The sequence below is a fragment of the Desertivirga brevis genome, from assembly GCF_017355835.1.
This window is the reverse complement of sequence record NZ_JAFEWF010000001.1, coordinates 115,343-346,028: the sequence shown is the minus strand read 5'-3', so window position 1 is coordinate 346,028 and position 230,686 is coordinate 115,343. Positions and strand designations below refer to the sequence as shown.

The 230,686-nt window shown below is 40.2% G+C and carries 202 protein-coding genes, 1 tRNA gene and 2 pseudogenes (1 of these 205 only partly in view); 89 read left to right on the top strand and 116 right to left on the bottom strand.

Annotated elements, in window-relative coordinates; genetic code table 11:
* The 7 genes from J4N25_RS01480 to J4N25_RS01450 all read right to left on the bottom strand — a co-directional run.
* On the bottom strand, window positions 1-2,873 hold the 5' portion of the coding sequence (locus J4N25_RS01480) for a hybrid sensor histidine kinase/response regulator transcription factor (RefSeq protein WP_207420367.1). The gene continues 1,186 nt to the left of window position 1, outside the view; only the first 2,873 of its 4,059 coding nucleotides appear in the window; the start codon lies at window positions 2,871-2,873; its stop codon lies off the left edge, out of view.
* Between the two features lie 203 nt (window positions 2,874-3,076).
* Window positions 3,077-4,846, bottom strand: coding sequence for a hypothetical protein (locus tag J4N25_RS01475; RefSeq protein ID WP_207420366.1), 1,770 nt, complete (start codon window positions 4,844-4,846; stop codon window positions 3,077-3,079).
* Window positions 4,847-4,856: 10 nt separating this feature from the next.
* A complete protein-coding gene (locus J4N25_RS01470) occupies window positions 4,857-6,200 on the bottom strand; it encodes an alpha-L-fucosidase (protein WP_207420365.1) in 1,344 nt (447 codons plus the stop codon).
* A gap of 16 nt (window positions 6,201-6,216) precedes the next feature.
* Window positions 6,217-7,482, bottom strand: coding sequence for an SGNH/GDSL hydrolase family protein (locus J4N25_RS01465; RefSeq protein WP_207420364.1), 1,266 nt, complete (start codon window positions 7,480-7,482; stop codon window positions 6,217-6,219).
* Window positions 7,483-7,486: 4 nt separating this feature from the next.
* Window positions 7,487-9,079 (bottom strand): RagB/SusD family nutrient uptake outer membrane protein, encoded by a 1,593-nt coding sequence (locus J4N25_RS01460; RefSeq protein WP_207420363.1) that lies wholly within the window; start codon window positions 9,077-9,079, stop codon window positions 7,487-7,489.
* Between the two features lie 19 nt (window positions 9,080-9,098).
* A complete protein-coding gene (locus J4N25_RS01455; RefSeq protein ID WP_207420362.1) occupies window positions 9,099-12,083 on the bottom strand; it encodes a SusC/RagA family TonB-linked outer membrane protein in 2,985 nt (994 codons plus the stop codon).
* A gap of 177 nt (window positions 12,084-12,260) precedes the next feature.
* Window positions 12,261-15,242 (bottom strand): right-handed parallel beta-helix repeat-containing protein, encoded by a 2,982-nt coding sequence (locus tag J4N25_RS01450; RefSeq protein ID WP_207420361.1) that lies wholly within the window; start codon window positions 15,240-15,242, stop codon window positions 12,261-12,263.
* Window positions 15,243-15,654: 412 nt separating this feature from the next.
* On the opposite strand from J4N25_RS01450, the gene J4N25_RS01445 reads away from it, so the two are divergent.
* Window positions 15,655-16,083: a BLUF domain-containing protein gene (locus J4N25_RS01445; protein ID WP_207420360.1), complete on the top strand. Its 429-nt coding sequence runs from the start codon at window positions 15,655-15,657 to the stop codon at window positions 16,081-16,083.
* A 71-nt stretch (window positions 16,084-16,154) separates the two neighbouring features.
* Here J4N25_RS01445 and J4N25_RS01440 read toward each other — a convergent pair whose 3' ends face one another.
* The 9 genes from J4N25_RS01440 to J4N25_RS01400 form a co-directional block, all read right to left on the bottom strand.
* Entirely contained in the window at window positions 16,155-17,069 is a 915-nt protein-coding gene (locus J4N25_RS01440; protein ID WP_207420359.1) for a DUF5017 domain-containing protein, read from the bottom strand.
* Between the two features lie 12 nt (window positions 17,070-17,081).
* Window positions 17,082-18,698: a RagB/SusD family nutrient uptake outer membrane protein gene (locus tag J4N25_RS01435; RefSeq protein WP_207420358.1), complete on the bottom strand. Its 1,617-nt coding sequence runs from the start codon at window positions 18,696-18,698 to the stop codon at window positions 17,082-17,084.
* 11 nt (window positions 18,699-18,709) lie between these two features.
* The gene (locus J4N25_RS01430; protein ID WP_207420357.1) at window positions 18,710-21,853 is read right to left on the bottom strand and encodes a SusC/RagA family TonB-linked outer membrane protein; all 3,144 of its coding nucleotides are present in this window, start codon (window positions 21,851-21,853) and stop codon (window positions 18,710-18,712) included.
* A 460-nt stretch (window positions 21,854-22,313) separates the two neighbouring features.
* Window positions 22,314-23,672, bottom strand: coding sequence for a rhamnogalacturonidase (locus J4N25_RS01425; RefSeq protein ID WP_207420356.1), 1,359 nt, complete (start codon window positions 23,670-23,672; stop codon window positions 22,314-22,316).
* A gap of 169 nt (window positions 23,673-23,841) precedes the next feature.
* A complete protein-coding gene (locus tag J4N25_RS01420; protein WP_207420355.1) occupies window positions 23,842-24,981 on the bottom strand; it encodes a vWA domain-containing protein in 1,140 nt (379 codons plus the stop codon).
* 6 nt (window positions 24,982-24,987) lie between these two features.
* Entirely contained in the window at window positions 24,988-27,228 is a 2,241-nt protein-coding gene (locus tag J4N25_RS01415) for a DUF5682 family protein (RefSeq protein WP_207420354.1), read from the bottom strand.
* A gap of 3 nt (window positions 27,229-27,231) precedes the next feature.
* The gene (locus tag J4N25_RS01410) at window positions 27,232-28,314 is read right to left on the bottom strand and encodes an ATP-binding protein (protein ID WP_207420353.1); all 1,083 of its coding nucleotides are present in this window, start codon (window positions 28,312-28,314) and stop codon (window positions 27,232-27,234) included.
* An 11-nt stretch (window positions 28,315-28,325) separates the two neighbouring features.
* Window positions 28,326-29,795 (bottom strand): DUF5691 domain-containing protein, encoded by a 1,470-nt coding sequence (locus J4N25_RS01405; protein WP_207420352.1) that lies wholly within the window; start codon window positions 29,793-29,795, stop codon window positions 28,326-28,328.
* Entirely contained in the window at window positions 29,792-31,105 is a 1,314-nt protein-coding gene (locus tag J4N25_RS01400; protein WP_207420351.1) for an SWIM zinc finger family protein, read from the bottom strand. Before J4N25_RS01400 ends, J4N25_RS01405 begins: the two co-directional genes overlap by 4 nt.
* 218 nt (window positions 31,106-31,323) lie before the next feature.
* Between J4N25_RS01400 and J4N25_RS01395 the strand changes: the two genes are divergently transcribed.
* From J4N25_RS01395 to J4N25_RS01365, 7 genes are read left to right on the top strand one after another with little or no spacing between them, the layout of a single operon-like run.
* Window positions 31,324-31,677 carry an S-adenosylmethionine decarboxylase family protein gene (locus J4N25_RS01395; RefSeq protein WP_207420350.1) on the top strand — a complete coding sequence of 118 codons (354 nt, stop codon included), beginning with the start codon at window positions 31,324-31,326 and terminating at the stop codon, window positions 31,675-31,677.
* Between the two features lie 2 nt (window positions 31,678-31,679).
* Window positions 31,680-33,029: a DUF4178 domain-containing protein gene (locus tag J4N25_RS01390; protein WP_207420349.1), complete on the top strand. Its 1,350-nt coding sequence runs from the start codon at window positions 31,680-31,682 to the stop codon at window positions 33,027-33,029.
* A 3-nt stretch (window positions 33,030-33,032) separates the two neighbouring features.
* Entirely contained in the window at window positions 33,033-33,209 is a 177-nt protein-coding gene (locus tag J4N25_RS01385) for a hypothetical protein (RefSeq protein WP_207420348.1), read from the top strand.
* A gap of 48 nt (window positions 33,210-33,257) precedes the next feature.
* Entirely contained in the window at window positions 33,258-33,482 is a 225-nt protein-coding gene (locus tag J4N25_RS01380) for a DUF350 domain-containing protein (protein ID WP_207420347.1), read from the top strand.
* Window positions 33,483-33,487: 5 nt separating this feature from the next.
* On the top strand, window positions 33,488-34,996 hold the full coding sequence (locus tag J4N25_RS01375; RefSeq protein WP_207420346.1) for a polyamine aminopropyltransferase: 1,509 nt from the start codon (window positions 33,488-33,490) through the stop codon (window positions 34,994-34,996).
* Window positions 34,974-36,644 (top strand): NAD(P)-binding protein, encoded by a 1,671-nt coding sequence (locus J4N25_RS01370; RefSeq protein WP_207420345.1) that lies wholly within the window; start codon window positions 34,974-34,976, stop codon window positions 36,642-36,644. The genes J4N25_RS01375 and J4N25_RS01370 overlap by 23 nt, the downstream gene beginning before the upstream one ends.
* Complete coding sequence (locus J4N25_RS01365; protein ID WP_207420344.1) at window positions 36,631-37,701, top strand: hypothetical protein; 1,071 nt, start codon at window positions 36,631-36,633, stop codon at window positions 37,699-37,701. The genes J4N25_RS01370 and J4N25_RS01365 overlap by 14 nt, the downstream gene beginning before the upstream one ends.
* A gap of 54 nt (window positions 37,702-37,755) precedes the next feature.
* Here J4N25_RS01365 and J4N25_RS27065 read toward each other — a convergent pair whose 3' ends face one another.
* Window positions 37,756-39,078 carry a carboxypeptidase-like regulatory domain-containing protein gene (locus tag J4N25_RS27065; RefSeq protein ID WP_207420343.1) on the bottom strand — a complete coding sequence of 441 codons (1,323 nt, stop codon included), beginning with the start codon at window positions 39,076-39,078 and terminating at the stop codon, window positions 37,756-37,758.
* A complete protein-coding gene (locus J4N25_RS01355; RefSeq protein WP_207420342.1) occupies window positions 39,068-39,643 on the bottom strand; it encodes an RNA polymerase sigma factor in 576 nt (191 codons plus the stop codon). The genes J4N25_RS27065 and J4N25_RS01355 overlap by 11 nt, the downstream gene beginning before the upstream one ends.
* Window positions 39,644-39,722: 79 nt before the next feature.
* Here J4N25_RS01355 and J4N25_RS01350 point away from each other — a divergent pair, with 79 nt between their 5' ends.
* Window positions 39,723-41,636 (top strand): vWA domain-containing protein, encoded by a 1,914-nt coding sequence (locus J4N25_RS01350; protein ID WP_207420341.1) that lies wholly within the window; start codon window positions 39,723-39,725, stop codon window positions 41,634-41,636.
* 599 nt (window positions 41,637-42,235) lie between these two features.
* Here the strand turns inward: J4N25_RS01350 and J4N25_RS01345 are convergent.
* On the bottom strand, window positions 42,236-42,850 hold the full coding sequence (locus J4N25_RS01345; protein WP_207420340.1) for a trimeric intracellular cation channel family protein: 615 nt from the start codon (window positions 42,848-42,850) through the stop codon (window positions 42,236-42,238).
* Window positions 42,851-43,015: 165 nt separating this feature from the next.
* Here J4N25_RS01345 and J4N25_RS01340 point away from each other — a divergent pair, with 165 nt between their 5' ends.
* Window positions 43,016-44,860, top strand: coding sequence for a PAS domain-containing protein (locus tag J4N25_RS01340; protein WP_207420339.1), 1,845 nt, complete (start codon window positions 43,016-43,018; stop codon window positions 44,858-44,860).
* Between the two features lie 8 nt (window positions 44,861-44,868).
* Here J4N25_RS01340 and J4N25_RS01335 read toward each other — a convergent pair whose 3' ends face one another.
* Entirely contained in the window at window positions 44,869-45,405 is a 537-nt protein-coding gene (locus J4N25_RS01335; protein WP_207420338.1) for a DinB family protein, read from the bottom strand.
* A gap of 52 nt (window positions 45,406-45,457) precedes the next feature.
* Window positions 45,458-46,042, bottom strand: coding sequence for a Crp/Fnr family transcriptional regulator (locus tag J4N25_RS01330; protein WP_207420337.1), 585 nt, complete (start codon window positions 46,040-46,042; stop codon window positions 45,458-45,460).
* Window positions 46,043-46,314: 272 nt separating this feature from the next.
* On the opposite strand from J4N25_RS01330, the gene J4N25_RS01325 reads away from it, so the two are divergent.
* The 4 genes from J4N25_RS01325 to J4N25_RS01310 all read left to right on the top strand — a co-directional run bounded on the left by J4N25_RS01325 (window position 46,315) and on the right by J4N25_RS01310 (window position 51,212).
* Window positions 46,315-48,513, top strand: a complete 2,199-nt coding sequence (locus J4N25_RS01325) for an LruC domain-containing protein (RefSeq protein ID WP_207420336.1) — start codon at window positions 46,315-46,317, stop codon at window positions 48,511-48,513.
* A gap of 166 nt (window positions 48,514-48,679) precedes the next feature.
* On the top strand, window positions 48,680-49,669 hold the full coding sequence (locus J4N25_RS01320; protein ID WP_207420335.1) for a purple acid phosphatase family protein: 990 nt from the start codon (window positions 48,680-48,682) through the stop codon (window positions 49,667-49,669).
* A 125-nt stretch (window positions 49,670-49,794) separates the two neighbouring features.
* Entirely contained in the window at window positions 49,795-50,595 is an 801-nt protein-coding gene (locus tag J4N25_RS01315) for an alpha/beta fold hydrolase (protein ID WP_207420334.1), read from the top strand.
* Window positions 50,595-51,212 carry a PAS domain-containing protein gene (locus J4N25_RS01310; protein WP_207420333.1) on the top strand — a complete coding sequence of 206 codons (618 nt, stop codon included), beginning with the start codon at window positions 50,595-50,597 and terminating at the stop codon, window positions 51,210-51,212. Before J4N25_RS01315 ends, J4N25_RS01310 begins: the two co-directional genes overlap by 1 nt.
* A 2-nt stretch (window positions 51,213-51,214) precedes the next feature.
* Here J4N25_RS01310 and J4N25_RS01305 read toward each other — a convergent pair whose 3' ends face one another.
* Window positions 51,215-52,135 carry an NAD(P)/FAD-dependent oxidoreductase gene (locus J4N25_RS01305; protein WP_207420332.1) on the bottom strand — a complete coding sequence of 307 codons (921 nt, stop codon included), beginning with the start codon at window positions 52,133-52,135 and terminating at the stop codon, window positions 51,215-51,217.
* A gap of 86 nt (window positions 52,136-52,221) precedes the next feature.
* Window positions 52,222-53,082 carry an AraC family transcriptional regulator gene (locus tag J4N25_RS01300; RefSeq protein WP_207420331.1) on the bottom strand — a complete coding sequence of 287 codons (861 nt, stop codon included), beginning with the start codon at window positions 53,080-53,082 and terminating at the stop codon, window positions 52,222-52,224.
* Between the two features lie 96 nt (window positions 53,083-53,178).
* On the opposite strand from J4N25_RS01300, the gene J4N25_RS01295 reads away from it, so the two are divergent.
* Window positions 53,179-53,529, top strand: coding sequence for an MmcQ/YjbR family DNA-binding protein (locus tag J4N25_RS01295; RefSeq protein WP_207420330.1), 351 nt, complete (start codon window positions 53,179-53,181; stop codon window positions 53,527-53,529).
* 10 nt (window positions 53,530-53,539) lie between these two features.
* Here the strand turns inward: J4N25_RS01295 and J4N25_RS01290 are convergent.
* The 3 genes from J4N25_RS01290 to J4N25_RS01280 all read right to left on the bottom strand — a co-directional run bounded on the left by J4N25_RS01290 (window position 53,540) and on the right by J4N25_RS01280 (window position 54,948).
* Window positions 53,540-53,626, bottom strand: a tRNA-Leu gene (locus tag J4N25_RS01290).
* A gap of 164 nt (window positions 53,627-53,790) precedes the next feature.
* Entirely contained in the window at window positions 53,791-54,201 is a 411-nt protein-coding gene (locus J4N25_RS01285; protein ID WP_207420329.1) for a VOC family protein, read from the bottom strand.
* A 96-nt stretch (window positions 54,202-54,297) separates the two neighbouring features.
* Window positions 54,298-54,948: a hypothetical protein gene (locus J4N25_RS01280; RefSeq protein WP_207420328.1), complete on the bottom strand. Its 651-nt coding sequence runs from the start codon at window positions 54,946-54,948 to the stop codon at window positions 54,298-54,300.
* Window positions 54,949-55,100: 152 nt separating this feature from the next.
* Between J4N25_RS01280 and J4N25_RS01275 the strand changes: the two genes are divergently transcribed.
* On the top strand, window positions 55,101-56,294 hold the full coding sequence (locus J4N25_RS01275) for an MFS transporter (RefSeq protein ID WP_207420327.1): 1,194 nt from the start codon (window positions 55,101-55,103) through the stop codon (window positions 56,292-56,294).
* Between the two features lie 3 nt (window positions 56,295-56,297).
* Here J4N25_RS01275 and J4N25_RS01270 read toward each other — a convergent pair whose 3' ends face one another.
* The gene (locus J4N25_RS01270) at window positions 56,298-57,194 is read right to left on the bottom strand and encodes a LysR family transcriptional regulator (RefSeq protein WP_207420326.1); all 897 of its coding nucleotides are present in this window, start codon (window positions 57,192-57,194) and stop codon (window positions 56,298-56,300) included.
* A 94-nt stretch (window positions 57,195-57,288) separates the two neighbouring features.
* Here J4N25_RS01270 and J4N25_RS01265 point away from each other — a divergent pair, with 94 nt between their 5' ends.
* Entirely contained in the window at window positions 57,289-57,918 is a 630-nt protein-coding gene (locus tag J4N25_RS01265; protein ID WP_207420325.1) for an NAD(P)H-dependent oxidoreductase, read from the top strand.
* 55 nt (window positions 57,919-57,973) lie between these two features.
* A complete protein-coding gene (locus J4N25_RS01260; protein ID WP_207420324.1) occupies window positions 57,974-59,311 on the top strand; it encodes a PQQ-dependent sugar dehydrogenase in 1,338 nt (445 codons plus the stop codon).
* Window positions 59,312-59,371: 60 nt separating this feature from the next.
* Here the strand turns inward: J4N25_RS01260 and J4N25_RS01255 are convergent, their stop codons facing one another.
* Entirely contained in the window at window positions 59,372-60,193 is an 822-nt protein-coding gene (locus J4N25_RS01255; protein WP_207420323.1) for an ion transporter, read from the bottom strand.
* Window positions 60,194-60,333: 140 nt separating this feature from the next.
* Here J4N25_RS01255 and pdxR point away from each other — a divergent pair, with 140 nt between their 5' ends.
* The gene (gene pdxR / locus J4N25_RS01250; RefSeq protein WP_242695749.1) at window positions 60,334-61,854 is read left to right on the top strand and encodes a MocR-like pyridoxine biosynthesis transcription factor PdxR; all 1,521 of its coding nucleotides are present in this window, start codon (window positions 60,334-60,336) and stop codon (window positions 61,852-61,854) included.
* An 11-nt stretch (window positions 61,855-61,865) separates the two neighbouring features.
* Here pdxR and J4N25_RS01245 read toward each other — a convergent pair whose 3' ends face one another.
* From J4N25_RS01245 to J4N25_RS01225, 5 genes are all read right to left on the bottom strand, one after another.
* Complete coding sequence (locus J4N25_RS01245; protein ID WP_207420322.1) at window positions 61,866-62,129, bottom strand: DUF2024 family protein; 264 nt, start codon at window positions 62,127-62,129, stop codon at window positions 61,866-61,868.
* 57 nt (window positions 62,130-62,186) lie between these two features.
* The gene (locus J4N25_RS01240) at window positions 62,187-62,420 is read right to left on the bottom strand and encodes a thioredoxin family protein (RefSeq protein ID WP_207420321.1); all 234 of its coding nucleotides are present in this window, start codon (window positions 62,418-62,420) and stop codon (window positions 62,187-62,189) included.
* A gap of 186 nt (window positions 62,421-62,606) precedes the next feature.
* Complete coding sequence (locus J4N25_RS01235; RefSeq protein WP_242695748.1) at window positions 62,607-62,999, bottom strand: response regulator; 393 nt, start codon at window positions 62,997-62,999, stop codon at window positions 62,607-62,609.
* Window positions 62,986-65,190, bottom strand: a complete 2,205-nt coding sequence (locus J4N25_RS01230; RefSeq protein ID WP_207420320.1) for a PAS domain-containing sensor histidine kinase — start codon at window positions 65,188-65,190, stop codon at window positions 62,986-62,988. Before J4N25_RS01230 ends, J4N25_RS01235 begins: the two co-directional genes overlap by 14 nt.
* Window positions 65,191-65,278: 88 nt before the next feature.
* Window positions 65,279-66,418, bottom strand: a complete 1,140-nt coding sequence (locus tag J4N25_RS01225) for a hypothetical protein (protein WP_207420319.1) — start codon at window positions 66,416-66,418, stop codon at window positions 65,279-65,281.
* 213 nt (window positions 66,419-66,631) lie between these two features.
* Here J4N25_RS01225 and J4N25_RS01220 point away from each other — a divergent pair, with 213 nt between their 5' ends.
* Entirely contained in the window at window positions 66,632-67,156 is a 525-nt protein-coding gene (locus J4N25_RS01220; protein ID WP_207420318.1) for a DUF6933 domain-containing protein, read from the top strand.
* 71 nt (window positions 67,157-67,227) lie between these two features.
* Entirely contained in the window at window positions 67,228-67,806 is a 579-nt protein-coding gene (locus J4N25_RS27060; RefSeq protein ID WP_207420317.1) for a YdeI/OmpD-associated family protein, read from the top strand.
* A 27-nt stretch (window positions 67,807-67,833) separates the two neighbouring features.
* Here the strand turns inward: J4N25_RS27060 and J4N25_RS01210 are convergent, their stop codons facing one another.
* Complete coding sequence (locus J4N25_RS01210; RefSeq protein WP_207420316.1) at window positions 67,834-70,350, bottom strand: pectinesterase; 2,517 nt, start codon at window positions 70,348-70,350, stop codon at window positions 67,834-67,836.
* Between the two features lie 60 nt (window positions 70,351-70,410).
* Between J4N25_RS01210 and J4N25_RS27055 the strand changes: the two genes are divergently transcribed.
* The 4 genes from J4N25_RS27055 to J4N25_RS01190 are packed head-to-tail and all read left to right on the top strand — an operon-like array spanning window position 70,411 to window position 73,818.
* Window positions 70,411-71,025, top strand: coding sequence for a TetR/AcrR family transcriptional regulator (locus J4N25_RS27055; protein WP_207420315.1), 615 nt, complete (start codon window positions 70,411-70,413; stop codon window positions 71,023-71,025).
* Window positions 71,026-71,081: 56 nt separating this feature from the next.
* A complete protein-coding gene (locus J4N25_RS01200; protein ID WP_207420314.1) occupies window positions 71,082-72,212 on the top strand; it encodes an MBL fold metallo-hydrolase in 1,131 nt (376 codons plus the stop codon).
* Between the two features lie 57 nt (window positions 72,213-72,269).
* Entirely contained in the window at window positions 72,270-73,571 is a 1,302-nt protein-coding gene (locus J4N25_RS01195) for a DEAD/DEAH box helicase (RefSeq protein ID WP_207420313.1), read from the top strand.
* A gap of 34 nt (window positions 73,572-73,605) precedes the next feature.
* A complete protein-coding gene (locus J4N25_RS01190) occupies window positions 73,606-73,818 on the top strand; it encodes a DUF1456 family protein (RefSeq protein ID WP_242695747.1) in 213 nt (70 codons plus the stop codon).
* A 26-nt stretch (window positions 73,819-73,844) separates the two neighbouring features.
* On the opposite strand, the gene map is transcribed toward J4N25_RS01190, so the two are convergent.
* The gene (gene map / locus J4N25_RS01185) at window positions 73,845-74,609 is read right to left on the bottom strand and encodes a type I methionyl aminopeptidase (RefSeq protein WP_207420311.1); all 765 of its coding nucleotides are present in this window, start codon (window positions 74,607-74,609) and stop codon (window positions 73,845-73,847) included.
* 349 nt (window positions 74,610-74,958) lie between these two features.
* Between map and J4N25_RS01180 the strand changes: the two genes are divergently transcribed.
* The 6 genes from J4N25_RS01180 (at window position 74,959) to J4N25_RS01155 (ending at window position 78,342) form a co-directional block, all read left to right on the top strand.
* Window positions 74,959-75,531 (top strand): GrpB family protein, encoded by a 573-nt coding sequence (locus J4N25_RS01180; RefSeq protein ID WP_207420310.1) that lies wholly within the window; start codon window positions 74,959-74,961, stop codon window positions 75,529-75,531.
* A gap of 42 nt (window positions 75,532-75,573) precedes the next feature.
* Window positions 75,574-76,023 (top strand): GNAT family N-acetyltransferase, encoded by a 450-nt coding sequence (locus J4N25_RS01175; protein ID WP_207420309.1) that lies wholly within the window; start codon window positions 75,574-75,576, stop codon window positions 76,021-76,023.
* 146 nt (window positions 76,024-76,169) lie between these two features.
* A complete protein-coding gene (locus J4N25_RS01170) occupies window positions 76,170-76,607 on the top strand; it encodes an EamA family transporter (RefSeq protein WP_207420308.1) in 438 nt (145 codons plus the stop codon).
* Between the two features lie 209 nt (window positions 76,608-76,816).
* The gene (locus tag J4N25_RS01165) at window positions 76,817-77,515 is read left to right on the top strand and encodes a DUF4595 domain-containing protein (protein ID WP_207420307.1); all 699 of its coding nucleotides are present in this window, start codon (window positions 76,817-76,819) and stop codon (window positions 77,513-77,515) included.
* A 196-nt stretch (window positions 77,516-77,711) separates the two neighbouring features.
* A complete protein-coding gene (locus tag J4N25_RS01160; RefSeq protein WP_207420306.1) occupies window positions 77,712-78,056 on the top strand; it encodes a hypothetical protein in 345 nt (114 codons plus the stop codon).
* Between the two features lie 106 nt (window positions 78,057-78,162).
* Window positions 78,163-78,342, top strand: a complete 180-nt coding sequence (locus J4N25_RS01155; RefSeq protein ID WP_207420305.1) for a hypothetical protein — start codon at window positions 78,163-78,165, stop codon at window positions 78,340-78,342.
* A gap of 85 nt (window positions 78,343-78,427) precedes the next feature.
* On the opposite strand, the gene J4N25_RS01150 is transcribed toward J4N25_RS01155, so the two are convergent.
* From J4N25_RS01150 to J4N25_RS01140, 3 genes are read right to left on the bottom strand one after another with little or no spacing between them, the layout of a single operon-like run.
* Window positions 78,428-79,933 (bottom strand): hypothetical protein, encoded by a 1,506-nt coding sequence (locus J4N25_RS01150; protein ID WP_207420304.1) that lies wholly within the window; start codon window positions 79,931-79,933, stop codon window positions 78,428-78,430.
* 45 nt (window positions 79,934-79,978) lie between these two features.
* The gene (locus tag J4N25_RS01145; protein ID WP_207420303.1) at window positions 79,979-80,914 is read right to left on the bottom strand and encodes a hypothetical protein; all 936 of its coding nucleotides are present in this window, start codon (window positions 80,912-80,914) and stop codon (window positions 79,979-79,981) included.
* 30 nt (window positions 80,915-80,944) lie between these two features.
* On the bottom strand, window positions 80,945-81,577 hold the full coding sequence (locus tag J4N25_RS01140; protein ID WP_207420302.1) for a hypothetical protein: 633 nt from the start codon (window positions 81,575-81,577) through the stop codon (window positions 80,945-80,947).
* A 325-nt stretch (window positions 81,578-81,902) separates the two neighbouring features.
* On the opposite strand from J4N25_RS01140, the gene J4N25_RS01135 reads away from it, so the two are divergent.
* From J4N25_RS01135 to J4N25_RS01120, 4 genes are all read left to right on the top strand, one after another.
* Window positions 81,903-84,425: an XrtN-dependent VIT domain-containing protein gene (locus J4N25_RS01135; RefSeq protein WP_207420301.1), complete on the top strand. Its 2,523-nt coding sequence runs from the start codon at window positions 81,903-81,905 to the stop codon at window positions 84,423-84,425.
* Window positions 84,425-85,747 carry an exosortase N gene (gene xrtN, locus J4N25_RS01130; protein ID WP_207420300.1) on the top strand — a complete coding sequence of 441 codons (1,323 nt, stop codon included), beginning with the start codon at window positions 84,425-84,427 and terminating at the stop codon, window positions 85,745-85,747. The genes J4N25_RS01135 and xrtN overlap by 1 nt, the downstream gene beginning before the upstream one ends.
* Window positions 85,748-86,315: 568 nt before the next feature.
* Complete coding sequence (locus J4N25_RS01125) at window positions 86,316-87,398, top strand: hypothetical protein (protein ID WP_207420299.1); 1,083 nt, start codon at window positions 86,316-86,318, stop codon at window positions 87,396-87,398.
* A 186-nt stretch (window positions 87,399-87,584) separates the two neighbouring features.
* The gene (locus tag J4N25_RS01120; protein WP_207420298.1) at window positions 87,585-88,046 is read left to right on the top strand and encodes a hypothetical protein; all 462 of its coding nucleotides are present in this window, start codon (window positions 87,585-87,587) and stop codon (window positions 88,044-88,046) included.
* Window positions 88,047-88,176: 130 nt separating this feature from the next.
* On the opposite strand, the gene J4N25_RS01115 is transcribed toward J4N25_RS01120, so the two are convergent.
* Window positions 88,177-88,983 (bottom strand): DUF3050 domain-containing protein, encoded by an 807-nt coding sequence (locus tag J4N25_RS01115; protein WP_207420297.1) that lies wholly within the window; start codon window positions 88,981-88,983, stop codon window positions 88,177-88,179.
* A gap of 83 nt (window positions 88,984-89,066) precedes the next feature.
* Window positions 89,067-89,960: an EamA family transporter gene (locus J4N25_RS01110; RefSeq protein WP_207420296.1), complete on the bottom strand. Its 894-nt coding sequence runs from the start codon at window positions 89,958-89,960 to the stop codon at window positions 89,067-89,069.
* 110 nt (window positions 89,961-90,070) lie between these two features.
* Between J4N25_RS01110 and J4N25_RS01105 the strand changes: the two genes are divergently transcribed.
* Window positions 90,071-90,421: a TfoX/Sxy family protein gene (locus J4N25_RS01105; protein WP_207420295.1), complete on the top strand. Its 351-nt coding sequence runs from the start codon at window positions 90,071-90,073 to the stop codon at window positions 90,419-90,421.
* A gap of 146 nt (window positions 90,422-90,567) precedes the next feature.
* Entirely contained in the window at window positions 90,568-91,122 is a 555-nt protein-coding gene (locus J4N25_RS01100) for a sugar O-acetyltransferase (RefSeq protein ID WP_207420294.1), read from the top strand.
* Between the two features lie 118 nt (window positions 91,123-91,240).
* Here the strand turns inward: J4N25_RS01100 and J4N25_RS01095 are convergent, their stop codons facing one another.
* The 3 genes from J4N25_RS01095 to J4N25_RS01085 form a co-directional block, all read right to left on the bottom strand.
* Window positions 91,241-92,905, bottom strand: coding sequence for an IPT/TIG domain-containing protein (locus J4N25_RS01095; protein WP_207420293.1), 1,665 nt, complete (start codon window positions 92,903-92,905; stop codon window positions 91,241-91,243).
* An 11-nt stretch (window positions 92,906-92,916) separates the two neighbouring features.
* A complete protein-coding gene (locus tag J4N25_RS01090) occupies window positions 92,917-96,264 on the bottom strand; it encodes a TonB-dependent receptor (RefSeq protein ID WP_207420292.1) in 3,348 nt (1,115 codons plus the stop codon).
* Between the two features lie 120 nt (window positions 96,265-96,384).
* On the bottom strand, window positions 96,385-97,506 hold the full coding sequence (locus tag J4N25_RS01085; protein ID WP_207420291.1) for a FecR family protein: 1,122 nt from the start codon (window positions 97,504-97,506) through the stop codon (window positions 96,385-96,387).
* Window positions 97,507-97,779: 273 nt separating this feature from the next.
* On the opposite strand from J4N25_RS01085, the gene J4N25_RS01080 reads away from it, so the two are divergent.
* Window positions 97,780-98,355 (top strand): RNA polymerase sigma factor, encoded by a 576-nt coding sequence (locus J4N25_RS01080; RefSeq protein ID WP_207420290.1) that lies wholly within the window; start codon window positions 97,780-97,782, stop codon window positions 98,353-98,355.
* A gap of 196 nt (window positions 98,356-98,551) precedes the next feature.
* Here the strand turns inward: J4N25_RS01080 and J4N25_RS01075 are convergent, their stop codons facing one another.
* Both J4N25_RS01075 and J4N25_RS01070 read right to left on the bottom strand, forming a co-directional pair.
* On the bottom strand, window positions 98,552-98,914 hold the full coding sequence (locus J4N25_RS01075; RefSeq protein ID WP_207420289.1) for a hypothetical protein: 363 nt from the start codon (window positions 98,912-98,914) through the stop codon (window positions 98,552-98,554).
* Window positions 98,915-98,964: 50 nt separating this feature from the next.
* Window positions 98,965-100,014: a ligand-binding sensor domain-containing protein gene (locus J4N25_RS01070; RefSeq protein ID WP_207420288.1), complete on the bottom strand. Its 1,050-nt coding sequence runs from the start codon at window positions 100,012-100,014 to the stop codon at window positions 98,965-98,967.
* Between the two features lie 134 nt (window positions 100,015-100,148).
* Here J4N25_RS01070 and J4N25_RS01065 point away from each other — a divergent pair, with 134 nt between their 5' ends.
* Entirely contained in the window at window positions 100,149-101,030 is an 882-nt protein-coding gene (locus J4N25_RS01065; protein WP_207420287.1) for a winged helix-turn-helix domain-containing protein, read from the top strand.
* 89 nt (window positions 101,031-101,119) lie between these two features.
* A complete protein-coding gene (locus J4N25_RS01060) occupies window positions 101,120-101,791 on the top strand; it encodes a hypothetical protein (RefSeq protein WP_207420286.1) in 672 nt (223 codons plus the stop codon).
* A gap of 38 nt (window positions 101,792-101,829) precedes the next feature.
* Here the strand turns inward: J4N25_RS01060 and J4N25_RS01055 are convergent, their stop codons facing one another.
* Entirely contained in the window at window positions 101,830-102,126 is a 297-nt protein-coding gene (locus J4N25_RS01055; protein ID WP_207420285.1) for a hypothetical protein, read from the bottom strand.
* A 247-nt stretch (window positions 102,127-102,373) separates the two neighbouring features.
* Here J4N25_RS01055 and J4N25_RS01050 point away from each other — a divergent pair, with 247 nt between their 5' ends.
* Entirely contained in the window at window positions 102,374-102,772 is a 399-nt protein-coding gene (locus J4N25_RS01050) for a response regulator (RefSeq protein WP_207420284.1), read from the top strand.
* A 210-nt stretch (window positions 102,773-102,982) separates the two neighbouring features.
* Here the strand turns inward: J4N25_RS01050 and J4N25_RS01045 are convergent, their stop codons facing one another.
* From J4N25_RS01045 to J4N25_RS01025, 5 genes are all read right to left on the bottom strand, one after another.
* Window positions 102,983-104,395: a COG3014 family protein gene (locus J4N25_RS01045; RefSeq protein ID WP_207420283.1), complete on the bottom strand. Its 1,413-nt coding sequence runs from the start codon at window positions 104,393-104,395 to the stop codon at window positions 102,983-102,985.
* Window positions 104,396-104,434: 39 nt separating this feature from the next.
* On the bottom strand, window positions 104,435-105,025 hold the full coding sequence (locus J4N25_RS01040) for a penicillin-binding protein activator LpoB (RefSeq protein ID WP_207420282.1): 591 nt from the start codon (window positions 105,023-105,025) through the stop codon (window positions 104,435-104,437).
* Between the two features lie 41 nt (window positions 105,026-105,066).
* Entirely contained in the window at window positions 105,067-105,447 is a 381-nt protein-coding gene (locus J4N25_RS01035; RefSeq protein WP_207420281.1) for a hypothetical protein, read from the bottom strand.
* A 158-nt stretch (window positions 105,448-105,605) separates the two neighbouring features.
* The gene (locus J4N25_RS01030; protein ID WP_207420280.1) at window positions 105,606-106,214 is read right to left on the bottom strand and encodes a hypothetical protein; all 609 of its coding nucleotides are present in this window, start codon (window positions 106,212-106,214) and stop codon (window positions 105,606-105,608) included.
* 333 nt (window positions 106,215-106,547) lie between these two features.
* Entirely contained in the window at window positions 106,548-109,133 is a 2,586-nt protein-coding gene (locus J4N25_RS01025; protein WP_207420279.1) for a T9SS type A sorting domain-containing protein, read from the bottom strand.
* A 282-nt stretch (window positions 109,134-109,415) separates the two neighbouring features.
* Here J4N25_RS01025 and J4N25_RS01020 point away from each other — a divergent pair, with 282 nt between their 5' ends.
* The gene (locus J4N25_RS01020) at window positions 109,416-111,317 is read left to right on the top strand and encodes an ATP-binding protein (protein ID WP_207420278.1); all 1,902 of its coding nucleotides are present in this window, start codon (window positions 109,416-109,418) and stop codon (window positions 111,315-111,317) included.
* Window positions 111,318-111,404: 87 nt separating this feature from the next.
* On the opposite strand, the gene J4N25_RS01015 is transcribed toward J4N25_RS01020, so the two are convergent.
* The 6 genes from J4N25_RS01015 to J4N25_RS00990 form a co-directional block, all read right to left on the bottom strand.
* On the bottom strand, window positions 111,405-112,214 hold the full coding sequence (locus J4N25_RS01015) for an AraC family transcriptional regulator (RefSeq protein WP_207420277.1): 810 nt from the start codon (window positions 112,212-112,214) through the stop codon (window positions 111,405-111,407).
* A gap of 44 nt (window positions 112,215-112,258) precedes the next feature.
* The gene (locus J4N25_RS01010; protein ID WP_207420276.1) at window positions 112,259-112,654 is read right to left on the bottom strand and encodes a cupin domain-containing protein; all 396 of its coding nucleotides are present in this window, start codon (window positions 112,652-112,654) and stop codon (window positions 112,259-112,261) included.
* A 217-nt stretch (window positions 112,655-112,871) separates the two neighbouring features.
* Window positions 112,872-113,150 (bottom strand): hypothetical protein, encoded by a 279-nt coding sequence (locus J4N25_RS01005; RefSeq protein WP_207420275.1) that lies wholly within the window; start codon window positions 113,148-113,150, stop codon window positions 112,872-112,874.
* Window positions 113,151-113,552: 402 nt separating this feature from the next.
* Complete coding sequence (locus J4N25_RS01000) at window positions 113,553-114,086, bottom strand: L,D-transpeptidase family protein (RefSeq protein WP_207420274.1); 534 nt, start codon at window positions 114,084-114,086, stop codon at window positions 113,553-113,555.
* Between the two features lies 1 nt (window position 114,087).
* Window positions 114,088-114,414, bottom strand: coding sequence for a hypothetical protein (locus tag J4N25_RS00995; RefSeq protein ID WP_207420273.1), 327 nt, complete (start codon window positions 114,412-114,414; stop codon window positions 114,088-114,090).
* Window positions 114,415-114,870: 456 nt separating this feature from the next.
* Window positions 114,871-115,293: a DUF1810 domain-containing protein gene (locus tag J4N25_RS00990; protein ID WP_207420272.1), complete on the bottom strand. Its 423-nt coding sequence runs from the start codon at window positions 115,291-115,293 to the stop codon at window positions 114,871-114,873.
* A gap of 135 nt (window positions 115,294-115,428) precedes the next feature.
* Between J4N25_RS00990 and J4N25_RS00985 the strand changes: the two genes are divergently transcribed.
* The 5 genes from J4N25_RS00985 to J4N25_RS00965 all read left to right on the top strand — a co-directional run bounded on the left by J4N25_RS00985 (window position 115,429) and on the right by J4N25_RS00965 (window position 120,515).
* Window positions 115,429-115,848 (top strand): hypothetical protein, encoded by a 420-nt coding sequence (locus tag J4N25_RS00985; protein ID WP_207420271.1) that lies wholly within the window; start codon window positions 115,429-115,431, stop codon window positions 115,846-115,848.
* Window positions 115,849-115,882: 34 nt separating this feature from the next.
* The gene (locus tag J4N25_RS27050; RefSeq protein WP_207420270.1) at window positions 115,883-118,414 is read left to right on the top strand and encodes a DUF4132 domain-containing protein; all 2,532 of its coding nucleotides are present in this window, start codon (window positions 115,883-115,885) and stop codon (window positions 118,412-118,414) included.
* Between the two features lie 137 nt (window positions 118,415-118,551).
* Complete coding sequence (locus J4N25_RS00975; RefSeq protein ID WP_207420269.1) at window positions 118,552-118,779, top strand: hypothetical protein; 228 nt, start codon at window positions 118,552-118,554, stop codon at window positions 118,777-118,779.
* Window positions 118,780-118,831: 52 nt separating this feature from the next.
* Window positions 118,832-119,056 carry a CDGSH iron-sulfur domain-containing protein gene (locus tag J4N25_RS00970; protein ID WP_207420268.1) on the top strand — a complete coding sequence of 75 codons (225 nt, stop codon included), beginning with the start codon at window positions 118,832-118,834 and terminating at the stop codon, window positions 119,054-119,056.
* A 292-nt stretch (window positions 119,057-119,348) separates the two neighbouring features.
* The gene (locus J4N25_RS00965) at window positions 119,349-120,515 is read left to right on the top strand and encodes a hypothetical protein (protein WP_207420267.1); all 1,167 of its coding nucleotides are present in this window, start codon (window positions 119,349-119,351) and stop codon (window positions 120,513-120,515) included.
* A gap of 173 nt (window positions 120,516-120,688) precedes the next feature.
* On the opposite strand, the gene J4N25_RS00960 is transcribed toward J4N25_RS00965, so the two are convergent.
* The 4 genes and pseudogenes from J4N25_RS00960 to J4N25_RS00950 form a co-directional block, all read right to left on the bottom strand.
* Window positions 120,689-121,549, bottom strand: coding sequence for a PhzF family phenazine biosynthesis protein (locus J4N25_RS00960; RefSeq protein WP_207420266.1), 861 nt, complete (start codon window positions 121,547-121,549; stop codon window positions 120,689-120,691).
* A 4-nt stretch (window positions 121,550-121,553) separates the two neighbouring features.
* The gene (locus J4N25_RS00955; RefSeq protein WP_207420265.1) at window positions 121,554-122,003 is read right to left on the bottom strand and encodes a DoxX family protein; all 450 of its coding nucleotides are present in this window, start codon (window positions 122,001-122,003) and stop codon (window positions 121,554-121,556) included.
* Window positions 122,000-122,191, bottom strand: a pseudogene (locus J4N25_RS27045) (hypothetical protein); the annotation flags it as partial. The pseudogene J4N25_RS27045 and the gene J4N25_RS00955, both read right to left, overlap by 4 nt.
* A 46-nt stretch (window positions 122,192-122,237) precedes the next feature.
* The gene (locus J4N25_RS00950; protein WP_207420264.1) at window positions 122,238-122,822 is read right to left on the bottom strand and encodes a Crp/Fnr family transcriptional regulator; all 585 of its coding nucleotides are present in this window, start codon (window positions 122,820-122,822) and stop codon (window positions 122,238-122,240) included.
* 247 nt (window positions 122,823-123,069) lie between these two features.
* Between J4N25_RS00950 and J4N25_RS00945 the strand changes: the two genes are divergently transcribed.
* The 3 genes from J4N25_RS00945 (at window position 123,070) to J4N25_RS00935 (ending at window position 125,536) form a co-directional block, all read left to right on the top strand.
* Window positions 123,070-123,879, top strand: coding sequence for a helix-turn-helix domain-containing protein (locus tag J4N25_RS00945; RefSeq protein WP_207420263.1), 810 nt, complete (start codon window positions 123,070-123,072; stop codon window positions 123,877-123,879).
* Window positions 123,880-124,118: 239 nt separating this feature from the next.
* Window positions 124,119-124,988, top strand: coding sequence for an SDR family oxidoreductase (locus J4N25_RS00940; protein ID WP_207420262.1), 870 nt, complete (start codon window positions 124,119-124,121; stop codon window positions 124,986-124,988).
* Window positions 124,989-125,008: 20 nt separating this feature from the next.
* Window positions 125,009-125,536: an SRPBCC family protein gene (locus J4N25_RS00935; protein ID WP_207420261.1), complete on the top strand. Its 528-nt coding sequence runs from the start codon at window positions 125,009-125,011 to the stop codon at window positions 125,534-125,536.
* Between the two features lie 313 nt (window positions 125,537-125,849).
* On the opposite strand, the gene J4N25_RS00930 is transcribed toward J4N25_RS00935, so the two are convergent.
* Window positions 125,850-126,350, bottom strand: a complete 501-nt coding sequence (locus J4N25_RS00930) for a hypothetical protein (RefSeq protein WP_207420260.1) — start codon at window positions 126,348-126,350, stop codon at window positions 125,850-125,852.
* 107 nt (window positions 126,351-126,457) lie between these two features.
* Complete coding sequence (locus J4N25_RS00925) at window positions 126,458-127,294, bottom strand: hypothetical protein (protein WP_207420259.1); 837 nt, start codon at window positions 127,292-127,294, stop codon at window positions 126,458-126,460.
* Between the two features lie 321 nt (window positions 127,295-127,615).
* On the opposite strand from J4N25_RS00925, the gene J4N25_RS00920 reads away from it, so the two are divergent.
* A complete protein-coding gene (locus J4N25_RS00920; protein ID WP_207420258.1) occupies window positions 127,616-128,500 on the top strand; it encodes a TraB/GumN family protein in 885 nt (294 codons plus the stop codon).
* A gap of 84 nt (window positions 128,501-128,584) precedes the next feature.
* Here the strand turns inward: J4N25_RS00920 and J4N25_RS00915 are convergent, their stop codons facing one another.
* Window positions 128,585-128,749, bottom strand: a complete 165-nt coding sequence (locus J4N25_RS00915; RefSeq protein ID WP_207420257.1) for a hypothetical protein — start codon at window positions 128,747-128,749, stop codon at window positions 128,585-128,587.
* On the bottom strand, window positions 128,733-129,434 hold the full coding sequence (locus J4N25_RS00910; protein ID WP_207420256.1) for an SH3 domain-containing protein: 702 nt from the start codon (window positions 129,432-129,434) through the stop codon (window positions 128,733-128,735). Before J4N25_RS00910 ends, J4N25_RS00915 begins: the two co-directional genes overlap by 17 nt.
* A gap of 405 nt (window positions 129,435-129,839) precedes the next feature.
* On the opposite strand from J4N25_RS00910, the gene J4N25_RS00905 reads away from it, so the two are divergent.
* Entirely contained in the window at window positions 129,840-130,292 is a 453-nt protein-coding gene (locus tag J4N25_RS00905) for a hypothetical protein (RefSeq protein WP_207420255.1), read from the top strand.
* Between the two features lie 205 nt (window positions 130,293-130,497).
* Window positions 130,498-130,878: a helix-turn-helix domain-containing protein gene (locus tag J4N25_RS00900; protein WP_207420254.1), complete on the top strand. Its 381-nt coding sequence runs from the start codon at window positions 130,498-130,500 to the stop codon at window positions 130,876-130,878.
* A 46-nt stretch (window positions 130,879-130,924) separates the two neighbouring features.
* Here J4N25_RS00900 and J4N25_RS00895 read toward each other — a convergent pair whose 3' ends face one another.
* The 6 genes and pseudogenes from J4N25_RS00895 to J4N25_RS00870 form a co-directional block, all read right to left on the bottom strand.
* Window positions 130,925-131,548, bottom strand: coding sequence for a WG repeat-containing protein (locus J4N25_RS00895; protein WP_207420253.1), 624 nt, complete (start codon window positions 131,546-131,548; stop codon window positions 130,925-130,927).
* A gap of 47 nt (window positions 131,549-131,595) precedes the next feature.
* Window positions 131,596-132,054 (bottom strand): hypothetical protein, encoded by a 459-nt coding sequence (locus tag J4N25_RS00890; protein ID WP_207420252.1) that lies wholly within the window; start codon window positions 132,052-132,054, stop codon window positions 131,596-131,598.
* Window positions 132,055-132,392: 338 nt separating this feature from the next.
* Window positions 132,393-133,274, bottom strand: a complete 882-nt coding sequence (locus J4N25_RS00885) for a HEPN domain-containing protein (RefSeq protein WP_207420251.1) — start codon at window positions 133,272-133,274, stop codon at window positions 132,393-132,395.
* Between the two features lie 4 nt (window positions 133,275-133,278).
* A complete protein-coding gene (locus tag J4N25_RS00880; RefSeq protein ID WP_207420250.1) occupies window positions 133,279-133,503 on the bottom strand; it encodes a hypothetical protein in 225 nt (74 codons plus the stop codon).
* A gap of 420 nt (window positions 133,504-133,923) precedes the next feature.
* Window positions 133,924-134,241: pseudogene (locus J4N25_RS00875) on the bottom strand (DUF6265 family protein); the annotation flags it as partial.
* Between the two features lie 15 nt (window positions 134,242-134,256).
* The gene (locus tag J4N25_RS00870; RefSeq protein WP_207420248.1) at window positions 134,257-134,418 is read right to left on the bottom strand and encodes a hypothetical protein; all 162 of its coding nucleotides are present in this window, start codon (window positions 134,416-134,418) and stop codon (window positions 134,257-134,259) included.
* 349 nt (window positions 134,419-134,767) lie between these two features.
* On the opposite strand from J4N25_RS00870, the gene J4N25_RS00865 reads away from it, so the two are divergent.
* The gene (locus J4N25_RS00865) at window positions 134,768-134,908 is read left to right on the top strand and encodes a hypothetical protein (RefSeq protein WP_207420247.1); all 141 of its coding nucleotides are present in this window, start codon (window positions 134,768-134,770) and stop codon (window positions 134,906-134,908) included.
* 763 nt (window positions 134,909-135,671) lie between these two features.
* Here J4N25_RS00865 and J4N25_RS00860 read toward each other — a convergent pair.
* The 5 genes from J4N25_RS00860 to J4N25_RS00840 all read right to left on the bottom strand — a co-directional run bounded on the left by J4N25_RS00860 (window position 135,672) and on the right by J4N25_RS00840 (window position 140,033).
* Window positions 135,672-136,178, bottom strand: coding sequence for a YcxB family protein (locus tag J4N25_RS00860; protein ID WP_207420246.1), 507 nt, complete (start codon window positions 136,176-136,178; stop codon window positions 135,672-135,674).
* Window positions 136,178-136,516: an SH3 domain-containing protein gene (locus J4N25_RS00855; protein ID WP_207420245.1), complete on the bottom strand. Its 339-nt coding sequence runs from the start codon at window positions 136,514-136,516 to the stop codon at window positions 136,178-136,180. The genes J4N25_RS00860 and J4N25_RS00855 overlap by 1 nt, the downstream gene beginning before the upstream one ends.
* A gap of 523 nt (window positions 136,517-137,039) precedes the next feature.
* Entirely contained in the window at window positions 137,040-137,654 is a 615-nt protein-coding gene (locus J4N25_RS00850) for a WG repeat-containing protein (protein ID WP_207420244.1), read from the bottom strand.
* 62 nt (window positions 137,655-137,716) lie between these two features.
* Window positions 137,717-138,349, bottom strand: a complete 633-nt coding sequence (locus J4N25_RS00845) for a hypothetical protein (RefSeq protein ID WP_207420243.1) — start codon at window positions 138,347-138,349, stop codon at window positions 137,717-137,719.
* Window positions 138,350-138,572: 223 nt separating this feature from the next.
* The gene (locus J4N25_RS00840; RefSeq protein ID WP_207420242.1) at window positions 138,573-140,033 is read right to left on the bottom strand and encodes a hypothetical protein; all 1,461 of its coding nucleotides are present in this window, start codon (window positions 140,031-140,033) and stop codon (window positions 138,573-138,575) included.
* Window positions 140,034-140,845: 812 nt separating this feature from the next.
* On the opposite strand from J4N25_RS00840, the gene J4N25_RS00835 reads away from it, so the two are divergent.
* On the top strand, window positions 140,846-141,541 hold the full coding sequence (locus tag J4N25_RS00835; RefSeq protein WP_207420241.1) for a DUF4241 domain-containing protein: 696 nt from the start codon (window positions 140,846-140,848) through the stop codon (window positions 141,539-141,541).
* A gap of 208 nt (window positions 141,542-141,749) precedes the next feature.
* Window positions 141,750-143,948: an LruC domain-containing protein gene (locus tag J4N25_RS00830; RefSeq protein WP_207420240.1), complete on the top strand. Its 2,199-nt coding sequence runs from the start codon at window positions 141,750-141,752 to the stop codon at window positions 143,946-143,948.
* Between the two features lie 324 nt (window positions 143,949-144,272).
* On the opposite strand, the gene J4N25_RS00825 is transcribed toward J4N25_RS00830, so the two are convergent.
* The 24 genes from J4N25_RS00825 to J4N25_RS00710 all read right to left on the bottom strand — a co-directional run bounded on the left by J4N25_RS00825 (window position 144,273) and on the right by J4N25_RS00710 (window position 179,529).
* Window positions 144,273-144,836 (bottom strand): hypothetical protein, encoded by a 564-nt coding sequence (locus J4N25_RS00825; RefSeq protein WP_207420239.1) that lies wholly within the window; start codon window positions 144,834-144,836, stop codon window positions 144,273-144,275.
* Between the two features lie 52 nt (window positions 144,837-144,888).
* On the bottom strand, window positions 144,889-148,539 hold the full coding sequence (locus tag J4N25_RS00820) for a PDDEXK-like endonuclease domain-containing protein (RefSeq protein ID WP_207420238.1): 3,651 nt from the start codon (window positions 148,537-148,539) through the stop codon (window positions 144,889-144,891).
* 29 nt (window positions 148,540-148,568) lie between these two features.
* Entirely contained in the window at window positions 148,569-149,561 is a 993-nt protein-coding gene (locus J4N25_RS00815) for a hypothetical protein (protein ID WP_207420237.1), read from the bottom strand.
* Complete coding sequence (locus J4N25_RS00810) at window positions 149,558-150,442, bottom strand: hypothetical protein (RefSeq protein WP_207420236.1); 885 nt, start codon at window positions 150,440-150,442, stop codon at window positions 149,558-149,560. The genes J4N25_RS00815 and J4N25_RS00810 overlap by 4 nt, the downstream gene beginning before the upstream one ends.
* Window positions 150,439-152,310 (bottom strand): KAP family P-loop NTPase fold protein, encoded by a 1,872-nt coding sequence (locus J4N25_RS00805; RefSeq protein ID WP_207420235.1) that lies wholly within the window; start codon window positions 152,308-152,310, stop codon window positions 150,439-150,441. Before J4N25_RS00805 ends, J4N25_RS00810 begins: the two co-directional genes overlap by 4 nt.
* 20 nt (window positions 152,311-152,330) lie before the next feature.
* The gene (locus tag J4N25_RS00800; RefSeq protein ID WP_207420234.1) at window positions 152,331-155,381 is read right to left on the bottom strand and encodes a type I restriction endonuclease subunit R; all 3,051 of its coding nucleotides are present in this window, start codon (window positions 155,379-155,381) and stop codon (window positions 152,331-152,333) included.
* Entirely contained in the window at window positions 155,374-159,576 is a 4,203-nt protein-coding gene (locus J4N25_RS00795) for a sacsin N-terminal ATP-binding-like domain-containing protein (protein ID WP_207420233.1), read from the bottom strand. The genes J4N25_RS00800 and J4N25_RS00795 overlap by 8 nt, the downstream gene beginning before the upstream one ends.
* A 14-nt stretch (window positions 159,577-159,590) precedes the next feature.
* Window positions 159,591-160,901: a restriction endonuclease subunit S gene (locus tag J4N25_RS00790; RefSeq protein ID WP_207420232.1), complete on the bottom strand. Its 1,311-nt coding sequence runs from the start codon at window positions 160,899-160,901 to the stop codon at window positions 159,591-159,593.
* 3 nt (window positions 160,902-160,904) lie between these two features.
* Window positions 160,905-163,253, bottom strand: coding sequence for a type I restriction-modification system subunit M (locus J4N25_RS00785; RefSeq protein WP_207420231.1), 2,349 nt, complete (start codon window positions 163,251-163,253; stop codon window positions 160,905-160,907).
* Between the two features lie 539 nt (window positions 163,254-163,792).
* Entirely contained in the window at window positions 163,793-168,655 is a 4,863-nt protein-coding gene (locus J4N25_RS00780; RefSeq protein ID WP_207420230.1) for a RecQ family ATP-dependent DNA helicase, read from the bottom strand.
* A gap of 200 nt (window positions 168,656-168,855) precedes the next feature.
* Window positions 168,856-169,308, bottom strand: coding sequence for a hypothetical protein (locus tag J4N25_RS00775; RefSeq protein ID WP_207420229.1), 453 nt, complete (start codon window positions 169,306-169,308; stop codon window positions 168,856-168,858).
* Complete coding sequence (locus J4N25_RS00770; protein ID WP_207420228.1) at window positions 169,301-170,458, bottom strand: AAA family ATPase; 1,158 nt, start codon at window positions 170,456-170,458, stop codon at window positions 169,301-169,303. The genes J4N25_RS00775 and J4N25_RS00770 overlap by 8 nt, the downstream gene beginning before the upstream one ends.
* 139 nt (window positions 170,459-170,597) lie before the next feature.
* A complete protein-coding gene (locus J4N25_RS00765; RefSeq protein WP_207420227.1) occupies window positions 170,598-170,972 on the bottom strand; it encodes a hypothetical protein in 375 nt (124 codons plus the stop codon).
* A 79-nt stretch (window positions 170,973-171,051) separates the two neighbouring features.
* The gene (locus J4N25_RS00760) at window positions 171,052-171,606 is read right to left on the bottom strand and encodes an acyl carrier protein (protein WP_207420226.1); all 555 of its coding nucleotides are present in this window, start codon (window positions 171,604-171,606) and stop codon (window positions 171,052-171,054) included.
* A 335-nt stretch (window positions 171,607-171,941) separates the two neighbouring features.
* Window positions 171,942-172,412: a DUF4348 domain-containing protein gene (locus J4N25_RS00755; RefSeq protein WP_207420225.1), complete on the bottom strand. Its 471-nt coding sequence runs from the start codon at window positions 172,410-172,412 to the stop codon at window positions 171,942-171,944.
* Window positions 172,413-172,425: 13 nt separating this feature from the next.
* Window positions 172,426-173,346 (bottom strand): NAD(+)/NADH kinase, encoded by a 921-nt coding sequence (locus J4N25_RS00750; protein WP_207420224.1) that lies wholly within the window; start codon window positions 173,344-173,346, stop codon window positions 172,426-172,428.
* Window positions 173,343-174,329 carry an SPFH domain-containing protein gene (locus tag J4N25_RS00745; protein WP_207420223.1) on the bottom strand — a complete coding sequence of 329 codons (987 nt, stop codon included), beginning with the start codon at window positions 174,327-174,329 and terminating at the stop codon, window positions 173,343-173,345. The genes J4N25_RS00750 and J4N25_RS00745 overlap by 4 nt, the downstream gene beginning before the upstream one ends.
* A gap of 273 nt (window positions 174,330-174,602) precedes the next feature.
* Window positions 174,603-175,034, bottom strand: coding sequence for an RDD family protein (locus J4N25_RS00740; protein ID WP_207420222.1), 432 nt, complete (start codon window positions 175,032-175,034; stop codon window positions 174,603-174,605).
* Between the two features lie 104 nt (window positions 175,035-175,138).
* Window positions 175,139-175,795 carry a hypothetical protein gene (locus tag J4N25_RS00735; protein ID WP_207420221.1) on the bottom strand — a complete coding sequence of 219 codons (657 nt, stop codon included), beginning with the start codon at window positions 175,793-175,795 and terminating at the stop codon, window positions 175,139-175,141.
* 17 nt (window positions 175,796-175,812) lie between these two features.
* The gene (locus tag J4N25_RS00730; RefSeq protein WP_207420220.1) at window positions 175,813-176,028 is read right to left on the bottom strand and encodes a hypothetical protein; all 216 of its coding nucleotides are present in this window, start codon (window positions 176,026-176,028) and stop codon (window positions 175,813-175,815) included.
* Window positions 176,029-176,128: 100 nt separating this feature from the next.
* On the bottom strand, window positions 176,129-176,716 hold the full coding sequence (locus J4N25_RS00725; protein WP_207420219.1) for a hypothetical protein: 588 nt from the start codon (window positions 176,714-176,716) through the stop codon (window positions 176,129-176,131).
* A gap of 52 nt (window positions 176,717-176,768) precedes the next feature.
* The gene (locus J4N25_RS00720) at window positions 176,769-177,464 is read right to left on the bottom strand and encodes an AAA family ATPase (protein WP_207420218.1); all 696 of its coding nucleotides are present in this window, start codon (window positions 177,462-177,464) and stop codon (window positions 176,769-176,771) included.
* On the bottom strand, window positions 177,448-178,116 hold the full coding sequence (locus J4N25_RS00715) for a hypothetical protein (RefSeq protein WP_207420217.1): 669 nt from the start codon (window positions 178,114-178,116) through the stop codon (window positions 177,448-177,450). Before J4N25_RS00715 ends, J4N25_RS00720 begins: the two co-directional genes overlap by 17 nt.
* A 219-nt stretch (window positions 178,117-178,335) precedes the next feature.
* Entirely contained in the window at window positions 178,336-179,529 is a 1,194-nt protein-coding gene (locus J4N25_RS00710; protein WP_207420216.1) for a hypothetical protein, read from the bottom strand.
* 561 nt (window positions 179,530-180,090) lie between these two features.
* On the opposite strand from J4N25_RS00710, the gene J4N25_RS00705 reads away from it, so the two are divergent.
* From J4N25_RS00705 to J4N25_RS00695, 3 genes are all read left to right on the top strand, one after another.
* Entirely contained in the window at window positions 180,091-180,738 is a 648-nt protein-coding gene (locus J4N25_RS00705; protein ID WP_207420215.1) for a DUF6266 family protein, read from the top strand.
* Window positions 180,739-181,108: 370 nt separating this feature from the next.
* Window positions 181,109-181,462, top strand: a complete 354-nt coding sequence (locus tag J4N25_RS00700; RefSeq protein ID WP_207420214.1) for a hypothetical protein — start codon at window positions 181,109-181,111, stop codon at window positions 181,460-181,462.
* 12 nt (window positions 181,463-181,474) lie between these two features.
* Window positions 181,475-181,723: a hypothetical protein gene (locus J4N25_RS00695; RefSeq protein ID WP_207420213.1), complete on the top strand. Its 249-nt coding sequence runs from the start codon at window positions 181,475-181,477 to the stop codon at window positions 181,721-181,723.
* 66 nt (window positions 181,724-181,789) lie between these two features.
* Here J4N25_RS00695 and J4N25_RS00690 read toward each other — a convergent pair whose 3' ends face one another.
* Window positions 181,790-182,209: a helix-turn-helix domain-containing protein gene (locus J4N25_RS00690; protein WP_207420212.1), complete on the bottom strand. Its 420-nt coding sequence runs from the start codon at window positions 182,207-182,209 to the stop codon at window positions 181,790-181,792.
* 342 nt (window positions 182,210-182,551) lie between these two features.
* Window positions 182,552-183,157 (bottom strand): Crp/Fnr family transcriptional regulator, encoded by a 606-nt coding sequence (locus J4N25_RS00685; protein ID WP_207420211.1) that lies wholly within the window; start codon window positions 183,155-183,157, stop codon window positions 182,552-182,554.
* A gap of 169 nt (window positions 183,158-183,326) precedes the next feature.
* On the opposite strand from J4N25_RS00685, the gene J4N25_RS00680 reads away from it, so the two are divergent.
* Window positions 183,327-184,310: a quinone oxidoreductase family protein gene (locus J4N25_RS00680; protein WP_207420210.1), complete on the top strand. Its 984-nt coding sequence runs from the start codon at window positions 183,327-183,329 to the stop codon at window positions 184,308-184,310.
* Window positions 184,311-184,351: 41 nt separating this feature from the next.
* Window positions 184,352-185,095, top strand: a complete 744-nt coding sequence (locus J4N25_RS00675) for an SDR family NAD(P)-dependent oxidoreductase (RefSeq protein WP_207420209.1) — start codon at window positions 184,352-184,354, stop codon at window positions 185,093-185,095.
* A gap of 307 nt (window positions 185,096-185,402) precedes the next feature.
* Here J4N25_RS00675 and J4N25_RS00670 read toward each other — a convergent pair whose 3' ends face one another.
* A complete protein-coding gene (locus J4N25_RS00670) occupies window positions 185,403-185,768 on the bottom strand; it encodes a hypothetical protein (RefSeq protein WP_207420208.1) in 366 nt (121 codons plus the stop codon).
* 773 nt (window positions 185,769-186,541) lie between these two features.
* Here J4N25_RS00670 and J4N25_RS00665 point away from each other — a divergent pair.
* The 13 genes from J4N25_RS00665 to J4N25_RS00605 all read left to right on the top strand — a co-directional run bounded on the left by J4N25_RS00665 (window position 186,542) and on the right by J4N25_RS00605 (window position 197,211).
* Window positions 186,542-186,964, top strand: a complete 423-nt coding sequence (locus J4N25_RS00665) for a DUF4279 domain-containing protein (RefSeq protein WP_207420207.1) — start codon at window positions 186,542-186,544, stop codon at window positions 186,962-186,964.
* Window positions 186,965-187,129: 165 nt separating this feature from the next.
* Window positions 187,130-187,603 (top strand): macro domain-containing protein, encoded by a 474-nt coding sequence (locus tag J4N25_RS00660; protein ID WP_242695746.1) that lies wholly within the window; start codon window positions 187,130-187,132, stop codon window positions 187,601-187,603.
* 145 nt (window positions 187,604-187,748) lie between these two features.
* The gene (locus tag J4N25_RS00655) at window positions 187,749-188,312 is read left to right on the top strand and encodes a hypothetical protein (RefSeq protein WP_207420206.1); all 564 of its coding nucleotides are present in this window, start codon (window positions 187,749-187,751) and stop codon (window positions 188,310-188,312) included.
* 161 nt (window positions 188,313-188,473) lie between these two features.
* The gene (locus J4N25_RS00650; RefSeq protein WP_207420205.1) at window positions 188,474-188,911 is read left to right on the top strand and encodes a hypothetical protein; all 438 of its coding nucleotides are present in this window, start codon (window positions 188,474-188,476) and stop codon (window positions 188,909-188,911) included.
* 883 nt (window positions 188,912-189,794) lie between these two features.
* Window positions 189,795-190,166, top strand: coding sequence for a DUF2019 domain-containing protein (locus J4N25_RS00645; RefSeq protein WP_207420204.1), 372 nt, complete (start codon window positions 189,795-189,797; stop codon window positions 190,164-190,166).
* 96 nt (window positions 190,167-190,262) lie between these two features.
* The gene (locus J4N25_RS00640) at window positions 190,263-190,493 is read left to right on the top strand and encodes a hypothetical protein (RefSeq protein ID WP_207420203.1); all 231 of its coding nucleotides are present in this window, start codon (window positions 190,263-190,265) and stop codon (window positions 190,491-190,493) included.
* Window positions 190,494-190,938: 445 nt separating this feature from the next.
* A complete protein-coding gene (locus J4N25_RS00635) occupies window positions 190,939-191,481 on the top strand; it encodes a hypothetical protein (protein ID WP_207420202.1) in 543 nt (180 codons plus the stop codon).
* 121 nt (window positions 191,482-191,602) lie between these two features.
* Complete coding sequence (locus tag J4N25_RS00630; protein ID WP_207420201.1) at window positions 191,603-192,385, top strand: hypothetical protein; 783 nt, start codon at window positions 191,603-191,605, stop codon at window positions 192,383-192,385.
* 220 nt (window positions 192,386-192,605) lie between these two features.
* Window positions 192,606-193,409, top strand: coding sequence for a lipid II flippase Amj family protein (locus tag J4N25_RS00625; protein WP_242695745.1), 804 nt, complete (start codon window positions 192,606-192,608; stop codon window positions 193,407-193,409).
* Window positions 193,410-193,440: 31 nt separating this feature from the next.
* Complete coding sequence (locus tag J4N25_RS00620) at window positions 193,441-193,806, top strand: GNAT family N-acetyltransferase (protein ID WP_207420200.1); 366 nt, start codon at window positions 193,441-193,443, stop codon at window positions 193,804-193,806.
* A 258-nt stretch (window positions 193,807-194,064) separates the two neighbouring features.
* Window positions 194,065-194,745, top strand: coding sequence for a hypothetical protein (locus J4N25_RS00615; RefSeq protein WP_207420199.1), 681 nt, complete (start codon window positions 194,065-194,067; stop codon window positions 194,743-194,745).
* 190 nt (window positions 194,746-194,935) lie between these two features.
* A complete protein-coding gene (locus J4N25_RS00610) occupies window positions 194,936-195,484 on the top strand; it encodes a Riean_0653 family protein (RefSeq protein ID WP_500784465.1) in 549 nt (182 codons plus the stop codon).
* Between the two features lie 245 nt (window positions 195,485-195,729).
* Window positions 195,730-197,211: an ATP-binding protein gene (locus J4N25_RS00605; protein ID WP_207420197.1), complete on the top strand. Its 1,482-nt coding sequence runs from the start codon at window positions 195,730-195,732 to the stop codon at window positions 197,209-197,211.
* A gap of 438 nt (window positions 197,212-197,649) precedes the next feature.
* On the opposite strand, the gene J4N25_RS00600 is transcribed toward J4N25_RS00605, so the two are convergent.
* Entirely contained in the window at window positions 197,650-198,567 is a 918-nt protein-coding gene (locus J4N25_RS00600; RefSeq protein WP_207420196.1) for a helix-turn-helix domain-containing protein, read from the bottom strand.
* A 62-nt stretch (window positions 198,568-198,629) separates the two neighbouring features.
* Entirely contained in the window at window positions 198,630-199,457 is an 828-nt protein-coding gene (locus J4N25_RS00595; protein ID WP_207420195.1) for an SDR family NAD(P)-dependent oxidoreductase, read from the bottom strand.
* A 271-nt stretch (window positions 199,458-199,728) separates the two neighbouring features.
* Here J4N25_RS00595 and J4N25_RS00590 point away from each other — a divergent pair, with 271 nt between their 5' ends.
* Entirely contained in the window at window positions 199,729-200,451 is a 723-nt protein-coding gene (locus J4N25_RS00590; RefSeq protein ID WP_207420194.1) for a siderophore-interacting protein, read from the top strand.
* Here the strand turns inward: J4N25_RS00590 and J4N25_RS00585 are convergent.
* From J4N25_RS00585 to J4N25_RS00555, 7 genes are all read right to left on the bottom strand, one after another.
* Complete coding sequence (locus tag J4N25_RS00585) at window positions 200,446-201,675, bottom strand: TolB family protein (protein WP_207420193.1); 1,230 nt, start codon at window positions 201,673-201,675, stop codon at window positions 200,446-200,448. The two genes, J4N25_RS00590 and J4N25_RS00585, sit on opposite strands and share 6 nt — an antisense overlap.
* 201 nt (window positions 201,676-201,876) lie before the next feature.
* Window positions 201,877-202,509 (bottom strand): hypothetical protein, encoded by a 633-nt coding sequence (locus tag J4N25_RS00580; protein ID WP_207420192.1) that lies wholly within the window; start codon window positions 202,507-202,509, stop codon window positions 201,877-201,879.
* Between the two features lie 81 nt (window positions 202,510-202,590).
* Complete coding sequence (locus J4N25_RS00575) at window positions 202,591-203,439, bottom strand: DUF4339 domain-containing protein (RefSeq protein ID WP_207420191.1); 849 nt, start codon at window positions 203,437-203,439, stop codon at window positions 202,591-202,593.
* A gap of 17 nt (window positions 203,440-203,456) precedes the next feature.
* The gene (locus tag J4N25_RS00570; RefSeq protein ID WP_207420190.1) at window positions 203,457-203,918 is read right to left on the bottom strand and encodes a class I SAM-dependent methyltransferase; all 462 of its coding nucleotides are present in this window, start codon (window positions 203,916-203,918) and stop codon (window positions 203,457-203,459) included.
* 61 nt (window positions 203,919-203,979) lie between these two features.
* Entirely contained in the window at window positions 203,980-205,878 is a 1,899-nt protein-coding gene (locus tag J4N25_RS00565) for a DUF4153 domain-containing protein (RefSeq protein ID WP_207420189.1), read from the bottom strand.
* A 61-nt stretch (window positions 205,879-205,939) separates the two neighbouring features.
* Entirely contained in the window at window positions 205,940-207,955 is a 2,016-nt protein-coding gene (locus J4N25_RS00560) for a sigma 54-interacting transcriptional regulator (RefSeq protein ID WP_207420188.1), read from the bottom strand.
* Entirely contained in the window at window positions 207,936-209,990 is a 2,055-nt protein-coding gene (locus tag J4N25_RS00555) for a histidine kinase dimerization/phosphoacceptor domain -containing protein (RefSeq protein WP_207420187.1), read from the bottom strand. The genes J4N25_RS00560 and J4N25_RS00555 overlap by 20 nt, the downstream gene beginning before the upstream one ends.
* 494 nt (window positions 209,991-210,484) lie before the next feature.
* Between J4N25_RS00555 and J4N25_RS00550 the strand changes: the two genes are divergently transcribed.
* From J4N25_RS00550 to J4N25_RS27040, 8 genes are all read left to right on the top strand, one after another.
* On the top strand, window positions 210,485-211,429 hold the full coding sequence (locus J4N25_RS00550) for an alpha/beta fold hydrolase (RefSeq protein ID WP_207420186.1): 945 nt from the start codon (window positions 210,485-210,487) through the stop codon (window positions 211,427-211,429).
* Between the two features lie 69 nt (window positions 211,430-211,498).
* On the top strand, window positions 211,499-212,014 hold the full coding sequence (locus J4N25_RS00545) for a RidA family protein (protein WP_207420185.1): 516 nt from the start codon (window positions 211,499-211,501) through the stop codon (window positions 212,012-212,014).
* 12 nt (window positions 212,015-212,026) lie between these two features.
* Window positions 212,027-212,974, top strand: a complete 948-nt coding sequence (locus J4N25_RS00540; protein ID WP_207420184.1) for a cytochrome P460 family protein — start codon at window positions 212,027-212,029, stop codon at window positions 212,972-212,974.
* 8 nt (window positions 212,975-212,982) lie between these two features.
* Window positions 212,983-213,450 (top strand): hypothetical protein, encoded by a 468-nt coding sequence (locus J4N25_RS00535; RefSeq protein WP_207420183.1) that lies wholly within the window; start codon window positions 212,983-212,985, stop codon window positions 213,448-213,450.
* A gap of 755 nt (window positions 213,451-214,205) precedes the next feature.
* Entirely contained in the window at window positions 214,206-215,219 is a 1,014-nt protein-coding gene (locus J4N25_RS00530; protein WP_207420182.1) for an SDR family NAD(P)-dependent oxidoreductase, read from the top strand.
* An 85-nt stretch (window positions 215,220-215,304) separates the two neighbouring features.
* Window positions 215,305-215,949, top strand: a complete 645-nt coding sequence (locus J4N25_RS00525) for a DUF2652 domain-containing protein (RefSeq protein ID WP_207420175.1) — start codon at window positions 215,305-215,307, stop codon at window positions 215,947-215,949.
* Between the two features lie 47 nt (window positions 215,950-215,996).
* A complete protein-coding gene (locus J4N25_RS26700) occupies window positions 215,997-216,266 on the top strand; it encodes a hypothetical protein (RefSeq protein WP_242695744.1) in 270 nt (89 codons plus the stop codon).
* A gap of 30 nt (window positions 216,267-216,296) precedes the next feature.
* Window positions 216,297-216,812: a helix-turn-helix domain-containing protein gene (locus tag J4N25_RS27040; RefSeq protein WP_369410815.1), complete on the top strand. Its 516-nt coding sequence runs from the start codon at window positions 216,297-216,299 to the stop codon at window positions 216,810-216,812.
* Window positions 216,813-217,091: 279 nt separating this feature from the next.
* On the opposite strand, the gene J4N25_RS00515 is transcribed toward J4N25_RS27040, so the two are convergent.
* On the bottom strand, window positions 217,092-218,000 hold the full coding sequence (locus J4N25_RS00515; RefSeq protein ID WP_207420174.1) for an alpha/beta fold hydrolase: 909 nt from the start codon (window positions 217,998-218,000) through the stop codon (window positions 217,092-217,094).
* A gap of 244 nt (window positions 218,001-218,244) precedes the next feature.
* Window positions 218,245-219,138: a helix-turn-helix domain-containing protein gene (locus J4N25_RS00510; RefSeq protein WP_207420173.1), complete on the bottom strand. Its 894-nt coding sequence runs from the start codon at window positions 219,136-219,138 to the stop codon at window positions 218,245-218,247.
* A gap of 191 nt (window positions 219,139-219,329) precedes the next feature.
* Here J4N25_RS00510 and J4N25_RS00505 point away from each other — a divergent pair, with 191 nt between their 5' ends.
* From J4N25_RS00505 to J4N25_RS00485, 5 genes are all read left to right on the top strand, one after another.
* Window positions 219,330-220,289, top strand: a complete 960-nt coding sequence (locus tag J4N25_RS00505) for an L-threonylcarbamoyladenylate synthase (protein WP_207420172.1) — start codon at window positions 219,330-219,332, stop codon at window positions 220,287-220,289.
* Window positions 220,290-220,410: 121 nt separating this feature from the next.
* Window positions 220,411-222,738, top strand: coding sequence for a TonB-dependent receptor (locus J4N25_RS00500; protein WP_207420163.1), 2,328 nt, complete (start codon window positions 220,411-220,413; stop codon window positions 222,736-222,738).
* Between the two features lie 3 nt (window positions 222,739-222,741).
* Window positions 222,742-223,572 (top strand): DUF4249 domain-containing protein, encoded by an 831-nt coding sequence (locus J4N25_RS00495; RefSeq protein WP_207420162.1) that lies wholly within the window; start codon window positions 222,742-222,744, stop codon window positions 223,570-223,572.
* 129 nt (window positions 223,573-223,701) lie between these two features.
* A complete protein-coding gene (locus J4N25_RS00490; RefSeq protein WP_207420161.1) occupies window positions 223,702-225,714 on the top strand; it encodes a BCCT family transporter in 2,013 nt (670 codons plus the stop codon).
* A 101-nt stretch (window positions 225,715-225,815) separates the two neighbouring features.
* Window positions 225,816-228,125 (top strand): S41 family peptidase, encoded by a 2,310-nt coding sequence (locus tag J4N25_RS00485; RefSeq protein ID WP_207420160.1) that lies wholly within the window; start codon window positions 225,816-225,818, stop codon window positions 228,123-228,125.
* 322 nt (window positions 228,126-228,447) lie between these two features.
* Here J4N25_RS00485 and J4N25_RS00480 read toward each other — a convergent pair whose 3' ends face one another.
* Window positions 228,448-229,023 (bottom strand): Crp/Fnr family transcriptional regulator, encoded by a 576-nt coding sequence (locus J4N25_RS00480; protein WP_207420159.1) that lies wholly within the window; start codon window positions 229,021-229,023, stop codon window positions 228,448-228,450.
* A 46-nt stretch (window positions 229,024-229,069) separates the two neighbouring features.
* The gene (locus J4N25_RS00475) at window positions 229,070-229,516 is read right to left on the bottom strand and encodes a DoxX family protein (RefSeq protein ID WP_207420158.1); all 447 of its coding nucleotides are present in this window, start codon (window positions 229,514-229,516) and stop codon (window positions 229,070-229,072) included.
* A gap of 168 nt (window positions 229,517-229,684) precedes the next feature.
* On the opposite strand from J4N25_RS00475, the gene J4N25_RS00470 reads away from it, so the two are divergent.
* On the top strand, window positions 229,685-230,623 hold the full coding sequence (locus J4N25_RS00470; RefSeq protein ID WP_207420156.1) for a proline dehydrogenase family protein: 939 nt from the start codon (window positions 229,685-229,687) through the stop codon (window positions 230,621-230,623).
* The last annotated feature ends 63 nt before the right edge of the window (window positions 230,624-230,686 follow it).

Below are 230,686 nucleotides of genomic sequence, written 5' to 3'. Positions count from 1 at the left end.
TTATTTAATACCATTTCAAGCTTTCCTGGATCAAATGCCATTATTTTTTTCCCAACAACATTCTCCAGTTTCAAATTGATCTTGTTCCGTTCCGCCAGAGGTTGAAAATTTACGAAGATTGCATGAAGGAATCCGGTGATGTCCATAGGAACGGCCTTGAGTTTAAGCATTCCTTGCTCTGCCTTCTGAAAGGTCATCAATTCATCGAGCAACAAAAGTAATTTCTTGCAGTTTCTATAAATAAAGCTCACCTTTTGTTTTTCCTCCTTACCTAGACTCGCGTTACCCATCAGTTCCTCTACCGGTGCCGAGATCAAGGTTAGCGGGGTCCTGAATTCATGAGAAATGTTTGTGAAGAAGTTAACTTTCATTTCGTTCAATCGCTTCAATTGTTCCTTTTCGATTTTTTGGTACTCGATCTCCTGACGCTGCCGGGATTGAATCAAAACATATTTGATCAGAATGTAAAGCAGTATATTAAAAAGAGTAATATAAAGCACAATAGCCCACCAGGTTTTCCAAGGCGGTGGAAGAACAGTTACCTTCAGTACTGCCGCACTTCTACTCCAATTATTCATGTAGTTTGAGGCTCTTACTTTAAAATAGTATGTTCCAGCATCGAGGTTTGTGTAAGTTGCATTGCGCGACGCTGCATCTGCTTCGATCCAGTTCTTGTCAAATCCCTCCATTTTATAAGAGTATTTGTTTTTATCAGGATTTGAAAAATGTAATGCTGTAAAGCCTATGGTGAACACGTTGTTATGGTAGTTCAGCTTAATTTCTTGGGTAGATGAGATACTTTGTTTAAGGATGATATCTTTATTGAACTCCTGACCAATCTCAACAGGTTGATTGAAGAGTTTTAATTCAGATAGTGCAACCGTCGGTGGATTTTGTGCCTTTGGAATCAGACTGGGGTTAAATGAAATAAAGCCATTGCTTGTACCGAAAAGCAATTTGTCAGGTGAAACTTTATAACAACTTCCGATACTAAAATTTACATTTGACAAATAGGTTTGAAACGTTTCCTTAAGAATGTCAAATCTGCTCAGGCCCTTGATCGTTGATATCCACAAAAGACCATCTCCAGAATTCAAGATGCCGATAATAGATTTATCAGGTAACCCCTCGGCATCAGTATACCTTTTAACTGTATAATCAGAAATCCTGTTGCTTTTTAAAGTGATTCTGTTGAGTCCTGATTCAGTTCCAACCCAAAAAACATTTGCGGGGGCTTCCGCAATTGCTAAGACATTAGAGCCAAGCAATTCATGCTCCGGTGTCCTGGCATTGAAATGGAAATACGATCCAGATTGCGGGTCGAGTACTATTAAACCTCCATTCTCAAAGCCCAGCCACAAATTCCCCTTCTTATCTTCGTAGATCTGCCTCACAAAACCATTTTTTATAAGCGTCGGAATATTGTGTCTTCCCTTCAATTCTACTTTGTTTCCTTGGGCGTCGTATTTAAGTAATCCCTTATTGGTTCCAATCCATAAATTGCCTCTGGAATCCGTTAGGGTAGCAAAACTCGCCTGTGCATTAAGGTTTTTTATACTGCTGGTTGTATTAATAGCAGTAATTTTCATGGTTCCCCCTAGAGTTCCCGCCCAAAGATTTCCGTTATTAAAATTTAGTGAGCGATAAGCATTATAGGAAAGGTGTTCATCACCAAGTTTAAGAAGCGATGTTTGGCCAGAACTTGTATTGTATTTATAAAGCCCTGAACTAGCCGTACCGAGGTAAATATTTATTCCATCTTCAGATGCAATAGCCCTTACCTGATCAGCAATGCCTATTCCCTTGAACGCATAATACTGAAATGCGAGGAGATTTAGATCTGATTTATTTAACCCGAGTTCTGTGCCACACCAAAGTACACCTGTACGGTCAATTAGCAGCCTGTAAATTATATTATTGCTGATGCTATTCTTGTCAAGTGGGTTATTTCTGAAAAATTCTAAACTCGTTTTTTTATTCAAGCTCCTTATCCTGGCCAGTCCATCTTCAGTAGCAAGCCAAAGTTCTCCATTACGCCATTTAACAATATCGAAAACCTGAAGGTTCCTAAGCTCCGAACCGTTTGTTAAAAGCTGCTCAAAACGATTAAAATCGGTGTATTTATTTTGCTCGGCATCGAACTCCAGTTTAATAATTCCATCTCCACCGGTTCCAATATATAGCGACCTCTGATCCTCGTACAAAGACCAGATCCTGTCTCCATAAGGGTTTGGTTTGATATCTATGTCAAATAGTTGGAAGGCAAGCGTTTTGGTATTGAAACGAACTACGCCCTGGTCGCACGCTAACCATAGGCAGTCGCCCCAGGACTGTATTATTTTTTTCACTCCATTTTTGAATGGAAAAGAGCTTAAAGTTTTAGTTTTCCTTGTGTTAGGATCATACAGGGACAGGCCTTTTGAGGTTCCAATCCATAGCTTTCTATCATGAAAAAGGAGAGCAGAAACAACGTCTGTGCTTGATCCCGGCACATTTATCTCAAAAAATTGTTCTGTGTTCCTTACAAACTTGCTTAATCCGTACCTCGAACCAATATACAAATCACTGTTATCATCCTCAGTAATAGAATAAGCCCAACTTGTGGTAATAGCTTTTGGCGCCTTGTTTTTGTAAAATTTCCTAAACGAATAACCATCAAAACGGCAAAGCCCATTCATTGTTCCAACCCACAAATATCCTCTGCTGTCCTGGAAAAGATTGCGCACCCGGTTGTCTGGCAGTCCCTCGTTACTGAAATAATGATCGAAGCGTACGCCAGGACTTATTATTGCTTTTTCTTCCTGAGCGCCAGCCTCCTTAAAGGTAAGAACGGCTACGTACAAGAAGATAAATAAAAATCCTTTAACTGACATCCTAAACTGGTTGGTTATTAATATACTTTCTTCCTATTAAATAACGGGTTTGGCTTCTTTAATTCAAGTTATCCGTTTCTGTGCTAAAAGTATCTTTTTTGTCAGATAAATGTGTACAGCATAAATAACAACAGGATGGTCAGGAATAGATAAGTTACTGTTAGGACTGTATAGTTCTTCAATTTCTGTTTTCTATGTTCCATTTATTGCTTATCTGCTATAATTTTCCTGTAGTAATTTACTGAAGCACCCATTCCCTTTTCAGCATGATAGGTCGGGGCTATGTACTCAAATGAGTAAGGTTTGTAAAGTGTTGCAGACGATGGGTTTGTCTCCTTGAAATTCTTGTAAAGTTTCCAGTATTTATCATAATTCAATAATGCCTGGTGCATTTCTTTTATGTCGTATTTGCCGGTTTTATCTCCTTCAAAACCTAAAGCCATGATTTTCCAGCCTTCAGCTATGATCTGATGTAACAGCATTCCATAGGTTGATGAAACCCTTACATAAGATTCGTCTTCCTTGTCCTTCATTTTGATGCCACGACTAAGCTTTTCTATATTTTTCCAGAGCTCTACCGCCTCATACTTCTCCTGGACGGCTCCATGAAGTATACCATCTTTATAGTACTGTGTAAATGCCTTATAAAGTAGCCCTTCCGAGGAGAATTGCCGCGGGTTATAATTGGGGTCCGTTCCAGATAGGAATTCATCGCGCATCCACCACGTCCAGCTGTTCTGAAAAGGGTACTTTACACTCGAATGGCCTCTGATGACAGCTTTTGCCGATAGTAAAGCAAGTTCACGAAACCTTTCACGCGACTTCCCTTGAATTCCCATTTCTGTGATCACCTTATTGAATACTTCTTCTTCTGACTGCTTAGGATCTAATGCCCATTTGCTAATCACTAGAGCATTAAGCCTGCACCAAAATTCGTTGGTGATGTAGGGTCCGACCCAGCCTCCGCCTCGAGACCATGACCAAACGCCCCGGAAATTGGGGCTGGACTTAATTTCTTTAAGGCTCTTGTATCCCGGTTGTGGTTTGTTCATAGAATATTCTTCAAATCCATTTATCACCCCCTCCATCACGTAGTCGGGATAAGCGCCCTTTCCTTCATATTCTCTCTGGCATTGAACCTCAATAATTTGTGGGTGTTTACCTAAAGTGAGAGTTGGATTAAAATCGAAGGTTCTCTGGTAATCCCCCTTCGTATGTTTAATAGCAAACACAAGATTGGGATGAGGCTGTATTTGGTCTGTAACTTTAAGGTAATAGTCTGGCTGCTCGTGCATTCCGCCAAACGACCACGTGCGATAAAAAAGCATTTTGTTGCGTTTAACACAAACTTCATCACGTAGAAGATTGATTAGTTTTACATGACTTGCAGGTCCGTTTGTAATAGGTCCGTTGCCAGTGTGATGGGGTACGTTGTTTAGGTATGTTTCACCTGTTCTGATTACAAGGCCATCAAGGTCAGGAAAGGTATCAAAAAGCTCATTCAACATCATTCTGTGAATTTCTACTGTCTTAGGCCGCTCAAAGGAGATTTTTCCATCCTTATCCGTGATCTCATCCTTATAGATGTCTACTAGCCTTTTTGGAAGAACTATAATGTCTGTGAAGTAATATATCTTTATTCCTGCTGCGTGAGCCTCTGCGATATTTTCTTTTACCTTCTTAGCAGCTTGCTCAACCCATTTCCTTTCTTCCGAGCCGTCAGGGAATATTTCTTTACTAAGCTTGTCAAAGGTAAGAGCGGCATGGGCAAAAGTAAAGTCGTTAACTACTTGTCCGTTATAACCCTTCTCCTTTAGGAAAGATGGATCTGTGAAAGCACTTTTTGTTGACGGTTCACCCGGATTGTGGTGGACCATGTCAAGGACGTAGTAGTTATTATTCTGTCCATTTGCTAGTGCGGGAAGAAACAGAATTAAGATCAGAACTAAGCGTTTATATAAGTGTGTTTTCATTTTATATCATTTATTGAGCTCCGTCGAGCGATGATTTATTTACTTTGGAAGAAGGCTGTTTCCTGAAATGGGCGCCAGAGATTTTAAACACAAGCGGATTTGGCCATTTGTTATTGGTATAGAATCGCTGCCCATTCACTGCGCTTACAATAAGGCCAAGGGGGCCCGTTTGTATCTTGATCGAGGCATCAAAGTTTTGCCGGTATTCTACAAAATTGCTTTCGTATCCCAAAATACTAACTGTGGTATTTTCATTACCAGTAATTGAGGGGAAAACAATTTCCTTTCTTTCCCCATATTGCCAAATATTTTTGGTAATGTAGGCGTAAATAGTTTTACCGTTTGGAGAGCAGCTATACCAAATATTACCATCTTTCAATGTAGGAGCAGAAGTTACACCATGAATAGCCTCGCTATTAGCAAAGTTCCATAGCGCTAGCTCCCTTAACCTAGATTCCTCCTCCTCTCTGATCGTACCATTTGGTTTTGGTCCTATATTCAATAAAAGGTTACCCCCTTTTGCGCGTGTTTCTATTAATGTATTTATTAATTCGGTACCTGACTTAAACAGATCGTTTGTGGGCTTGTATTGCCAGTCTGTGCCCATAGTCAGGCAGCTCTCCCAGGGGGATGGAATCGAAGTATCAGGCACTTTTTGCTCGGGAGTTGTTATATGACCTCTCGTTACAACAATATCCGGTTGCAGTTCCCAGCAATATTCTTTTAAACCTTCTGCCGGACCATCTAAAAAAATGATGTCGATCTTCCCATAATTACTTAACAACTCCTTTAGTTGGATTTTGTCATATTTCATTAATCCAACATTTTGCGCTGGATAATGTAAAGGGTTTTGAAGACGTCCGATCGGAACATCTGTTTGATGTAGATAATAAAAGTCTTCGGGTGAGAAATATAATCCAATTGCTATCCCTTGTTTCCTGAAGGCTGTAATAACCTCCTTTGTAATATCATGCGAATAAGGAGTATTTGCGATATTAAAGGTTGTTGAATTAGTTTTAAACATGCAAAAACCTGAATGATGCTTTGCCGTAAATACAACGTATCGCATTCCTGCCAACTTAGCCAATGAGGCCCATTCATCAGGATTAAATCGTAAGGGATTGAAAGTCTTCGGTAGTTCGTTGAAAAAACGTTTTCGGAAATCAGGACTTGCCCCAGCTAGCGAGTGACTGATCACAGCTCCAATTTGTGAATCGATACTCCAATGTATGAACAACCCAAAGCCCAAGCTACTAAACCATTTTTCCCTTTCCGGCTTATTTCCCCGCTGTTGGCTGTAAAGCTGAATTGAAAAAAGCAGATAGAAACATGTAAGGAGAATCTTTCTCATCATATCCTGCCTTGTTTCATTACTTTTTAATTTCTCCAATAAGCATAATGTATCCAGCATAACATGCATTTTCACTATATCTCGATTCCACATCCATCGTCTGGTTGTTTCTCTGTTTCAGAATACTCTTCTTGTCTAGTTGGTTGCTTGAAACAGTGAACGTCATGGTATGAAGGCGTTTATCTAAATCTTGTTTAAGGAAGTATTGAGGTCGGTAATAGGTTGAATAGCTATCAAACCTGGGGACTGCTGCCAAATCTTTGTCATCTAATTTAACTTCATATTGCCCGCAGCCCGGCCCTACAACATCATAAAGACCTGCCACTTGTCCTTTAAATTTGAATGATATTGTTGATCCGGCTTCATTTGACTTAATGAATTCCGTAAAGGGTTTTTTAAATACTCTTTGCAACTCCGGATCATTTGACATAACCTTCACCCAATTTCCAGTCCTATTCGCCTCGGCAACAGAGATCATTTTAGCTGCTTCCCAATTATCCCTTATAAAAGGTTTCACAAGCCTATTTGCAGTTAGTTTCTCAGAATGGATAAATATACTGTCTAGGGCAGTTGCTAATGCTTCTGCATAAAGCCTCTGCCCTGTTTCCGGAAATGGATGAACATTGTCGGCCGAAAAGACTATTTTGTCAGGATAGTCTTTTTTGCTGCCCTTGTAAACAAGTTTGCCTTCTGTAGCAAGCTGAACAACCTTTAAGCCCATGCTTACAGTAGGGATTCCATAATGCTCTGCTATTTGTTCCATTGCCGCTGTTGACTGCGGTATTTTCCCGTTTTCAATATCCGCGGCCATATCGCCGGTGATGGTGTACACAAAGCAGATATCTGTTTTAGAATCGGCTTTCCATATCTGTCTCACGATGCCCTCCATCGCTTTATGGATCAAGTTAGCCGGCTTGGAAATATCGTTCACTGCAAATTCAACAAACACTAAATCAGGTCTTTCCTTAATCACTTGTGCTTCCAGGCGGAAAACCCCCAGGTCTGAGCCTGTGCCACCAATTCCTGCGTTAACGGTAGTTATCTTTGGATCCGGAAATTTTTGCTGGAGAATATGCGCAGACTGATCCCTCCAACCATTGGCCGCTTCTGTAATACTTCCTCCTAAATAGGCCACAGTTACTGGTTTACCTTCTAATAATTTTTTATAAAAATTTGGCAGACCTTTTCTAATTGTAAAATCCGGCATGGCTTTGTTACCCAAGGTTTGCGCAACCGAACATGTTGCTCCTAAGAGCACCAGAAGCGTTATAAATTTAAGTCTCATCTTATTAGTTGTATCCTAAATTCTGGTTTACCTTATTGCTCGACCGGTCTATCTCGCTTTGTGGGATCGGTCGTAGTAAATGATAATCTTTTATGCCGGCAGCCGCATCTGGATTGTATTTCTTAACCCTTTCCAATAATGTACCTGTTCTTTTCAGATCAAACCATCTTTGCATTTCTCCGTAAAGCTCTCTGCCTCTTTCATCCAGTATGAAATCCAGGTTCATTTGCGACGACGCTATACTAAGGTCAAAACCTGGCATAGACCTTTTTTTACGAAGTACATTTATCGTTGTGGTGGCATCGCCAGGCTTGTTCTGCATTAGCTGGGCCTCTGCCAAGTTGAGGTAAGCTTCTGCTATCCTGAAAACAATGAAATCTTTAGAACCTTCCACCGCGGTTACACTAGTTCTTTTAGGATCAAGGAATTTTATATTAGTTAGGAATTTTGTTCTGACGGTTTGTGAGTTGATATCATTAAGGTCGTAGATCGCGTATTTTTTTGCTGCTCTCACATTGGCCGGAATCACGTCGGTAGTGATAAATACTGCCGTATCACCTTGATTCATACCTGCCGGAGCGGTAGTTCTGTTATTGGAGTAATACACACGCTGGAAACCTTCGATATAACGTTTATCAGCCTTATTATCAAAAAGGGAATTACCGTATGGAGTTAGCTTAAAACGATTAAAAGGGCGACCGTTTAGAATATCCCTCTGCATGCCTTTTTCACCATCGTAAACCATTATAAAATACAGGTGACTCTGATTCCCGGTTCCATTCAATAATGCAGTGGAGTTGTAGTTCACCGCCCAGATCACCTCAGGGTTTTTCTGATTATTTATATCGAAGATCGATCCATAAGAATCAAGTAAAGAGAAATTGTAGTCTTTGATAACGCTATCAGATAATTTTTCGACTTCAGCCCAATTTTTTCTAACCATATGTACCCGTGCTAGGAGCATTTTGGCAGCTGCTTGTGTTGCGCGTCCATAATCACTTTGCGTACGAGGAAGATTAGTTACGGCAAATTCCAGATCTGGAAGGATTGCATCAGTATATATTTTTTCCGCGCTTGTCCTGGTTGTTTCTGTCTGAACTTCTTTCACTTCGGTGAGGGTTAATGGTATATCACCAAAGGTTTGAACAAGTACAAAGTAGTAAAGTGCTCGCAGATAGCGCGCTTCTGCTATTCTCTGAGCTCTGATTTGCTCCGAAATATTGCCAATAGTTGGGGCCAGGTCAATTGCTGTATTACAGGTACCTATCCCTTTGTAAAAATTGGTCCAGAGTGTACTTAGAATTGATAAACTTGGGGATAAACCAGGGTTATATTGATTAACATCTATGAACGAGCCATCACGACCGTGAGTATAAGTATCAACACCAAATTCAGTAAGAACAAATCCTAATTCTTGTCCATAATAGGTTCTCAAAGGTGCATAAGCCGCGTTTACAACTCCGGTTAATCCATTGGCATCAACGATATATGACCCGGAGGTAGCTCCGCTGACTATTTCTTCGTCCAGGTAATTATTACAGGAAACGCCTGTAACAGCTGTTATCGCCAGTGCTATAATGATTTTTGAAAATTTCATAATTAATTCCTTTAACTGGTTAAAAAGTAAGGTTTAAACCAAGCATGATAAGCCGTGTAGATAAAACATTGTCAAGTGTTATTTCTCCAGTGGACGTTTCTGGATCGAGATCGTATCCAGGGATTTTCTTATTCATTATTGTCCAAAGGTTATTACCGGTTACATAGATCCGCGCGTTGCTAATGGAGGATTTACCGATTATGGATTTTGGTAAACTGTATCCCAAGGAAACATTTTGAAGGCGAATAAAAGAACCATCGAAATAATACAGTGGAGGTTTTATGCCTGTAGTTCCAGAAACTGTTGGTCTAGGAAATTCATTCGAATTGTTCTGAGGAGTCCAATAGTTTACATTCAAGTTGTTATACATATAGAAACCGGTATTCAGCCTTTCATGAATTTGACTGTAAATGGTTTGCCCCTGACGGATATAGACAAAAAAGGAAAGGTCTGCACCTCGATAGCTAAACCTGTTGGTTACACCTCCACCCCATTTTGGCCGAGGGTTTCCTACAATTTTTCGGTCAAAATCAGCATTTATCTTTTCATCATTATTGAGGTCAACAAGTTTTACATCTCCTGGAACAGCATTATATTTTTTTGCCGTTTCTACTTCTGAACTTTGCCAAATTCCGTTCTTTTGGTAGTCGTACCATACTTTAATAGGCTTACCAGTAAACCATCCGTTACCAATGTCATTTGTAATACCACTGTTAAGGGCAATGATAGACTCGCGGTTTGCATAGGCGTTTGCATCAATGCTCCATCTGAAATATTTTCCCGACACCGGAGTTCCTGAAACACTTAGCTCTATCCCCCGGTTCCTGGTCTTACCAACATTTTCTAGAACACTGCTGAATCCGGTCCATGCCGGAATCGCACGATTTAGTAAAAGGTCGGATGTGTTTTGCTCATAAACCTCTACACTACCGCTAATGCGGTTCTTTAGAAAGCCAAAATCAAGGCCTATATTTGAACTTGCTGTTTTTTCCCAGCTTAAACTTCCATTAGCCAGGGCTGATGGAGAGTAACCATAGCCGGCATTCTCATCCCAGGCATAAACTGTTTTTGACAGGGAACCTTGTGTTGAATACGGGTTGATCCCTGTATTCCCACTAACACCATAGCTTCCACGAAGCTTTAGTTCTGATATCAATGTAATATCTTTCAAAAATGGTTCCTCAATAAGTCTCCAACCCAATGCTACGGAAGGAAAATATCCCCATTTTCTTCCGGGAGCTAATCTCGAGGAGCCATCCGCCCTCATTGTGAGAGTTGCGAGGTAGCGACTTTTATAACTATAATTAAGACGGCCCATATAAGACATCAAAGAGGTTTTTGAGTAGTCACTAGCTACCGCTGAAATTTCCGTTGCAGTACCTATATTATGATACAACTGGCTGTCGTAAGGTATTCCTCTGCCCGATGTGCTTGATGTTTCGTTGAAATCGCTTTGAATAGAAAACAGGCCTGTAGCGCTTATTGAATGCCCATTTAAATCCCTTTTGAAATTCAGAAGATTTTCAACGGTGTATGCCAGAGCTGATCCATTACTGATTCCTGCCGTTGCAAGCCCATTGTTATTGCTTAAGACGCTATTATATGTACCATTTTTGTTGTTGGTATTATCCACACCTGCATTAAGTCGATAACTAAGCCCTTTGGCGATCTGGTACTCACCGTAAGCACTGGCAAATACCCGGTAGCTTTTTCTCCGGTCGGCCGTAACGCTGTTAAGGTCTGTATAGGGGTTCTTTTTAATTGTTTGGTTATCAGGTGCAACGTTAACAGTACCGTCAACATTAAAAGGGTTACTTAATGGATCTAGGATAAGTACATTTTGGAGATATACATTATTAGGAATGATACCGTAATTTTGAACGGCATAAGAAAGGAATGAAGATACGCCTAGTTTTACTTTTTTCCCAACTTCCTGATCCAGGTTAGCGCGAAACCCGTACCTTGTATAATCAGATTTCTTTACCACACCCTTCTCGTTGAAATACTCCCCGGAAACAAGATATTTCGTTTTTCCTGATGCACCCCTTACACTAACTGGATGGTTCTGTCGATAACCCTGCTGAAATAATGGACTTTGCCAATCGGTTGAAAAGTTCTCATTAAGAGCAGTTTGTTGATAGGGCTCCAGGCTCGCACCCGTTGATTGACGGTAAGAGGCATATTCATTGGCGCTCAGCATATTGATCGATCCGATCCTGTCGGTAAAACCATAATATGGGTCATAGCTGATAACGGGGCGGTCTCCCGTACCTCTTTTTGTAGTGATCAATATTACGCCATTGGCTCCTCTTGAACCATAGATAGCAGTTGCTGATGCGTCTTTAAGAATTTCCATAGATTCGATATCCGCAGGGTTTACAGTATTTATACTCCCCGACATTGGAATACCATCAATCACGTAGAGAGGATTATTGCCCGCTGTTATAGACCGGTTCCCACGAATCCTAATGGTGGCTGCATCTCCCGGGCGTCCACTGTTATTAGTTACGTCTACCCCTGCAACCCTTCCCTGGATAGCTTGTGCCGCCGACGCCACAGGAGTTTCTGAGATAGTTTTTGAGGTAACAGATGAAACCGCACCCGTAAAATCGCTCTTTTTCTGAGTTCCGTATCCTACCACAACTACCTCGTCGAGGGATTTAGAATCCTCATCTAGAATAATACTTAGCGTTGTGCGGCTATTTAACGGATATTCAAGAGTTTTATAGCCTATATAAGAGATCACCAGTATACTGCTTGCAGAAGATACTTGCAATTTGAAGTTGCCGTTTACATCTGTACTTGCACCGGTTTTGCTTCCTTTTTCTTTTATAGTAACCCCTATCAGAGGCTCACCTTTTTTGTCTGTTATTTTGCCCGTAATTCCAATTTGTTTTGTGTTCACAGAGCCAATAGGAACACTGTTAGGCATTGCTATTGCAGCCGTTATTCCGGATAGTGTACATAAGACGGATAACGCTATCACACTTATTTTACCTGACATAATTCGTTAGTTTACTTGGTTAATGTAAAGACCCAGCTGAGATCTATGGTGTAAAATTAAGCTCTCCTGCAGTGTTTTTCCTTATGCGAATGTTGCAAATACCTTTCTTATTGATGCAGAAAGCGATATTTAAAACTTTCTAGTGGGTCTTGCTGAGTTTGCAGGTCAAAATTGAACTTAATGCTTTATAAACGATGTAGAGAGACCGGAACTCCCAGGCTGCTGAACGAAGAATACATAATGACCTGTTTGTAATGTTGAAGTATCCAGATTAAAAAAATTGGTGCCCTTTGTCAGGTTTATTTCCTTAGCTACCAAAACCTGGCCAGCTGAGTTCAGGATCTTATAAAGTACTTTGGAACCAACAGGAGGTGGAATCACAGCAACAGCTTCTGACTTAACGGGATTAGGATAAATTGTTAGTCCTTGTCTTTTACAAACTGTCTGGATGTTAATAACCTCACTGAAGCGACTAGTTCCGTCTGAATCAATTATCTTTAATCTGTAGTAAGATCTGTTGTCTACCTGATTCAACAGTATATCATATGTTCCCGTCTTGTTCGCATTGATAAAGCTCAATCTACGAAAATCCTTCCCATTGTTACTGCTCTCCACCTCAAACCCTTCAACTCTTTGCACATTTTCCGTAGTCCAGTTAAGATTCGCATCACATCCGTTGGCCGAGCCGTAAAACTTGGTCATCCTGAGAGGAAGAACAGTATTTGATTTTATTAGTACTATTGATGAATATGGCGGAAGAGAAATAGTTCCAGTATATCCGTTTCCTTTTGCATCCTGATACGCGGTAGCTCCAAGATTTATAAGTTTAGAATTAGCTTCATCGTTTACATGAAATACCAAATGATCATCAGGATCAGTGTTGATTGTGGTTAAAGGTTTAAACATGACATTATCAATCCATATCTGGTTGCCTGGATCATTAAGGGTTAATTGCAGTGTGACATTATTAATACTGGCTACAGGAGTGAAAGTAAGTGTCACCTCCTTCCGTTGTATACTTGTTTTCACGTAACGGTACTTTGCAACCGGTTGCCCTGCAAAAAGTGTAACCTTTAACCTCGAGGTATCAGTAGTTCCCTTTATTGAAAATGTAACCTGGTAGAATTTGCCATATTCCACATTCCCAATAGCCGTTGCTACTCTGGATGTATTTGGGCCGGTGGCTCCTACTGTTGTCAGTTTCAGGCTGCCGCCGTCTAAAACATTATTATTGTCATAAACGGGAGTAAAGTTACCGCTTGAGGGAGTTAAAGTCCAACCGGTAATTCCGGTTCCGAAAGCACTATTTGTAATCGTATTCGAGCCTGAGCTTGTGATCGAGTAAGGCGCAATCTTATAAACCGAAAGATATGAATTTATATCATAACCTAGCTTCCTCCAATCTTGTAACGAGTAAACCTTATTGATCCTGGTCGAATAATTTTCATTAGTTTGAATTAGTGTACTGTCTGGCTCAAAAGGTTGAGCATAATAATTGCTGTCTATATTGCCAAAGTTTTTCATATAATCCAGGTTTGTAGCCTGCGACATCCCGGGAATTTGCGAGGGGTGCTTACTGAACCATATATTATTTTTCACTGTTAAATTCTTTGCGCTGGTGGAAGTAGGGAAATATGCAAAGCCAAACATGTTATTATAGAATACATTGTCGCGGACTACATGATTGTTAGCCCCTTCGTTTATCATAAAACCGGCACTGTTACAGTTATATACAGTATTGCTTGCCACTGTATTGTTCAATGTGCTTTGATCCAGATAAATACCGACAGCATAATTTGTATTTACAGGTATGGCCCTTGTTCCATAGAGATTAGGTTTGCCATTGCTTATAATGTTCCCTGTAATAACATTATTGCCATATCCGTAACCTACTGGTGCAAAACCTTTGAACGAATATATCCCACCCACGTCTGCTTTGGTTAGTGCAAACTCATTAATAACATTGTTTTGTAAAGTTAATCGGCTTCCCTCAAATCTGATCCCACAATAGCCAACTTTATCGATGCGATTACCTTTTACCAAAGCATCCGTTCCGACCATATTAATAGCATTGTACTGGTTATTATTTGGATCTCCCATACCTGGACGAAGCGCTGTATTTAGAATAGTATTGTAGTTACAGTTGTAAAAGCTGCCTGCTATCCATATAGCGTTATTATTGGTATTCCTGATAGTATTATGATCTACCTCCGAGTTTTGAATAGTATTCAAATAGATTGCATTATGCGAGTTGAAGAATTCGCAATTTGAAATTTTAACCCCGTTGGAGTTCTCAATCTTAATTCCATACGAGTTGGCGTTAATAAACTTAAGATCGGTTATACTGACGTTGCTGATGTTGTTTCCACTTAAAGTATTGTTTTTAAAGGGTATCTCAGTTTTAATAGTATTTGGATCGGTGGTTGAATAGATGTAAATTTTTTTGGTAGCAGGATCGAAGCACCACTCTCCCTGCTGATCCAGGGTAGAGATATGGTTTTGAATGAAGTAACCATCCCCAGCTGTCATGGTATAGTTAGTACCAACACCTGAAAATGTAAGTGTAGAACCTGATTGGGATATTATGGATGCCTTATTAAGGATGAATAGACGCACTCTAACAACCGCGGTAGCGCCAGAAAAATTCTGACCAGCTAAGGCCGCGTCAGTTAACTGCGTATTCCCTACAAATGCATCTACAGAGTTATAACCCGTGTTAGTTGCATTCGGATTAGGCCATCGTCCTATTTGCTGACTAACATCGGCAGCCAGTAAATTATTTAAAGTTGTAAGTGAACCTGAGTAAGTAGTTGCCCAAATATTTCCAGGCATCTCCGACCAGGTAGTAAGAGGTATAGCACCATTTATTATAGCCTTATTGCCATTACCATAACTTCCGAAATTTATTCTAGCACCCGAAGTTCCTGACTTAGTGATCACCAGTTCCCCTTTGAATTCTTCATTCCGTTTAAATAGCACCGAGTCTCCCGGGTTAAAACTGCCCATCATCTCATTAACTTTTTCAATAGTTTGCCAGGGGGAATCTGGCGTTTTACCATCGTTAGATTGGTCATTTCCTGTTAAAGAGACATAGTACTTAGTTTGGGCTTTGGAGGAGAGTACAAATAGAAGTGAAATGAGTAAAAGTAAGTTTTTCATATAATTTATTATTAGAGTATTGGGTAGTAAAGAGATTGATATTGTCAGGATGTCTTATATCTGCTTTTGGATCCAGAAACTTATAAAGTAGAGCATGGCAGGGCCGCTTAGAGGAAAGTGAAGGTCCTTTTTCATATTCTCAGTCTGTTTAAATGGTTAGTATTGTTTTGGGACCTATGGAGCCCGCAACAAAAATGTATAAATGCAGCTTTGCAAGCTATTGTGAAGGTTGCAGAAACTTGAGCAGATGTTGCTGATTTCTTGAAAATGAGACTATAACCTCATTTTAAAAAATCAGTTCATTTATTTCATCAAATTTTATAAGGGTATCTTAAAACAGGCAGAAAAGAACCTTGTTAGACATGATAACTTCCCCTTGGGAAATTCAATAGCTTTCAATCGACTAACCATCATGTACTATCTCATTTATAGGAGTCAGGCAAAAGGAAACATGGATCATGCTTCTCTTAAATCTATTCTGACAAGTTCACAAAGACACAATCAAGAAACTAACATTACAGGTATGTTGGTATATTTTGATAATAAATTCCTTCAATTGGTGGAAGGAGATGAAATATTAATAAAAGCGGTATTCGAAAAAATAAAGCAGGATAAACGGCATCATAATTTGTCAATTTTAAAAGAGGGACACATAGAAAGGCGGTTGTTTCCTGGCTGGTCAATGAGCTTCAGAACACCATCCCCAGAAGAAATAGCTAAGGAACCGGGATATAAAGATATCTACAAACCGGGAAGCCCCGGTGCTTTTGATCTTGTCAGCCTTTTTAATCTTCTAAGGGGAAAGAAAGATGAAAAGGCCGAGTTTAATCTATTGCGTTAAATTCTAAAACAAAAAAGCCACTTCGAAAAGTGGCTTTGGATCAACAATATATTAATTAAAAAAAGGCTCTTTTAATCTGTTATCGTTAGCTCAAGTTCCTTTACTACCTCTTTTTGCTTGTCAGGTGTCATGTTTGATGCTACAAAAGCCAGCTTATATACCCCGGGGGTTGCGAAGGAATATGAATAGGATTCTACTTTAGTATCCACACCTTTTACAGGTATTGCTGGATCTGGTTTAATCGCATTCGGATATAGAACTTTGGTTATCACCCAATCCTCATTAGCAGCTGTATTAATATTCCCACCTCCAATGCTTAGTGCTGGTGATGTTGCGGTTAGGTTTATAGCCCATCGGTATGTAGAATTAAGAACATCTACTGCAGTCCAGCCAGCATTTGTCAAATCCGTTAAAGGATAAGAAAAGTTATCTTGTTCATTAAGGAGGTTTAATTGAAAGGACCTAATAGTCCATGCTCTGGGTTTTTGAGTTGCACTTTGCTCGTCTCTTTTCCTGAATGCAAAATACACGGGACCAGTTGCAGGTACTATATTAGTTAGATCAATTTGACCGGAAGGTACATTGTCGGTACCGTTTGAAAGTATTGCTTTTGACGTTACATCATTCCATGTTGCCGCCTGAACCCCCGCTATGTTATAGGCGCCCTTAAAATCTGTGGAATAAAGTATTTTAAGAGAATTCTCTTGCGATCCTGAATTTTGAGCAAAGGTGGAGAATTGTAGTAGTAGCTTTCCCTTCAGACTGTCACGGCGGCTGAATTCGTATTTCTTACCTTGCTCACCTGAATAGAAGCGGATCACGTCAGGGTTTCCTGAAATGTTAAACGTTATCAGTTCTCCTTTTTTGAAAGTAGTTGATCTTGTTGACACCTCGAACTCCGGGGTAGACAGATCTTTATCACAAGAAGAAAGTATCAAGCTGGCAATGGAGCCAACAAGTATTATTTTAATGTTTTTTAGCATCATTTTAATTTAGGGTTACCAATTGCTGTTCTGTTCTATAGCCTTATTCAACGATATTTCCCTACTGGGAATCGGATAGTAGAAATGTCTTGGCTGAACATTATCACCAACTATTGATGAGAATTTTCGATTTGCAGGTGCATTTTGCTTTATGTCTGCGGCAAATTCTTTTAGCGTACTAACTAGCAGTCCCCATCGCTTGAGATCGTGAGTTCGCAAACATTCAAATGCCAGCTCCCGCATCCGTTCATCCACAATAGCCTTAAAAAATGCCTCATCACTTAAACCAGATAGGTCAGCTTCTGATAAATTAGATGCCCCAGGTTTCAGCTTGCCGTAAGCACGTCTTCTTACCTGGTTAATTGCGTTATATGCATCGGCAGTGGCACCATTAACTCTAAACTCAGATTCTGCATACATTAAAAGAACGTCGGCGTATCTAAGCAGTGGAAAATTAACACCACTGTAGTTCTTGTTCCTGGGCAAATTAGTTTCAAGATCCCTGCGCCATTTTCCCGGGTAACGATTGTAGGGACTCGTAGCGTTATAAGGCATCATTACCTTCGTTTTGGTATTGTCGTTCCATGTATAAGGAGCAATAGCCCAGTCCCTCCTCTCGTCCGGTGAAGATTCATTAGCTCCGGTTCCTCTTGACTCATATTTATTGAAAAGTTTTGCCGTGGCAAATAAGAAGGCATATCCATAGCCCGGAAAGTCTATGTTGTTCGACGCAATACCGTTCCTGTTGCCATTATAACCCACCTCACCATAGATGTCCGATTTTGTTCCGTAAAACTCCACCTCCCACATTGATTCACGGTAGATATTGTCGTATTTATCCTGGCAATGATTGATGAACACCTGTGAATAATCTGGATTTAATGAGCTTTCCCTTGAATCAATCACCCTCTTCGACCACTTAAGGGCATCCTGATATTTACCCGTGTCTTTCAGGTGTTCCCCTGCCATGGTAAGATAAACCCGCGCAAGAATTCCCCTTGCAGTATTTTTTGAGATCCTGCCAGCCGAATTATCTCCCCACTCCGATGCTGTAGGTAATAGAGCTTCCGCAGCTTCTATGTCTGAAACTGCCCTTGCGAAAACCTCACTTACGGGTGACGAGGGAATGTTCACATCGTTTGCAGACTGTGTAGAACTGAGTTTAATTGGAACCGCACCCCAGTTGTCAGCTAGCATGAAATAGTAATATCCACGGAGGAACAATGCCTGGGCTCTGATGATCTCCTTTGCTCTGTCGCTTGCATTAGCTTTTTCAATGTTCTCGATCAGTACATTAGCCCGGTTAATACAATAATATAAGGCAGTCCACAGGTTATCAATATTAGCTTCAGAAGGATCGTAATTATACACCATAGGGCCGGTGGTTTGGCCCGAGGCTCTCCATATCGCCTCATCATTTCCGTAAGAAAGATAAGTTAATAAGCCGTTGCCGTACATAGCCTCCTGCCCTAAAGGATCATAAACACCATTTAATGCAGCATTTAGTTGAGCCTCTGTTTCATAATAATTAACCGGGCTTAAAAAATCAGAGGGTTTTGTTTCTAGCTTTTCATTGCAAGATGAAAAAGCGAACAAAGTTAGAAACAGGATATTTGTTGTATTCAATTTCATTTCTTAAAGATTTAAAGTGCTACATTCAGGCCAAACACAATAGTTTTTGCTCTTGGGTAGGCGGCGTAGTCAAAACCTGGAGTAAGTGCAGCCCGTTTTGTTGATACCTCCGGGTCTAGGCCTGAATAATTTGTCCATGTTACCAGATTTTGTGCGGAAGCATATACTCTTAGAGAGCTGACGTTTATTGATTTTAACAGCCTCGCGGGAATCCTGTATCCAAGAGACACTGTTTTTAGTCGCAGGTAAGACCCGTCCTCAATTATCCTGGACGAATAAGCCGTAGGTCCAAATCCTTTCGTTCTGAAATAGGTGTTGTTCTGATTCTCCGGAGTCCAACGATCTGCATAGCTTGCATATTGGTTAAGACTAAGTCTTGAACTGCCTTCAAACACTAAACGATTGGCATTCAAAAGTTCATTTCCATACGACCATTGAAAGAACACATTGAGGTCAAATCCCTTATAATTGAAGTTATTTGAAAGTCCGCCGATAAAGTCAGGGTTGGGATTTCCTAGAATCATTCTGTCGGATGCGTTAACTGTTCCGTCACCATTGATGTCTGCGTATTTAATATCTCCGGGTTGAACTTTGTCTCTTCCAGTTCCATTGTCTGGGACTGAAGGTTTCAAGGTATATGAACCATCGGGGTTTTGATTGAAATCGTTGAATTGATAGTTACCCAACCATTTGAAGCCATAAAACTGTGCAATGGGTTGACCAACTTTAGCAATGTATGGCGGGATGTTGCTATATCCAGTCTCCCAACCAATACTGGTTAGCATACTTTCCTGATTTTGGGTAAGCTCAACAACTTTATTCCGGTTAAAGGATATGTTAAAGGAGGTGTTCCACTTAAAATCCTTTTTATTAAAGTTCGTTGTGCTCAATTCAAATTCCCATCCGGCATTCTTAACCTCACCGATGTTTTTAAATGCATTCTGATAACCTGTTGTTGATGGTAGCTGAGCATTAAGTAGTAGATCATAGGTTCGCTTGTTATAATAATCGACGGTTATGTTTAACTTTGATTTAAAAAGAGATAGATCAATACCAGCATCCGTTTGTAAGGTTGTTTCCCAGCGTAAGTCTTTATTTCCGAGTGTTGTTGGTATTGCTCCAATAAAGTAAGCATTATTGAAGGTATAATATCTGGAAATAGGGAAAGTAACTGTCGACAGATAAGCAAAGTCTGACACGCGATTATTTCCTGTAACTCCTATACTGGTACGTAATTTTGCATTATTGATGAAGTTGAAGCCTTTCATAAACTTTTCATTACTCAAACGCCAGGCAAAAGCTCCTGAAGGAAAATAGCTCCATTTATTTGCCGGGGAAAATTTAGATGAACCATCAGCTCGAAAAGAAGCGGTAAATAAATATTTAGATTTATAATCGTAAGTTAATCTTCCAAGATACGACATGAGGAAGTTTTCTGTACGAGACGAATTAAGTGTTTGTGCAGTTCCCTCCTCAAGTCCGCTTAATCCAAGGCTTTCATTGGGCAGGCCTGAGGCCTGGTACCCAAAGCTAAGGTTCTTTTGTTCCTGCATGGTGAAACCTCCTAATACAGTAAGGTTATGAAACCTATTGAATTTCCTTTTGTAGGTTAGGATGTTCTCGTTGAGGAAGTCGTTCTTTTCAAGACTAGTCAACCTTCCATTTGCCCCTCTGCTTCCCTGGGCACTATTTATATCACCATACTTTGTTTGACTATTATAGAACGTTTCCAAACGTGTTGTTTGCCTAGTAATTCCGCCTGTTACTCTTAGCGTCAAGTTTTTAAAAACAGGAAACTGCGCGTATCCGTTAACAATAAGAGAGTTATCGAAATTGTTATTTAGCTCATTTCTGGCCGAGAGGATTGGATTGTACCGGTAATCAGCAGTTTCATCTACTTCCGGATCCATTGGCGAGTCAATCAGGTCCTCCAGGGGTACATCACTCGCACTAATCGGTCTATATCCCCAAACACTGTAAAGAAGACTTAAAGAATTACTGTTTCCATTGTAAGTTGAGGGTGTTGTTCCGTTAATCCTTGTATTTGCATAGTTGGCATTTATCCCCACTCTGAAGTCTTTTCTAATGTTCTGATCCAATGCAATCCTCCCTTGATATCGTTTGAACCCGGAATTAATAATTATCCCGTCCTGACCCATAACGGAGCCTGAGATGGAATATTTAGTTTGTTCATTTCCTCCCCTGACAGAAAGATTGTGATTGTTCATACCTGCGCCCCTGAATACCTGCTCCTGCCAATCAACACCCTGTACCCCTCGATAAGATTCTAGCGTTTTTCCCGGCGGTGTATATGCTTCTCCCTTTCCAACCGGGTCTAGTTCCAATTGGTAGCGCACAAACTCGTAAGGGTCCATCAATTGTGCTCTCTTTATCTCTTGTTGAGAGCCATAATAACCGTCGTAACTTATGACGGGTTTACCAGCTTTGCCCTTTTTTGTCGTAATAATGATCACCCCATTAGCTCCCCGCGCTCCATAAATTGCCGAGGCTGATGCGTCCTTTAATACCTCTATAGATTCAATTTCTGAGGGGTTCAATGTATTGTTGTGGGGACTCTCAAGCGGAAAGCCATCAACAACGTATAAAGGAGAATTATCCTGTGTTATGGAACTGGCGCCACGGATCACAATATCACTAGACATGCCCGGTTGTCCTTCTGGTGAACTAACTTGTACACCGGCAATTCTTCCAGCTAATGCTTCCTCAAATGACCTAACAGGTGCCTTCTGTAGTTCCTCAACCTTAACTTGTCCTACCGCACCAGTTAAATCCTTCCTGGCAACTTCTCCATATCCAATTATTACTACCTGGTTTAATTCGTTAGCATGTTCTTTCATAACGACGTTAATATTCCTGTCATTGCCAATCCTTCGTTCAACCTTATCGAAACCCAGAAAAGTGAAAACAAGAATATTATCAGGTGAGGAAGCTTTAATTGTAAAGGTCCCCTGAGAGTTAGTTACAACACCTTTAGTTGTTCCTTTAACGGTCACACTCACACCCGGAAGGCTTTCTCCCCTTCCATCTTTTACCAATCCTTTAACTACTATTTCAGCACTCTGACCAAAGGTTACCTGTGCAACGAAAAAAAGCAAAAAAGGGATTATTGCGTTTTTAAATAAAAGTCCTTTCATACAATGAAAATTTAAAGATTGCCCTATAATTACTTGTCGTAAACTTTCTGCTGAAAGCTGGAACAATCTTTTGAATCCTGGTTTAATATTGAATTTAATTGAAGGTTTTCCTCTGCTTGAAAGAGGTTTGATTTAACCTTGATTTTGTGTTTTTTACGAGATTAAGAGGTGCCAATAAAGTTTGCGGCAAAAGTAGTGTTAGCATAAATTTACTTGGTTAGTTTATAATAGAAAAGATCCTTCTTTTCGTTATGCTAAAGTCGTTGATTTATGCACCGTTAGGTTATGTTACTGTTGCATAAGTAGCGGGAGATGTTACAAAAAAAGGGGTTTTAAGGGGATTGTACCAGCTATTTGAATAAATAGAGGAATTTGTTAACGAAGGGATGGGCTTAAAATAAAAAGTCCGCCAGAAAACAGAAATACTGTTTAAGTGGCGGACCTGTTGATAATAGTTTTATTAATAAATCTTCTTTTTATTAACCACTACATTCTTGAGTTTGAAGTTCTCTATTAACGAAGTATCGATTTCAGTGAACTTTTTTGCTGTTACTTCCAGGTTTTCAAACTTAAAATCTGAAAGCTTGTATCCAAAACCCTTTGCCGGTGCCACTTCTTTCGGCACACCAACGTTAAAAAAGTTCTCACAATCCAACTTAATGTTTCGCATTGTGATATTGCGACTGTTCGAGGTTCCTGCCACCTGCTCACCTTTCAGATCAAAGAATTGAGTCCAGGGACGCACAAATAAAAAGTTTCCAATATCATGGCCTTCGATGTCCTCTACCAATACATATTCATAGTTCTGCGGAGTGTCAGGACGCATTTTCAGCCAAAGCAGGCGCTCTGCGTGACTTATTTTAATTCTGCGTAATATAATGTTCCTGTCGTGAATGGATTCACTTCCGAAGGTTAAAGCACCATGGCAAAATCCATAGGTACAATCTTCGATAATGATATTTTGATTACTCCCATTGTTCGGATTCTTATCGGCAGTAGGTCCCTTCCCTCCTTTTAAGGCTACAGCATCGTCATTAACAGACATGTAGCAGTTTTTGATAAGCACATTTTTGCAGCCATCAATATCTACAGCGTCAGTACTTGGAGCCTTCACGGGCTCTTTAGGTGAGTAGATATAGAGGTCGAGCAACTTTATATTCTCGCATTTATAAAGGTGGGTTGTCCAGAATGGCGAGTTCATTAATTTAACTCCTGAAAGCTGAACATTTTTACTGTTAGAAATATAAACTAGTCTCGGTCTCATTTCATCCATGTTAGTACAGCTGGGATTGAATTCACGTCTAAGCCAAAAGGATTTCCAATAACGTAAGCCGTTTCCATCAATAGTTCCATTGCCTGATATTGTAAAGCCATCTAGGCCATCGGCATTGACAAGTGCAGCAAAATATTTTAATGTTTGCCCTTCCATCCGTGTCATAACCAGCGGAAAATTTGTAATGTCGTCGCTACCTTTCAATTTCGCTCCATCCTCAAGATGTAAGTGAGTTCCTTTTTTAAAAAATAATGAACCGCTAAGGAAAGTTCCTTTAGGAATGACAATAACGCCACCACCATCGGCACTGGCTTTATCAATGACAGACTGGATTAATTTGGTTTGAATGATAGAGCTGTCGTTCACTACATCGAAATCGGAAATGCGATAGTGCTTTCCTAGTTTGCTAATATCAGTAGGTTTATTTTGCCTGAACCATTCAGGAATTGGGGTTCCGTCAGGAAAAATCTCTTTCGCGTAACTTTTAAAGTTCAGTGTTAGGCCAACCAAGAGCAATAATGCAAGCCTGAAGTTTCTTGTAGTCATTAAATTTCTAATTCTAGAGGATAAATTGGTCTGGAAGTATTTGAACTTCCTTTTAATTGTGGGTAAAATTACAAATTCAAAGAGCATCCTGCCACAACGATATGTAATAACCTTGTGGCAACCAAAGCTGCCAGCATCTGAAGAATGGTCCTGAAGCTTTTATCTATTTTTATCTCCCACTCATCTTAATATCATTAGCACCGGCCCACTGGTTTATATCTTGTTTACTTAATGCAGCAGCCATCAAGTCGGGAAAAAGATCAGGTGTACAAGCAAAAACAGGCACACCAATAGAGGCCAGGAAATCAGCATTGCCATGATCATGGAAGGAAGAACCGTCATCATTAAGGGCAAGTAATGTGATCACCTGTACTCCATTGTCAACAAGCTGGGCTGCCTTCTTTCGCATCTCTTGTTGATTTCCACCCTCATAGAGATCTGTTATCAGCACCAGGACTGTATCTAAGGGACGGGTTATGATTTGAGAACAATAAGTCAGGGCCTTATGAATGTCTGTCCCACCCCCAAGTTGAACACCAAAAAGCAATTCTACCGGATCCTGTAATTCTTCCGTGAGATCTGCTACCTCGGTATCGAAGACTACCATCTTTGTGTTTACCGCTGGAATAGAAGCCATTACTGCTCCAAATATTCCTGAGTATACTACCGATGTTCCCATAGAGCCACTTTGGTCAATGCATAACACAACGTCTTTCAGCGCCTTTCTTTTTCTGCCAAAGCCAATCCTGGTTTCTGGGATTACGGTTTTATAATCTGGCTGATAATGCTTAAGGTTCCTTCGGATCGTTTCTGACCAATTAATTTCGTTATGCCTGGGCCGTCTGTTCCTCGCTGAGCGATTTAGACTTCCGGAAATAGCCTGTTGTGTAGGTGCTGTAAGTTTTTGCAATAATTCATCTACAACCTTCTTAACAACCATTCGGGCGGTTGATTTGGTTTTCTCCGGTATAGCACGGCCCAAGGTAAGCAGGTTGGCTACGAGATGTACATCGGGAATTACCGTTTCGAGCATCTCTGGTTCGGTCAACATGGAGGTAAGGTTAAGCCGTTTAAGGGCGTCCTGCTGCATCACCTTAACCACGGTATTAGGGAAGTATTCCCGGATATCCCCCAACCACCGGGAAACGTTTGGGGATGAGGGACCAAGTCCTCCCTTCCGGTCCGAATTATACAAGGCCTGAAGGGTGTTGTCAATGCCCGTTTCTTGTCTACTTAAATCTACTGAAAGCTCGTCTCTGGTTTCAGAACCTAATACTAATCTCCAGCGTTTCTCCAGTTCTTCCTGCATAGTTCCTTATTTTATTCCCAGGATAGTACCTAGTATTGGCAGTACCCTGGATGCTCTTTCTTTATTAATGGTTACTGCGGCTTCTCGCTTTTCCCCACCCTCTTTGCTGTATTTCACCCTTTGCGCTATCCTGCTTTTTTCAACAGAATTGTACACCGCGAATGTCCGGCGGAGTAAAGGCACAACCTGCAGGAATACCTCCTGATCAAGGCTCGCCAGCCAATTATTGGTAATATTCCAGATATCATCGTCAAGTATCAAAATAGTGGCAGAATCTTTTAGGAAGCCCTCTGCCCAGGCAGCTGAATAAGAAGGATCATGGCCTGGTGACAATGCTTTACTAAACTCTGCAGCTGTCTGCTCACTGTCAATATACTTAAGATCATAAAGGATCTTTGAACTCATCCCATGTACCAGCGGCGACACTTGCTTTACGGTTGTGATCTTCAGCAATGTTTCCAGCCATGTGTTCTTAAGTTCTTCCTCGTCAAGGAAAAGGATTGCATTATTTACAGCTTTGATCTTTTCTGCCATATCCGCCGATTGTTCTTCGTCTATCCCAGTGCAGCTTATTGGTAAACCTGCAACCATACGGTAGAATATTGATCTTAGAATTACCTGAACAGTCTCCTGGTCTGTTTGGCGGACGTTACCGTACCGGCTCACCTGTACAAGTGGATTAAAGGCGTCCATGAGCATGGCGGTATCAGTTGTGCCCGAAGCCAGTTCATCCATTCTTTTCATCACCACCTCTATACCTGCATGCAGATCCGCGGGAAGTGCTTTACTTACCAGTTCTGTTATTTCCGAAAGTTGTTTACTATTTAATGCTTTATTCTGTAGATAATGGTTACAAGCTGCTTCAATAGTATTTCCCCATGGTGCTTTTTCCAGAAGTTGGATGGTAAGTTCCGGAGTCCATCTCATGCGCCATTCCTCTTTAAATGTCCCCTTACCAGAAGTATTTTGTTGTTTAGCCCAAGGGATGTCTAAGACCAGGAGGCGATGAAAAAGGATACTTTTCTGCAAACCGCTACTCTCTCTCAGATCGAGACTAATAACCTTGTCTTCGATGGCGAGTTTTAATCGCATACCCTTTACCTGCTGCTCCAAGTCACGTTGGATAGGTACCTGTGGTGCTCCTTCCGGCACTTCACCTTGTTCCTTTCCGACGATCAAATCGCGCCGAACCAATTGCATGGGAATATCGTCTCCCATACACATCACGGTCTGTGTTGCCTCGTTGAGCTCTTTTAATCCCGGGCGATTTAGGTCCCTGATAGCCGCGAGCGTATTTGCAAGGCGTACGGCTTCTATGATGTGAGCTGATGAAATATCAACCTTGTTTTCCCTGAACACTCTTGCTGCGTAGGAAAGCCAAACTGTCCCATCATCTTCAGGCTTGTTCCAGATGTGAGCATAATAGCCCGGAGAATTTACTCCCGCTCCGTATCCACTTTCAAAGCTCAAACGGTCATTAGTCCATGGAATCCAGGTGGTCTCTACTTTTGTTTTAGGAAGATTTTTAAGCAAGGCATCATCGTCCTTTTGCTTCGGCATGTTCTGCAGTGCAGGTACATGCCACCCTCCGCATATTACGGCAATTTCAGTATACATTTCTCTTTCTGCCGTCCGTATTCCGCGCCGCATAAACGCTTCTCTAATTTCTTCCCGCTGATCCTTCCGCTGAGGAAGTAATTCCCGTAGAGCTCCCATTGCCTCAGCGATAGCCAAGAATACCTCCCGTGGTTGTTGGTTTAATTCAAACTGGTGCTCCCACCATTCCTCTTCATCTTCAAAGCCTGCAATAGAAGCCAAGTAAGAAAGAGGATTTCTCCTTATAGTTTCAACATCCCCGATTTCCTGTCTTGCTTCAAGGCTTTCTTCGTTAAGATCCGAAGGAATAGTATCTTCTTTTTTTGAAGGCGAAATGGCGAGTTTGTGTACCAGAGGCATATCAATAAACCTTACCGGTCTCTTATGCTCTACACCATATCTGATCGCTTGCCACTCAGGTGAAAATTCCGCAAATGGGTAGAATACTGCACGTTGAGGGTCGTCAGGTACATAAGCAAGTAAGGCAACAGGAGGTTTCATTTCCTCGTGGAGAACCCAGGGAAGCATATGCTCTCCCTCCGGAGGTCCTTCAATAAGGATAATATCCGGTTTGATTTGCTTTAGCGCTTCCAGTACATGCCGTGCAGAACCCGGTCCATGATGCCTTATACCTAGTAAGTGAATGGCCATAGGTTAAATAATATCCCGGCAAGCACGATAAATATCTTTCCAGCCGTCACGTTGTTTAAGCACGGTCTCCATATATTCCTGCATCACGATCTTATCCTGAACCGGATCTTTTACTACAGCGCCTATCACACCACTTGCTATATCATCAGCCTTCACAAGGCCATCACCAAAATGATAAGCCAGGGCCAGGCCACTATTCATAACAGAAATAGCCTCGGCGGTACTTAATGTTCCAGACGGAGATTTAAGTTTTGTTTTTCCATCCAAAGAAACACCGTTCCTCAATTCCCTAAAGATGGTAACAATCCGTTTAATTTCTTCTGTTACTGGTTTTTGTATTGGTAGTTCTATAGCTCTGCTAAAGCTGGATACTCGTTGTTGAACGATATCAACTTCTTCTTCCATACTAGAAGGAACTGGTAGGATAACAGTATTAAAACGACGTTTCAAAGCACTGGATAATTCATTCACACCTTTATCCCTGTTATTAGCGGTTGCAATCACGTTAAAGCCGCGTACAGCTTGCACCTGAGTATTAAGTTCCGGGACTGGAAGCATTTTTTCGGAAAGGATGGTGATAAGGGAGTCCTGAACATCAGAGCCAATTCTTGTAAGTTCTTCTATACGAACGATCTTCCCTTGCTTCATTGCCCGCATTACCGGAGTTTCCACAATGGCTTCAGCTACTGGTCCCGCTGATAAAAGCATAGCATAGTTCCAACCATACCGAACAGCTTCTTCGCTAATACCTGCTGTACCCTGTATTACCAAATTAGAGTCGCCGGTAATAGCCGCAGCAAGATGCTCTGATACCCATGATTTCGCTGTTCCCGGTAGCCCGTAAAGTAAGAGCGCTCTGTCGGTAGTAAGAGTTGCAACTGCAATTTCCATCAGACGCCTGTTACCAATATATTTTGGAGTGATCTCAAAGCCATTATTCAGCGTTCCCCCCATAAGATAGGTAACCACAGCATTTGGTGACATTTGCCAACTGACAGGTTTCGCATGTTTATCCTGTAACTTTATTTCTTCAATTTCCTGCGCAAATTGCTGCTCAGCTGCTTGCCGCAAAATAGTTTGTGTCAAAATATCTTTATTTAAAATGTTAAACCTTCTCTTAATTCAATATAATGTAACATATTAGACGCCTGGCTACTAAAGTATCTTCTCTGATAGTCGTCAGCACCTTCCTCAATATATTTGCTCAAAAAGATCCTAATGCTGACTGGTAGCGATAGAGCCAGCCTCGTATAGATTGGCTGGGTTATCACGTATGGATTTACCGCCAGCCTTTTTACAATCCGTTCTGCCAGTTGTTGCGGAATTATCGAATACTGATCATTGAGCAACAGTCCTAATATAATGGGAAACCTCGACTCCAGGTATTTATCATACCACTCGTAGCGTTCATCCTCAGAAAGGACCAAGAGTAATTCCTCTCGAAAAGCTTCGACATGAGCGAGGAGGTTCTTAGCAAGAGGTGTGTTCCGGAAACGAATAGCAGCAGTGGCTAAGTAAGGAATAAAAACGGAGCTTTGTTTATGCTCAATTAATAGCTTAAACCACTCACCTTGGGTTATTTGATACCGTTCTTCTAAAGCAGAAGGATCTATAAAACTTAGGATCTGGCTAAGCCAGAATATCTGGTCGTCCACACCTTTAACAGAACTGACTTTCTCTATCCCATATCTGAACATGTCATCAGATGGAAGGACTGCTGGATCTATTTCGATGACCTTTTTTTTAAGAATAAGCAGACTACGTTCTTCTTTAATTGATACAGAATCCAGAAAATAGTTTATATAAAGGTTGTTAATTTCTGTTCCCTGTAAGGGTTGAAGTAATCTCAGGGCTACTTCCTTCACTTTCTTGCTTTTATCTTTTAATGCTTCCAGTAGAAAGGCTTCATCTTGTACCGATATACCAATTTCTAGTATCTCCAGAAATTCAGCTCTATTATTTGCATTTTCCTGCTCAAATACTGCCTGGAGAAGCTGCAAAGCTTTATCAGGATCTGTCGTCCTTAGTCGTGCCAGAAAGAGCTTACGGTCTTCGAGGCTCCCCGTTTCCCAATCGATTTGCTCCTCATTCCTCAGGGTTAGTCTCTGCCAGTTTGGGTTTAAAGAGCAAAGCCACTCTCCTGTTTTCCCGCAAACAGCGATCAGTTTTTCAGCTTTTCTTTTCTGTTCAATTGCTTTGTTTAGCAACAGCGGTACCAATTTAGAAGAAACGGTTTTATCGGCCTCGAGGGTTTTGGTTAACAGGTATTCGAAAAATACTTCGTCTTTTGATAGGAGCGCATCTTCTAAGTGCTGACTTGTACTTGCACTCAACTCTTCGCTGGTATCATCAGGACATTCAGGGATAGCATTTAATGCATTCTTAGCCTCCTGGCCGCTCTCCTCATAGAGAAAAGCTATTGCAGCCGATTTTAGGAAGGCATCTTCTTTATCCTCCTGCGTTGCGGTGATACCATCCCTAATATCCGACAACTCTTCTGGAAGTTGAAATTGTATTTTGTCAGTACCCAGCAGGGCTGTTTTTATAATATCGTTCTGGAGGCTCATTTTATCGAATAGTATCTATTGGAAGGCCATAAAGCCTGGATATTGAACGACTCATTTTCATAGATCCCGAAACAAGGAAACATTTTTCCTTTACTGATCGAAAGGACAGTCCAGCATTCCTCTTCATTATTAGAAAGTCGCAAACCACTCCCATCATCTCCTATAATGTACCAGTTTTTTCCATTAAGAGCTATCCGGCAAGAAGATAAAATAAAGGGTAATTCAGAAACAAACGGATTAAGTGAAAATTTACTTGTCACATCCTCCAAAAGTGTTGATATAGAACTTCTAATGCCAGGTTGTATGAACCTTCCATTTATTTCAAACGGTTCTTTCATTAATCCCCGTAGCGGGGTTGTTGACGGGTAGAACGCCAGTTCACCTTTTACTGTTCCCCCTTCCACAAAAGCGTGTCCACTAAGTTGTGCCCCAGCATAAAAATTTAGGATAAGTGCAAATTTTTGACACCCTAAACCATAAAGCCAGATCTTTTCGGTCCTTAAATTTCCCTCTTCTTCGTTCGAAATACTTAAGATCAGCCACTCGTCTTTTATACCTGTTGAATTAAACACATCCTCTTTCGGTGTGTTCCATCCTATTAAGGTTTTAATGTCTGATTGAAGTTCAGTGTTTAGGGCCTCAATATTTTCATATGCCTCTGTTAACAGATAGGTCTTGCTTAACTGCTTAATAAGTGCCTTCTGCCAGCCTTCCTGGTAATAGTTAATTTTGTTGATCCTCCTTAAATGATTCGCTAATCCAGCGGCCTGAGAATCAACCATCCGGGCAATGATATTTTGATTAAACTGATAAGGATCTTGTGGCACATTCATAATTCCAGTTCTTACCACATCCTTCATCCAAAGCCTTAATTCTTCAATGCCGCCCCTTACCTTTTTCTCTCTTGCTTCAATACGTTTTTGCTGTGCCTGTTCATCCGGTGCTGCTTTTTCAACCGGAATGGGTTTGCTTTCTGCCCTTTCGGCGCGCTTGCCAAGCCACTCACCTACATGTTCAGGCAGTTCCTTTTCTGCAGAAAACACATCAGGGTTGGCAGCGTAAAGGAAGAGTAAGCCAAGCCCATGTTTACAGGGGAATTTGCGACTGGGACAAGAGCATTTGAAAGCAAGATTAGTTAGATCTACAATCGTTCTGTAAGGATTTTTACCACTTCCCTGGCAGTCACCCCACAAGGCTTTCTCATGCACGCACCTTAATACCCACTTGGAATTACTGGCAAGAGCTTTACCTGCTTTGGCTGAAGCATCATCGGGAGCTAGCTTAGTAATCTGTTCCTGCGTAAACTGCATGTTAAATAGCAAGAGTATAAGAGTTTATAGAAATGTTTTTATTTGAGGTTTCCAGACAAGGTTTATTTCGCATTAGAAATGATTTAATTCTCTCAAACATAAAAATTTGTAAGAATTTAAAGAATGATGTGCGAAAAAAATATGTGTTATGCACTTACCTGGCCCCTCGTATTTCCATATATTCAAATAATATTTATTTTTGAATTCCTTATTGCAATATGGAATATAATCCCGGGTTACACATTTTAGCTGAATTTAAAACTGAGAGAGCTGATCTTCTCTACTCTTCGGTAGCTTCGAGAGAACTTTTTGAAAAACTCATCACGAGGTTTGAGCTATCTTCCGTTGGCGAAGTTTATCATGACTTCGATCAGGGAGGCTTCACATCTGTAATTTGTCTTACAGAATCCCATCTTTCTATACATACCTGGCCGGAGTTTCAGCTTGCCACTTTTGATATATTCCTTTCCAATTTCAGGAAGGACAATACGGAAAAGGTTAGAGCGATCTACACGGAAGTCTTAGCATTTTTTGAAGGCAGCGAATTGCAGAAAACCGAATTAAGGCGCTAATTATGGCAACAGTAAAACAGCTTTCTTTTCCGGAACCGGAAACCTTCAAGTGCCCGAAATGCCATGAAGCAATTACACTTTATGATCCTGATGGAAGTGATTATTGTATTTGCAGTTCGTGTAATTCCTTTATTCGTTTTGTTACTGCTTATACACCGAAAGTCCAAAAAAACGTTCCTCCTGTTAAAGCAAAACCCCTTATTCCACTTGGGGCCCTAGGAACCTTAAAGGACCATAAGTTCCGGGTGATAGCCTACCTCGAAAAGAAAGAGAAAGGTACAAGCTATGGCTGGAAAGAATATTTGCTATATAACTACGAGAAGGGATATGCAACATTGTCGGAGTTTAACGGTCATTGGAATTTTATTGTTGACCAGACATGGGAACCTTCCCTTGAAAAAGCGTATAGCGATTCAACAACTGCCACCCATAACAATATCGATTACCGGATTTTTAATAAGTATACGCCTGTAATTACTGGTGCAATTGGGGAATTCGATTCCGATGTTATGGATGACCGCCCCAGGGTGCACGAATTCATTGCCCCACCCTTTATTATTTTCAAGGAAGTTGGAAACTCCGGAAGTAACAAAGCACAGTATTTTTGGGGGGAATATACTGAGCTGGAAGAAATTGCTGAAGGTTTTGGATTGAACGCGGAGAGTTTTCCACCTAAAGTTGAGATTGGGGCAAATCAGCCGTCCCGACAGGGAGCTAGTTTTGACACCCTGGCCAAGGTCAGTATTCTAGCTGCTCTTGCTGTATTGCTGGTTGTATTCCTTTTTAGGACAATCAGGCCCGAGCGGGAATTGCTTAATAGTGATTTTAATATTTCATTTGAGCGAAACTCCTCAGATTCAACTAGTTATTTGGGTTCCAGTTCAGGCACTTACGAATACAAGCCATTCCTAAGCTCTTCTTTTGAGCAACCATATGGGAGAACAACACTCGAAATAGAAGTACGCGCAAATGTTGATAATAGCTGGATGGAAGCGACAGTTGTTTTGGTTAACGAAGGCACAAATGAAACCTGGGAAGTAACTAAAGGAATTGAATACTATCACGGCTATGAAAGTGGTGAATCATGGTCTGAGGGATCGAAGAGCCAATCTATAATCCTCTCGAAAATCCCTGAAGGTAAATATCATCTTAATATTTATCCAGCTTCAGGTGATCCCACTCAAACCTATCTCCATATTGCGGTGACTGCAAACGTATTGATGTGGCGTAACATCCTACTAGTCTGGCTTCTACTAAGTATTTACCCAATCATTAGTTACATCCGCTGGACAAGCTTCGAAAGGAAGCGTTGGATGAACAGTGACTATTCTCCTTACGAAACTGATAATTAAGATATGGATATCAAACCATTAAAATACTATATAGGATTTATGCTGGTTATTCTGTTTTATTTTGGATATGCTACCTGGAATGGAATCACATTTTGGGCAGATAAGGCAGAAAAAAACACCGAGTATACAAATACGAGCCGTGGACATTTTGGTTCAGGAGCAAGGTTTTACCACAAGTAGGTTAACCAGTCATCTCAAATAATAAGAAAACTTCAAAAAAATAAGAAAATGAGTTTACACGAACTGATCAATTACAAGTATTTAGTTGCATCCCTGGTTTATTCAGTACTTGGTATTGTAATCCTGGTTATTTCCTTCGTTATAATAGAAAAGATCACTCCGGAAAATCTCTGGAAAGAGATCGTTGATAAGAAGAATAACGCACTTGCTATTGTTTGTGCTGCATTTATTATTGCTATCGCTATAATTATTAGTTCTGCCATTCACGGATAGAAAATATGAATAACAAACTTCCTGCAGTGTTGCTGCTCTCTGTATTTGTAGTTGCAACATGCGGGTTAATTTATGAACTGATTGCCGGAACTCTTGCCAGTTACCTTCTTGGAGATTCCGTAACGCAGTTCTCTACCATTATTGGTGTTTATTTATTTTCAATGGGAATTGGCAGCTGGTTGTCCAAGTACTTTGAGAAAAATATCTTATCCTGGTTCATCCAAATAGAAATATTGGTTGGAATTGTTGGTGGAATAAGTTCTACTTTACTATTTCTTCTATTTGAAAGCATTGCCTCTTTCAGGGTACTGTTGTACGGTCTGGTATCCCTTACGGGGATATTGGTAGGTTTGGAAATCCCCTTGCTGATGCGTATCCTTCAGAACCGTTTTGAGTTTAAGGATCTCGTGTCGAAGGTGTTTACCTTCGACTATATTGGGGCCTTGCTTGCATCCCTTATCTTTCCGCTGGTATTGATCCCTTATTTAGGCTTGGTAAAAACAGCATATCTGTTTGGTATCCTCAATGTCTCTGTTGCTTTATTGGTCTGTGTAAATTTTAAAAAAGAGATACCAGCGGTTAATTACCTTCAATCTGCCTCTATAATAAGTATCCTTGGTCTGCTGCTGGGTTTTGTTTACGCCGAAAAGATCACCAATTTCTCTGAAAGTCTCAGTTATAATGACACCATTATTTATTCCAAGAGTACCTCTTACCAACGCATCATCCTAACTAAACGAGGAAAAGTATTGCGTTTATTCCTGAACGGAAATCTTCAGTTCAGTTCCGACGACGAGTACCGTTATCATGAGGCCCTGGTACATCCCGGACTTCAGGCTCTGCCGCGAGCACGTAAGGTTTTGATAATGGGAGGCGGCGACGGTTTGGCGGTTAGAGAAATACTTAAATATCCTAATGTAGAGCAAATTACCCTTGTTGACCTGGACAAAGGAATGACCTCTTTGTTTCAAAAGAATGAGATGTTATTGAGTTTGAACAAGAAATCATTACTGTCGAAGAAAGTGAAGGTGATTAATGCAGATGCTTTTACCTGGGCCCGTCAGCAAAAGGATACCTTTGATTTTATAGTTGTTGATTTCCCGGATCCTTCTAACTATTCTGTAGGAAAATTATATACAAATTCCTTTTATTCAATAATTAAGGAACTATTAAATCCTGACGGGATCATGGTCGTACAATCTACATCTCCTTTTGTAGCCCCTAAATCGTTCTGGACCGTCAATAAAACCCTTGAATCTGTAGGTTTGCACACTGTTCCCTATCATAACTATGTTCCATCTTTCGGCGAATGGGGATATATCATGGCGATGAAGAAGAGTTTCTATAAGAAGCCGAATTCCTTTATTTCCAACCTTAAGTTCGTAAGTAAGGAAAGCATGGATCAAATGCTGTATTTTCCAAAAGACATGGCCAAGAGAGAGACGGAAGTGAATAAATTGAACAATCAGGTGCTGGTGAAATATTTTGAGGATGAGTGGGCATCGGTTCTTTAGAAACTCAGTTACAAATAGTATCAGCAGAAGAGGATTTATGCTTCGTGCGGGACTTATTTGTTCTGGCATTGCGCTCAATGCCTGTATCCGAAAAATTAAGCCCGGGTCTTCTCCTTATTCAGGTATACCAGCGGAACTTAAAGGACCCGATGCAAGCGCTGGACATATTCTGAGGGACAAGGTATCACTGCCTAAACCCTCTTACTCCAGGGATGTTGGTGTTTTAGTTATTGGAGGAGGAATTTCCGGTCTTTCAGCTGCGCGTTGGCTGAAGAAAAATGGCTTAGAGAATTTTGAACTGCTGGAATTAGAGAACCAGCCAGGGGGAAACTCAAAGTTCGGGGAATCGAAGGTTTCAAAATACCCTTTGGGTGCACACTATGTTACCCCTGCCAATAATGAAAATAAAGATCTGATTGATTTTTATCAGGAATGTAACCTGATCACTCATTTCGAGAACGGTCTCCCTTTTTATAATGAATATTCACTCTGTTTCGACCCTGAGGAAAGATTACTCATCAACGGACAGTGGCAGGAAGGCCTTATTCCTGAATTTGGTATACCAGCAGAGGATAAAGACCAGATAAAAAGATTTCTGGCTTTAATGGAGGAACTGAGATATGTTAGAGGAAATGATGGAAAGTACGCCTTCGATATTCCCCTGGATCGAAGTTCGACAGATGCCGAATGGCGGAAACTCGATAAACTATTATTCAGCGATTACTTAAACAAAAACGGCTTCAACTCCCCTTACCTCCTATGGTATCTTGAATATTGTTGTAAGGACGATTATGGCCAGAAGCTTGATAAGATATCAGCATGGGCGGGTTTGCATTACTTTGCAGGTAGAAAGGGAAAAGCGGTGAACGCCGAGAGCTCAACAGTTCTAACCTGGCCGGAAGGAAACGGATTTTTGATGCAGGGTCTTACTGCCGGACTTAAACGGCACGTCCGTTCCTCTACACTTGTTTATGGAATTAAGGAAGATAAGTCTTTTATGCTGGTCGACGTGTATGATCTGAAGAAAAAGGAATCTTACCAGATAAGAACAGAAAAATTGATCATGGCAACACCTCAATATGTAACAAGGAAATTGCTTAGAAATTTTACCAGGACGGAGGTGGATTATGACGACTTTAACTATGCACCCTGGCTGGTTGCCAACATTACACTTAAAGGCCTAACAGGAGCACCGGGCGCGCCACTTTCCTGGGATAATGTAGCTTATAACACGCCTTCCGTTGGTTATGTCAATGCAAATCACCAGGATATTACAGCAGAGGGCGGTTCCAAGATCATTACATACTATCTTCCATTATGCGATCACGATACCCGTGTTGCCCGGCTAGCTGCATACGCTAGGAATCATGAACAATGGCTCGACATAGTAGTGCCCGAGCTTGAGTACCTGCATCCTAATATCACGGAACAGATTGAAAATGTAGAGTTCTGGGTTTGGGGACATGGAATGATAAGTCCTGCAAGAGGTTTTGTTTGGGGCGAAAGCAGAAGAAATGCTAACCAGCCTCTAAATGATCAGATATTTTTTGGACATAGTGATCTAAGTGGAGTTTCCATTTTCGAAGAAGCCTTTTACCAGGGAATAAAGGCAGCCAAACAAGTACTCAATTCGAATGGAAAAGTTTAAGGAGATCAAGCAACCCTGGCTAAATTCTGCCAGCTCTGACACTATTTTTATCCTGCTACCACCCTATCTGGCCTTGTTGATAGTCGGTTTTTTCCCGATGCAGTTTAAGGAATCAGAGGCAATGCCTGCTCTTTATTGGCTGATATTGATTGTATTTGTGGATGTGGCACATGTTTACAGCACTTTATACCGCACCTATTTTAACCCCAGGGAACTCAAATCAAAAAAATCCTTATTAGTGGCGGTTCCTTTGTTCTGCTACGTCATCAGTGTCGTTTTCTACAGCCTTGATCAACTATTGTTCTGGCGCGTATTAGCTTATCTGGCGGTATTTCACTTTATCCGGCAACAGTACGGGATCATGCGTTTATACTCACGACACGAGAAAAAAGATAAACTATCCGTAGTGATCGACTCTCTAACGATCTATTCAGCAACCATTTATCCGATCTGCTTCTGGCATCTTAACCCGAACCGGAACTTCAATTGGTTTATTGAAAACGATTTCCTTCGTTATCCTCTGCCCTTCCTATCACAGCTATTCGGCTGGGCATATGTTGCTGTACTTGTACTTTACATCCTTAAGGAGATAGCGTTGTTATACAAACGTAAGCAGTTTAATGTCCCCAAAAATATCTTGATCCTGGGCACAGTCTTATCCTGGTATTTTGGGATAGTTTACTATAATGGAGATATGGCCTTCACTACCCTCAACGTCTTATCGCATGGTATCCCCTACATGGCTTTAATCTGGTTTTTCGAAAAGAAAAGATATAGTAAAGAGATGTCTGAAGGAAGCAAGGTCTTAAAGTTTTCCTTTGGCAAGTATGGCGTTGTAGTCTTCATCCTTATCCTTGCTTCTTTGGCATACGCGGAAGAAGGACTTTGGGATGGCTTGATCTGGAAGGAACATAATGACCTTTTTCCCGCATTCTCAAATTTACCAAAGATTGAAGAACGTCAACTACTTTCGTTATTGGTTCCACTGCTTGCCCTTCCTCAATCCACCCATTACGTTCTTGATGGCTTCATTTGGAAAATTAGAAAGAAATTTTGATCGGATCACTGTTACTTGTCTTTATGCATACCAGGTATTAAACCACTCTGCTTATTAGTCTTCAACCTCCTTAAACTTGATCCTTAATCTCACTTTCTGTGTGCCTGCCTTTGGGCCCCGCCATTGCGGACCGTCTGATACCAGTTTGATTGCCTGTAGGTTCAGAGAAGGCCTGTCTGTTTTTATAATTTTAAAATCACTTAAGGAACCATTAGAAGAAACAGAAAAGCTTAGTACAACCGTACCTTTTTGCCCTTTTGATACTATTGCGTTTTCCTTTATGTACTTGTTATATTCCTCCCATCCATTAGCCGGTGCAACTTCCCTGTTTTGATTGTCCGCTAGATCGTCATTATCTTTTTTGCTTCCGTAGCGAACTACTGCAACTTCGTTTAAGGCCAAGCTTGCCGGGTTCATCGCAATAACCACGCTATCGTTACTATTAACCTTTACAGAAGCATGGTCAAAACCAACAAAAGACACTTCAAGGGTTTGTTGAGGGTCTGGAACGGCCAGCTTAAATTTTCCGTTGATATCTGTTACTGTTGCAATGTTTGTTCCTTTAACTTTTATGAATACACCCGGAAGCGCCTGATTGGATTGCTTGTCTCTAACTATGCCACTTATTTGTGCTCTATAATCCTTGTTTTCTGCTGGCAATGAAGAAGAACCTCTAATTCTGATCGATTTTGACATGGGTGGCTCAACTCCCACCCCAGGAACACGCCCTTGTAAGGCTATTTGTGGGCTTAATTCTTCTGCTTTTACACTTACTACAGCGCCTGTAAGTTCCATTCTTTTCTGTGTGGGATAACCTGTTATCACAACCTCATTCAATACTCCGGACTCTCCTGTTTTCCCTGGTTCAAGCATTGCTATTTGTTCCTTACTCTTCGATACTTCTAAATCCTTGTCCTTCCCATAAGTTTTCAACGGTTTTGACTTCCGTTTAACTTCTGCCACTTTCGTTTGATCTTGATGAACTTCAGGAAGATCCTCAACCCCCGGCTTTTCCAGGCTGTCCACTACAGTTACAGGTTTCTTGGATTCCGCCATTGAAATTCTTTCGGGTGAATCCTTCCTTAGGATAAGCAATGCAGCAATTCCAGACACGATAACTACAGAAGCTGCAATACTCCAACGAAGCAGAGGAATAATGCGGGTCTTTTCAGGTTTTGTCCTTTGATCGATAAGATCATTTACCTCAATTAAAGCTTTATCATGTTTCAACTGGTCTCCCAATTCCATTCCCATAATCAGATCCATCAAAAGCGGATCTTCCTGAGCCTGGCGTTCCAGTTGATACATAGTTCTTGCATCAAGCTCTCCGTTAAGATACTTCCGAATTAAGGATATGTCGTATTTGTTACTCTCCACCGTTCTTCTCCATACAAATTTTTAAATTCCTTTTTCCGTTCTGTATATAGCTTTTAACCTCATTCAAACTGAAGCCTGTTAAATCCACAATCTCTTTGTAGCACTTTTCATTTAAAAAGAACAGGTCGATACTTTGTTTTTGCCGTTCTGGAAGCTTCTCCACGCATTTCTCGAGTGCGGTAAGGGCTGCCTCCTTTTCTTTATGGTCTTCCTGATGCTGACTTACAGGAAATTCCACAAATTCATCGAACGAAACATATTGCATTTTCTTGTTTGAACGCAGCTGCATTAGGCAGTAGTTCTTGGTCAACACATAAAGCCAGCTGGCGAATTGCCTGATCTCCTGCTTATCTATCTTCCTGATAAGCTCTTCGAAGATCTGCATTACGGCATCCCTACTCCGTTCAGTATCCTGGAAGTAGCGATAGCAGACATAGTAAACCATTGAGGAATGGGTTTTATACAGTTTACCCAGGATTTCCAGATCGTGCGTAGCCAGATAACGGTCCAGGAGTTCCTGGTCGCTATACTGATCTGATTTCCCTGAATTACTAAACCAACTCATTTAAGTGTTTGAAAATAATTTTTATTTATCGCTTATGGAAATTTTCCTGATGATGCATCCTTCGCCAAAATTCAATAACATGAAAGGAAATCTATACCTCATTATCCTGCTCTTAAGTCTGGTTGGCTTTAAAAGCAGCTCAGTGCGCACTATTAGTGGAACGGTGCGCGAACAATTAGACGGCTCTCCTCTACCGGGTGTGTCTGTAAGAGTTGAAGGTACAACTATTGGAGCATCAACAGATACCGAAGGGCATTATTCTTTAAAGATTCCATCCAACGATGTGAATTTGGTCTTTTCATTTGTTGGATATGAAACTCTGAAAGTTAAGCCGGGGAAAACTGATCGCCTCAATGTTACTCTAAAGCAGTCGAAATCAGAACTGAAGGAAGTAGTGATAGTTGGATATGGAACCCAAAGAAAACAGGATGTCACTGGAGCAGTGGCAGCTGCTCCTACAGCTGCTATGCATGGTAAAATATCTGGGATTGCAATAAGAGGTCAAAACAATCAGGTATATACCCGACATATATTAATTCCCGACCACAACACAGAATCTTACAAGGAGATTACCGAAAACGGTTTCCAGAATCCCAAAGATCAAGCTTTATCGACCTTTGCAGTAGATGTGGATGGCGCTTCCTATACAAATCTGCGTCGCTTTATTAATAATGGGCAGCTTCCTCCTAAAGACGCAGTACGAGTTGAGGAAATGATCAATTACTTCAAATATGATCTGGAAGGACCAAAAGACGATAAACCAGTCGCAATTCATACAGAACTATCCTCAGCCCCATGGAATCCCCAGCACCAGCTATTACGGATAGGTTTAAAGGCAAAAGAGGTTAAGACAGAAAAGTTGCCAGCCTCTAATCTTGTTTTCCTGATCGACGTTTCAGGCTCAATGTCTCCAGAAAACAGACTTCCACTGGTTAAAACCTCTTTAAAAATGTTGGTAGATCAGTTACGGGATAAAGACCAGGTAGCTATAGTAACTTATGCAGGCTACGTAACACTAGCTTTGAAGAGTACCCCGGGTAGCCGTAAAGCAGAAATTAAGAACGCCATTGATGCTTTAGGCTCTGGCGGTTCTACGTCAGGCGGTGCTGGTTTAAGAATGGCCTACCAGGTTGCCCGTGAAAATTTCAAGAAAGAAGGTAATAACAGGATCATTATGGCGACGGATGGAGATTTCAATGTAGGTGCCTCGAGCGATAAGGAAATGGAAGATCTGATTGTTCAGGAAAGAGAAAGCGGAGTTAATATTTCTGTTTTAGGGTTTGGTATGGGAAATCTGAAAGACAGCAAAATGGAGACTATCGCAAATAAAGGGAGAGGGAACTATGCTTATATTGACAATATTACAGAAGCGCGGAAAGCAATGGTCACTGAATTTGGCGGAACCCTTTTCACAATTGCTAAAGATGTAAAGATTCAGGTTGAGTTCAATCCAGGCAAAGTTCAGGCGTACCGGCTAATAGGTTATGAAAACAGACTTATGGCAAAAGAAGACTTTAATAATGATAAAAAGATAGGCGGAGATATGGGTGTAGGGCACACTGTAACTGCCCTGTATGAAATAATACCGGTGGGCGTAAAAAGTGATTTTTCCTTAAGCGTTGATCCTCTAAAGTATCAAAAACAAGCAAGGAAAGAAGATCTTACGAATTCGGATGATGTTGCAACTATTAAATTCCGCTACAAGGATCCTCATTCTGATAAAAGTCGCTTAGTGCAAGTTATCCAGGAAGATAGAGCCCTTGCCTTTGAATCAGCCTCTGCAGATTTTCGTTTTGCTAGTGCAGTAGCCGAGTTCGGTATGCTACTAAGAAATTCTGAGTTTAAACAAGCTTCTTCTTTTGATAAGCTCATCTTAAGAGCAAAAGGCGCAAGAGGAAAAGATGATGATGGCTATCGTGCAGAATTTGTTCGTTTAGCTGAAAGCGCAGCCATGCTATCTAAAGGAATGGAACTTGCTAAAGACTCTTATTAATAACACCGGGCATCCTAAACCGTGCTAAACAGGGAGTTAGCCTCCCAGGCCGGCATAATAACTAATGCCGGCCTTTTACTTTCTGGGATACCAATGATGATCCTAATTATAGTCTGTTATGGTATCACAACCCTGCCTTCCCCACAGTAAAACCCTTAAGCTGCTTTCATCCTACGTTTGTGAGTTTCTGCTCATGGAAGTTTTTTTTGAAAGATCCCTCCTATTATAAAAGTAGTCTGTCTAAAAGAATTAATTTCAGGTTGCCTTATAGAAGAAGATCATACTGGTTCGGGACAGGTTCGGAATTTTGGGGGGCAGTAGAAAATAAGAGGAAGCGAACCTTAAGCCAATCCTTGGACGATAGTGAGATCAGTGCCGGAGCATTTACGAATCAGTATGGAATAAATATCGCTATAAGGTCGCTATAAGATCGCTGTAAGGTCGCTATAAGGTTGCTATAATGTTTATTGGATTTTGAATGGAGACCGAAATTGCCTCTGATAGGATAGTTCCAAATTTACAAAAATGAATTTCAATTAAATAGTAAAAAGTTTCTTATTCCATTAAGGCTTTACAATAATAGCAGCAGGCATAAACATTTAGCCTCTTTTAAATTTTGGTAAGCTTAATTTAAATTTCAGAGCCAGAATTCTTATGATAACGACTACAAGTATTGAAGCAAAGAAACTGCTGTTCCGCTCTACCCCAAAATTAATAAGTAACAGATATATACTTGCTCCCATCAAGCAAGCACTTGCGTAGATCTCCTTCTTAAAAATTACAGGCACCTCGTTTAGCAAAGTATCTCTTACTACTCCGCCCATCACTGCTGTAAACATTCCCATCATGGCAGCAACTTCAGAACTAATACCATACCTAAGTGCTTTTTCCGTTCCAAGGATGGTGAAAAGGGAAATACCCAAAGTATCAAAAAGCAAAAAGGTTCTGCGAAGCTTTAACAGGGTATTATAAAATAAACCGGCCAGTAGAATTCCCAGGAGGATGGCATACAGAAATCGTACATTGCCGACCCATATAAGTGGATAACTACCTAGCAAAATATCCCGCAAACTACCTCCTCCTATTGCGGTAACGAAGCCTATAAAGCCCGCGCCAAACCAGTCGTGCTCCTCATTATGTTCAGCAGCAGCCAGAGCTCCTGACATTGCAAAAAAGAATGTGCCAAACAATTCAGTAATGTAAATAGGATCCATTTGAAGCAAAGTACGGAATATTTCATAACAGCTAAATCTATAAACACCAGTTCTTATTTACTTACGGCTTTTCGCAGTCCAGAAAATCCTTCCTTGGATATAGTGCTGTAAAATGCATAAATAATATCTTTGCTACCCTGACTTGTTTGTCAGCTAATATGTCTTATGCCTGATAGCTCGTTTGATTCTGAATTTCGTTTTTTAGCTGATGCAGTTCCTGCCAAAGTTTGGAGGGCTGATGCAAATATGTCCGCGAATTATTATAACCAGGAATGGTTTGATTTTACGGGAACGACATGTGTTAGTGAATTAAAAAAGATTATTTGGACTTTGATACATCCAGCGGATCTACCGCTAGTGCAGAGAGAAGCGCAGAGAAATCTACAGAGTGCCACAAGTTATGAAATTGAGCAGCGTTTTAGAGATAAAAACGGAATTTATCGCTGGCACCTAAGTAAAACGAAGCCTGTGTTCGACAAAAATGGGGTCTTGACTTCCTGGTTAGGTATATGCGTGGATATTGAAGAACAAAAGCAATCGTCTGAAGCCTTACGAAAAAATGAACAATACTTCAGATTTCTTGCCGATAATACTCCTGTTATTATTTGGCGAACCGGGGTTGACGGAAGTTTGAATTATATTAGCAAGCAGTGGGAGAAATTTTCTGGCATGCCTGTCGCTGATGGATTTGATAGCGGCTGGACCAAGTTATTGCATGAGGATGATATTCCGGAGGTTCAAAAATACTACGATAAAGCTTTGCGGAATAGAGAGCATTATAGTGGCAGATTTCGACTTAAGAGTGCAAATAATGAATATAGATGGTTCCTCTCGGTAGGCTTACCCGTTTTTGATGGAGAAACTGGTTTTCTTGGTACATTGACAGACATCACCGAGCAGGAAAGAGAACATCAACACAGCAATTTGCAATTGAAGAAAATGGATGAGTTTGTAAGTATCGCGAGTCACGAACTCAAAACTCCGCTCACTAGTCTAAAGCTTTATCTGCAGCTTTTAGATAAAAACAAAACCGCAGAACAGACTACTTTTATCTCTCGTGGCCTTGATCAATTGAAACGTTTGGAGAGGCTTACTTCCGATTTACTTGATGTGTCTAAAATATCAGCTGGAAAGCTCGTATACAATATTGAAGAAATTGATTTTGCTGAACTAATAGACGATTTTGTTCATACGTTTAGGAGCTGGAATGTAAAGCATCAAGTTATTGTTAAAAATAAATCATCTGTAAAGCTTAAGGGAGATCGCTACCGATTAGAGCAGGTATTTGCGAATATACTTTCCAATGCTGTTAAATATTCGCCTGGAGCCGATCGTGTTGAAATAGATACTTACGTCCAAGCGAATTATGTAATTACTTCAATTAAAGATTTTGGCATCGGCATAGCAGATGAGGATCTGGCGAGGATTTTTCAGCGGTTCTATCGTGTAGATGCTACGGCCATGAAGTACGAAGGATTGGGTTTAGGCCTTTTTATAGTGTCTGAGATATTAATTAGACATAGTGGAGATTTTTGGATTGAAAGCGAACTGGGAAAAGGCTCCACGTTCTTTTTTAAACTTCCCATTAATGACCTTCGTCGTGAAATTATTGTTGAATCTTCAACTGAGTATAAAGATAATCAGATGGCTATAAGCTTCAACGTTGCAACTGGCATCCTTGAGGTAGATTGGATCGGCTTTCAGGACCTTGAGTCTGTGAAATATGGTTGTTTGAAGATGCATGAACTGTTGAAGGCGAATAATTGCCGACTCGTGTTGAATGATAATTCGAACATCACCGGCGTTTCTGACGCTTCCGAATGGGTAGGTGGTCAGTGGTTTCCTATGATGGAAGCTGCAGGACTGCGCCATTTTGCCTGGGTCTTCTCCTCGGTAATGTTTAACAATATCTCCGCTCAGAAAGCGGTCGATCTAAAGCAGGGAAATGTGATAACGCAGTTTTTTACGTCCACGACTGAAGCCCGGGAATGGTTACTATCACATGCATGATAGTGAGATTAAGGGAGATTCCTAAGTGCCTGTTGCATGTGTCTTTCATTATGAGCTATAAGAAAACGAAAGACATCGCCGGCTTTTAAACGTATTATTGGAGATATAGAAATTGGAATCCTGTGATTAAGATTAGCACTTGTTGCCCTCCTTAACAGCAACAGTAATTCTTCTTGTTGAGCAATGAAAGTGGCGGTAACCTTGTATACATCTAGATCTTTCCTCGGAGTATGCCCTTTAGCTGCTTTGTATTTCTTTGCTGAAGGCTCCATCATCTTACTAAAATAATCTCCCAACCAGCCGCTTTTGAACGTAACGGCATTATCGGAGGTTTCCACCTGTAATACCTTACTCAATCGAGGTAAGAAGTAATCCCCATAAGAGTTCAAGTGGTCAAGGCATTGGGCAATACTCCAGCCGCCGGTAGCAGACGGGCATAGCAACACTTTCTCAGACTCGTTCTGAAATGATGAAATTGCAATATGCAAATGGCTTTCTACTTGGTCGCCAAGCTTATTTAAGAGGTGGTTTTTATTGAGTTTCATAGATGCAAAGTTGGCAATCCTTGTTCACGTCAACCTTGGTAAATACCATGATTTAGATTTTCACTTTATTGATCAGCTTACTAAAATTAGTTGGATCTATTCCAATGTAGCTAGCCAGATACTTATGTGGAACTAGTTGTAGAATATGGGGACTTCGTTTTAAAAAGCTCGAAAACTTTTCTTCAGAAGTGAAGCATTGCAACTCTGTAAGTCGCTGTAATACTCCTGAAAGCACCGCCGAGAGGCCCTGAAGGATAAGGTGCTGTATTGACGGATGTGATTTCATCAGGGCGTTCACCTCAGCATATGGAGCACGCAGGAACCGTGAGGGAGTTAAGGTTTCGTAACAATAGCGAGATGGTTGCTGAAGCATGAAGGAATCTAACACACCGCCAAATGAAGGTGGGTACATAAAAACAATAGTGGCCTCTCGCCCCTCCCCGTCAAAATAGTAAACCCGTTGAACACCGTCTAAAACAAAATAAAGGTATTTCTCGGTTTCGCCAATGGCGGTAAGACTGATCTTTCTCTTTGCGGAGTAAGGCGACCATACTTTTGAAAATGCTTCCCAATCCTCACTCTGCAAAACTCCGATTGTTTCCAGTAAATTTCTAAGTTGCTGTAGATCTTCCTGCATGTTTAGCTATTCTATTTCAGAGAAGGTACAAATTAAGTCATTGTAGTTGGGTCTACCATTGTGTAAGTAATAATAATGCCCTTCCTTATTAAAGGACAAGAGGCTTTACAATGGATTTATAACTGGGAAAGAGGAAAACCTTTCCCAAAATTTCGCAGTCTATAGAACAGGATGAGGCATTTGGGACCTACAGTTTGAACCACCACCGCTTTAAAACGCATCTTAACAGCCATGGCATTAGAATTGCCCTTCCGTATGCATTAAGTATGACTATGAGTTACAAACATTTACTAACCTACTCCCTTATTATTGCGAGTGTTTTTCAGGCTTGCAAGAAAACCGATGATCAGTTATTGGCCAATGGCGATATTAACAAGTTGACGGACGTAATAGTTCCTGAAGGATTCTTATGGGAATCTTCACGCGATGTAACATTCAAGGTTGCAGTTACAGATACACGTTTTTCTGATGCTACTCACATTATTGCTATTTATACTCCTGACGGTAAATTACTTTCAAAAGGGTCAGCTTCAACGGATGCTAGTTTTGAAACGAAGGTTTATGTTCCAAGCAGCATTACAGAGGTATATGTAATTAAAACAGCGCCAGACAATTCAACCGTAAACAAAAAAGTAGAATTAAGCGGAGCTGAAGTAAATATTTCACTTGGAGCAATAAACACTACTGTCTCTTCCACTAAATCTGGTGCTAGTACATTTGCTACTAGTCCTGATTGCAATACCGGCTGTACTCAAAGCGTAAGCCTTACCTCTTCAGGTCAGTGGATCACTATTGATGGTGGTAAAACAGTTTGTATCAGCGGTTCTAATAAAATAGTTAACCTTACCTTTGGTAACGGTGGTGGTATTGCCCGTTTGTGTGGAACTGATCTTACGGTACAGAACATTAATAAAAATGCAGGAAGCAGTGCTATTGGTTTTGTGGTAACAAATGGTAGCAGGGTAAGCTTTCCTGGTTTAGAGTTTGACAGGGCTACTCATGTTTTCAGTAACTACGGAACAGCTAAGTTTACAGGAAACCTTGCTTCCTCAGGTACTGTAAATAACTATGGTGATCTAACGGTTACGAGCGACTTTAATCTTAACTCATCTAATATTACCGACACTAACGAAGGCACAATTTCGGTTGGTGGTACAATGAACGTGAACAGCACAACAACTTTTGAGAATAAAGGCTCTGCAACAGTTAACAACCTTCAAATTAATGGTGGCGGTATTGTAAATAACCGCTGTAAACTTCTGGTTTCTAATAGCCTGATGAATAATAATCTGTTAAATAACTACAGTTATGTTCAGGTTAGCGGTAATACACAAATTAATGGCAGCGCGCAGGTCAATTTGTATGATGCATCATATTTCAAGACGAAAGACCTTGATAAAATAACAGGAGGTTTTTCCGCAAGTGGATCAACATCTATGGTAAAAGTTACTGGAACAATTAACTCTAACCTGATACTTGATGCTCAACAAACTTCGAATGGTCAGAAGTTTAAAGGTAATTTAAGAGTGTGTTATGGTTCTACCTTACCTTCTGGGTTGTTCAAGGATGGTGCATCTCAAGGTTGTGATCTTTATATTCCTGCTACTGGATGTAATCCAGGAAACGGCATGGCAACAATTGTAGATTCAGACGGTGATGGTGTTGCCGATAATCTTGACGACTACCCTAATGATGCTTCAAAAGCTTTTAATAACTATTATCCAAATGCAGCTGCTGATGCTGGGGCAACAATTGCTTTCGAGGATATGTGGCCAGTTAAAGGAGATTACGACATGAATGATGTGGTATTCTCTTACAAATTAAAAGTGATCACTAATGCTGGAAACAAAGTAGTTCAGGTTGACGGTAACTATGAGCTTCAGGCAAGAGGTGGAATTTTCCAAAATGGTTTTGGTATAGAATTCCCGGTTAAACGAGAACTGATAGGTGATGTTACAGGTGGTTCTCTTGAAGCAGGACAGGAAAAGGCTGTTATAACACTTTTCGATAATACACATTCGGAAATGCTTTACTATAACACCCGCCTGGAAGAACCTAAGCAAACGGCAAAATCATATAATATCAGCTTTACAATTGCAAACGGGCCATCTTTGGCAAGCTTCGGCTTGGGTGAGTACAATCCTTTTATCTGGAATAAAAACGCAGGTAGAGGTTCAGAGATCCACCTACCAGGAAAAACTCCAACTACTTTAGCTGATAAAAGCTTATTTGGAACGGGAGACGATCGCAGCAATGTTGCTGCAGGAAAGTACTACCTCACAGCAGAAGGATATCCATGGGCAATCAGCGTTCCTGTGAAAAACTTTGTTTATCCATTAGAAGGAAAAGATATTAGCACAGCGTATTTAAAACTTCCGAACTGGATCTTATCAGGAGGAACACAATACACCGATTGGTACGCCAACACTGGTTCTGGGTATAGAAATTCTGTTAACTTGTTTAGTAAATAAAAATTAGATCAAGGTTCTTTTTTGCATCGAAATTCGTACCAGGTAGGGCCCTAAGCCTACCTGGTGAATTTCTGTCTAATCTCACTCATTCATCAGGTGTTCTTAATAAAAACTTTCAAGCAATTTGTCAGTTTATGAACTATTTTGAACTCTAAGAAAAAGATAAATGAGGTTCTTCCCTATTTTTCAGCTTTTACTTCTTGTAATTTGTCTCCCTCAAGCGTTTTCGCAAGGTTCGTTTAATTCTGGCAACAAGCAATATTCGTCAAAGCTTGAATTGGAAAAAAGTGATTCTGCTTTACACTTTATTGCTATTGGCGATTGGGGTAAAAGCGGAGGAGATTTTCAACGGCCGGTTGCCACTCAGATGGCTATAGCGGCGGAGAAGTTAGACGCAGATTTTATTGTAAGCACTGGAGATAACTTTTATCCAGCTGGAGTTAAAGATACCCTTGATCCACTCTTTCAAAATTCATTTGAAAAGATTTACAATCAAAAATCACTGCAGGTAAAGTGGTACCCGGTTCTTGGTAACCATGATTATATGGCAAACCCCGATGCTCAGATTGAATATTCTAATACCAACAGCAGATGGTCTATGCCTTCCAGGTACTATTCGAAGAAGTTTGCTATTGATGGAGACACAAGCCAACAAGTTCTAATACTTTTTTTGGATACTAATCCATTGGTTAAGCTGTACCATAAAAAGCAACACTACGGAAATAATATAAAAAGCCAAAAGCCAGCAGAACAGAAAGAATGGATAAGGAAAGAATTAGAAACCGCGTCGCCCAGTGTAAAGTGGAAAATAATTGTGGGTCACCATCCTATTCATACAGGTGGGCACCGTCGAATTGCTTATGATACAAGGGCGGTCCGGAGACAACTAAAGCCTTTATTTTCCAAGTACAAAGTGGACGCATACATTTCAGGGCATGAACATAACTTGCAGCATCTTAAAGTGAACAAGATAACTCAACAATTCATATCAGGTGCAGGTTCAGAAGTACTTTCATTGAAAACAATTCCAAAAAGTAAACTGGCCAAAGCTGTTCCCGGGTTCATGACTTTTTCGGTTAAAGAGAAGCAATTATTAATGCAAGCGGTAAGTATAGATGGTGAGGTTGTTTATAAAACAAGGCTTAGTAAACATTAGACGCCTGGCGGTTATAAATCAGAGTATTGGTATAATTCACAAAAATGAATTAAATACCCATTGGATGGATTATAGTGGAAACTTGAACTAGGGATAAAACGTATAAAATTAAGCCAGAAAAGCTTATGATAGATATAGTTAAGCGTAATAATGTCCGGATTTACGGAAACGGAAACCAATGTATGTTAATGGCCCATGGTTTTGGTTGCGACCAAAACGTTTGGAGGCATCTAATTAAAGCTTTTGAGTCAAGGTACAAAATTGTTGTTTTCGATTATGTAGGAGCAGGTCAGTCAGACATAGAGGCCTATGACCCTAATAGATACTCATCGCTGGATGGCTATGCCGAAGATGTAAATGAAGTAATACAGGCTCTTGAGCTTAGCAAGGTTATTTTTATTGGACATTCTGTTAGTAGCATGATCGGTTTGAGAGCAGCTATAAGACATCCAGAGCAATTTGAAAGGCTAATTATGGTAGCCCCCTCTCCTTCCTATATAAACAGTGAAGATTATGTAGGAGGAATGAACCGAGAAGACATTGAGTCTTTATTTGAAGTAATGGATGCTAATTACCTTGGCTGGTCGACCTCTATGGCTCCCCTGATCATGGGTAATCCTCAAGCACCCGAGTTAGGCGATGAGCTTGCGGCAAACTTCTGCGCTACAGACCCGGAGATAGCGAGAGAATTCGCGCGGGTAACTTTCTTTTCAGATAACCGTTCTGATCTTCAAAAACTAAAAGTAAAAAGTCTTAGCCTTCAATGTTCAGAGGATATACTTGCTCCACTGGAGGTGGGCTATTATATTGAAAGGAACACACCGCAAAATACTCTGGTAATCATGAAAGCAACTGGTCATTGTCCTCATCTCAGCGCACCGGAAGAGACTATTGCAGCGATTGAAAATTATCTCGATACTCATTAATGACTCACGCTCTCATTCCCGATTACAAAAGCCTTTTTAATAATTCGCCCTGCGGCTTATTAACGCTCAGACAAGGCAAGATTTCAAATGTGAATTCAACTCTCTTACAGTGGTTAGACCTGGATGAAACAGATATTCTTGGAAAAAACATTTCAGACTTGCTGGATAAGGGTGGTAAAGTTTATTATCAGCTTTTTGTGCAGCCGATTTTAAAAATGCACGGAACCGTTAAAGAAATTGATCTTACTATTCGAAGTAATAATGCTAGCTTTCCTTGTCTGTTCACTGCACAATCCGGCCCCAAATCAGATGACGAAGAGCTTTTTTATTGCGCTTTTTACAAGGTAGCCGACAGAAAAAAGTACGAAAGCGAATTGCTGAAAAAGAAGGTTCAGGCGGAAGAAGAAAAGAAGGATAAAGTTCAGGTTCTGAACGATATCGCATTCGATCAGGCCCATTTAGCAAGGGCGCCTCTTGCTAACATGCTGGCGCTTATTTCCCTCGTAAAAACAATGGACATCAGCGAGGATGTTCTAGGTATTGTAGAGATGCTTCAAACAAGTACAGAACAATTAGATGTCCGCATAAAGGAAATTGTAAGGAAAACAGGTGCATGACCTTATTCGCTAAATCTGTCGAGTATAAGCTGTCTACTAGCTGCCACCCCAGCCATGGTACCCATAAATACAGCATTGGCCACAGCTCTCATCCTTGTTACATTATCTCCGCAGGCAAAAATACCTTTAATGCTAGTTGCCTGAGTTGAATCAACCTTAATATAGCCTTCTTCTGTTAACTCGCAGCCTAATGCCTGTGGTATTTGACAGTGCTGAACAAAGGTGGGCCGATAATAAATTGCCTTCAGCGAGAGCTCTGATCCATCTTGAAAAGTAACACTGCTTAAGTAGCCATTATCGTGCTTTAACTTCGCAATTGTTCTTTCATCAATTTTAATATCATGTTTTTTCAGTTTAAGCTCTTCCTCCTCACTAAAAGTATGCTCTCCATTTGTTAAAATAGTAAGGTCCTTTGTCCAGTTGGAGATTAAACCCGCTATTTCAATAGCCTCTGGTCCGTTACTTAAAATACCGGTAGGTTCATTTCTTACTTCATACCCATGGCAGTAAGGACAGTGGATCACCGAAATACCCCAGCATTCTGCAAGTCCAGGAATTCCTGACAGATCATCTTTGATGCCTGTGGCGAATATTAACTGGCCTGCTCTGAATATTTCTCCTTTTGACACCTGTATTTCAAAAGTTCCATCATCCATTTTTCTCCCCGCGACCGCAACTCCTTCAAGGAATTCTACTGTATTGTACATCAATACTTGTTCTTTTCCTTGTTTGTGGATCTCTGCTGGCTTTTTCCCGTCTTGCGTAAGGAAATTATGGGAATGAGGCGTTTGCTTGTTGCACGGCTCTGCTCCATCAATAATTAAAACATTCATCAATGCTCTACCAAGGGCAAGTGCGGCTGCTAAACCTGAGTAGCTTCCTCCAATTATTATCACATCAAATGTTTTGTTCGGTGTTTCCATATCAGTTAAACTAGCAATAATTTATAGCTACAAAACTAGCTTAGGCTGAAAATGAGAAATAGAACAAAAATTTACTTGGATAGTACTTATCTAAAGTTTTTCCTGTAGGCGTCGGGAGAATAGCCAGTATGCTTTTTAAAGAAACGAATGAAGTAGGAGACGTCTTCATAACCAAGGCTCTCGCTGATCATTTTCACCTGTTCGTCTAAAGCCAGCAAATGCCTTTTTGCCTCAAGGACTATTTGTTCATTTATGACTTCCGATGCAGTTTTTCCAATTGTTGTCTTGGTAATTTCGTTCAATTGAAATGCCGATAGGTTCATCATTGTGGTGTATTGAGAAACTTGCTTCATAGATGAGAGATTGCATCTTAGTAAATCCAGAAACTCCTCAAGTCGGTCCTGTTTATAAGAATGCACCTGGTCTTCCACCTGGCCGCCATTGTTGCATCGACGAACAAGTTCAATAAAAAACATATCAAGAGAAGCCTTTATAACACTAGTATAACCCTCTTCCTTATCGCTAAATTCTTTGAAAATCCGTTCTGCTATGGCGTGTACTCTTTCGAAACGGTTATTGTCGAGTGGACAGAGGTTAGTGTGAGTTGCCTTCCTGAATTTCTGTAGGATTGACTTCTCGTTTGGCTGGTAAAAGTTGGTATTGAACCTCATCACATACCCGGTAACGTCGCTCTCTAACTTCAGGAGATGAATCTGACCTGGCCGTAAACAAAAGATCATATTGTCTGCTACATCATAGTTCACCAAATCAACTTCATGAATCCCTGTTCCCTTTTTTATAAGCAGAATGAAGAAGAAATTATGGCGGTGCTTTCCCCTTATCCTCTCCTTAGCTAATAAGGATGAATCTAGTTCGGAGATGCTAAAGCCATTCTCTTCAGAATTTCTTTCTGAAGCCGGAATTTCTGCTATTGGAATTTTGTTCATTCAATTATCTTTTCGACAATCTTGTATTACTGGAGATTGTAGCTAAACAGCCAATGTTTTGTAAAGCTAAAAAAGAATCCTTCTATTTGGTTGATTATGGTAACATTTGACTTATTCAGACAACTGGCTCTCTCATTGCCGGAAGTAACGGAAGAACCCCACTTTGAAAAAACGTCATTCAGGGTTAAGAAAAAGATTTTTGCCACTTACGTAGCCGAACTACAAATAGCCACAGTGAAGTTGTCTGAAATAGACCAGGATGTATTTTCCTCTAATGACAGAACAGTGATCTATCCCGTTAATAATAAATGGGGAAAACAAGGCTGGACAATGATAGAAATGAAGCGGGTAAATGAAGGGTTGTTTACAGATGCTTTGAGAACCGCCTATTGCGAAGTTGCTCCTAAAAACTTAAGGTTACAGCTGAAACAAAATGAGGGTGAATAAGTGGTTAACCTGGTGCCCGGAGAGAGACTCGAACTCTCAAGAGACAATTCTCAACGGCTTCTGAGACCGCAACGTTTACCAATTTCGCCATCCGGGCAGGCTGGGAACGACGTATTATGGCGCAAATATAGAAATAGTGATGATATCGGAAAATGTAATCTAGGGGGAATTCCCCTTCTAAATAAATATTTCGCCCTAATGCAATCATTTTCAGGGAATAAAAAAAGGGAGCATTCAACTCCCTTTGCAAGAAAATTTTTCCTATTGCATTGAGTGGAAACCAATCTGGTTACCCTCCGTATCCATGCAAATCCCGCAGAATCCATATTCACCAATAGGCATTTTACCTGCTATTACCTGCCCTCCAGCGGCTTCAACCCTTGAAATTTCCTCTGCGCAATCACTACATGAGAAGTAGACCATTGTTCCTCCTGATCCCGGTTTGAACATTTTTGATTTTACCAAAGAACCACTTACTCCCGGGGCTTCCATGTTACCTGGAAAAAATACCATTTCGAAGTAGTCGTCACTTCCTTCCTCAGCTTCCATTCCTTGAGGCACCGGAGCTGGTTGCATCGTAATTTGCAAAACATCTTCATAGAATTTTTGGGCGCGGACAAGATCTTCCACATAAATCTCTGTCCATCCAATGGGGTTTCTTTCGTCTTTCATATTTCTTTTATTTCGGTGATTTTTATCCAAATATCGAAGTTAATATGAAGTAAAAGGTGTGTACATTGCGACAAAAGCAGGGTAGAATACGACTAATTATTTTACGGTTATCACAAATTTTTGGACAGCCAAAGTATCATGTTCTCCAAGGCTTCTCAGGAAGTCTTCATTGAATTCATTATATAGAACACCTTCCTCCTCTGTAGACCCCGTAAGCTTTCCGTTTACATTATAGCTGTTCCTGGATAATTTATAGGCAAGGCATGAAAATTCCAGTGATTTTAATGTTCCCTTAGCAACCCTGATTTCTTTTGCCATTACTCCCTGGGCGGTATTAAAATGTGGTTCCTTATGTTTTACTAATGCCAATGAGCCAGCCGGAGCATCTCCAAGATCATATAAGTATGTAGAATAAAAGTAATACAAGCCGTTTTTTTTCTCATACGTATACTTGTTTTCAGGAAAATTGAAATAAGAGGAGTCGGCAGAAAAGACAGTCAACGAACCGAAACGATTATCTTGTAAATGCATGTTAAATAGCTGACTATTTTCAACAAACTTTGTGATCTTTCCTACGTCCTTCAATTCCTGATTACTAGTAAAGAGCTGTATCTCCGACTTTTTTTCTACGGTTGAATTTTCTAAAGTGAAAGGGTATTCAATTACAGGTTCTTCTTGCGTTTTCTTGCAGGAAGTGAATGCAAAAAGAGCGGTGATAAATGTACAAGTGATAAGCTTAAAGTTCATATTCCCAATTAAGTAGTATTTCTATAGTGCGGTGCAAAATTAAAGATTCCGCACAAAACTGCAAATCAATTGGAAGGTTTAGGATATCCTTTCTTTTATGACAAAACGATTTGTCAAGGTCGGTCCAATTCTCTTATTTTTACCGCCTGCCCATGAAGCATTTAATACAACTTTACCTTAATTCTTATCGTGGTCTGTCTAAACCCGCCTGGATGCTGGCATTGATAATGCTTATCAATCGCAGCGGAGCGATGGTTATTCCATTTCTCGGGGTTTACATGACTGATGCGCTTAAATTTAGCTTGAAAGATACCGGAAATACTTTAAGTTGTTTTGGTGCAGGTGCCGTAGTTGGGTCAGCTTTAGGAGGATGGTTAAGTGATAAGGTTGGTAATTTCAGGGTTCAGTTCCTTTGCCTTATGCTTTGTGTTCCGGTATACTGTATCCTTCCTGTTCTAAGTACTCCCGTTCAATTAAGTATTGGAGTCTTTATTCTAAGTGTTATCAGTGAAACTTTCCGGCCAGCGAATACCGTTTCTATTGCGTCGTATACGTCGCCTGAAAATATCACAAAAGCTTTTTCTCTTAACAGAATGGCTATGAACCTGGGCTTCTCTATTGGCCCGGCTCTGGGAGGTCTACTTGCGGCTATCTCTTACCATTGGTTGTTTTATGGAAATGCGATCAGTACGGGACTTGCTGGCCTCTTTTTCTACTTTTATTTCCGGAATCTGCAACCCGTTAAAGGTGTTCAAAAAGATCCTGAAAAGGGAACAACTGGTTTGTCTCCATGGAAGGATGCTCCGTTTTTAGTATTTAGTTTTTTCTGCCTGCTGTACAGTGTTTGTTTTTTCCAGCTTCTAAGCACTCTCCCACTGTTTTACAGGACGGTCCATCACCTTAGTGAATGGAGTATCGGAGTAATACTCGCCTACAGTGGATTCGTGGTCTTTTCACTCGAGATGATCCTCGTACATATTGCAGAAAGACGACTTGGAGCAAGTGGAACGATCATCATCGGGACTTTGTTAGGTGGTGCTGCCTTTCTCGTACTACTATTGCCCGGCAAATTCCTGCTTCTCTACTTCGGTATGTTCCTGCTATGTATATCCGAAATTCTAGCCATGCCTTTTATGGCAACATTGACTATGAAAAGGGCTTCAGGAAAAAAGCAGGGTTCTTATATGGGAGTAAATTCCCTGGCATTTTCTGCTGCACATATCATATCTCCATTTATAGGGACGCGTATTGCCGACCACTTTGGGTTTGATGTTCTATGGACACTTACCGGCTTGGTTTCTATCATCACCGCGGCAGGTTTCTATTGGATAATAAAGAAATTATAATCTTTAAACCATTTCCCTTAAAAAAATCTCTTTGACCATGGCAATTTCATTATTATAAGTAGTCTTTTTACGGGTGCCAAAATAAAGGGTGTTTTCAATTGGTTTATCACCTTCCCATACCAATTTAACGTGGCCCTGCTCGAATTCCTTTTTTGATAAAAAGTCAGGTATTACGGCAATGCCTTCGCCTCCGCCAAGACATCTTAGTATGGAGCTCATATTGGGCACTATGTAGTTTGGCTTGAAGTCGGGTCTTTTCCCAAAGTTGAAATGCCAGAACCTTCGAAGATGCTCCATATCTCCATTTGTCCCGTACCAGATCTGTTTCTTCAACCATTTTTGAATATCAACCTTGTTTCCATCCTTCAGCAGTTTTTTAAAGCCCTCTATATCAGTATTAGCCCCTCCTACTATTACAATACGTTCCTTAAAAAATGCCTCATATTCTAATCCCGTAAATTCCCCCTTCTGTGGAGTAATGATCAGGTCAAGAATACCAGCATCCAGATCGCTCAGCATCTCTGGATAATCCCCAAACTTGATGATCACATTAAAGGGTAATCTTGGCAAATAGGGCTCCAAAGTAAATTGAAAAGTTTCGAAGCACATACCTATACTAATAGTTGGCCGCTCTTTTTCTGTGCTTTTGTGAAAATGCTGTTCTGCCTTTTCAAGGTGGGTAAGTGCTTCTACAATATAGTTATATAAAACCTTACCTCTTTCTGTAGTGACCATTTTTCTTGAACTACGGTCGAATAATTTGTAGCCCACGTATGCCTCCAAAGAGCTAAGATGTAAACTTACCCCAGGTTGAGAAACATATAATGCTTCTGCCGCTCCCGTAAGACTTCCTGTCTCGTAAATAGCTTTAAAAGTTCTGAACCACTCTAAATTCACCATAGTAATATCTATTATAATTATAATACAAAGGTATGATTTGTATTATTTTAATAGAAGTATTTACCGTCCTACATTTGTGTCAAAAGCAATAAATATGAGTAATCAAAGTAAAAAGATTTTTGTAATAAATGGAGGTCAGGTATTTGGACATTCAGGCGGAAGATTCAATAGATCCGTTTTCGATGCAACCAAAGAATTTTTCAACACCAGAGAAGGTTTCGAAGTGAGATCTACAGATATAAATAAGGAATATGATGTTATTGAAGAGGTAGAGAACTTTGTTTGGGCTGATACTATCATTTATCACACTCCTATTTGGTGGTTTCAGTTGCCCCACGGCTTCAAGAAGTATATAGACGAAGTTTTCACCGCTGGGCACCGTAAGGGAATTTATCATAGTGATGGCCGGAAGGCGGAGAACCCTGACGTTAATTATGGGACTGGGGGCATGCTACACGGGCGTAATTATCTGCTAACTACTTCCTGGAATGCACCGGCAACTGCCTTTACGTTGCCTGGTGAGTTTTTTAACCAAAGAAGTGTTGACGACGGGCCTTTATTCGGTTTCCATCGCATGAATGCCTTCACTGGAATGCATCCATTGGAAAGCCTGCATTTTCACGACGTAGAGAAGAATGCAGATATTGAGAAAGATTTGAAGCGCTACCAGCAGCATCTGGACCAACTCTTTATAGCTAAGCAGTCAACGGTTTCCGTCTTATAGTTCAAACAATACAAGTATTTTTACGGTTGCTTGAGTGAAATTTTGAAAAAAGAGCATGAATAACAAATTTGTATTACCCGGGTTAGTTTTGGCACTTGGGTTGGCTTGGACAGGTTGTAATTCGAATAACAAGCAAACGAAAAATAGCGGTGCTGATACTATTTCCAGAACATCAACCGCGGCTGGAGAACTGGTTCTTCCTGAGCCAGATACTACCGCCTCAAAGACAAATTTTTCTGATATTATTGGCTGGCCGGAAGGAAAGACTCCTGTAGCACCTTCTGGTTTTCAGGTTACAAAGTACGCCGATGGTTTTCAAAACCCCAGGTGGATATATGAGGCTCCAAATGGAGATATTTTCATTGCTGAAGCTGCTACCGAAAAGAAACTAAAGGCAAAGATCAAAGATAATATTACCGGTAAAGCAAAGGCGAATCAGCAGGATGCAAGCGCCAACCGGATCACTATTCTTAGGGATAGTAACAAAGACGGTAAAGTAGACCTTAAACAGGTTTTTTTAACAGGTTTAGAGCAACCACTGGGTATGCTAGTTTTAAATAATTCATTCTATGTAGCCAACACAAGTGGTTTGATGCGTTTTCCATATACTCCTGGTACTACGAAGATCAGTGCTAAGGGGACTAAAATCGTTGAGCTTCCAGCAGGCGGGTATAACAATCATTGGACGCGTAATATTATTGCGAGTAAGGATGGTTCCAAGATCTATATTTCTGTAGGATCAGGATCTAATAACGGAGAGAATGGAATGGAGCATGAGGTTCGAAGGGCTGCTATACTGGTTGTAAATCCTGACGGTTCAGGGGAGAAGATCTATGCATCAGGACTGCGAAATCCAGTAGGAATGGATTGGGAGCCAGGAACCCAAACCTTGTGGACAGCAGTGAATGAACGCGATGAACTGGGTGATGAGTTAGTGCCCGATTATATCACCAGTGTTAAAGAAAATGGTTTTTATGGCTGGCCCTATGCTTACTTTGGTCCTAATGAAGATCCCAGAATGAAAAATGTACGGCCCGACCTCGTTAAAAAAACTATAGTTCCAGATGTTTCGCTTGGTTCTCATACGGCATCTTTAGGTTTAGCCTTTTATGATCAAAAAGCATTCCCAGGTGAATATCAGGGAGGAGCTTTCATCGGGCAACATGGATCATGGAACCATTCTCAGCTTGTAGGATATAAGGTAGTATTTGTGCCATTTAAGAACGGCAAACCTTCAGGTAAACCCCAGGATTTCTTAACCGGATTTATTGCAGATAAGGAAAAAAGTAAAGTATATGGAAGACCGGTGGGAGTTGCCGTAATTCGTGATGGTTCCCTTCTGGTAGCAGACGATGCTTCTAATACTATTTGGAGGGTTGCCCCCGCTAAATAATATTGTTTTTTTAGATTTTCCCGGTCATTGAACTAAAAGTTCTATCCTTTCGGTCTGATGTTAATTTTTGTTATCTGAGCGTTTCTGTTCGGTGCCACAGTTGCCGCAGAACCTTGCATTGGCCGGGAAAATCATATGATTACAATTTGGACAAGGCAACAGTCCCGAATTTGAAATCCTGGTAATTTCTGAAGATACAATTCCTGTGGGTACAGCAATGATACCGTAGCCTAAAATCATCAGTAGGGCTGCAAGGAACTGGCCGAGTGGAGTTGAAGGAGAAATGTCACCATAGCCAACGGTGGTAATTGTAACGATGGCCCAATAGATGGAAATAGGTATACTTGTGAAGCCATTTTTTTCTCCCTCGATCACATACATCATTGTACCTACTACAATTACCAGGGTAATTACAGTTGTAAGGAACACTACAATTTTATACATGCTCGCTCTTAATGCTACTGCAAGCACATTTCCTTCTTTCAAGAACCTTGTAAGCTTTAGTATCCGGAAGACCCTGAGTAATCTCAATGCCCTAATTACCAGCAAATATTGAAGGTTTGGAATGAACAAAGCCAGGTATGCGGGAAGAATGCTTAAAAGATCAATCATCCCATAAAAACTAAATATATACCGGTACCGGTTGGGTGAACTAAATACTCTGGCTACAAATTCTATGGTGAAGAGGATAGTGAAGCACCATTCGGCGGCTGTTATTAAAAGAGCATATTCCTTCCTTACAGAAGCAATGCTCTCCATAAAAACCACCCCAACACTTAATACTATAAGCCATAGTAAAGCAATGTCAAACCTACGTCCGCCGGGTGTATCTGAATGAAAAATTACAATGTAAAGCCTGTTACGAAATTCAGCTAGGGACATGCATGCTGAACAATGGCTAAAACATAAAGTTTGCGGACCTTTTTCCTAGCCTTTCTACAACCTGGTAATGATCGGGCTTATTAATCAATAGAAAATATTTGCTAATCGCAAAAATTGTATGACCCGCAGGCAAGTTCTGTTTGTATCTACTGTCAGTTCAATTACTGGTAAATCCTTATGATCTTCTAATATTCCATGATATTGTTGATATAATTGTAGTTGAATTATTAATAGCCACAAGTCCAGATATGCTCAGACCCTGGGATCTACAGATAACAATAAACGTGAACTGCGAACGGCCGATCTATATTCAGGTGGCCGATTCGATTATTGAGGCAATAAAGGGAGGAAAACTGCAAAGTGGCGATCCACTACCGGGCAGCAGGCAAATGGCACTGCAATTAAAGCTCAACCGTAATACAGTGATCGATGCATTAGATGTTCTCCTTGCAGAAGGTTGGCTGGTTTCGAAAGTGAGGAAAGGAACGTTCATTGCGGATAATTTACCGGACTTTTCAGCGGTAAAACATCCTAATTCAGTGGTTTCTGAGCAAGTGGTAAGCATCAAGCCAGAAATTATATTTGACGATGGAATCCCCGACACGCGAATAGCGCCAATAAATGAACTTGCAGCGGCCTATCGACAAATATTCAGTCGAAAAGGAAGATGGCAAATGATGGGTTATACCGAAGAGGCTGGTGATTGGGATTTCAGAAACGCTATTGCGCAAATGCTTAACTACAAGCGTTCCATGCGGTTATCTCCCGACGAGATTTTCATCACCAGGGGAAGCCAAATGGCGATGTACTTAACAGCACATGCCCTGCTCAAGCCAGGCGATAAAGTGATCGTAGAAAATCCTGGATATAAGCCAGCATGGCAAGCTTTCCAGAGTGCCGGAGCAGAACTGGTACCGCTGAGCGTTGATGAAAATGGTTTAAATATTGACGAACTTCGTACTATCCTTCAGACGCATAAATCAGTAAAGGCAATTTACACCACACCGCATCATCAATTCCCCACTACGGTTACTTTAAGTTTACAAAGGCGTTTGCAGCTTATTTCTTTATCAAACGCTTATGGATTTACAATCATTGAAGACGATTACGACAACGAGTTCCACTTTGGACAGCGGCCAATACTACCGGTAAGCAGCTCTGAGAACGTTGGCAACTTTGTCTATATCGGAACGATGAGTAAAATTGTTGCTCCTGCTCTGCGTATCGGCTATCTCGCCTCCTCAAAGCAAGTCATCACCAATGTTGCAAGTCTCCGGAAGATCATAGATGCTCAAGGGGATAACATGATGGAGCAGGCTGTTCTTCAACTTATTAATGAGGGGCATATTAAAAGACATCTTCGCAAAGCCACATTGACGTATAAAAATAAAAGAGACTTTTTTGAAAAGGTAATTAATGAACATCTAAGGGATAAAGTGCATTTTCATAAACCAGAAGGGGGACTTGCATTCTGGCTAACACCAAAAGGACAGGTAGATATCACGAAGCTGTCTGAGGTGCTGTTAAAAAAAGGAGTGCAAATCTTATCACCAGAGAGCTTTAGTTTTAGCTCCCCGGTGCAAGGTTTACGCTTAGGCTACGCCTCCCTGGACGAGGATCAGCTGGAGAAAGGTATTAGAATAATAGCGCAATTCTTGTAAAAGCTTTATTATTAATTGCAACCTTCCATCTCAATAATATAAAAGCCCTGCTTGTCAATAGCATCCACCATTTCTTCTGAAGCTATTTCCTGGTGGCAGTACTGACATTCCTTTGAGCTTAGGGCTTGCCCTTCCTGCCCCTTAGTAGTGAGGTACTGCTTACCCATCTCATAGATTAGAGCATCGTTGGTAATATCTGAGGGTACAAGAATGTCAAAGTGCATTGTTTGTCCATCTTTTTTTTGAACGTAGGTGTCCCAGACTGAAATTTTCATTTGATGATTTTAAATTTAAGCCAGCAGAAGGATACTGCTGGCGATTAGGTAAAACACTTAACCTTTTACGTCTTCTAAAGATGCTCCGTAATTGATGTGTAAAACATTCCCATTCGGAGTTACCAGAGCTGGTACAGATTTTATTCCAGCTTTTTCAGCCTCAGTGATACGAGTTTGATCGTCTCCAAGGTGAACCACTTCCACATTCGACTCACCTATCAGATTAATAATATCTTGCTCTGCGCTTACACATACCGGGCAACCAGCATGATAGAAAATTGATTTTGCCATTTTTTATTTGTTTGAGTTTTGACCTTATTGTCAATACAAACTTAGGCAGACAAATGAACAGCTGGGTGATCCAGTTTTATCGTTTTCCGGGGCAAACTGGTTAGGAAGGACTTCTTTGACAATGTCACCAGCAACAGGAACTCCGCCTATTTTCATAGGAAATAGGCGGTTTTATAAAAATTCAACTTAATGCTTTACTGTTTTTAATAAAGTCTCCATTTTGGCGAAAAGTTGATTCATTTCGAACGGCTTTGCAAGGAAATCATCCGCCCCTGCATTCCTTGCCGAGCCTTCAATATCACGGCTGGCTGAGATCATTAAGACAGGTAATTCTTTGGTTTTTTCATCTGCCTTTAAAGCTTTGCAGATATCTATCCCGTCCTGCCCAGACATCCAAATGTCAAGGAGTAGTAGATCTGGTAATTCTTGTTTAACCGCCTCGAGTGTATTTATTGAAGACAAGAGAACATCATAACCACGGTATTCCAACATGATCGAAACCGAATCCAGTATACCTGGATCATCATCCGCAATCATAATTCTTATATTACTATTATTCATTTCATTATTTATTTTCATTGGTATTGTGGGCAGGTATTGAAAAGCAAAAGGTAGAACCCTTTCCTTCCGCACTGGTTACCCAAATTTCTCCACCTTCGCGTTTTACGATCTCAGACGAAATAAAAAGACCTAAGCCCAAGCCTGGAAATGTGTGTTGTTCGTCGCCGCTAACACGGTAGAATTGTTCAAATACCCGGTCTTTTTTCTCTTTTGGTATTCCTATTCCGAAATCCTGAACACAAAGGCGAACCTTATTATTATCAAGTCTGCTATAGACCTCAATTCTATCAGCATTTGGTGAATACTTAATGGCATTGGTTATCAAATTAGTTACCACCTGCCCTATTCGTTCTTTATCGGCATATACTGCTCCAGTTTCTTCAAGGTGAGTAACGATCTGGTGCTTTGGACTAGTACGCGCTAAATCTTCCACTAGTTCCTCTACCATCTGGTTGAAGTCGAACTCCTGGTCATTAAACTGTAACTTGCCTGTCTGGATCTTGGTCACATCTAATAAGTCGCCAATAAGGTTTATTAAACGATTTACCTGTACATCCATCCTCTTTACCATATCAGCCTTCTTGAGATCTCCACTATCTCGTAACATGGATTCAAGTACCTGCGTGTATGCTTTGATACTTGTGACAGGAGTTTTTAGTTCGTGACTTGCAATCCCCAGAAATTGGTCCTTTTGTTCCTGAAGCTGTTTCAATTCCGTAATATCCACACAAGCACCAACATAACCCAAAAACTCTCCCTTTGCTGAATAGTGGGGATTTCCTGTTCTTATAATCCAGCGTGTAGTGGAGCCATTCGAGATACGAAACTGGCTTTGATGAAAGCTACGCCTTTCAAAATCCTCCCTGAATTTGGACTCAGCTGAGGCTCTGTCTGATAAAATAACCGTATCGCAAACCAATTCCCCTACTTGCTGATCAAAAGTTTTACCTGTCCATTCTTCCCAGATCCTATTTACATAGGTAAGTTTTTGTTCTGTATCGCACATCCACAAACCAGCAGGTGCAGCTGTGGTAATTTCGCGGAAAAGCCTTTCACTATCAGCAAGGGCCTGTTGGGCCGCTAGTTCAGGACGCATATCCCGCATTAGTGCTCCTACGGCAAGCATTTTACCTGTTTTAGGATCATCAATTCTGATAGATTTATTGAATACGGGGAACTCCTCTCCCGTTTGCAAGTGCCGGACAATCATCTGTCCCTCCCAGCGACCAAAATTTTCAAGGGCTGGTAACACTTTCTGACTTACTTCAAGAAAATGTTCAGCGCTGTGGAGGTTTGAGATTGGTGTAGACACAACTTGCTCGTCGGACTCAAAACCCAACATTTCCCGTCCGGCTTTATTTAGATACGAATTATACCCCGTAGGTTCCAGGACCGACATCAAATCGCCACTATTCTCAACCAGAGTTAGCAATTTCTGCTGCTCCTTCCTTGCGGCCAAAGTAGGCCTTAGATCCCGGGTAACAGAAGCCATTCCGATTGCTTCTCCGCTTACCGGGTCGACTATTACAAAAGCGTTAAGATCACAAAGGATTGCCTCTCCGGTTTTAAAATGCTTGTAGTTTATCTCTCCTCGCCACATCCCCCTCGATTTCATTGAGGCTTGCATTTCCAAACGCAACTTTGAATGTTCCTCTTCCAGGAGATATTCACCTGCTGGGCGGTAACACTCCTCGGGGCTTGATGCGCCCATAAGCATTTGTCCTGCCTTGTTTAGATAGATAACATTTCCCTCCATATCAGTGATCCCAATGAGGTCGCTACTATTTTCAACCAAGGCAATCAGCCGGCGATGATCATTCATTGCAGGATTGTATTCTTGTTTAGGCTGGCTGGCCTTACTCAGCACCTGCAAAACACCATACACTGTTCCATCTTCAAGCTTTAATGGCCTATTTTGTACATTGAGGTAAAGGTGACGTGTACTATCACCTTCCTTAATCTCTAATGCTATTGCTTCTTGTTTAAGTTCTTTACCCGTTTCCATTGCTGCATGTAAAGAACTTTCTACCTGGTCGCTGCTGCTTCCAGCAAAGAGGTCAATAAAATTTGAGCCCTCCCATGAATACTTAAGGTCTAATAGGTCTTTTGCCTCACCACTTATTAACTCTATTTTTAAGTCGGTGCCAGTATAAACAATAAAAGGAAGTGGTAACTGGTTGATAATTGAATTAAAGCTTTCGATGTCCAAAGTCTAAAAATAAGTGCCTCCTAATTTACGTGTTTTAACATGATTCGAGAAATCTTGGATAAAGAGTCAAATCAGAACAAACTTTTAACTAATGGTAAGCTATGTACCCTATTCTTGACATCGATAACCCTGATTTGTCCGGCACGGTCAGCTTTCCATTCTTCCAGTAAACCCCAAAGTCATTAGCAAGCCCACTTAAATAAATATCCCCGTCATATTTATACACTTTCGTGGGAGTATAGGTAGTATTTGATTCAGGTGCTTCTAATGTCGATTTAACCACTGTGGGTACAGCCGGTCTTACATCAATAGTTAGGCAAGCAACATCTCTTGCACTCTTCTTGGCAGCCACATAAAACCTGCCATCCTCGTAAAGGCCACTTGCCGAACTTATACTTGCTGTTTCAGCACCGAAGGCAGGTGTATAATTATCAGTTTGAAAAGACCGCTGCACTATTGGATCATTCTTGCTTAGCTTCAAATAATAGTAGTCTAGCGACTGATCCGCGGCTGCCAGCAAGTGGCATACATTATTTTCAATATATGCTGAACCCACTATAAGATTGTTCCAAAAATACTCTTCTTCATTAAGAGGAATATCGTAGGTCGCATAAACTACATCATTCTTTAAATGCTTGATTGTTGTTTTCCCTTCAGTAACCTGATCACTATATACCTGAGTAATTGTAAGGACATTTATGTCGGTGCCATTAGCTTGAATATACACTGGAATTCCATGAGCCCCAGCATTGACAGAACTTTTAATGATTTCATTCCCTCCATCAGTAATTCGATAGTAATAATAGTTGTTTAGATTAGAGGCAAGAATAAAGATGCCATTACTTTGAGGATCAACAGATATACCTAAAATTCTTTCCTGTTGTACCGGAGAAAGGATTATTTCAGAAAGGATCATTTTAGAGGATCCTTTCCACATTACTATTTTTGATGATGCAGGAGAATGGATATCCTCAATTCCCACGTAGATTAATTTTCCGTTCATCTTATGGCTGAAGTACATCTTATAATGGGCATTATTTAGAATAGGCAGAAAGTCAAGCTGCCGGCTTTCAGTCCAGAGGGAGGGTATAGAATTGCTGTTGTTAGTGGTTTGGGCCCAGCCCAATACTTTAAGTTCTTTAACATCGTCATCTTTAACATTGTCTTTATCTTTTTTACAGGATGTGAAAGCTATCAGATAGATAAATAGAAGAAAATAGTATCTCATCAATTTTAATTTACTCTATGACGAGGGGAAATTCAATAACGATACAAGTAGTAGTTTTTGCCTCTATTATATTTACCCTGAAGCTGACATTATATATTCTAATTAATCCTTTCGTTACTCGACCGCGAACAATTGCAGCTTTCTGTTTGTTTAATTTTGCTGGTAATAAACCAACAAATATCTTTACGAACCTTTATAGTACTTATCAAGATAATGACAACGATCTATTGTTCCGGCAAACTAGCGGATTTCTTAGGAAAAGAAAAGCTCTCTACCCCTCCCGAGGTAAATGAAGCTCAATTTGGAAATTGGAACGGTCATCTCTTTTATTATCAAAGGAAGAAGTATTTAATGTTTGTCAATAGTAAAACTTATTATGCTGTACTTATTCCTCCCATTAAAAAAGCGGATTTAAAGAACCTGGAAAATATATTTCTTCAAAGACTTTTAGAGCAATTAGTTTTTGATAAAATTATTTATGAAGACTCTTCCCTTGTTATCTTAAGCCGACTACTTCCTTTAACTTTCTCCAAAACGAATAACGATAAAAAAGCAATTGGTACGCTGAACGAGTTTATATTCCAATTTAAAGGGCAATTGGAATATTCGGATGAAGATCAACCCGATCTACCAGTTTTAAATAGCAGACTTAATCAGATACCTGTTGGGGCGGGAAGATCAGGTAAACGAGCATATGGTTGGCCCATTGAAGATATGAAAGCCATGGTAAATCTATAGTGCTTTATATTCTAAAATCTAATTTTCCTGATTGCCGGCAGAATGCATCAATAAAATTCCATTATATTCAAGTGAAGGAAACTCCCGTCGAAACTTTTTATCCGGCCAGCAGACAGGAATGGCGAGAGTGGTTAAAAGAAAATCATAAATCAAAAGAGGCTGTATGGATATTGCAGTATAGAAAAAATACAAATAAGCCGAGCATTTCATGGAGTGAAGCGGTTGACGAAGCACTTTGCTTCGGCTGGATAGACAGTATTAGGAAATCAATCGATAAGGAAAGTTTTATTCAATTTTTCTGCCCTCGAAAGGCACGAAGTGCATGGTCTAAAATCAATAAAGCTAAGGTTGAGCAATTGATTAATGAAGGTTTAATGACCGAAGCTGGCTACAAAGCGATCGAAACTGCAAAAGAGAATGGATCCTGGACCATTCTGGACGAAGTTGAAGAATTGCTAATTCCCGCTGAATTAGAACGTCAATTTGAAAGTAACCCAGGATCAAAGGAGTATTTTATTACCTTGAGCAAGTCTGTCAGGAAAATGATCCTGCAATGGGTTGCAGTAGCCAAAAGGCCAGAAACCCGCGAAAAGCGAGTCAGAGAAGTAGCCGAGCTTGCTGCAAAGAAACAAAGACCGAAGCAGTTTTAGTTAAGGTATTTTAATGATTTCCTCTCTTCAGTCCTTGTAAGTCACCTCCAGACCTTCAAGCATTATCCTGCTGGCTCCTCCAGTACTGCCAGTATGTTGAACACCAAAGCCACCAAATTCATTCGGTTCAACCTTTGCTTCAAGACTTACGCTATGTGCAAGGCCTGCTTCTTTTTGACCCTGCTGCTGTGGACTGCTGGTGCTTACTCTTGCGCTAAGGATGTCGCCGCCAGTGCTAAGTTCCACCTTGCATCCGGGTAAAAAAACCGAGGAGTATTGACTGTCTGAGATGGCGGTACCTACCCCCTTACTGAACTTATATAGTGTAAACTGTACGCCGTTACCAAATTTTGGTGTACGTTCAATTCGTAGTCCGTATCCGCTCTGGCTTTTCGTGTCGTATTTAGTATAAATATCCAGGTACTGTCCGGTTGCGCTGCCAAATCCCTGTCCTGCAGCTTTATGTGGACTTAATTTCAAAATCAGGGTCATATCTTTAAGTCTTCCCGACTGCGTATAAAGTAGACGAGCTCCCCTGCCTACCGTCATCAAACCTTCCCGGCCGGCGGCGGCATCCATTCCTGGACCATACTCCCATCCGTTCCCTTCATCTGGTGTCCAGACAAATTCTTTACTTAAATCTGTTGGACGATATGTGTCTACAGTCCAAAAACCCTCCTTAATCACAGAGTTCCTCGAAGTAGGAAGATTTTTAAAGTCAGTAGTGATAGAAGAAGTCAGAATATCTTTTGCACTGATTTTTCGGCTTTGCACAAAAACAGGCTTCCCTGTTTTGCTGGTGTTATGTTTAGGATAAATCACAGCATTCAGGTAATAACCAATATCACCAGCAGAAAGGGAATAATTCTTCAAAGGAGCTGTAGATGTACTTACTCCAACCTTAATTGAATCAATAGCATTTTTGCCAGAGCTTCTATACCAGGTGATTAGGGAATTATCTCTACGGTTATTTAAATTTAAATCATAACTAAGAGAAAGTATCCCGGCTTCCGGACCTTTGATCTCCGGTTTCTTTTTGAAAGACGGCGCTTCCTGTGCAATTCCGCTTATATCAAAATAAACCAATGCTTGAATTCCCTGCTCGGTTTCCGCTTTTACGAAGGCCCGCCGGGTACTGTCGCTGCTGTTTGTTGCGGCCACGGTAATGGTACCGTTTATATTTTGCCGCAGCGATAACAGCTTTGAATCGCTAACTGTCCACTTCAAAGTGGTGTTCTTCCTTACTCGTTCCGGATAGATGTTGTAGGATAAGGTGGCTTGTTCTTTATCTGCACCTTTTAACTTAGCCTTATCTGTTGTTAGCTCCATACGGAATGGAATATCTTTGAAATCCGACAAACGATCCTTCTGACCGGCGGGATCCCAGTCGTCATTTCCTCTCAATAAATTGTAAATATTGTACTCCTCACCCACCTTAAAAGCAGCCAGACTACCTCCTTTTAATTGAACAGAAAGTTCGGGTTTAGAAGGACTTATTTGAACGATCTTCCCGTTAAGGGTATTATTGTAAACATAATGCCTTACGTGATCCTGAGTAACATCTGTCCACCCTAATGCAGTGGCATTCCCTTCAAACCTCGCATCAATTACTGCAAAAACATTATTATTCTTTGCAAAGTAGATAGTTGAGTTAGCCCCGGGATCGCGTAATACTGTTTCAAACCTACAGCCGAGATAGGCCTGAAGGACACGCGACCCTCCCCAGGAAGGATGATTTGCATAGAACCGGAAACTGCATCTGTCAAATACACTATAATCTCCTGAGCCAACCGCATCATCTGTACATTGTAAGAAGCAATTTTTATAGTAAGTGCGATGAGGTTGATTACCGGCCGCGAAAGTATTAAGATAGCTGATGAATCTGCAATTGTCAAATATCCATTTATCCATCTTACCGTTATGAGCCTTAGTTAATACCTGGGCCTGAGTAATAGTAGATTGACGCTTGGGAAGGTTCTTAGAAGGATCTAAAGGGTAAACCAGATCCTCATTACAGTAATTGCCGAAAGTAATGTTATAAGCCTTAAAGCCGTCTCCTACACCAAGGGTATTCCAATTTCCTATTGCCCCAGCCATTTGTCCCCTGTTGCCTGCGATAATTGTATGCTCAGGATTTTTCGATAAGCCAATCAAGGTAATATTAGACTGAGGAATAATAAGGCCTATCAATTTATTCTCCCTGTTGTCGCCCTTTGGGTCATCCGTCCAATACACGTCTGGCTCCATATAGATCACTGTAGGCCGCTCTTCGGTTCCGTCCTTCGCAAACTTGACAACATCCTGTAAGGTTCGAAAAGCAAAAAGACCTAACTGCGATTCATTAAGCTTTGGATTTAGATATAAAGCCCGCTCATTCAAGTGAATAGTTCTTCCCTGATATTTAATTGTTTTAATAACATCGTTAAATGAGGAATTACCCGGCCGGAAATTTGCTACTTGCCGGGATTTAGCGGCAGAACCGCTTATTGGGCCAGTCACTAAGGCAAATACTGTTATTGCAAGGGTATAGAAACTTAGGTTCATACTTGAAATTGGATTTATAAAGCTATGAACTAAACTACACAATATCCAAATGTAGTGTGAGTGTTACTTAATGCTATTGAATTTGGAATATCCATTCCAAGTTATACCTTTGTCGCAGTGGATAAGAAGGAACAAATCATTATAGCTGCAATGCGTTTACTTACAGAACGCGGGGTGCAGGCAACGCCAATGTCGGCTATCGCCAAAGCTGCCAATACTGGTATGGGTACTATTTACAACTATTTTGCAACTAAAGAGGATTTAATAAATGAGATCTACCTTTATATTAAGCGATCTAAAATCCATTTGATAGCTGAAACGGTGAATAACCAAACTTCATTAAAAGCACGGTTTTTCAACTTTTACGGAGGCTTGGTAAACTTTTATTTTAATTACCCGGATTGTTTTGCTTTTATGGATCAGTTCCATAGCTCCCCGCTAATAACAGAGAATACACGAAAAGCAGGTCAGCAAGATTTTATGGATGTGATTGATCTGTTACAACAAGGCCAAAAGGACGGAATAATCAAAGATATGGACCTGAATGCCTTACTTCATTTCCTTGCCGGTACTATCACTACTTATGTAAGATGGATGCAGAGCGAGGGAAAGAAAAATGACCCGACACATTTACAAAGACAATTGCGGTTGGTGTGGGATGCTATAAAAGAATAAAAATTTTTAGTAACAAATGGAATGAACATTCAGTCCAAAGGTTATAGTAGTAATAGATGAAACGATTTCTTAATATATTAAAATACGGTATGATCACCCTGATATCTCTGGCAGTTTTACTTGCACTTGCAACATTTATATTTCTTCAGCAACCTCAATTTGGAAAGGCAGCTTCAGGTAAACGTCTCGAGCGAATGAAACAGTCGAAACATTTTAGAGACGGAGTATTTCATAATTTTAGTCATACCCCGACGCTTACAGAAGGCTATTCAATGACGTCTGTAATGTTTGACTTTTTCTTCAAGTCGAATCCCCGCCAAAAACCTGCTAAACCTTTACCCTATGTAAAAACAGACCTTAAAAGTCTACCTGTTGATAGTAATGTAGTAGTTTGGTTTGGTCACTCTTCGTACTATATGCAATTAGATGGTTTAAAGATCCTCGTCGACCCGGTATTTAGCGGTAATGCCTCTCCTGTTCCCTCTACAACACGTGCATTTGACGGAGCAAATACTTACGGGGTTAATGATTTTCAAGAGATTGACGTACTTCTTATAAGTCACGATCACTATGATCATCTCGACTACCTAACCATCAAAGATCTTAAAGGCAAAGTAAAAAAGGTGATCTGTGGTTTAGGAGTTGGGGAGCATTTTGAACACTGGGGTTACGCTCCCGAAATTATTTCTGAGCACGACTGGAATGAAACCATCACACTAAACGATAAGTTCAAAGTTCATACCCTACCGGCCCGGCATTTTAGTGGTCGAACCTTCAAAAGGAACAATACTCTTTGGATGTCATATCTACTTGAAACCTCAAATACGAAAGTTTTTGTTGGAGGCGATAGTGGTTACGATACTCATTTTGCGGCTATCGGCAGACGTTTCGGCGACATTGATCTCGCCATACTGGAAAACGGACAATACAACCTGGCTTGGCATGCGATCCACTGCCTTCCGGAAGAAGTAGTGAAAGCAGGTAAAGACCTGAATGCGAAACGTATTATGCCGGTTCACTCCAGTAAGTTCTCGCTGGCCCTGCATAGTTGGGATGGGCCACTTATAGAGGTTTCGCGTATTGCTAAAGCTCAAGATATTCCTCTGGTAACTCCCTTAATTGGCGAAGTTGTGTGGATGGATAATGAAAAGCAGGTATTTAAGGAATGGTGGAAGGAGCTGAAATAAAACTGTGGAAACCAAGTAAGTTAAAAATAAAGCTATCTTTATCCGAATCCCAAATTAATGATCAAGCAAGCCCTCGAAAATCTTAAAATAAATGCACTGAATGAAATCCAACAAGCATCTCTTAGTGCAGCCAAAAAGAGCGATATAGTCCTGCTTGCTCCAACAGGATCCGGCAAAACCCTGGGCTTCCTGTTGCCATTACTTGGCTTGTTAGATAGCAATATAAAAACAGTTCAGTGCTTAATTCTGGTACCGTCACGCGAATTAGCTTTACAGATCGAGCAAGTTTTCAGAACCATTGGTAGTGGATTTAAAGTGAACTGCTGCTATGGTGGGCATTCCGTAAAAATTGAGCGGAACAATTTTACTGAGCCCCCAGCGGTATTGATTGGAACGCCTGGACGAATTGCTCATCACCTCCGCAGAAAGAGTTTTGATAGCACTGCAGTTCATACCTTAATTCTTGATGAATTCGATAAAGCTTTGGAATATGGTTTCCAGGAGGATATGGAGTTCATTATCCGGCAAATGCCTGCTGTTACTAAGCGTATGCTAACTTCGGCTACCCAAATGGACCAGATACCAGCCTTTACAGGGATAAAGGATCCTGCAGTTCTTGATTACCTTGGTAATGTCGCTGCAACGCCCGATTTATTGCAAAAGGTAGTGATATGCGAAGCTGAGGATAAACTTGAAGCGCTCTTCGGTTTAATATGCAAGATAGGCAACCATTCAACATTGGTTTTCTGTAACCACCGCGAGGCCGTAGAACGGATCAGCGAATTGCTCTGGAATATGGGCTTGCCTCATGGAATCTTCCATGGCGGGATGGAACAGGATGACCGGGAGCGTGCATTACTAAAATTTAGGAATGGAAGTCACAAGATACTCATAACTACCGATCTGGCATCCCGCGGATTAGATATTCCTGAGATCGAGAATGTGGTGCATTATCAATTACCGCATAACGAAGAGGCCTTCACCCACCGCAATGGACGTACAGCACGTATGCATGCAAAAGGAACTTCTTATCTCCTATTGACTAAGGACGAGAACCCGGTTTACCTCAACGAACTGCCCGAACCTGAACAATTACCTAAGCGGCCAATAGTGCCACAACCTTCCGAGTGGGCAACCCTATATATCGCTGCAGGAAAGAAAGATAAAATAAATAAGATCGATATTGTAGGTCTGCTGGCAAAGAAAGGTGGTCTTGAAAGAGATGAAATTGGGTTGATAGAGGTGCTCGATTATTCTTCCTATGTTGCCGTAAAACGCAGCTTAATTGAAAAGACCGCGCAGCTACTTAAGACTGAAAAGATCAAAAACAAGAAAGTTAAAATAGAGGTTTCCATCTAATTCAAGCATGTAAGCGATGACCAATAATGATATAATGAAGAAGCTTCGGGTAGCTATGAAATTTACGGATGATGATATTATCAACGTTTTAAAACTAGTAGACTTCCGGATCACCAAAACAGAACTTAGTGCTATTTTTCGCAGTGAAGATCACCCCAACTTTAAACCTTGTGGCGATCAGATTTTGCGAAATTTTTTAAATGGGCTTATAATTCATAACAGAGGACCGAAACCAGCGAAGGATTAAGGTATCCCTGCTGGTTCTCCAGGTCACTAACTCCAGATCTCATTTTTTTCCGTTAATATAATTGGCTTACCTTCTGTTACCATAATGGTATGCTCGTGCTGTGCCATATAGCCTCCTTTGTTTCCAACCATAGTCCAGCCGTCACTTAGAGTTTCGGCAATTGTTGACGTTGTCGATATGAAGGTTTCTATTGCCACCACGCTGTTCTTTTTGAACCTGGTCTGGTTAAAGCGGTCTTTATAATTAGCTATTTCATTTGGTTCTTCGTGAAGGCTTCTCCCTACTCCATGACCCGTTAAATTCTTAATAACTTTATAGCCGCGTTTCTTTGCTTCAGTTTCAATTAATAAGCCAACATCAGAAATTTTAACCCCTCCTCTAATACTGTTGATCGCTAATCGTAAAATTTGTTTTGAAGCTTCAACTAGTTTTTGATGTTGCTTTAGATCCTCACCAAGAATAAAAGAAGCTCCATTATCCGAGTAAAAGCCGTCAAGTTCAGCTGAAACATCGATGTTGATTAAATCCCCTTTCTGAAGTATCCTCTTTTCGGATGGGATACCATGGCAAAATTCGTTGTCGACACTAATGCATGTCCAGCCTGGAAATTTATAAGCCATGAATGGAGCAGAATTAGCGCCAAAATCTTTAAGAATACCCGCCCCAAAATCATCAAGCTGCTTTGTTGTGATACCCGGCTGCGCGTATTTTATCATTTCTTTTAAAGCGCAAGCCACTGCATCACTTGCCTTTTTCATACCCTCCATCTCTGTTTCATTCGTAATTAACATACCTGTTATATCTTTTAATGTTATCTTTTATTCTTTACCGACTACACGCATTTCCTCGTATTTAGAACGTTGTAGCTAACGTCAAAATCGCGCTAATGTAACAGAAAGCAGTGAAATATCGATATAGGATACAAAAAGTGTTCATGAGTTAAATGGTCGACAGACCGCCACAGAACAGCTTTATTTTATGTGTTACATTTAACTGTTACGTTCAAATTTCCTTAATCTGATTATTCTCAAGTGATTTCATTTTTTCACATTTGAATTATTCTTGAAGGAGATATAAGTAATAGACCAGCTTGTAAGTCTAAGCTCTGGTTCACTTTAAGAAAATATGTAGTAATTACCAATGATAGAAATAGTACCACACAAACCTCAATGGAAAGTTGAGTTTGAAAAACTAGGTAGCCGGCTTAAAGATACCCTAACCGGTTCGATTAAAGGAATTCATCACATAGGCTCTACCGCCGTTAGTGAACTTGGCGCGAAGGATGTCATCGATATTCAGGTGACACTGGCTAAATTTGATCCAAAGATCATAAAAGAACTGGAAATGCTTGGTTTCCACAATCTGGAGCATATCAATAGTGATCACCTGCCAGCGGGGGCCGCGCACCTTCCAGCATCAGAACTGCAGAAATGGTTCTTTCAAATGCTTGAGCCTGCAGTTAACCTACATGTAAGAATATCTGGAAGATACAATCAACGCTATGCCTTGCTTTGTCGCGATTACCTGCGAAATGATGATTTTGCAGCAAAGGCCTACGAGGCGGTAAAGATTAGTTTAGCAAGGTATTTCCCTCATGATATGAAAGCCTATTACGATATTAAGGATCCTGTTTTTGATGTTTTAATGGCAGGTGCAGAGCACTGGGCAGCTTCAGTGAATTGGAAGATCCCTCCTTCTGATATAATGATATAGATTCAACTTGACCCTTAAGCATTATTATAACTCATAGAAAACATGACCAAAGGTGGAATAAGCAAAGCTAGTGCTTGCGATTACAATGAATTAACTGAAGTTTGGGAAGCCTCGGTAAGAGCAACTCATGATTTCATTACAGAAAAAGATATTCTCTTTTTCAAGCCATTGATTCTTAACGAGTACTTAGTACAATTAAGGCTTTATTATGTAAAGAATTACGATAACGAAATACAAGGATTTATTGGTTTTTCAGAAGATAAAGTTGAGATGCTATTTGTGAAGCCTAAGTTTTTTGGGAAAGGAATTGGTAAAGCTTTACTAAGTTTCGCTATTGACTTTCATGGTGTGAAGAAAGTAGATGTAAATGAACAGAATCTTGGGGCTATTGCCTTTTACCATAAGATGGGTTTTCAAGTGTATGACCGGGTTGAAGTGGACGGACTTGGAAAACCCTACCCTCTTTTATTAATGGAGTTATCACTCAATTGATGTTTGAAAATTATAATCACCGCCTTTCATAATCCCCAGTAGAAAATGAAACTTTCGCAAACTAAAGAACTAAACTGAGGTTAAGAGAGCTGATATACAAAAACACCAAAGATTGGCTTTTTTGCCATTTTTTTAAGAAGGGATATATGGGTCAATCGTGGATATTGTTCGCTCTTTTAGCAGCTTTCTCAGCTGCAATTACAATTGTACTTACTAAGGCGGGTTTGAAGAATGTAGACTCAAGTCTTGCTTTTGCCATCCAGGCGGTGCTGATCCTGACTATTACCTGGGGAGTAGTAGCATTTCAGGGAAACATCGGAATGCTTAAGGACATTGACAAAAAAGCCTGGATGTTCCTGGTAGCCGCAGGAATAGCAACAACTTTGTCGACTTTGTTTTCCTATTATGCGCTCAAATCAGGTAAAGCTTCTTATGTAACTGCTCTTGAAAGGCTATCCCTGGTATTCGCAATCATTTTCTCAGTCATCTTTCTCCGCGAAAAATTGACCTGGCAACTGGTTACCGGTGTTGCATTAATGCTTGGCGGAGCCATTCTAGTTGCATTGGGTCAGCAATCTTCATAAATTCTACGATTACACGTTTTCCTATTAATTGTTCCAGCAGGATAAAGAATTACGAGCATGTCGGCTGTGTCCTTAGGACCAGCTATATAAGTAATTTAAATAGGCCTTGAAGCTGTTTGAAGGCTAAAAAAAGATATTTTGGATAGGCGAACACTGAGAAAAGGTCACCTCTTCTTGACTGGGATCTATTAATTATTTAGGTTTGGGTGATGAAACTCTTAAACCTTTGCCTAATCCTATTTGTTTTTTTGTCGGCCTGTAAGAAAGATAAACCTGAATTTGAAGGATGTGCGGCAGTTTCTATGCAAACAGATGTTCTAAGTGACACCAAGCTCGAAACTTATTATTATGATGAGCATAAAAAGCTTAAAAGAGTGCGGTTTTCTAATGGAGAAATAAGTATAAGTTATAATCAGAACTCTATTGAAACGAGACTTTCTACCAATATTGTTTTCACATCTAAACTTGATAATCGCGGTAGAATAATATCAGACGAGAGCAACACAGGGGCGCTCTATACATATGAATATAGTCCTGATAGTTATTTGGTAAAGGAAGTTATGAATGATGGAAAGAACTATCAAATCCTAAACTATACCTGGATTAATGGTAATATGATCGAAAAAAATCGTAATTATGGTTATGCTGTTGGTGTACCAGAACAAGTAATGTACTCCAACAAAGCTTACCAGCAATTACCAAATGGACTTGTATATAATCTATTGGAAGTTGTAAATCCTTATTTGCTTGATTATTATGGTAAAATGCCAGCAAACTTACCAACAGAAATTAAATATGGGGACTTCCCTGGAAATCATCCTTATGAGTTTCAAATGGACGACCAAGGCCGAATAGTTAGTGCGGAAAATGGGGGCTACAGTTTCGCTTTGAATTATGAATGCCACTGATCTATTGCCTTTTCCAAAATGCCTTCATGAAAAAAATATTATCATCCTTTTCTTTTACGAGCTTAGTATAACAAAAATAAATTAACTTTTTATGGGTTTCAAAATCACGTGCATCTCCTTTAAATACTGCCTCCTATTTTTATTTCTTCTTACCACTAAAATTGCCAGCTCGTGTAAATGCGTGGCTTTAGGTAAGATGGACGATAAACAATTCAGTCAGTACGATCTGATCATTAAAGGCAAGATCCTTAAGGTTGATACCGATGGCATGAAAAAGAAGATCACAGTTAAAGTCATTAATTACTTTAAAGGCAATAGGCAATCTGGGCCTGTTATAGTATCAACACCGGCAGAGTCGGCTGCTTGCGGCATCTCCCCAAAGGAAGGGGAAAAATGGTTGATCTTTGCTAATGGCACTGACGAAAATTACACTACCAGCATGTGTACCAGATCTAAGGCTATTAGTTCAAAGGCGGAAAACTATAACAAAGAAGAAGCTCGCGATGATGTTAAGTTTCTAAAGAAGAAAAAAAGTAAATGAGTAATTGAAGAATGATACTTGCCTTTGACAGCTATTACTATGAAAGTAAAGCCGGACTGTTTGTCTATGTTTTAATACCTGGGAAGATCAGGAACCGGTAGACACATTGATCGAGGTTCTAGATTGTGATCAAGAGTATATCCCCGGAGAGTTTTACAAACGCGAACTACCCGGCATCTTAAGCTTGCTTGACAAAATTAATTTTGAACTTATACAAGCCATCATCATTGATGGCTTCGTTATACTCAACGATGAGGGTAAGCCAGGATTAGGCGGCTATCTGTGACACTCCTAATCACTGATGCAAAATCAAATAGAGCCTATTTAGATGGTGCATCTTTATAGGCTCTATTTCATTATTAGTTTAATAATTACCAGTTGATCTGGTACATATGCACATCGTATTTAAACTTCGCACTAAAAGACATTTTAATATCTTTAACTGGAAGAATCAGATATTTATCAGTAATAACCATTTCGCTTAGCTCGGCAACATCACCTTTACCAGCCTTATCCGGCTCAATTAATTTAAGGTCTTCCACTTTCCCTGTGGTGGCGTTGATCTTAGCTACACTAAACTTCGCCCTCCAATCGTCAGAAGCGAACAAATACCAGGCATTATCCTTATAATATGAGGTAAACGAAGGTCTGGGAACATTTTCGTAAGATCTTGGAATTGCAGAAACAGACTTTTCTACTAAATTATCATCGAGATTATAGATAAGCATTCCATTTGCATTGTACGTTGCTGGCAAACGGCTTCCTGGGCTAGACGGCACATAGTGAACATCTCCAAGGGCAACCAAATACTTATCTTCCGAAAACATTACACCCAAAACTTCAACACCTGTAGCACTTCCAAGCTCCAGATCAGCAAATTGTTTATTTATAGGAGTGTAAGATTTTTCAAACGCCTTCAGATCAGCTTTTCTGAAACTTTTCTTAAAGCGGTTGTGCTGATTAGTTCCGAAGTCATATTTATTGAATATGCAGATAAACTCATCATCGTTTTTGAATGCTCCTGAAAGGTATACCCTATTATTGTGTAGAGTATCGGTAATAAGAGATAAATAGTCGTTCAATTTCGCTGTACCCAGAAAGCCAGCCGAATGGTTGAACGGCTCTACTACTGTGGCGGTTGCTTTATCTTTTCCTGCTTCGTACTTAGCGATAGTTACCCCTTTTTTATCCTCCGCAACAGCAACATACAGATCATTATTGTTGGTAGTTGCTGCACCTACAAAATCCCCTTTAGGCAATACCGGGAAAACCTTATCAGTAATTTCCAGATTACTGTTAAAAGTTGAAACACTAAAAGACCTTATGATATTTGCATTATTATCCATTTTCTTTGCCACAAGGATTGCTCCAATTGCTCCGGGAGCCACCTTTACGTTTCGCTTTACGCTGGTTTCGCGTGCAAACAAGGAAAACGTTTTTTTACCTTTGGAAACAGCAAAATCGGAGATGGTAACATAATCATTATTACCATTATAAATGACCTTTTCGGCTATAATCCTACCATCCTTTGGATTCAAGACAGCAGCCTTATATGTACTATTATTTCCACCTACCATTGCTGCAAAATCAGTGCTCACCACAATCAGGATCTTATCCTCTAAACTGGCACCGAACATCAAAGATCCATCTATTGTCTGTTCCCAGTTCTTTTTCATTCCGGGTGTGGAGTTAACGATTTTCACCTGCTTATCATTTTCGCTCGACAGAAGTATTACCTGTCCCCCGTGAATAAAGCTTTTTACATGTGTGCTTCCAGTGAAGAAATCAGGTGTTCTGGTTTGGGTTTGAGCCATTAGACCAGTAGTGGAGCACAATAGGAACCCAGAGAATAGTACTCTAAAAAATTGTCTTTTCATTTTTATGAATAAAGTATTTTGGTTTTATAATAAGGTAAAGACTGGCTACTTCCAGTCTGTATACAACACATCCCTGTTGTTAAAATCATCCCGGTTCGTACTTTTATCAATCAGATCAGCAAAATTCCTCGCGCTTAAAAGGAAAACATCAGAGCTGGAGGACTTATATCCGCAGACCATGAAGTTCAGTTTGCTGTTATACCTCGGGCTTGAGTATTTTGACGAAAACCTCATTTCGAAATCAGGATAGTTTTTTAAACCTGTAAAGATGCCCAACTTGCCAAAACTGCGGTCGCTCTCATTATCCTTGTATCCTACTACCAAATCGAAGTCGTTTGCGGAGAAAGCAGCATAACTAAGACGTTCATTATGTTCAGCGGTATAAACCACATCTGGTCTGCCATCTGCGCGTTTGATAACAAGTTTGTAAGGATCTGGGCTAAAAGGGTGATAAGCCGTAAACACGTAGGCAAAATCTCCTCTTGAAGAAACCGTCGCAGAAAGTACCTGAGGACTAGTGGCCCAATTTATGCCAGGATAGGTGATTGCAGGAAGGTTCATTGACGGACCGAAGTAGGAAATTGTATTGTTATTGAGAATATAGAGAGTGGCGTCATCTGCACTCCAGTCAAAACCTTTAACGTTTGAATATTGACTTAGTTCGGCAAGCTGAGCGCCTTTATCATCAACAATAACAATGGTGCTACCATTAAGAAATGCAAATTTTTTATGATTATGAGACATGCTTAACATTCGCTTGTTTACGTTCGGAGTTTGGGTGATGCGAATTGGCGATTGTTCAATAGAAGGGAAATAATAAATATCTTGGTTATAGATGACGGCGACATGGTTCATCATAGGATTTCGGGCAGAGATCAGCGAATCTATAGCCGATTTTGGCACCCAGGGATTTTCGCCCTTCTTGCAGGCCACGAAACAAGACAATAGAAAAATAATGCAAAGGTTGCGAAAGAGTTTCATTACAAAGATCAAAGGATTGGTTAACTAGATTTAGAATTTGTAAGCAATAGCAAGTCCACTAGACCAGGTACGGTTAAAAGTACCAATTCTGTTATCCTGAAATGCAGGAGTTCTTGCATCATTTTTACCTGTGGGCGCGAAAGCATTATACTTAGCCTGAAGGTTTAGCTGCAGATGATCAGACAGATCAAATGAAAAACCTGATTTTGCCGCGAGGTAAACGTTTGTATCACCGATATCAGAGCTTGATCCTCCCCCATTCGATTCCGTTGTGTAGTGAGAAAAATAGGCACCAAAATTGAAGCCAAGCCCTAGTTTTAGTCTTTCTGCCAAATTTAAATTTCTCATCCACCCCATGTATGCAGAAAATATCTTGTAATCTGAATACACAGTAGTCCCATAACCTTGATCCGAATTGGTGAGAAAATAAAAGATTTCTTCCTTTGGTGTAAAAGTGTTGGTTCCGATGGTGAAATTGATAGTGTTGTCCTTCTCATAGGAATACCAGAGCAGATCTAAGTGATAGGCTTTTGTCGGTTTAAAAGTATAGGCGAAATCGCCAACAGGTGTGTCGTAGTCTGCTCCAACCTGGAGGCCATACGATTGTGATTTTGCGTGGAATGCTGAAAATATCAGGCACGCAACCAAAAAGGGTTTAATCATAATAAGGTTAATAAATTACTCATCATTCTGCTACAGGGAGCAGTGCGCGCAAAACTAAAAATTCCCAGCGAAATCCAAAATGATATTTATTACAGATTTACCACTGTCTTTCCATCATTCCGCAACCTACCTTTAGTTAAATTAGGATAAGTTCAAGAAAGAACTTTGTAAATTAGTTATAAATAATCCCTCCTCCCCTATTGCAATTAAGCCTTATTCTACTTTACTTTGTATTTCAAAGTTCTTTAACGATTGGCGGAGGTCAATTTTTTTTACCCTTTAACTTTGAATAACAAAGTACTTTAAATAAAACACAAATTATAAAATGAAGAAATTAATAACCAACCTTCAGCAAGACCTAATCACAAGTACAGGTATTTGGATGATCATTTTCTCCAGTCTGATCTTGCTTGCAAGCACACTAATTGAGATGAAAAACCCGGAGGGCCACCATGGAATGTTTTTCCTTAGTTATGTTATCACCGTCATTTACACTATCATTGTTTTTGGTACCGCCCTAAACCGATATCGCTGGAAGCTTTCCAAAAGTAAAATAGAGTATACCGTCCTAATGCTTATTTTATGGTTTGTAAGTGCGTTCGTATTGAACAAGGTTATGAATGTATTTGATGACTCCGTTTTATGGCTGGTCGTCTTGCTTGTATTGAGCTGTATTGCGCTAATAGCTGCACTGTTCCTTGATCTCCAGCCCAGCCTGCTAAAACATCTTAACCATTTTGTGCTCGGGATAGCACTTATCCTCTTCTCCTATTTCGCATTCTCCCTTATACCATTATACTTAATAAGCGTTCCTGCATCTATCGGACTGGGGATTTCGCTTCACTCTTTTATTCCCCTGTGCCTTACCATTGTTACTCTCACCATCTGCTGCCGCAATGTTAAAAGGGATAGAAAAATAATCTATTCTATAGCAGCCGGGCTCATTTTTTCTATTTCGGTGATTGCCATCTTCACTTATAACTGGTTTTCTATTAATAACACCATCAGCAAGGTATCCAACCGGAATATACTTGCAGAAGGCAAACTGCCAAATTGGGTAGTGATAAGCCAAAGTATTCCAAAAGGGTTAATTACAGAACGTAACCTGAAGTCTGACCTTGTTTACCGCACAATTGATATGGATGGATCTTGGTTATGGGGTGGCTTTATGAACAAGACATTCGACGAGAAGCAGCAGCATGATCCTTTGGTTGTTTTGGCAAGTCTTTTCGCAGGAAAATCTCAGCTTGATCAAAAAGAACGTATCAAAATACTTGAATCGCTATATGACGCCAGACATCAGGCTCAGGAAAGATTATGGAGTGGCGACAAGCTTGAAACACGTAATGTAATTTCTAACGTAAGGCTTATTCCAGAATATCGAATAGCATATACCGAGAAGATCCTCACCATTACGAATAGATCTACTTCAATGTGGAACAGAAATCAGGAAGCAGTCTACACCTTTCATCTGCCAGAAGGAGCAGTTGTAAGTTCACTTTCCCTTTGGATTGCGGGTAAAGAAGAGAAAGGCTACCTTACAACTAAAGCTAAAGCTGATTCGGCCTACCGGCAAATTGTAGGGGTAGAACAACATGACCCTTCAGTAATTCACTGGCAGGAAGGAAACACTGTTAGTGTGCGGGTCTTTCCATGTTCCATCGAAGAAGACCGGAAGTTCAAGATTGGAGTTACAAGTCCGTTGAAAAAGGCCGGGTCAGAACTCGTTTATGAAAATATCTACTTTGACGGCCCATCTGCGTCAGATGCCACTGAAACCCTGCGAATAAGTTCTTCTAAACCCTTACCTGAACCACTTATTCCTGATGGCTCCGAGTTGGTTTCAAAAAATGCCTATCAGCTGGACAGAGATTATAAACCTGACTGGATCCTTCAATTCCCTGCATCTCCCTTATCTTCTCAAGGATTCTCATTTAACAACAAGGCATACCAGATATCTGAAGCAAAAGTGAATCAATATTCCTTTTCACCTAAGCATATTTATCTCGATATCAACGGTTCATGGAGTAAAAAAGAATATTTGGAATTATGGGAACATATCAAGATGAGAAAAGTATATGTATTCGATGAGAAACTATTGCAACTGGATGAAAGTAATGTAGACCTTGAGTTCCAGCGTTTATCAAAGCTTAACTTTAGTCTCTTTCCGCTGTACAAAATTGATGATCCTAAAACGTCATTACTGATATCAAAAGGTAACGGTCCTTCACCTAATTTAAGCGATCTTAAGGACTCTGAATTTGCACGTAAGATGGGAAAATATCTGTCATCGTCCGGGAAGATCCATCTTTACGCTCTTGAAGGGCAGATTTCTCCTTATTTAAAGACCTTAAAAGAGTTGAGAGTATTCGATTTTCATGCTGGGCAGCTTACCGATCTGTTGAACAACGTAAGCACCAACACATTTGAAAGCACTGCTGAAGATTCAACTTCAACTACCATTGACCCAGCGAAAATAAGCATTCGTCAAACTTCGGGCAATTTGAAGAGTAATGCACCCGATCACCTACTCCGCTTATATGCCTATAATCATATTATGAAAGAAGTAGCAGGAGGCTATTTTAAAAATGATTTTATTCAACCAGAAACTATTGCTGAAGCAGAGCAAGCTAATATCGTAACGCCTGTATCAAGCCTGATCGTGCTGGAGACCCAAAAAGACTATGAACGGTTTGGAATAGAAGAAAGTAAAAATAGTTTAAAAAATGCCTCTATGAAGTCTTCAGGAGCAGTACCCGAGCCTCATGAGTGGATGCTAATTTTAATTACAGGGGCAGTTGTAATTTACTTTCTCCGAAATAGACAGCAAACGAAATCTGTAGCTTAATGAGCGCTCAATCCATTGCACTTCGATCAAGGCCTTTTACATTCCCTGGCTTGGTGGTCTTTTGCTACCTCGCAATAAGCATTTTTGCACTTCGAAGGTACTTCATCTTTGATGCAATATCTGTTTGCGGCTTCTTATTACTGCCCTTAATTGCCAGACTAAATCAAGGCTCCTCATCCCTACGATTCCTTCCTATTTCGGTACTAACAGCCGCTTTGGCTATTTTCTTCCCTGTTAATACCTGCCTGTTTCTCGCGGCTTTGTTCGCGCTGATATTTTTTATAGAAACTTACCTGGGAAAGATCAATTTGGCAACTATCCTCACATTGCTTATCGTTTCCCCAGTCTTCAAGGTTGTCATGAACACCTTCGGTTTCCCTCTACGGTTATGGATAAGTGGCCTTGCGGCAAAGGTGATTAACGCCAGCGGTATACAAGCAATTGCAGAAGGTAATACTTTAATCGTTAATGGAAATAGTTTTATAGTCGAGCAGGCGTGTGCCGGACTGAGCATGCTAAATGTCTCACTGATAATCTGCCTTTTTCTTATTTCTCACTGGGAAAACACCATGTATCAGCGAATCAAGAACTGGCAAGTCTTCTCTCTGTTATTCGTCTGTATTTTACTGAATCTAATCGGTAATCTCATTCGTATCCTTTTCCTGGTTCTATTGAAAATAGAGCCAGAGAATTTTTTGCATGATTTAACCGGCATAGTCTGCTTAGTTGTTTATTCCGTCTTTCCATTAATGTTTATGGTAAAACGGCTTGTTGGAAGTACAGGGGTACCTGTTATTAATGCCATTCCTCAAAACAATCCCGTTCGTCTACTGCACCTCGTCCACTGCGTACTTTTTTCCGTTGTTTTATACGTATCACTGAATTTAAATAGCTTAGACAAGATGAATAACAGGGCGACAAATATTCAGCTCAGCGGATATAAAAGGGAAATTATGGATAACAAAATTGTAAAGTTCAGCAATAACAAGGCACTTCTCTATTTCAAACCTAGTGCTTTTTATGCACCAGATCATGATCCCAAAATATGTTGGAAAGGAAGTGGGTACAAGTTTAGCTCGGTTAAAGAAACGAATTTTCCCAACTACAAAGTTTATACAGGCACCTTAATCAAAGGCAAAGAGAAGTTATATACCGCCTGGTGGTATAGCAGTGATAAAACACAAACAGTAAATCAATTGGAGTGGCGATGGAAGGCCTGCGTTTCTAATGAGGGATTTTACCTTATTAACGCAACTGCAAATTCGGAAGAAGACTTAATGAAATTGGTAAAAGAGCTTATTAGAAGAGGCGTTGACGATTAGTGGTCTAAGAATTGTAATTCTAGTATCAGCAAATAACACGATCGAAACCTGCTGGAGCAAAACACGTAGAAGCAGGTATATTCATTAGAAATTAAAGATATCTCAAGGTTAGATTAGGTGGGGTTGATAATAAGGGAGCTAGAATACAGCTCCCTTATTTTTTTTAGCCGATGTAACCCGGCTACTTGTTTTCATTCATATCATCACAGATTAACTTTTCATGATACTGCTACCGCAGATTTACAATCTGTTCATAGAATTAAGTAGACCCTACATTAAGCCTTAATTGTCAAGGGAATATCACCTTAAAATTCAATAAACAAATCTTGTAACCTTAGAACTTATTGCCCCGTAGAAGCAAGTATATCCATTAGGAATAAAGATTTTCATAGTTAGGTTTATTGGTGAGGTTGATAGAGAGGGAGCGGTAATTTTACTACTCCCTTTCTTTATTTATACGGACGAAAATTAATTCCTTATCGATGTTAAGTATTAAAATAAACTCCATTTTCAACAGGTTTATATAAAATCCTTAGTTTTGATACCATAAGTTATCACAATTTTCCTTATGAACAGAATGCATCCTTTCCGTCAAGTTTCATTATTCCTTTTTCTTTCTGTTATCCTTTTATCCGCATGCAAAAAGGAACAGTCTATTGTTTCAGGGCCAGACATAGCAAGAACTGTCTATTGGACGGTTAATGAAGGTACCGATGGTGGTGCTATTATGAAAGGAACTACAGATGCAAGTGGAAAAAGCAAAGTAGAAGTTTTGTATAACACCCCGGATGGGGTGAGAATCCCTTGGGGAATTGCAGTAGATACTATTAGAAACTATGTTTACTGGATCAACGGTTATAACTCCTTGACAAACGATATGGATGTGGTAAGGGCGCCATTAAGTGGGAATGGACCTTTAGAAGTAATTTTTAGCAAAGATTATAAGACTAACTTTTTCATCGATTTGGTTCTTGATACTGAATCGAATTTACTATATCTTACGAATTCCGTAAGTGAAGACCGACCACTCAATCCAGCTGAGGGTCCACGTGTCAATAAGGCCGAAATCTATAAAATAAGCCTTAACCAGCCGCAAAGCTCGGCACCACTTTACACTATTAATACAGAAGCCTCAATTTCAGATGTCAAATTAGACAAAGCAAACGGAAAAATCTACTGGGCCATGGGGATTATAAAGGACACCGGAATTAATAATGGTTCGGCAAAAATCATGCAGGGAAGCATAAACGGTCAGCAAAGCCCGATTGTGCTTTTTGATCAAACGGATGGATTGCTTTACTGTTGGAACATTGCGGTTGACGGAAAAAATCAAAAAATCTATATTAATTCGTTTGACGGCGAACCCACTCCTTCCGGAATGCAAAAGGAAAGCGGTATGATCCTTCAGGGCAACTTAGATGGAACGGGTTCCTTAAGCAAGTTGTTCCAGGAAAACTCACTACCCTTTGGTAACATTTCACAACCAGTGCTTATCCTTGATCTAGAAATGGATGTCGAAAAAAACTGCTTATACTGGATGACGAGTAAAAATGATGGGGAAATTAAGAGAATGAAGCTGTCTGATAGATTAATAGAAACAAGCTATACGGGATTAAAAAATGGATTATATTTTGATGTTTTAGGACGTTAGGGGAATCAGCGGACTTTTTACCCAGTCTTTCGATCCAAACAAGTTGCTAAAACTTCTCGGCAGTAGTAATAATATCGCTGGATTCTGAACAGAACTTGCCATAGATGTAAAAATATTTCAAAATATAGCAAACATTAGCTTTTCTTTCGTGTTATGCCTCAAACTTATCTACACAACACAAAGAACATGAAAAAGTTACTACTTCTCTTCTCCCTGACAGCTTTGTTGTCTGTAACAGGTGCAAAAGCTCAGGACTACAAGACCGCAGTAGGTTTATCAATTGATTTTGGTACAGGAGCAACGCTAGTAGGTCCTTCCATTAAGCACTTCTTCAACCCAGCTGACGCTGTTAACGCCGAAATCATATTCGGAGGCAACTCTACATTGATCCAGGGATTTTATCAGCACCATTGGCCATTGAAAGACGCTCAAGGATTAAAGTTCTATTTAGGAGGCGGTCCCGGAGTAAATTTGTATGAAGGAGGTTCAACTTTCATTCTGCGCCCTATGGCTGGTTTGGAGTACAAGATTAAAGATGCTCCTATTGCATTAAACTTTGATTGGAGACCCGGACTATTCCTTTATGATGGTGGAAGCGAATTTGAAGCCGGAAGATTCGGTATCGGAATAAAATATACCCTTAAATAAAGAGGTTGGATAAAACCACTCTTAAAACATTAAAAATGGCTGATTAGACGATGTGCTAGTCAGTCATTTTTTTTTTCTAGCGGTAGAAGCTCAAGTGATAGCAATCCTGCCCGCACCTTAAAAACACATATTATTTGATATTCTGTAAACCGGGCTTTTCAGATTTCATCTTGATTAAATCCTGATAGGCTCCATCCCAAAGGTCAATTCGTTTTTGCAACGACTTTATAGTTGCAAGTTCGGCTTCCTGCCAGAATTTTTCGTTTGATCCACAGAGGTTAGAAGTCATTTGTAAGGCTAAATGGCTGTGGTGGTCACCGTCAACCTCTATATGTCTTTCCAGGTAATACTTAAATATAGAAATGCTTCCAGGAAATTTCTTATCAATGTCATTCACTATTGAAAAGAACATTCCGGGAATCAGATCTTCCCGACCAAATGTAAATATCGCCGAGTTTAGATATACCTTATTACTTCTGATAGTGTCAAATGTAAAGTCAACAAATGCACGTGCTTTTTCAGGAGTCTGGGCAGCAGCATATGCAGCTGCAAAATCTCCGGAACGTTTCAGCTCAGTAGTAAATGCTTCAATTTCAGAGATGTCAGCTCCGCATTGCTGCATAGCATCCAGGTATTGTTCATAATGACTTTTCCTTTCACCATTGATATCTACATCAGATTCTTCACCTAATACTATCTCATTAATTAGATGCCGTGTATCGCCGTCGCCGACCGGGTACCATGGAACTGAAACACAGGTTAAGCTGTTTTGCAATGATTTTAATAGCGACATAAAGTCCCATACTGCGTAAACATGATATTTCATAAAGATCTTCAGATCATCTATATCAGAAATAGCTTCATACAATTTATGGTGAAGGATCTGTTCTCTTAATGGTTCTGTTACCGTTTTGATTTTCTGTATGTATTCGTTCATGTTCTGTTCTTATCTGGATAATAAAATTGCAAATTTCTTCTGATCCCCAACTAGACTAATCCCCTATCCTGTTCATTAAATGTTCAGTTCTTAAAAAGTGTACGAATTTGTCTTTCTAACAAACTAAAAACTAGTCCGCCCATAATAAACAAAGAGGCGAAAATTTTCCATGAGGGCAAGTCTTCCCCTAAAAATAAGGCAGAGCTTAAAAATCCTACAACCGGGATCAAAAGAGTAAAGGGAACCACAGCAGAGGCTGAGTAGTTTTTCAAAAGAAATCCCCATGCACCATAACCAATATGTGTAGAAATGTAAACAATATAAAAAACAGCAGCTATTGTTGCCCAGGAAGAACTTTGTAATGAATTAACAATTAAAGTTGGCCCTTCTATGGCAAGCGAAAGAGCAAGCATAAAAGGAAAAGCAATCATGTTTCCCCAAACTACAAGCGATAGTGGCGATTGGGCGTTAACTTTTTTCGTAAACATATTTCCCGCTGCCCATGAAAAGGCAGCAAGCAAGGTTAGTAACAGGCCAATAAAAGTAGCACCCTCACCAACGTGTGAGGCGACAATTCCAATCCCTACAAATGATATCAATGATCCAAGAATTTTCATAACACTTGGTTTGTCCTTGAAAAACAGAAATGCCAGTGCCATTGAAAAGAAAACTGAAATCTGAAGGAGAAGAGATGCAAGTCCTGGGGATAAGCCCAAATGTATTCCGGTGAAAAGAAACCCGAATTGCATAGCAAAATTGAACACACCAAAGCCTAATACAAATTTGAATGGAGCGTCGGGTTTCGGCAGAATAAACACCCAAGGTAAAGCAGAAAGCGCAAACCGTATAGCACCTAACAAAAAAGGAGGATAGCTTTTTAATCCCACAAAAACAGCAATGAAATTAGTTCCCCAAATCAAAACAATAAAGAGAACCAGAAGAAGGTGCTTTAAGCTTAAATTAGCAGTATTGCCCATAGGTCGCAAAAATAAGCATAAATAAACTTTCGTGACTTATACTACTTTTTGGTCCAGAAACTATCACCAGGCTACAAAAAACTCTAAATTTACATAACAGCTTTTACATTATGCCTTACGATTCCCAACTAGCTGACAGAGTTCGCAATTACCTTTCCGAAATACCCCAATTACAAATAGAGGAAAAGGAGATGTTTAGTGGCCTTGCATTTTTAGTAAATGACAAAATGTGCATCAATGTGAGCGGCGATGAGCTGATGTGTCGTTTTGATCCTGACTTACTAGAACAAGTAGCTGAAAGACCTGGTTTTCGTACTATGATAATGAAGGGTAAAGAGCTGAAAGGTTATGGTTACGTTGATCCGGTAGGTTTTCAGTCAAAACAGGACTTTGAGTATTGGATCAATCTGTGCATTGACTATAATGACAGAGCAAAATCTTCTAAAAAGAAGAAGCGATAGTCTCTCCATTCTTTAAGCGATTTCAATCCCCTACCCATAATAACCATGCTCATATCAAATGCAGAAAGATAACCCTGCCTTTAGTACCTTTACAGTATAATAAAGAGGCTGCAGAATGCAGACTATAAACAACATCCATTTGGAAAATGAAATCAGAACGCGAAAAAATGTTGGCTCAGGAGCTGTACTATATCAATGATCCGGAACTTGTTGAAATAAGATATAAAACCAGAGAATTGGTAGACGAGTTTAATGCAACCGGACCAAGAGATGTTAAGGAAAAAGAGGCTTTGCAAAGAAGGATCTTTGGTAGTGTTGGAGAAAACGTGCATATCGAAAAACCTATTAGAATCGATTACGGCATCAATACAAGAATTGGAAGCAACGTCTTTATAAATTTCAATTTTGTAATGCTTGACTGTTGCCCCGTTACAATTGGAAATAATGTTTTTATAGCACCAAACGTACAAATCTATACAGCAAAACATCCTATTGATCCCGAAACCCGGAATAAACATATTGGTTCTGCCTTACCGATAACCATTGGAAATGATGTCTGGATCGGAGGCAATTGTGTAATACTTCCAGGAGTAACCATTGGAGATGGCTGTACCATCGGTGCCGGAAGTCTGGTTTCAAAAAGCATCCCTCCTAATTCAATCGCAGTAGGTTCTCCTTGCAGAGTGGTGAAGCATCTCTAAGCTCAAATAGATTAAAAATAGTTTGGAGCCCCTATTGTTCTTAGTAATATCTTTGGCCTTAGGCAAAACAGTAATTATAATCCCATTCGTCTTCACGAATGGGATTATAGAGTAGCTATTAGAATTGTAAAACCGACGGAAAGGGTTTAGCAACATTTGATTCTAAAAGACTTTTACCGCTTCCATCTAAATTAGATTTGAACAGATCAAACCTTTCATTTCCTTCTATCCAGTACAATTCATGCCTCTGGTGGTTCACTCCTATCGAATTTATGAAGTTTGTGTTTGCATTATAAATCTTAGTTGGAGTGCCAGGATTTGCGATACTTGTTTTGAATATGTCCGCTCCGTCTGCAATAAATACCTCGCTATTACTGCAAATTATCAGGGGATCGGTGGAGGAAATAGCCGTTATTTGTAAGGGTATACCATCAGCAATAGAATACCTGTACACTAATGATGTCGTGGAATTGGGATCACTTTCTGTATAGAATATCGTTGTTCCGGCAGGGTCTAGGGCCAATTTTGATACCCCGCCAATGCTGCTGGAGTATACAGTCTGCATATTAGTACCATCAAGGTCGCTGGTGTTTATGGTAGAGTAATTTTCAATCCAGAAAAGTTTATCACCTGCTAAAACTACATCATTCACGCTAGCTGTACTATAAATTTCAGTTGATATTCCGGTTAATAGATCCAGGTAGCCAATTGACCCTCCAGTGCGGTAGAACACCCGGTGATTAGACTTGTCTAATGCGATACTAAACATCTGCATGCCCGAGTTTACAGGGATAAAACCGAAGGTGTTATTTGCTTGCTCAATTGCAGCTGCCAAATTGTAGTTTCCGTTGATGTAAAAGAACGTTCCCTTGGTGTTGGAATTATCAACAGCTATACTTTTCGGATTTCCGGTGGCTATATTATCAATCTCTACTTCAAGTTTTCCTGATACAGCGAAGTAGGGCACCAACACCTTTATCTGTGTTGCCGACTGGCTACCAGGCTCCGTACTTAATACACCCTCAATGTTCAAACCATTTGCGTCTTCAAACAAGACTTTCCGGGTATAGAAATAGGTATTCGCAGGCCCTACTTCTCCGAAATGTCTACCAGTTATCGTAATTTCCTGTCCATGTGCTACGTTCATATGGCTAACACTGGTTATCTCTGGGGTCGGTAATGTCACTGTGAATACACCTGTTTGTAATAGGATAGGTTTTGATGGATCTGATGGGTTGTTCAATTCAAGAGTTAAGGGGCCAGTTACCGCATCGTCTGGTACTATCAGGTCCAGTTGTTTATTATTCTTACGACCCTTTAATACATCTGCGGTCATCCCGGAGGCGCTGGTAAAATAAATCTTATTGATACTATTTAAGCCACCCCCACTAATAAAGAGTCTGCTTCCTGCCGGGCCAGCCGTTTCCGATAAGGCTGCGTCAAATACGGTAAGCTTTTTCGTGCTCAACGTGTCTCCATCAAAACGTTTGATATGGAAGGTATATTCGCCAGCTCCAAGGTAAGTAGGTAAAGTGATATTGATAGCTTCAGGACTTAATTTGTCTATAGTGAGCGGAAAACCATTCGTCGTAATTTCCACGGTATTGAAGCCTGTCCCGGTCAGGGTAATGACCTGACCTTTTAACACTGTATCACCTGGAGAAAAGCCCTCAAAAGTTAAAGGTTGCCCATCACGTATAGGACCAACAAGATCAACATTCTTTTCACAAGATGTGATTAATGCCATTACTGTTAATAATAGCGCAGCCAAGTATATTTTCATGATAAGTTCTGTTAGAATTTGAAGTTTAAGCCCAACGAGTAGTATGAGCCGGGTTTAAAGCTTGTTTCAATATAATCCGAAGTAAGCATTGGATCGTCGCTCTCATTCAAGTTGATATTTTCATACTTCCCATTCCCGTCCCCATCTCTGGCGGTCCTGAAGGGTTGGTTCAGTAAATCCTGCACGCCCACTCTTAAGGTCATTCGCTTCGTTAAACGTTGTGTGAAAGATATATCCAACAAATGCCTCCCTAGTTCATAGAGATCAGCCGTAAAATAATTTCCTGCAAAAGCTAAGCGCTGTCCTGTTATGTTGTACAAGAGCGCAACTGATGTTCCCTTTGATGGTTTGTCGTAATACAGGCCGGCGTTGAAAACAAAGGGTGTGCTTCCTTGCAGTGGTCTCGTAGATTTAGTCGTAGGGTAAATGCCGCCACCTTCATACCTGCTTGTTTTGGTGTAGAGGTAACAAGCATTAACTATCGTAGACAAATTTCTCAGAAAACGAAGACCGGTAAAATCAAGACGGTTTCTTAGTTCAACCTCTACCCCATATGCGGTGGTTTTCGGTGCATTCCAGAAATAGTTATAGTCACCCGCGAAGCCTCTTGCAGTCCCCGAAACCTTCTCAACAGCGTTATCAATCTCCTTATAATAACCACCAATAGAAATTTGCTGGCCTCGTGTCGGGTAATATTCCAGTCGAAGATCGAAATTATCAATTGTTGCATAACGCAGCGTGTCATTCCCTGTAACAATTGTACTATTAACGAAATCAAGATACTGGAGACCAGAGGCCTCCCTAAACTCCGGGCGGTTAATTGATTTACTGTAAGATGCTCTCAATTGAGTTTTATCACTCGCATGCCACGTGATGTTTATACTCGGTAGCCAGTAAAGCTTTTTTGTATTCCGCTCAAAACCAAGGGTATCTAGGCCACTGGCACCATCGTTCCTTGTAATTGGAGCAGGCTGGCCATCTCCTTGAAGGTTAACAATTTTAAGTTGATTGTAATCTGCCCTGACTCCACCATGAATAGAAACCTTGTTTTTAAACATTGGTACAGTAGCTGTTATGTAGCCAGCATGTACCCGGGACAATCCCGTATAGCCATTTTTATTAAGGTTGAAATCCCAAAGCTGAAGTCCTTTACCGACGAGCGCCGGATTAAGCCAGTCAGACATCCTTTCCCAAGGTTTGTAAGGTGCGTAATAAGGGTTAGCAGCAAACGGATAATCCTTCCCTATTCGGTGGCCCAAAACCCTGAGGTTGCTAATCCGGTCGCGAACTTCGTTATAGGAACCAATATCAATTCCGATCTTTTCTCTATTGCCAAGATGGTAGTTGATAGAGCCTGTGTAAGCTTTTTCGTCAGTGCGGTAAAAGGTCCTTGAGTTCCATACGCCCCCTAATGGTGTATTACCATAGGGGCTGCTGCCTTCAATTAAATATAGATAATACCTTCCGTCTGGTGCAACAACTGGCTGTTCCCAGGGCTTTTTCGTACCGTCAGTTACATCTAGAGTTGCATTTACAAGACGAAAATCCTTTGTATCCGGCACGTCTTCATTTGTTGCCGAGTACCCGAGCACCAGGTTCATCCTCGAGTCTCTTTTTTCATTGAACAAAAAATTACCATTTAGTTGACTAGAGTAAAGCCTTTTCTGCATATAGCTTGTCACTACGCTACGGGTAGCACCAGGTTCCTGGAAATACTGGTAACCGTCTCTAATGAAGGTCTGGTCACTGCCGTTCTGGCTGAATAAGTTCTTCCATTCCAGAGATACTTTTGGACTAAAAGCATACATAAAGTTTTGCATACCATTAAGGCGCACCCTCTCTGTATGTGTTTGCTCTTCAAAATATCCGTTATCTCTTCCACTCGAAACATTAAAATAGGTTCTCGACAAGTCTCTTTGGTTACGGGTGCGTGTGTAGCTTAACATAGAAATACTGTTGAGATAACTGCGGCCGATCCTAAACTTATTCATGTAATCAGTCACAATGCGGATATCACTGTTATTATATTTCTGTAATAAGTTATAATTTGGTTTAATCACCTTCCTACCCCATTCGTCCGAAACGTAATTCCCTTCACCATCATTACTTTTAGCCACATTTGCCTGAGGAAAACCTTTAGGTAATTGCCTGTCTTTAGCACCGAAACCAAGCCAGTCCATATCGCTACCAGCATAGGAATAGAAATTTTGGAAAGAGGAACCGGGTCTATATTGAGTTGATACCTGAATGTCAAATTGCTTTTTTTCAACCGCATGCTTTGTAGAGAGATTAATTAGCCCGGCCGTAAGTTCGCCGTAAAGTTCAGGTGAGCCAGACTTATAAGCTACGATCCGGTCTAACATATTTGTGTTCATCAAATCGTATGAAAATGAACGGGAATCTGATTCAGAACTTGGAGCGATAGTGCCATTAAGTAAAGTGACCGAATAACGAGGATCAAGGGCTCGCATTTGTATAAAGCGATCGTTGATCAGTGTTACACCAGAAAGACGTGTCATTACTTCTGCAGCACTGCGGTCCAATGATTTAACTATCTGTTCGTTAGATATGGCAGATACTACGGTGGGTGCACTTCTGATCAGTTCAATTACCTGCCGTTCGTTGGTATGCAGGGTCGGGCTTATTGAAATATTTTCAGTTTTAACCTCCACTTCATTAAGTAGCCCTTCCTCAGCATCCATCGCTATATTCACTATAAGAGTTTTTCCTGCGTTCACTGTCAGGCTTTGGAGAGTTTTTACCTTGTAACCAATAAATGAAACACGTAGGGCGTACACCCCTGCCGGTACGCTTATTGAGTAGGTGCCGTTCGCTAGCGTGGCAGTACTTTTGTTTAATTCGCTGATATACACACTTGCACCAGGCAAAGGCAGACCCTTTTCATCAGTGACTTTACCAGCTATTTTTCCGGTTTCTTGCTTTCTTTCAAGGAGCTTACGAATGATAATAGTATTATTGGCAATTTGAAAGTTAAGTGCCTGATCTTTAAGTATTATTTTTAAAGCCTGTTCAAGTTCCAAATTCTTTACGGTCACAGTTACTGGCCGTGCAGAGTTTAATACTGATTCCGGACAAATAAAATCATAACCGGTCTGATTACGTAATTTATCAAATACCTCCTTCAATGTCGCGTTCTTTTCATTTAGCGTCACTTTGGGTGCAGTGGCAGCAATGCCAGTTTGAATAAAGCAGGTTAGTAATACCAGTATCGTAAGTAAAAAGGGCTTTGGAAGCATACCACCTTTTGTTCTGTTTGGTAGATATGGGATAAGATTTGTTTGAAAATAAATGACACAGCATGCCAGGCTGCATACAATTTGTTGGTAAATTTTATACATTTGAATAGTTCGGGTTTCAATAAATAATTTGTTCTAGCAAGTAATTTTATGATCCGGATCGTCGCCAAGTACCGGTCGCACCCGGTATTTGGCTTTAAAGGATCAATGTTTTGAGCGGGACTACATTACAATGATCCTCCTTCCTTCTATTTTAAATTCAAAAAATCCGGTTAATTGTAAGGTGTTTAAAACCTCTTGTATGCTTCTTTTTCTGGAAAAGGTGCCAGTAAACCTCTCCTGGGATATATTCCCCTCATAAACCACCTCCACATCGTACCATCTTGCAATTTCACGCATCAGGCTTTCTATATTATCATTATTAAAGCGCATATAGCCTTTATGCCAGGCAATCGCTTCCTCTGTATCAGCATTACTAATACTGATGTTTCCATTTTGCAGAACTGCATTTTGTCCAGGGGCTAATATTCTGGCTTTCCCCCCAGCCCCTGAGGCTTTTACCCTTACAACCCCTTCCAATAAAGTGGTCTTCACGGCAGCTTCGTCCTGGTAGGCATTAATATTAAAATGCGTTCCCAACACTTCTACCATCTGCCCCGCGGTAATCACTTTAAAAGGTTTTGCCTTATTCTTAGCCACTTCAAAATAGGCTTCTCCCCTAAGTTGCACTTGTCTTACATTACCAGTAAATGCCGTTGGAAAAGTTAATGAAGAAGCTGAATTCAGCCAGACTCTTGATCCATCTGGCAGATTTACCTGCCATTCCCCACCTTTTGGCGTAACAATCGTGTTGAATCCACTTGAAAGGCTGTTAGACAGCCCTTTCTTAACCGTATAAGTTAATTCACCAGTTTTTAATTTACTTATGGTTACAGCACCTTGCCTGGCCAACTCACCTGGTTTCATTTCGCTAAGCATTATTTTTTCACCATCCTGCAGCGTTAGAACGGCTTGATTGCTTCCCGGAACAATTGCTGCAGTTTTTTGATCCGCTTTTAGAATATCTTGCCGCCGATAAAAGAAAAGAGCAATGGAAATACATAGGATAATTGAAGCCGCTATCCCTAGATGCTTCATGGGATAAATTTTCTTGTCGGGTGCAGGCAAGCGCTCCAGATCTTCCCAGGTGGAACTTTTCAATGACTGGTAATCAGGCTCACCTGCTTTTTCGGTTTTAGCGTCTATTTCTTTAATATACCAGCTTTCTACCAGAGCTCTTTCCGCATCCGTACAGTTACCTTCAAGGTATTTTTTTAATAAGGCATTCGCTTTTAGATCTTCCATTCTTTACTTCCGCAACTTCGGCAATCATAGTTAAGACAGCTTGCTCTGGTACTTGTGTAATACGACTGCAAAATATTTTTCAGTTTTTTCACGTCCCAAATTTTATACCTAATAAAAAAAGGTTTCAGCATAAATTATCGGCCAATAGGCTTTTGTTGTGACTAAAGACTAAGAGCGTCTTCTTAATTTTCCAGAAGGGAATTCATAACAAAAAGATAATACGGAGGAGTGTAAAGCACTGGAAATATTAAGGAGATTTGTGAACGTCGCCTTATGTTGAAGTATAAGAACCTTTCAGATAAAGAAATATTTGAGCAGCTTAAAAAGGCAGACAGAACGGCATTTTCTGAAATTTACGAGAGATATTGGGGGATTCTGTTCAGGCACGCCAGGCGAATGTTGCAAGACGATAACGAAGCAAAAGATTTAGTTCAGGACGTTTTCGCAACACTCTGGGCAGGAGCTCCCGAAATAACCTTAACAAGTTCCCTTTCTGCATACCTATATGCTTCAGTTCGTAATAAAGTTTTCAATCTAATTGAGCGGGGAAAAGTGAAGCAGAATTATCAGGCGTCGCTAGAGAACTTCATTCTCGCTGGTGAGTACACCACAGACAACGCTATTCTGGAAAAAGAGCTTGCGCGTAGAATTGAAGCTGAAATTAAACTGCTGCCGCCTAAAATGAGGGAAGTATTTGAATTAAGCCGCAAGCATCACCTCTCTTACCGCGAAATAGCATGGGAGCTTAAGATCTCAGAAAATACTGTAAAGAAGCAGATCAATAAAGCTCTAACATCACTACGGTTAAAGATTTCTGTGATTATTACGGCAGTATTTTTCCTGTTTTAAGAACAGTTAGCAGAACTAAAGCTAGCAATGATGACATCATACTTCAATAAAGGTCCTTTGATCTGCTTTGCAGGGCTCGAATGAACTTCAATTAGCACTTACCTATTAACATTATTCTCATAGTAACGTGCACAGTGCTACAATTTAAATTAAAGGCCGTGATTACAAGTTTTTAACTTTAAAAGACTTGGTGCTACTACTTTCTTAGTTCATCCAAATTAACATCCCGCTTCATCACAAAATGTGAAGAATTAGATCCTTGTGGATCTACGATATGATAGGCATTCACCAATTTCCAACCTTTCTGACCAAGAAAATTCAGGGCATCAATGGCTGAGTTAAAATCAATTACCTTACCAGCTTCGTCCTTTAAACGCTGATCCTGAAGAGAAAAGAGTTTTTGCTCTTGCCCATAGTCCATTTTAATGTTAACCTTGGTGCTGAGCAATTTTCCAGTTGCTACCACCATGCAATACTCTTCGTATGCTTTCTTAGTAGTGTCTTGAGAAAAGGCAATAAAAGGAATTGTTAGAAGTATGGATAGGATTAGTTTTTTCATAAACTAAAGTTAAGGAAATCTACGAAATTTATTCACCATTGTGGCTAATTCTAACACCCCTTCCTTTTCCTGCTAGAATCTACATACCCGCCATAAACCCGTACACCCTGGGCTGTTCCAATCCAGATTCTACCCTCCTGATCTTCTGTAATCCCTAAAAAAGGTCCCGGATGTGGTATCCTAATTCTTGTTACAGCAGGCCTTTCTTTAGATAAGGATTGTTGATCAAAGCGATAGATTGCAGATACATCCCCTCCAAATTGCGGCTTGCCGTTATACCAGGAAACAGTCCATCTATCCGCGGCAGGCAGCATTGCCGTGGTCCAAATGTTTCCTTTCTTATCCTCGTAAATATAGCCTACAAACGTCCTTGTCATATTTGAAAAAAACTTGCCATCGTAGCGCCATAATCCACTAGCGGCACCCAGCCAGATATTGCCATTTTTATCCTCTACAATACTCCAAACATTTTTAAGGGGCTGATCATTATTAGTGATCGTAGTAAATTTATCCCCATCGAAAGTGCTCGTATTTCCGCTTGTACCAAACCAAATCTTTCCTGATTTGTCTTCAAAGATCCAATTCACAACATTATTCGGAAGCCCCTCCTTCACTGTATAGTTACGAAAGGATCTTCCGTCGTAGTGGCTCACCCCTTCTGTTGTCCCGAACCAGATGTTACCAATCTTATCTTCGTAAATAGAAGTAACCTCGTTTCCCGCCAGTCCCTCTTTGGAAGTATAATTCTTAAAGGAGCTTCCATCGTAGTAATATACCCCTGCCCCGATTGAACCAAACCAGAAATTTCCCCTCCTATCCTCCAATATAGAAAAGAAGCGTGCTGAACTTACTCTACTTGTAATGTTGAAAAACGATTTTCCATCGTGACAAAAAATGCCTTCCCAGGAGGCTATCCATATATTGCCCTTTTTATCTGTTTTTATGGAACGTACAATGTTTTTAGGTATGCTTGATTTAGCGAAAGCTTGGGATTCAGATGCCGCATTTTTAGGTTCATCGACTCTTTTATCGTACTTGATACATGTGACATTAATAATAAGAATTAAGAACAGGCCATAGACCGGGTGGAGTTTTTTCATGACGTTGAATTGTTTTTGCAAACCTAAGTAGCACTGTAATTACCTTTCTAGTAAAACATTGTAAAACCAATTGTAAAAAATGTAAAATCAGATACAACCTGGGATTTGACGAGTGTTAATTCATATTTTTACGTATGAAGTTAAGGCCCGGATTTTTGTTTATTACCGCATTCCTTCTTATTGTTTGCTCACTGACTTTGTGCTTCAGTCCCAACGATACAGACTATGTTTCCGCAAGGGAGATGATTGTTATGCGGACCATTGGCCATCAAATTTTACTCAGTTCGGGAGATAGTAGTTCGAGAGTGTTAACGGTTAATAATACGGGAAACACCCAATATGAGATCCGTTTTGAGAGCAGCTTGCACTTCAATCCAGATTCTATTATAAGAATTATCCGGCAGGCTGTAAAAACTAATAACTTACCTTCTAATTATGTAGTAAACGTTATAGAATGTACGGGAAATCAAGTAGTATTCGGATTTTCAATTGTTGAAACGGAAAAGACTGATCTGGTACCCTGCAAAGAGAGGAAACAACCTGAGGCATGTTATTCTATATCCATAACATTTCAGAATTCAGCTGTTAGTTCATTAAACAATCACTATGTTTTAGGAGCGGGTGGCAGTCTGAGTGCTCTGATGCTGATTCTTTCAGGGCTAAGGATGAGAAGTAGGCAGAGAAGAATTGCAAATTGCCCCGAGGAAATGGAACAACCTAAGTCTGAAATAATTACTATTGGTAACTTTAAATTCAAAACAAAAGAGCAGTATCTGGAAATTGGAAACCAGCAAATTGACCTCTCCGACAAGGAATCAAAAATCCTGTACATCCTTGCTAATAGGCAGAATGAGCTTGTGGAAAGAGCAGAATTGCAAAAGGTTTGGGAGGATGATGGTGTGATCGTCGGGCGTAGCCTAGATATGTTTCTTTCTAAGCTGAGAAAGAAACTCGGGAATGACCCGAGGGTTCGTATTGTTAATATTCATGGACGAGGATATAAGCTGGAGGTTTGAGAAAAGATAAGAAACGGTGTTTCACTTCACTCCCTTTTCATACCTTAGAGTTATGAAAGCCTCTGCCAATATCGAATCACATTTTTTCAATGAAATTACTCTGCCCTAACTGCAATAGACCTATAACCCGTGATAACGTAAACCTAAGAACATGTATTTGCTATTGTTCTTCTTGCGACGAATTCTTTAAAGTATCAGAATTCCTCTCTCCTTTTCAACAGCTTAGCGAGGCAGAGCAGCCACGCCAGACAAGATGGAGTGTACAGATTACCGATACTGATTATATTATTAGCAGAAAATCAGCGGGTTGGTCGAATGGGAACATTTTCCTTTTATGTGTTGCCATCTTTATTATTCTTTTCCTTGCTCTCGGCTATGGTGAGGCGACCCTTTTTTTGTTTATTTTATTTGCAATAGCACTGGTCCTTGTTTTTAACTTCAATTTAAAGCATCAATTAACTATTAATACGAAAGAGCTGGTATTTATAAAACAGGTACTAAAATTCAAGTGGATTCAAAGAAAAGCTTACGGGGATTGGGATCGAGTACGAGTAGAGACAGAAGAACGTGAAAACGAAAAAGCCTATTATGTGCGCCTTTATTTTGTTAGAAGCGAATCAGTCACCTTGCCCGAAGGTAAAGACTTAGAAGAACAGCAGTGGCTTGCAAAGGAATTGTATAGGATCAAGGATGACTGCGCTCTAAATAAAGCGAAAAGATATGGAATTATGAAACTATACAACGAGGAAACGCCACTGTAATTTATTCCTATGAAAAAGTAATTTATCAAAGTATTTGCTTAGTTGCCAGGCAATTCTTCCTGTTGTACTTCCGCCAGAATAACAAAAGCGAAATGCTTCTCAAGAGCTACCCAATCTTCACCCAACTCTACCAGTAACCCTACTTTCTCTTCCTCTCCCATTCGAATACTTTCTACTGATTTAATCTCCAATTTGACGGGTTTACTTTTTATCACCAGGTTAAGAACATCTCCGGCGCTCACTTCGCCGTCTAAAATTTCTCCGAAAATTATCTGACCTCTCCCAATCAGGGGGAAGCACCCTTCGATATTAAACGCTATTACAGGTGTACGCAAGCTATAAAATGATAAAATTGAATATTTTTGGAAAGACCATTCACCACTGCTACCTTCAAAAACTGAACTCTATTAATAGAAAATCCCGTTTACTCTGTGCGCAGTCCTTTCCCCCTTTTGGTTGAAAAATCTTTTTGCAAAGCTATATATTCCCGTCAATTTATTCTAGAAATTGTAGTAAGAGGGATAAGAGGCAAGAAATATTTATATCAATTTCTATCTTTGCACCTCAAAGTTTTTCCTATTCATGGCTAAGAGAATTCTTGCATTAGACGATGATCCTGATATTTTAGATATCTATTCTATGGCATTTGGGGCAGAGGGTTATGAAGTGAAAACGCTCCTTTCCCCTGATAATCTGGCAGGTGCTATCGTTGATTTTTCTCCTGATCTGATGCTATTGGATATTAAGATCGGGGCTTTCAATGGTTTAGAAATGTGCAAAGTACTTAAACAAAGTTCTATCACAAGGGATATTCCTATTGTTATTGTTTCTGGTTTGGATTGCATTAATAGAGCTGTTGAAGAATATGCTGCCGATGCCGTGATTTCCAAGCCATTTGATCTTATTACCTTAGTTAATACAGTAGATCGTTTCCTGCTGGCTAAAGTTGTTCCTTTGGGTAGAGTTGTATTGGAAGATTAGGGTATAAGCTTATTTTCAGGTTCAATCTTCTTCATTATTTATTAATTAGCAAAGTCGGTTTCTAACCTTGCGAGGCAAGGTTTTAAGGAATAAGCCAGGATGAAAACTTTGGTAACTTGAACGAAGTTACATTATTTATAAACAGCAAATTCCTCTACCTTTACATGTAACTCTCACTGTTAATTCCTCACCGAATGCAGTTGGGTAGCTTTACTTCAATGAAGCATAATTAAGGAAAACCAGACCGCCGGAACCATTAACTGTAAAGCTTTTATTTTCTGATTGCCCCTGTTTACCATTCAAGTTGATTTCCACCTTATTTTCACCCTTTTTTAAGGGTAAGCGAACATAATAGATTTCAGAAGGAAGTGTTTGCCAATTCCGGGTATCGGCTTTTTCCGACGCTGCCGCATAAATATCAATCAAAGAAGATAATCCTTCTCTCAGCTCCTTATTCTTTGCCCCTTCTTTTCCCTTTACCACATATTGCGCCGCTTTTTTCACAGCAAGGCGACTCAACGAAGCCGACATCTCCTTTGCAAACCGTTGTTTCTGTATGGCTTGTGCCAGACTGGTGATATCCTCTACTTTCTCAGCTTTTAAAGTATCTAGCCCACCTGAAATCCTTATGGAATGATAAACCAATGGCCGTGCAACAAATTTAGGAAATGCAACATGCAGCGTATTCAAACTACCCAAGTTGCTGTCCTCGCCAAAGCTCATCGAAGCATCGAAAGGAATTTCGTTGCCCCCCGAATCAACAAAGTAAAAACCAGAAAGACCTTTAGTAAGTGAAAAGAAAAAATCCTGCTGCTCTTTTACCGGAGCCATTCCATTTTCGAAGAATACCACCAACTCTCCACCATCAGCCGGCTTAGCATGCTTGTATTTCATCCCAAATAAGCGCTCAAAGCGCATAAGCTCGTCGGTAAAGCCATTCTGATAAGCTGTTCGCAACACGTCTTTTTTCAATTGCATCGGTAGCTCCACACCATAATATTTCTGACCACTTGTATCGCGCAAATACACCTCGGCAGAATTGCGATAGGCAATAAACGCATTGTTTACATCACCTGATGTTTCGTAGATAAGTCCCTGCAACATTAACGAAAAAGCATCCTTCGAGTAGCGTTTATCTTTATTACCCACATTATCCCCGATTTGCTGATTTTGTAAGGTTATTCTCCGGGCTTCCACGATGGCCTCATCCGGTTGGTTCAGGTACAAATAATTCAGCGCTTTAAAATAATGGATCATTATGCGCTCAAAAGGTTCAGGTTTGTATTGCTGCATCATCGGATTAACAAGTAAACCTACAGCTACATCAGCGGGGTTACGGCCCTGCTCTTCCATCATACGGTCGAATTCGTTGAAAAAATAGTTGCTGGTATCATAGGCGCCCTGCAAATGAGCCAAGCGACCTTTTTCCAACATATACAAGGGTTTATTTCTCCCCGCTTTTAATAGTTTATTCGCTTCAAGTTCTTTATCTGCCTTGTGATAATTGCCCTGCATAATGCTGGCATAATACGATTGAATTCGATTATTATAGGTAGCGCAGGAGCAAAGTGACAGCACCATCAGCCACAAAACAGATAAACCTTTTCTTCTTCTAAAGAGCATGATAATAAAGGAGCTCGAAGCTCCTTATGAATAGTTGAATTAGTTTTTTACGTATTTGGTAATCTTCTTATCTCCAATCCAAACCACCTCGTTGGTTTCAAGATTGGTTAGCTCCATATTTACCTGATAGGCAACCACCTTTTGTTTTTTGTGCGCATCAACGATAGAATTGATGGAACCCTGTAAAATATAATCAGCACCTTTTTCTAAACCGAACTTCTTCATTGTAGAAGCCGATGAATTGGTTTGCTGATCTGCCCTCTCGCCCCTGATCTCTTCACGCTTTTTACCGCCCTGCACTAAGCCAACTTTCTGAGTAGAAATAAAAGAACGTTCTACATCTTTGGTGAAAGTTTCTGCATCAATGTGTTCATGTGATTTGTTTTGAAACATGCCGACAATTACAACCGGTTTCTTTCCGCTTTTCTGTTGCAAATGATTGGCTATCCAATCCGCAGTTAAAATGCTTCCGGTCATTTCTTCGGCTACCAAACGGGAATCCGTATTGTTCCAGTTCCCGCTAATGTCCATAGGCGTATTGTTATCTATCCGGGTAACCTTACGCCCGCAAGAAACCATAAAGAACAAGGCCATAGCAATGGCACAAAAGCTGAATTTACTGAGCTTCATATTTATATAAAAGTTGAATGTGTGAATAAGCTGAAAAACTATTACCAGTTGTAATAACGGAACGAGCGGAAACGACCCGGAAGGTTGCGGTAATAAAAGCCTGAATTTCTCCAATATGGAGAGTAAAAAGAATCAGACCAATAGTTGTTGTATAAGAAAGGCCGGTTCATATTTTCCTGATGTCTCCATTCGCGACGCTGGGCACGACGGGCCAAACGAGCTTCATAAAAATCATAAGCCTTGTAGGTATGTTGAGTGGTTGTACCCAAGTTTCTAGTTAATGAATCAGCTAGTGGGGCATATTTCTGAAGGCTCTCCTTGTATCGTGGATTTTGATCCGAAACCAGATTTGTTGTACTCTGCGCCCGGCTATTTAAGGCCAGAACAACACATACTATAAAGGTATATACTGCCGCTTTCATTCTGATATAATTTAATACTATAAATATAAGACGATGGTTTGAGTTATTTTGTTACACACGACGTGTATTTTATATAAAATCACCACTGTTGGTGCAAATTTAGAGGAGGTATATGGGGTACAGCATTTTATCTAAATTTATACAACCTCATATTCATTTTAGCGCTTGCTTATTTTAGTCCACCAATCCCCTCGTTTATTCTTATATGCCATTAATCCTTCATTATCTGTCCAGTAAATAGTTTCCATACAACCCAAGTCGGATTTACTTTGAGGTTGATCACTTTCAATTTCATAGAAGTTAGTTATGTTTTTCCGATTGACAATTACTGTATCCTTCCTGATTGCGCCTAGTGTCCCGTTCTTACCATTAGAAGCTGAAAAATCTTTGAACGCTATAGAGTATGAAACTTCCTTCGTTTGCGGTCGTTTAGTTACAGTGATGAGGTTTTGGTAATATACTTTGGTATCAAAGGTACTTCCCTCTGTAACAGTATAGGTCCACAATATGTGATTCGGTAAGTGTTTGATTGCGACAAATAGGTGATTTTCGGCCGCCGGAGCCATGAATGCTCCCCAACTTCTCTTTTGGATACTGTCAATCTTATAAATCATGATTGTATCAAGATCGCCTGATGGACCTTCGAAGTAAATAGTATCACCTTCTTTGAAAGAAGAAACAGGGCGAAGATCTTTTGTATTGAAGTCAAAGTCTTTCTTGTCGTACGTGCATCCAGAAATACAAAATAGTATTACTAATTTATTCATCAATCGAACCAAACAATAAACACTGGGAGATATCTTGTTATTCATCAGTCACGTCTAAACTTTGTTTCGCTTTGGCGGTGGATCCCACCTCCATGCTGTCCGTTAGAAATTATATTTAAGTGGAAGAAACAGAATTTATGAAACTAATCTTAATAGCACAGCCATAGACTTCGGATATTAGTTTAAACCTAAGCCTAGGTCTCTATATTTGTGAAGCAATCAGATATAGAGCAGGCAAAAATATGGGTTGACGCAACACCAGCGAGAGTCAGCACCAGCTATTTAAGCTGCTACTGCCAGCTTAAAAGGCTATTATTCATAACTATTCAAATCTTATTTCTGCAAAGTGAACATATAAGATCTAGACAAACCGTCAACTCCAACAAGGTAAAGTCCGGCAGCTAGGTTACTATTTAAAGATAGATCGGCTATCCCATTCTCAAACTTAACGTAGCTACTTTGTACAACAGCACCATCGCTATTAAACAGCCTCACGTGGTAGAAACCAGAAAGTTTTCCGTTTTTAATATATATCCGGTTAGTAGTTGGATTGGGATACACAAAACTTTTGCCGCTGGAATTACCCGAACTTAAACTTTTTGTTTCCAACTCAGTAACCACTCCGTTTACATCAATTTCACTAAGTCGGTAATAACTAATTCCATCGATCGGACTAAGGTCTTCAAATGAAAAAGTCCCGATACGATTATTGCTAAAAATTCTGCCCACTTCTTCGAACTCTTTTAGGTCCCGACTTCTTTCTATTAAAAAGCTATGACTGTCACTCGAAGTTAGAACCCTCCAATCAAGTCGGACAGCCCCAGCGAGGGTTTCTTTAAGGTTTACACCTGCAATTTTTACCGCAAGCACGTCAAATCTCATACTTTTAACAAATATGCCGTCTGAGTCATAAGCAGCAATTATGTTCTTATCGTCGCTTGCAATTGTAGGCCTGCTTGCACTACCGACAGACATCCAACCTGAACCCAACCAAGAAGTGGCTGTTGACCTCTTCACCGCGGGCTTGTTACCGGCGCCGTTATCTGTATAAAGTGCCAGGACCTGATTATTGCCAAAGGCAAGTTCACAGTCGGCAGAAAGAATATCAGTGGTAAATCGTGCAGTACCTACATCTGCCCAACCGCTTCCACTAACTTTTTTTACAAGGAAATTTGGAGGAAATGCGTTGGATTTGAAGTGCAAGTACGGAACATTATTTCCAAAAACCAGCGATAGGTCATGATCTCCTGAATATATCGGTGTCAAGACCGCTCCCACAACCAGCCATTTAGTGCCGTCAAATTTCTTAACGGAAACCTTATTGCCATTGACCCCGTCGACATAAGCGAGGTAAGGTGCACCTCCATTAGCCGCCAGTTTATATTTACCTCCAGAAGTAAAGACCCCGGCCGTACCCTGTAAAACCCACGCACTACCATTCACCTTCTTTACCGTTAGCTTTTTATTGGCATCAGGATCATCATAAGCTACCCAGGCAGAACCACCATCAAAGGCAAAGCTTGCCGTCCAGCTAGGAAGCGAAGAACTATAAATAGTTCCAGAGCTTAAAAGCTGCCAGTTACTGCCATCATATTTTCTTGCAATTGCACTTTGGTGATCAACATACCCAAGGTATAAGGCATTACCGCTAGTACTTAAGGTCAGGCCAGCAATGGTTCTTGCATAAATTCCTGATTTAAGGATCGTTTCCCAGGAAGTTCCATTAAATTTCTTTACGGTTACCTTATAGGTATCATTGTCCAGATAAGCTAAATAGGGCGTATTATTGAGAATTGCTAGGGCGGGTTTAATCGTACTAGCGCCAACCCCGGTTCCAGCTCCAAGTGATTTCCAAGCGTCATTTTCAAATTTTTGAACTTCTAACAGTTTATCGGAAGAAAGAACGAAAGGTGTGCGATTATAAAAAGCAATCTGAATATTATTTCCATACATTGTGAAATAACCAACGGATTCCCAATCGTTATTAATAAGCCGTTTTATAAATGCCACCGCATAAGATGCGGCCCGATAAGCAATGTAGGGTTGATCACCATCAAAAGCGATACTGCAATATTGAATATTACTTTCACTTATCGAAGCCCCTACTGTCACCCACTCGTTTCCATCGAATTTGCGAACCACCACCTTCTTTGGTGACTCTGAGTCATCCATATAAAGCACATATGGTACAGCTTTGTTAATCGCAAATGCCAAACTTACCGCTCTCCCGGGGCTAGCACTTGTAGTTCCTACTGTTTCCCACTTATTACTGTTAAATTTTTTCACAACAGCCTTGTTTCCATCAGACCCATCGCGGTAACAAACATACAGGCTTGTGTTGTCAGTACAAATTGATATATCCGTAGATGCTCCGTTACTAAATCCTGCTGAACCTATTAGTTCCCAGGTCTCTCCATTGAATTTTTGTACAGAGATTTTATTACCTTGACTGGCGTCCTGGTAAGCTACGAAGAGGCTATTTTTAAAATTTATTATTCGGGTAAAGGCCGCAGCGCCTGCAGAAAAACCCTGGTTTCCCACCAACTGCCAAGCCTTCCCATTGTATTTCTTTACAGTAACTTTTGAGGAAGCGTTACCGTCAGTATAAACAATGTAAATTGCAGACTCATCGGCCGTTATATCAGAATAAGAAATAGATCCTTCTGAAATTGGACCATCGCCGATAAGCTGCCATGTCTCACTTTCATATTTTTTTACATAAGCTCTCCTGCTGTTATTATCCCTATAAGAAACGTAGGGAATTCCATTTCGAAGAAATAGTGATGGATAAGCATTGTCGAAATAAGTAGCAAAGGGAGTAATTCTGTTGTTATCATCTGGCCCTAAAGATTGCCAGGTTTGGGCGTGTGTAACGGTAAAAAAACAAAGCAGTGTAAGGAGGTGTAGAGCTTTCTTCATTAATGTGATAAAATTAGAAGGGCAAATATAGCCTTTTTTACCCCTCTTCTTAGTGTTTCATTTTCCGAGCGGGCCTGAAAATAGGCGAAAAAAAAATCAAACTGGGTGTTTTATTTTGCACCCTTCTTCCCCTGCTTCTTCACTTTATCGGGTTTTTCGAATTGTTGAAATCCTTCTCAAAGAACTCATAATTGTAAAAGGTATCACTAGATTTTATCTTCCCAAAAACCAGAATCTCGCAATAGCTGTTACTGGTAGCATTATTATTGCTAGTCACAGTTCATGCACCTTTCAAATGAGACTTACCAGTTTTTAGAAGCAGCGCCGCCTTGCCTAATATTAGAAGCAAACCCACCTGTCTATACCATTCTATTTGCCAATCAAGAATATTACAGGGCAACGAACACAACGGAATTAGATTTAATCGGAAAGCCAGTATTTACCGCCTTCCCTAAAAATCCAAATGATACGGAAAATGAGCCTGTTGAAGCCTTAAGGGGTAGTCTGGAAGAGTGCCTAAGTAGCAAAAAGAAAAGTCGTCTGCCAGCTCAGCGGTACGACATACCAATAAGAGGCACAGATGAGTTTCAATTAAAATACTGGGAAGCATCTAATACACCTATTCTGGACAGCAATGGAGATGTGAAGTTCATCAATCATACCGTTGTTGACATTACAGGGGCTTTCGAATTGGCTAAAAAAGAACGCATCAGTTTCGAAGTAGCAGAAAGCAGGCGTAAATCCCTATATCGTTTACTTATGGAAGCTCCCGCTGTTATTTGCGTTTATAGTGGCCCCAAATTTGTCTTCGACTTTATAAATCCCGGCTTTCAACAGCTTTTTCCCGGTAGAGAATTGCTCGGCAAAACCTTTGCTGAAGCTTTACCAGAACTCGTTGAACAAGGCTTCCTTGATGTAATGGATCAGGTCTACCAAACGGGTCAGAGCTTTGAAGGAAGAGAGTCCCTTGTTTCAATACCGCAAGACAATCAAACTGAATTTGTTCACTATTACCTCGATTTTGTTATTCAGGCAAGGTATTCAGATGATGGGCAAATTGACGGCATAAGGGTTTATGGCCATAACGTTACCGATCGGGTATTATCAAGGCGACTAGTAGAGGAAAGTGAGGAGCGACTCAAAAGTATGCTGAACAGCCTGGCCCAAATAACCTGGACCACCAATCAGAAAGGCGAAATCCAATTCCTGAATAAGAAATGGTTGGACTATACAGGGTCGAATCATTCAAATAACCAGGGAATTGGTTTGGCTGAGATTATCCATCCGGATGACTATAATAAAACACGTGAAGTTTTTAATAACCTGTTCTCTGAACAAAAGGCTGGGGAATTCAGATGCCGTTTGCGCCGTTACGATGGCTCCTACCGATGGCATCTAAATACCTTGAAGCCGCTAGATTTCGCGGGAGATGAGGAGCAGATCTGGATAGGAACTGCTACCGATATTGAGATGATCATGCAGATGCAGAAACAAAAAGATGAATTTGTGAGCACGGTTAGTCACGAACTTAAAACGCCCGTTACTTCCCTAAAGGCATATACACAACTTCTGCATCGCGAAATCCTTAAGAACGAAAACTGTGGCAATAGAAGTCACGTGCAGAGGATGGAAGCTCAAATAAGCAGACTGGAAGTCCTTATCCGGGATCTGCTCGACGTTTCGCGAATTGAATCCGGAAAGCTGGAATTTAAGGAAGAGGTGTTCGACATAAGTGAATTGATAAGCAATCTTGTGCGCGATCTGCAATTAGTTTCACCTTCACACAGGCTCGTGATCCTTCAAAACCCATCTTTGATCGTAAATGCCGACAAGAACCGGATAAGTCAAGTGTTAATTAACCTAATAACAAACGCTGTTCGGTACTCTCCCGGTGCTGATACTGTAAACATATCCGTATTACAAGAAGACGGTCAATTGGTGGTAAGCATTGAGGATTTTGGAATAGGGATCCCAGATGATCAGAAGCCCTTTATCTTTAACCGCTTCCATCAAGCAGAAAAAAGTAATCCCGGAGCAGGGTTAAACTTAGGTCTCGGTCTCTACATTTCTAAGGAGATCATCGACAGAGCCGGCGGAAGGATCTGGTTTAACTCAACCCCGGAAAAAGGCAGTACATTTTATTTCAGTCTGCCCCTATCAAAAGATACTATCCCATCCAATTAAAAGTTTAGTTTATACTATTCCGCACCTTCAACTCATAATCCGCCTACCGAAGTTGCTTTCTTCCTGTCTACTTATAAAAATTAAGGCTCAGGCAATACAGCTTCGTTGGAACTGACCGGGTGTAAAGCAGGTGTACTTCAAGAAGTAGTTTGAAAAATGGCTCTGGTCATAAAAGCCCGTCATATAAGCGGAAGCCACAAGGGAATGGCCCTCTGCTAAATACTTCTTCGCTGCTTCAATTCTTATAATGTTTAAGTATTCATTAGGAGTAACGCCTTTAGAGCGCTTAAAATCCCGGATTAGCTGGAACTTGTTAATCTTAAACCGAGCCGCTAGTTCATCCAAATTTAGCTTTGTCCGGTAATGCTGTTCCAGATAATTCTGTATATTCTCCACCTGCCCAACTAAAGAAGGTCTTTCCTCTTTTCCTTTCGTTATGCTCCAATTGTTAAATATTGCAGCAATGGTTTCGTTGAAGATTAAGGTGGTATGCGGGCAGGTGTTACCAGAAGCAAGCAATCTGTGGAAATTAAGGAAGTTATTATATATTTCTGGACTGGTTGCAATGGGAGCATCAAACCATAACTCCCCTTTTCTTGTGATTATTCCTTCTTTTTGTAACCAGAAGATGTACTCGGGACTGATGTAAACCATCTGGTGAGACCAAGGTGAATACGGTATTTGTTTGTGAGCATGTGTCTCGCGGGGGTTTAAGAACATCAAAGATCCTGGAGGGATAGTGTAATCACCTTTCTCCAACTGCATTGTCTGAAGTCCTTTTGTCGCAATTCCTATGGCAAAGCCTTCATGAAAATGTTTTGGCGCATCCATTTGTATTGCAGTAGATCTTACAAGTTCAAGGTTGTCGAATGCTTTCAGCTTCCAAGTTTCGAACATCTTCAGTTTTCTATTGTGCTAATTTAACAAGCCTTTACCTTATTTTAGTCTACTTTAAGAAGTTCTGTTAGCTCGGGTTCTCCAGCATTTAAATAGAATGCGATAAACTTCAGAGGTTGTTCTTTTGATGCATTATCAAACCGTAAGATCGCTGTTCCTGATGGCTCATAAAAGGAATCGCCTGTCTTTAAACGCTGTTCTGGCTTCCCTTTCACCTGGTAGATCAAATTTCCCTCCGCTATGTAGCCCACTACCGGACAGGGATGGTGGTGAAGCGGGGCCTTTTGGCCTGGCTGCATTACTATTTCTTTTGCATCCACTCGATTGAAACTTCTGGCTGCGAATTCAACGCTTAATAGGTCTTTGCGTTGAACTGTTGTCTGTGCTTGTGCTCCACATGCAATTAGTATTAGTACTATCAAATAAATAAGCTTTTTCATAACCTTAATTTTATTCAAAAGTAGCCAGGGTACTTTTTCTAGTCTTGGAAAATATTGCGTACTATTAAGAATTTGTGCTGCTGTCGGAAGGAGTACTATTTATCTAGATTTCTGTATCATCCAATTCTTGACGGGGCTTAAAAAACTGTTCAGGCTTACTAATAGAGAAATCAAAAGGATAATTTTGTGAAGTGTAATTTGTAGGATCTCCTTTACCCTATCGGGAAACCTTCATGTCATTATACTCTACTATTCTTCGTTTGGCCAATTCTAATTGTTCCTCGGATTGCCATACATCTACTCTGCTATCCTCTTTGTAGTACTGGTCTATAAAGTCGGAAGCATAATCCTCTATCGTGTATTCATATTTTTTCTTCTCAAATTTTATCCATAGGTCCCAGATAGCTATATCGATAGTCTCTGAAAGGTTAAGCACTTTGGCTATCACCACTTTCCAATCTGCTTCCGGCAAGCTAAACACCTCGTATAGTTTCATATTATTTAAGACTTCGTGTTTTTCTTTGGGTAACCCCCCGAGAGTATCTTTGATGTAGCATTTGAACAGTCCCCTCATATAATCTGGACTTTCTTCTTCCTTTGCTAGTTTTGGTGATGTCATTTTTCAGTATCGAGTTATTTCCTATTGGTGCCCTAATTTAATAGAATCTAGATTTCTAAATTTCAACTTTCTTAAAATGAATCATCCCAATCCGTCATATTTCTTTCATCAACTCACCTACCATTCTAATTGGCTAAAGTCCTTTTAATTGGCAATTAAATAATTCATAACAAATCCTGCATTTCTCCAACCGATAGAATAAAGCTACTCCTAATGTTCCTTGCTGGTTTTCTGTTAGATAAGATACCACTACAGCGGTATTACTATTTACACGAACTTTTATTGCCGAATCTCTATAGTTGTACCAATTGGGGTATGTTCATAAATTTCGTCTACTTCCTCATTAGTTAACGCAATACAACCCTGAGTCCAATCCTTCCAACGATGAAATCTTCCAATAAAGCCTCTTCCATTCTTCAAACCATGAATTTTTATTTCACCACCAGGGGATTTATTTAGAGGTTTTGCTTGTCTGCGATCTTCCAAGTTGGGATATGAAATGCCAAGGTTCTTATGCCAGCCACTGCGAGGGTTTTTTGCATATATCTTATAAATTCCTTCTGGAGTTTTATTGTCGCCCTCGAATTGCTTATCACCAATGGGACTCCTCCCTAATGCAATAGTATATGACTTTACCAAGGTTCCATTAGAATATACCAAAAGTTTCCTTTTTGCTTTAAGGACTAGTATTTTATCAATTATAACACCTCTCTTAATTTTTTCCTCGGGATATGAGTAGTAATAGGTTACAGCAAGGCCTAAAACCAATAGAAAAATCAAAAAAAAATTCGCACGTCTAGTTTTATTTATCATTTCAGAAATCTAAAATACTTCTCTCTGGATTGCTTACTAAATACCTCAGCTTGAACCTTCTGGCAGCTCTAAACAAATCTATATCTACAGTATCACTAATTTCCTGACATCTTGTATAATCTCTACCGTTAACCCGGTAACGGAAATTGATGGTTCTATCATAGGGCGAAACAGTTATGTAATTGGTGCTGGTAGTGTCAATTTTTTCCGCCTTTCCAAACAAAGGTTTGCAATGAATAATACGAGCTATCTGTGGCTCTTTTTTACTGTATTCGAAAAGAAACTTATCGCCAACGATAAAATCGCTACTGACAGGTCCGTATTGCAAAATTTATGGCTGTCCTTGGACATAATAGCTGTAGGTAGCTAAGTAGTTTCTGCCGTTCATTGTGCCTCCGTGGAAAGTACCTTCTGTATAACCTGGGTCCATAATTATTTTCGGTTTACTACAGGAAACGAAAACAATGATCAAGGTGAAAATTAAATATGAATTAAAAAAAGTACTTAGGTTCATTTACGCCTTCTCTAAACTCCCTGTATGATGGTCTTGGCCGAAAGAAAGAGATGCGCTTAACGCAGCAATAGCAAAGGAAAAGGTTGTTTTTATATTCATTCTATTTACGATTTTCATCGAACTAGTTCAAAGGTCTAGCTATTTTTACCCAAAAGTTTAGATCAAAAAGGCGGAGCAATTGATAAAACGGAAGATTAAAATATTTTTTCCTTAAACATACTTACTTGCAATATACATTGTTTCCTGCTTTCTCCTATCAAATATTCATAATTATCTACCAAGCAACCTTAGCGTTTGCGCATCCTTTTTCCCACCAAAGAATTTCAGAAGCACTTTATCAAAAATCTCATCAGCTCCTGTTACACAAGAAAATAAGGTCATTGAAGAATGCAGTTTCATATCATCCGGCGAACCAAAGATTTCTGTAGCATTCTGCTGGGACAACTCCAGCAATTCCTTGCTGATCTCCACAAGTCTTGCCCCCAGCACTGGGTGCTTAAGGTAAACTTCTGCTTCTTTTAGGTCTTTTATGCCGTATTTTATGGACATAGCAGAATAACCTAAGCCATTTAGTTGGGGAAAGATATACCACATCCAGTGACTACGTTTACGGCCCTGCTTAATTTCGCTAAGCGCGACGGCATAATCTTCCTGCTGCGCCTCCATAAATCGATTTAATTCACCTTTTTGCATGTTGCTTTAACCCGTCCTGACCGAAGGTTGTTTCGAACGATAAGCGCACCCTAATACCTTCACCCACCGCCAACCTCGCCCTAACGTCTATTAATCTTCTATTCATTTTAAATTTCAATGAAAATATGTAGCTTCATGACAAGTAAACGTTTTATGAGTAACCTTACTATTACAATTAAAGACGAAACCATTGGAGGCAACATCCTTAATGAGATAAAAATTCAAATAGCGTCTGAAAGAACTACGGTTAGGGAGATAATTGAGGCACGAGTAACGGCAGAAGTTCAAGATTATAATCAAAGATCACCACTGGTTTATTACGGGTTAGTGAAGCCTTCTGATTCTGAGTCCGAGTTGAACGGGTACAGATTAAGGAAGAGAGATATGAAAATTGATCCAGAGCAGCAGATCTACACTGCGCTAGATGCTTTTCAACAAAACGGCTTCTTTGTCTTGATAGATAATAATCAGGCTGAATACCTGGACCAAGAGGTGCTGGTAAACCAACGCACTGAAGTAAGCTTTATAAAACTAACACCTTTAGTTGGCGGATAAAATGGGAATATCTGATACTATCAAAAACCTATTTGTGAAAACAAACGAGGCTAAGGAAATACAAAATTTTGAAGAAATTTTTGATGGAATCTTAGATCGAGCAGTGGTTGAAGGCAATTTAAAAGATAGTTGGTGGAAATTAAAACATCATGATTTTGAAGTCTATGAAAGGGTTGTTGCTTGTTTTGACGATGCCCAGAAAATAGATTTCTACCTATATATGGCCAAATTCACGGCCTCTTTTTACAGTACAACAAGCTCTTATACAGGCGACGACAGACCTTATCGTAAATCTTGGGTCGCAAGACTTTTCATGGGGCAGATCATGAAGAGCCGCCCTCAAGCAGACGATGAGAGGTCGGAAGCATTAATAAGAGCTGCAATTAAGTATAATAATCGGAGTAAATATCCTGTGTTTGTTCCGCTTCAAGGTATTCTCAATCAAATATCAAAAAAATATAAAAACCCTGATCTCCCTGAGAATCTTAAACAGGTATTATCAGATCTTGATACCAAACTTACAAGCTCCACAGACTTTTGTTCAGATGTTGAACATCATAAAATAAAAGGACTTATCAGAGAAATTTTAGGTACGCATTCCAGTAAGAATGAAACAGACCTACTCCGGTTTCCTGGCGAAGATCCTTTTGTTGAATTTGCTAATTCATATCTCAACAACCTCACCAGCAGCGAAAAAAAGCTTTGGTTGAGTATAATTAACCTTAGCACTAAAGCTAGCGGCTCAAAGCCGGCACTAAAGTATTTACAGGAAGCTAAAAAATTAATAGGTATAGAGGCACTTCCTGAATTTAAGAAAGCATTTATTCACTTAGCCGAATTTTTAATCTCTTTTAAGGGAACAGAAACAACAGTACCAGATGAGGGCCCTTATTTTCAATACCAATTCATCTCTGCTCCGGCGGCAGAAACCATGAAAGGACTTGTTTGGGTTGCGGCTTGTTTTCCGGAAAGGGACGTTCTTGAAGTAATAGCTTCCTTAGCTGATAAATGTTATAAGAAAATACCATGGCATGGGCAGATCTGTACTGTAGTTGGAAATGCCTGTGTTGTTGCACTGGCAAAATCAGAGGGACTTGAAGGTATTGGTTTACTGTCGCGATTACGGGTAAAAATTAAACTTCCCAGTACGCTTCGCATTATTGAAAAGAATTTAGAAATGGCTGCAGCGGAACGTCGAATTCCGGTTTCGGATCTAGAAGACCTGTCGGTCGACGATTTCGGTCTAGTAGATGCTTCCAAAGCTATTGAAATAGGAGATTATACTGCAGTCCTTCGTGTAGAAAAATTGAAGGTAAATGTTCTATGGCGAAAGAAAGATAACAGCTATCAAAAAGCAGAGCCCTCTAGTTTGAAAGAACAATATTCTGGTGAGCTAAAGAAGGTTAAGATAATGGTTAAGCAAATAGAGCAAAGCTTGAGCGCCCAAAAGGAGCGCCTTGACAATAACTTCAAGATGCTTTCCAAATACTCTGCTGAGCACTTTTTCAACTGCTACTTCAACCACGGGCTACTTTCCCTCCTTACCAGGAAACTTATTTGGTCGTTTAGTACGGAAGACCAACAGGTAAATTTATTGTGGTTAGACTCAAATTGGATCAACAGCAGTGGAGAAGTGGTTCAATTTCCCAAAGGGTGTTCCATCAGCCTCTGGCATCCTGCCACAGCCTCAACGGAGGAAGTGAAAGCCTGGAGACAATTATTGATCAGAAAAGAAATTACCCAACCAATAAAGCAAGCCTTCCGGGAAGTGTATTTGTTAACGGATGCTGAGGTTAACACAAATGTTTACAGTAACCGGATGGCAGCCCATATCTTAAAACAGCATCAGTTCATGCCATTGGCAAAAGCTCGAAACTGGAGGTATATGATCCAAGGGCAGTTCGATAACGGCGCAGATGGTATTGCTTCTACCACTCTGCCTACCTCAGGCCTCATCGCGCAATATTGGACAATACCTGTAGATGGAGAACAAGCAACAGACGCAGGTATTTTCGGGTATATTACTACAGATCAGGTGCGCTTTTTAAATCAGAATACCAGGGAAACGGTACCATTAGCGGAGGTACCTGTTCATGTCTTTTCTGAAGTGATGAGAGATGTAGATCTTTTCGTTGCAGTGTCAAGTGTTGGAAATGATCCACTTTGGCGAGATAATGGAGGGCTCCCCGGGTACCATGAATATTGGAGCTCGTACTCTTTTGGAGAATTGTCTGAGGTTGCTAAAAACAGAAGGGAAACAGTTAAACGCTTATTACCCAGGTTAAAGATTTCTAAAGTAGCCGAGCTAAAAGACAAGTTCTTAATTGTAAAAGGTAAAAAGCGGACTTATAAGATACATTTGGGTAGTACCAACATCCTCATGGAGCCCAATGACCAATATTTGTGTATTGTTCCTGATCGTTCTAGGAAAGATCCAACTGAAAAACTATTTCTACCTTTTGAGGGAGATTCAGGACTTTCCGTGATTATCAGCAAAGCCATCATGCTGGCAGATGATGATAAAATCACTGATAGAACCATTACAACTCAAATAGAAAGAGCCTAAACATTCGTGAATATTTAATTAGTGTTACCGCTATTTAAAAGAAGAAGGGATCGGGGAAGAGAGTGTTTAGAAAATCCATTTGACAGGAGACACGGACGGTGTGGCTTTTTTTAAAATATTTTTGAAAAAAAGTCCTAATGAGAGTATTAGTAACAGGGTCGACAGGTAAGCTTGGTAAGGCCGTTGTGGAAAACCCTGAAGAGGCTATTTTAAAACTTTATCCCAAAGCCGAAACCATCTATGCGTCTAAAAACTGGTCCTTCCCAGATAGTATTGACCGGGTTTATGTTACTAAGAAAGCTAAACGCATTTTAGGGTTTGAACCAAAGTTTACGTTCGACTATCTGCTGAGGAAGGTATTCTAAATTTAGATCCTTGTATTTCGATGCATTATTCTACTTTTGCCCAAAACAGATAATGGCAACAACAAAACTTACAATTAACAATAACGGTTCTGTTAGAATCGAAGGAGATTTCGAGATAGTGGATAAGAATGGGAATTCTTATGGCTTGCAAGGCCGCACCGTAGTATCTATCTGTCGCTGCGGACTTTCTAAGAACAAACCATTTTGTGATGGAGCTCACAACGGTCATTTTGACCATGAAGCAATTGCATTTGATTTGCCACCCAAAAAGGTCTAGTCGCCAGTCATCTGATTTTAAATCAGATGGCTGTTTAGCCCTTCCCCCAAGTTCTTCCTAATAATGTCCCGAACCTTTGAACTACGAACCTTCCAGCCCTCCGTTTGTGAGCTTCGGCCCACTAAAGTTTTTCCTGTAAATCTCAAAATTTTCAATCATTTCTACCGTTTATTAATAATCAGAGGGATTGTTCTGGCTGCTTAGCCGTTTCGAAAGCAGTCCCCTTTTGAATTTATTTTTCTTTTCTATTTCGTCAGCACTGTCTGGCCTCAATATTGTTTAATTTATTATTATGAGAAGCGCGATTTTATCCCTTTTTACCTGCCTGTTGATGACGTTCACCTTACAGGCACAACAGAACAGGAACCAGCTGGATATACAACTGAACAAGAACGTATTACAGCCCGGGGATTCCTTAATTGTAAAAGTGGATTACAAAGATAACAGCGGTAAGATAATAGATCAGGGCCTGGCAACGCTGGAGCTGATTGTTGAAAACGAACAAGGACTGCGTACACATCTCCGCTGGCCTATGATTAAAGGACAGGCTTCCGGGGCTTTGTATTTACCTGAATCGCTGGCAAAAGGCAAATACACGCTTCTGGCAGGTTTGCAGCAACGCTTCTTCGAAGTGAGAGGTAAAATACAGGACGCAAAGAAATTAGGCAGTATCCAAGCGATGTTATTGACCAAAACTGGCGAGTGGGACTACCAGGAAGTTCCCGTGGCAACTAACGGTACGTTCTCCATCAATAACTGGCTATTTGAAGATAATGCACTGATGGCCTTTTCCGATGCCGGAAACACTAACCGGCAACTAGACATCCGCATAAGCACTCTACTCGATTCTACTTATCAACCTTTAGCAGTAGCGGGACGAGTATTTTATCTGGGCAATCCACCATCAGCAATACGTTCAAAACTCGATCAGCCCGTAAAAGCGCCACAGACTAGTTTCGCAGGCCCAAGGATTGAACTTCAGGCAGTGGTAGTAAAGGCTACCGCCAAAAGTCCCGCTCAGCAGTTCAATGAAGAATACGCCAGCGGCTTATTCCGATCCGGCAACGAACGGCTAATTAGTATTATGGATGACCCTAATGCATTAGGCTTTACGGATATTTTCGCCTACCTGCAGGGTAGAGTCGCCGGTTTGCAAATAGCACCAGGTGGTTTTAATGGGGGTACGGCCAGGTGGCGCGGTTCACCTGTAACGTTTTTTATAAATGAGATGAGGGTGTCGGCACAGGATATTGCAAATATACCCATAACAGATATAGCAATCGTAAAAGCATATCCCCCACCTTTCTTCGGCGCTCCCGGAGGTGGAGGTGGTGGCCTTGCAATTTATACCCGGCGTGGAGGCGAGGCTAATTACCTTCCTGCTAACAGGCAGGTGTTTCAAGTAAGGGGTTACACACCCTCTGAAACAACGTTAGACATGGGCAAACTGAACATGTAGGGAATTCATGGAGGTGTTTTTTCTCAAACTGTTATTTCGTAAAGATTACAGCGCAAATGATCTCCCGCATGCCGGGAGATCTACCATAACTTCGTACCTTTCGTTTGAAACGAGCGAATATTAATTTACAAAAAAGGTAATAATTCATGATCTTTTTTTAACAATTGAAAGACTCAAAATACCTCAACTGATCTCACCTCCGATACGGTAGCTTCTCCCCCAGCAAACATGGAGGCTATTAGGGCACTCTCCGCCTGAAGCTTTACTGCGATACGGCTGGGGGAAGGCTCCTTCATAAAGTATCCCTGAGCTATCCTGTACTCCTCTTTTTTCTTCCCATATTCATAAAGCCAAGCCGCTAATGGTCCAGCAGCCATACCAGTGGCAGCTTCCTCCTCTATCCCGTACGCCGGGGCAAACATCCTTGCAGAGGCATCGAAGTCGCCAAAACTCTTGAAAAATACATAGTACCCGATCAGATTATTTCGCTGGGTAATCTCTGTAATCTTTGTATAGTCCGGTTCCAATCCTCTGAGAGTAACTTCATCCCCCACGTCCAGAACCATGAAGCTGTTTCCGGTGTTTACGAAGCATGGAGGAACGTTAGGCACCATATGCAAGCCCAGGGAGTCCAAGATCATTTTTGTTTCCCTTTGATCGGGGTAAGTAAAGATGGGAGTTTTCTGTTCCATGTAAACTTCCCCATCTAAAAACCTTATCTCCCTGATCCCGTCAATCGTCTCCTTACTGGTCGCACTCTTGTTCCCTACTCTGCCCTTTTCCTTTAGAAAAGCAAAACTTGCAATGGTTGCGTGACCGCAATGAGCTATTTGGCGACTTGGGGTAAAAAACTCAAGCTTAAAATCAGCAAGGTCAGATCTACTTATAAAGGCTGTTTCTGAAAGGCCAATTTTCCGGGCTACCTCCTGCTTCTGTTCCTTGGATAGGTCGTCTGCGTCAAGCACCACACCAGCTTTATTTCCTCCCTCCTCATTATAGCTGAATGCGTTTACAATATTCACCTGTACATTCATTGTATTAGTCCTTTGTATTATAAATCAACCTATCTGCTGACCATAAACCTCCTCCTGACAAGAACAAGGAAATCGTTCCGGCCAGAAAAAGTATAAAGTATTCTATACCTTCTCCCTTTTGATTACCAAACCAGTTCATAAAAAAGCCATATTCCATGTGAGAGGTAAGCAGAATACCCAGCATAAGGACGGTTATTGCTCCACTAACCAGTCTAGTTGCCAGTCCTAACAGCAACAGCACCGGACCGAAAAACTCTAGAACGATTACCAGGAAACTAATTATCCAGGGAATACTCATTGTTTCGGTAAAGAAATTCATGGTACCACTAAATCCGAATCCTCCGAACCAGCCCAACAGTTTCTGCGCCCCGTGGGGAAAAAGAACTGCTGCTAAAAGAATTCTCAGAACTAAAGGGGCATAGGACTGGCCCGTCTTAAAAATCAACTCTCTCATTTTTTTAGGTTAAATAAATTGTTCACTAATGATTTTTCCGTTTTTCCATTCCTGAACGGAAGCTGGGTGCAGATTTTCTCACCCCATTCCTTGTACGTGTTTGATTTCATCTGTCTATTGTATTTTGGAGCTTTCCTCGAAGCATGCAAGGCTTCTGAAAATCTATTGTTACAAATTTCCGCAGACGATGAATTTTGGGCGAACGCCCAGGTTAAGAAATTTTGTTAACCTAGGTTAACTTTTTACCAGCACCTGCTTCCGTATCCGGCTTAGGCTTTGGGGAGCAATACCGAGATAAGAGGCTATCAAATGATTAGGTACACGTTGCTGAATATGAGGATACTTATTCAAAAACTCCAAATATCTTTCAAGGGCAGTGTTACATAGTGTTGCTGCAACCCTCCTGTTATACGCTATTACTGAATTGCGATAAAGTATCCTGAAATAAAGGTTCATTTTCGGAACCCTTGCAAATAAAAGCTCCATGTCCGGCTGCGAGATCTGCAGTACTTCCGTATCCTCCAGGCACTGCACATTATAACTGCTTGGGTTACCAGTTGTAAAGCTATACAAGTCGCCGGCCCACCAGTCTTCGGGACTAAACTTCATCGTATGCTCCTGCCCTATATCGTCCACCAGGTACGTCCTCAACATACCTTTGTTGACAAAGGTTTCGTACTTGGATACGTCACCCTGCTGTACTACATACTGGTTTTTCCGGTATTTCCTGTGCTTGAAAAATGACTGAATCAACTCCCTTTCAGCAGTGTCCAAGTCCAGTCCGTTTTTCTCGAAGTTATTAAATAGCAGTTCGTACATAAGGTTGCAGGTAAAAATAACAAAATGGACATAATCCGCCGCTTCGTTTTCTTACCATTCCTCCCCGGTAATGTTTCCGAATTTACATAAGTGCTACTTCTTCGCCTTTTTACCGTATCCCTTGTCAAAATAAAATATTCATTGGCTTCTTTGCTATTGAAAAAAGCCTTTATTTTGCAATGCTAAAAGAACTGCCTATTCGTTTTTTAGAATTTCAAACGCTTTATTTTTCAGTAGATTGGAAAACATGGAAGGTTATACTAGTTGCCGAATCTCGACTCTGCCAGACTTTAAAGATGTTTTTTCTCATTTTTATTGCGCCGAGAATAAGTCGGGTGAAGTAATCGAAAAAACATTATTGCCTTCGTACCAAACCATCATGATTTTCAATTTTGGACTTCCTGCATCCTTTATTTCCCAAACCGGAGAGCTCATTACGGTTGAAAGGTGCATAGTCCTGGGTCCTATAAAACAAGCATTTAACTATATATTGCCAATTGGTGCAGAGATATTAGTTTGCAATTTCAAAGACGATGCCTTTTTTAGATTTTTCGGAAATGCAGATCTTACCCAAGGGCTGTCCGTTCACCCCGACGAATTAATAAGCCAAGATTGCTTCACTACATTATGGTCTGAAATAAAAGATATTGATAGCAACACTGACCGGATTCAAAAGGTACTGGATTTCGCCAAACCTTATTTAAGAAACCGGAATGAGATTGCCGAACAGCTTGCCCAATTTGACCGTACCACCTTCAGTCCGATAAAAGAAATCTCCAGAAAGAATAAATTATCTGAGAGGTATATACAAGTCAATCATAAAAAGCATTTTGGATACAGTTCGAAAGAAATGTATCGTTACTCCCGGTTCTTAAAAGCGATACAAATGGTTCAGACCATTTCATGTGAAAACACTAAGGTTGATTGGTTTGAGATCATTGATCAATGTGGTTATTATGATCAAAGCCAGCTGATCAAAGATTTTAACCATTACTTGCGGATTAGTCCCTCAAAATATCTCAAATTCCAGGAAGCAATCTGTAATCCCAGGAGCTAACCTCTCACAGAATCGACACCATGCCCTCTACCCTTTAATTGCATTGCAATCACCCGAAGATATTTCTAGACATCTACAACACGAAACCTTGTTTTTATCTACCAAGGTAATCCCGCAATACCACCCCTCGCAATTTTAATTAGAGCTTGGCCAATTAGTTCCGGTCTGTTCCCATTTCGTTTTCTTACAATTCTGCCTCTTCAACTAAACCGAATTTTACAGTATCAAAAAACAAGATCATGGAACAAACAAATCTTTTAATTACAGGAGCAACAGGAAGCGTAGGAACGCAACTCGTAAAGAAATTAGTGAATTTGAAAGCTTCTTTCAAAGTACTTGTCCGGAATAAAGAACAAGGTGATTTAATGGCTCATTTACCTCAAGCCCAGATAATCGTTGGTGATCTAGCCGACAACGAGAGCTTGGAGAAAGAGTTGCAGGGCATTGACAATGCATTTCTATTAACTAACTCATCAGAAAACGCCGAGCAACTCCAGTTAAACTTTGTAAACGCAGCGCATAAGGTCGGCGTTAAACAAATTGTAAAGCTATCGCAGCTAGCCGCTGATGAAGCTTCACCGGTACGCTTTCTTCGATATCATGCGGTCGTCGAAAATAGGATCAAAGAGCTAGGCATGAATTACACCTTTCTGCGTCCAAATCTATTTATGCAGGGATTTACAGCATTCAGCCACTATATAAGAAAGGAACGGAAATTTTATGGCTCTTTAGGGAACGCCAGTGTAAGCGCAGTCGATATTAGGGATATAGCAGAGGTAGCTGCAAAAGCTTTAACTGAACCTGACCATGAAAATAAGATCTATAACATTACGGGACCAGAAGCACTTACCCATTTCCAAATGGCCGAAATCTTCTCACGTGTACTGGGAACCGAAATTACCTATGTAGATATAAGTCCCGAACAAATGCAAGGGGCATTAACTGCTGCCGGTTTTCCGGAATGGCAGGTAGGTGGTCTCATTGAGGATTACGCGCACTATGCAAGAGGAGAAGCCTCAGAAGTTTTTGATACAGTGCCTGAGATCACGGGACATCCTGCCGCCAGCTTCGAGCAGTTTGTAAACGATTATAAGAACTTCTTCAATTAACCCTAACCCGTAAAAAAGAAATGAAAAAGTTACTATACGTTTCGCTTGCAGCCATCGGTTTACTAGCAATTACCATCGTCGGTCTAGAAATCTTCAGTTCATATACTGTATCTGAATCCATTAACCCCGATGCACCGGTAAAGACCTACCAGCAAATAACAATAAATGCCTCGCCACAGAAGGTCTATAAAATTATGAGTGAAATAGATCATTGGGATGAATGGCACAATGACGTCCAAGAGCCTATATTAACAGGACCATTTGCAAAAGGCAGCAGCTTTGATTGGAAAAGTGGTGGATTAACTATTCATTCAACCTTACATACCGCAATACCCGCCCAGAAAATTGGCTGGTCAGGCAAAGCCTTAGGAGCCTTCGCCATTCACAATTGGCAATTTCTGCAGGACGGCGACAATACGGTCGTTCGTGTTGAGGAAAGCATGGAAGGATGGCTAGTTACATTAATGCAAGCTAAATTTCAAAACGGACTGGAACAATCATTACAAACATGGCTGAACAATCTGAAAGCCGAAGCTGAAAAACAATAATCTAATTAATCATCTAAATATCAATAAAATGGAACAAGCACCAAAAACAACTTTCGACAAATCAATGTACAACCCCTATTTGTTCGCAACCTACAAAGCCATCAAAAAAATCATCAAATACAGCTTTTACATAGCTATACTGTATTTTGCATATCAAGGATTTATGGCTTGGGATTAATTTATGCCACTGTTAATAGTGTGAAAACCTCTGCTGACCAGCAGAGGTTTTTATGCTTAAATTCTTTTTTGCAATTTTTTAAGTGAGGGCAAGGATCGCATTCCTTTAGGTATAGTTCTAAATTACAAACAAGCTCTAATAATCCCATACGCTATAATACACCATCTTCGTGGCAGGTTGAATAATTAGTAGACGACGATCATGAAACCTCAGGCCTTTATCATTGGAACAGCAATCCTCAACATAACTAAAATAGTTTGTAGTATCATTAAGAAGCTTAGATAAATCATCATCACCATAATACCACTTTTCACCCTTTTCAGTTTCTACCAGTCCAACCCTTTCTTTGAAATTAAACTGACAGGCCACCCCAATGTTGTGTGGGATACTTCCTTTATGCCAGCGCCCATTATTCCAAGGCGGCGCAGAAGCTAACCACTTTTTTATTTGGCTATTTGTAGTCCTAAATACAATACTATATTCGCCTGATAAAAAAGCATATCCATCAGTAACAACAAGATTGGATGTTGATTCACTAATTGTCAATCCTGTCCGTTCCGCGAAAGTACTCTTCGGATCATCAGAGAAACAAGCAGATAAAAAAAGAGTGCTAATGATTAGTATGTGGAGTTGCATTTTTTCATAGAATAAAACAATTCTTATTATTATAAGTGAAATTGAAAATAAAAGGATTTGGAGTATGCCTGCTCCTAAAAAAATACTCCTGCTGTCTAGTACTTTTCTTAATTCATCGTTTTCAACAACTCTGTAAATATAAATTCATTCGTTTCCATGGGAGAGTCTAGTCTAGGAACGATCAAATCAGATTTAATGGCTTTAACAACAATATTGTAGCCTACAAGGGCATCGTACTCATCATAGAAAAGAGCCGTCCAATCTTTACATTCCCCAAGAGGCTTCATCATAACCCCGTTAGAATAATATTTCAAAGGCAGGTTGAAAGTGGCTGTAGAAACCGACCTGCTTTTATACTTCATACCAAGCTTACACACAAGGGCAGAATAGCGAAGGGCACCTTTTACACGCTCTTTAATTTGATTGAAGTTTTCAGATGTCTTCGGTTTGATGCGCCACTGGTTGAACTGCGGCTTCGTATAAGACATTTCATCTTCATTTCCCTCCTGCGATCTCTTAAATACAAGGATTTGATCAAGACTGATCAATGAATATTTCTTCTGCGCTTTCTTAAAAGTACAGTATAGTTTATCATCTACAATATTTTCAATTTTAAAGAAAGCAACGTCCTTCCCCTCAATAGTTAAATATAAAGTAGAATCTTTAGGTTCTATATGCCAGTTACCTGAGAAATAATTTCCGGTCTCTGCTCCAAGTATACCCGTGCACTTCTTTTCATCCTCGAAGTACATATAGTTAGAGGCAAAAATACGCGAGGAAACACCATCAAATACTTTAATCGATAAGTGGTCGCTGTTTTCAAATTCGCGTTCGGCCCTGGACTCGACCTTGTAGAAATCCCACTTACCCTGCAACTGATTTTCAATAGAAGGCTTACAGCTAATAGAACATAGTGCTGCAATTGCAATAAAGGCTAGTCTCATACTCATCAAACTTTAATTCGATTAGAATTAAAGCCCTAAATTTATATAATTTACTTATTTCCAGCACCGGAAATATGAGTTTTTATAAAAAAAGCAACAGTAGATCGCTCGCAAAAACCGATACAACACCGTTTAAGTGAAATATCAAATGGAGAAAGTAGGTATATGCTTTTTCCCTAACTTAGCTACTGGGAAGCAGTTTTCAGAGCTCGCCAAATTTCGATAATCAAAACTTCGATCAGATTATTAAACAGGCATGAGACCGTAGAAACAGAACTTTGGCCGACCTTTGGTGATCTTGCAGTACATCAATTAATAAAAATGAAAATAAAACTATTAAATCTTATCATCGCGGCGCTATTCGCGCTACAATCTTTTGCCCAATCCAGTACATCCGAAAATGGTTTGCTCTGGGAAATAAGCGGTAAAGGCTTACAAGAAAAATCGTACCTGTACGGGACTTACCACCTTATGGGAAAAAGTTTCACTGACACCTTACCCGGCCTGATGAAGGTATTTCAGAACTCTAAGCTTGTTATTGGAGAGATTGTTATTGAGGACGAAATGACAATGGCTCAAAAAATGATGCCTTATATGACCTTACAGGGGAAAGGTTTGAATGAAGTACTTTCGCCTGCAGAGTTTTCAGAGGTGGATGCTGTAATGAAGGCAAAGACAGGCGCACCGCTATCTGTTTACAATGCCCTTAAGCCCGCAACCGTACAAATCATCCTGGTGGCAAAAATTGCTCCAGGGAATATAAGTCCGGAAAACCCCGGACTGGATATATTTTTCCAAAAAGAAGGCGCAAAGACTGGCAAACAGGTAGCCGGCCTCGAGACTATTGAAAAGCAGTCCGCATTATTGCTCAATACACCAATCGAGAAACAGAAGAAAGACCTTTTGAAAACGGTACGTAACAATGAGCGCTACGCAAATGAATCAAAAAAACTATTTGAAGCTTACAAATCAGAAAACCTTTCACAGATAGAAAAATTAATCCGCGAAAGCCCCGACTCCAGTGCAGAACAATTAAAAACATTATTAACCGACCGCAACAAGGAATGGGTAAAGCTTTTACCAGATTTTTTTAATAAAGGAAACGTGTTTCTGGCTGTTGGCGCAGGGCACTTACCAGGAAAAGAAGGTATAATTGAGTTATTAAAAAGTGCGGGGTATACCCTTAGGCCGGTAAGTTTAAAATAATTGACCTACCTGCAATGATCATGGATCGGGGGATCGTATTTATAAATCCCTCAATCTTTTAATCCTTATACCAGGAGAATAAATCTACCAGAACATCGGGTTCTTCCCTTTCCACAAAATCAGTCTGAATTCCTGGTAATGATTCCCCGTTCCTATTGTCTGATTATCCCTGTGGTCGCCGGAGTGGCCTCTTGAACGAGCTGCAACTAGTCCTGCTCTTGTTCCTTCTCCCTTAAAGAGTATCCACATACCTGTTCTTATACAATCCCCCCTTTATTACCCAAGTACCAAAATACCCTCCCGCTCCATCGCTGTTATTAGGAAAATAAATATAGGTAGTTCCTCTATTGTCGTGGTAGATATTCAGACTTTCCAGCCCAATTTCAAATAAATCTTTGTAGCAGCTGGGGGGAATGACAACAAGTTTTCCCTTAATTTTTAAAGAAATTCCTGATATTTCCATTTTGGGGAGATTTCCATCAATACCCCAGGGTATTCTTCCATCTATCTTTTGCACGTATCCTTCTTTTGTCCTTTCAATTTGGTGTGCTTTAATATTGAATGGTTTAAGTGAAATAGAAAACGACAGGGTATCGTTGGTAATGGAAAGTGAATTTCCATTTCGGTTTCGAAAAGCACTCGTTCCAGCTATCGATTCAAGCTGAGTAAGCTCAGTCAGCCTGCTTTTATTTATATAACCGTGTATGTCCCCGAACTTGGAGGTTTTGAAAACCTCCCGCCACAAAGTTCCCGGCTCGTAATATACCATAACAATGTCGTCATTGAACAGCTTGGCAATAACTTTTGCTTCAATACTTTTATCCTGCCGGACATTTACATAGCCATCCGGATCTTTAATTATTGCTAACTGGGCAAAGGATAGTTTGATGTTTATAATAACTAGCAATAGTAGAAGGGCCCTTGATTGAATCATTGTGAAAGACTTTCAATTTACCAATATCGGAAAAAGAAGGGGTCAAAAAAACTTAGGTAGACAAACAAAAACAATAATCCTGTCTACTTTAGCAAATCTTACAAGTACAAGACCTCGGTGCTTCCAAGCGCACGCCCCTGTACTTATTTGAAGTCTCATCCAAATTCTACACTCGGCCTTCCTGGTTAGGCACTTGTAGATTTGGATATTCGATTTGGCACCTTAGATACATAAATATGCCGATGTCTTCCGTGGAATTTTTATATTGAGCACCGCACAAAAATGGGTGACAATATCTTTTAAATTTCAACACTTTCTACTACATTAGTATAAACATAAAATTTCCGCAATCTTTCCTTGACATTACAATTTATATCAAACACAGAAAGACTCCTTAATAAGATAGTGAACGTCGCTATCATCAACTTCGCCATTTTTGGAGTCTTAACAGGGGTATTGGATCTAATTAAGATTGGTATTATAGAAGCACTGAGTGTCTTTACTTTATTGGTGGCGATCTTAACTCTTCCTGTCGGTGCAATTGCTGCATTTAGTAAGCTTTTCCTTGATAATCGTATCAGGTTTGAGCCAGAGGCTATTAGTCAATTGTCGCTTAATATTGGGGACCAGGATTTTGTAGACAGGAACTACGACAAGGCTAAGAATAGTGGTAATTGGATAATTATTGGAGGAACAAAGTTTGATCTTGGAGCACGGGATGCTTCATTTGCCGCTGAAGTATTAAAGGATAACCCCGCTATGATCCTTCGTAACGAATCCAAAGTCTTTTTACTTGACCAACCTTCTTATAGCCTATTTAAGGAGGTAGCGCAATCACTGTGGGGATTAGGATATTAAAATCCATAAAGAAGATACCAGAATTAAATATGCTTACAGAGTAGGTAACAAAACTTATCAAAGGAGCCTATTTTTCCCTGAGAAATTTTCGCTGAATAGCGGGAACGACCCGGCGTAGGAAGTTTCAATATCACCAGGAGTACGACAAAGTGGACGCTAAAACGATCTGAATGGATTTGGCCTTAATATTTAAATAGAAAAAGATATGACTGGAAAACCACAATGGTATTTAATCGAATCTGAAGACGACTATAACAATGCCGTTTCCAGGTATGAACAAATCAAACGCACATCGAGAGGCTCTGATGAACATAAAGAAAAGGTTTTACTAGCGCACCTCATTTCACAGTACAAAAAGTCGCAGGATGATCTTCCTGAAGTAGATCCAGTAGAGCTGATAAAGATCAGAATGGAAGATTTTGGATATAAATCTGCAAACCCGGCAAAGGAATATGGAGATAAGGGCACTATAAGTAAAGTTTTAAATTACAAGCAGGCTCTTTCTCTAACCATGATTAGGAAATTTAGCCGACTTTTACAAATTCCGGTGGAAGCATTAATTAAGGAATATAAAGTAGGTAATTGAACTAGCTGGCTTTTGAGCTTAAAAATCAAAGATTTCTTCTACACCCCTATTCATACTCACTTTTCCATTGTATTCTCTTTTTCACCTGTTCGTAAGTGAAGTTTCCAATCAGCTCTACTTTCCCTTCAGAGTTTATATAGCCTTGCTCCTTACATACTATATCATAGTGGTGACAAGCACTTTTCTCATCCGCGTGTTTATCCCAAGGCACCATCTTACACTTTTGTCCAATCAAAGCTTTCCCCTTATAAAAAGAGCTTGCGATTTCAAACTGAGGTTTGATCACAACTTTTCCGAGGTAGTTGGCAAAACCTATTTTTCCAGAAGCATCCACAATTCTGATTTTGCCTTCCCTTAACTCGTCGGGACTAGGTTCACCAAAACTCGTGTTGTAAACTTTAAACAAAATCTTTTCGTTAATGTCTATCGCTGACCAACCCTTTACTCCTTTAATACCAAAAACTGCAAAATAGCCGGGCTTAAATCCACTTAAACACATCGTGTATTTCGCCATATCCAGTTTTTTAACTGTTTTTCCCTTTTCATCAACCATATAGTACTGAGACTTCCATCCCTTTCCAACTACTTCTTTAACAGTAAATTTTCGTTGCGCCTGCAGAACTATTGGTACTGCTAGAAGAAGTAACCATATTATTCTAAGAAACCTCATACCATTAATAGTTTTTCCGATTGCCAATTTTGGAAAAAGAATATTTATCACTTCACTTCCCTCGCCGCCATCTTCTCCATAAAGTGAATCTGCCGAGGATCATAAACCTCCATTTGTGGCCGACCTTTATATTCCGTGATGTTGCCTTCAACTGCAATGTATTTACCCTTATATACCTCCTCCGGAGCTGCTGAAAAGTTCTTTCTTGCTTCGCCTTTAATCACTATGGTTAATTTCTGGTTAGGATAGTTACCGCCAAGGTTTAGGAAAGTGATGGGGGTATTACCAGCGATAAAACGGGTGCTGTATACCGAATCGGCAACCCTGACGGAATCACCAATATGCTCGCCTACCTTATCTGCGGTGATAAATTTTATCCTTTCGGTAGCTGCCTGCGTTGGTCGTGGATAAGATGGTGGTGCCTGGATCTGAGCCACAGCCCCTTTTGCACCTACCAATAGCAGAATAAAAATCAGTTTCTTCATCATTGTAAAAATAGCTTTCATTTCGTTTTGTTTCTAATTGATTGCAACTGTAAAATATATTGTTCCTAATAGAAATATTTGTATATTAGTACTGTCTTTCAGCTTATTCCTGCCATTCAGATAAAGTACCCTGGCACACTTGTGTTCCCTACTAATCTTCTTCTACTCATCTTCGTCTTTTATTCGACTCCGCTTTTACTCTTCTTCCAGACTGGTTCGGGAACGCTTCGGGAACGCTTTTACTTTTCTTTTACTGCGCTTCGTCTAAAGTCGGCCAAGACTCGGAGGAGAGTCGTCTGAGAGACGGAGGGACTCCGAATCAGTCTACAAGCATTCCCGAACACGGGTAAGAAAAAAGGCTACTCCCCTATATCCAACACTCTCATCTTTTCCTCAAACACTTTTGCCGCTTCCTCCAACAGGCCCTTTGTGCCCTGCATCAATATAGCAAGCTGTTTGTCACTTACTAAGAAATCAGAAGTATACCGCGAATCAAGGTAAGCACGCTCTAAAAGATCCAGGATTTCCTTGTCTTCCTCTGTCTCATCCGGAAAGTAATTCATAAGACTTGGAGCAATGCGGCGGATATGAGTCTTCAGTGCTCTTAGTGAATGCGTTTTCTGGTCTCTCCCGTAAAAGGAGCGGGTAAGCCAGCGGTAACAATGCTCAATAGTTTGTTGCAGCATAAAGGTTGCCATGGTATTTTCCCTTCCCGCAGCGTACATGCAGGCTCCCTGAAAAAACAGACCAGAAAGCTTTTTACCTGCTTCAAAAGTTGCTGAAGCTCTTTGCCTAGTAGCAAGCAGTGCAGCAAAAGAAACTTTGGGAAGTTTGGAAGCAGTTCTATTGTACACAAGGTTCTGATAACAACAATTGGTCAGGTAAAAGAACTCTCCCTTGTATAGCAGCTCCTTTAGCTGGCCCCAATTAAGCAGCGAACAGGAAATAGAAGCGCAGCAGGCAGTTGCAAAATCAAGCACAGGCTCAAGTTCGCGGAAGGACTGACCAGGAGTGCCTGCTAACACCAGCACGAAATCGTACCAATACGGAATACAGTCCGTTCGCTTCTCCACCCTAAATATCATATCAGGCTTTACTACACGAACCAGGAACTCCAGAACTGCTTGCTCCTGATCCAGCTCATTTGCGATTGGGAAAGTCTGCAAGTTTTCCAGCAGATGCAAGCTAGCCAAGTTAGCAGGTGGATTAGAGCGGTCTTCAGAAAGATAAACAGCTTCCATTCCCTTATTCCTCCTTTCTGTGCCAGGCCTGCTGAATCAATTGCACGGTGTCTAAAAATTCCCCCTCCCTTTTCATTATCTGCGCAGGTGCGGCCTCCAATAGATAGATTACATGTGATTCGATGGCTTTATTTAGCTTTTTATTACCTTCTCCAGAGACTTCTTCCTCTAGGCTCATGCCTCTAGGAGATTCAGTGTGATTAAGAGCAGTTTGCGATGTGGGTTCCATATGCAGGTTATTTATTGTTGATTTTAGATCTCCTTCCCTGTCATGGAATTAGTAATACTTAGAATTCCTATTGCATTTTCACCATCCCTGAGTATTTATTAATTCCTCCTTTTCCTTGCAATACTAATTTCGGCAGAGTGAAAGCGGTACCCCACCAATTATACTGGTGTTTTACTCATTTGCCTGGATATATTACTTACAAAGTCAAAAGGAGGATAAATTTCTTTCTAAATAGAAATAAAGGGACCTTGGAAACCTCATATAAAGAATGCTCTTTTAAAATAAATCTTCAGGAGCTAATACACATCCGATTAATAAGAACCGTCGTAGGTAAGATACTTGGTATGTGCATTCTCCGGCAGATGCCTTGCAAACAAAGAAAATATTAAAGGTCTTCAACTGAAATGAATCAGGGCACTTTTATTTGGAATAAGGAAACATTGTGATTTCTTCCTTCCCTTCTTTGTTCTTTTCTTTCAAGGTGACCATTAATTTGTCAGGGGCTTTTAATGTGTAACTTAGCTCAGTCCCATCTGCGCCTTTAAAAACCGCGTGGTTCTTCTTTAAACTAATGAGAGGATAAGGATTGGGAGCATCCTTTTCTTCCCAGCCAACACTTCCCGGGTTAAAGTGCCGGAGATACATTACCGGTACCTGCCCTTTCTGTTCGATCACTACAAATTCGTAAAAGACAATTTTGCCATCTTTAACACAACGGTAGCTGCTGAGCATATTATCACCCGTTGGAGCACCCTAGAATTCTTCCATGTCTCCCCATTGGTGTTTTAATTGCCATTTGCCTTGTATGAAGCTGAGGTCTTTTATCTCTGCCTTGAATTCCTGCGCTTTAGTATGCAGGGATAGAAAAAGAAAAAGGAGGGTTATGGTAGTAAGGCTTGTTGAATGTTGTTTCATAAGACATGAGGTTTATCAAATATACTTAATTCCGTTATCGAAAGACGAGTAATTTATTCACGTCGTAACTCCACCGACTCTCAAGGAATACATTGCAAGAATCCCAAAGGAACTAAACACAAATCCCATAACCCTCCGAAACCAACTCCAGGTTCCTTTACTCTTCAAAATACCGTGGTTGTCCTTTTTCAAAACCTAACTAATGAACCTAATCCTTTAATACTTTTTCGCAACTTTACATCTCCAGCTTGCGATTGGCACATAAGTTGTTTTTGTTATAGAATTTCATTTTAAACCGGCCTTGGGAAACCAGCTTTTTTTTAAATAGATCTACCAAAGCAGTCAGACCATGAGTACTAAAGCAGCAGAGCAACAAAAGAAGCAGCGACAAAAAGAATTTAAGGAAAAAAAAGAACATAAAGAGCGTGCTGAAGCCGAGGCAAAAAAAGCTAAAAGCAAACATGAAAGTGAAGATGAAGCGAGCGGCTAAGTCAACCACTCCTGTAGCGCATCTGCTGTAAATTTGTGACATCTAATGGTATCCGCAACCCAGAAGCCGACCAAGCTTCTTTATCCGGAGCTGGTGCCCATTAAATTCACTTTAACTAACCTTAGATGCTTTTCTGTTATTTATAAACCTACATCCCGAGTCACCATTTTTCAAAATACCTAAAATCCAGATAAACAGCGTTACCATGAATCACAGAAGGAATCACTCTTTTATAACCCGCTAAAGTTTTAGGAAGCCCTTTTCCAATATGTGGAGACAATTTGGGTTCAAATGTAAATTTATAGATCTAATTGCCGTCCGGTTTAAGAACGTAATTGGGATATTACAAGCAATAAAACGAGTACTAGAAACTGAATTAGCTAAGCTCCAAAGACCCCTTTTTGACCTCATTTGGACCCCAAAACGTTTTTTTGCCTCTTTTTTTCATGGCGGTTCTTCAGCTCTCCGCTAGTACTTGTTCAGTTTTTGTTCAGGTAAAACTGCGTTTCCGGTCTGTTTAACTGAACAAAGGGTTAACAAGGTATGAGCAAGAACTGAGCATAAGGTAAGTCGCAACATCTCTTTGTTGACGAAAGTTTCGTACCGGGATACGTCACCTTGCTGTATTACATATCGGTTTTTCCGGTATTTTCTGTGCTTTAAAAAATGACTGAATTAACTCCCTTTCAGCAGAGTTCAAATCCAGGCCGTTTTTCTCGAAGTTATTAAATAAAAGTTCGTAAATTCCACATTAACGTTCTTATCACAGATTTGCCCTTTCCACATGCTCCTCAACGAGCTTTGAAAAACTTGCTAAATGCTCGTCGTTTTCAAAGTAGCGCTTTGGAATAATATAGGCAGCGATAGTATCAACGAAGATAAATAGAGAACGATCATTTTCATCAACAGACTTTACAGACTTCCATTTATGAAAAGAGGTTGAGTTTTCAGACTCCTCCGTTATTCCCTCGTCAGTAATGCGAAAGACTCTTTTACCAAGGATCGATCCATTCTTTGCCGGTGTATGGCCCATTAATTTCATTAGGGGAGGCAGAAATACTTGAAGCATCAGAAGTTGGAAAACAAAAGTTCCTATTGTAATAAGTATAAAGGCTTCAAGGTCGAATGTGTAATCAGCACGTACTAATAGAGCAAGGAGTACAGAAAATATCCCTGTTCTAATGTACCGCTGCTTGGACTTTTTCTTTTGAAAATAAAATTTATTGAAGTTTAGGTAGTCTTCTTTTGTTATCTCTACGGATATTTCCATTATTCTTTATTCTTTATTTTAATATAATCGCCCCATACCCATCCTATTGTCTTATTAAATTTCACTCTCACCCATTTGTTAGTTAAAACTGTATCAGTAGAAAGAATAGATACTCGGGCATCTGGAGGGATGGTTACAATATCTTTAGAACTGACATTGGGTTCCACTCTAAGCTTAACGCCTCTCTTTGCATTTATGGTAGCAGATAGAGAAGAAGATTCATCTGAAGAAGACTTTGATGATGGTGCAAGAAACAAAATAGCAACTAAAACAATGTTTAACAAAAGAAGGAAGTTGGCCCGCCTCTTTATCCTCCTTATATAATTCCAATCTTTCATTACATTTTGTACTTAATAACAAGAACCACAAGAATAATGGTAATAATAATTTGGATAGTGAGCTTTTGAAGCGCAGCTTTCCGATCAATATTATACGCACAGTTTTCGCAAAGACTCCGTACTCCATGGTAAGTTCTACTGCTGCTTCCCGAATATCTGGATCCCCAATAGTTAGTTTTCGAAAAGCCTGTTTTGACATATCTTCTAAAAGAAGATTTAGGCGCGCCACAGTTATAACAAGATGCCATTGTGATCTAGATTCTTACTACAAAAATTATGAATTAAAGTAAAGGGAAATCAATTAACTACAAAACGGTTTAGATTCCTTAGCCTCACATAAATGCAATATACAAATGGTTTCTATCCATCCAAAAGCTCCTTACAATTTTTTGAAAAAACAATAAGGACAGAGCTGATGGCTTCAAGTCAATACCCCTACCAGAACATCGCATTTTCCCCTTTCGACAAAATCAATCTAAACTCCTCGTAATGATTTCCGTTCCCTATGGACCGCCTATTCATCCTAACTTTTCCATTTGATTCTTTTCTTGATCTGTTCGTAGGTAAAGTTTCCAATTAACACCACTTTTCCTTCAGAATTTATATAACCCTGCTCCTGACACACTATGGAATAATGGTGAAAAGCACTGCTCTCATCCTCGTGTTTATCCCAGGGTACATTCTTACACTTTTGTCCAATCATGGCTTTACCCTTGTAAAAAGAGCTTGCAATTTCAAACTGAGGCTTAATCACAACTTTTCCGAGAGAGTTTGCAAAACCTATTTTTCCAGAAGCATCAACAATTCTGATTTTGCCTTCCCTTAACTCGTCAGGACTAAGTTCGCCGGAACTCGTATTATAAACTTTAAATAATATCTTTTCGTTAATATCTATCGCAGACCAACCCTTAACGCCTTTAATACTAAAAACAGCAAAATAGCCTGGCCGAAATCCACTTAAAAACATCTTAAATCTTGCGGTATCCAGTTTTCTGACCGTTTTTCCCTTATCATCCACCAGATAATACTGACGAGTCCATCCCTTTGCCGCTACAGATTTGACGGTAAATTTTCTTTGCCCCTGTACACATAAAGGAAATACTAGAAGAAGTAACCATACTATTCTACGAAACCTCATACCATTAATAGACTTTCTATTAGCCAATATCGGAAAAAGAAGGATTTCTTCCACGCTACAATTTATTGCACGGGCCTCCAAACAGATGCCTCCGGTTTTGCCCCTGTCATAAGTTCCATCATATAGAACAGAAACTCATTTTGTGTTTTACCACTATCTTCCACTAATTTCTTAAACGACATATTTGCCAAGGGAAACAAAGAAGTAAGGTTGAATCGCCATTTCGAATCTTCTTTGTAGAAGTGGATGAAAAAAGGAACTGCTTTACCTTTTGATACAAGTTGTCCTTTTGCAAAATCTCCAGCGATCGTGACGTTTCCTATAGAGTTGTCTGAAACCGACGACTTTCCTACCATTCCAGATTCAATAGCATATAGAAATAAATCGGTGCCCTGCATTCTAAGGATTTCTTCTTTCGAAAGTTTATGCCGGATAACCAACACTGTAAACTTGTCAACTACAGGAAGCTTGTTCACGCCAACACTGTCGAGCATTTTAGTCTTTACCAGTAGCTCCTGATAGTATTTTTTGGTCCTCGAATCTACCTCTGCTAAGGCAGCTTTTGCATTGTCGGTTAAAATAGCCTTCTTGTAATTATCAAAGCTAGCTTTAACCAGCTGCTGAGGAGTTTGAGCAAACAATTGGACTGTGATAAGGAATAAAAAGGTAACTATAATACTCTTAAAAACTTTCATTTTTTGTTTTGTGTAACGCACCGAATAAGCTCTTGTCATTCCATGGACGAATCGAAGGCTATGAAATTCAGCAGAATGGGTAAAGATACCAATATGCGGCTATTCTGAAGAAGGAGCCCGAAATTTCAGACTCGTTGATTAACGCCTCATCAAACGCAAACTACTTTATTGATAAGACCATTCAGCCGTTTATAGCAGGGGTCATTTTACATCTCACGTCCTATCAACGAAAACACTGAGACATTCCACAGATGATAAGGGCAACAATTGCCAATATCCGCCAAAGCTCACTGAAGTCTCCGCCATTGTTCAACTCCCATCCCTGGTAGGAATATTCACGTTGAGGAGCAGATAAAACAGAAACCATTTTGTTCTGCACTTCAGAATACTTCTCGTGCCGAACCAAACTGCCCACATCACTGTAACTTTTTATTTCAATCAATTTCCCATTACTATACCAGCATTCGCTATCCAATTTTCCAGTATGCATATACCGGCTAAAGCAATAGCCCTCCTGCCGTCCGTTTACATAAGTTCCCTTTGCCCTTACAGATCCGTCTTCCATATAAGAAATATAGGGACCAGAATACTGGCCGTCGATAAATGAAAACTCAGCTTCTATACGACCATTCTTAAACCATTCTCGCCATAAGCCCACACTCTGACCCATTTCATATAGTTTCTCGGCCTTCTTATTTCCGTTGTCATAATACTCCGTTACCTTCCCATGAGGTTCATCCAGGACGAAATTCCCTTTCGACTTTATCTTGCCATTTGCATAATGATCTATAAATTCACCGTGACGAATATGTTGAATCAAGGAATTCCCAGGCTTATCAAGGAAATGCTTTAACACAGTCGATTTGTTATCCATATTATCCAAAATATGCCTGAACTGCCACGGGTACAATCGATCGGCAAGAGCCGGAAGATCAAACTCAGCTTCTTCCATACTATGAAAGTTTCGCACAAGAACTGCGCGTGGAGGATCGATCTTCAGACGCTGGTAAGCTTCCAATTTATGATGGCCATCAAGGATAAAAGATTCGGTATGTTCATATTCCGGCAGATAACTTGCAGATAATGTAAGAATAAAAGGCCGTTCACCCGCACTTATACGTTCCTCAAAATAGTCTACCCTCTTAGGATCCAATTCTTTTTCCGGACGTGTTGCGATAAAGATTTCGTTAGTCCAGGTATCATACAACCAGCTGCTACTGAAACTAACCATATCTTCCCTGTAATCACCAAGCACATAGTTCTTCCGGTGTTCCAAATACCTTTCTTTCTCCCTTTCAACATTGGTCGGATTTGCAACATTAGGATACGCAATATACCAACCCTGCTCATAGTTTCCGTTCGAACTATGCACAACAGGCCTAGCTGTACCATCACTATACCCAAGATAGTATTCTCCATTTTCCAATAGTCTCAGCAAAGGCTGCAACACCTCGAATAACTCGGCTTCCTTATCGTTGAAATTTCCGTAGAGATCAAGTTGAAACTGGTCATAAATAAGTTTTCTCTCTTCCGGGGTAAGCGGCATCATGGCAAGATATTGCCCTACCGAACCTTGGCAGTCGCTCCAGGTCATTGATACAGGCTTGCTGATTTTCACATAAGTTCCAAGATCATTATATCCAATGGTAATCTTGTTGAGCCCGTTTTCAATCTTAAAATTCATCCTTTAATTATTTTGACAGTTCAAAGGTTAATACTCAGTATGCAGTCTTTTTGCGCAGTAAAAATATATTTCGCACCAATTCTACCAGCCTTACTATTTGCCTGTTTATTTTATATGTTAGGCAAAAGGAGGTTTCATTACACTTCTGAAAAAAATCTATATTTGGGATATGGAAACCTCATTAAAGCCCGCACATATCGGAAGAAAAATTAGTCGTATTCGTGAATTGAAAAATATGAAGCAAGATACCTTCCGTTTGAATTAGGGGTAAGCCAGCAGACTGTTTCCAGAATGGAAGCTAGTGTATTGGCCAATACCCTAATAACTAGATAATTTTACAAATTTCACTCTATGATTGAAAAACCTAATACCGAAACAACATCCTCCTTACGGCCCTATTACACCGCCATCTATTATGGCCTAGCAATTCCTTTTCTTTTCTATGTTGAATCAAGCGTCCACTTTAAATCTGGCCCTTGCACTCCAAATCTAGACATCATGCTTCCTTTCTTCCTATGGATAGCAACACTGATAATGTTCCTCCGGGGATTGTATAAGTTCTTTAATCGAACAGTTAATTGGTTATCCTTTTCATTACACTTTTTTGCACTTATTGGTCCGCCGGTTCTGGTGTTTTTAGACCTACTATAAATCTGTTTTGTATCTTTCCTAATTCTTTAATGAGTAACTTCCAATTTCCCATGTCTAAGTCCTTAATCCCATTCATCTTAGCTTTAGTATTTATAGCAATTATATTTATTATATACTACCGGGTTAAGGACAGTAAAAAGCCTGAGTTAACAAAGAGGGTAATGGTTGAAAAAAAGGCACCAGGAAGTGAATATCAGGAACATTTATCCATGGTCGACTACAACCTACTACTAAACCATGATTCTTACAACTCCACCCCTCTTGAAATATTAAATCTAGGCGAACTTACACTTCCTACGGGATTAATAGTAGCCGGAGATCCCCTCGTTATGTTATCACCAGAACCTTTTACAAAACCAGTTAATCCTGGTAAATATCCTGTTAATGTTGTCGTTGCAAAAACTGATTCAAGCGGAAACCGGTATGCTCTGGCGCAACTGAAATTCTCAGAAAAGAAAGCATTAAAATGGGTTCTTGCTCTGAAGATGAATGATAACATCTCCGACTTAGCAAAGGATGAGTATTTAGGCTTTCCCGTAGACGCTGGCTTGGCCTGTTTTGCAGATAAGTCAACAGTTATTGAGTACCAGGAATTCGAAAACAAATTCATGAAGGAGCATCCAGGCAATAATATCTACGATGATCTTTTAGCAACAGAATTTAAGAAGAACGCTGAGGTTAAAGATGATCCAAACGATGCTGGTGATTGGGTAAACTTTAAAATTCCTAATTCAGCAAATAACATCATTATGTTCCAATCTGGCTTCGGTGATGGAGTTTATCCTAGCTATTGGGGGATTACAGAAGAAGGAGAAGTGGCGTCCTTAATTATTGATTTTCTTGTGTTTACTAAATAGAAGGTTGTTAATCCTGTATTAAAAGAACACGCGAGGTTAAATATTAAAACTCTTTTTACAATAGGTAATTAAGTGAGACCTTTAAACTTACACCTTCGTTTTCCTCGGTCTAACACTACTAGCAAATAATCGACTATTATTATATATTTGCTTTGAGTTTAGAAATCCCCAAAAAAGGGAAAAATTATTTCATTAGCAACCTTTACTGATGCGCATCTCTTTTCTTTTCAGGTTAAGCATTGTTCTGCTTTCAATTTTTTTTAATTCCTGCAAAAAGGCCGAAGGCCCAAATTCAAAGTCCCAGAAACTCGCTGATGCTAAGCCTCCAGAAGGGTTTAATTGGGAGTCCACTTCACCAGTCAAATTAAATGTAAATATTGCCGATACTCGTTTTGGCGATGCAGCTTTTATCATTTCTGTGTATGATGGAAAAGGAAATCTATATGTGCAGGGAGCTGCAAGTAAATCATCTTCATTCGCTGCTAGTTTCAAGGTTTCTGGAAATATAGATCGTATTTATGTCATCAAGACAGCCCCCGATAATTCAAATGATTCACAAGCATTAGACTTGCCACGACCTGAAGCTGATCTAACATTTACAACACCTATTGCTAATCCAACTTCTTACTCTAAAAGTTCAAGCAAAACTTTGTTTTATCCGGAAATGGTGGACCCTTATGATATACTGATAAAGCAGTATAATCGATATCCACCTAATTGCAATTCTGAATGCTCAAAGCCCATTATCTTAACTTCTGACAATCAAGTGGTAACCGTCGAAGATGGTAAGTCGATTTGTATTAATAGCAGTGATAAAACGTTTGATATAGAATTTGGACCGGGTGGCGGAAAAGTTAATATCTGCGGTTCTGGTCTTGTGGTTAAATCCGTTAAATTTGATTCGGGAAGCTCTCCCTGCTCCATAATTCTAAGCACTGAAACAGGAATTCATTTTCAAGATCTGCGATTAACCCAACTCAACCACATGTTAATCAACATGGGCTACGTGACTGCCTCGAAGCTCTATATCAGTACTGATTTTGTAAACAGTGGATCATTAGCTGTTGATGGTCCTATTACAATTGAAGGAGGACGGACTCTTGTGAATGAAGGAACCTTGGTTTCGGGATCTTTAGAAGTTGTTAATGGAACATTTTTTAATAAGAGATCGGCTAACGTCGGTGAACTGACAGTACTAGAGCGTGGCATAATTTCGAATACCTGTAAGCTTACGGCTAACAATTTGAACGTAAAAAAACTTTTAAGCAGTAACGGAGGAAGTATTTTGGTAAAAGCAAATACTCGTATCTATCCTAGTTCAAAAGTTGAACTTACAAATTCAGTTTTTTCGACCGCTAATATTGTTGACTTCTCCGGCGAGGTTACCGGTACTTATTCTGTTGTCAAAGTGCCTGGATATATAAGTCAAGATGCATTTGATGCTGGAATAAAAAAGATCACTGGAAATATTCAATTATGTTATTCCAAGTTGATCCCTCCCTCCTTCTTTGGTACCGGGGCTAGGCAGGGGTGCAATCTATTTATCCAACCAAACATCTGTACGGAAGGAAATGGTGAAGGAGGATATGAAGATCCTGATCGTGATGGAATTTGGGGTTCTTTTGATCAGTTTCCTAACGATCCAGAAAGGGCCTTTTACAGCTACTACCCCTATAATATCGCGGAAAGTTCTGGACATTATAATTCGCTGCTATTTGAAGATATGTGGCCTCAGAAAGGTGATTTTGATATGAATGATCTTGTATTTAGATATCAATTAAGGGTAATAACCAATGCCCAAAATCGAGTAGTTGAAGTCAAAGGGAAATATGTTCTTGAAGCCCGCGGAGGTATATTTCCTAACGGGTTTGGTATTGAGTTTCCAGTATCTACCAACGGTGTGGAAAGCGTGCAGGGTGCTACCTTAGAAAAAGGGCAAACAAGGGCAACTCTCATCTTTTTCAAAAACTCCTTGGAGGAAATGAACGGGATGAATACCATTAAAGGTGAGGCATATATTGCACCTAAGACATACGAATTTATACTAAAGCTTAAAAATGGACCACGTTTTATAGATTTTGGATTTGGAGAGTATAATCCTTTTATTTTCCGGATTAACCAAGGTCAACGATATGAGATACATTTGCCTGGCAGAACAGCTACAGATCTTGTAACTAAATCCCTTTTTGGAACTTTCGATGATGCTGGTATTGATTCACGAATTAATAGGCCAAGTTATGTTACGAAAGATGGACTTCCTTATGCCATATGTACACCTGGAGGCATCCGGTACCCTAGAGAGGGATACGATATCGGTTTACTTTACAACAATATTAGTTTATATCCAGGCTTCACCGGCTGGTTTTGGCATCCATGGGGAAATATGAATTCAGAATATAGCTATTGACATAAACCAAACGCAATGTATAGTGCATATAACAAAATTTTTTGATAAAATAAATCGAGGAAAAAAGAATGGACAAGTTACTTTTCCCAAGCAGTTGGATATTTACAGAAAAATAAAAATGCAAGTTTTGCCGTTCGAAAAGAAGATGAGAGGTGGTACATAGTCGGATCACGAAAAAGCGAACCAATTGAACTTGGAGCTCATTTAAAAGATGAAGTTGTAGTGCGGGGTATGCGTTTAATTTCGAACGGTATATTAGATTTCTTTGAGAACCACAATAAGTTTATTGATAACCTACCTTTATTTATTATTAGAAAACAGCTTCTAGTCTTTTATTAACTCATACTCTTTAGCCGAAAGATATTCCGTAAAATCAAGTGAGCCAGCGATAGATTGGATTCTTGCCATGTATTCGGACTTTTTGATAAACCTCCATTCGATACAATTTGGACTGGTTTCCCTTACTACTTCTATAGCGTTATTGATTATATGATTTTCAATATAATTCCTCTTTTTATCCATATCATTATCTCCACTGAAGTTCTCATATAGATCGTACCCCTTAATTTTTCCAGCTCCCACAACTTTTGCAGAAAATCCAGATAAAAGGTTGCTAACGTTAAAATGATCCACAACCCCGTAGGTCTTGTCTTCAACTTTAATAATAGCAGCAGCTCTTGCCCTTAGATATGCAGTTCCTGTTCCCCTATTGTAATCAACAACTATTGAATCTAAAAAATGATAGGTTCCAACTATCATTGCTCCAGGAGATAGAACTTTCCTAACTTCGGCAACTTTAAAAACTATCGGATCTACAATAATTTTATAGCCTAACCGGCGCATCCGGTCGGTACTTTCATCTTCCTTTTCCACTATCAAATTCATCATATATTTTGTAATTTAAGTTTAATTTGATTTTAAACCTGGAATATAAGCACTACTATTTGTAGACAATAGAACTTAGTTCAACTTTTAAATTCCCCTCAATAAACTTAACCAGCTTATTCGTCTCCGCAAGTGGATCTATCCACCAGTTCGTGGACCATATCCGGTATACTTTTATTCCTAGATCTTCAATAATTTTTTGCCGGTGCAAGTCATAACGGTACGCTTCAGCAGAACTGTGGTAGCTTTTACCATCGCATTCAATTGCTATAATTGGTTGATTTAAATTATCCAGCACCATCATATCGATCCTGAATCCCCCTAGCTTGTACTGTAGCTGTACATCGAGATCCGGCAAATATTGGTTCAGATAATTTAAAACCTCTTCTTCAAAAACTGATTCCGTATTTCCTAAAGATTCAGATTTGCTAGCTATTGCCCCACCATTGCTTTCACTATTCTGTTCAAGCAAACCAAGTATATTTTGCCTCACCTGTTCATTCTTCAGGCTACAAGCTTCAGCGTAAGCCAGATAAGCATAAAATACGCCTTTACCCTTATTTCCTGAAGTAACCAGTTCCTGCTGATATTTGGAATAGTATTTATTAGGAATAGAGGTCAGGACGTACAATTTAGATTTTGCACGAGTTACAATAACATTAAGAAGCTTATATCCTTTTTCCTGATTAATCGGACCGAAGCGCTGAGCAAAGTTGCCGGTAACGTCGTAACCGAAAGTTGTTGACATGATAATGATATCCCGCTCGTCTCCTTGAATATTCTCTAAATTTTTTACAAAAAGTCCAGACCTATTCAGCGCTGAAATCTTTTCGTAGGCTTCTTCAGACTGCTCAGCAGCCTGGAAAATAAGCTCATAAATAAGATTTCTCTGCATGATATTAAAGGTGGCAACACCCACAGAAGGCAATTCTCCTGTTTCGTCAGGCACAATCTCGTCTAGTAGTATCTCAACGACTTTTTTAGCCTCAGTTGGATTAGTATTATTTTCATAAACACCGTTAACGGAAATAAAAGAAATCGGACTATAGTTTTTACCTGCCGGCATAGGCACTAATCGGGAATCATAGAATGCAGCATTGGAAAAGTCGATCAAATAAGGATGCCTTGATCGATAGTGAAAATTAAGGTAACTAAACTTGTAGCCCTTATCATCAGCGAACTTTAATAAAGATTCTTTATCTGCTGCGTCAATATCATTTTCTATTTCTTCATCTTCAACGGAATCCACTGAATCTAACACACCTTTAGTGGCAAATGAATCCGAAGGCGGCATTTGGTGCATATCTCCGGAAACTATACGGTATTTCCCTCTTACAAGAGCAGCGAAGGTATCTTCAATTTTTAGCTGACTAGCTTCATCAAATATTATATAGTCGAAGAGGTTTTCTTTAAGCGGCAAAATAGAAGAAGCGGTTGACGGATTTACGAAAACAACAGGAAAAATATTCGTAAAGAAATTAAAGTTATGCTCAATCAACCGTCTTAAAGAATTCCTAACGTTGTACTTTTTATTCTTTGCCAGATTATACAGCTGCTTAATATCGTTTCTCGGCTGTTTATTGATACTACTAATTATAATCTCTCTCCATTTATGACAGATCGCTCCAATCTGGCTTTTACGCAATTCGCTATCCGCATCCCTCAACTGAATAATTTCCTGATCGTCCTTTATTACCTGCCCTACCGTCTGCTCGTTCATTAATAGCAAGCAATGGAAATACCAGCCTTTGAAAACTTGAAGCCAGTCCTGATCTTTAGCATTGGTAAGATCTTTTAGTAACTTATAATAACACTGTTTCTTAACCGACTGGGCATGATTCCTCCAGCTATAAAACTGCGTAAACGTTCCGAAATCTTTTAGAATATCGGAAAACAAACTACTAATAGAATCTAGATTTTCATTAAGTGTACTGTGAAAGCTATTTTTATCCGGAATGCTTAAATCCGCATCAAGGACCATCGAAATATCAATTGATAATTTCTTGTACAAAAGGTCAATTTCCTCTGTTTCCTTTATTGCCCCGGCTAGCTTCTTATTAAAAAGTGCTAATAACTTATTAAATATTCCAGGTTGAACGCTTTTCGCTATCGTGCTTGCTTCATATTTCCTTTTAGCAGCAAGTACTCTTTCAGTAAGCTCGTTGACCTGAAGCTGCTTACTAGTGATGAGTTCCCGTAATTCAAGCAATCTTTTTTGAGACACATTCTCCTGAAATAATTTTTGATTTAAAAAATCGTACTCAGGATTTATCGTCGCTATCTGACCATATAAACTTTGGGAATCCGAGATCAAACTGCATAAATATTCGAATTCATCGAAGCTTAATTCCAGCTCAAATTCACTAATGCCTGTAATTAACTCCTTCCCTTCAAACCCTTTATGATATAAGTACTCAGAAACTACTTCCTTCCAGGTATAGTCTGAGAAGAACTTTGTTCTGGTGTTGTTTAATTTGCTAACCACTCTGCTTCTAACCTCTACAAACCGGTTATGTAACAATTGGTGTTTGCTTATATTAATTGCACCAGGAACAGATTGTGGATCATCAATGAGCGATCTAACGTAAGTAACAAGTTTTTTCCTATCCTTATTTATATCGTCTACCGTTGCACTCAAATGGCCCAAGCCAAGCTTGCTTAAATTATTGTACAATACTTCTATTGCTGTCTTTTTCTCACACACCACAAGCACTTTTCTTCCGTGAGCAAGAGCATGAGTAATCAAAGCTGTCAGGGACTGGCTTTTACCGGTGCCCGGGGGACCTTGAATGATGATCTTTTGGTTGGTATTTAAATTATTAAGCAATTCTTCCTGACTTGGATCTACAGCATTGGCGCTTGTAATAAAACTATCTTTGAAGGCATTCTCAGGCGGCTCCAATGTGTATTTATCGTACCCTGAAATCAACTCTTCAATATCTTTTATAATTGATTCCTTTTGTGATCGAAATAAACCAAATACCCCGCTCCACTTAATCCAGGCAGTATTTCCTGTTCTTTTAACAAGTGTCGTCTTATCCTCGCATGCCGACACTTCCTCCAGTTGCTCAACTTCAGGGCTCTTCAGCTCCCGTAATGTCTGATTGATGACCTTCAGTAGTTCATCTTCTTGTAAAATGCCATCTTCCAAAAGCTCATCCGGAACTCCACTTACTTCAAGCTTCTCATCCGACTTTAAAAAGGCCTTAAGTTGGGGATTGAAAAAAATATCATCCTCTTCCGACCTGCTTATGGTATATAAGTTATTATTTCGTGGATCCATCTTTAGATCCAACCTCCAGATGATCAAAGGCGCAATAATCACCTTCTTCTGATCGTCTGTTGCGCGTTTGACTAAAAGAGGGTATCCGCATGCAAATGTCTTTACCCCGTGCTCCAACTCATCACTTATATTCTCGAGGTAAATATTTTCAAGTTTCTTGAAAACAGAATCAATGTAAACGAGTGTTTCCTGTTTAGCCTTGCTCAAATTAACATCCTTCGCACTTATCTTATGTGTAAAGCATTTCTTGTTCAAAAGTTCTGATAGAAACAGAGACGGTTGATCAACCTGCAAATACTTCAACAATGAAATGTCTAATCTCTTGTTGCTTTTGCCCGGAACAGCATTGAGATGAATAGATCTAATATTACCTACCTTAAGCTTTTGCTCTAAAAATTCTAAAAACTTCTTACTCGGTTTCAACTGTTTTTAATCTAAGGGTTATAAAAGCGTTATCCCTCCTGCAGGTCTTGTTCTAAAAAGTACGGAATATGTTTTTCCTGACAGTATTTTTGAACTTGCTCATCAGTCTTCAAGTAAGAATCGCAGAATTCGTCTAATTCCTTCTCAACTGCCTTATGATACTTTTCCTCCGCTACCAACACTGTTTCCGTGTGTTCAATAAACCTTTCAAAGTCCTTATTAATCTTGCAAAGCTTATCTATCGTTTTGAAATCCAAATCTCGGTACTGTGCTGGGAATAAAGTTTTAGTTTTGAATGGATTAGCGTCCAACTGTATAACACCTATACCGAAAGATTGGTTAAGTCGTTCTATCTCTTCATTTAAACCACTGCTAAATTCAAACGCTACTAAATACCCATAATTCGCCCAACTTGAGTTAGATACAGCCTGAAAATATGCCTTCTTAAGCTCAGCGTCAGTATTAATTTCCTTCTTAAGCTCATAAGAACTGAGTTTAAAACTATCTACTCGGTTGACAGATTTCAAGAAATTCCTACTTGCATTGGACTGCAAATTCAGAAATTTGATTCCAATCATATCCGGATGCGTCCAGATTTGATTACTGTCTTTGTTGTAAGTAGATTGTTCATGAAATATAGTTTTCGAATATATACCGGCATTTTTCAGATAGCTACTTAAAAGCAAATGCAAATCCCGCTCGTCGTATGTTTCGGTTTTTATTGGCTTCTGGTCCGATGAAGATTGGGATACTGTAGAGCCACTTAATACTTCTATCGATATATTCGACTCGTTTTTGGTAAGATAATAAGAATAGGTCCCACCTTCTTGACCTATTCGTTTTACCCTAGTATCACCAGCACGAACAAAGTCACCAAGGATAGCTGAAATTGTATTCCCAGGTGTTTTATTAGTTTTAAAGTCGTAATAGTTGTTCTCTACTACGTGTTTATAAACTGTTGAGTAGTTAGTAATTCCACCTATGTCTTCTAAACTTTTAAGTACTGCTTCTTTTAATGTCATTGTCTATTCGGCTTTAATTCCTGAATTAGATGCTTATGTAAATTAACTTGAATATCTATTCTATCATACAGCACAACTTCTCGGGTCAAAAATGCTTTTATAAAATCTACAATATCTGAAATCAATTTGTAACTGTCTGCTTGAGAGCTTTCTTTAAATTTCTGCATTTCCAGGAATGCAATAAAGTCTTTCGCAGAACCAAAAATTTGAGTATAAAATGGTTCAGGTACAATCTCTCTACCCTCACTCCACTCCCTCGATCCTCCGTACCACTTAAAGCGAATAAAACAGGATAAATAGGACATCAAAAATTCTCTGCTCAGATCTAAGTGACTTTTAAATTGCTTAGTTGCTTCAGAACTAAGAATGATTCTTGAGTCTTCTTTTAGAATATCAATCACACAGTTATATAACAATTGTGTTGCATCCACTGCATCTTTTGGGTTCTTTTCCAGGTTGCTTCGTAATAAATAGATATTAAAATTGGCTAGATAATCTTTATCGGGCCAACTCTTAATTATCTCGAAATCATCCTCCCTTTGATATATTATTGTTGCAATTAACCGCTTGACCATTTGCGACAGCCCTACATATGGAAAGATAGCGATCTCTCGCAAGATCTCAAAAGCCTCCATACTATTAGAAAGAAACCTGTACCTTTCAAGATTCTTTAATATCTTCCTTAAAAGCAAATTAGAGCCAGCTTCTCTAAAAAAGCTATTCTCTATAAAGCAAGTAATTATCGTAAGGTAATTTGCGAATTCTTCCTTATTGTTGATAACATATTCAAACTCCAGCTTTTGCAACAATTTATCTCCTTTGCCGCTATCTAAAATTCGACTCACCTCCTTTTGAATATTAAAATGCCGTTGCGACTTCATGGGTTAACGGAGATTAAAGATTGCACGAAGTTTGTACTAATCTCGTTATCTGTTACTACAAGCGTAAAATAGCTTTCATAATAATCTCGGTAATAAATACTAAACTCATTATTCTTCTCACTAGGAAGTGGTTCTGAGATTAAAGATTCTAGTAACGACATTATTACCGGTTGCCTAGTGGCGTCCGATTCTAATAGTTTAACCTTTTCATTAATCTCATAATATTCCCTTAAATCAAAAGGACTTTTATTATAGGCCGTTGAGTAGAACGTTAGACCGATCAAGCCGGTTCCATTAATGTTTTCATCCACCAGGAAGTTTCTACCAGTAGCGATCAAATTATAAATTTTGGGTGAAACAAACTTTAACAGTTCTACTATAAAAATATCAGGTAAATATAGTGCTTCAAACAAGACACTGTATTTGGTAATAAACGAGTTACAGAATCGGTTGATATCCCGCATATTGAAGAATATTTTTCCTAGGTGCTTGTAAACACCGTACTTAATAGTGCCAGAGTGCGTGGAATGTCCGAAAACTAAATTACTCAACTGCAATAATGCTTCGTCATAATAGATTTTCTGTGTTTGATTAAAATTAAATGCTAATCTATTTTCCAACTCTTTTATCAAAAGTGATGGCATGATTGTCTCCCTAATTCTTGGTAGCTCTACCTCTAATTGAATTATTTTTTCTAAATAACGATCACTGTGTGGTATCTTGAGTTCCGCCAAAGCTTCCTCTATATAAGATCGGTCATATGCTACAATAAATATCATATTGGGAAAGCTGGCAGAACTTCTTATTAACCTAAGAATATCAAATATCTCCTCTTTATTAAGCCTATCAATGTCATCAATAAATACATAGACTGGCTTATGAATTTTCTTTATCAGGGAAGTTATTTCTGCAAATCTTTCTTGTAAAACCTTTTCTTTGAAGAAAGAACCAAAAGGTTTTAAGGGATTTTTGTCAGAGTCAATTTTTGAAAGGCTTTCTCCGTATTTAATGAATATGTTTGAAGTCGAAATGTAACCGGACAGCGTTTTATCAAGGGTATTAAAAAAATCTTGTATTAAATTGTTGTTATTATTAGAAATCCATGGATTGAACTCAACCTTAACAGATTTAGAATCGAGGTACTCATACAATATCTTCAAAATTGAGCTTTTTCCAAAACCCCATTTGCCGTTAATTCCAATTACAAAGCTGTGATTATTGGCTGTTCTTAATTCATTTATTTTGTCCCCAATTTTTTTTACAAATTGTTTTCGTTCTAACAAGTCATCTGAAATATATTTGATTGGTTGATCTGTATTAACAAAAGAAGGCTGGTTTTTAAGGGGCTTAAGATTTATAGAGGCTTTTAGGTATTTAAAAAAAGCTATAAAGATAAATATGAAAATGGGGTCAAGAATGACTGGAAAACCCTCTAAATATTTGTGAGAAAAAATGGGAATAAAGTAGTATTTCTTGATAATTAATCTTTCAAACCAATAAAGTATACTTATCCAAAACAATAGAGATATAAAAAGGGAGGACGCCAAGTATTTTTGTGAAGAGAACTTTTTGTCTAATAACTTAAAACAAATAATTAAAACACTTATGTACCCTAATCCAACCCATGTTCCCATAGGCTCATCTGGAATCCACCCAAAAAGAGGATTGACGAAGAACTCTTCAAATATTTTTATGAAAGGCGTGTTTAACCAAGTTAATAATACTATTAATAAGAAAGAATAGGCAAATACATTTGGATTATAAGCGTGATAGTTCTCAACCAAATTTTTATTAACTACAAATGCTTTGTAAGATGCAAAGCGTATAATATTGCTTCTATTAATTTTGTTCTTAAGCTTAGTGCTCATTTACTTATGTTATAATTTTCCTACAAACTCAACATCCTCCTAATCGTATCCTGCATCGCCAACTTAAATCCTTCATCCTGCGAATACAATTTGTACAATTCCAGCTCACTTTTCCTCTGCTTATTAATCGCCTCATTAATCATCCGCATCAAAGCAAGTTCTCTGTTCTGAGTATCTGGGTTATTCACAAACTGAGATTGAAAATTCGGATTCTCCTGAACATGACGGGCAATGCTTACGAACTTCACTCGCTGCTCTTCAGGTGTTGCATCCCAGCCCTGGAACCATTTTTCGTTAAAGCTGCGTATGATTAAGTCAAGCGGATCTTTTTCTTCATCATCTCCCCCATGTGCACCTCTTGGGTTAGAATTCTGAGGGTTTAATTCAGACTCCGAATCGTCCAGCCCGATAGAATGAGAGAGCTTTGTGCGCTCCAGGCCGTAAGTAGAAAGATCTACAGAGTTGAGCAGTTCATCTAAAGCTTCAGCTTCTCTATCTCGCACAACTAATTTTGGAATCAGGAACTTAAGGAACCAGAACAACTTTTCCCAGCGGACAATTTCATATTGAATGATGCATGCCACTTGTCCATAGATTTTTACAAACTGTTTAGCTTTAATCTTAAAGTCAGCTTTCTCATCATCCGTTAATTCCAGTTCAGAATTGAAGCGGGCAGCAGCGGTATCAATGATAGGGCTTAGCTGCTGTGCATCTACATTATTAAAGTACTTTGTGACGAAATCCTCCACTTCCTTCCATTCATACACTCCTACCTGATCAAGCAAGTCCTTAAGCTCATGAAGTACGTTCACATCAGTAGCAGCACTGAGCGTAGTAGAAGTATAAAAAGGGTCGAAAGAAGCTTTAATTTCATCTACTGAGTTGAAGAAATCGAGAATAAAGAGGTCTTCTGTCTTTTTCCCCAATGAATTTGCCGAGCGGTTTAATCTGGAAAGCGCCTGTACAGCCAAAACGCTCTGCAGCTTCTTATCTATGTACATGGCGGTGAGCTTAGGCTGATCAAAGCCAGTAAGAAATTTATTGGCAACAACAAGCAAGCGGTATTCATCCGTGTCGAACTTTTCCTTAATGTCTTTCCCGGAAAAGCCGTTGATGGAATCTTCAGTATGTTCAATTCCCTTCACTATCTTCTTTCCGGAAAAGGCAATCATCGCTTTAAAAGGCGAACCTTTTTTAGTAAGTAATTCCCGTATGGCAAAGAAATAATGGATAGCAGATTCGATACTTTGTGTTACCACCATCCCCTTAGCTTTTCCCTTTAGCTTCTTGGTATTGACCACCTTGTTAATAAAATGATCAAGCATTATTTCAGCTTTAGTTCCGATTGTTTCAGGATGTTGTTCTACGAAAGCCCGTAGCTTCTTCTGCGCTTTGCTGGTCTCGAACTCCGGATTGTCCTCTACCGACTTCTCTATTTCGTAATAGCTTTTGTATGTGGTGTAGTTTGACAGGACATCTAAAATAAAACCCTCTCCAATTGCCTGCTTCATGGAGTATAAATGAAAAGGCTTGAAGGTCCCGTCTTCCTGTTTTACGCCGAACTTCTCAAGAGTGGTAGCTTTTGGAGTGGCTGTAAAAGCAAAGTAAGATGCATTCCCACGCATTTTACGGGTACGCATGATTTCCAAAATCTTATCCTGAACGTCAAGCTCCTCTTCATCCTCATCCGATACATTATTTCCCATAGCCTGGTTCATTTTATCATGAGCAGAACCGCTTTGAGAACTATGGGCTTCATCAATGATCACAGCAAAACGCTTATCACTTAAATCTGCAATGCCGTCTACAATAAAAGGAAATTTCTGGATGGTGGTGATAATGATCTTCTTGCCACTCTCAAGATTTGATCTTAACTCCTGAGCGCTGAATGCCGGAGCAATGATCTTTTTCACTTCCACAAAGTCCGTAATTGTTTCCCGCAACTGCTTATCCAGAATACGGCGATCAGTCACTACAATTACTGAATCAAACAAGGGAGTACCGGCACCTTTGCTTCCCGGAACATCTGGTGCAGCGGGATAGGTTTCAATCAACTGATAAGAGGTCCAGGTAATGGAATTTGATTTTCCTGAACCTGCAGAATGCTGAATCAGGTAAGTTTGCCCTACCCCTTTTGTGGCAGCATCTGATAAAAGCTTACGCACCACATCCAACTGGTGGTAGCGGGGAAATAATAGAGTTCGCTTTGATAAGGGATCCGTAGCCTTTCCTTCCAGCGTTACAAAATGCTGAATGATATTGCATAGGCTTTGACGGGTCAGTACCTCTTCCCATAAATAAGCGGTTTTATGACCAAATGGATTGGGTGGATTACCTGCTCCGTGGTTATGACCTTTGTTGAACGGCAAAAAGAAAGTATCCTTTCCGTTCAACTTGGTCGTCATATAGATTTCATCCGTATCAACGGCAAAGTGAACCAGGCAACGGGCGAATTGAAGTAAAGGTTGCGAAGGGTCCCGGTCATACTTATATTGCTTAATAGCGTTTACTCTGGCTGTTTGTCCCGTCCAGGCATTTTTCAATTCTATCGTCGCTAGCGGCAAGCCGTTTACAAATACCACCATATCAATTTCTTCCAAAGGCTTCGCTATGGAATATCGAATCTGGCGTGTAACACTAAACTCGTTCGACTCGAAATTATCTTTTACAGCCTGACTACTCGAAGCAAGAGGCGCCGGGTACATCAAGGTAAATGAGGCATCGTCTACATCCAGTCCTTTTCGCAGAACATGTAATACACCATGCTTTTTAATCATACGGTCGAGCCGCTGAATAATTCGCAATTGCCATTGCGGCTGCCCCTTTAACTTCTCCAGCTCTATGTTTTGAGTAGTTTCGAGAAAATGCCAGAAACGCTTTTCATCAATCGCATACTCTTTGTTAAAATCCTGAGCATTCCCAATCCAATACCCATTTCCGGAACGGTACTGTTCACTGGCTTCTGCAAAGGCATTGTTGATGCCAAAAGATTTTAACTCTTCAAGGCTGGTGCCCGTAAGCTTTTTCTCTATAGCTGATTCTAGGGCTTGTTCGTTAGTAAGGCTAGTCATTAGCTTGACGATTAAATTCGAATTTGAAGTTTCTTGGCTTCATCCTGTAATTCGAACCGTTGATAGACGTTATTTTATCTTCCAGAAGCTTTATTGGGTTTCCCATAAAAATTATCTCCTGCGGAGTTACGCGAACTATTTCATAGTTCTCTTCACTAATTGCTTCATTTACCTCCGCTATTGAAATGTAGAAACTATCATTATTCGAGCTATTGGTTGATTTCACCTCAACCATAGTCGGCTTTCCATTCTTGTAAACGATTAAATCAAAATAGGAGAATTTGTGGTGTAAAGCGATGTAGCAAAAGCTTATTAATGCCTTAATTAAAGCTTCATCTTCTGTTATGGCCAATAGGCATGCATCTCTGAAAACAGCATGCGAATCGTTCCCTAACTTTTGTTCAATGACATCGTACATTTCATTTATTGCTTTTGTACGGTCGACTGAAGATAGCGTTAAAAAGTTTTGTATGTAGTATCCCAAAACTTGCTCTTCGCCTTTTGCTCCAGTCTGTTCTAAAAACTCACCATTTTTTACACTTGCTTCATTATCCTGAAATATAAGTTTTTTACTGTTTATAGCTAAAGTGGATGATCTCGCAACCCCTATAGCAGTAAATAAACTGGTCTTAGCCGAACTCAATGAGGGTAATTTCGCGAAAATCTGATCTATAGTCCGATCCAAACTCAACTTCTTTTTTGACTGGTTACAGTTCGCGAATTCTTGTTGCTTAGGGTCAAATTGAAATTGTTCACGTAGTACCTGTTCTATTTCATCTAGTCTCTCCTCTTGACCTATGGTTTTAGATAACTGTTCCAATTCAGTCATGTATAAATCAGCACCCCCGTCATCTAAAGCTTTAAGAAATTCCAGCATAAGAGATATCCGGCTATCATTCATTTCATAATCTATGCGCAGATCAAGATCATCAAACAAGCCGTTGTATTTAGATTTTAATGCGCTTAACCGGGTTTCCAGTTCATATAGTTTGCCAGAGTTAAATATTTCAAGTATAATTTCACTCTTGTGAGACCGGCTATACTCCAGGCAATGTGGCTTTAATCTTGATAGATCGTCAATTAAGCCGTCGAACAGCTCAACCTGAAAATTTTGCAAATGTGTATCATAGTCTGTGATCCAGAACCTTTTTATTAGTTTCACATCCTCTTTAGGCAAATCAGATTCTAAATTTTCGACGCTCTTAAAAAAGACTATGAGTTCAAATTCACTTACGATACTTATGTTATTGAAAAGATATCTGGAAAACAGCTCGGCCTTTGTCTTAGTACCAGATCCCTTCTTTATGTAAACAATTCTCAAATCCTTGTCTACCAGCGCATCGGCACTGTTATTAAACTCAAGATTTGCTTCTTTGCATTTTATATTTTGCGACAACTCTTCGCATTCAAAAACTTGTGTTTTGGAAAGAAGTGACTGAATGTCTTTTACTCGGCTCGAATCGCTCTTCAAGTTTAATTCTGAAAGGCTGCTATTGCTGATAGAAGCCATTAAATACGGCATTCTCGAGTTTAGCAGCTTGGAGTATTCTTCAGTTACTTCCAGTAGCCCGGCTTTGCTTATTTGTCCCTCCTGGAGTGTTACTTGTTTAGCAACTAATTCACCAGGCAGCTCAGAGGCAAAATAACATAAAAGAGGAATAGCCTGTGCCTTTAACAAATTATACTCATGTCTATTCTTTGCAACATAAAAGTGTGTATCGCTTTTAACCCATTCATTAACACCTTTATTTGAAATGAGAACGAGCTTAAGTTCTTCAAAAAACCGATGAAATAGATTAGGATAAAGTCGTTCTACTCCAGCAGTTGGTCTGTTTAAATGCTGGTATAGGATCTCAAGATATTCCTTCGGAAATTTTTCATAGTCTGTTTTAAGAACTGCTAACTCATCCTTAATACTTTTACCACTTATACCCTGCAAAAATGAATAGTTGTTATTTATCAAGGCAGGGTGAGTTTGTTCTCCTTCTTCAGAAATCACCCTGATGTTATTTAACAATGCTTCTCCAAATAATTTGTCATCCGATTCGTGTCGGTTGATTAGTCTTGGAATATAGTCAAGGCCGTCATTCAGCTTATCAAAAATTCGCTTATCAGCGAAGATATAGTTGTCATCTAACGATACTCCGATGAAGCGCAGAAATTCGTTCAACTGATCTCCCAACTCTAACCGGCCCAAAAAAACATCATCCACATCGGACCTGCGGCATAGCTGAGAGGGCTTATAATTACCATCAACTGTCTTAAGAAAAACAGTCGATATACTGAAATACGCCTGGTTTATCGCCGAATTATTTCTTCTGGATTCTGAAGTAAATACTCTTGCGTAGCGATGGGTACTGGAATATATCGATTCGTTTTTGTTACTCATCATCTTAGCGATGCTTTTCAACATTTCGATTTGCTGTTCTTCTGATAAGGAATCGCTGCTGTATTCTCCAGTAAAGCTTACTTGTTTAAAATACTTTAATATTTCATTATAGTCGTTAAAGTCTTTAATCCGTAAACTCTTGCGTAAACTTTCGTCTTTTACCTCAAAATTCGTGACGCTTACATTGACGAAATCAGGTAAGTGTAATACCTTATCCGAAGCTTTACGAAAAAACACTTCATTATCATCAGAAAGCACAACTCCAGGAATAACGGCAACATTTCCTGCTATCAATGCAGATCCTAGGTCTTTCTTAAAATAATCCAGCCATTTATAATCCTGATTATGTTCTCTACCAAAATGATTTACAAATTCTGATGCTATTTCAAAGAATGCAGAGTGCTCATTTATCGCCCGATTTACTGAAAAATAAGGCTTTGCAAGCTGAACTAAAAACTCACTAGCGGGCTTATATGAAAAATTCCAGATTGACAATATATCTCGCACATGATGAAAAGCAAGTGAGCTATCTCCCAGCTTCAGGAGGCTCCAATCAAACTTCTCAAAGGATCCCTTCAGGCTTGACTCATCAATATATTTAAATTTCAGGCACATCTTATCACCCTCATCGTAAGATGACTTGAGACTATAAAAAAACAACTCAATACAAGCTTTGAGTAATGCGTTATTGTATGCGCCAACGTCGCTATTAAGATTGAAGTTTATAGAGGTCCTGTCTACCTTTGTCTGAAAATCGGCATGAAAATCAACATATTTAAAAGGCGACGTAACTCTTGTAGGTAAATAGTTAAATAAGCTACCCCGATTATTCTCATCTATAAAAAAAGCTACCCGCGGTGTATCTATTTTAACACCGGCTTTTTCTGCAAGCCGTTGGATTTCCTCTTTCCTCAACTCTCCCGAAATCAGCCCCTTTACATTCCGTTCTACTCTTTTTCTGACAATTTGTCCCTCCCAGTCAAAAGTAATTTCGAAATCTGTATCATACTTTAACCGAACAAACTGGAAATGAATTTTCTCAATTTCCTTAAAAAGCAGTTTTATGCTCTCTTCTCTATCTCTGGAAAATGGTATTTGAACTACAGTGACAAATCCTGCTGCAAAAAGCTCATCAATTACCTGTGCATTTACGGGAATTTGTATAGGAAAGTAATAACCCGGTACTCCACGGTCTTTTCGCTCTACCTGAACCTGCTCAATCTTTTGTTTCAGGTTCAGTTTCAGCTCTGTTTCAAAAAGAACATCAATGGAATTCGGATCTTTAAATGAGTCGTACACTCGAAAAGCTATGAGTCCCGGAAGGCCGCTACCGTCTTCATTGATAATATCGGCCTGGGTGAATATATTAACATAATTCTCAGCAGCAATGGAGAATGCGGATTTAAAACCGACTCCCTTATTCCCGATACTGCTAGCTATTTGTTTCGTTGAGGTAGATATTGAACAAAGCGATTGAAAATCGCCTCTTGGCGATGTTCCGTTCTTATAATCAAAATCGGTAACATAGGTAAAACTGCTGCCGTCATTAGCTACGTATAAAGAATTATCAGCTACCTTTACCAGAATATTCTTTTCGGCTTTATCAAAGGCGTTTTGTAATAATTCGAAAATAACCCGTCCCTGATAATCTGCACTCACTTGTTCAACCTGGCCCGACTGCTGCTTTATGGTTTCAATTCCTATATTCTTATAATACTCATAATGTTTGTTGAATATTGAGGCGGCGGCGGTTCCCTGAACCGTATCATATGATTTTTCTATATCTGATAGAACTTTATTGGTCATATAGTGAGTGATGTTTAGGCGCTTACTTTTATTTTCCCCGTTACCACAGCATTAATTAATGTTGCTTTGTATTCTTTGAGCTTATCGATTTCTTTTGTTTTGATAATAATGGCACTATCAGCTTTCAAATTACAAAACTCTATAAAGCTGATTATTTCTTCCTGTTCGCTTTTAGTTGGGATTGGAACTTTCAACTTGGAAATATATCCAGAACTAAGATTCATTTGGCTAGTTTCATTACCTGCATCTCTAACATGGGGATAGGCGGCGATGAAAAAGTAATATCCGAACTTGTGTTTGATTCTATGATCGAATTTAATTGCACAGCAAGCCTGATTATAAGCGGCATGAACTCCCAGAATTGCAACCCTACCTCTTGTTACTCCTTGACCATACATCGCCATCAGAATCGTTTCAGGTTCAGCGAGCCTTGTAGCTGAGTTTTTTAGACCTTGTTCAGTTATTTTTTCCTCTGTTGTCCTAATTGTAGTATAATTAACTTCTCCTGTTTTTACCCAAGGGATATCGCCACCCCAATAAGTCGGTCTGGTTCTATCCGGCGTAGAGCCCGTCTCTATTCTGGCGACATAACTCAACGCAGATACCTTCCAATGCTCCGGCACCTCCCCAATCCATTCCACCCCACTATCCTTCATCTTTACATCAGGATTAAGCCCGCGGGTAACGGCTTTATGAATAAGGATTTGTCTTCGTTCTTTTAAAAGTTCTATCAGCCTTTCCTTTTGTGCAATCGCCTGATCTATTTGTTCGGTTTTTTTGTTAAGGAAATTGGCAATAGCGGTTTGTTCGGGAAGAGGGGGAAGCGGCAATTCAAGCAATCCAAAATCTTTATATCTAAAATCGGTAGAACGTTCCCTTATTCCCTTTGCCAGAGATTCGATAAAACCAGTTTTTGCTAAATTTCTTAAAAGATAAGCGTAGTAATAAGCGTCAACAGTTTCCTTCTGCCTTGGAGTGCAAGCAGCATAAACCGGTGAAGACTTTCCATCGGAATCTGAAACTCCAATTGCTCCAGCAAATGCATCCATTGCATGGATAACTAGATCTCCCTTTTTAATCCTTTGGTAACCATGCTCTTGTATAGCATTAGTAAATCCATCTTCTCTTCTATTAGATCTTAGAGTTACTTGCCCATCACGAAAAGCAGTAACGATTCCATCCCCCTCGAGTGGAAGACGGTTTTCTTTCTGAAATAGCCATTTTCCTTTTTCCACTTTCCAATGAATGGGAATTTCACCAATCCATTCAAAACCCGAATTTTTATACTTGGAATAAGTTGCCATTTCTAAACTTAAAGTCTCCATAACTTATATGAGATTTAAGATTTCCTTAATTAATCCTTCACTCTCTTCTTCCAATTGAAGAATGTCCGCACTTACTTCTTCCAAGTTTCGTAAAGGTTCATGTTTATAGAAGTACTTATTGAAGCTGATCTCGTAACCAATCTTTGTTGCATCCAGATTGATCCAGGCTTCCTCCACGTGCGGTTTCACTTCTCGTAAGAAGTAGTCGTATACCTTTTCTTTCAAAGGAATATTCTCAAAGTCGCGGAGGTCACTTTCCGTTTCGTACACCAGGTACTCTCCTTTTTTATCGGAAGGGTAATAGCCATACTCAGGTAGCTGTTCCTCCCTGCATCCCAGGCGTTCCATCAAAGACTGCAGCTTATCATCCTTCAACTTCACAATACCTTTCAGCACTTTATCTGCTTCCGCATCGTACCAGCTCACCGCATCCAGAATGGCTTTCTTTTCTCCGGCTGATAGTTTTTCCTTTTGTGCTTTCAGTACTTCCTCCACCTTTTGCGAGAACACATTGAAGTTGTTATACTCCTCGTTACCCAGTGCATCCAGCAGAAAATTCGCCACACGCAATAGGTTCTGCTGTTTTTCCCAGGTGGCAGGCTTTAGCAAGGCTTCTTCCTGTTTCTTAGAAAGGTTCAACTCCTGCTTCTCACACCATTCTTTAATAGGCTTTTCCAGCGATTTCAAATCCTGGTACACCTGCTCGCCAAATTCCTGCCAGGCCCATTGCATAGGTTCTTTTAGGCTTCGGTCAAAGCGGAGATCCGCTATTCGTTCAGCAGTAAACTGAGCTTTTAATCGCTTAGGCCGTTCTATGGTTACTTTGTAATACCCAAAGTCGCTGTTATCAAAGATCTTACTCGTCAAATCCTGATCAGGGGCCCGCTCTCTGGCTTCTAGCTCTTTATAGGCCCTTACAATTTCGTCAATATGTTCAGGCGCGAACTCACAATTTTTGGCTCCAAGGTTTTTACGGAGCTTGCGATACATTTGTCCGGCATCGATCAACTGCACTTTGCCTTTGCGCTGGTCTGCCTTGTTATTGCTTAATATCCAGATATAGGTGGTGATACCCGTATTGTAGAAAAGGTTGTTCGGAAGCTGGATAATCGCTTCCAGCAAATCGTTCTCGATGATATAGCGACGGATATTACTTTCGCCACCTCCTGCATCTCCAGTAAACAAACTGGATCCGTTATGTACCGAAGCAATTCGGGAACCCCAGGGACTTATCGTTAAAGGCTTCATTTTGTTTACCATCTCCATTAGGAACAGCAATTGTCCGTCAGAAGAACGTGGCGTCGCATCGGCATCCTGCTCTATTCCCCAATAGTCCTTCAGCTTCACCTGGAAACGGGGATCTATCACGTCTGACCCATCCTTAATATACCTTACCTCTCCTGCCCATGATTTACCGTAAGGCGGATTGGAAAGCATAAAGTCGAAACTCATACCTGCAAATTCATCTGTAGAAAGCGTAGAGCCATTTTTAATATTTTCAGGGTTATTCCCCTTGATCATCATATCCGACTTACAAATGGCGTAGGTCTCGTCGTTGATCTCTTTACCGTACAGTTCTACGGCGCCTTCTGCTTTAATTAAGCCTTCCGGATCTTTGATAAAGTTCTGTGATTCTGTCAACATACCTCCGGATCCGCAAGCCGGGTCATAGATGGTCATTACCGGAGGAAGGTTGTCCATGATGGGTTCGAAGATAATATGCGTCATCAAGTCGATCACCTCACGAGGGGTAAAGTGTTCTCCAGCTTCTTCGTTGTTTTCTTCGTTAAACTTGCGGATCAGCTCCTCAAACACGTAACCCATGCCCAGGTTACTTAGCTCCGGAAGTTTCCTTCCGTCAGGATCTATTTTGGTAAACGGAGTTAGATTGATACGGGGAGAAGTAAATTTTTCTAAGACATCCAGCAGCACATCTTTACTGGCCATGTGCCTCACCTGAGCTTTCAGGTGAAACTTTTCGATGATCTCTTTAACGTTTTCGCTGAAACCGTCCAGATATTCACGGAAGTTTGCTTCCAATAACTGCTGGTTGTTGGAAGCTGTATCATGAAGTCGCTGTAGAGTCCAGGGACTTGTATTATAAAAAACATAACCGGAAGCCTCTCTTAAACCTTCAGGGTCCAGCTCTGTAAAGCCTGCATCTTCCCTTTGGAAACGCAATTCTTCCATTACGGCTTCTTTGGTAGGCTCTAGTAATGCATCCAAGCGGCGTAATACGACCATCGGAAGAATTACATCGCGGTACTTACCTCGAACGTATACATCGCGCAAACAATCGTCGGCGATAGACCAAATAAAGGAAACAAGTTTATTGTGAACTGCGTGATTCATTGTAATATATAATTCTATTTTGAATTCAAATCCAAAATATATTTGTATTATCGTTGTTAATATTTATCTAAATCATCATACCGGTTCGACTCCGGCTCTGGGTACAACTGTAAAAGGTTATCTAATTATCAAAACATCGGTCTCAGGTTCGAATCCTGATGGGTGTACAAATAATCAAAATTGCCGACAGACTTTTAAACTTCTTATTTACAAGCTGTTAACCAACTTCTATATCAGGAGTAACGTCTGTAATACTTAAAGATTTAATTTTTGAAAAATAAATAAGTGTTCTAACATGTGAAAGTTTATTTACAATTAACTGAAGGTTAAAAGAAGCACCTTCTATAGCTTAAATTCCAACCCTGAACTACGTGCACAAGGCATAAACAAAAATGACCTTACTTCCGCAAGGCCATAGAATATAAAACTAGAAATAAGCACTTATTTTTAATGACAGCTATTAGTCAATATCCGTTCTTCCATAAAGAAGACCGTTTGAGACAGTAAATCTTAAACATTATATCCAATTGGGACTTTTCCTACCCCTTCTCAAACCCCAGTTCCGGCAAAACCACCTTTACCTCCTTCTCCGCTCCTTCCTTGAGCCAGTAAATAATAAAATTCACCCTGGCACTTTTGAGAACGTAATTCTTCTCTTTCAATACCTCAATTTGCTCCAGGAACTTCTGAGAAAACCTCAAAACACATTCCCCCTTCGAATTCAAACACTCATTGCCTTTTACAGTCAACAATTCCCCACTGGTCAGATGAGAAACAAGGTGCTGTCTATTAATAAAGTAATCCAGCCAGATATCCTTAAAGCCGAGCTGCATGGTTAGTTCAACGGGTGGTAAATACCTTTCCCTATCATCTACCCTTTCCAGATTATTCGCAGTAAGGCTATCAAGGAAATGACCATTAAGGTGAATGCTAAGATTCTGCTTTGCACGGGTAATGGCAACGTAGAGCTGCCGTTTTGCGGCGTCAGTTGCTACGTCGAAGTTCTCGAGCATCAGGAACACCTGATCAAACTCTTTCCCCTTCGCTTTATGAATGGTTGAAACAAAGACCGTATCTCCCTTCTCATTAAAGAAATCTTCCAGCCTCGATTCCCGGATAAAAACCTCCAGGTCTGTTTTGTACTTTCTCTTCGGATTGGTGGCTTCAAAATCCTTGATGATGTTCTTGCAGACTTCCAGCTTGGAGCTCTTGTGGTATCGGTTCACTAGCTCCCGCTTCGCACGTTCCCAGTCCTCATCCGGGATAATATAAGTTTCGTCGTCAAGGTTCAAGGATTGCAGGAAGGATCGGACTTCCAGGAGATTGTATAAACTAAAGCTATCGTTCGACTGGATTAGTTTCGCAGGGATGTTATTTTTAAGGAGCAGTCCCGCAATTTGTAACGCCTCTTCGTTGGTCTTGGTAAGGACACAGGTTGTGCCTTTTAACTCGGCAGCTACCAAGTCTCGAACCAATGGTGTAATTAGGTTTCCGCCATGATGCTGCACCACTTTTATTGTCCCATTGTCCCTTTGTTTGGCAATTACCGGCGTCTCTTTTAGACGGTGCTGTATTCTGCTGACAAACTGATTGGTGAACTCAACCAGATTGCTCTTACTTCTGTAATTTTCAACAAGCTCGTATTTAACCGACTGCTTACTCTTGAGGAACAGTTCCAGAAACTGGGAACTTGCACCTCTGAATTCATAGATGTTCTGATCATCGTCCCCTACGGCAATTACCCTCATCTCTTCATTCTGCTCCATCAGCGCCTTCACAAGATGAAACTCATCCTCATCCATGTCCTGTGCTTCATCGATCACTAAAACCGTTTTTGTAATGCGGCTTGCTTCCACCTCTTTGTTTCTGATCATCTCAATCGTCTTTTTCAAGATCACATCCGACTTTTGCAGGCTGCCCACCTTACCCAACAGATCAAAGCAGTAGGAATGAAATGTTTTTATCTCGATGAAATTTGCCGCATTGCCGATGAGCTTCAGTAAGCGCTTCTTGAATTCGGTGACTGCCGCCCGGGAAAAGGTGAGCATCAGCAATTGTTCATGCTTTACATCTTCCATTAAAAGCAATGAGGCAAGCTTGTGCACTAGCACTCTTGTTTTTCCGCTCCCAGGCCCTGCTGCTACCACAATGTACCTGGAATTGTTATCGTTGATGATCTTTAATTGAGTGGGAGAAAGCTCACCGAAAAGCTGTTTGAATTTAGCGGGAGTAACATTGCGGCGGATTTCATCCTGGCGACTGCCTTTGAAGTATTTACTAAGGAAGGCCTGATAATTTAACTGGAAATAATCCTCCACAAACTGCAGCGCGTTTTTGTAGTCGCTGATCATCTGCTTGGCGTACTCCCCCACTATATGGATCTGCTGAACCTTGCTTTCGTAAAACTGGTTGAGCTTTTTATAATCCTCTACCTTGTAGCGTACCTTGTTGTCCTGTTCCAGTCGTTCGATGGTGAGACTGTTATAAACTACCAGAAAACCACCCTCAATTTTAAGGGCTTCAATTTTTGACAGGTAGAAAAGCGCATCTTCAATTTCCTCCACCGATACCTGCATTTCAAAAAGTCTCCACTCCCGTTCGAATGCTGCCTTTAATTCATGCACCAAGAACTCAACCAAAACCTCTTCCTTGTTTTTGTCTTCCTCTGATAAACCCAGGCGACTTTTCTCATAGAGATACCCCACCAGGAACGTAGCAAGCTCATGCCTTTTCTCCAGCTTTTTCTTCAGTGTTTCCTCTGGATGAAGGGAAAGTACAGCGATATGGTTTTTATGGTGTTCAAGGTTCCTTCGCTTAATCCAATTCTTTATTGCCCAGAAATTGAGGATGGTCTTTATCCTGTTTGTGCTTACCTCTCCAAAGCCTTTTGCCTCTGCTTCCTCATTCAATTCTTTAATATGGAGGACCTTTTCCTGATCATGAATATAGGGAAGCAGAAAGTTTTCGACCTTGACGAATGCCTCAAGGATGCTCAGGGACTTGTTTTTGTTTTCACCTCTCCTGATGAAAGCAGTAAGATCTTTTGCATCTGCTAAAATCTTCTCTTCACGAAGGAGATTTACAATTTTAATCACTTCTTCTTTTACGATTCCGAGGTGATCGCTGATATAATCGATCCTGGACTCGGCAGACTCCTCACTTGCTTGCTTCCTGCTTTTACTGGAAAAGAGCTTCTTGATAATTCTAATTGCTTTTTCCTTTTGCTTCTCGTCAAAGCGCTTCGAAGCGGTGATCTTATCAATTGCTTCCTGTGCGGTCTTCGATAAAATACTATTAGCAAAAACACGAGGCATGTTCTGGCCCCGCTTTAGATACCCTGCATCTTCCAAAGCAGCAATTGCCGTTTTTACTCTTGTCTCTATTTCTGCTACACTATCATCCCAACCGGCTTGTCGCGCTATCTCTAACGCCGAGTTGGATACTGTAGAGCGAAGCCTGGTAATGTCTTTGATTGCCTTCCAAACTTGCTGGATTTCCTTAAGGGAAAGCTTGGTTTGATTCAACAGAATGAAATGCTTGCTAAGGTCTTCCTCGTTGAACAACACAAAACAATCCGCCATCATCTTCTCATCACGTCCCGCCCTGCCTGCTTCCTGCACATAGTTCTCCAGCGAGTCGGAAATCTCGAAGTGAATCACAAGGCCAACATCCTTCTTGTCTACACCCATCCCGAAGGCCGACGTAGCCACAATAATGGGAACTTCGCCAGCTATAAAAGCATTCTGATTGGCTGTCTTTTCCTTAGCCTCCATTTTGCCGTGGTAAGGTCGGGCGTTGAAGCCGTCGCTGCTTAATCGTTCTGCAAGTGAGTAAGCCTTCCTCGTTCTGGATACATAAATGATGGTGGGGCAATTCTTTTCTTCTATCAGATCTCTTACAGCCTGATACTTTTCTTCTTCGTTGTCTTTCTCAAAAACGTTATAATGAAGGTTTGTCCGTGAAGCCTTGGATGTGAACAGTTCCAGTTCAAGGGAAAGCTTCTCCTTAAAATATTCACGGATATCTTCAATCACTTTTTGCTTGGCAGTTGCTGTAAAGCAGGACACAGGAATACCATCCTCCAGATTCTTCTTTTCCTGAAGCGATCTGATAAAGTCGCCTATATAGAGGTAGTCAACCCTGAAATCCTGTCCCCAGGATGAAAAGCAGTGCGCTTCATCTATCACAAATCGTACAATCTTTCTCCCGAGCAACAATCGTTCGATTGTCCCTGAGCGTAATGATTCGGGCGAGATGTAAAGAATACAAGCAGAGCCGTCTTCAACCCGCTCAATTGACTTAGCCCTTTCAATCGGGTCGAGCAAACCGTTGATAGTTACCGCTTCTGTAATTCCGGCCCTTTCCAGATTATCCACCTGATCCTTCATCAAGGATTGCAACGGAGAAATAACCACAGTTAATCCCCTGGAACTTTCGCCGCCTATCAAGGCAGGAACCTGAAAGGTGATCGACTTTCCTCCACCTGTGGGAAAAACTGCCAGAATGGACTTATTGTTAACGGCAGCTTTTACTGCCTTCTCCTGCAAAGGCTCTCCCCCGTAGCTTCTGTAAGCATCATAGCCGAAAAAACGTTTCAGTGCTTTATGTACGTCCAGCGCCTGATCACAGTACCAACATCCCGTCAGGCAAGGCTTATTCCGCAGTCGAAACATGATCCGTTCCACCTCTGGGTAATTCTTCAATACCCATGGAGGTGTGATGGAGTAGGTTTTCTGGTTTGTAATAAAAGAATTGAGAAGGGACAAGCAGTAGGATAACGCTACCGGATGATCTGAAATGATTTTCTTCAGGTCTACCTGCTCACAGATTTCGTTTCCAAACTTCAGCCGGATCAGAACTTCGGTGTCAATAGGTTCACTTACATAGCCCAGGAATGAAAAAAATGAGCGAAACTCTTTCTGGTCATTCAAGAGGGAATAATAGATATGTTTAAGTTTATCGTCTAATTGACGAAATGCCGCTACTTCATCATAGAACAAGTCCCTCGCTTTAATCGCATCGTTCAGGGGATTATTAGCATCCTCCGTCTGCAGTTTATCGTCCTTTAATAGGGCATGATAGGGTCTGGACGGAAATAACAGGGGTGAGAGATATAAAGTATCAATGGCGCTATAGTCAGAAATTTGGGCTTCATTAAGTGCCCGTCCTATATACTTAATATCATGCTTGATAATGTTATGCCCGCAAACGTACCTGGTTCCGTTAAGGAACTGAATGAACTCTGGAACCGATGCTTTATGAAAGGTACCGCCATCCGCCCTTAAACCTCCGATATCCAGTATCTTTGAAGTTTTCGGATCTATTTCAGTATCAATGAATGCTATGGAGTTCTGTTGTGCGTCTGGTTGGAGGTTGGTATGCATTGCCCGTGGATGTGACATAAAAAATCAAAAGCCAAGGCATTTTCCTCTCGGGATAGAGATAGTATTCATTTTTTTCAGTTATAAGGATCAGACTTGGTGCTCAGCATCATACATTTAGTTCAGGAAGGAAATTCAAATGTAATATTGTTGGAGAATATTTCCTAGACAAAAAGATAGGGCTCGGATTTGCTTTCCGGAACAAGCTATTATGTCTCCTTTTACTTTAGCACCAACTTCGAGGTCAACTTAATCCCGCTCATCGCTAATCTTCTGGCTTGCCTTGACCCAGAGGTGATGCTTTGCCCTTTGGTCATGATCCAGACCCAGGGATGCTCGGATGCTTTTAGTTTATTTACTTCTGGCGCATCCGATTTTAACCAATTTTTTAACCAGTCCAATTTTTTCAGAACGGTTTCCACCTCACTTGTACTTGCAGGATGGACCTCCACAAAATACACTTGCTCTCTATAAGAGAAGCAATAATCCCAGCGATTTGACCGTGAATATTTCTTTTCTACGGCTTTATCTATATCTACACTTCCCACGCATGTAGCAGCCAATTCAATTTTGTTGCTGTTATTTCCCAATGCCTTTAGTCCCGGCATGTAGCTGTTTTTTATATCAGGTGTAGCTTCTACAGCTATCTGAAACCTATTATTTTTCTTAGCCATTTGCTGCAACTAATCGAGAAACAATATCATTTGCCTTTGAGCTGAAATAGGAAAGTCCCCCCCATTCTGACACGGCCGGATCATCACTTCCTGCGTCAAGACTGGATATATCCTTTACCAATACTTTATCCTTATCCCGGTCAAAATAATAAGTGTTGATCCCCTTTTCCCCCAGTTGATCCTTGAACAATCGGTTCAGGGGTGCCGAACTTTCAAGATCAAATAATTCATAGAGAGCTTTCTTATCAGCATTAACATCTTTTAAGATATTAAATGCCCAGGCAAATTCCAGGAACATAGGAGAATGAGTAGAAACAATTACTTTATACCCTCTTGACATCAAGTCGAGCACCTGGAGAATAACTGACTTAATAGCTTGAGGATGCAAACCCATTTCAGGCTCCTCAATAATTACATATTTTATTCCATCCTTAGTGGTTGCTCTCGAAGCTGGGCATAACCAATAAAAGCTTAGAAGCAATGGCATAAACTCCTTTTGCCCGGCACTCCAGGCCATAAACGGAATGTTGCTATCACTAATATTCAACTTCAACTGCTTCTTGCTGCCCCTGTCTATTAACACCTTTGCATCATGAAACACACTATCGTTAAATGATTTACGCAATGGCTCTTTCAAGCGCTGCGACTTGGGAAATATATCATCATCATTTCTCCCCAATTCGTTCTCAAGGTATTGCCGTAATGATTCGCTAAAATCACGCAAAACAAATGGAACCGATCCTTCAAAGCTGGTGAAAAATTTAGGCCAGCCATTTTCAAAACACATTACCCGCTGCGCCGGCACATAGAAAAGCTTCTCTTCTGCATCTTTAATATTTTCTTTCCTTCTGGGAGTCAGAAAATCGAGAGTATAAGCTTTACTATTAAAGTTAATCGAAGTATTTGCATTCCATATTTCAGACATTCCTTCACCAAAGTATCTTTCATTGACATCTTTTGGACTATTCCCCCAAACAAAACCGTACTGTTCGAGCGTCCTTCGAATATGCTGTTTATCAATGAGTAATTTCAACAGTTGAAGCAGAATGCTTTTGCCGCTGGCATGTGGGCCAACAAACAGTGTTAAATCATTAAAATTGATAGAAGCCTCGCTTATGGGGCCAAGTGAACTTACTTTAAGTTTTTCCATCTTTACAAATGTAGCGGGAATTAGCTATGCATCGCCATTCAAGCCTTGATATTAATAGAATTATATCAATATTTTGAAAATTAGACAAGTGTTCAAATATGTGAAAATAAATTTTTATTTAACTTGTAATACCTTTTGCCTATCGATGCTGCCAACAATTGCCCTCAATTCGAACCGGTCTCTGGCAGGGCCCGCCAGTGGTTTTAGTAGGCGAACCGCAAATTGCAGAAGTTGTTGAAACCGTATTAATGTTACTTGTACGGCTTTGAGTATGCAAACCTGAAACCGAGACAGTGCAAGAAGAAATAGAACGTCCCCCAGATTTATTGTCATCATATCTGTGATCTACTACGAAACTCTCAAACTTGTATTTGCGTCTTAGGCTTTCAAGATCCAATTGGCAATCAAAGTAGACCCATTCCCAACAACCTACTGACCATGCCCTGCCCCAGTAGGTTTCAATAATTCCTCGATCTTTTAGATCTTTTTCCAGTTCAATTAGATGATCGCACATCCGGATTTAATAATGAGTTACAAATTAGAATTAACAGCACTACATGGGGTCAAAGGAAGTGAAATTGTAAGCCTGGCTATTAATCAATACCCAAATCGTTAGTAAAAGAGCTGTCCCAATACACTTCAAATGGATCCAGTCCGTTTTTTTCGATGGTAATGCCCATAACTGCTATCATTACCTCATACTGATTTTGAATGGAACCTTGGATCAATGCATTATAATTAACAGCACAAACTAGGTCAATGTACCGGTTTATCGTTACCGGCTCATAAGGAGCTTTTTTCGGCAACAGCTTATCATACCATTTTTCAACGCGATGGGAATTGGTAGGTATTGGTAATTCATAACCGGACAAGCCTGACATTTTCTTCCAAAGCGCTTTTTCATCAGGTGGAACACCAGTCCGTAAAAATTCTTCTAGCGAAACATGACTCTTGAGAGAGAAAATACCTTCAAGGTCGCTTAACATTGTAGCTTTTATATCAACACCGCGTTCCACAAATTCCACTTGAGAGGAAATGTAAGTTACCGCGTCCGCAATGGTTGCCATTTTTGCTGCTTCCAGATCCGGTATTTTTAGTTTGAAAAAATCCTCCCATTCCATTACCAGTTCTACGCTATCAAGTCCCATACATCAAATTAGCTGTGTTTATTCTGATTTTTCTGTCAATTCAGGCCAGAATTTAAGCATCTCTGAAATAGATCTTTTGTCTTTCTCTGTGTCCCCCAACCGTTTCCCGATTTCATCTTATTAAAAATGTAAATTGTAAACCTTCTGTAGGTTAAATTGATAACAGGTTTGCAGCGATATATATTATTCCAGACAGAAACTTCAATTCCTCTCATTCTGGCTAATCAGTTCCGCTATGAACTCATTATACTTCTCTCCCATTGGCAACTCAAAATCTATACAAAAAACCACGATTTACGAAAACCTCAGCGCTCTGTGGATCCTGAGCAGCAGCTTTATGTAGAATCATCATCTATTTCAATAAGCATCCAGGCTCCTTTGATCTTCTCAAACAGGTAGTCTACCATAATACCATTATCAATTCCACGAATCTCTATTCTTGCAGATGTGGCCTTGTCTACCATTCTTTTTTGTTCCCACTTATCATACTTCGTATCAGACTTCTTCTTGCGAAAGTCTATCATTTCAAAAGCTGATCTATCCTTGTAAATCAAAGAGTCCCTGTCATTCTCATTGTTGTACCATTTGACTTTTAGAGGAAATCTTGTTCTGCTTATTTGAAAGGCCGTATCGCTGCTAAATTTCTCAATAAAATCATTGAAATTACTATCAACAGCTTCCCTGGCACCACCAATAACAGAATAGTTTTCTTTTAAATTGTTGCTTATTCCGCTTGTTGGTCTATCAGCACAACAGCTTAGAAAACTAACCAGTATAAGCTTAGGTATGAAATATCTTGTGAACATAAATAAAACAAATTCAAACCACCAACCTCGCCGTCTCCTTCGCCACCCCAATAGTAGCAATCGCCCCAGAATTAAAACTCAAAAAATCAGTTTCCACCCCATCAGAGAAGATCACCCCATTAGTAGGCATAAAAGATTCGATAATGAGTTTATTCTGCTCTGTAACTATACCGGCTGTAAGCCCCGCCTGCGTTTTCTTACTTTCAAACGGCTCCCGGATCACGAACATTAATTGATGCTCCTTTAGCTTGGCGATCTTCTTTTTGGAATCGCTTTTTTGAATAAACTGCTGCATGCCGAAAGTCATATTGAAAATAGAACTCAGCCAGCCAGTTGATCCTGCTTGTGTAGACACGATGATGCCGGACGATGAGTGATTCTCTGTAACATCCCGATATGTAATTTTATAACGGGCGGAAACATGAGATGATGCTCCAATAAAAAGGTCATTAAAAGCAAGAAGCCGCTGTCCGTCGCTTAAATTTGCCTCTGCCATCCTAACCTCTCTGGCCTTGAAATCATTTTTGATCACCTTCTCTACAGCATTGATAAAGTTATTAGGCTGAAAAGGTAATAGCAGGCCGTCGTAACGATCTGTATCGGGATTCACAGCTATCATCGGAATTCCGTTAACGTACTTTGCAGTATTCGCGACCAGTCCATCTTGCCCAACTACAATAAGCAGGTGGGTTTCATTAAACAGAAACGACGGCAGGAAAGAACGGTCTACGATCTTGTTCTTTATTACCTTCGAGAGTTTCCTCTGAATAAACGATAGCGATTCCTGAAAGCGGTCATGCTCGATCTCATATTCTTTAAAGTTCCCTCCCGACCGCTCAATGTAAAACTCCGCCTGTGCCTTGGTATTAAATCTTTCTATAAGTACTTCCAGGCGGGTTTTATTTTTTACAAGAATGGCGTACTCATAACTCATCGTTTGTCGCTACTCTCTTTTAAAATAGAATCAAGCAATTCGGGACTGATATTCAGGTTTCCGATCTTATCTGCATTGTCTGCCATCTGCCGGAAGGCTAGTGCGATATTGAATTTAGGATCGGGATTATTATTAAGCGCAGTGATGGTCTTCCAATCCATTTCCTTATATGGCTTCAATGTCGTTTCAATCACGTAGCCTTGTGCGTCAGCTTCTTTCCGGTCGTTCTCTGTTTTCTGGTCTATCAGGAGTTTACGCTGGTTCTCCACCGCAATGTCTGCCTGAATTCTCATCTCGCGAAGTTTACGATCATTGTCGGCTTTCTGAACCTCAGCCTCCATCTTCTTTTCATCGATCTTCTTTCGTTTCTCTTCTACAGCTATTTCTGTGCTCAGCTCACTCTCTTTGATAATGCGCTCCTGCTCAACCGCGAAGTTCCTTCTTTGATAAACCGCCTGATCTGCTTCTTGTGAAAGCTTCTCCCGCGTTTCGGTTTCCAAGGCCCTGGCCATTTCAGGAGTAGCTTTGATGGCAAGGATAGTGACACTTAAGATTTCAATCCCCAATAGTGAAATAGCTTGTGAGGTCTTTAACCCTTCCGTAATTTTCTCCTCTATCATTTTTGCGGAACGAATGGCTTCCTTTAATCCCAGTTGATGGATAAAGGAGGAGGTTGCAGTCTGCGCTTCGTTGATCAAACGCTGATTAAGCTTCTCTGCATCATTCTTTTTATAGATTCCACTGCCGTTAACGGTAAAATCAAGCATTTCTGCCAGCTGTTTAGGATTACCGATCTTATAGGTGATCTGTCCCTGGATAGAGATACTCTGGTAATCGTGAGTGGTCTCGTTAAAGATAAAAGGAAGGTCATTACTTCCCAACGGAATTGCTGCGATTGAACTATTCGGAGTGAAATAGAAAAAAGACAAGCCCCTGCCCTCTTTTGCTATGCTTCCATTTTTGTAATGGATAACATAGGTCATAGAATCGAATTTTATATAGCTTATACCGAACATACGATGTAATAAGGTAATTGAAGGCTAAATATAGAAATTTTGGTTAAAGAACGTGATCCTCATAAAAGGCTCCGAAATAAGGTCAAGAGTGAGTTTATTCTCAGCTCCTCTTGCTTGAACTAGATTACAAAAAGCTCTACTGAGACTGTGCTGATAGAAAAGACCCTTGTCATCTAAATAGCCAGCAGGAATCCCATCTTGGTCAATATTTGTTGATATATCAATGTCCAAGCCCCTCCCTTACCCCTGCAACTTCAACACAACACTCCCCGAAACCATATCGTGCAATGCCCTCTTCTCATTATTTGAAAGAATAAATAAAAATGAAATAGCTCCCAGTGCGATTTTAAAAACATATCTCATAAAGGCCTGAAATAGATTGATCCGTTCGGTATGGTCTTCCCTGTTCCTAACCCTGATTCCCTTCATATAATTACCGATGGTACAACCAAAAGCAGTACACAGAGGCTCGTATAAAAACCAGATACTAATAAAAAGACTTACTCTTAACCAATCTGGCGGGTTGTTGAAAAAGTCAAGCACCTGGCTAAAAACAACCATCATCACAAGGATAAAAAAGGTGTCGATAAAAGTTGATTGAAATCGTTCGAGCAGCAAAGGATATTCTACTTCTTCTGTTTCAACAGTGATTAGGTTTTCTGATGTTTCCATGAATTGTGATATTCTAAACTCCTTTATAAAAGTGCGCAAGAGAATTTGTTTATGCAATAGCAGCTAAAAATTAAGCTTAATTTAAACTGCACATCAATTACTTCTCAATCTAATTGATCTTTGAAATCATCAATTAAACCACTCACGGTTTTCATTAAGCGATTTACTATATCAATTAAAAAATGTACGTTAAAATCTTCCGACTTAAGAGTGAGATTCCCATTCAAAAAATTTCTATTTAATTCTTCTATGATTTCAGGGTCCAGCGGTTTACCCGATAGATATACGATGTCGATAAATAAAGTGGGAATGACCTTACAAGCTACCGTTAAATAGTTAGGTTCTGAAATACATTCAGGTTTTGGCTCCTTGTTCAACTCCTCGTCTTCTGGTAATTCCAATTCATTCTGAACTTCCAGTTCTTCATCATAATCTTCGTCGTCTGAATCATCGTCATCTGTCGTTTCTACCCCATATAGCTCCTTCTCACTGAGATTGTTTGCAAACCTTACTTGTGCGTAACCTTCATCAACAATTCGAATCATTTTTACAACCATTTGAACTAACGGATTTTCCGCTGTTTGCAAGTATTCCATTCTATAAGAATGCTTCATTGGGGTTCCGTCATCATGTTTCAAATCCTTCCATTCGTATTTTATGGCAATTTGATACCCTGCACGATAAAGGTTTACCATCATTGAAAAGAGGCGATGGTAAATTGTCACTAGTTGCATTCGGTAATCCTCGGTGTTTGGCTCCATTGTTTGAATATTAAGGTTTATAGTAATACTTCATAATAATTCCCGCTAACAGAAAAAGAATTCAATACAAGGGTTCCACCTACCACACGAAATCTCTCCGGAACCCTTGTATAGACGGGATGTAGGGCGAGAGCGTTATCAGAATTGATAACAAGAGTTTTAAAAAGTGAATCGCTAACGTAACTAAGGATCTGAATAATTAGTTTATAATAGTTGCTTGCGTTTGGAAGCATATATGTTCAGGTTTATTGAATAAATTAAATCTCAACATTAGCAGCATAATCAACAATGATCTTCGTCACATATCGAAATATTTTTACCTTTCAATTAATTCTATTCCACTACCGCTAATACCGACTTTTTATTCACCTTTAAAACTTCATTTAGTGCTGCTATTAACGGCTGCACTATTTCATTTTCAGAGCTTATTTCAATAGAACCCTCGAAATACATCTTGCCAAACTGGTCGTAAACAGACATGGAAGGGCTGCAATCATGCTCCATAAACCAGCAGGCTTCAAAGATCGAAAGCAGATCAACGAACAGGTTTTGTTGCCACATGTCGATATTTTCTTCCTCGCTGTAATCTTCTGATAACCATCCGTCCTGAATGGGACCAACTTCGACGGAAATTTTCGCCTCTTCCTTGCTGACCCTATTATTTTCAGCAAGCTTTTCCCTGGCTTCCTCCAGAATTTCTATCATTTGGATGATTCCCGGCACTGCTGGATGTTCTATTACCTTTAGATGAGCCATATCTAATGGTAACCAACCCCGGTTTTTGATCTCGCTTTTAAGTTCCTGCCACTCCCACTGCAGCCCCACGCTAAAGGCCATGTAATAGAGGTTGTTGATCGTATTGTTTAGACGTGTGTGGAGTTTGATGAAGGGTTTTAAGTAATTGGAAGTTATTGTATTCATTGTGCATTGTTAGAAATAAGGTAATTATCGGATAAAGTTTTCTGCGGCGCTGCTACAACCTTCTTTTGTCATAGGAATCTGCCGGGAAGACGATCTGGTTGAACATCTCCCTCAACCGCGACCTGACCCGACTGCCATACATGCTTTCTAATTCCGATGCTGAAAGATTAGTGGTTACATGGGTCGGAACTCCTTTTTGCATAAACAGATCGTAGCGCGATAACAAGATCTCCTTCATCACATTGGTTTGGGCTCCAAAGAAGCGGGTATTGGGTTCACATCCGAGATCATCAAAACAGAAAATGGGAGCTTGCTTTTGCGCGGTTGCACCATATTCCCGTATTACAGAAAATCCCTTTTCAGTAAACTTCATGCATACGTCGCGTACCGAAACGATCTGATAGGGTTTGTCAATAATTTTCATGTGCTGCAAAATCTGCATCAATGAGGTTTTGCCACAACCCACTGGTCCCACCGTTAGCAAACCCTTTCGTAAATCTATTCCTAATTCTTCTGCATGCTGCTGATCACGGTAATGGTAAACCACTAGTTTGTAAACCGGATTGTAATCCTTCTTATCCACCTTATAGCGTTTCCGAAAAAGATCAGAACCATTTTGGTTTATATTTTCGATAACTTCATCAAAATCCAGGTATCGTGCATTAGATTCCGGTTTACCTGAGGGCACTTTAAATGGTTGTTGGCTAGACTGTTCTGTTTGAGGATTGGTGTTACAAAGGTTCGTCATATCGTTTATTTTTAGGAGTTAAATCAATGATTGAAGTTTTTTTCGTGGCAGGTTCTGATTTCCCCAATCGGCTCTTCCTGAATTCCTCCTCCTTGGCGATCCAGCTTCGTGCTGGTACTTCCCAATTGCTGACAGTCTCATTTTCAATCATCCAATCCCGCGCTTCGTAGTAGTCGATGAATTTCTTCGCCTGCCTGCTGGTGGAACCATTCTCCTCGAAAAACTTTTTGATGTTTTTTATTGAAATACTTTTTGTACTGTTTTCTAAAGTTTCTATATGTTTATTAGAAGGTACTAGTTGTAGAACATTGTTTGTATCAGCATTTGTATCATCGCTTGTAGCTTTGCTTGTGCGACTGCTTGTAGCAAATGTGATGCAACGAATGCGACTGCCAGAGGAGATATCCTTGGAGGGGAAATACTGGATGTAATTCCAGGCGTCCAGATCCTTCAGGTATTGGTGATAGGTAGTGGTTGATCCTATTTTCGCCAGTTCCATCAATTCCTGCCGGCTTACGTAAAAAGAGGTCCGGAAATGCGTTGCATTCCATAACTGGAAAATGCCCATGTACAAACTGATGTGATAAGCTTTCATTCGTGGATCGGCATTGGCCTTTTTGAAAAAGGCATTTAGGTGCAAGATGTAATTCATAAATGCTGTGATCTTTTAAGTTTTTGCTTCTGGGAAACCAGGTTGCGTAGAATTTGTAATTCTCGTTTAAATTGATTGTGAGGTTTTCGCTGCAACTCTGGAAAAACTCTCGATAGGCGGTCGCCTTTGAATTTTCTCATCATACGTTTATTTTTGATTAATAAGCATAGTTAAAAAATCAAAAGCTAACGGCCAAAGTACAAAGTGGACAAAAATTTCCTAATCCTCTGTATCACTGTTATTTGACACAAAGAAATTTGTTATGTTAAGGCATTTGCGTAGGTGTCGTCTATACTCCTTGGCAGTTTCGACATTGCGTTCGTAGTATCTTTTTCTGAAGCTTTCATAGGATATATGATCCCGGTTGATGCAATTGTAGGTCTCCAATGTTTTCTTGAGCACACCTTGAGGATGCCCTTTACCAAAAAGTAGGCCCGCCTCTATCTCAACTGATGTTTTAAAGGCCAAAACATGCTCAGTGAAACGCGTATTTATCTTACCTCCTGATACACCAGGTTTATCAGTGCTTGCAGCCTTTATCTCTTCCTCCATTTCTTTTATTAATTCCGATTCCTTCCAATATTGGATCTCTTCATTTATCCAACATTGAATTTGCTTTTTAATGCTTTTCATATCGCTTCTGTACTGCATTCCCTTGTTAACCTGGATCTGCCCAACTTCCTTCTTGAGGTGTTCCAGGCGTTTGATATTAGGATAAACTTCTTCCTTCTTGATAAGATCTATGCAAAACCGATAAAATTCTGGAGAATTGTAATTCATCTTTACCAAAAAGCGGAGAATCTTCTCTGTGTTTAAGGCAGTACCTTCAGCTTGAAGTTCCCCGAATGCCAGATGTAGGGAGCGGCAATAGTCAACTTGGTGCCAGGTGCGCAACTCTTTAAGTTGAACAAAGTTGTCGAATGGTTTTAAGGGCCATTGTGCTAATAGTGGGTCTGACTGAGTTAGCTTTCTGGTGATTTCTTCCTTATACCCCATTACTTCCTTTATAAATACTGGCTGACTTACCACTGGGATATGATGATTTTTCGGGAGGTATTTTCCAAAAATCTCATAAAAAAAGGCCATTAGTGCCCGGAGCTTATGGTAAACCACTAAAACATCAGCCATCTTTTCAGACGAAATTATCGTATGAGTTTCCCCTGATTTGGCGGCTACTCCACTAGCGATATCCCGGACTGTTCCTAAGAGTTCAGAAAGCTTTTCCAGATGGTATTCCGTGAATTTCCGAAACTCTGGTTTTGACCCTGCCTGGAAATAACGAACTTTTAGTTCTGTCTTCAATCGCTCCGTTTCGTTAATGATTTCCTTATAGGTAAAGTGATTGTTGATAGAGGGCTTAAGGTTTGTAGCGAAGACTTCTACATCCGCTGCTAATTGCAAAAAAAGGTTCATAAAAAATAACTTATTCGTTAAAAAAAATTGAAAATATTTAGGTGGCGAAACTAGAATATTCCTTATCAAAAAACAAAGCAAAAACTAATCTAAATAATTGAAATACAACACATACACGTATGCTATATATCATGTCAGTTTAGCTATGGTTTCCTTAAATTTCGCGCGTAGGCAGGACGGTTGATTAGTGCTTGTAGTAAGATTTTAGCAAACACTAAATGGCACCTTTTTTTACTTTGAATGGAAGTATTTTACAGGTAATAATTAGGGAGTGTCGGTTATGGTGAGGTTAGGGTCTGCTTCGGGACAGGTTCGAGACAGGTTCGGAAAGTCCCCCCAATTTTCCGAACAAAGTACCCCCTTTTTCCGAACACTTCCCGAAGAAAGTACCAATCCTTCCGCAATTCTCCGCAAAAGCCCGCATATCCCCGCAAAACGCCGCAAGGGCCTCCAGGAGTGCTAAAAACACCAAAAACCCTCGCTACTTTTGTCTCAGGCTTTCGAAGATTACCGGTAATTGAGGCCAATTAACAGATTTTTAACGTTTAATTTTTTAACATCATGGGAAAATTTAGCAATGGAATTTTTGGAAACTTTTACGGAAAGATCGGGAATGTAGTAGGAAGCAGCTGGCGCGGCATCGACTACCTGAAGAGCCTGCCAAAGATCAACAAGAACAGGGTGCCTACCCAGGCTCAGGTAGAACAACAACATCGCTTTGCGCTGATGACCGACTTCCTGGCTCCTCTGCGCCCTTTACTGGATGTAGGTTATAAGAATCAGGCCAAAAAGGCAACTGCCTACAACGTAGCTTTGTCTGAAAACATCAAGAATGCCATCACCGGAAACTATCCCCAGTTTTTGGTCGATTTCCCTGCCCTAAGCTTGAGCAGTGGTGTATTACTCTTGCCAACTAACCTGGCTGTAGCAGCTGCAGCAGAGTTGAAGGTAGATTTTAGCTGGACGGACAATTCAGGTAAAGGGAAATCTCTGAAAACGGATAATGTATTCACCCTGGCCTTCTGCCCAGAGTTAGATGAAGTAGAGTATACTCTTAGCGAGGCCACTCGTGAGAATGGATCCTTGAGCATGACGCTTCCAGCGGAATGGGATGGCAAGGAGGTAGAAACCTATTTGTTCATGGCTTCAGCGAATGGCAAAGAAGTGACCCGTACGTACTACGGAGGCCGAATAACAGTAACTGCCTAAGGAATTGGGCTTCCTGGAACCAGGGAGCCCATCCTTAAATCACCAAATGATCAAAGCTAATGGCAATAAAGATCATTCGAATGGCTAAGGGGAAGAACAGCAAGTGTATGAGATGTTAGCAAAAGAGGTTAAAGCAGGATTTAATGAGGTATTAGTAAGAAACAGATTAGAGAAGTCCACATAAAGTATCACGTAAGGTAAAAATCTTTATCTATTCAGTCTTTCAATCATTCATTCCTTCATTCTCTCATTCAATCCTTCATTCACTCATTCTCTCATCCATTCATTCTCTCATTCATTCCTTCAATCCATCATTCTCTCATTCTCTCATTCATTCATTCCTTCTCTCATTCATTCATTTCAAAAAAACATGGAAAGTATAGTCAACAGCAATCTGATTTTAGGGGCGATACTATCGCTGCTGTTTTCAGTCATCGCCTTTTTTGTGCGGCAGCTGCATAGCGATTTCCGCAAGGTAGAACAAAACCTCAGCGAGATCATCACCAGCACCGAAGTGATCAAGGCCAACATGAACGCCGAAAGCGTGAGAATATTCGAGCGCATCAACTTCCACGAAAAGCGCCTGGAGCAACTGGAAGTTTATTTATTGAAGCATTTTGAGGAAGAGTCGGGAGTAGCGTTGATGAGGAAAAAGAAGGTTGTGGCCGGTAGTGAGAAACCAGTCCTTCCTACCTCTACAAAAACTTCAACTAAAATTACTTAAAGCATTACTATAATGAAGAAAAGATCCTCCATAATAGCCCGTTTAAAATCCCCTACGCCGCCCTTTTTCAAAAAGGTCCGAAACGTTGGGTTAATCCTCAGTGCTCTCGGCTCAGCTCTCCTCTCCGCTCCTATTTCTTTGCCAGTAGCGATAACTACAGTTGCTGGTTACCTGGTAACAGCGGGACTGGTTGCCTCCGCTGTATCCAGTACAGCGGTAGGGAAAGATGAAGGCCAGGATCTGGAAGGCGATGGTCCTTGATTGGGGTTAAATAAAAAATGTCCAGGTGAATAGCCCGGACATTTTTGTTGTATGAGAGTTCACGAATTAAACCGCTATTCTATCTTCTCCTTCATCACCACCTCTCCTTTTCATAAGCGCTTCTACGTCGGCCAGCTTGAAGAAAAGCTTGCCTTTGAATGTATAAGAAGGTAATTCGCCTGTCCTGGTTAAGTCGTATAAGCTACGATCGCTAATGGGCATCAGTTGCATTACCTCCTGCCGATCCAGCCAGCTTTCGCGAAACACCTGCTGTCTCTTCTTATTTAACATAACTGTTTGTACCTCGCTATTTAATTGCTCCCCCTGTTCTTTCTGCTGGTTCAGGGTACCAAAGATCGCAACCAATCCTTCAACAATATCTGCTGAATTCTCTCCCAGGGCGTCTATGGCTTTGCAAACTCTGATAATACGTTTCTTAGTCCTTATGCTTAACGCAGGACTCTGTCTAGACTTCTTTCTTTTCATGAAGATTTTGTGGGTTTAAATAGGTTTAATAAATAAAAGAAATTGAAATTAACCGACCGGGGGATCGCAAAAGAAAGGAAATATCACAATACAATTGCTGAATATTACAGACTCATAAGTACTTGTATTTTTATCGTTTATTATTTATAACATATCTTAAATATAATAAAAAAGATGCCATCGAGACAAAGAATGGGATCGCACCAATAGCGTTACCGCCAGTTCTAATTATAGAAGCATCTTATCTGGTAACAACCTTTCCATTAGAGCTTCAATGTAGGGGGCTCGATTAATAATGGAAATCCGATCTTTTAGGTGTAATTGCTAATTGAGAGTTTATTTTTATTTACGTAATAGATTTTTCCTGATCCTGCTTAAGGTTTCAGCGGAAATGCCTAAATATGACGCTATCATTGTTTGGGGAAATCTTCGGATAAATTCAGGATAAGATTGAAGCATTTCATCATACCGTTCCTCAGCACCTAAGCTGATTGCCGTCTGGATCCTACGTTGAGTAGCAATTGCGCTGTTACGGTCAATCTCTTTTATCATCTTCGCCAAGGGCGGAACCTTAGCTATAAGCTCCTGCATACTCTGATCATTAATCAATAGAACGTCAGAGTCCTCTATCATTTCAATATTATACACGGAGGGCGAGTTTAAGGTGTAGCTTTCGAAATCGCCTAACCACCAGGATTCTATTGCTAAACGGATTACGTTTTCCTGTCCGCTTTTATTCACCATATACATTTTCCCTGCTCCTTTCACAATAAAGGCCATATACTTACAAACGTCCCCTTCCTGCAATAGATACTGCCGCTTTCTTAAGTGTTTAATTTTAAATGTATTCCTAATCAGCTTTTTATCTTCTTCACTTATGGGGAGATTGGATTTGTTTACTATATAATCAAAAAAAGGCTCGAAAATATCTTCGTGAAATTTCAGCATGGAAAATGAACAACTTAAGGTCAAAAATAAAAAATAAAATGCTGAATATTCTCAGTTACCCGACCACTACCCTTGATAAAAGTCAATGTCAATTTACTGCGAAAGTCAAGCTGAGCATCACGGCGAAATCTCAACTTTGAAATATCAAATCAGCAATAAAAATTAAAATATGAAAATAACAGAAGAAACTGGCGTAGTACAAATCAAGAAACAAGGCCCGCCATCCGTTTTAGAATATTCAAAACAAATTGTTGGAGAACCAGGTAACGGCGAAGTATTGATCAGACATAAGGCCATCGCTCTTAATTTTGTCGATGTTCTTTTTCGGAATGGAAGCTTCCCTGTAAATCAGCTTCCTGCTATCATAGGCGTAGAGGCAGCCGGAGTGGTTGAAGCTGTTGGAGAAAATGTTGTTCATTTAAAAGAAGGCGACAGGGTGGTTTATTTTTTCTCTATCGGTGCATATGCTGAAAGAAGATTGATTAATGCAAGTGACTTAATAAAGATACCTGACAATATCCACTTCGACGAGGCTGCCTCTCTGATGGCCAAAGGACTTACTGCCAGAATGTTGATTAAGCAGGCCTATGCTATAAAACCAGGGGATGTAGTTATCGTTCACGCAGCAGCTGGCGGAGTTGGATCGCTGGTGAGCAGATGGGCAAAAGCGCTTGGTGCTCAAGTAATTGGAACCGTTGGGAGCTCTTCGAAAAAAGAGAGGGTTTTACAAGCAGGTATAGATCATGTAATAGCCCTTGACAAAGAAGATTTAGGAGTGGCTGTCCATGCAATAATCCATGGTGAGGGTGTGCAGGCGGTATTTGATGGGGTTGGTAAAGCTACATTTGAAGAGTCGGTCAAATTAATAAAAATTGGGGGTACGGCTGTTCTTTATGGAAATGCCTCCGGTGCACCTTCTATCGATCAGAAACTACTTACCGCTAATCAAATTAAACTGGTTCGTCCGGCACTCGGCCAATATTTGCCTGATCGCGAAAGTGTAGACACTGCTTCAGCAGAGCTGTTTGAAGCCTTTAGTACTGGTATTCTTGGTAAAATTGAACCTACTATCTACCATTTATCAGACGTGGCGAAAGCCCATCAGGATCTCGAATCCAGTCAAACAACAGGGTCAGTAATATTCCATCCATAATACATCACAGAAGAACTAACAAAATTTAAATAAGCAAGATCATGTTAAAATTAGCAAATAAAACAGCGCTGGTTACTGGCGGAAGCCGTGGTATTGGGGCAGCAATTGTAAAAAGGCTCGCAGCCGAAGGAGCTAATGTAATTTTCACTTACGTGAATAGTGCAAATAAGGCAGAGGCTTTGGTAAAGGAAATAGAAAGCTACGGCGTTAAAGCGAAAGCCATAAAAGCCGATACTGGTAGTGCTGTTCAGATTGACGCTGCAATTGCTGCCGCAACAGAATCTGGAAACATCGATATTCTCATCAATAGCGCTGGCCTGTTTGTAACTGGCGGAGTTGAAGATGAGACAGTAGACAAAAATGCACTAAGACAGCAGTGGGACGTGAATGTTATAGGTGTAGCGCACACTGTAAGAACAATAGTTTCAAAAATGAACGATGGAGGCAGGATTATCACGATTGGCTCAACTGGCGCGGCTAGATCACCCTATCCCGGCATTAGCGATTACTCGGCGACAAAAGCAGCGCTTTCTGCCTATACCCGAAGCTGGGCCAGAGATCTTGGTACTAGGAACATCACTGCGAATATCATTCAACCGGGATTGATCAATACCGATATGAATCCTTCTGACGGGCCGTTTAGTGCTGCTATGGTACAGGCTGTAGCTCTCGGCCGCTATGGTGAGCCTGATGATATTAGTGCAGCTGTTGCTTTTCTGGCAAGTGATGATGCCCGGTATATTACCGGCGCAACCTTAAACGTTGACGGCGGTCAAAGCGCGTAATAATTAACTTCGATGCAACGCAGCTTCAGGCTCCATAACAGCCCAAAAGCCGATCAAGAATATTGTTCGGCTTTTTGACTTTTTGCCCCTACCCTTTAATTACTTATGACTATTCTTGAGATAGCTCTCATATTAATAGATAATCTGGAAAAAATTGTCGATATAAGAAGCTATGTGAACGGCTATAACGAATGTATGACATCGACAATCAACCTTATAACTGGTGAAACCGATGTTTCGAATGGACCTTGCTGGATAAATCTTTAGGCTTGTTTCAAGGTTCGTTGGATTATTAAAGCTGTTTAAATTACGAATTTTCAATCTCAGCAAACTTTCGCTTGTTGGTGGGAAGAATATCAATCAATTCATACTTATTTCTGTGAAGGAGGCTAAGGCCGCGTAAATCCAAATAACTCTCCAGAATCTTACGATCGACCATTATCTTCCCTTTGCCAGCTCTATGTCTGTCCTTCCCATTTTTCTTAATTCCTGAAATCCAGTAGATGTCACCTGTTTCTAAATCTGTGCAAGCTCCATGACCTTTACCTAAGAGAGCAAGACCATTAAAATATATCGTCCTGCCGGATCTTGAAAGTTCAACTTCAGCTATCCATGCTGGTCCATCATCGTTATGGCTGGTCTTTAATTCTATATATTTTATTTGTGGTTTCATTTCCGTCGTCAGCAAAATGCCCAACTTGCTAATGGCACTCAAAATCCGTGTATTCGTATTGTATATTATTGTACTTTTCTATTAACTTCCTGTCAATTCGCTTGACATTGTTTTCAATTGTTACCATTTCGCTAGAAGCTGGCTGCAATAAAACCGTCTCCCCAGTTGTAAGTACTAATGTAGGTAAAAAGCAGAAAATTTGATAAGGCTTGATGAGGCATTATTTGTGTGGTTTCCTTTCGCATTAAGCAAGGCTGCGTCTATAACACAACTTTTTCTACCCGCATATACTATTATATTTCCTAAATCAGATAGCCTTTGGAATGGAGGGCACTTTAGTGGCAAGCCATAATTATTTATAATATAGTTTAAGCCAATGACCAACATAGATGTAAGAAAAGAGAAAAATATAATCACCAGTTCAATCATTTTTGGTATTACCCTCTACCTATCTAAATTTTTAAGGGCCTCCTTTATTGATAATCATTCTGCATCTTTTATCCTGGGGTTTGTACCAAATTTCGGACTCGCATTCGCTTTACCATTTATCTATGTAAGTAATAGAATCAGACGGAACAAGCCCGTTAATCACTTTCCTATTGCATGTACCATTACTCTCTTACTTATGATTCTTAATGAAATCAGAGATAATTACCAGCGGGGTCGGGTCTTTGACTGGTATGATATTTATGCGTCCGTAGCTGCGATATTCTGCTCATTAACGGTATTTTATGTATTATTGAAACGTAGGTTACAAATACTTAACGACTGAAATGGGAGCGATTTTACTAATATCGGGTAAGGATCTTGATCCGGATTTTTTAATATTGGGCTGGGATTTGAGACCAGCGACAATTCATCGAAAAGGAGAACCATTTAGAAAGACTAAACCTGAAGGCGAAAAGAGAAATACCTCAACAATAATTTACGACATTAGCAATGCAGAATATTCTGACTTGCCTGCTCAGATAAAAGAAACGACTGCTTTTTTAAAAGATAACAAGCATTATTTGGAGAAGCTGGAAATGGATAAGACAATTGACAGTATCGCAATTGATTTTTCGTATAATTCTAGAATAGACGGATTAAAGATAGAGGTTCAACATGACAGTTTTCCTGCACAATTCATTAGAATTGCCGGGCACTTGAACATCGAGTTACGTTTAACCCAATGGGCTTACGATTCGACGGAGTAACATGTACATACATCGCTTTTGATTTGTTTACCTTGTTTACTCTGTTTTTATCAAGTTAAGTGCGGAAACGGAAGAAGGATATTCAACCCTCTCAATTTTTAGCCCTCATGCTTGTCAGTCGCAAAAAAGGATAGTACATTGTACGAAGCACAAAAATAGTAACTGATGATAACAGACATCAAATATATTAAAGGAGATGCAACGAGCCCAACAGCGAAGGGGAATAAAATTATCGTTCATATCTGCAATGACGTAGGTGGTTGGGGTAAAGGTTTTGTTATGGCCCTATCCCAGAAGTGGTCTGAACCGGAGAAGAAATATCGCGAGTGGTACAAATCGAAGGATAATTTCAAACTAGGAGAAGTGCAGTTTGTGCAGGTAGAGAAGGATACTTGGATAGCGAATGTAATCGGGCAACGGGATATAAGAAGAGACAAAGATGGTGTGCCCCCAATCCGTTATGATGCTGTTGCTTCGGGGCTCGACAAGGTGGGAAATTTCGCTAAAGACTTTAGTGCTTCTGTTCATATGCCTAGGATCGGCTGTGGTCTTGCTGGAGGATCATGGGATAAAATTGAACCACTCGTATTTACGCATATTGTTGATAAGCTGGTTGATGTTACTGTCTACGATTTTTAGGGACAGCGCCACCATTGAAGAAGACGTACCTATGTCTTACAAAACGATGATATCCTCAACACTTGAACTTTAGAGAAAACTTCGTATATATGGGAAATAAAGCTCTATTGCGTTTATCCTCACACGTTCCCAGAAATTATAAAACATGAAAATCGTACTATTATCCTTGTTCCTTTTCTTCACAACTTTGCAACTGGCAGCACAAAGCAGAATGAAAGATGGCTCTTACGTAACGACAAGTGGAGATACAATTATTTGCCAAATAGTAACGACCCCTACAATTACGGGAAAGATTAATTTTTCAGCTCTTGCAAAGCGCCTAACAGTAATTGAAAATAATGAAAAGAAAAAGTTTGGCCCGTCTGACATAAAATCTTTTGTTGTTAAAGACGAACAAGGTGTGTCCCACACTTTCGTTTCTCTCACTGGCGACAACAGCCGATTTTTTAATGAAGTTATAAAAGGAAAACTTTCACTTTACAATCTATACTCAACCCATCCTTATGACGGCTCCACTTCCATATTACCAATAATGGTTAAGGACGACAAGATTGTTTATTTAAATGTTATAAATCCTAGGCAGAGAATTGCAAGCCTGATTTCTGACTGCCCAGAATTATTTAAAGCATGGACTGAAACAGACAAATATTCTCCTAAAGACAGAGAAGCTGTCGTCAAAGCTTACAATGAGTGTGGAACTAAAAAATGACTTCTGGTCACCTAAAGGTTTGTACTTATAGGTGTCATAACTTACAGTACTGTCTCAAAAAAGGATAGGAAACCTTTGCAGGTTGCAATTACTATGCTAATTCTAGGAATAGCCATATTTGTTAAAGCCTTCGGATATTTGCCACAGAAAAAATTCACAGAGTGAACCAGACTAGATTATCAGAATTGATTGAATTATTCTTAAAGAATAAATACCCTGAGTTCCTGCCGACGCTAAAATATCAGGTGGACGGTTCATTTGATTGCGAACTTAGAAGCTTATCAAATGAATTTTCAATCTGGATTGCAACTTATAACTCTGAAATTACAATTGGCTTGGTAGATCCAGATGGAAGCACAGACATACATACACACATATCTTGCTACCATGAAGAAGATGTAAACGACGCTCTATATGACTTATCTACCAGAATAAATGAAATCAAGCATGACAAACTTATTCTATATTATAGTGAGCGTACTGGCTACGACTGGACCTGCGATATTAACTCGGTTTATGAAAAGCGAAAGCCTGAGGAAGATATCCGAGCATATTCTTGGAAAGATTCTCAAAATGGTTCTGGTCCCCAAAAGCCGTAAGATCTCAAAAAACGATAGTAATTGCAGATGATAGAACTAGAAACATTTGGATACGAAGATTTTGACCGACTTATTTCTTGGGTAAAAAGTGAAAAAGAAATGATTACATTCTGGAACAGTAGGCCTGTGTACATCTGTTTCTTGGTTCACCATTGCTATAAGAAGATAAGTTCTTGAACGCTAGATAAAATTTCGTATATATGGGAAGTAAGCGCAATTGCCTTTAGGCGATGTTAATTGCAAGCCTAAAAAAATCGACAACCTCCGTGGAATCAATAGGAACTTTACTTTTGCTGTTAGTCCCACCCTTGGGGGTTGGGCTCCTTTTGCAAGGAACTAAGAAATCGGCGACAAGAAGAATTTTAAAATGTGTTTTAGGTTTTTCTTTTTGTTATTTCCAATACTATATTTTCTTATCGGCAACAGTTCTCATAATACCTTAATAAAAGATTTAGTAGGAACTTATTTTTTATTTGGAAATAATGAAACGATATTAACCCTACTAGACGATAGTACATTTTCGCTGACACAAGAAACGCTCTCGCCTAGCACCGAAAAGGGAAAATGGCATTTAAGCTTGCATGATTTCGACCAAGTGGACTTAAACTTCGAAAATAAAAAAGATGAAAGCTTTGAGGTAATCCGCCAAGGTGACTCCGTAATACTTAGCGACGAGATTGCTACACACCAAGAAAATAAGAGGTTTATCAAAAAGACTGACTAAAAAGCCCAGCAGTCAATACAGTGTTTATGTTATGCCCGGGCGGCGTAAATCTCGTTCCTTTTCTTCTTTTTATTTACCTTAGTGCGGGGTGACAGTGAATTGCTTCTAATCGGGCACTACTTAAACCCTTAGCCGTTAGGGCAAGTAAGATAAAAACCAATGACCGATCCAATCCAAGAGTACATAAGACTAGCTTGTGAGCATGGGGAATGCATTTTGAATGGTGATTCAAAAAAAGGGAACAAGATTCACAAAGCTTTGATGAAGTCAATTAATCAGATTAGAAAAGGTACTAGTGAAACGCGGGAAGCATTTTATCAACTACTTAATCATAACAACGACTCCGTCAAAATTTGGACTTCCACGGCTTTATTAGCAACCTTAGAACGAGAAGCAGTTCTGGCTTTAGAAACTATCGCTCAAAACAATAAAGATATTTTTTCATTAACAGCAAGCGGAACATTAGATTGTTGGAATAAGGGAATCCTGACACATATTCTCGACTGGCGACAATCTGAAACAGCGGACTAAATTGCCTGCCCAATACTACCATGTATGAGTTATGGTCTAGAAGAGCCACAGAACAGATATTTAAATGTCTTTTGTTTTTTTGATGTAAATTAGCTTATGACAAAATTATACCTATTGCTACTTTTGATTGTAGTCTTGCAGGTAAGATGTAAAGAAGAAGAATCGGAAACGATTACAATTGTTACCGGTCGCATTTACGATCCAATTCTTGGGAAGCCAATAGGTGGAAAAGTAGCTTTATGGGCATACAAATCAAATGGCGATTGGTATAAAAGTAGTAGTTATCCGTATAAAAAGCTGGATTCTGTAAGAACAACTGTAGATTGAAGTTTTGCTCACACCCTGAAAGGTCTGATGGAGGGACAATATTTGGTTCAACTCTGGACTGTACACTTCATATTGGAATACGGAACACTTGATCAAGAGCTAACCAAAGTGTGTTTAGAAGAAATTGAAAAGTACTCAGAAATTGAACTATTGCCGGTGGTCGCTATTCAAGAAAAGGACTGGTTAAAACAATGTCAAAAAGCATTACGTCTACTATCTCATAAAAGGATAAATTACCCAGTTAATAGAGGTTTTATGTAAAAGCGATGAATCAAGAAAACGTTAAATTTTGGGTTAAAACACTAACTCTGGTGACAGTTATAATTGCATGTGCTGTTTACTTGACGTTTGTTTTCCTAATGAACTTCATGACAGGAGGTCCTCCGAAAACCTGCCTTTATAATATATTTTAGAGTTATATAAACAAATTGAGCGTCATTAATAAATGAAAAGAATCTTCTTAATCTACTTAATTCTCTCAGCAGCTTTAATCCTTAACCTTGTGCTTGACATTGTAAAAGGTATTAGCCTGCAAGGATATTGGGCCGACAGGATATTTTTCTGGATATGGCTAGTCTATACCCTTTACATACTTATAAAATTTTGGAGTAAAAGAGGAGTTAGATTTTACGGATGGACTTTAGCCACTCTTTTAGGATTAAGTATGCTGCCCATGTTTATTCCTTTCATAGCAATTATACTAACTGGATTCGGATTAGACAGAACGTATGGTAATGACTTCAACGACAATCTAAGAGTGCAGGTAACTGGAAAAAGTGTAATGGGACGCCCTAACGTAGAACTAATTAGAAAGTATGGACTTTACGAGGTGGTGTTAGGTGAAATGAGCGGATTTGACCTTGTGGATGAGCTAAATGATTTAGAAAATATCAAGAGAATAAAGATTTTAGAAGAGAATAAAAATAACTTGCTCGTGGTGTTTTATTTCCCAAATCGCGGAAATAGGCACTGGTTGAAAAAAAAATAACGTCGCTCAATCGAAGTACTGTCTCAAAAAACGATAGTATCCGCAATAATTAGACTTAAAATAAAAACCGGTATATGAGAGTTTTGCAAAGCTCCTATATAAAGATGTTAAAAGCAAAGGAATGAAAGACCGTCATAAATTAAACTTGTTCTATTCCAGGAAGGAAAAAGGTCCCGACATTTTGAATGTGCAGGAAATTACTGAGAAGGTTTTCTCTGCCACGGAACTAGGAATAAATACCTTGGCGATGGACTTTCCAGTTGGTACAAGCTTAAAGCACAGAAAAGAACTCGAGGACAAATGGATAGAGGTTCTTCCTACTCTTGACTCAGTTAAGGCCCTCTCTGTCCGACATAGAGTAAATCAAGAATTTTTTGAGGCAGTTTGCAAAATGAAAAATCTCGAACAGCTCCACTTTTGGACTTCAACAGTTGAAAACAGTTCTAGTATTTCAAAGCTTCAAAAGCTTAAACGATTAAACTTGAACAGTTTTAGCCGACTAATTGATATAAGCCCGCTTTTAGAACTGAAAAATTTACAATTACTCTCGATCGAGAATTCATTCAAGGTCGAGAATTATGAGCTAATTGGACAAATGACGCAGTTGAAAGGCTTGCGTTTGGGCGGGGACGCATTTGCTCCAAAAAAACTCCGACTGAGAAGTTTAAAGGCGTATAGTAATCTAAAAAATTTAAGACACCTAGATTTAACAACTTCATCTGTAGTTGACAATTCCTACGAGACCATTTTAGAATTGCAGAATTTGGAGCGGTTTGATATTACTGGAATTATTCCAAGGCTTACAAGAGAATTGATAAAAGCGAACCATGAAAAATTAACAGCAGGATTGTTTATGGATTGGGACTACGACAACAAGAGGTTATATCCTGGAAAGGAATGGTAAAAGTTGATTGCTGCTCCGATAAGCATATTTGCTATAGGTTTCATTTCTTAATACCTTAAGGAGGTAATGCAAGTCGAAGTTTTTTGTTCGGAATCCTTATCTTACTTTAAGACGTTCCAAACTTACATATCAATCATTACTCTTGTCTCAAAAAACGATGCTTTCAATTTCCATTAGACCGGTAGATTATTTATAATTTTAGGAACTTTCTAATAGTGCTATGATAACCTCTCAGATCGCAATTGTCCTGGTTCTTACCTTAGTGATTAATATTATTACTACCCTTTCCTACTCGGTAAGAATTGTAGGAATCCGGACAGGAAGGATTGCAATATCCTTTGCCTTGTTTAATATCTTGGTATTAATATCTCGCACAGCCAATGGGTTCCAGGCGCCGTTACTTGCAAAGGCTGTAGAAAATGATATTAAAAATGGTATAAGCAGTAACATAGAGCCCTTTCGGTGGGTAATTTTATCGTGTACCATTGGAACTATTCTGGGTGCTTTCCTGATCCCCACATTTCAACGGATACTCTCAAAAGCTGTTCTAAGCTTTAGTTTATATAAATCCGTCCCGCGTCTTTTACTGCACGGCTTCTCAAAAAATGGGATTTTATATTTTAAGGAAAGCCTAACAGTACCAGCAAAAGAGAATATTACACAGATACGTTTAGACAATGGTTTTCCCTGGAGAATTTTTATTCTAAACGTGGTTGCCGTTATGATTTTAACTATAGGTGTTTTATCTGCGGTATATGCATCTTACATTAATCCTGATTACAGAACTACGGCGAGTAATCTATCTGCTTTTATTAATGGCTTCGCTACTATCCTTATGTTTACATTTATTGATCCCCATTTATCAATAATGACAGACGATGTGGTATTGGGCAAATGCTCTGAATCCACCTTCAGAAAGTATATAATTTATATGGTAGTGGCCAGGGTTATCGGAACACTTTTAGCCCAAGTGGTTTTCTTCCCATGCTCGGAGTTACTAGCAGTAATCGCAGAGAAAATGTAGGCAAGTCCCTCAAAACGATGATAATTCGCACATGATTAAACTAGAAACATTTGGATACGAAGATTTTGACCGGCTTATTTCTTGGGTAAAAAGTGAAAAAGAAATGATCCAGTTTGCGGGACCCGTTTTTACATATCCGTTGACCCGTGAGCAGTTAATACAATATTCAACAAATAAAGTAAGACAAGTTTTTAAGGTTCGATTAATATCAACAGGAGAAGTTGTTGGGCACTGTGAGCTAAATTTTCAGAACCAGATTCCCAGACTCTCAAGAATATTGATTGGAGACAGTACATTAAGAAATCAAGGTATGGGTAAGGCTATTGTAAGGAGTTTATTAGATCGTGTATTTGAAAGTACTTGCCACGATTCCGTTGATTTGACTGTCTTCAACTAAAACCTCAATGCTATTGCAAGTTACCAACGCATTGGATTTGAAATTAGATTTGGTTTAGAAACTCACATGGAGGTGAGCGGAGAGACTTGGACAGCTTATAATATGGTGATTAATAAGGAAAAGTATTACAGTAATAGGTCTTCATTAGCCATTACCTGACGTCTCAGAAAACGATGGAAATGAAGAAGGACGCAAAATATCGGAAAGGATTAATCCTGCTTAATAGAAGAGTCTAAAAACAAAGGTTAATGTATAGATATGTTGTATATTATTGAAATAGATGTCGTTAGTAGTATAGAAGCTTCAAGAAATGCACATTCAATTGTGAGCCTTTACTTACGGCAACTAAAAAAAGTGGATACAGGGAAATACCGTAGAATAAATATTAATCTATGCGAGGAGAAGATTGAGCCTAGAATAGAATTTCTGCCAATAGAAGTGGCAACTTATTATTCCTCTTTTGATAGTAAACATTATCTCACTACAGATGAGTATTCAAAAAAAAAGTTACTGCTTAATGTGATACTAGAAGCGATAATCGCCTGCGCAGTGAAATTTAATTGGGATAAGGATTCTTTTCTTGATGCTTATAACCGTTGCCTAGAATTAGGAATTGTGAATGAGTGGTTTTTCAAAAATAAATTGTTTAGGTCTCCAAATAGAACTTATTATGGGGGAATAAAGCATATTTACGATTTTAAGGGGTTTCAGATCTATTTTGTTCTATATAATGCCAAGAAAGAAGAAATAGGGACCCGATTAGTGTTTAAAAATGACTTTGAGGCTTTCTCTTTGGAATGGGCTTCATGGCAGAAAAGTAATGAGGTTTTTTGGTTTAAGTTCAAACCACCGAAGAAAATTTTTGAAGTAATTATAACTGATGTCTTGATTAATTCACCCGTAAGAATTCCACATAGATTCTCTGACTGGTTTAAATAGCCCAATTAGCAGTAGGTGTTTTGATATGGATATCTGAGGTAATCATAGGATAGTTGAAATCTCAAAAAAGGATAGGAAGCCCTGGAGTAGTAACCCCGCGTACGTCCGCTTCTTGGTTCACAATAACCATTGTTAAGATACCCTATCTTTTTTTAAAGTGCGGTCCTTTTTATATTTGGATTACTGATATTTGAGTGTATTTTTAGGAATACAAAGCCACAACTATTATTACCAACCTTATTATGAGAAAATTCTACTTTTTCCTATCTCTCCTTTCTTTCGTTGTTTTTTTGGCGCTTTTTCATGTCGTAAAATAAGTGAAGGAGACGGTTCTCCCTTACCACCTGCTACTCATTCAGGCAATGGTACTATGGGATTTCTTTTAAATGGTAAGCGGTGGGTGGACCGTAGCGAGGATTTCAAAACATCTTCCACTCGTGCTGTACGGGGCAATAATACATTATACGTGAAAGGGTTGAACTCAACATCACAACTATTATTCTTATTTGAAGATCCTAAAACTGGAGAGTACCAGCTAAAAAATGAAGAAAGCGTACAATTAGCCTATTACAATTCAGATCCTGAGCCTGTTCTGCTTTTAAATGATTCAGGAAATAAACTCAAGATTACTTACTACGATGGAAAGATTATAGCAGGAACTTTTCAATTGGTCTTTAAACTGCATTCTGGAGAATTACTCACTATTACCTCCGGCAGATTTGATATTCTTATAAGATGATTTTCCATCCCGTCCCTTTTTAGCAATGAAATACTAAATAAGTACCAGTCTCACAAAACGATGAATTGACTTCTAACTCGCTTGGTTGTAAGCAAGAGTGACATCACGGCTTGGATATTTGATTACCACCGTGTCACTTAGTTTCAGTCCTTACAGAGAGTTGTTCAATCCCTAATTTAATTAACCTAAATCGTAAACCGACGGCAATTTATTCTGTTACTTACGAAGCTTTTATACATTTGTGCGTGAGCCAATCAAACAACGATTCATTTTATAGCAGTAAAGAATTTCATAATTTTTTCAAAAACTCGCCGCGTTCTTTGGTGCTCAAGGCCGACGCTCCCCGTTTTACCATTTTGGCGGTCAGTGATAATTACTTAAACCTCGTGCACAAACAACGCGGGGAAATATTGGGTAAAGGCCTTTTTGAGGCGTTCCCGGGAAGCGAGGGTGATCCGTCGGAGCAGAATAGCGTTCAAAGTTCATTTATGCGAGTCATCACAACAAGGGAGCCCGACGAGCTACCCATATTCAAATATGAAATAGTTGTCGACAATACCGGTAAGAAAGAAACACACTACTGGACAAACTTAAATGAACCGATTTTTGATGAGGAAGGTAACGTGGCCGACCTCATTAACACCACTACAAACATCACGGGCCGTATCAGATTGGAGCAGGCTGTCGAAGAGAGCGAAGCCCGCTTTCGTATCATGGCCGAGGGAACCAATATCTTTATAGCCATGGCCGACCAGGAAAGCAATGCTATTTATTTCAACCGGGCATGGAGCAGATTAACCGGCCGATCCGTTGAAGATTTAATGGCTTACGGTTGGGTAGACCTGCTACACCCTGAAGATAAAGAGCGGTACCTTAAAATTTACCTTGATGCATTCAAGGTAAAAGGTCCGTTTCATGGCGACTTTCGCATATTGAATAAAGATGGAGAGTACCGGTGGTTATTAGCTGATGGTTCAGCACGCTGGCATACCGACGGTTCATTTGCGGGATACGTCAGTGCATCTATTGATATTACCGAGCAAAAGCAAAGCGAGCAGCGCAAAAATGACTTTATCTCGATGGTTAGCCATGAGCTGAAAACCCCACTAACTTCTATTAAAAGCTTTGTTCAGGTATTACAGCGAAAAGCCCAAAAAGACGGGGATGAGCTAACTGTATCAATGCTCGATAAAGCTGATAAGCAAGTTAGCCGTATGACTACGCTGATCAACGGTTTCCTCAATGTATCACGGCTGGAATCAGCCCAGATCTTTATAGACTACAAGCACTTTGATCTCGCCGAATTGATAAAAGAAACGGAGGAAGATACTCTGGCTCATATCAGTAGCCATAAAGTAGTTTTTGCGCCTGTTGAACCCACTATCGTAAATGCTGATCGGGATAAGATTGCCCAGGTGATACAAAACCTAATCAGCAACGCGGCAAAATACTCTCCACAAAGTAGCACCATACAGGTCGCCTGCACGACACAGGATGGAAAGGCGGTAGTCAGTGTGAAGGATGAAGGTCGGGGTATCAGCGAGACAGATTTACCTAAATTGTTTGAGCGCTATTACAGGGTAGAAAGCGATGAAAACAGGCACATCGCGGGCTTCGGTATCGGCCTCTACCTGAGTGGTGAAATCATTAAGCGGCACGATGGCGAAATATGGGCGGAAAGTAAAGTAGACGAAGGGAGTACCTTTTATTTTACACTGCCGGTATAGTATATGGAGCGAGCAATATTAGAAATGCAAGTCTCAAAAAATGATAGTATGATTTAATCCTGCTACAGTATTCAATTTTATATTTGGTAACACTTCATATTCTTGGTCCTGTGTTATAGCCTTTCCATCTAAAATTAATACCGGCCCATTTACTACAAGCCCTGCTCCTTTTTCCGTACTTACGTCACGATATCTTTCTAATGCGCTTTTATAAAATTCCCGAAGAAATTTTCTTGACTGATTTCCCCCCGTTTGTAAGAATATAATTCCGCTGGCTGGACTACATAGTATAAGTTTTCTGCGGTTTTCCAATCTATGTGATTGATGAGAACTAAGTCTTGAAATCCTAAGATCTTATAGTATCATCATTGTTTTTTGCGACAATTCATTCATCCAGGAGGAGTTAGGAGTTAAGCAATAGATGATGCAGGAAACGGATCAATTAAACGACGCTCTAAACTCCAGGGGAGAAAGCTTGGTTTTAGTCTTAAATAACTTGCTGAAGGATTGTGAGTGCTCAAAGCCCAAGGCATAGGCAACCTCGCTAACTGATAATCTTGTGGTTGAGAGCTTTTCTTTTGCCGTCTCAATCAGCCTGTCATGAATATGCTGCTGAGCACTTTGGCCAGTAAGCGAGCGCAACATGTCACTCAGGTAGTTAGGAGAAAGGTTAAGATTTTGAGCCAAGTACGCTACGGTAGGTATACCCTTATTAACGCTCAGCCCATTTTTAAAATAATTATCCAGCAGCTCTTCCATGCGTTCTAGAATACTGTCATTGGAGGCTTTCCGGGTCAGGAACTGTCGCTTGTAAAAACGATTGGCATAACTCAGCAATAACTCCAGCTGAGAAATAATAACGTCCTGACTGAAATTATCGATCCGGCTATCAAGTTCCCTTTCTACAAAACCGAAGATAGCGAGAATCGTATTCTTTTCTTCTTCCGATAGATGCAGCGTTTCATTGGTGCTGTAGGAAAAGAAGCCATACTCTTTAACCTTTTTAGCAAGCGGGTAACCCAGGAAAAAATCAGGATGAACAAGGAGGGTGTATTGAGAACATACAGATCCCTCCAGATCATTACCCCCTATGATTTGTCCGGGAGCAGCGAATAATAAGCCCCCCTCGTCGAAATCATAATAACTCTGGCCATATTTCAACTTTCCGCCAAGTTTTGGCTTGTACGCAATTTTGTAATAAGCTAATACATGCGGTGTTGAAAGTTTTCCTTCAAGTACGCCATGAGCGCCATTAATCAGACTGATCAGCGGATGTTTAGGCTGAGGCAGGCCGAACATCCGGTGCGCTTCGGTAAGCGACTCCAATTTTAATGGCTGTTGATCATTCTTTTTCATAAAAGCTAAATTAAGGACACCTATCCATACTATATGCTGACAGGTGTCCAATTTTTGTCATTTCACTGGGCTGAACGGGAAATCTCGTCCCAAGCTTCCCAGGTAGCCAGTCGCTCTGCATACACCGCTTTTAGACCAGGCAGGTTATGACTGCCCAGGTTAAAGCGTAGCGGAGGGTTTTCTGCATCCACCACCTTAAATAAGGCCTGCGGTGTAGCGGCAGGGTTCCCCTTTTCCATGCCCCGCATCCCCTCCATAAATTTCGTTTTGAAATCATGGTAAACTTCATTCCCCGTGAAGAGCTTCCCAATCTGTTCACTACCAAATTCGGTTGCATACGCGCCAGGTTCAACGATCGTGACATTGATGCCGAATTGAGAAACTTCCATTGCAAGGCTTTCATAGATCGCCTCAAAAGCCCACTTAGAAGAACAATAATAACCCAGGATGGGCAAAGCCATGTGACCCAAATTACTGGAAGTACCCAGGATATGACCGTAACCCTGCTCCCTTAAAAGAGGCAATGCGGCCTGAATTACCGTCACCGGACCCAACACATTCGTTTCGTACAAGGCCCGGATATCTTCTGCGTTTCCATCTTCGATTGTACCAACAAGCGGGTAACCGGCATTATTCAACACGATGTCCAGTCGGCCAAAATAGCTATGGGCTCTGGTAACAACTTCCTTTACCTGTTCGGCATTAGTCACATCAAGTTGCAGAGTAAGAACTCTATCGCCATATTTGTCTTTAAGCTTACTCAAGTCTTCTGTTTTGCGTGCGGTTGCTGCCACCAAGTCACCTCTTTCCAATGCTGCTTCTGTCCAGATTCGTCCTAAACCACGTGAAGCGCCGGTAATGAACCATACTTTATTTTCTCTATGTTCCATAATATTTCGATCTTATAGCAACAAAGTTCGGCAAACACTAAATGGCTTTTGTAGCCTAATTACTGGTCCTTGTAGGCTAATCCCGGTTTAGTTACATGAAGAAAGGAAAGAAACTCTGGTAAAAGCAGGCATTAAGAAATTGTATTAAATCGTCTCTTCTTTGCAATACCATTGCACCTTCAGGGTAACTAGGTTTGTATCAAAATAAATATTAAAGGATCAGAAATAACAGGTTCGGTCCAGGTGTTAACCGTCTATTTATAAGATTATCATGCCTACTTTACCAAAATGGCTGGGAGATGTAGTTGAAACAGCTTTTAGCAGCAAAATTCATTATGTAAGGGTTGCGGATGTAGAGTATTTACACCCCAAGTTGAAGCAAGTAACGTTTACTGGCGATTTTTCAAGTATCAACTTCCAAGTTGGCTACGCCTTAGCCTTTCGTGTTACAGAAAGAGAATTCAGGAATTATACTCCTAGTTTTTTCGATCGAAGAACAGGCGTTTGTAGGGTTTTATTTCATCTTCACGGAAAGGGACCAGGTAGTAATTTTGCAGCGGAACTTAAGATCGGAGACGAAGTTCGGCTTATTGAACCAAGAGGAAAAACCTTCTATCAGGCTGAAAAAAGCCATCATTTCTTCTTTGGCGACGAAACATCACTAAGTATATATAGAAGTTTGGCCTCAGTGATTGATGGTAACAATCAAACCTATGACGGTATAATTGAGCTTAGTGATTTGGATACGATTCCCAGACAGTTAGGATTGAACGTGAAAACAGTTGAAAAAGGAACGACCCCAGGCCAGCGAACGCTCGAACTGTTTAATACCCTGGAATTAGAAAACAGAATTGGGTGGAATGAGGCGGTTTATTACCTTACTGGAAATGCAAAGGCAATCCAGCTAATTGTAAAGGAATTAAAGCAACGTGGAATAAAGCCCAGGCAAATAATAACCCAGGCTTTTTGGGCTACTGGAAAAGTGGGACTATAGCTTTATCTTATACAAGCTATGGCTGTTATTAGAATAAAGGTTGATTAAGAGATCTGTCCCACCCCATTTAAAGTCTGCATTTGTGTAATAAAAAGGTTGGCCGGAAGAATTAGTCAATTGCTTTAACCCTTTAGTAGTTGTATTATATAACCAAACTTCATCTTTGCCGGTCCAGTTGCTTACGAATGCAATATGAGCTCCATCAGGAGATTCAGCAAAGCTGCCACCATGCCCGCGGCCATTAATAAGTTGCTGCAGCTGCTTTGTTTCAAAGTTATATCTGTAAATACCACCCCGCTTTCTCCATGTTGGGGGGAGATTATAATCCCCATCTATTAAAACAGATTTACCATCTATACCAGCAGAAATCCTACCAGTTGGGTGAAAATTGAGTGCACCAAAATCAGCAATAGATGTTTTAACCTTTGTTGTAAGGTCTATCTTCCACATATTCATAAATGCCTTATCTGCTCTTTTCTCTAATGTGTTAATCAAAAGGGCTTTATCATCAGCCGAAAAAGCCATCCCGCTCACTGCGTACTCCTTGTGATCGACGTCCCATACAAGAACCTCAGTATTAGCATCAGCATCGTAAACCATTATCTTATCAGTAAATACGGTGTTGCCCTCCTTGATTGTTTTGTAAAAAGCCAACTTATTTACCAGATGAGCCCAATTAGGGGCAGAAGCATTGGATTCGTTTTTGACTTCACTATTGGTAGTGCGGTTTCTTACCTTAATGCCTGGGTTTATTTGAGAAGCTACAAATGTATTATTGAAGGAGAACTTGGATGGATCTTGAAGCATTTCTCCTGGAAATACCTCCGTAATTTCCAATGGAGCCGAGGGAACAGCACTTACTGTGTCGGAATTATAGAACTTTGTACCCTTGAAGGTTTTTACAAAGAAGTAATAAGGAACATTGTTGTTAAGCTTCGATAAGGTGATTCTATCCGTACCCACTTTAACATTTTTAAACAACTTCAGCGAGCTGCTATCTGTACCGAAATAGACTTCAAAATGATCGGGGGTGGCTGGTTCTGAAGAATAACTTGTATACGGGCGTGGATCTCTTAATACTAAATCCACCTTTTGATCTCCCCTATCTGCTATAAGGTCAGGAACCCAAAAAAATGACGAGTTAAGCGGTTCGACATTATTGTTAGAATCTTTAGTGCAGGAAATAACAGTCAATAATAGTAATAGGGCGCTCAGGTATCTCATGGTAATTAGTTTATTATAGTGACGAAGCAAGTTATGAAAACGCGACAGGAATAATATAAATATTTTTCCCCTTACTTTTACCGATATAGATTCGTTCACCTCTTTTACTTAACATAAAAAAATGTACTTCAGCTTTTAGTAAATGGAGAAGCTACAAATTAATTCCAGGAGAATCTTCTACCTCTCCATTAGCGATTCATCTTATTCAGTTTTCTGAACTAAACAATACAGGTCAAATGAACCTTCTACTTTGGTAGCTTCTGCTATCGTGGTTACATTATTTGCGTTTCTTTCTAATCTTGCCAGGGTTCCTTCAAATGATCCCTTAATTTTTTTAACCTTCCCAACTCCTTCCCAATAGGCATCTTCCACATTCGAAATAGTGAGCATTAGAGGCTTAAGTCCCAATTTTGGGGACTGGTAGGCCAGCTTCCCGCTTAATAGAGCCTCCTGGGATGAAGGAAAACGTCCGATAAGAGCACTTTGATAATCGTCCTCACACTCAGCTCCTGCCTCGTGGCATTTAAATACAGGGTATACGCCAGGTACTAAACTGGGAATCTGCCTGAGGTCTATACCAAATTGAAAGTCCTCTAATTTATGGGTGGCACTAATGGAAAGGCTATTTCTTTCAGATCCTTGAACAAAAGCACTAAGAACAACTGTACCATCCGTTGGCTTATCCGGCGCCATTTTTATCACTTTCCCATCAATTTTGATCTCAAAAGACTGGGTATGAAGTGTTGTAGTTTCTTCGTCCTTATTTGATTGGCAAGAGAAAAGGGTGCTTGTAACGAGTGCAATCGCTACTAAAGGTAGTTTCCAATAGGTCATAGATGTATTTTTCAGCGAAGATACTTTGCTTTTCCTACGCTGAAAATCTTTTTTTAAGTTTTACATTCTGTTAGGCGAGAGTTACTTACAAAGATAAGGATCCTCGGCACTGGTATATTCCACTTCGGCATTGTAGCAGAAATTAAGAGCTGTTGATTGGACAGCTACGATTTTCAGTTGTACGCTGGTTCCCCGGTTGCTATCCGGCGCGGGCATTGATGCTTTTCCATTTGCGGGGACGTTCTTAATCTTTACGTATTCTGTTTCAAAAACGTCACCATTTTCCTTTATGTACTTAACTTCTACCTTAACTTCATCCAGGGGATAAGCCATGCTATTGGTAACCCTAACTTCCAATAACGATATCCCGCCAAGCTTGTCAACTTCATACTCGTTCGGTTTGGCGCTAATGTGGCTGGACCAATCATTTCTCAAAACCATTTTGTCGTTCTCTAATGCTTGCTCCTCCTCCTGCTCAGGAGTTTTCGCTGGTGAATTTGTATCCTCTGGCGTTGCCTCCTGACTCATTGCAGGTAGCCTTGCGTCGTCTGTTACTGTTATGGTAAATAAGAAGAACGCTAAAGTAACCACCAAAACCCAGACATAGATTTTCATGTTACTCTTCTCTTCCTTATTGTCTTCCTCGGGATTATTCTTCGCGGGAGCCACCTTTTCCCTCTTCGAGACTGGTGTACTTACTTTTTGCTGTTTCGGAGCGGGTGTAGCAGCCTTTTGCTGTTGCTTAAAAGGCGGAGGTGTACTTTTGGGCGCCAGGAGTGTCTCTAGCTCTGGTATAAGAGCGGCAACAGTCCAATTACTTAAACCGTCAAACCATATTGGAGTGTCTGCTTTTATTCCCTTCGTACTTAATTCGGATAATGTGAAAGGGCCTTCTTCCTTTACGCCGTTATGGGTGAAATACTTCTTCATTGAATAATGCGAAGATACTACCTAATCTCTTTATCCAAGTGCGGAAGGTACTCATCCAGTAAAACTTCTTTTAGAGGGTCTCCACCGTCAATAAATAGCTTTCCATTTGGGGCGAGGGCTTGTGCTATTTTAATTAGCGCCTGTTTTTCTATTTCGGGATGCCGGCCGTCTAATGCACCAACCCGAACAGCTACTGCCATATCGTAGGGACCCTCTTCGGATTCAAGCTCGAAGTTCTCAATTGCGACATTTCTGAATGAAAGTCTTCCGGTCTCTATTTCAGGAGCTGAGCCAGAAACAGCTAGCTTAATGGCTTTAGCTGATCGATCAATGGCAGTCACCTGCCCCTTGGTAACTCTTCTGGATAGTTCTCTCGCCATGGCCCCGGATCCACACCCAATTTCAAGGATCCTTAATTCTTCTCTTAACGGTAGTGCATCAATGAAGTCCTTAAGTCGTTTTGATAAATTCCCTGCCATAGGTAGATCCGTTTATTTTAGTTTTCCATCTATACTGGCATTCTAACCTGATGTAGTTGCTTTATTCTTGCTTCTTTATCATCAATACCCCTTCAATCCTCCCTGTTGCTTTAGCATGAGACGAAATCCTGTAGTTAATTTCGTTGATATAAAACCTGATGTTGTACTTGCCTATTTTAAACTCTTCCGTCAGTGAGGCTCTTGGTACTACTAAGTTCCCCGTTGTTTCTATCCTGCTTGTTTTCCCGGATCCTTTTATTTCCGGACTAGGTTTCACCTTCTCCAGTCTGTTAATTATTGGTATCAAACTCCTACTAATACTGTCCTTTTCAATACCAATGGTCATTGAGGAATCTGATAACCGAAAGGTCAAGGAATCTTTGTCCAGAGCGGCAAGAGTGGTTGCCTGATAAAGATCGGAAGAGTTATCGATAAGCACTATAAAGTCGGCATTAACAGCCGGGAGAACATTACCGTTATCGGCTTTAATATGCCGGTAGCTTATACTGTAGTCGGTATATTCAACGGGGAGCTTATAGTTTTTTTCCAACCATTCTCTCTCGGCGTTCCTCAGATCCCAGGAGTGAGTTCTTCTGTTGCCTCCATACTTGTTTTCAGTTAGCTCAAGTTTTTCTTTAATTGAATCTGTTACTAGTTCCAGATCCTGGTTCAACAAAGGCTGAAGGCTTGACAATCCGTATTCCTCAACCATGTACCTGCTTAAATGGATCACTCTATCATTTGATGCAGAATCTAATTTTGAGGTAATGGGTTTTAATTTCCCTTTGTTCAGCAACTTATTCTTTTCAAGGACTTCTTTTAACTGGCCTAATTGCGAACGCTCGGCAATGTTGAAAGCACTTAAGGGACCGTAAGTTCCTGCAATGGTTACCAGCGACAAAGACAATGGGATGATCAGGATATTCTGTTTGCGGGATAACAGAAAATAGGCCGTGATACCAGCCAGCCATAAAGCAAGGATGATCAGGAAGTAACGTTCCTCTGTAATACCATACTTTTGAACCCTGGTATACACCGATACAAACAAGAGAGCTAATAATGGAATTAAGAGGTAGTAAAACGTTCTGTTGTAAGCAACTATCCACTTGTTTTCTTCCTGTTTGCGTAGTGGATATATTAATAGAAATGATAGAATACCAAATACAGCATAACCGAGGATGAGCGAGGAAACAAGACCTTTAGGAAGATTCCATTCTACGAGGATCTTCACTTCGTACGAGAGGAGGATGACCACATAAACGATGGCCAGGGGAATGAGAACGTATTGGGTGAAAAGCTTGAGACCTTTTGGGTACGCGTGGTCATCCTGCAACTTCTGCAGATCAACGGGAATTCCCGAAAGGAAAAAGAGGGTTTGGAAAAGGATGGCGATCCAGGCGAACAGGGTCATGAAACTCTTCCAGGTAATATCAATGTTAAACAGGAATTTAGTAGCTCCCATTGCTGCGCATAAACCTCCGTATAGAACAGCAGAATAAAGTACTCCTGCCAGAAAGCGCAGGAACATGGTCTTATTAAATTGCCAAAAGGCATTCGTGTCGCCTGCTTTTCCAATAAAGGCAACGAAAGCAACCATAAGGTGCAGCGAGAAGCTGATCAGGAAGAATCTGACAATGTCCCTCTCCTGCTCCATCGGATTAAGTATAAAGAGGAAGGTGACACTTATAGTGAGGCTGAGGAGGTACAGTATGGCAGTCCCTTTTTTATCCAGATTTCTGTAACGGGAATAAAGCGAAGAGGCAAAGCTGGTAAGCAGGCCAATATTACAGGCCATCATTACCCTCCAGCCCCAACTGCTTACCGAAAAGCTTTTATCCTCATTATGAATTAGGGTAGTTGCCGCAATACACGCAATAATGGCAAAAATAACTTCAACAGGGAAGCGCTTGCATGCCCTGCTTATTTCTGAGAGAAGGTTTTGTACGGATGTAAGTTTCATGTGATAATGATTCAAGAGGGTAAATTACAAATTTTCCCAGAATGAGGTAATTGCTGAGTGTTTAGATGTCTGATCTGCTGATGCCTAACTTTTCCATCCGAGATTCTAGCGTAGTAGGCTTCAAGTTCAATAACTCTGCGGCTCCATTTTTACCACGGATTCGGCCATTGGCTTTCTTCAGTATGGATAGGATATATTCCCTTTCTGTTTCCTGTTGTAATTGCTTCACCTCCGATAGGGTTTTTGGATGCTCAAAAGAAGGTAGCCCTCCAATACTGCTATTGGAAGTGATCTTGTTTACGAGAGGGCGGCCTAAATCCAGCGGACTCTGGCCATCATTTACAATAACCGCCTGTTCAATAATGTTCTGCAGTTCGCGGATATTTCCTGGCCACTGATAGTTTAGCAATTCCGTGATTACTTTGTCACTGATCCCCTGGAAGGGCCTGCCAATTTTTTTACAGAGCTTTTGGCCGAAAAAGTTAGCTAGCAAAGGAATGTCTTCACTTCGCTCCTTTAGGGCCGGAAGAACTATTGGAAATACGTTCAAGCGGTAGTATAGATCGAGTCTGAACCTGCCTTCTGCAACTTCCTTTTCCAGGTTTCGGTTTGTTGCCGCGATGATACGTACATCCGTTTTGATAGGGCCTTTCCCTCCCACTCTTTCTATTTCTTTTTCCTGCAAAACCCTCAGGAGCTTTACCTGAAGATCCAGCGGCATCTCTCCTATTTCATCAAGGAATAGGCTGCCTTCATTGGCTAACTCGAACTTCCCGATACGTTTGTCGATTGCACCTGTAAAGGCGCCCTTTTCGTGGCCAAACAACTCCGATTCGATCAGGTTGGGAGGCAACGCAGCACAGTTTATTTTTACCAGCAATTTATTCTTACGGGGAGAAAGATTATGGATGGACCGGGCAATGAGTTCTTTTCCGGTACCACTTTCTCCCAGGATCAATACGGAGGTATCAGTACCAGAGACTTGTCTTACCTGATCAAACACTACATGCAGGGATGGGCTTTCGCCAATAATTTCATTGAAATTCACGGTCGTTTTCACTTCCTCCTGTAGATATTGATTCTCCTGCTCCAGCTTTTGTCTCAGCTTCTCTATCTCTTCAAAAGCCAGGTAACGGTCGAGGGTAAGAGATAATGGGTTCTTCAATCGCTCTAGTAACGACAAATGTCTGCCAAGATAAATAGTTGATTGGCGACTATAAAATGAGATAACCAAAAGACCACCGTGGGTCAGTTCAATAACCTGATTGAGTGTCGACTCGAGGCGGAATGTTTTGGCAAGGAGCTGGGTAAATGGATCGCTTTTCTTCCTAATGGTAAAATCCTCTCCTTCGGATATTCCGGGTTCCCAAGAATATTCGGGCAGCATATCCTTAACTTTTTCAGGAGCAAGGCCGTTCATTTGAGAGAGCTCATGCATACCGATGTACTGGAATTCTTCAAAACCGATGCGAAAAAGACCCGTTAATGGAATGCTATCCTGGCTCCCTACCATCCCAGCAAGCAGAAAATCAAAAGGAATGAACGGTTGGAAGAGTTGGCCTATCTGATGTAATTTCTGTTTCCAGTCGCCACATGAGGAAAGCGTATCGGAAAGAGCGATTTGCAGCGCCTGCTCCTTTCGCAAATAGGCCTCTACACTATGCGCATGACGATAAAGTGCTAGCTGTAGGGTTATTAAAACATCTTTCTCGCGAAATGGCTTTACCAGAAACCCATAAGGCTGCGTGGTTTTAGCTGCCTCTACAATACTTTGATTAGAATTGGCCGATAGGTAAATGAAAGGGATGCACATCAGGCTTAACTGCCCCGCCAGGTCTATTCCTGTTTCCTGCCCTTGCAGGATAATATCAAGCAAAACAATATCGGGTTTCTGATGGGCAATTAAGTCTAGGGCCTCTTTTACCGAAGAGGCAATGCCGGTCACCTGGTATTCTGCCTTTTCCAGAATGATCTCCAGGTCATTAGCCACCACGAATTCATCTTCTACAATAAGAACATTTCCACCAATATGGTTAGCCAATAAGGAAAAATCTGCATTATTTTGTTTGGAGACCATCGGACTGCGTAATTAAAGTAGGAGTAAAAAGTACATTTATTTTTAAACCCTCTGTATTGTCAAGGGTAAGACTGCCACCTAACTGTTTGCTTAGGCCTTTCATCAATTTCATCCCCAAAGACCTTCCTGGTAATAGGTCGGAGGTATCCATCACTCCTATCCCGTTATCGGCAATGGTAAGCTGGTATTGGGTTCGACTCAATTCAATTAAGGATAGATAAACTACTCCTTCTTTATGCTCAGGGAAGGCATATTTGAGGCAGTTGGTAACGGCTTCATTAATGAGTAAGCCGAGGGGAACAGCAACCGCGACATCCATTTCTATAGGGGCAATATCTAATTGAAACCGGATACGATCATGCAAACTGTAAGAGTCGCTCAAATTATTTACAAGCTCCTTCAGGTATTCATCCATGGCTATGGTGCCCATTTTATCCGATTGATAAAGTTTGTGATGGATAAGGGACATGGCTTGAACTCTGTGCTGACTGTCGGAAATGGCTGTTAATGCTTTATCATCATCCAGATAGGCTGCCTGGGAGTTAAGTAGGCTCATGACTATCTGCAGGTTATTTTTTACCCGATGGTGAACTTCTTTAAGGAGCCATCTCTTTTCTTCCAGTAGTTCATCCTTATTGTGAAGAAGGCTCTCCTTTTCCTCCAGAAGTTGCCGAAGCGATTCGTTCTTCCGGTTGATCTCTTCCTGTTTGCCTTCAAGAAGTTTGGTACTTTTTTGTTTAAGGCGGTACCGGCTATACACCAGAATAAGTAATAGTAACAAAAGAACGGAGCCAATAAGGAAAACGGTTTGCTGGAAGTCCTTTTGTTTCAGCTTTGCCTGCTGCATTTCATTCCTTTTAGTCAACAATTCGATGCTTTGCACCTTCGCCTGTGTTTCATATTGTATTTGAAGGTTAGCGAATTGCTGGCTTTTAGCTTCATTAAAGATTGAATCTTTTAATACTAAGTAGCGTTGATGGTGTTGTAGAGCTTCCTTAAAATTGCCCTGGGCCGAATCTAATTTAAATAATAGATACTGATGCAGTACAGACTCGCTTAAATAGTTCACCTGTTCATTTACCTGCACCATCTTATTGAAATAGTATCTGGATTTAGAATATTCTTTGGTGGCCATATACAGTTCTCCAGCTACCTGGTAAACTCCCATCCGGTAAGAATCATTTAAAAAGGCAGGGTCATTACTTTTGTCTATTTCGTTCAAATATTCTTCGGAGCGTATAATAAATTTCCTGGCTAAGGGATATTGTTTCAGAGCAATATGGCACTGGGCTTTGAACAAGGTGACCATAGCAGCACTTTTCACAGAACCTGGAGGAGTATCTTTCGTTACCTTCCCAATATAATGAAGCGCTTCTTTTGCTTTTTTTTGCTCGAGCATAACATTCACCGCCAAAGAAAGCGTATTGTATACATCATCGTCCTTCCTTGACTCCTGAACATGCTGCATGGCATTTTCACAACTTTTTAAGGCCTCATCGGGCTGTTTGAGATCATGGAATAGATATCCAAGCTGCAGGTAATAGAAGGAAAGACTTGTGGTATCATGGATATCGAGGGAGTTTTTAATGGCCGCTTGACCATAACGTAAAGCTTCAGGATAGTTACCTAATGTTTTATATACCCTGGATAGCAGGGCGTAAGAATTATGAAAAGAGTTATGATGACTATAACGATAAAGGCTGATGGTTTGCTTCAACTCTTCGAGTGCCAGTTGTTGGTTTCCCTGCTGATGGTGCATCCGGGCTATGGCTTCTAAGGTGGAAGCTTGTTGTTTCGTATTACCTTCTTTTTTATAAAGATCAAACGCCTTCCTGTAGCATTCAATTTTCAAGTGGAGCTCATTACCTGAATTGGAATATTTGTTCCCTAATTGAATATAGTCTTCTGCTGTAAGATTGGATTGGGAAGCATCCCGATTGTTTACTTGTTTTGCCCGGGTTTGAGTAGTAGAACTACTTGCCGCACTTTGTTTTAAAGAAGGAGCCTGGAACAGAATGAGAGTCTGCGCCTGCATGGGGAAATTATACAGCATCCCTCTTAATAACAAATAAACGACCAGGCAATAAAACCTCATTGGTAAATAAACATTATATACAAGCAGAACCCCCATTTCTGGTTATTCTGCTTAAAACTCCGAAGATATCGGATTTTTTCTATCAAATTCTCTTAGCTGAAAACAGATTTACACTTCTTTCCCTCCGATTACTTCGGAGATAATGGAGATTTATCCGAAATTATCGGAGAAAGCTCCGGGGGCGACTAATCATTAATACTATAAAAACCTTCTGAAAGTCGTCCTGGAAGCCTCTATTAGCCCCTTTCTGAAATTTTGGATGCAAGCGTTGGCATTGGCATTATAATAGGATAAGTGCAGGTACAGATGAGCGGGCATACCTTTTAATTGATTAAATCAGCAACAAAAAATATGAATATGAATAACAGGGGTTGATCCGGAAAATTAAGGGTACGACCTGCCAGATCCTGTAAATTATTAACGCAAACAATATTATGAAAACACCATCAGTTCTTAAAAACACAGTAAAAACAATCCTTTTACTGGCAATTCCTCTTGTTGCCTACAAAGCCAGCGCTCAAGTAGCACGGGCTTCTGCAGGAAGAGCCGAATTTATTGAAGTCGAAAAAAATGTAAAACTCCATGTCACTGATCTGGGAGAAGGCAAACCTGTAGTATTGATCCACGGCTGGCCTTTAAGTGATGCTATGTACGAGTACCAGTATGCTGATTTGATCCAAAAAGGCTACCGGGTTATCGGTATTACGCTACGGGGATTCGGGCAGTCGGATAAACCGTTCGGGAAATACAATTACGATGTTTTTGCAGACGATATTAAAGTAGTTCTGGATAAATTAAAGATCGAAGGGGCTACCATTGGAGGATTCTCTATGGGAGGAGCAACAGTAATTCATTATGTGGCTAAACATAACGGTGCACATGTTTCTAAAATGGCTTTATTTGGTGCAGCTGCCCCGGTTTGGACAAAGAGAGAGGATTTTAACTACGGTCAATGGACTAAAGAGGATGTTAACGGCCTGATTGCTTTGAATAATACCGACAGACCACAACTACTTGAAAACTTCGGAAAGATATTTCCGGCAAACGAATCAAGTGTTACTCCGGGCCAAGGTGCATGGTTGGGAACTATACAAGCTCAAGCCTCTCCTTATGCTATGGGACAATGCTTGGCAACGCTTAGGGACGGCGACTTACGACCGGACTTGAAAAAGATTAAGATCCCTACTTTGATCCTGCACGGTTCTCATGATAAAATTTGTTCTTATGATCTGGCAGAGCAGATGCATAAACTTCTGACTAAATCGAAACTAGTGCCTCTGGAAAAAAGCGGACATGCCCTGTTTATCGAAGAGCGCGAGAAATTCAATGCCGAGCTGGTTAAGTTTATGGAAAGCAACACGCTGGCCTACAATAATTAATAGCATCCATTTTTGCAACAGGCAGACTTTCGTTTGCCTGTTGTTGTTTCTTGAATTTACAGTTATCCTATGAAACCAATTTTTCTCCTAGCCATACTATTATGGCTGACTGCTCGAACCTCCGCCCAGTCGCACGAACAGCGATTACAACAATTGCATCTCGAGTTGCCGCCTGTGCCAGAAGCTATAGGGAGTTATGTCGATGTTGTGCAGGTCGGTAAGTTACTTTATCTATCAGGAAAAGGCCCACGAAAAGCTAGTGGCGAATACATCAGCGGAAAACTAGGGAAAGACTTAAGCACCGAGCAAGGTTACGAAGCAGCCAGCTTAACCGCAATCAACCAGATAGCGGTATTAAAACAGAAATTAGGTGATCTGGATAAAGTAAAGCGAATTGTAAAAGTTAACGGCTATGTGAATTCGGATAATCAATTTTATGAGCAGCCTAAAGTAATCAATGGCTTTTCAGATCTACTGATCAAGGTCTTCGGTGAATCGGGCCAGCATGCTCGCACTGCTTTGGGAACCAATACCCTTCCCCTGAATATGGCTGTGGAGGTAGAAATGATCGTTGAGCTTAAATAATCTTTGAAAAAAATGCTACGTTCCCGGTTAACCCTTAATAAAAAGCTTCTCGTTATTGCAGCAATTGCCCTGGCTATTTTTTTAGGCCTCCAATTTAGCTCCCCAAAAATTGAAAATAAGCCTCCGGAGGGAGAAATTGATGTTCCTCTGGAAGTGAAGAATATATTGCAGCGCTCATGCTATGATTGCCATTCCAATCAGTCCAATCCCAAATGGTATGACCGGATTGCACCAGCATCGCATTTGGTTGCTCATGATGTGAATGAAGCCCGCTCAAGGTTTAATTTTTCGGAATGGAGTAAATTGCCTTCTCCACTGCAACAAGTGCTGCTTTGGGAAATGGTAAATGCTATAGAGCAAAAGAAAATGCCTTTAAACCGGTACCGGATGGTACATCCGGAAGCAGCTGGAAGTCCCTCTGAACTGGCGGTTTTGAAGCGTTATGTGAATACGCTGCCTGGAAGAACAAAGGTTGATACGGCAAAAATTATCAAAACGTTAGGTTCCTCAGCGGCTAATACTCCTGGCGGAAATAGACATCCCATTTCGCTGACGGGTATCCCCTATTCAGATGATTATAAAACATGGAAAGTTTTAAGTGTTACCGACAAGTTTGACGGGGGAAGCATGCGGGTGGTGTATGCAAACGACATTATGATGAAGGCTATACAAAGCAAGGAAATTCCGTTTCCTGATGGTGCGAGGATGGTTAAGGCTGTTTGGGGTAAACAGATTGAAGATAAGGAGGGAAATATTTTTCCAGGGAACTTTCAGAACGTTCAGTTTATGGTGAAGGACAGTAAAAAGTATGCATCGACAGAAGGCTGGGGATTTGCAAAATTCGACGGACTTGAGCTGAATCCTTTCGGAAAGTCCGCCTCCTTTGCTAAGACTTGCATTGCTTGTCACAAGCTATTAGTACCAGAGAATGATTTTGTCTTTAATATTCCTACAAAGTAAGTGATACCATGAGAACCTATGTGAATATAGCCTTATATCCCTTAGCTCTGACGCTGGTGTTATCGTCATGTAATAACGATAATGCTCCTGGATTGGCTCCAGAAGATTTATTTGATAATGATGAGCTAAAAGTGATCAGCTCTGTTATTAATGAGAAAAAAGGCACTATTTCTATTATTTATGGGAACGATCTAGCCTTCCAATCTGCAAAGGATGAAAGCAAGCAGCATTATGAAGGGGAACTATATAAAATGGTTACCTGGAAACAAAAACCGATGCCTCATTGGTATGGAACAGATATGAATGGCGCTATAGTTTCAGTTGAAACGGTTGAAGTTTCGAAAAAAGCGGACGGCGAACTGTCTTTCAATTACCATGTTGAACCTGGTCCCAATAAAGAGGCAATTCCCAAAGATCACGACAAGGAAAGAAGGTCGGCTTTTATTGTTAATCAACGGGCTGCTGTGTTTCCCTAGGTGATTCAGAGTGTTAGTGGTCCAGGTTTCAGGGTTTGAAAAATCAGCCCCACAATACTCCGTTATAGGACTTGAAGTTTAACTCTATTGAAAAATACTGTAATTTGCAGTTGAAGTTGAAACAGTAACGGCTTATTACATTTGCAGATGTCGAATATCATGGCCAAAACAATCAAACGGATACTTAATTCGAGAACACTATACTTTCATTTTACCATAGTTTTCCTGTTAAACCTCATTCTCTGCTCCTTACTTTATGTGCTAATCATCCCTATTGTCTATTGGTTGCTTTTCGGAGAGGGTGCAGAATCACAGAGAATTGAAAGCCTGCCACTAAATGTTTTTATTGAAAATTGGGGTGCTCTTTTGGCGGTATTAATGGTCTGTTTTGTATTGCTGTACTTTAATCTTATGAAGGGAAATTCCAGCCATGCAAAGTCATACCTGTTAGTTGCCTTTCTCATAACTAGTCTGTATCTCTTTAGAGTGGGAATTGCTAGCTTCTTATTTGAACTGTTTCGATAAGAGATTCAACTTTCAGGTTTACCTCTACCCTACTTATTGATTTCTCCCTTTCAAGCTTGGACTAAGTATTCGACTTTGCGCCACTCTTCTTAATTCCCCTGTAACGCAAAAATCCCTAACGTAATCCCTTCCCCTCATGACATTTTCAACAAAGTAAATTGACTGCCTGAACAAAACTGCCCCTTCCTGAACCGCCTACATTTGTTCTATATCATTTAACAAAAAACAAAATGGAAAAGAACAATTATCAAGGTGCGTTACAGACTCCAATTGCCTCAGGATTTAACGCTCAATCACCAGCTGCTGAAGTGATCCAAGGAATTGACCTGACTGGAAAAATAGCAATTGTAACTGGAGGTAATACAGGTATTGGACTGGAGACAACCAAGGTTCTGGCATCAGCAGGGGCAACGGTGGTCGTTCCAGCGAGAGACATTGAAAAAGCAAAGCGAAATTTAGAGGGCATTCCAAATGTAGAGATCGCTGCAATGGATTTAACCAAGCCAGAGACTATTGATGCATTTGCAGGTGAATTTCTTGCTTCGGGCAGACCTCTTCATTTGCTGATTAATAATGCCGGTATAATGTGGGTTCCTTTACAAAGGGATAGTCGGGGTATCGAATCTCAATTAGCAACAAACTACTTAGGACAGTATCAGCTGGTAGCCAGGTTATGGCCTGCGCTTAAAGCAGCCGGTGGTGCAAGGGTTGTAAATGTATCTTCTTATGGGCATCAAATGGCGCCTTTCGATTTCGAAGATCCTAATTTTGAGCACAGGGAATACCAAACGCTGCTGGGTTATGGGCAGTCGAAAACAGCTAGCAACCTGTTCGCTCTTGAACTGGATAATCGCGCCAAATCCTTTAATGTAAGAGCATATTCTTTACATCCTGGCTCTATCGCAGGTACAGAACTAGGTCGGCAAGCGGACATGGAACTTTTCAAACAGATGGGCTTCTTTGATGAAAATGGCAATATGCGTGAGGAGATCCTTGCAAGTCTTAAAAGCATTCCTCAAGGTGCAGCTACAACAATTTGGTGTGCCACTAGTCCCTTGCTAGCTGATATAGGTGGTGTTTATTGCGAAGATGGAGACATTGCGGAATTAGACCTCGGCCATTTTACAGCAGGTAACGGTCTCGGTGAACGAGGTGTACAACCCTACTCCCTGGATGAGACAAATGCTAAAAAACTCTGGAACCTCAGCGAACAGATGACAGGCATAAGGTTCGAAGTGAATTAGCTTGAATGCCCCTTCCCCGGTGGGCTTAATGAGCGGAGGCTTAAATGGTATCGCTATCTGATATAATGAAAAAATACAAACTATCATGATTAACATATTTAACAGAATTAAAGCAGTAACAAAGAGGGCTTACACAAATGGTCAGCCCGACCGGAAGGGCCTGGTATTTATACCAGATATCAGCGGATTCACAGAACTTGTGGGAAGCACAGACCAGATAACGGGAAGAAGCATAACCTATGAACTACTTTCATCAATCATCCAAAATAATAAATTGGATTTGGAGGTAGCCGAGATCGAGGGCGACGCAGTATTCTTTTTCAAATGGCAACAGCTACCAGATACCGATGAAATTATGGAACAGTTTAAAGCGATGAAAACTGCTTTTGATCAAACCAGGGCGACTTTAGAAATAAAATACAACCTGAAATTGAACCTGGAACTTAAGGCTGTAGCCCATTATGGACCAATGAGCGAGTATTACCTGGGTGGGTTTAGAAAGCTATACGGACAAGTGGTTGTGGAAGCTCACCGGCTGCTAAAAAATAAGGTTCCGCAAACCTCCTATCTTTTGATCACCGATGAACTTTCTGAAGCCTGTGCAGGCAAAGATCTGGAAATCTTACAAGACGATAATGATCAGTCATCAAGGTTGTGCGAGATCTATCAGGACTTGCGGAATATCTGTTACAGCTACACCTCGTTCGAGAAATCCTTCGCAACCAACTAGTTGAAAAAGGAACTCATATCATTGACTAAAATAAATAACTTTAAAAAATGGAACATATATCCCGGTACTTAAGCAAGGAGATTAAGCTATCGTCTTATGAGGACAAGCTGTTCAAGTCGGACCTGATGTTTGACGACCATATGCTAGTCTGGTTCATTTCAGGCGAAACAAAGATTATCCAGTGGGATACAACCTTTTACTTCAGAACAGGAGATATCTTTCTTATTCCTAGAAATCAATTGGCCACTATTATTAATTACCCCAAAAACGGATTGCCTCATAAAACCGTGGTGATGCATTTATCGACTGAACGCTAAAAGAAATATTACGAGAAGATTGATGTCAGGGTGAAAAGGCAACCGGAACAAAAGATATTCAGTTTCAGCGGTCATCCATTAATAGAAAGCTGCTTAGCATCCCTAATACCTTACTTTGATGTAAAGGGTGAATTTCCAGAGGATATCGCTTCTCTGAAAATAACAGAAGCTGTAAGTATCCTCCGTACGATCGATCCGGGTGTTGATAGTGTTCTGGCAAATTTCGACGCTCCGGGTAAGATCGATTTGGTTGATTTTATGCAGCGGAACTTCATGTTTAACATGTCGCTGGAAAAACTGGGATACCTGACTGGCCGGAGTTTATCTACATTCAACAGGGATTTCAAAAAGCTATTTAATACCACCCCTCAGAAGTGGTTAACCGACAAAAGACTCGAGTTTGCTTATTATCATTTAGCGGAGAAAAAGAAGAAGCCCACAGAGGTGTACCTTGAAGTTGGATTTGAAGACCTCTCCCATTTCTCTTATATCTTTAAAAAGAAATATGGGGTTTCACCTAATCAATTAGTAGTTGGTGTGGGCTGATTGTTAAGCTTTTACTTTAAATCATTTACAGTATAGGTATAATTGATATTAATGTGTAGTTCAAGGGATGCTGAAATGAATTCAGCATGACGGTGCAAGGTGGGGATGTTCTTGTTTTGGTGCTGGTGACAGCGAGGTTATAAAGACCAAGAGATATTTAAATGAATTCAGCATAACGGTGCGAGGTGTTTTACTAAAAAAGGGAATAGATTAGCACCGGCCACCTATTCCCTTTATTTTGGAAATTAAACTTCCTGTAATTGGAGAGCTTTATCCTTCTTATGATTTTGCGAATTTCTCAAGCTCTGTGTTAAACTTATCCATTTCTTCAAGGAACAATGCGTGACCACTGTTCTCGAACTTAACAATGTAAGAGTTCTTTAGGCCTTTATGCAGTTGGTTAGCGAATTCGAATTCACACAACTTATCTTTTGTTCCGTGGAAAATAGCAACCGGGATTTTGATCTTAGCTAGTTCCGGACGAAGGTCAAGATCTCTTAATGCAGTGATCGATTGTGTAGTGGCATAAGGTGAAGCATCTGAGTTGATGCTGGCCAACCAGTTGGACACTGGTGCCGACAAGCTGTTTTCAGTGGCACCAAAGCTGTTTCCAAAGTCTACAATAAGCTGTTGTCTGTTGGTTTCTGTTGTTTTGATCAAACCTGCGGCCGCTTCATCAGACGCACCGAAAGGAAAATCAGCCCGTTGTTTCCATGATGGTGCTGCAGCAGCGAACAGTGCCAGCTTACTGATATGCGCCCCATTATATTTAGCAGTATAATGAGTAACTACCGCTCCTCCCATTGAAAAGCCTCCGAGCACGGCTTTCTCTATATTCAGTTTCTCTAATACAACTTTAATATCGTCTGAGAAAACATCAAAGTTATACTTACCATAAGGCCTGTCTGATTTTCCAAATCCTCTTAATGAAATTCCGATCACTCTGAATCCTTTTTTAACAAGATATTGGTATTGGTACTCATACATAGCGTCGTTTAATGGCCAACCATGGATCAAAACAACTGGCTGTCCTTCACCTAAGTCTGTCACATGTAATTTGACATTCTTTTCTACCTCGATGTACTCTGCTCTGCCTGCTGAAGCGGGTGTTCTCTTTACCTGGGCACTAAGGTTTTTATTAAGGGTTAGTGCTGCTAGAAGACTGATGGTTAAGATAAGTGTTTTCATTGTTTTAGCTTTTAATTTATGTTTCTTTTTGTATTGTTATCAGTGAACAGTACAAAGGTGGGCAGAAACATGAGGCTGAGGAATGGACATATAGCTGAGTGTCTTGTAGATTTTTCCCTGGTACCATTAAAACTATTTTAATAGCCCTGAACCGGTGTAGTTTCAGATGGAAAAGGTAAATTATAGCGCTGCTTAGAGAGCTCGCTTTAACAGAAAGTTGTGAGGATGTATTTGAATTTAGTCCTTAAGCCTCCGATGCAAGATATGCAGGACCAGCATCCAGTTGACCTTGACCTAAATACTTCGACTTGAATCCTGAAGGCGATTCGCCGGTTTTTATTAAGAACAAACGGCTGAAGTAAGCCGGATCATCGTATCCTAACTCATACGCAATCTCTTTTGCAGTCAGAGTGGTATGTACTAGAAGTCTTTTAGCCTCGAGAATGATCCGGTTCTTGATCACATCATTTGGGGCAGGAAGATTCATCCGTTTGAATTTATGAGTAAGGGTTTTAGGCGCGACCAGCATCAAGTCGGCATAGTCTGCTACGGTATGTTTCTGCTTATAATGGGCCTCAACTAATTGGGTAAACTGTCTAAAAGCGTCAGGGTCATTGTTCTGATCGGTGAGCACCCCGTTTAGATGCTGCTTTTTCCAAAGCCTTGTGGATTTGATAAACAACTGCTTTAGATAGGTGCGAAGCATTTCCTCTTGTGAGGAATCTTTTAGCTCAAACTCGCTTTGGATTTGGGTGAAAAGATGATTGATGAACGCGGCGTCCTGCTCAGGTACCACTGTCATAGGCATATTATTAATGTTATTATACAGCAGGCCGTCGCAAGCTACTTCCTCATCATGGATCTGGATACAATAGAAATCACGATTATAAAATATAAAATAGCCCTGCTCCGTGCAGAGAGCTTCAATACTTAGAACCTGATTGGGACTTATAAAGAATAGCGAAGGCTCTCCAGTATGGTAAATAGTAAAGTCGACTTTGATACTGCATCCTTTAGGTAAGTACATGGCCTTGATGTACGATTTGTAAGCCTCAGAATTGATAAGTTTAAGACTATCCTCATTCACATGTAGTAAACCGATAGTTTTAAGGCTGGCTTCAAAAATGTTATTCGTCATTGTGTTGATGTAAGAAAGCGACTAGACAGCAAGGTAATGAATTATATTCACTCCATTTGCTTCATCGCGAACAAGCATTACTTTGTGATTTGTGCTAATTCGCCCTCATTCTATCCTGAAAAGTACTATTGACACTTGTTTACGCCAAAGTATTTTCACAATGATATTGCAACGATCAGTAAATTTGCGGCATGTCTAGTCCGGAAATTTCAAAAGCTGCGAAAATGTTGCAACAAGGGGAAGTTGTTGTTATCCCCACGGAAACAGTATACGGCTTAGCTGCAAATATTTATGATGCTACTGCGGTACGTTCAATTTTTGAGTTGAAAGGACGGCCATCAAACAATCCCCTTATCGTACACATCAAATCCTTCGAAGTGCTGAGTGAAGTGGCAAAGAACATTCCGGATACGGCATTAAAATTGGCCAGTCATTTCTGGCCGGGTCCTCTTACGCTCGTGTTGGAAAAGCAAGATACGATTTTAGACGTGATAACCGCCGGAGGTAACACGGTTGCCGTGCGAATGCCTAATCACCCTATAGCTCTCAACTTGTTGCAGGAAACAGGATTTCCGCTGGCTGCTCCAAGCGCCAATCCTTCGAACTATATAAGTCCGACAAGTGCAGAGAACGTTAGAAAAGCGTTTGGTGAAAGAGCTCCCTTTATTCTGGATGGGGGGCCATGCCAGAAAGGAATTGAATCTACCGTAGTGGGTTTTAAGTCGGACGGTGTTTACCTTTATCGCCATGGTGCAATAACGAAAGAAGCGCTGGAAGCAGCACTGGATGGTGTGGAGATAAAAACTATCACACATGAATCTGCCAGCCCTGCATCACCTGGCATGCTTCTAAAACATTACTCCCCAAGAGCAAAATTGATCCATACTGCTGATGTGAAACAACACCTGCTTAATGTGCAGGGAAAGCAAGTAGGCGTGCTTTCCTTCAACACTCATTACACCCATCCTGCTATTGCCCATCAGCTCATCTTATCGCCATCAGGTAATCTGGAAGAAGCCGCACAAGGCCTATTCAATGCTCTGTATGAGCTTGACTCTAAAGGACTGGACATTATCCTGGCTGAAGTATTTCCTGAAGAAGGCCTTGGCCTGGCAATAAATGACCGACTAGGAAGAGCTGCAGCAGAATAGGTTGAGCATCAGCTCGTATTTTTCGTTAACCATCCGCCATCAAGATTGATTCCATAAATCCTGTAACAAATTAAAATTTACCGCATCTTAGCGGTACATTTTTTACGACAAATAAAGGTTGATGAATCAATTTAAAAAGGTTGGCGTACTTATTCTGGCATTACTTTCATTTGCGGGATATGGATTCGCCCAAAATAACTTTACTATTTCGGGGGTCGTCAAAGATTCTACCTCCGGAGAAACTTTAATTGGTGCAACGATAAAGCTTAGGGGAGCTAAAGATAACGCTACAACCACTAATGCATACGGTTATTATTCATTGAGCGTACCAAAGGGAGACTATAGTCTGACAGTTAGCTATATCGGTTACCAAACTCTTACCCGGTCTTTAAACCTAAATAAGAATACTCGCTTCGACCTTTCCCTAAAAGCAAATAATGAGCTGGCAGAGGTGGTAATTACTTCAGAGCGAAAAGACATTAATGTTTCAAGTGCCCAGATGGGGCTTGCCAAACTGAACATGGCTGAAGTGGAGAATGTTCCGGTTTTATTTGGGGAACGTGATATTATCAAAACACTCCAGCTTCTTCCCGGGATAAAATCAGCAGGTGAAGGTAATAGCGGGTTTTACGTTCGAGGTGGATCAATTGACCATAACCTGATCCTGTTGGATGAAGCTCCTGTTTATAATGCCTCCCATCTCCTGGGTTTCTTTTCTACCTTCAACTCAGATGCGATAAAAGATGTAGCTGTTTATAAAGGCGGAATGCCTGCTCAATATGGTGGAAGATTGGCCTCTGTATTGGATATCCGCATGAATGACGGTAACCAGAACGACATCGGAGTAGAAGGTGGTTTGGGATTGATCTCATCCCGGTTAAAGGTGGAAGGCCCGTTGATCAAGGATAAAAGCTCGTTTATTATCAGCGGACGAAGAACTTATGCTGATGCATTTCTAAAATTGGCTCCAGACACCTCCATTAGAAATAACGTGTTGTATTTCTACGATCTAAATGCCAAAGTGAATTACCGCATAAACGAGAATAATACACTTTACCTCTCCGGGTATTTTGGAAGGGATGAACTAGGGCTGAACAAAACCTTCGGCTTCGATTGGGGTAACTCTACCGCTACTCTTCGCTGGAACCATTTGTTCAATAACCGTTTATTCTCAAACACATCGCTCATCTATAGCAATTACAATTACGTAATTCAGAGCTTTATTGAGCAGAGCGATTTTAAAGTAAAGTCGGCTATCCAGGATTATAATCTTAAACAGGATTTTCAATACTCTCTGAACCAGCATAATCTTCGCTTTGGTCTTGATGTGATACACCATACCATAAGACCTGGTAAGATCACGGCAAGTGAGGCCTCGTCGGTAAATGATGATCAGATTCAAAACCGCACAGGTCTGGAAACTGCAATCTATATTTCGGATGAGTGGAAGGTTAGCGACAAACTAAATATTACTTACGGCCTTCGCGGCAGTGCGTTTTCAGCTTTTGGTCCCGGTGATTTTAGGACCTATGACAGGGACGGAAATACAATTGGTACCGGCACTTATGCAGGAGGAGAAATTGTTAAAACGTATATAAACCCCGAACCACGTATTTCTGCAAGTTATCAGTTGAGAAAATCCAGTTCTCTAAAGGCCTCTTATACGAGGAACACGCAGAACTTGCACTTGATGTCAAATTCCACATCCACCTCTCCTACTGATCTGTATGTAATGAACAGTAACAACATCAAACCCGAAATTGCGGATCAGGTGGCCGTGGGATACTTCCGGAACTTTAACAATGACAGATACGAGTTTTCTGCAGAGGTCTATTATAAAAGCATGGCTAATCAGATAGAGTACCGCAGTGGTACCGATCTGCGAGGTAACAATAATGTGGAGGGTGATCTGTTGTATGGCGATGGCCGGGCATACGGACTAGAATTGTTCCTTAAAAAGCGATTCGGAAAATTGAATGGCTGGGTTGGTTATACCCTATCCCGTACGGAGCGTCAGTTTGACGATATTAATGGCGGCACCTGGTTCCCGTCAAAGCAGGATCGAACTCATGACCTTTCCCTGGTGGGCATTTACAAGGCAAGCAAGCGGTGGACACTTTCATCAACATTCGTTTATAATACAGGCAATGCCGTTACCTTCCCTAACGGGAAATATCAGTTGAAAGGCAAAACTGTATTTTATTATTCGGAGAGGAACGCCGACCGTCTGCCGGATTATCACCGGCTGGATCTGGCTGCTACATTGGAAGCGAAGCCTGGGAAAAAACTGCAGTCGAGCTGGTCGTTTGGGATTTACAATTTGTACAACAGGCAAAACACTTATACAATGGACTTCAGGGACGATCCGGATGACGCAACAAAGACTCAAGCTGTACGAACTACACTGTTCGGTATTATCCCATCTGTTACCTGGAACTTCAAGTTTTAAATTATGAAAGTATCTCAATTGATCGCATTGACATATAAGAAATCAGAAGCAAAGGTTTTTACGCTGCTTCTACTTGCAGGTATATTATTTGCAAGTTGTGAAAAAGTAGTAGACATTGATCTAAAGGATTCAGAACCTAAACTGGTTATTGAAGCCGAGGTAAATGATTTGGACACCAATCACGTGGTAAGGATTTCTAAAACCATTCCCTTTACTGAAACAAACAGGTTCAATAGTCTTTCAGGGGCCCAGGTGGTGCTAAGTACTCCCGGGGGACAGAAGATTACTTTCACCGAAACCGAAAAAGGCGTTTACAAAAGTCCAAAGTTTGCAGGAGTGCCCGGAACGAGATATGTGCTTGATGTAAACGTGGAAGGTAAAGTGTATACCGCAAGTTCTACCATGCCGTTAGCCGTAAAACTGGATTCACTGGGCTTTAGAAAACTGTCTTTTTTTGGCGAGGAAGTGATTGTTCCACTTGCTTATTACAAAGATCCCAAAGAAGCGAAAAATCAGTACTTGTTCAGGATAAAAGCCAAGGATGAAGAAGTACAGGAATCCCTTACCGAAGACCGGTTTACTAACGGGAATAATGTTACTGAAACGCTTTTTACCGATCTTGATGAGCTTGCAGAAGGTGATTCCCTGGAAGTTGAAATGCGTGGGCTGGATTTGCCTGTTTATAAATATTACTTCGCCATTGCGCAAATTTCCGGAGAAGGCGGTCCACCTGTAGCCCCCTCCAATCCCAATTCGAATTTCAATAACGGCGCGTTGGGGATTTTCAGTGCTCATACCATTTTTACCTTGAAGGCGGTGGTTAAGTTGAAGTAAATTACGTGAGTGATAGCGCTTAGAGGGCTGCGGAAAACAGGCGCATATGTATATTACAGTACTTTAGATCGGAGCCTAAAATAATCTTGACAACAAAAAACCTGTTGTGAAGGTTAAGGATAAAGTTCTATGGTTCAACGCAATTTAAAATCAACCCTCGACAGAGACATTACCGTTCCAGGCCTAACATTCATTATTGGCGTTTGCCTCCTTTCGGTCTTTTTCCCTCAGGGTACCGAGGAGGTTTTAAACCATATAAAACAATTCATCTTTGTTAATTTGAATTGGGTTTATGTTTGGTCTGTTACCATATTTGTGATCTTTTTGGTCTATTTGATGTTCAGTAAATACGGGGACATCAAATTAGGGTCTAACGACAGTAAGCCTGAGTATTCATTCTTTTCATGGATCTCTATGTTGTTTGCCGCGGGGATGGGAATTGGGCTTATGTACTTTGCTGTTGCCGAACCAATTTCTCATTACTCAACCGAAGCTTTTGGGAAATATTATATCAACAGAGCAAAGAACGCACAACTGTACACGTTCTTCCACTGGGGGATCCATGCTTGGGCTGTTTATGGTCTTGTTGGACTTTCGTTAGCTTATTTCGCATACAGGTACCGCTTGCCTCTATCACTTAGAAGTTGCCTTTATCCACTGTTGAAAGGAAAAGTAAATGGAAAATGGGGAACTGCTATTGATGTTTTTGCTTTGTGCAGCACTTTTTTCGGAATTACCACTACTCTCGGATTTGGGGTAGTACAGATTAATTCTGGTTTGAAAACCCTCGGGATCTTACCTGAAACGAGTTTTGGATACCAAGTTGGAATTGTAGCGGTATTAGTTTCATTTGCTATTTTTTCAGCAACGTCCGGGGTGAATAAAGGAATAAAAATACTTAGCAATATCAATATTGGAGCATCTATTGTGCTGCTTCTTTTTGTTTTAGCCGTGGGGCCGACCGTGTATTTGATCGGCAGCTTTACGGATGGCTTAGGTAATTACATTAACAATTTTTTTAATATCACCTTTAATACTCACGTGTACGAAGAGGAAACGCTCCCCTGGTTTTACAACTGGAGTATCCTCTACTGGGCTTGGTGGATCTCATGGGCACCATTCGTAGGCTTATTTATTGCCCGCATATCAAAGGGCCGTACCATTAAATCCTTCGTCTCCGCTGTACTGATCCTTCCCACCTTATTTAATTTTATATGGTTCTCTATTTTCGGGAATAGTGCCATCTGGCTCGACTTCAACATTACAGGTGGGGCATTAAGCGAATTGGTTAACGATCCTGACGCCCTGATGTTCCGATTTTTGGAGTTGCTGCCAATGCCGTTTATCTCCAGTTTTTTGGTGATCACCATCATCGTTATCTTTTTCATGACTTCGGCCGATTCGGGCATATTGGTAATGGATAGTATCGCAACGAGAAACTCGGGAAAGTCGCCAGTTTGGCAGAAGGTATTCTGGGGTGTTTTATTAGCCGTACTAGCATTGATGTTATTAAATGCAGGTGGATTACAAGCATTGCAAACGATGACCCTGATCACTGCTTTACCATTTTCACTGATCATGTTGCTGTTTACCGTTGCTTTGATGAAAGGCCTTGTGATCGACTATAAGTATTATCAACGCGGTTTTTCGGTATCAACTGTTCCCTGGTCGGGCGATTTGTGGAGGCAACGATTAAAGGAGATCATTTCGTTTAAAAACCGCCCATCTGTTGACGAGTTCATAAAGGTTAATGCCCTGGAAGCTTTTATGGAACTTAAAAAAGAGTTCGCTACTAATGGCATTGACGTGAAGATAAAGTCAAGTCAGAACCCTGAAAGGATTGAATTGGAGATCTCGCATGATGTTGTGAACAATTTCATTTATGGTGTAAAAAGCCAGGTAAGAATGGTTTCAGAGCACTTGATAGACGACCATAACCTTCCTGAATTGCAGGACAAGCAAATCTATTATCCCAAAACCTTTTTTGGGGATTCGAGGGAAGGTTATAATGTGCAGTATTTTACGAAAAATGAACTGATAAGCGACGTACTTAAGCATTACGAACGCTTTTTGGATATTGTGGCAGAAACGGCAAACGAAATGTTTATCAGCAGCGATGCTAATAAAAACAAGGAAACCTAGTTTCAAAAAAAGGCGCGAAGGAATTAAAGATGTTAACCTGTGTTAAATTTCTGGGTATTAAACAATAATCGGTTAATTTCAAAGCTTTAATCCTAAGCATTATGAAAAATCTCCTATCCTTAGTTCTTATTGTTTTACCCTTTACGGTTTTTCCTCAAGTGCCCGGACAGCAGAAGATCAACAATTTGGCGACCTTTGGCCGCTTGTATGGTTACGTTCGATATTTTCATCCTTCAGATGTGGCAGCAACAATAAATTGGGACCGCTTCCTGTATTATGGTGCAAAAACAGTGGAAACAGCAAAAAACAGGCAAGAACTAGAAAAGAAGCTTAATTTTCTTTTCAATCCTATTGCGCCTTCTGTAATTATATCAGCCCGCCCTGCTTTTCAGTTTCCCCAAAATGCACTAACACCACCTGCTGAAACTCAAGTGCAGGATATTTATTGGCAGCATTACGGCTTTGGCGGTTCTAATAACCAACTATATAAGAGTGTACGCGTTAACAGATCCTCCCCCGACAATATAAAATCTCATGGCTTTGGTACCGCAACCAGAGGCATAGATGCAGTTCCCTATAGAGGAAAACGCTTCAGGTTACGTTCTATGATTAAAACCGATGGATCCGGAGGTAGCGGACAAATGTGGGTAAGGGTAGATCGAGACGGTAATAAGATGGGCTTCTTTGACAATATGGATTCCCGTCCCGTTACTAAAACCCAATGGGGGCGTTACGAAACGACGGGAACTGTAGATAAGGACGCCATGGCAATAGCTTTTGGAGTATTTCTTAGCGGCAAAGGTAAAGTTTGGGCGGATAATTTCATTCTTGAATTTGAAGACCAGGGAAAATGGAAAGTGCATGAACTGAAAAACTCTTCTTTTGAAACTTCGGCTGCAAAAGCCGAGGATTGGAACACTGCTTCGCCCGGATATATTTACGAAGTAGTTGACGATGCTGCAACAGATGGAAAACGTTCCTTGCTAATTAGAAACAAGATAAACGAGACAATAGACACTGCTATATATAAGCAAAGACCGGCTTTTGGCGATTTTCTACAAAAGGATCTGGGATCCGGAATCTTGGTAATGATTCCACTTGTATTAAAAGGCTCAAGCACCCATACCTATCCTGTGGGCGATTCAACTGCGTTAAAAGCGATTCAAAGTGCTATGAATGCTTCATCTCCGCAGCAATTTAACCCTTCCGATCCTTATGTTCGGCTGGCAGGGGTAATTACTACATGGAATATCTTCAAGCATTTTTATCCCTACCATGATGAGATTGAAACGCGATGGGATGAACAATTACCGGCTTCCCTTACAACGGCCAGCACCATTAAGACCGGGAAAGAGTATCTTATATTGCTGCAGCAGCTTACTGAGAAACTGGCAGATGGCCATGTTTCCGTCAGTGGACCTGAAAGTCCCGAATGGTTTACAATTCCCGTAGCTCTTACCCTTGCTGAGGAGAAAATTGTTATAGATAAAGTTTATCATAACGATAAAACCATTCCGGAAGTACCTCTAAAACCAGGAGATGTCGTGCTTAAAGTAAATGGAAAGCCTGCATTGGACGCTTTGGATGAATTGAGGAGCAGGATCTCGGGTTCGAAGCAATGGAAAACTGATGTTGCCCTCAGACAGCTCTTCCTGGGGAAACAGGATTCGGAAATCCGCCTGGTTGTTCAACAAGTTGGCCAGGCAGAAAGAGAAGTCGTTCTTAAGAGAGCGCCGTTTAGTTCGACGAATGATAAGGAGGCGATCCGATATCTAGGAGACGATAATTATTACATCGATATCAGCACTGCCTCAATGGATAGTATCAGGGCCGCCTTACCTAACTTGTCGAAAGCAAAAGGGATCATCTGCGACCTTCGGGGCTATCCTAAAGGAAACCATGAACTGATCAATCACTTATTAACCGTGAAGGATACCAACAAATGGATGTTTGTGCCAAGAATTAGTTATCCCGACTATGAAAAAGTGAGCTTTGATTCGATGGGCTGGGATATGAAACCGAAGGAGCCGCACCTTTCAGGAAAGGTAGTTTTTCTTACTGGCGGCGGAGCAATCAGCTATGCAGAAAGCTATATGAGCTTTATCAAGCAGTATAAACTTGCTACAATAGTGGGACAGCCTACTGCCGGGGCTAACGGCAACGTGAATATGTTCAGGCTTCCCGGAAATTATATTGTGCGATTTACGGGAATGAAAGTTCGCCAACAGGATGGATCTCAACTACAGGCAAAAGGAATTCAACCGGATATACTGGTTGAACAAACTATAAAAGCAATTTCAGAAGGTCGGGACGAATACATGGAAAAAGCCCTTGAAATAATTAGCAGTTCCAAAACAGCGCCGGGCAATTCGATCCATTTTATGGACAGCCCTGTTAAGCAAAAGTTTTAGTGGGGTGAGAATCTTATACAGGCACAAAAATGTGTACTGAATTAGTTTTTCCATGCATGTGAATTTCATTATCTTGGGACTATGAGGTGAATTTTCTACTGGGGTACGAGTTTTTTGAAAAGTTTTCTGTCCTAATGAATACGCAAATAGGCTTAGCAAACCTACAGCCTAACCTAGGTGGCGAACAACGAGACGGAAGCCTGAGAAACAAGGCCTTTGGTTTTTCTATTGCTTATAGCTTTTAATAACCTATGACAATGCATAAATAGGAAACTAATCCCCTTACTCAACCCGGAATAATCATGCTTAATTCATGAATAAATTACTTTGTATGAAGTCTCTTTTTTATTTTGCTCAAGAACTCGGCAGACATCCCAAGGTATGCTGCTATTTCTTTTTGGGGCAATAGACGATCCAGTTGGGGATATTTTATTTGGAAGTTCAAATACCTTTCTTCAGCATTAGCAGATAGGTTTTGCAAAGTCCTCTCCTGAAAATTAGCGTAGGCGTTTTGGATAATGATTCTGAAATACCTCTCCAGTTGTGGTATTTCTTTCATTAAACTGGAGAGGTCGCCGTAAGATATTAGACCAACGGTTGTGTCTTCCATCGCTTGTGTGGTAAGTGTGGCTGGAACTTGCTTTATGAAGCTGTTAAAATCTCCAGCCCACCATCCTGGTACTCCAAATTGGATAATATGGCTTGCTCCCCGTATATCACTATAATAAGTCTTTATGGAACCCTTAAGAATAAAAATGTCATACCTGCAAACGTTACCCGGTGATACTAAAATTTCCCCGCGGCGATATTGCTTGGTCTTAAATCGCTCCAGGACCATTTGAGCCTCGTCTGCACTTAATTTTACATGTTTCCGAATGGATTCAAAAAGCAGTTCCACAAAGCAAACTTAACAAATATCTTTAGGGGATGTAGCCAGATTTCTTTTATGCTTTTTGAGCATATCTATTCCAGATCCACCGGTCTACAGAAAATCGTCCGGCTCCGTCCAACAGAAGAACAGAAGCAAGGCCGATTACCAGGAGATGGTACTCATACCCTTCTCCTCCTTGATGGCCAGTCCAATTCATAAAGAAACCATGGGAAAGGTGACTGGTAATTATCATGCCGATGAACATTACCATAGTAACAAAAGCACTAAACCTCACTAGAAAACCCGTGAGAAGAAGAATTGGCAACAATACTTCCAACACAATAACAGCAATACCGAGGACAGAAGGCAAGCCCATGCTTTCTGTAAAATAGGCCATGGTAGCGTTGAAACCATAACCACCAAAGTTCCCGAAGGCCATTTGTAAACCATGGGGTAAAATCACCAGAGCTAGTATTATGCGCGCTGCGAAACCTGATAACTGTGTAGTTGAGTTCAACATTTTCATTTTCTTGAAGATTAAATATTTTTGCAAATCTTCAATTTCCAGCCTTGAAAAAACTTGAACTGGTTCAAGTTTTTTGATAAGACTTTTTGAAAACTTTAGCCTCACATTGCTACCACTCTTCAAGGTCTAGAATACTTCATTATTAATACAAATACTATAAACATGAATACATTAATTGAAAATGCATCAGAAGCGCTAAGACAGATAGCGTTGAACCAGGAAGCTAAAAATTACATCCTAGAGAATAAAACTATTTACCATATTCTGAGAAAAGCTGCCGATCGGTATATAGGAGGAGAAACTCTTGACGAAGCTGCTTCGAAGCTGAAGCAGTACCTTTCAAGCGGATATAAAACATCTGTAGAGTATATGGGCGAAAATACCTCGACTAGTACCCTTGCAGAATTGGCAACAGAAGAATTTCTCAAAATAGCTGATCTTATAACAAGTCAGTCATTAAAAACATCGATAGCACTAGACCTATCCCACATAGGCTTAACTGTGTCGCGGGAACTTGCGCTCGAGAACTTGACCAAACTTTGTAATAGGGCTCAGATAAGTAATATAGAGGTAATGGCTAGCGCTGAAAATGTTAAATTGACAGATGATGTCCTTCGGGTTTACACGGAATTGGCCCCGAAATACAAAAACCTTGGAATCACGCTTCAGGCATATCTATATAGAACGAAAGATGATTTCCAGGAAATCCTAAAGTATCCCGGTCGGATACGGATTGTTAAAGGAGCCTTCGAAGCTCCGGAATCGATGATAATGCGCAGATCTCCTGAACTTAATACTGCTTTCCTAGGCTATATAGACCGTTTGCTATCAACACGCCACAAGTGTTCTATTGCAACCCATGATGATCTCATTCAGGATCAGTCTGAAAAACTTATCGAGCTGCATAGCCCACTGAACGAAGATTATGAGTTTGAAAGCCTCTATGGCATTCAGGCACAAAGACTGGCTAGATTGAAAAATAATGGACATCCCGCGAAGGTCTATTTTGTTTACGGCTCTGAATGGTTCCTTTATTTATTTAACAGACTTGCGGAAGAGCCCTCAAACGTTTATCAGGCCATTTCGGATCTTGTAAAATAAAAGTGATCTTCAATTTGTGCGTTCCTTTAATACAGCAACAATCTTTTTTAAATTTATCATACT

Coding starts and splice junctions, on each gene's coding strand:
- J4N25_RS00490 (WP_207420161.1), top strand. CDS start 223,702: ATGGTTCAACGCAATTTAAAATCAACCCTCGACAGAGACATTACCGTT.
- J4N25_RS00565 (WP_207420189.1), bottom strand. CDS start 205,878: ATGAAACTTACATCCGTACAAAACCTTCTCTCAGAAATAAGCAGGGCA.
- J4N25_RS01030 (WP_207420280.1), bottom strand. CDS start 106,214: ATGAATAAATTAGTAATACTATTTTGTATTTCTGGATGCACGTACGAC.
- J4N25_RS00855 (WP_207420245.1), bottom strand. CDS start 136,516: ATGAAAGATTGGAATTATATAAGGAGGATAAAGAGGCGGGCCAACTTC.
- J4N25_RS00510 (WP_207420173.1), bottom strand. CDS start 219,138: ATGACGAATAACATTTTTGAAGCCAGCCTTAAAACTATCGGTTTACTA.
- J4N25_RS01005 (WP_207420275.1), bottom strand. CDS start 113,150: ATGAAACTATACGAGGTGTTTAGCTTGCCGGAAGCAGATTGGAAAGTG.
- map (WP_207420311.1), bottom strand. CDS start 74,609: ATGTTAATTACGAATGAAACAGAGATGGAGGGTATGAAAAAGGCAAGT.
- J4N25_RS00900 (WP_207420254.1), top strand. CDS start 130,498: ATGACTGGAAAACCACAATGGTATTTAATCGAATCTGAAGACGACTAT.
- J4N25_RS01400 (WP_207420351.1), bottom strand. CDS start 31,105: ATGCAGTTTACGCAGGAACAGATTACTAAGCTAGCTCCCGATGATGCT.
- J4N25_RS01100 (WP_207420294.1), top strand. CDS start 90,568: ATGAAATCAGAACGCGAAAAAATGTTGGCTCAGGAGCTGTACTATATC.
- J4N25_RS01240 (WP_207420321.1), bottom strand. CDS start 62,420: ATGGCAAAATCAATTTTCTATCATGCTGGTTGCCCGGTATGTGTAAGC.
- J4N25_RS01330 (WP_207420337.1), bottom strand. CDS start 46,042: ATGCAGGAAGATCTACAGCAACTTAGAAATTTACTGGAAACAATCGGA.
- J4N25_RS01285 (WP_207420329.1), bottom strand. CDS start 54,201: ATGAAAGACGAAAGAAACCCCATTGGATGGACAGAGATTTATGTGGAA.
- J4N25_RS01380 (WP_207420347.1), top strand. CDS start 33,258: ATGAGTTTACACGAACTGATCAATTACAAGTATTTAGTTGCATCCCTG.
- J4N25_RS00955 (WP_207420265.1), bottom strand. CDS start 122,003: ATGAGAGAGTTGATTTTTAAGACGGGCCAGTCCTATGCCCCTTTAGTT.
- J4N25_RS00750 (WP_207420224.1), bottom strand. CDS start 173,346: ATGAGTTATGAGTACGCCATTCTTGTAAAAAATAAAACCCGCCTGGAA.
- J4N25_RS01415 (WP_207420354.1), bottom strand. CDS start 27,228: ATGGCCATTCACTTACTAGGTATAAGGCATCATGGACCGGGTTCTGCA.
- J4N25_RS01405 (WP_207420352.1), bottom strand. CDS start 29,795: ATGAGCCTCCAGAACGATATTATAAAAACAGCCCTGCTGGGTACTGAC.
- J4N25_RS00895 (WP_207420253.1), bottom strand. CDS start 131,548: ATGAGGTTTCTTAGAATAATATGGTTACTTCTTCTAGCAGTACCAATA.
- J4N25_RS01195 (WP_207420313.1), top strand. CDS start 72,270: ATGATCAAGCAAGCCCTCGAAAATCTTAAAATAAATGCACTGAATGAA.
- J4N25_RS01065 (WP_207420287.1), top strand. CDS start 100,149: ATGAAGTTAAGGCCCGGATTTTTGTTTATTACCGCATTCCTTCTTATT.
- J4N25_RS00505 (WP_207420172.1), top strand. CDS start 219,330: ATGTCTAGTCCGGAAATTTCAAAAGCTGCGAAAATGTTGCAACAAGGG.
- J4N25_RS00725 (WP_207420219.1), bottom strand. CDS start 176,716: ATGAATACAATAACTTCCAATTACTTAAAACCCTTCATCAAACTCCAC.
- J4N25_RS01390 (WP_207420349.1), top strand. CDS start 31,680: ATGGCAACAGTAAAACAGCTTTCTTTTCCGGAACCGGAAACCTTCAAG.
- J4N25_RS00840 (WP_207420242.1), bottom strand. CDS start 140,033: ATGAATTTTAAGATTGAAAACGGGCTCAACAAGATTACCATTGGATAT.
- J4N25_RS00740 (WP_207420222.1), bottom strand. CDS start 175,034: ATGGAAACATCAGAAAACCTAATCACTGTTGAAACAGAAGAAGTAGAA.
- J4N25_RS01115 (WP_207420297.1), bottom strand. CDS start 88,983: ATGAACGAATACATACAGAAAATCAAAACGGTAACAGAACCATTAAGA.
- J4N25_RS01450 (WP_207420361.1), bottom strand. CDS start 15,242: ATGAAAAACTTACTTTTACTCATTTCACTTCTATTTGTACTCTCCTCC.
- J4N25_RS00585 (WP_207420193.1), bottom strand. CDS start 201,675: ATGAGATACCTGAGCGCCCTATTACTATTATTGACTGTTATTTCCTGC.
- J4N25_RS01235 (WP_242695748.1), bottom strand. CDS start 62,999: ATGAAAATAAATAATGAAATGAATAATAGTAATATAAGAATTATGATT.
- J4N25_RS01140 (WP_207420302.1), bottom strand. CDS start 81,577: ATGATTAAACCCTTTTTGGTTGCGTGCCTGATATTTTCAGCATTCCAC.
- J4N25_RS01295 (WP_207420330.1), top strand. CDS start 53,179: ATGGTAACATTTGACTTATTCAGACAACTGGCTCTCTCATTGCCGGAA.
- J4N25_RS00735 (WP_207420221.1), bottom strand. CDS start 175,795: ATGGAGCCAAACACCGAGGATTACCGAATGCAACTAGTGACAATTTAC.
- J4N25_RS01385 (WP_207420348.1), top strand. CDS start 33,033: ATGGATATCAAACCATTAAAATACTATATAGGATTTATGCTGGTTATT.
- J4N25_RS01170 (WP_207420308.1), top strand. CDS start 76,170: ATGGGTCAATCGTGGATATTGTTCGCTCTTTTAGCAGCTTTCTCAGCT.
- J4N25_RS01345 (WP_207420340.1), bottom strand. CDS start 42,850: ATGGATCCTATTTACATTACTGAATTGTTTGGCACATTCTTTTTTGCA.
- J4N25_RS00865 (WP_207420247.1), top strand. CDS start 134,768: ATGAGTACTAAAGCAGCAGAGCAACAAAAGAAGCAGCGACAAAAAGAA.
- J4N25_RS01040 (WP_207420282.1), bottom strand. CDS start 105,025: ATGAAGCTCAGTAAATTCAGCTTTTGTGCCATTGCTATGGCCTTGTTC.
- J4N25_RS00540 (WP_207420184.1), top strand. CDS start 212,027: ATGCTACGTTCCCGGTTAACCCTTAATAAAAAGCTTCTCGTTATTGCA.
- J4N25_RS00675 (WP_207420209.1), top strand. CDS start 184,352: ATGTTAAAATTAGCAAATAAAACAGCGCTGGTTACTGGCGGAAGCCGT.
- J4N25_RS01165 (WP_207420307.1), top strand. CDS start 76,817: ATGAAACTCTTAAACCTTTGCCTAATCCTATTTGTTTTTTTGTCGGCC.
- J4N25_RS00790 (WP_207420232.1), bottom strand. CDS start 160,901: ATGGAGACTTTAAGTTTAGAAATGGCAACTTATTCCAAGTATAAAAAT.
- J4N25_RS01085 (WP_207420291.1), bottom strand. CDS start 97,506: ATGGAAGATCTAAAAGCGAATGCCTTATTAAAAAAATACCTTGAAGGT.
- J4N25_RS00640 (WP_207420203.1), top strand. CDS start 190,263: ATGACAAAATTATACCTATTGCTACTTTTGATTGTAGTCTTGCAGGTA.
- J4N25_RS00710 (WP_207420216.1), bottom strand. CDS start 179,529: ATGAACCTTTTTTTGCAATTAGCAGCGGATGTAGAAGTCTTCGCTACA.
- J4N25_RS01110 (WP_207420296.1), bottom strand. CDS start 89,960: ATGGGCAATACTGCTAATTTAAGCTTAAAGCACCTTCTTCTGGTTCTC.
- J4N25_RS01105 (WP_207420295.1), top strand. CDS start 90,071: ATGCCTTACGATTCCCAACTAGCTGACAGAGTTCGCAATTACCTTTCC.
- J4N25_RS26700 (WP_242695744.1), top strand. CDS start 215,997: ATGGAACATATATCCCGGTACTTAAGCAAGGAGATTAAGCTATCGTCT.
- J4N25_RS00885 (WP_207420251.1), bottom strand. CDS start 133,274: ATGGAAGCTGTTTATCTTTCTGAAGACCGCTCTAATCCACCTGCTAAC.
- J4N25_RS01190 (WP_242695747.1), top strand. CDS start 73,606: ATGAAGAAGCTTCGGGTAGCTATGAAATTTACGGATGATGATATTATC.
- J4N25_RS00860 (WP_207420246.1), bottom strand. CDS start 136,178: ATGGAAATATCCGTAGAGATAACAAAAGAAGACTACCTAAACTTCAAT.
- J4N25_RS00755 (WP_207420225.1), bottom strand. CDS start 172,412: ATGTTCACAAGATATTTCATACCTAAGCTTATACTGGTTAGTTTTCTA.
- J4N25_RS00700 (WP_207420214.1), top strand. CDS start 181,109: ATGGAAAGTATAGTCAACAGCAATCTGATTTTAGGGGCGATACTATCG.
- J4N25_RS00880 (WP_207420250.1), bottom strand. CDS start 133,503: ATGGAACCCACATCGCAAACTGCTCTTAATCACACTGAATCTCCTAGA.
- J4N25_RS00500 (WP_207420163.1), top strand. CDS start 220,411: ATGAATCAATTTAAAAAGGTTGGCGTACTTATTCTGGCATTACTTTCA.
- J4N25_RS00475 (WP_207420158.1), bottom strand. CDS start 229,516: ATGTTGAACTCAACTACACAGTTATCAGGTTTCGCAGCGCGCATAATA.
- J4N25_RS01180 (WP_207420310.1), top strand. CDS start 74,959: ATGATAGAAATAGTACCACACAAACCTCAATGGAAAGTTGAGTTTGAA.
- J4N25_RS01175 (WP_207420309.1), top strand. CDS start 75,574: ATGACCAAAGGTGGAATAAGCAAAGCTAGTGCTTGCGATTACAATGAA.
- J4N25_RS01135 (WP_207420301.1), top strand. CDS start 81,903: ATGAAGAAATTAATAACCAACCTTCAGCAAGACCTAATCACAAGTACA.
- J4N25_RS00570 (WP_207420190.1), bottom strand. CDS start 203,918: ATGGCAGGGAATTTATCAAAACGACTTAAGGACTTCATTGATGCACTA.
- J4N25_RS00985 (WP_207420271.1), top strand. CDS start 115,429: ATGACAAGTAAACGTTTTATGAGTAACCTTACTATTACAATTAAAGAC.
- J4N25_RS01080 (WP_207420290.1), top strand. CDS start 97,780: ATGTTGAAGTATAAGAACCTTTCAGATAAAGAAATATTTGAGCAGCTT.
- J4N25_RS00715 (WP_207420217.1), bottom strand. CDS start 178,116: ATGAATTACATCTTGCACCTAAATGCCTTTTTCAAAAAGGCCAATGCC.
- J4N25_RS00780 (WP_207420230.1), bottom strand. CDS start 168,655: ATGTCACATCCACGGGCAATGCATACCAACCTCCAACCAGACGCACAA.
- J4N25_RS01325 (WP_207420336.1), top strand. CDS start 46,315: ATGAGTTACAAACATTTACTAACCTACTCCCTTATTATTGCGAGTGTT.
- J4N25_RS00525 (WP_207420175.1), top strand. CDS start 215,305: ATGATTAACATATTTAACAGAATTAAAGCAGTAACAAAGAGGGCTTAC.
- J4N25_RS01020 (WP_207420278.1), top strand. CDS start 109,416: ATGCACCTTTCAAATGAGACTTACCAGTTTTTAGAAGCAGCGCCGCCT.
- J4N25_RS01265 (WP_207420325.1), top strand. CDS start 57,289: ATGAGTAATCAAAGTAAAAAGATTTTTGTAATAAATGGAGGTCAGGTA.
- J4N25_RS01355 (WP_207420342.1), bottom strand. CDS start 39,643: ATGAGTTGGTTTAGTAATTCAGGGAAATCAGATCAGTATAGCGACCAG.
- J4N25_RS00835 (WP_207420241.1), top strand. CDS start 140,846: ATGGTTGAAAAAAAGGCACCAGGAAGTGAATATCAGGAACATTTATCC.
- J4N25_RS01120 (WP_207420298.1), top strand. CDS start 87,585: ATGAAAAAGTTACTACTTCTCTTCTCCCTGACAGCTTTGTTGTCTGTA.
- J4N25_RS00560 (WP_207420188.1), bottom strand. CDS start 207,955: ATGGTCTCCAAACAAAATAATGCAGATTTTTCCTTATTGGCTAACCAT.
- J4N25_RS00830 (WP_207420240.1), top strand. CDS start 141,750: ATGCGCATCTCTTTTCTTTTCAGGTTAAGCATTGTTCTGCTTTCAATT.
- J4N25_RS00930 (WP_207420260.1), bottom strand. CDS start 126,350: ATGCAACTCCACATACTAATCATTAGCACTCTTTTTTTATCTGCTTGT.
- J4N25_RS00810 (WP_207420236.1), bottom strand. CDS start 150,442: ATGAAGTCGCAACGGCATTTTAATATTCAAAAGGAGGTGAGTCGAATT.
- J4N25_RS01310 (WP_207420333.1), top strand. CDS start 50,595: ATGACTCACGCTCTCATTCCCGATTACAAAAGCCTTTTTAATAATTCG.
- J4N25_RS01460 (WP_207420363.1), bottom strand. CDS start 9,079: ATGAAATTTTCAAAAATCATTATAGCACTGGCGATAACAGCTGTTACA.
- J4N25_RS00645 (WP_207420204.1), top strand. CDS start 189,795: ATGACCGATCCAATCCAAGAGTACATAAGACTAGCTTGTGAGCATGGG.
- J4N25_RS01340 (WP_207420339.1), top strand. CDS start 43,016: ATGCCTGATAGCTCGTTTGATTCTGAATTTCGTTTTTTAGCTGATGCA.
- J4N25_RS01045 (WP_207420283.1), bottom strand. CDS start 104,395: ATGCTCTTTAGAAGAAGAAAAGGTTTATCTGTTTTGTGGCTGATGGTG.
- J4N25_RS01275 (WP_207420327.1), top strand. CDS start 55,101: ATGAAGCATTTAATACAACTTTACCTTAATTCTTATCGTGGTCTGTCT.
- J4N25_RS01260 (WP_207420324.1), top strand. CDS start 57,974: ATGAATAACAAATTTGTATTACCCGGGTTAGTTTTGGCACTTGGGTTG.
- J4N25_RS00950 (WP_207420264.1), bottom strand. CDS start 122,822: ATGTACGAACTGCTATTTAATAACTTCGAGAAAAACGGACTGGACTTG.
- J4N25_RS01000 (WP_207420274.1), bottom strand. CDS start 114,086: ATGATAAATAAAACTAGACGTGCGAATTTTTTTTTGATTTTTCTATTG.
- J4N25_RS00920 (WP_207420258.1), top strand. CDS start 127,616: ATGAAAATAAAACTATTAAATCTTATCATCGCGGCGCTATTCGCGCTA.
- J4N25_RS00720 (WP_207420218.1), bottom strand. CDS start 177,464: ATGACGAACCTTTGTAACACCAATCCTCAAACAGAACAGTCTAGCCAA.
- J4N25_RS01335 (WP_207420338.1), bottom strand. CDS start 45,405: ATGAAACTCAATAAAAACCACCTCTTAAATAAGCTTGGCGACCAAGTA.
- J4N25_RS01075 (WP_207420289.1), bottom strand. CDS start 98,914: ATGAAAAAACTAATCCTATCCATACTTCTAACAATTCCTTTTATTGCC.
- J4N25_RS01370 (WP_207420345.1), top strand. CDS start 34,974: ATGAGTGGGCATCGGTTCTTTAGAAACTCAGTTACAAATAGTATCAGC.
- J4N25_RS01070 (WP_207420288.1), bottom strand. CDS start 100,014: ATGAAAAAACTCCACCCGGTCTATGGCCTGTTCTTAATTCTTATTATT.
- J4N25_RS00680 (WP_207420210.1), top strand. CDS start 183,327: ATGAAAATAACAGAAGAAACTGGCGTAGTACAAATCAAGAAACAAGGC.
- J4N25_RS00825 (WP_207420239.1), bottom strand. CDS start 144,836: ATGATGAATTTGATAGTGGAAAAGGAAGATGAAAGTACCGACCGGATG.
- J4N25_RS01315 (WP_207420334.1), top strand. CDS start 49,795: ATGATAGATATAGTTAAGCGTAATAATGTCCGGATTTACGGAAACGGA.
- J4N25_RS01455 (WP_207420362.1), bottom strand. CDS start 12,083: ATGTCAGGTAAAATAAGTGTGATAGCGTTATCCGTCTTATGTACACTA.
- J4N25_RS00600 (WP_207420196.1), bottom strand. CDS start 198,567: ATGAAAAAGAATGATCAACAGCCATTAAAATTGGAGTCGCTTACCGAA.
- J4N25_RS00485 (WP_207420160.1), top strand. CDS start 225,816: ATGAAAAATCTCCTATCCTTAGTTCTTATTGTTTTACCCTTTACGGTT.
- J4N25_RS01025 (WP_207420279.1), bottom strand. CDS start 109,133: ATGAAGAAAGCTCTACACCTCCTTACACTGCTTTGTTTTTTTACCGTT.
- J4N25_RS00915 (WP_207420257.1), bottom strand. CDS start 128,749: ATGTGGATACTCTTTAAGGGAGAAGGAACAAGAGCAGGACTAGTTGCA.
- J4N25_RS00660 (WP_242695746.1), top strand. CDS start 187,130: ATGATAACAGACATCAAATATATTAAAGGAGATGCAACGAGCCCAACA.
- xrtN (WP_207420300.1), top strand. CDS start 84,425: ATGAGCGCTCAATCCATTGCACTTCGATCAAGGCCTTTTACATTCCCT.
- J4N25_RS01445 (WP_207420360.1), top strand. CDS start 15,655: ATGTACTATCTCATTTATAGGAGTCAGGCAAAAGGAAACATGGATCAT.
- J4N25_RS01160 (WP_207420306.1), top strand. CDS start 77,712: ATGGACGATAAACAATTCAGTCAGTACGATCTGATCATTAAAGGCAAG.
- J4N25_RS00580 (WP_207420192.1), bottom strand. CDS start 202,509: ATGACCTATTGGAAACTACCTTTAGTAGCGATTGCACTCGTTACAAGC.
- J4N25_RS01320 (WP_207420335.1), top strand. CDS start 48,680: ATGAGGTTCTTCCCTATTTTTCAGCTTTTACTTCTTGTAATTTGTCTC.
- J4N25_RS00690 (WP_207420212.1), bottom strand. CDS start 182,209: ATGAAAAGAAAGAAGTCTAGACAGAGTCCTGCGTTAAGCATAAGGACT.
- J4N25_RS01210 (WP_207420316.1), bottom strand. CDS start 70,350: ATGAACCTAAGTTTCTATACCCTTGCAATAACAGTATTTGCCTTAGTG.
- J4N25_RS00670 (WP_207420208.1), bottom strand. CDS start 185,768: ATGAAACCACAAATAAAATATATAGAATTAAAGACCAGCCATAACGAT.
- J4N25_RS01060 (WP_207420286.1), top strand. CDS start 101,120: ATGAAATTACTCTGCCCTAACTGCAATAGACCTATAACCCGTGATAAC.
- J4N25_RS00550 (WP_207420186.1), top strand. CDS start 210,485: ATGAAAACACCATCAGTTCTTAAAAACACAGTAAAAACAATCCTTTTA.
- J4N25_RS01365 (WP_207420344.1), top strand. CDS start 36,631: ATGGAAAAGTTTAAGGAGATCAAGCAACCCTGGCTAAATTCTGCCAGC.
- J4N25_RS00515 (WP_207420174.1), bottom strand. CDS start 218,000: ATGAAAACACTTATCTTAACCATCAGTCTTCTAGCAGCACTAACCCTT.
- J4N25_RS01245 (WP_207420322.1), bottom strand. CDS start 62,129: ATGAAAATTTCAGTCTGGGACACCTACGTTCAAAAAAAAGATGGACAA.
- J4N25_RS01050 (WP_207420284.1), top strand. CDS start 102,374: ATGGCTAAGAGAATTCTTGCATTAGACGATGATCCTGATATTTTAGAT.
- J4N25_RS00595 (WP_207420195.1), bottom strand. CDS start 199,457: ATGGAACATAGAGAAAATAAAGTATGGTTCATTACCGGCGCTTCACGT.
- J4N25_RS00805 (WP_207420235.1), bottom strand. CDS start 152,310: ATGAGCACTAAGCTTAAGAACAAAATTAATAGAAGCAATATTATACGC.
- J4N25_RS00850 (WP_207420244.1), bottom strand. CDS start 137,654: ATGAGGTTTCGTAGAATAGTATGGTTACTTCTTCTAGTATTTCCTTTA.
- J4N25_RS00625 (WP_242695745.1), top strand. CDS start 192,606: ATGATAACCTCTCAGATCGCAATTGTCCTGGTTCTTACCTTAGTGATT.
- J4N25_RS01145 (WP_207420303.1), bottom strand. CDS start 80,914: ATGAAACTCTTTCGCAACCTTTGCATTATTTTTCTATTGTCTTGTTTC.
- J4N25_RS00815 (WP_207420237.1), bottom strand. CDS start 149,561: ATGACATTAAAAGAAGCAGTACTTAAAAGTTTAGAAGACATAGGTGGA.
- J4N25_RS00760 (WP_207420226.1), bottom strand. CDS start 171,606: ATGGGACTTGATAGCGTAGAACTGGTAATGGAATGGGAGGATTTTTTC.
- J4N25_RS01375 (WP_207420346.1), top strand. CDS start 33,488: ATGAATAACAAACTTCCTGCAGTGTTGCTGCTCTCTGTATTTGTAGTT.
- J4N25_RS01280 (WP_207420328.1), bottom strand. CDS start 54,948: ATGAACTTTAAGCTTATCACTTGTACATTTATCACCGCTCTTTTTGCA.
- J4N25_RS01150 (WP_207420304.1), bottom strand. CDS start 79,933: ATGAAAAGACAATTTTTTAGAGTACTATTCTCTGGGTTCCTATTGTGC.
- J4N25_RS00635 (WP_207420202.1), top strand. CDS start 190,939: ATGAAAAGAATCTTCTTAATCTACTTAATTCTCTCAGCAGCTTTAATC.
- J4N25_RS00630 (WP_207420201.1), top strand. CDS start 191,603: ATGAAAGACCGTCATAAATTAAACTTGTTCTATTCCAGGAAGGAAAAA.
- J4N25_RS01090 (WP_207420292.1), bottom strand. CDS start 96,264: ATGTATAAAATTTACCAACAAATTGTATGCAGCCTGGCATGCTGTGTC.
- J4N25_RS00845 (WP_207420243.1), bottom strand. CDS start 138,349: ATGAAAGTTTTTAAGAGTATTATAGTTACCTTTTTATTCCTTATCACA.
- J4N25_RS00470 (WP_207420156.1), top strand. CDS start 229,685: ATGAATACATTAATTGAAAATGCATCAGAAGCGCTAAGACAGATAGCG.
- J4N25_RS01430 (WP_207420357.1), bottom strand. CDS start 21,853: ATGAAAGGACTTTTATTTAAAAACGCAATAATCCCTTTTTTGCTTTTT.
- J4N25_RS00535 (WP_207420183.1), top strand. CDS start 212,983: ATGAGAACCTATGTGAATATAGCCTTATATCCCTTAGCTCTGACGCTG.
- J4N25_RS00925 (WP_207420259.1), bottom strand. CDS start 127,294: ATGAGACTAGCCTTTATTGCAATTGCAGCACTATGTTCTATTAGCTGT.
- J4N25_RS00775 (WP_207420229.1), bottom strand. CDS start 169,308: ATGGCTAAGAAAAATAATAGGTTTCAGATAGCTGTAGAAGCTACACCT.
- J4N25_RS01475 (WP_207420366.1), bottom strand. CDS start 4,846: ATGAAAACACACTTATATAAACGCTTAGTTCTGATCTTAATTCTGTTT.
- J4N25_RS01125 (WP_207420299.1), top strand. CDS start 86,316: ATGAACAGAATGCATCCTTTCCGTCAAGTTTCATTATTCCTTTTTCTT.
- J4N25_RS00620 (WP_207420200.1), top strand. CDS start 193,441: ATGATTAAACTAGAAACATTTGGATACGAAGATTTTGACCGGCTTATT.
- J4N25_RS00770 (WP_207420228.1), bottom strand. CDS start 170,458: ATGGAAAAACTTAAAGTAAGTTCACTTGGCCCCATAAGCGAGGCTTCT.
- J4N25_RS00655 (WP_207420206.1), top strand. CDS start 187,749: ATGAAAATCGTACTATTATCCTTGTTCCTTTTCTTCACAACTTTGCAA.
- J4N25_RS00555 (WP_207420187.1), bottom strand. CDS start 209,990: ATGCAGGCGCAGACTCTCATTCTGTTCCAGGCTCCTTCTTTAAAACAA.
- J4N25_RS01420 (WP_207420355.1), bottom strand. CDS start 24,981: ATGCAGGAAGAACTGGAGAAACGCTGGAGATTAGTATTAGGTTCTGAA.
- J4N25_RS01395 (WP_207420350.1), top strand. CDS start 31,324: ATGGAATATAATCCCGGGTTACACATTTTAGCTGAATTTAAAACTGAG.
- J4N25_RS00665 (WP_207420207.1), top strand. CDS start 186,542: ATGGGAGCGATTTTACTAATATCGGGTAAGGATCTTGATCCGGATTTT.
- J4N25_RS01220 (WP_207420318.1), top strand. CDS start 66,632: ATGACAACGATCTATTGTTCCGGCAAACTAGCGGATTTCTTAGGAAAA.
- J4N25_RS00870 (WP_207420248.1), bottom strand. CDS start 134,418: ATGAAACAACATTCAACAAGCCTTACTACCATAACCCTCCTTTTTCTT.
- J4N25_RS00530 (WP_207420182.1), top strand. CDS start 214,206: ATGGAAAAGAACAATTATCAAGGTGCGTTACAGACTCCAATTGCCTCA.
- J4N25_RS00575 (WP_207420191.1), bottom strand. CDS start 203,439: ATGAAGAAGTATTTCACCCATAACGGCGTAAAGGAAGAAGGCCCTTTC.
- J4N25_RS01350 (WP_207420341.1), top strand. CDS start 39,723: ATGAAAGGAAATCTATACCTCATTATCCTGCTCTTAAGTCTGGTTGGC.
- J4N25_RS01465 (WP_207420364.1), bottom strand. CDS start 7,482: ATGAGACTTAAATTTATAACGCTTCTGGTGCTCTTAGGAGCAACATGT.
- J4N25_RS00935 (WP_207420261.1), top strand. CDS start 125,009: ATGAAAAAGTTACTATACGTTTCGCTTGCAGCCATCGGTTTACTAGCA.
- J4N25_RS01440 (WP_207420359.1), bottom strand. CDS start 17,069: ATGATGCTAAAAAACATTAAAATAATACTTGTTGGCTCCATTGCCAGC.
- J4N25_RS00615 (WP_207420199.1), top strand. CDS start 194,065: ATGTTGTATATTATTGAAATAGATGTCGTTAGTAGTATAGAAGCTTCA.
- J4N25_RS00970 (WP_207420268.1), top strand. CDS start 118,832: ATGGCAACAACAAAACTTACAATTAACAATAACGGTTCTGTTAGAATC.
- J4N25_RS00495 (WP_207420162.1), top strand. CDS start 222,742: ATGAAAGTATCTCAATTGATCGCATTGACATATAAGAAATCAGAAGCA.
- J4N25_RS01270 (WP_207420326.1), bottom strand. CDS start 57,194: ATGGTGAATTTAGAGTGGTTCAGAACTTTTAAAGCTATTTACGAGACA.
- J4N25_RS00890 (WP_207420252.1), bottom strand. CDS start 132,054: ATGAAAGCTATTTTTACAATGATGAAGAAACTGATTTTTATTCTGCTA.
- J4N25_RS00685 (WP_207420211.1), bottom strand. CDS start 183,157: ATGCTGAAATTTCACGAAGATATTTTCGAGCCTTTTTTTGATTATATA.
- J4N25_RS00745 (WP_207420223.1), bottom strand. CDS start 174,329: ATGACCTATGTTATCCATTACAAAAATGGAAGCATAGCAAAAGAGGGC.
- J4N25_RS00990 (WP_207420272.1), bottom strand. CDS start 115,293: ATGCAAAAAGGTGAATTAAATCGATTTATGGAGGCGCAGCAGGAAGAT.
- J4N25_RS00705 (WP_207420215.1), top strand. CDS start 180,091: ATGGGAAAATTTAGCAATGGAATTTTTGGAAACTTTTACGGAAAGATC.
- J4N25_RS01015 (WP_207420277.1), bottom strand. CDS start 112,214: ATGTTCGAAACTTGGAAGCTGAAAGCATTCGACAACCTTGAACTTGTA.
- J4N25_RS00730 (WP_207420220.1), bottom strand. CDS start 176,028: ATGCTTCCAAACGCAAGCAACTATTATAAACTAATTATTCAGATCCTT.
- J4N25_RS01035 (WP_207420281.1), bottom strand. CDS start 105,447: ATGAAAGCGGCAGTATATACCTTTATAGTATGTGTTGTTCTGGCCTTA.
- J4N25_RS00910 (WP_207420256.1), bottom strand. CDS start 129,434: ATGATTCAATCAAGGGCCCTTCTACTATTGCTAGTTATTATAAACATC.
- J4N25_RS00940 (WP_207420262.1), top strand. CDS start 124,119: ATGGAACAAACAAATCTTTTAATTACAGGAGCAACAGGAAGCGTAGGA.
- J4N25_RS00965 (WP_207420267.1), top strand. CDS start 119,349: ATGAGAAGCGCGATTTTATCCCTTTTTACCTGCCTGTTGATGACGTTC.
- J4N25_RS01255 (WP_207420323.1), bottom strand. CDS start 60,193: ATGTCCCTAGCTGAATTTCGTAACAGGCTTTACATTGTAATTTTTCAT.
- J4N25_RS01300 (WP_207420331.1), bottom strand. CDS start 53,082: ATGAACAAAATTCCAATAGCAGAAATTCCGGCTTCAGAAAGAAATTCT.
- J4N25_RS01470 (WP_207420365.1), bottom strand. CDS start 6,200: ATGATGAGAAAGATTCTCCTTACATGTTTCTATCTGCTTTTTTCAATT.
- J4N25_RS01435 (WP_207420358.1), bottom strand. CDS start 18,698: ATGAAATTGAATACAACAAATATCCTGTTTCTAACTTTGTTCGCTTTT.
- J4N25_RS01010 (WP_207420276.1), bottom strand. CDS start 112,654: ATGAAAAAGCTTATTTATTTGATAGTACTAATACTAATTGCATGTGGA.
- J4N25_RS00785 (WP_207420231.1), bottom strand. CDS start 163,253: ATGAATCACGCAGTTCACAATAAACTTGTTTCCTTTATTTGGTCTATC.
- J4N25_RS00765 (WP_207420227.1), bottom strand. CDS start 170,972: ATGTGCGATCATCTAATTGAACTGGAAAAAGATCTAAAAGATCGAGGA.
- J4N25_RS01305 (WP_207420332.1), bottom strand. CDS start 52,135: ATGGAAACACCGAACAAAACATTTGATGTGATAATAATTGGAGGAAGC.
- J4N25_RS00590 (WP_207420194.1), top strand. CDS start 199,729: ATGCCTACTTTACCAAAATGGCTGGGAGATGTAGTTGAAACAGCTTTT.
- J4N25_RS00945 (WP_207420263.1), top strand. CDS start 123,070: ATGGAAGGTTATACTAGTTGCCGAATCTCGACTCTGCCAGACTTTAAA.
- J4N25_RS01200 (WP_207420314.1), top strand. CDS start 71,082: ATGAAACGATTTCTTAATATATTAAAATACGGTATGATCACCCTGATA.
- J4N25_RS01225 (WP_207420319.1), bottom strand. CDS start 66,418: ATGAGATACTATTTTCTTCTATTTATCTATCTGATAGCTTTCACATCC.
- J4N25_RS00960 (WP_207420266.1), bottom strand. CDS start 121,549: ATGAATGTACAGGTGAATATTGTAAACGCATTCAGCTATAATGAGGAG.
- J4N25_RS00800 (WP_207420234.1), bottom strand. CDS start 155,381: ATGACTAGCCTTACTAACGAACAAGCCCTAGAATCAGCTATAGAGAAA.
- J4N25_RS00975 (WP_207420269.1), top strand. CDS start 118,552: ATGAGAGTATTAGTAACAGGGTCGACAGGTAAGCTTGGTAAGGCCGTT.
- J4N25_RS01095 (WP_207420293.1), bottom strand. CDS start 92,905: ATGAAAATATACTTGGCTGCGCTATTATTAACAGTAATGGCATTAATC.
- J4N25_RS00545 (WP_207420185.1), top strand. CDS start 211,499: ATGAAACCAATTTTTCTCCTAGCCATACTATTATGGCTGACTGCTCGA.
- J4N25_RS00695 (WP_207420213.1), top strand. CDS start 181,475: ATGAAGAAAAGATCCTCCATAATAGCCCGTTTAAAATCCCCTACGCCG.
- J4N25_RS01425 (WP_207420356.1), bottom strand. CDS start 23,672: ATGACTACAAGAAACTTCAGGCTTGCATTATTGCTCTTGGTTGGCCTA.
- J4N25_RS00795 (WP_207420233.1), bottom strand. CDS start 159,576: ATGACCAATAAAGTTCTATCAGATATAGAAAAATCATATGATACGGTT.